The sequence below is a fragment of the Microbacterium sp. Root280D1 genome, from assembly GCF_001428975.1.
Classification (GTDB): Bacteria; Actinomycetota; Actinomycetes; order Actinomycetales; family Microbacteriaceae; genus Microbacterium.
In genome coordinates, this window is the sequence record NZ_LMJK01000001.1 from 277,397 (window position 1) to 503,202 (window position 225,806).

Consider the following 225,806-nt stretch of genomic DNA (forward strand, 5'->3'; position numbering starts at 1 on the left):
CGTTCCGCGGCCGATGACGGTGCGTGCGCGGGTGAGCGAGTGGCGACGCCCGTCGACGTCGATCACGGCCTGCCACTCGACGCGCCCCTCGACGGTTCCTGAGCTGACGTTGACCGTGCCGGTCGCGATCTTGTCGTCACCCTCGAGCGAGATCGAGAGCGGGCCGGAGAAGCTGTAACCCTGCGACTTCGCGTGCTTGGTGAGAAGCGCGTGCAGTTCGTCGGTGAGGGCTCCACCGAGCCCCTGCATGCGCTCGGCGTCGTCGGTGCTGAGGCGCACGACGAAGTTATTGGGCGCGATGATGCGGTCCCTGCTCACCACAGCCGCTTTGGTGTCCGCTTCGCGCCGAAGGGCGGAAGCGATCTCCACGGGCTGGATGCCGCTGCGGAAGGTCTTCGCGAAGGCGCTGTTCACAGCGCGCTCGAGACCCTTCTCAAAGCTGTCAAGTAGTCCCACTGGGCTCCTCTGGCATGCCGACCGGTAGGCACATCGTAGCGAGGTGTGCTGGGTGAACGCCCTCGCGAGGCGGGAAAACGCCGAGATTCCGGGGGAGTGGGGGAGTGGGATGCGCCGGATGCAGGACCTCGGCACGTCTGCAGGACCGAAGAACATCCTCTCGTCCGGCATCCGTGCCCGACTCCTGCAGACCGCGGCGGCGCCGGTTTCATCGATGGGCGAAACGCGTGATATCTTTGGGAAGTTGAGTTCTTCGGAGCCCGACATACTCGCGCGAGTGGCGGAATGGTAGACGCGCTGGCTTCAGGTGCCAGTGTCCTTATGGACGTGGGGGTTCAAGTCCCCCCTCGCGCACAGCGAGCAGTGAATGAGAGACAGGCCCGGTTCCTTTCGAGGAAGCCGGGCCTTTCTCATGCATCGGCAGAGGTGTCGGCGGGGCGTCAGCCTCGGATCGACCGCCGAGCGGCTTCGAAGCGCACCCAGTCGTGGTCGGATGCCGGCGTCAGCTCCCACTCCTCGACGGGGCCGCTCTCCCATGCCGTCGCTGCCACTGCACCACCGGCATCGGTGAGATCCGTCACCACGGCGGCGTCGAGCCGGCCTCCGGCGAGCAGCTTGTCCTGCGACGCCTTCTTCACCCGACCCCACCACTCAGGCTCAGGTGTCGCGGTGAGCACCTCGCCCTTCTTCAGGACGGCGGCGACGGCGTCGGCGCCACTGTCGGCGGAGTCGTCGACGACGAGAACGGGCGGGCGCTTCACGCCCAACGCCGCCATCACCGCCTCGCCGAGGGAGTCGTAGGCGCCGGCGCTCGCCCGACGGCCGTCGAGGGTGTGCTCGATGTGGAAGCTCATGGATGAAGGCTACTCACGGTGTGCGGACGACGCGCCGAGAACCCTCGCTTATTTTGAATGACTAAAAATAAGATACGGTGGGGAGACGACGTGGTGCCGGGGTTGCAGCCCCGGCACCACTGTCCGTGAGACACCACCATCCCTGACTGAGGAGGCTCGCATGAGTCACGAACACGCCCCAGAGTACCCACGCCAGACGCCCTCCATGGAGAAGTCCCTCGGACGGGACGGGCGCGAGCGCATCATCCGCCAGGCGCTCGAGCGCATCGACGGTGCGCCCGCGCCGACGGTCGACATGATGCAGGCGGCGATGGGGACGGAGTCACAGATCCGCCTCGTGCACGACGTCATCCGCGCCTACCTCGACGAGCACCGGTTCACCGACACGAAGGACTGGGCTCAGAGCCTTCGCGAACGATCGTCGCGCAGCGATCAGAAGGCGGAGGCGGTCTGAGATGCGAATCGACTCGATCACGCCTCTCTCCCTGTCTGCTTTCGCACAGCACGAGGCCGTGCAGCGCATCACACCCGCCGACCTGCTCGCCACTCCTCCTCGACTGACCGACTCGGGTCGTTTCGTCGGGCGGGTGGACTCGGGTGGTCTCGGCAGCCCGCGCTACTTCGTCGGGGAGTACCGCGACGGGGCGATGCCGAGCGCGCTCGTGCTCGAGTACGGCGCCGCGTCCGCCGGCGACGGGCGAGCGACCCGGGTGTGGAGCCTGGCCGACCGGCGGGGCACCACGCCCGACTACCGCCTCATCCACGACGACTCCTCCCGGGGGTATGTCACGGTGTGAGCGACCGGGCTCACAGCACCCTCGCAGGACTCGCCGCCTCCACGTGTTGGCGCTCAGGCCCCACTCGTGATGGTGTGAGCAGGTGAGATCGCCAGCTTCCCCCCACAGCGACGACCAGAACGACGTCACGTCAGGCTCCGAACCCGCGTCTCGACCGCGTCGTCGGCGCGGTCGAGTGATCGGCTGGATCAGCGTCGCCGTCGTGGCCGCCCTTGTCGCCGTGGGCGCCATCGCCTACGGGCAGCTGCAGGGCAACGTCACCACGGCGCCCATCCGCTCGGACGACGGTGAGAGCGAGCCCGAGCTCGCGACGGGCGATCTGAACATCCTGCTGCTCGGGTCCGATTCCCGGGCTCTCGAGTCCGAGGGCTTCGGCGAAGACGACGGCACCGAGCGCAGCGACGCGATGGTGATCGCTCACATCTCGAGTGACAACACCCGCATCGACGCCGTGCAGCTTCCGCGCGACACCGTCGGCGACCTGCCGGCGTGCGACGACAACGGGCGCGGGTCGTACGGCGGCGGCTGGGGGATGCTGAACTCGGCACTGCAGTACGGACCGGCCTGCTCCGTCGCGGCGGTCGAGCAGCTGACCGGTCTCGCGATAGACCACTTCGTGCAGATGGACTTCGAGGGGTTCATCGGCATGGTCGACGCGATGGGCGGCATCGACGTGTGCCTGCCGGAGCCGCTGCAGGACGGGCACGCACGCCTCGACCTGCCCGCCGGCCCCCAGTCGATCAACGGCGACCAGGCACTCGCACTCGCTCGCACGCGCCATGCGCTCGCTCAGGAGAGCGACATCGCCCGCCTCGGGCACCAGCAGATGGTGCTCTCGGCGATCGTGCAGAAGGCCACCAAGTCCGCCGTGCTCGTGCGCCCCGACCGGCTCTACGCGTTCCTCGATGCCGTGACGTCGTCGATGACCGTCGACCCCGGTCTCGGAGCCCTGACCGATCTCGCCGGCCTCGCCGCGCGGGTCGCGAATGTTCCGCTCAGCAGCGTCACATTCCTCACCATGCCGACGACCGAGGCCCCGGAGGACCCCAATCGCGTCGTGCCGACCGCGGACGCCGACGTCATCTTCCGGGCGCTGATCGACGACGTGCCGATCGTGCTCACCACCGACGAGGTGCAGCCCGAGGCGCCGGTGCGCACCGCGCCCGTGCAGATCCTCAACGGTGCCGGTGTCAGCGGTCTGGCGTCCCGCGTCTCCGATGACGCGACGGGCTACGGATACACCGTCGCCGGCATCGCCAATGCCGACCCGGTCGACCTCACGACCATCACGGCCGCAGACACCCCTGACGCCCAGCAGACGGCGCAGGCGCTCGCCGCAGAGCTCGGCATCCAGGTCGTCGTCCAGGTCGGAGACGTCGACGGCGTGCAGCTGCTGCTCGGCGCCGACTACGAAGCACTCACCTCGCAGCCCCGCGCCACCCCGGTGCCACCGCGGCCGGTGGATGCGGTGAACCGCAGCGCCGACACCGACCTCTGCGCCGCCTGAGGCGTACCCATCACGCCTCCGTGGCGTGCGCGGTGTACGACGACTTTCCAAATTGGAAAGTGGCCCGGGTCACCGAACAGGACCGGCAGACTGGAGAGGACTTCCTTCCTCTTCGTCAGGAGACGCAATGCCGGAACAGCCTCGCCGAACCCCCAGCCAAGCCGTGCTCAGCGTGCAGCAGGTCGAGCAGGTCAGCCCCGACCTCGTGCGCATCACGGCCGGAGGCGACGGGTACGAGGCCTTCACCGACAACGTCTACACCGACAAGTACGTCAAGATCCTGTTCGCCGAGCCTCGCCACGGGCTCACCCCTCCCTACGATCTCGCTCAGCTGCGGGAGCACAGCCCCGAGAAGCTGCCCACTCCGCGCACATACACGGTGCGAGCAGCGGATGCTGAGCGCCAACGTCTCGTCATCGACTTCGTCGTGCACGGCGATGAGGGTGTCGCCGGTCCGTGGGCTCGACGTGCACAGGTCGGGGACACGCTGGTCGTCAGCGGCGCGGGCGGCGGCTACCTGCCCGAGCCGGGAGCGCCGTGGCATCTGCTCATCGGCGACCACACCGCGCTCCCGGCGATCTCGTCGGCCCTCGAGGCGATGGACTCGGATGCCGTCGGGCACGTCATCCTCACCGTCGCCGACCCCGGCGACCGCATCCTTCCCGATGCTCCATCCGGAGTGGCGGTGCGATGGACTGAGTCCGATGACGAGCTGCTGGCCGTCCTCGCAGAGCTGGCCTGGTCGGACGGGCACCCCGGTGTGTTCGCGCACGGTGAGCGCGGAACCATCAAGGCCGTTCGGGCCCTGCTGAAGCAGCGCGAGGTGCCCAGAGAGTCGTTGTCGATCTCCGCCTACTGGGCGCGAGGCCGCGCGGAAGACCAGTTCCAGGCCGAGAAGCGGGAGCCCATCGGTCAGATCGAGTAGGCGCCGAAGCGCGGTCAGAAGCCCTCGGGATCCCGCGGCGTGTAGGCGCCCTCCAGCTCTGCGAGCTCGGCGGCCTCGAGTCGGATGCTGACGGCTGCGACGGCATCGTCGATGTGGGCGGCCTTGGTCGCGCCGACGATCGGGGCGGTCACCGCCGACTGCTGCGCGACCCACGCGAGGGCGATCTGCGCCCGGGAGACGCCGCGTCCCTCGGCGACGCGAGCCACCGCATCCACGATCGCCCGATTCGACTCCTCTTCGCGGTGGTAGAGCGTCGCGCCGAAGGCATCGGTCGCCGTGCGCGTGGTCGTCTCGTCCCACTCCCGCGTCAGCCTGCCACGCGCCAGCGGCGACCAGGGCAGCACGCCGACGCCCGAGTCGAGGCAGAACGGATGCATCTCCCGCTCCTCCTCGCGCTGCAGCAGGTTGTACTGATCCTGCATCGAGACGAAGCGCGTCCAGCCGTTCTGCGCGGCGACACCCTGGGCCTTGGCGAACTGCCACGCCCACATCGATGATGCGCCGATGTAACGAGCCTTGCCCGAGCGGACGACGTCGTGCAGCGCCTCCATGGTCTCTTCGATCGGCGTCTCGGGGTCCCACCGGTGGATCTGGTAGAGATCGACATACTCGGTGCCGAGGCGCGTCAAGCTCGCGTCGATGCCCGACAGGATGTGCCCGCGGCTGAGTCCGGCCTGATTCGCGCCCGGGCCCATGCGCCCGTGCACCTTCGTCGCGAGCACGATCTCGTCGCGGCGCGCGAAGTCCTTGAGTGCACGGCCGACGAATTCCTCGCTCGTGCCGTCGGAGTAAACGTCGGCGGTGTCGAACGTCGTGATTCCTGCCTCGAGAGCCTGCGCGATCAGCGGGCGGCTCGCCTGCTCATCGAGCGACCATCCGTGTGCGCCGCGGTCCGGTGCGCCGAAGCTCATGCATCCGAGCACCACCTTCGAGATCTTCACTCCGGAACGGCCGAGCCTGACGCTGTCTGCTGTGTCGAGCATCCGAGATCTCCCTCGAGTCGTGGTCTGCGATCGATGCTCTCACGGTCACGCGCGGTGCGGGGTCGTCGGTCACAGGAAGACGCGGAGGTAGTCGCCGATCTTCTCGCCGCTGTCTTCGGGGACGACCTCGACGCTGAGTCGGGCGCGCACGCCGGCGGTCTCGACCTCGATCGGCATCGCCCCGCATCCCATGACCGGCCCGTTCTCAACGCCGTCGATCACCAGGCAGACCCTTCCGAGCCCGCTCTCATCACTCGCCTCGACGGCGTAGAAAGTGTGCCCTTCGGAGTCCTCGCCGAGCAGGCGCGCCGTGTCGGGGACCACCGTCGCGATCTGGTCGGACGTGACCGACTCAGGCAGGCGGGCGGATTCGCCGCTGGCGAGAAGGTCGACCGTCGGAGCGTTGACGCAGCCGGCCAGAAGCGCGACCGCCCCGAGCGCGAGAGCCGCGCTCACCAGTGGACGGAGGCGCGAGCGGTTCATGACCACACCATAGGGGCGACCGGGTGTCGACACAATCGAGCAGCCCGCCGAATCGGCTCGGCCTGTGACGTCACCCGTCGGGATCGGGGCGGGAATGATCCTCGCCCTCCGCCGGGCTGTCAACCGCCCTGCGCTCGCCGCGGATCGGACGCATCATGAGAGCTCGGACACCAACCCTGGAGGGCATCATGTCGAACATCGACGCTTTCGCGAACAGCTTCCCGCCGGACATGCCCGGCATCCCCCGAGTCGACGACTTCTCGGACGGCACCTTCCCCACCGATACCGACCAGCCCGAGACCCAGGGCGACGACCCGGTCGACGCCGAGCTGGGCGACGACGGACAGGGTGACCTGGCTCCGGAGGACGAGGGTCTGCAGCACAGCGGCGACGCGCCGACCGACCTGCGGGACGGCACCGAGTGAGCGGCCGCGGCGAGGAGTCCGGTCAGGATCTCGGCGGTGCAGAACCCTCCGAGGAAGGGATCGCCGCGCTGATCGAAGACCGCAACGCGGACGACCCCGACCAGGTCGGAGAGACTCCCGCCGGAAACGCTGGCGCCGACTCGGGCGGTTCCGGTGCGGTGCGCGTCGACCCGTCGTCGGAGTCATCCGTGCAGGACGAGTCCATCCACAACGACGAACCGGGTATCGGAACGCGACGCTCGGGCGACTGACCGTCGCCATCTGTGCGACGACCGCAGCGAAGGAGATCTCTCTCGACGAAGGGTGAGCCGTCGGCATCCGTCCTTCGTGCTGCGAGATCTCCTTCCCTGCGTGTGCGCGCAGTCATAGGATGCTGCGGGTGAGCGATGCACTGGATGACGGCCCCTTCTTCCACGGCACCAAGGCAGACCTGCGACCGGGCGACCTGCTGACCGCCGGATATCCGTCGAACTACCGGCCCGAGATCGTGATGAACCACATCTACTTCACCGCCGTGGCCGACGGTGCGGGACTCGCCGCCGAACTCGCGCCGGGTGATCGCGAGCCGCGGGTCTACGAGGTCGAGCCGACCGGGGACTTCGAGAACGACCCGAATGTGACCGACAAGAAGTTCCCCGGCAATCCGACCCGTTCCTATCGCAGCGCGGAGCCGCTGAGGGTCGTCCGCGAGGTGCTCGACTGGACCCGCCTCTCGGCCGAGGCGCTCGCCGCATGGCGTGAACGGCTCGCGACGCTCCGCTCCGACGACCGCGCGGAGATCATCAACTGAGCGCCGGCGCGGGGCGTCTCAGTGTCGGACCAACCGCCGGGCGAGCGATCCGAGAACGCGGTCGATGATGACGAAGACGAAGCCGACCGCGACGAGAGCGACCGTGAGGGCGATGATCCACTGAGCGACGCCCGCGACCCCGAGCACGTCGACATCCATGAACGGGTAGGGATACGCCTGTCCTGGTGTGAACTCGCCGCCGAGCGCACCGTAGACGAAAGCCCAGGTCAGATACACGTAGGGGAGCAGTGTCCACAGCAGAGGATCGATCCACCGGAACGATCCCTTCGGCACGAAGACCAGCCAGTCGACGATCACCAGCACGGGCGTGATGATGTGGATCAGGTTGTCGGTGAGTGAGAAGATCTCGGCGTCGCCGTCGGCGAACCTCGAGGGAACGAGCACGATCAGGTAGATCAGCATGGTCACGGTGATCGCGAACATCTCCGCTCCGCTGCCGCGCGCGCTGGGCGTCGATGTGCCGAACCGTCCGCGCTGACGCAGATCGCCGACCGTGCGGACGAGGAGGAGCAGCACCCACGCGAGACACAGGAGGTTGCTGACCATCGTGTAGAACAGCAGGGTCGTCCACGCCGGCTGACCGGTCAGGATGTCGGAGTGCCGGATGACACCGGTGAGGATGATGGCGAGCGACACGACCCGGTAGACGAGTGCGGCCGGTCGGAAGTTCACCGCGGCGCGGGAGAACAACGGCGTGCGACGGGGCACGGACTCCGGGAGGGCGGAAGCCGTGGACAGGGAGGCGACGGCTTTGGACATCCTTCGAGGCTACGCGTCCTGAGGCGGCGTCAACGCCGATTCAGCGGCGCACCGGGTCGGAGCCGCCGTCGAGGAAGCGCTCGAGGTCGCGCAGAGTCGGTGCCGCCTCCCAGTCGCCGGGAACGAGGCAGGCCATGGCGCCGCAGGCATTCGCCCGGAGCAGGACCGCATCGACCGCCTGGCGGTCGAGCAGGGCGCTCAGATACCCGGCCACGAACGCATCGCCCGCACCGACCGTGTCGACCGGCTCGATCGTGAACCCCGGCGAGTCGACCACCGATCCGGCGGTGAGGACCGAGGCGCCGTCAGGTCCCTGCTTGAGCACGGTCGTCGCGCATCCGGCCTCCCGCAGGCGTTCCGCGGCATCCGCTGCCGAGGTGCCGGGATGCAGGATGGCGAACTCCTCGTCGCCGCCGAAGACGATGTCGGCACGTTCCGCGAGTTCGCGCAGCACGGACCCGGCGACATCGGGCGACGCCAGCGCCGACCGGTAGTTGATGTCGAAGCTCACGATCGTTTCGGCTGCCCGGGCACGATCGATGGCTGAGTGGACGGCCGCCCGGGCCGTCTCGGACAGCAGCGGAGTGATCCCGGTGATGTGCAGGAGCGACGCGTCCTCGACCCACCCGTCGGGCAGGTCCTCCGGTCGCAGCCGCGATCCGGCTGACGCCGCACGGTAGTAGTGCACCGCGGTGGATGCCGCAGACGGGCGCTCCTTCACCATGAGGCCGGTCGCGGCATCCGGGTCGACGATCGCGCGCACGTCGACGCCGTCACCGCGGATCTCTCGGACGATGCGCTCGCCGAGGGAGTCGTCGCCGACGCGGCCCAGCCACGAGGTCGCGACTCCGAGTCGCGCGAGTCCGATCGCGACGTTGCTCTCAGCACCGCCGATGCCGAACGCCATCGAGTTCGCATGACGCAGCGAGCCGATCTCGGTCGTGCGCACGAGCGCCATCGTCTCTCCGAGCGTGACGACGGACGGCGACGAGGTGGTCACTCGGCGCTCCGCGCGCAGACGTCGACGAATGACGCGGCGCGCTCCCGCAGTGCATGCAGGTCACCGCCGGCGAACGCGTCGCCGAGCAGCGGCCCGCCGACGCTCACCGCCACCGCACCGGCACGCAGCCACGCCTCGGCCCCGGCAAGATCGACTCCCCCCGAGGGCACGGCGACGAGGTCGGGGAAGGGGCCGCGCAGATCCTTCAGGTACGCGGGTCCGACCTGCCCCGCGGGGAACACCTTCACCGCGGATGCCCCGGCAGACCACGAGGCGAACAGCTCGGTCGGCGTGAGTCCGCCCGGGACGATCGGCACACCGGCATCCGTCGCCTGTGTGACGAAGTCGCGCGAGGTGATCGGGGTCACGATGTAGGCCGCCCCCACCTCGATCGCCCGTGCCAGGTCCACGGCGTTCGTGACGGTGCCGATGCCGAGGTCGATCGTGTCGCCGAACCGCGCGAGCAGGTGCGGGAAGTGCTCGAACGTGCCCGGTGTGGTCAGCGTCAGCTCGACGCTGCGGATGCCGGCATCGACGAGCACGTCGAGCACGGCGTCGTAGTCCTCCGCCCGCTTCGCGCGGGCGACGACGATCAGGCGCGAGTCGACCGTGCGCGGGGGCAGGGCGACCCGTCGCACCTCACCAGTCATGGACGGTCCCGTCGAGCAGACGGTTCACCGGCAGGTACGCCTTGGTGTACTCGTGGCCCGCCGCGGCATCCTCGTCGAGGTCCACACCGAGACCGGGCTGGTCGCCGGGGTGCAGGAAGCCCTTGTCGAACGTGAACGAGGTCTGGAACACCTCGAGCGTCTGCTCGTTGTGCGGCATGTACTCCTGGATGCCGAAGTTGTGGATCGCCAGGTCGAGATGCAGCGCCGCGGCCATGCCGACCGGCGAGATGTCGGTCGGCCCGTGGATGCCGGACTTGATGCCGTAGATCGCGGCGAAGTCGAGCAGCTTCTTCATGGCCGTGATGCCACCGGTGTGGGTCACCGCCGAGCGCACGTAGTCGATCAGGCGCTCGGTGATGAGGGTCTGATAGTCGAAGACCGAGTTGAAGACCTCGCCGATCGCGAGCGGCGTGGTCGAGTGCTGACGCACGAGCCGCAGGGCGGTCTGATCTTCGCCGGGGGTGCAGTCCTCGAGCCAGAACAGGTCGTAGGGCTCGATGTCCTTCGCGAAGCGCGCGGCCTCGATCGGCGACATGCGGTGGTGTCCGTCGTGCAGGATGCGGAGGTCGGTGCCGAAGTCCTCCCGGATCTGCGAGAAGATCCCCGGCATGTGGTTGAGGTAGTTGCGGGTGTCCCAGGTCTCTTCGCTGGGGCGGTCGCCCGAGCGCTTGGCGGGCTCGTAGTCGTAGCGCACGCCGGGGCCTGCGGCAGAGACGCCGTAGATCTGCCCGAGGCCGGGAACACCGGTCTGCACGCGGACGGCGGTGAACCCGAGCTCCTCGTATCCGGTGATCGCGTTCTTCAGGGCGGCGTAGTCGGTGCCCGAGGCGTGCGCGTAGACGCGGACGCCCTCGCGGCTGGCGCCGCCGAGAAGCTGGTACAACGGCATCCCGGCCTTCTTCGCCTTGATGTCCCACAGCGCCATGTCGACCGCCGCGATGGCCGCCATGGTGACGGGTCCGCGACGCCAGTACGGGCCGCGGTAGAGGTACTGCCAGGTGTCTTCGATCCTGTCCTCATCGCGACCGATCAGCATCGAGGCGACGTGGTCGGACAGGTACGAGGCGACGGCGAGCTCGCGGCCGTTCAGAGTGGCGTCGCCCAGGCCGACGATGCCGTCGGAGGTCGTGATCTTGAGCGTGACGAAGTTGCGTCCGGGGCTGGTGATGGTGACGTCGACGATCTCGATGGTCATGTCGTTCTCTCCTGGAGGGTGCGGAATGAGGTGTGGGGTGCGGGCGTTCGGGCGCCCGCACCCCTGGTCGTGAAGAGCGGTCCGATCAGATCGCGTCGCGCGGGTCCGTGAGGTCGCGGCCGGCGACCTCCGGCATCCAGATCGAGGCGATGAGCGCGCACAGCGTGAAGATGAACAGCATGATGATGATCGGGATGAACGAGCCGGTGACGGCCGACACCCACGCGGCGGCGATGACGGGGCCCGCACCGGTCGCGACGATGGCGGCGATCTCGCGTGCCATGGCCGTGAACGTGTAGCGGTTGCGGGATCCGAAGAGCTCGGGGAGCGTGAGGTTCTCGAGCGACGCGAAGCTCATCACCGCGAGGTTGTGCAGCACCACGTAGCCGACGAACACCTGCACGGTGTCCTTGCTGCTGATCATGAGCATGGTCGGGACGATGATGATGAGCGCGATGATCGCCCACACCATGTACATGCGCTTGCGGCCGAAGCGGTCGCCGAGCCAGCCCGACAGGGGCACCGTGATGAAGGCGACGAGCGACGAGACGATCACGGCGTTGACGCCGATCGAGCGGTCGAGCAGCAGCACGACGGTGATGTAGCTGATCAGGTAGGTCTGGATCATGCCCGAGTTGCCGGCCTGGCCGAAGCGCAGCAGGAGCGCGATCGAGAACGCCTTCCAGGGCTTGCGGTTCATCGCCTCGAGCGTGCGGATGTCGTTGGTCTCGGTGGCGAGCTTCACGACCTCTTCACGCGAGAGCGCCTTGCCGTCGACGACGTCGTCGCGCTCTTCGAAGACCGGGGTCTCCTTGAGGTTGAAGCGCACCCAGATCGCGAAGAGCATGATGACGGCGCTGGCGATGAACGGGATGCGCCACGCCCAGGCGATGACCTCGTCTTCGCTGTACGCGACGAGCAGGATCGCCCAGATGCCCGAGGCGAGCAGGGTTCCGCAGTTCGTGCCCAGTGCGACGAGCGAGGCGATGATGCCTCGGCGCTTGGCGGGGGCGTACTCGGCGAGCATGACGCCCGCACCCGAGATCTCGGCTCCGGCTCCGAAGCCCTGCGCGATGCGGAGCAGCACGAGGAGGATCGGGGCGAGGACGCCCACCTGCGAGTAGGTCGGAAGGAATCCGATGAGGGTGGTCGCGAGACCCATGAGGAGGATCGTGTAGAAGAGGACCTTCGTGCGACCGGTCCTGTCGCCGAGGCGGGCGAAGAAGAATGCGCCGACCGGGCGGGCGACGTAGCCGACGCCGTAGGTGGCCATCGCGGCGACCACGGCCACGGCGGGGTTCTCGGACGAGAAGAACAGGTCGGCGAAGACGAGGGCGGCTGCCAGCGAGTAGAGCTGGTAGTCCATGAACTCGAGGGCCGTGCCGAGCCATCCGGAGATGGCGGCGCGCACGAGGTCGCGCACCGACCTCTTCGCGGCAGGATCGGCGACCGTGGCGGTCGTCTGCGGTTCGGACATGGGAGGTACTCCTTCGGACCAGGATCGGGTGGGGTGCGCGGGGAGCGCGGAGGGTGTTGCTAGAGGGCCAGCAGGACCTTCGCCGAGGCGGACGAGTCGCGAGCGAGTTCGAAGGCCTGGACGGCGTCGGATGCCGGGAGGACGTGCGAGATGACGGAGTCGAGGGCGTCGGACTCGGCCAGCAGCGCGACCGCGTCGTCGATCTCGGTCGAGAAGCGGAAGGCGCCGCGGATGGTGAGCTCCTTGGCGAGCATCGGCGCGAGGTTCACTCCGATGTCGGCGTTCGGCAGCATCCCGACCTGCACGATGGTGCCGACGCGGCGGGCGGCGCGCACCGCCTGGGTGAGGGCCACTCCGACGCCGGAGCATTCGAACACGATGTCGTAGGACTCGTTCTCGATGGTGTCGCGACCGACGAGCGATACCTCGGTCGCGCCGAGAGACGTCGCGCGGTCGAGAGGCTCTTCACGCACGTCGCTCGCGCCGACCACCGCGGCGCCCGCGTGGAGTGCCGCAGCGACGACGAGGAGTCCGATGGGTCCCGCGCCGATCACCAGCACCCGCTTGCCGGTGATGTCTCCGGCGAGGCTCACGGCGTGGATCGCCACGGCCAGCGGCTCGGCGAGGGCTGCGCGCTCGAGCGGAAGGGATGCGGGGAGCACGCGCAGCATGTGGTCTTCGACGATCAGCAGCTCGGATGCCCCGCCCTGGCGGTGGGGGTTCGCGGCGGCGCTGCCGAAGTAGTCGCCGCCGGGACGCAGATGCGGGTGGCCTTCGAGCCCGGGGGCCTCGGCGCCGTAGCGCGCGGGGTGCACGGTGACGGGGGTGCCGGGTTCCAGGCGGCCGGACGGGTCCAGGTCGACGACACCCGACAGCTCATGGCCGGGGGTGAGCGGCTCGCGGATCGTGTACTCGCCGTTCGCTCCGTGGAAGTAGTAGTGCAGGTCGGAGCCGCAGATGCCGACGAAGTTCACGCGGAGGCGGACCTCGCCGTCGCCGGGGGTCGGGACCTCGCGGTCCTCCCAGCGGATGTCTTCCTTGCCGTGGATGGCGAGAGCCTTCATGGCTGCAACTCCTCTGCGCGGGTGAGTGATGGTGTGGTGGTCTGGGATGCCGAGACGGCGTCGGTGATCGCGGCGTCGACGCCGCGTCGCTGGATCGTGTCGACGAGCTCGCCGACGCGCGCGATGAACGCATCCTGTGATCCGAGTCCATCACCGAACAGGTGAAGCTCGCCGATCACGCGCTGTGCCAGCTCACGACCCGTGCGGGCGCTCGCCGCATAGTCGGCGAGACGCTCTTGGGCGCCGTCGGTCATCGCGGCGGCGTGCAGGCCCGGGTCGAATCCGGGCAGCGGGGCGATGCACGACAGGTATCCGGCGACCGTGAGGGCGATCAGGTGGGGCATCTCGCCGAGCCGCAGCGCCCGCAGGGCGGGCTCCGGGATGCGCTGTCGCAGCTTCACGGAGCCGTCCGTACCGACCTGGCTGGTGCGGTGACCCAGGGCGCTGTTGGCCCAGCGCTCGAACAGCTCGCTCTCGTAGGCGCGAATGTCGACGCCGGACGGAACCTCGATCGAGGGCTCGTACTCGTCACGCAGCACGGCGCGCGCCGCGCTCTCGATGCCGTCGAGCCCGATGGCCTCGGGGATCGTCCCCACTCCGCGGAGCGCGCCGAGGTAGGCGATCAGCGAGTGCGTGCCGTTGAGCAGTCGCACCTTCATCTGCTCGTAGCGTCCGACCTCGTCGGTGAACACGGCACCGCCCGCCTCCCAGGCGGGGCGTCCGGCGGCGAAGCGGTCTTCGATCGCCCACATCGTGAACGGCTCGGCAGGCACCGGGATGTCGTCGCGGGCGCCGAGCAGGGTGTCGACGCGGGTGCGCAGCTCGGAGGTGGTCGCGGGCACGATGCGATCGACCATGCTCGAGGGGAACGACACGGCGCGGTCGAGGAAGGCGAGGGTGTCGGCGCCTTCGGATCCGGGCAGCTCGTGCAGGAACTCCCGGACGAGCTTCTCGGTGTGGGCGCCGTTGGCCGAGAGGTTGTCGCAGCTGAGGATCGAGATCGGCGCTCCACCGGCTGCGGCACGGGCCTGCAAGCCACGGGCGAGCTGGCCGATGGTCGAGCGGGCGGCGCCGCCCCGGAGGTCGGAGCGCACGGTGTCGTCGTCGAGGTCGAGATGCTGCGTGGCGGGCGAGTAGCTGTAGCCGTTCTCGGTGACGGTGAGGGTCACGATGCGGATGCCGGGGTCGGCGATCTGTGCGACGACGCGCTCGGGCTGCTCGGCGCCGACGAAGGCGTCGGCGTGCACACCGGGGATGGTGAGTGACGTGGTGCCCGGGGCGATGGTCGCGACCGTGTAGAGCATGTCCTGAGCGTGCATCGCGTCGACGATGGTGCGCGAACGCGAGGCGACACCGACGATGCCCCAGTCGCCGCCCGCGGACTGCAGCGCGGCTGCCGTGTAGACGGCCTGGTGTGCCCGGTGGAAGCTGCCGAGGCCGAGGTGCAGGATGCCGGGGGCCGTCGGAGCGACCAGCGGGGATGCGGTGGCAGAGGTCGTGCGGCGCAGGGCCGGTGCTGGGATGCTCACGCGGTGGCTCCTTCGCTCGGGGCCGCGCACCGCTGAGGGTGATCGGCGTTGATCGTCATGCAAATCAGTGTGCAGTGTTTGTACAAACTTGTCAAGCAGTTTTACATCGAGGTGGAGGATCGTAGGATTGCCTGCGAGGGCGGGAGAACGACATGGCAGCGACGCTGACGGATGTGGCACGACGCGCAGGCGTGTCCATCGCGACCGCATCGCGTGCTTTCGGGGAGCCCGATCGCCTCGCCCCGAACACCCTCGGCCGCGTGCTCGAAGCGGCGGGGGAGCTCGGTTACGCGGCGTCGCAGTCGGCCACCGCCACGCGCACCTTCGGGGTCGTCGTGCCCGACGTCGCGAACCCCGTCTACGCCACTCTGCTCAAGGCGATCCAGGGGCAGGCATGGCACGGACGCCACCGCATCGTGCTCTTCGACGCCGACGAGGACCTGCGCCGCGAACGCGAGCAGATCGAGCAGGCCCGAAAGCTCGACGGCATGCTGCTGTGCTCACCACGTCTGCCCGACGCCGACGTGCTCGACCTCGTCGGAGACACCCCCTACGTGGTGGTCAACCGGCAGATCGACGGCGCACCGTGCGTGCTCATGGACACCGAGCACGGACCTGCCCAGGCGATCGAGCACCTCGCCGCCCTCGGGCACACGCACATCGCCTACGCCGCCGGTCCGCGCGGATCATGGGCCGATGTGCGCCGCGCCGACACCGTCGCGCGAGCGTGCGAGCGTCACGGCATCCGTCTCACCGGGCTCAGCCACCATGCCGCGTCCATTCAGGGCGGACGGGCCGCAGCCGCACCGGCGGCGGCGAGCGGCGCCACGGCCGTCATCGCCTACAACGACCTCGTCGCCCTGGGACTCGAGGCCGGATTGCTCGAGCTGGGCAAGCGGTGCCCCGCCGACATCAGCATCGTCGGCATCGATGACATCGACCTCGCGGGTGCGGTCACCCCGGCGCTCACGACGGTGCGGATGCCGATCGAACGCAGTGGCGCGCTCGCCGTCGACCTGCTTCTGCAGGCGATGAACGGCACCGCGATCGACGACGTCGTGACCCTCGGGTCGCAGCTGATCGTGCGCGCGTCGACCGCGGCACCTGCGGCCTGACGCCGCTTGCCGGTCGTTGACGAAACGTGCTCCCCGACGTGGTGCGTTTCGTCTCGCTGCTTCGCTGCTCGCTCAACGACCGGGGGCGACGCCGCGCGCGCTCTGGTGTCATTACGCTGAAGATCATCACTGCTGGCATATCAGCATTTCGACGCATGGTTGAGGGACGGCCGCCGACGCATGTCGCAACCCCAGGATGACACCCACTCGCGAACCGGGGACCGGGTGCCGCGGCGCTTCTGGGTCGGGTTGCTCGCCCTCGTCATCTACATCCTGTTCGCTGCTGTGCTGGGCAACATCACCGGCTCATTCGCTCCCGAAGGTGATGTCATGGCGGAGAGGCGAGTGCCGCCGAGGCGATGTCGTCCGGCGATGACCTGGGACCGCTGACACCGGTGCTGGCGACGATCCAGACGCTTCTCATCGCCCTCGCAATCGCCGGCGTGATCAGCGCCGCGCGGGAAGACCATCGCGCGCGGAAGGCGCGGAGAGTCGCAGCGGACCCGCAGGCTTAGGTCACGTCGCCTCGATCAGCGGAATGCTCGGCTGATCGCGCCGCCGATCTGGAACAGGGTGATCCACACGATGAACTTCTGGATCGGGCGCAGGGGCAATCCCACCACCCTTCGCCAACCGGGACGGCGGGACCAAGATGTGGTGATGGACACCTGAGTACCGCCGTTGGTGGGCGCCAAGGCGAACTCCGCGAGAGCCGCATTGCTCCGCGGAGCATCGGGGTACGCGAAGCTCCATGCGATCGTGTCCGGCCGGTGCGCCGCGACGAGCTCGATACGGCGGCGACGGAACTCGGGCTTGACCTTCGCGAGCTTCCCATCGGGACGTCGTTCGCGTGCGAGACCCGTCCACACCGCGCCGGCGGCGGCATCCTGTTCTGCATGCTCGATCGAACCCACACTCATCTGCCACTCGGGAACGTTCGTCGGCTCGGCGAGGTAGTCCCAGACTTGTTCGATCGGTGCAGGGACGAAGGTCTCCGTCGACCCTGAGATCCGGCCACTCACCGCGGGCGTGGCCGGCGCGGTCGCCCGCCGGGACGAGTCGACGGCGTCGAGCTGCTCGAGCAGCGCATCGGGACTGGTGCCCAGTCGCTCGAGTATGACGGCGATCAAGCCGCTCGGCTCGGCCACGAGTTCTCGGAGCACCGCAGCGGCGTCGCCCGCCTTGTCCTTCTCGGCCGAGCGAGCGATGAGGTCAGAAGCGCGCTTGCTCCACTCGTACCCGTCGGTCTCGTGGAAGACGATGCGCCCTGCCTCGGGAAACGACGCTTCGATGCCGAGTGACGCCAGTTGTGCTGCGTGCTGTGCTTCGACGGCGCTGCGTGCGGTGCCGAGATCGATGCCGACGTCGCGCAGTGCCCGTCCCGCGGCTTGGTCGTTGATGACGAGGGCGAGGAACAGGTGCTCGATGTCGGCGGTGCGAAGCCCTAGTCGCGATGCTTCTTCCATAGCGGCGAGAGACAGAGACTGGCTCGTCTGAGCGACGCGAACGAACTTGCTCATGAGTTCCTCCTCGAGATCGGGATCGTGGGGTCCACTCGCTTGGAGTGCTTCTTGTGGACGGCCTGCCGGGTCACCCCGAGTGCATCGGCGATCTCCTGCCACTTCATACCCGAGCGGAGGGCAGCCTCGACCTGTCGAAGCTCCAGAGTGTCTGCGAGCACGCGCAACGACGCGACTGCCCGCAAACCGGTTCTCGGGTCGCTCGTGTCCGCTGCCACCGCGGCGATCTGGGAGGACTCCATGCTGTCAACTTAGGTTGCTATAGCGAGAGTTGTCAACCTTGGTTGCTCTAAGCGTGCCGGGCGGTCAGCACATACCGGAATGCTTCTACACACTTCTACATATTTGGGCGTAAACTGGTGTCATGACCACCCAGCCTCTCACGATGTCTTCGACAGTCGCAGCCAGACGAGGCGTCGGCTTCCTCACTTCCGAGGCGCAGGATCGGCCGGTGAAGCTGACCAGCCATGGCAAGCCGGTTGCTGTCGTGGTATCTGCGGCTGAGTACGACGAGCAGCGTCGTCTGCTGCGCGAAGCCGAGCTCAAGGTTCTGAGCATTGCAGCCGGTCTGGTCGCGGATCGCTCGACGATGCTCGGGGTCGATGAGGCGAGGGAGCGACTGCTTGCAGCCGGGTGAACGGTTCCCCGACGATCAGGCAGAGGTGACGTTCAGCGCAGAGAGCATCGACTGGCTCATTGCGAACGTGAACCTCTCAGAACGAGAGACGGTCTTCGACACGATCGCCGGGCTCTTCGCCTCGCCCGAGGGAAAACACCGCCTCTCGAATCACGGGAGGACGAACCTCGTCGGCTTCAACACCGTGGAGGCATGCCAGCGTGCCTACCGCATCATCTTCCGAGCCAAGATGCATGACGGCGTGGGCGCGATCGAGATCATCACCATCGGATTGCGTCGGGACGATGATGTCTACGCGGAGGCGCACGATCTGATTCACTCGGGGAAGTTGAGCGAGGCCGAGCAGACGCAGATCTGGGATGCGCTGAAGCTGCTCGAGGAGACGAAGGAACGTCTCGGCCTCGAGGAGTGGGACTACTTCGAAGAACCTGCACCGGTGGGAATGGTGAAGGCGGCAGTGGCGGCCGGCATCCTCGAAGAGGACATCGCCAGACGACTGACTCAGAGTGAACTCACGGCGGCGATGGCCGCAGCCTGGGAATCAGGGGAACTCGATACGCACGCAGCGCTCGCCGCCGCGATGGAGCGAGTCGCCACGAGCGCGACCCCGGATCGTGTCTTCACCTCGAGACGATCGCCTCGGTGCGGCGCCTGGATGCCGATGGCGAACGCCCCATGCATCCGCGCGAAAGAGCATGCGGGTGCCCACCGGGCTCACCGGTGAGTCATTGCCGCCCGCAGAGGGAGGCGCCACGACATAACGACGCCCTGACCGTGGCGAGGCTGTTGCCGACGTGAGACGGGCGCTGGCCTCTCGGTAGAAGGCCTGAGAGCGCAGCGCCCGCCCGTCGCTTAGTTACACAAGGCGAGCGATCGCGCGGTGGAGGTATGCCTCTACCGCGGACAGGAATCGCAGACGGAAGCCATGCTTGCTTGCGCTTCGCGCCTCTACGATCTCGCGCCAGCGGTCCCGATGCTCGGCGATCGGCGTTCGCTTGTTACCGGCTATCACGGCGTTCTCGAACGAGCAATAGATCCCCGAGGTGGCCCCGGAGTGTTCGAGCACGTGTGTGGACAAGATGTACCGGAGCGGTGCCGGCGTGCCTCGGCTTCCGGGGTGTGCCGTGAGGCTGACGAACTGTGCCAGTAGCGCGCTGCTGACGCTCGCGGAGAGTGCAGCGACGTTTTGCCGGGAGGGTGCATCTCGTTTCGCTCCAGCGATGTATTCCGGGTCGTCCAGGAGCCCCAGCTTGTCGAGAGATACTTCGCCGACGACGAGCTGGCCGATGCATGCCATACAGGGGCGTCCGGGAACGAGCGTGTGGGCTCGCCAGATGCCGTTTCGCATCCGGCTATCGGGGAGGGTGTCGAGGGCGATGCCGCCGTCGATCACCGGGATGAGGTCGGTGTAGGCGAGGGCGTTGAGAACCGCGCGTGGCCATGGACGGTCCACGCAGGAGAAGATCACGTCGTAGTCGAGCGCGATGCTCAGCCCCTCGGGATCGCAGATGCTGACTTCGTGCCGACGCACCTCGAACTTCTCAGCGGTCGCCGCGGATCGCATCAGCCGTGCAGCAACTGCGACTTTGGAGCGTCCGAGCGCTGCGTCTAGTCGGGTTGCGCCGACCATTCGGTCAAGATTCACGGTCTCCACGGCGTCGTAGTCCATGACCCCGACGGTCTCGACGCCCGTCGCGGCGAGCCGCTGAGCGACATCCAGCCCGACGCTGCCGGCGCCAACAACCAGCACTCGCATGCGTCCGATCGAACGCTGCGTTCGTTCCCCCCATGAGGAAACCGTGCGTTGCTGAGATCGAGTGATTCGCGGAGGTTCTCGTACCTCGTCGTTCCACGTTACGGTGAGCTTCGGAGAGACGGTGCGTACCGATTCGGCCCAGGTCGGGCTATCGCGATCGAACCAGAAGCGCGCCGACCACGAGTCGTCTCGACCACCCAGTGTCATGCCGACGAGCGGCATCCGTGTGTTGCCGCGAGCCACACGTTCGTAGTCGGATTCCGTGGACCAGTCCGTGTTGCTCAGCCCCTGCCAGCCAGTCCCGTGCGGGTGCGAGTGAAGCAGGACGACACCCTCACCGGCCGCTCGCGCTTCGCTGGCGGCTCGCAGCACGTAGCGGCTGGTGAACGATGCGTTCCCATGCACGTGCCGCTCGCCGTCGCGGGGAAAGATGACGTTCTTGATGAGCGCCGTCTCTCTCTCGCTGCCGGTAGACATCACGTAGGTGGCGATGAGCACGTCTTCCTGGCCATCGTCGCGGAGCAGGTGATCTCGCATCGCCGATTCGACGGCTTCCGTCATGGCAACTGAGTACCGCATCTCAGGCCGCTGCCCGAATCGCGATCGAGACGAACCCGCGGACGTGGCCGAGCCACGCACGCGCTGGTGGAATCGACATATCGGTGTAGGTGTAGTCGCGGGAGTGTCGCTTCCACCCGGGAAGGCAGTCGGTGTTGTCCATATTGGTCTCCGCGAACTGCACTGATTCGGGCAGGTGGATCCAGTGAGGAGGAACTGCAGGCCAGCTCTGAACCTCGGACATGCTGACGCCGGTGGTCACCATCTGACCGACGAGAGCGCCGTTCACCGCAGGAACGGAGTAGAGGATCCGAGGACCGTCCGCGCGGGCGGGCGCGCCCGCTGCTGTCATATCGTCGATGAACTGCTGAGCTGCAGGGCTCAGACTGTCGTCTTCGCTCACGCGACACCACCGACACGCTTGGCAGTGACGAACTCGTCGCCGGTCTGGATCGTGATGATGTCGTCGTTGGCGAACGGCTGTGCGTCCCCGATCCGCGCGAGGTCGTAGCCCGTGGGGTCAACGCCGGCGAGGCGCAGGAGCGCTGCTGCGGTCTGGTCGTTGTCGTAGGTGCTGAACGGGTCTCCATCGATGGTGAAGCGAACCTTCTCGCGTGAGACGAACTTCTGACCGTTCTTGAGGTTGATGATGCGACCGTCGTTGATCTTGTCCTCGACGCCGTTCTTGTGGATGAGGAAGAGGTCGAAGTTCTTCGGGTCGCGACCTGCGAGACGCAGGAGGGCTGCCGCTTCCTGATCGGCATCTTTGGTGGTGAAGGCCTGACTGTCGATGAAGATCTTCAGCGAGACGGGGGTGTGTGCGATGGGGGTCATGGTGACCCTCCTTCCTTGTAGCGAGTCGCTCCTGATTCGGGAGTGAATCAGGTAGCATGTACCTGTCGGGTAAATCCCATTCTACCACAGTTCCGTTTACCAATGAGGTAAAGCTTGCTTCTCGCCTGGTCAAACCCTCGCTTGAAGGTTTACTGCGTCTCCCGCGCGTATCTCCAACGCGCCGCCGGCGGATATGCCGAGGCCGCTGAAGACCTGCTCCACGTGGTGTCGCAAGCTCCACGTCTGGAAGCGCTCGGGACGTTCCGCAGTGTTTACGTCGGCCTCCAGGCAGGTACCCTGACTCTCTCTATCGAGGAGGTTGAAATGCATGCACTTCCGCTAGGTCCGGCAGGAGATCCTCGCAACATCCGGAATCGGGCGTCTCTGCTTGAGTACTCGACGACGGACTCACTGCTCGTTCAAGACTTACAAGTTCGCGGCCAATCGGTCCTCGAGCTCGGAGAGTGATTGGTAGCCATGACCTCGTACATCGCAAGCGAGACACATTTTGACTTCGCCCCTCGTCCAGGGCGCCTCCTTCAGCGTGAGCTTGACGCGCGGTCCATCAGCCAGGCCCAGCTCGCCGCCCGCACCGGGCTTAGCCCAAAGCACATCAATCTCGTAATCAAGGGCACAGCGTCGCTTTCACCGGATGTCGCAGTAACGCTCGAGCAAGTCCTCGGAACCCCCGCCGAGGTCTGGCTCCGCCTGGAGGCCGCGCATCAGGCCGAACAGGCACGAGGCGAGAAACGCGCGGCCATGGCGGGGTTCGCGGAGTGGGCTGCCGCCTTTCCTCGGCAGATCCTCGTGGATCGCGGCGTGATCGATCGAGCAGACACAGGGCCCGCCCTCGCGTCCAAGCTGCTCACCTTCTTCGGCGTTGCATCGCCAGACGCATACAAGAAGACGTGGCTTGAACCGCAGGCTTCCTACAAGCGGAGCCAACATCACGCGATCGACGCGAACCTCACAGCCTTGTGGATCCGGCTCTCAGAGCTACGGGCGGCCGACTACTTGCCGCAGGCTGCAGCGTTCGATTCCGACTTGCTGCGATCAGCGGCGCAACTGATACCCAAGCTCACAGTGAAGACGATAGGAAAGGCGTTTCAACAGGCGCGAGATCTACTTCTCAATGCAGGAGTCGTCCTGGTATTCGTCCCCGAGATTCCGGGTACGCGGATCAGCGGCGTGTCCCGTTGGATCAACGGGACACCAATGGTCGCCGTGACGAGCCGCTACAATTCGCTCGATAGTCTCTGGTTCACCATCCTTCATGAGATCGCTCACGTTCTTCTGCATCCGAAGAGGAGCACCTTTGTCGACGATGGGCACAAGGCCGACGATGATGCTGACTCTCAAGAGGTCGCTGCGAACACATTCGCCCAGCAGCATCTGATCCCTCCGCCGCATGGAGACCGACTCGCCACGATCACAACGGTCCAAGGAATCCGCTTGCTGGCAGAAGAGCTTGGCGTTTCACCTGGCATCGTGGCTGGCCAATGGGCCTTCCGCACTCAAACATGGGGCGGTCCGATCGCGAAGTTGAGAGATCGGGTCGATCTGGTCGATGCGTTGAGCTGACGACTTCACCGCCGGGCGCCCGGCTCTCAACCTCATCCGCCTCAGCGGAGGATGCCCTTTCGACGGGCTGCCGAGACGGCCGCGGTGCGTGAGCTGACGTCGAGCTTCGAGAAGATGTGCGCGAGATGCGACTTCACCGTCGTCTCGCTGACGAAGAGCTGCTCTGCCACCTCGCTGTTCGATCGTCCTGCGGCGACGCGCTCGAGCACCTCGATCTCACGGCTGCTGAGACTGACTCGGGGTGCACGCATCCGGTCGAGCAATCGCGAGGCGATCACGGGCGCGAGAGCACTCTCTCCGGCGGCCGCCGCGCGCACGGCGGCGGTCAGCTCGTGCGGCGGGGCGTCCTTCAGCAGATATCCGCTCGCACCGGCCTCGACGGCGCCGAGGATGTCGGCATCCGAGTCGTAGTTGGTGAGCACGAGCACGTAGGGCGGCGCTTCGAGCGCCCGGATGCGTCGCGTCGCATCCACACCCGTGGTCGCCGTCTGAGAGCCGAACTGGAGGTCCATCAACACCACGTCGGGGTTCTCGCGCTCCGCGCAGGCGACCGCTTCATCAGGCGTGGCCGCCTCCGCGACCACCTCGAGATCCGGTTCCAGGCTGAACAGGGCATGGAGACCGGCACGGACGATGGGGTGGTCGTCGGCGATCACGAGGCGGATCATACGAACTCCGTGAGGGGGAGGTCGACGGTGAGCGTCGTTCCCCGCCCGGATGCCGTGTCGATCACGAGGCTTCCCCCGAGCTGCTCCACTCGCTCGGCGGTGGCGCGCAGACCGAACGAGTCGGACTTCTCAGCGGTCCCCGGCGCAGGGAGCTCGGCGTCGAATCCGTCTCCGTCATCTTCGACCGTAAAGCGCAGGTGGTCGTTCTCGATGCCGATGGTGACCGTCGCCGTCGTCGCGTGAGCGTGCTGGATGACGTTGGCGATGGCTCCCTGCGTGATGCGCAGCAGCGCCGTCTGCAGGTGCATGGGCAGCACGACAGCGTCGGACACCCGCACCTGGACGTCGAGTCCCTGCGTAGCCCACTGCGTTCGCGCCAGTCGGCGCAGCGCCCCGCCGAGGGTCTGGTCGTCGAGCTGGGGTGGGGTCAGCTCACGGATGAATCGCCGAGCCTCGACGAGGTTCGCGGCGGCCGTCTCGCGCGCGAGCCGGATATGCTCGATGCCCGGTCGGGTGTCATCGGCGCGTTCCGCGGCGTGCAGCAGCATCTGGATGCTGGAGAGTCCCTGCGCGAGTGTGTCGTGGATCTCGCGGGCGAGCCGCGCGCGCTCCGCGAGGACCCCCGACTCGTGTTCGCGCGCGGCGAGCTGTCCGCGGGTCGCCAGCAGTTCGCTGACCAGAGCCTCGCGCTGCTGGGCCTCTCTCGCGAGGGCCTGGTAGCCGAGGCCGATCAGGAGGGCGACGCCGGCGCCGACGAACGGGCCGACCACGCCGCCGACGCTCCACCCGCTGTGGATGCCGAGGGCGCAGACGGCGACGATCGTCGCGGCCAGTATCGCCGCCGATCCCGCCCAGCGCCCCAGAAGGTGCAGGAACAGGAAGAACAGGGGGAACACGAGGTAGGCGGCGTCGGCGCTCACCCACAGCAGGCCCAACCACTCCGCCGAGAGCAGGGCGAGCCAGATCAGTGACGTCAGCCGTCGTCCGCGGGAGAGACGAGCGAGCAGCGCACCCGACGCATACGTCGCGCCGACGATCAGCGCCAGGACGATCGCGGACGCGCTCGACTCCGACGGGTCGAGCACGGCCCGCGCGATGACGACCCCCGTCAGGGCGAAGAAGAGGACGTGGAGACCGGTCCGCAGACCCACGAACACCGGGGTCAGAGCGGTATGCGCCATGGCTCGAACTCTACGCCGACGAGCGCACCGCGGCATCGTCCGAAAGGACGATCGAGGCGTCCTCACTCCGGGCGCGAAAGGCTCGTCGAGCGGCTGATGACGTCGAATGGGCCGACGGCGAAAGTGGAATGGTCACCGCACCGGAGACAGGAAAGGCACCACAATGTTCGTCGCGTTACGCGATCTCCGCTTCGCCAAGGGGCGATTCATCCTCATCGGCTCCGTCGTCGCCCTCATCACCCTGCTCGTCGGGTTCCTCAGCGGACTGACGGGGGGCCTCGCCATCCAGAACGTCTCAGGCGTGCTCGCGCTCCCCGCAGACCGCATCGTGTTCTCCGCACCCTCGGGCGGCGACGGTGCGGCCAGTTTCGCGGACTCCGCCATCACCGAGCAGCAGGCGAACGACTGGGCGCAGACGGCAGGGGTGACCGACGCGCGCCCCCTCGGCATCAGTCAGACCCGCGCCGAGACGGACGGCACCCGGGCCGCGATCGCGGTGTTCGGTGTCGAGCCCGGCTTCGACGCTGCCGCCCCCTCCGAGAACGGACGGCTGCGCCTGTCGGTGCCCGCGGCGGACGCGCTCGCCGCGAAGGTCGGTGAGCAGATCGAGATCGCGGGCGTCTCCTACGACGTCGAGTCGATCGAGGGAGACGGCTGGTACAGCCACACCCCGGTCGTGCAGATGACCCTGCAGGATTGGCAGGCGTACTCGGCATCCACCGGAAACCCTGACGCCTACGCCACGGTCCTCGCTGTCACGGGAGCCCCCGACTGGGATGCCGCGGATGCGGCGAACGACACGATCTCCGAGACGACGCTCGGATCGCTGACGGCACTCAGCGCCTTCCGCTCCGAGATCGGATCGCTCCTGCTCATGGTCGGCATGCTGTTCGGCATCTCGGGACTCGTCATCGGGGCGTTCTTCACCGTCTGGACGATGCAGCGCAAGGGCGATGTCGCCGTCCTCAAAGCGCTCGGCGCGAGCACGCGCTCCCTGATCCGAGACGCGTTGGGGCAGGCGCTGATCGTCCTGCTGGCGGGCATCGGCATCGGGCTGAGCCTGGTCACCGCGCTCGGCCTGCTCGCGGGCACCGCCCTCCCGTTCCTGCTGAGTCCTGTCACGACCATCCTTCCGGGCGGCATCATGATCGCCCTCGGCCTCGCAGGCGCCGCCTTCGCCCTGCGCTCCGTCACCTCCGCCGACCCTCTCACCGCCCTCGGGAGCAACCGATGATCCGCCTGAACGACATCACTCTGACCTTCCCCGACGGTGACTCGCGGGTGACCGCCGTGGACGGTGTCTCACTCACGGCTCACCCCGGAACCGTCACCGGCATCACAGGGCCCAGCGGCTCGGGAAAGTCCAGTCTGCTCGCCGTCGCCGGCACCCTCCTGCGTCCGGACTCCGGCGAGATCCTCATCGACGGGAACGACGTCACGGCCCTCAGTCCGGCCGAGGCGACGCGTCTGCGGCGGGACCGGATCGGGATCGTCTTCCAGCAGCCCAACCTCATCCCCTCTCTGACGGCCCGAGAGCAGCTGAGCGTCATGAACGAGCTCGGTGCGCCGCGCAGCCGCCGCGATCGCGCCGCCTCGGCATCCCGTGCGGATGAGCTGCTCGCCGCGGTCGGCCTCGCCGAGCACGGTCACAAGAGGCCGCACCAGCTCTCCGGCGGACAGCGTCAGCGAGTCAACATCGCGCGAGCGCTCATGAACGATCCGAGCGTGCTTCTGGTCGACGAGCCCACCAGCGCTCTCGACCAGGAGCGCGGAGCGAGGATCATCGACCTCATCCTCCGACTCACCGATGAGCGCAACACCTCGACGCTGCTCGTCACCCATGACCTCGTGCACCTGCCGCGCATGCACGGGGTGCTGCACCTCGTGGACGGTCGCGTCACGCGGTAGGCGGACCCGGCGACCGGGTGAGATGGGTATGAGGCGATCCTGTTACCGCGGAGTACGCTCGCTCGTGTGGGGCGGATCACGACGCGGAGACCGATACTGAAGCTCACTCTCGGGGAGGGAGCCACTCGGCGTGCCGACACGCTCGCCGTCGAGGAGCCCCTGGAGATCCGGGTCGCAGGCTCACCGCTCGCCGTCACGATGCGCACTCCGGGGCATGACGTCGAGCTCGCGGCGGGGTTCCTCGTGTCCGAGGGGATCATCGCCCAGGCCGAAGACTTCCATTCGGCGATCCACTGCGGTGGCCCCGGCACAGGTGGGCAGGAGAACACCTACAACGTGCTCGACATCAGCCTCGCTCACGGCGTCGCGCTTCCCGACCCCGAGGTCGCTCGGCGCTTCTACACGACCAGCTCCTGCGGGGTCTGCGGCAAGGCCAGCATCGACGCCGTCCGCACGGTGTCGCGGCATCCGGTGTCCGTCGACGATGTCCAGGTCGGGGCCGAGCAGATCGCGTCGTTCCCTGATCGGCTGCGCGCCGAGCAGGCGGCGTTCGACAAGACCGGTGGTCTGCACGCCGCCGCGCTGTTCGACGCCGACTCGGGCGAGCTGCTCGTGCTGCGCGAAGACGTCGGGCGTCACAACGCCGTCGACAAGGTGGTGGGGTGGGCGCTGCTGAACGACCGGCTTCCCCTGCGTCGGCAGATCCTCCAGGTCTCGGGCAGGGCGAGCTTCGAACTGGTGCAGAAGGCCGCGATGGCCGGCATCCCCCTGCTCAGTGCCGTCTCGGCCCCCTCGTCTCTCGCCGCCGAGCTCGCCGAGGAGGCCGGGGTGACGCTCATCGGGTTCGTCCGAGGGCGTTCGATGAACATCTATTCGCACGCGCATCGGGTGCGCCTCGACGGGCTCGCCCCGTCTGCGCACGCCGAAGAAGGGGCACGCCATGCTCGATAGCCAGGGACCCATCGGCACCGCGTTCGGGCTGATGCCCGCCGAGCCGCGTCAGGGCGGATACGGCCCTCGCACCGATCGACCGTGGTCGCGCAAGCCGTACCGGCATCCGGCCGCCGGGTGGGGAGCCGCCGTGTCGGTGGGGCGGGTGGTGCTGGATCAGCGAGAGCCCATCGCCGGACCGCTCGCGATGCTGCAGATGAACCACCCCGTGTCGGGCTACGACTGCCCCGGATGCGCGTGGCCGGACGACCCGGGCAATCTGAAGCTCGACATCTGCGAGAACGGCATCAAGCACGTCACGTGGGAGATGACGCGCAAGCGCGTCGACCGCCGGTTCTTCGCCGAGCATTCGGTCACCGAGCTCGCGATGTGGCCCGATTTCGACCTGGAGGACCAGGGTCGTCTCACCGAGCCGATGGTCTACGACGCCGCCACCGATCACTACGTGCCGATCTCGTGGGACGACGCCTTCGCGCTCGTCGGCGACGAGCTGCAGGCGCTCGACAGTCCCGACGAGGCCGCGTTCTACACCTCGGGGCGTCTGAGCAACGAGGCGACCTTCCTGTATCAGCTGATGGTGCGCGAGTACGGCACCAACAACCTGCCCGACTGCTCGAACATGTGCCACGAGGCCTCCGGACGCGCGCTCAAGGCGTCGATCGCGACCGGCAAGGGCACTGTCGACATGCACGACTGGGACGACTGCGACGCCCTCTTCGTGCTCGGCGTCAACGCGGCATCCAATGCCCCCCGCATGCTCACCGCGCTCTCGGATGCCGTGAAGCGCGGCGCGCAGGTCGTGCACGTCAACCCGCTCGTCGAGGCCGGGGCGACCCGGACGATCGTGCCGCACGACTTCGTCGACATGGCGCGCTTCGCGGCGACGGACACGAGCACCATGAACCTGCAGGTGCGCCCGGGGGGCGATCTGGCGCTGATCCGCGGCATGTCGAAGGTCGTCTTCGAAGCCGCCGCCTCCGACCCGTCGGTGCTGGACAGTGAATTCCTCAGCACCCTCACGAACGGCATCGACGAGTACCGCGCACTGGTCGACGCCACGAGCTGGGCAGATCTCGTCGTTCAGTCCGGCCTCACGGAAGAGCAGATCCGCGCCGCCGCTGCGGTCTATCTGGCCTCGGAGCGCACGATCATCAGCTGGTGCCTCGGCGTGAGTCAGCACGAGCACGGCGTCGACACGGTGCGCGAGATCGTCAATCTGCTTCTCCTGCGCGGCAACATCGGCCGCAAGGGGGCGGGCCCGTCGCCGATCCGCGGACACAGCAACGTGCAGGGCAACCGCACGTGCGGCATCGATCACCGGCCGACGGAGGCGTGGCTCGACCGCCTCGCGGAGGTCTGTCGCATCGAGCCGCCGCGGCATCCGGGGCTCGACACCGTCCGCACGATCGAGGCGATGCACGACCGGCGCGTGAAGGTGTTCGTCGGCATGGGCGGCAACTTCGTGCTCGCTGCGCCCGACACCCCGTTCACCGCGCAGGGGCTCGAGAAGTGCCGCCTGACGGTGCAGGTGAGCACGAAGCTGAACCGCAGCCATCTCGTGCATGGCGAGAAGGCCCTGATCCTGCCGTGTCTCGGCCGCACCGAGCGTGACCAGCAGGCGCAGGGCCCGCAGGGCGTCACCGTCGAGGATGCGATGAGCATGGTGCACCTCTCGAGGGGACGCAAGCAGCCGGCCTCCGCCTATCTGAGGTCGGAGCCGGCGATCATCGCCGGCATCGCGAAGGCGACCCTGCCGCACACGGCGACGCCCTGGGATTGGTACGTCGGCGACTACGACAACATCCGCGATGTGATGGCGAAGGTGCTGCCGGGGTTCGAGGGCTTCAACGACCTGATCCGCGACCGGCACGGGTTCCGCATTCCGCAGCCCGCCAGGGACCGCGTGTTCGAGACGCCGTCGGGCCGTGCCGAATTCTCCCTGGCTCCACTGCCGAACGTCATCCCCGAGTCCGCCGACACCCTCGTGCTGCAGACGGTGCGCTCGCACGACCAGTGGAACACCACGATCTACTCCAACGACGACCGGTACCGAGGCGTCAAGAACCTGCGCGAGCTCGTCTTCCTGCACGAGGACGACATGCGCGATCGCGGCCTCGTCGAGGGCGATCTGGTCGACATCGTGTCGACGTCGAAAGACGGGTCGACACGGATGCTGAAGGCGTTCCGCGCGGTTCCGTACGACCTGCCGCGCGGCAGCGCCGCCGGGTACATGCCGGAGATGAACGTGCTGATCGGTCGCAATGACTTCAGCGTCCAGAGCGACCAGCCGCTGATGAAGAGCATCCAGGTGACGGTCTCGCGCGCGAGCGCGTGAGGGCGCTCGCCTGACTCAGACCTCGGCGGTCACTGACTGAAGCGCGTGCACGACGGGGGCCAGCTCGGGCTGCGTGACCGCCTCGCCGAGAGCACGCTCGAGGGTCTCGTCGTGGATCGGATGCGCGTTCTCGTAGAGCGCCAGGCCGGCCGGGGTGAGCTCGGTGTAGATGCCCCGACGGTCGTCGGCGCAGAGGATGCGGGTGAGCAGCCCGCGGTCTTCGAGCCGTGTCACGAGACGCGTCGTGGCGCTCGGGCTCAGCGCGGTCGCGCGGGCGAGCTGCTGCATGCGCATGTGCCAGCCGTCCTGTCTGCTGAGGGCGTCGAGCACCGTGTACTCGACGACGGACAGGCCGACGGATGCGCCCAGTGCCTTCTCGAGGTCGGCCTCGATGATCCCGTGCAGAGCGGCGAGCGTTCGCCAGCCGCGTGCCCGGATCTCGACGGCGTCGTCTGAGATGCCCACAGTGACCTCCGAAGTAGTTGCTTGCGCGGGATAGTTGCGTATGCAATGATTATCCCTCGTGACGCAATATCCCGCGTCTGCAAATACTTTAGCAGAGGACCACGGAGCACACCCATGCCACTCGGACTCATCGCACTCGCCATCGGCGCCTTCGGGATCGGACTCACCGAGTTCGTGATCATGGGGCTCCTCCCCGACGTCGCCGCGGACTTCGGGGTCACCGAGGCCACGGCCGGCTGGCTCATCTCGGGCTACGCGCTCAGCGTGGTCGTCGGTGCACTCGGCCTCACCGCCGCAACGACCCCTCTGCCCCGCAAACCGGTGCTGCTCGGCCTCGTCGTGCTGTTCATCGTCGGCAATGCGATCACCGCCCTCGCCCCCGACTACACGACCGCCATGATCGGACGCATCGTCGCGGCGCTGTGCCATGGAGCGTTCTTCGGCATCGGATCCGTCGTCGCCGCCGACCTCGTCGCCCCCGAGAAGAAGGCGCGGGCGATCGCGATCATGTTCACCGGCCTCACAGCGGCGAACGTGTTCGGTGTTCCGTTCGGAACCTTCCTCGGACAGCAGTTCGGCTGGCGGTCGACGTTCTGGGTCATCTCCGCCATCGGCATCGTCGCCTTCGCGGGCATCGCCCTGCTGGTCACGGCACCGAAGACGGCAGGCCAGCAGGTGAGTCTGCGCGGCGAGCTCCGGGCCTTCCGGTCCGGACAGGTGTGGCTCTCGCTCATCGTCACCGCGCTCGCCTTCGGCGGCATGTTCGGCGCCTTCACCTACATCGCCTACACGCTCACCGGGGTCACGGGCTTCGCAGACACCACGGTGCCGTGGCTGCTCGTGCTCTTCGGCGCCGGGCTCGTCGCGGGCAACTGGATCGGCGGACGCCTGGCCGACCGATCGATCGACCGCACGCTGCTGATCTTCATCGCGGCTCTGGTCGTCGTGCTCGTGTTGTTCGGCTTCTTCGCCTGGTCGCAGCCCGTGACCATCGCGATCCTCGTTCTGATGGGCGCGTTCGGATTCGGCACGGTTCCGGGGCTCCAGAGCCGCATCATGCACTACGCCGGCGGTGCACCGACCCTCGCCTCCGGCGCCAACATCGGCGCCTTCAACGTCGGCAACGCCCTCGGTGCGTGGGCGGGCGGCCTCGGCATCACCGCAGGACTCGGCTACACCTCGCCGATCTGGATCGGGGCCGCGATCACCGCATCCGCCCTGGTCCTCATGGTGATCGCCGTGGTCGCAGCCAGGAAGCCGTCGCCCGCCCCCACCGGCACGCTGCAGACCGTCCCCGCGTGACCACCCGATTCGCGGAGAGAGAAAGAAGCACGAGCATGAACGCTCCCATCGTCCCCACACTCACCCTGAACAACGGCATCGAGATGCCCCAGCTCGGATACGGCGTGTTCCAGGTGCCGGATGCCGAGACCACGGCCGCCGTCGCTGCCGCCCTCGACGCCGGGTACCGCAGCATCGACACCGCGGCGATCTACGGCAACGAGGCCGGCGTCGGGCGTGCGATCGCCGAGTCGGGCATCCCTCGCGATGAGCTGTTCGTGACGTCGAAGGTATGGATCTCCGACCACGGATACGACGCGGCCCTGCGCGCATACGACGCGTCCCTCGAACGGCTCGGCCTCGATCACCTCGACCTGTACCTGATCCACTGGCCGACGCCCGCTCTGGCGACGTACCCCGAGACCTGGCGTGCGCTCGAGAGCCTCTACGCGGACGGGCGCGTACGAGCCATCGGCGTCTCGAACTTCGAACCCGAGCACCTCGCGCGCATCGCCTCAGAGGGTGGCGTCGTGCCCGCCGTCAACCAGGTCGAGCTCCACCCGGCGCTGCAGAACCGAGCGGTCGCCGAGGCGAACGCTCAGCGGGGGATCCTCACCGAAGCATGGAGCCCGCTCGCCCAGGGCGCCGTGCTCTCCGATCGCTCGGTCGTCGAGATCGCCGAGCGGCACGAGCGGACGCCGGCCCAGATCGTGCTGCGCTGGCACCTGCAGCAGGGACGCATCGTGATCCCCAAGTCGGTGACCCCCGCTCGCATCGCCGAGAACCTCGACGTGTTCGGGTTCGAGCTCACCGACGACGAGCTGGCCGCGGTCGACCGCCTCGAGCGCGACGGTCGCACCGGCCCCCACCCCGCCGCGTTCAACGGCTGAGGTCCTCGGGGCGGACTGCGGGCGCAGTGGTCACTGCGCCCGCATGAACTCCTCGGCCGCCTGCACCTGAGCGGCGGAGGGGCGGATGCCGGTGTACAGCACGAACTGCTCGAGGGCCTGCAGGGTCGCCACCTCGGCGCCCGTGATGACGGTCTTCCCGGCCGCGCGCCCGGCGGAGATCAGAGGCGTCTCCGCCGGCAGGGCGACGACGTCGAACACGACGGATGCCGCCGCGATCTGCTCCTCGGTGAACGACAGCTCGTGCTCGTCCGCGCCTCCCGCCATGCCGATCGGCGTGATGTTCACGATGATGTCGGCGGTGGCGGCATCCGCATCCGCCGTCCAGGCGAAGCCGTAGAGATCGGCCAGCCCTCGACCGCGCTCTTCGTTGCGGGCCGCGATCGTGACGCGGCTGAATCCGGCGTCACGGAAGGCGGCGGCGGTGGCCTTGGCCATCCCGCCTGAGCCCCGCAGCAGCACCGATGATGCAGGGTCGAGCGAGTTGCGCTCGATCAGCTGGGCGATCGCGCTGTAGTCCGTGTTGTATGCGGTGAGCACCCCGTCATCGTTCACGATCGTGTTCACCGAGTCGATAGCCGTCGCCGAAGGGTCCATGCGGTCGACGAGCGCGATCACGTCTTCCTTGAACGGCATCGAGATCGCGCACCCGCGGATGCCGAGACCGCGCACGCCGGCGATCGCCTGGCCGAGGTCGGTCGGGGCGAAGGCCTTGTAGATCCAGTTCAGGCCCAGCTCCTCGTAGAGGAAGTTGTGGAATCGCGTGCCGTTGTTGCTCGGGCGTGCAGACAGCGAGATGCACAGGGTCATGTCCTTGTTCAGCATGGTCACCGCACCAGGCTACTCGCGCAGTCCGTCCCGTCATTGCCACCGATGACGACGATCGTCAACCCCCCTTGGCGGGATCGAACGGACTCCCCTAGGGTGAAGGTGCATGCACAGGGGATTGATCGTCTCCGTCTTCCCCAGAGACGGGCTGCCTTCCCCAGAGGCAAAGGCGATCCGTGCATGCGATTGGGCCCTCTCGAGTAGTTCTGTCCCCAACGGACTGCTCGAGAGGGCCGCTGTCGTTTGTCTCCATCGCACAAATTTCTAATCTGTCCCCCAAATGGGGGACAAAAGCAGGCGCGAGGGGTTAGGCTGGAATCTGACGCACCCTCCGGTCGTCTTCGGCCCTCATCGCTCCCCCCGCGGTGAGGGCCACACCATTTTCTGAGGGTCTCCATCTGCCCTGTCATGTGACCGCGGACGACCGCTCATGCAACATTTGGGTTACGGGCTGACATCAGGACTTCCGCTCAGCGCGTGCTCCACTAGCGTGGAGCACGTCGGGGCATCCTGCGTCGGCTTCTTTCCAGCAGAACAGGCAGTACATGAGCACCCAGGGCACGGTTAAGTGGTTCAACTCGGAGAAGGGCTTCGGCTTCATCTCCCCCGACGACGGCGGCGCTGACGTTTTCGCGCACTACTCCGCCATCGAGTCATCCGGCTACCGCTCTCTTGAAGAGAACCAGCGAGTCGAGTTCGACGTGGCGCAGGGCCCCAAGGGCCTGCAGGCTGAGAACATCCGTCCGCTCTGAGAGCGGACGTCATAGAACTCCCCGACCGGAGGTCTGCACTCGTTGCGACTTCCGGCGGGGAGTTCTGTGCTTTCCGGCCGGAATACCCCGGCCGGGTGGCCTCCGGTCGGCCGAGATCAGTTGAGCAGCAGCGCGCGCAGTTCGTCGGCGGATGCGGCGCGGAACGCGGCCTCGTCGCCTTCGTGCGTGTCGCTGAAGCCCCACTCGACGAAGATCACCGGCACTCCGTTGGCGTTGCCGCCCTCGACGTCGTGATGGCGATCTCCGACCAGCACGGGGCGTGAGATGTCCGCCCCGCGCTCGGCCAGACGGCGCAGCGCCTCGGCGACGATGTCGGTCTTCGACGCGAGCGTCGCCTCGTCGGGCGTCGCACCCACCGTCGTCAGGAAGTACGGGCGCAGTTCGAAGAAGTCGACGATCGCATCGACCTGGATCTCGGGCTTCGAGCTGGCGGTCGCCTGAGGCACCCCTGCCGCGTGCAGATCGCGGATGATCTCGGGCACGCCCGGGTAGGTCGCGACATCGGTCGTGTATCCGTCGGCCTTGCCGAGTGTCCGATAGAAGGTGACCGCCTCGGTCGCCTGCTCGGGGGTCATCGCCGCCTGCGCCTGAAACGACTCGAACATGGGCGGCCCGATCCAGTGCACGAGCTGTTCGCGCGTGGGAGCAGGGTGACCGAAGTGCGTGAGGGCGACGTTCAGACGGCGCAGGATGCCGACCGACGCGTCGGCGATCGTGCCGTCGACGTCCCAGAGCACGCACGAATAGGGGGAAGAAGCCATACCTTCCAGCCTATGGGCAGTGCACGACGCGACCGACCGCGGTGGACATCTGTGCAGATGGCCTCAGAACAGGCGGGGGATGCCGGACTCGATGCCCTTCATGTCGTCGTAGTCGAGCACGAGGCAGCGGATGCCGCGGTCCTCGGCGAGCACCCGCGCCTGCGGCTTGATCTCCTGCGCGGCGAAGACGCCCTGCACCGGCGCGAGGTGCGGGTCGCGGCCCAGCAGCTCGAGATAGCGGGTGAGCTGCTCGACGCCGTCGATGTCTCCGCGCCGCTTGATCTCGACAGCGATCGCCGCGCCGGCGGCATCCCGCACGAGCAGGTCGACGGGACCGATCGCGGTCGGGTACTCGCGGCGCACCAGGGTCGCGCCGTCGGAGATGCGCTCGACCTGCTCGGCGAGCAGGCGCTGCAGATCGGCTTCGACGCCGTCCTTCTGCAGACCGGGGTCGACGCCGAGGTCGTGGTTGGTGTCGTGCAGGATCTCGTAGATCTGCACGCGGAGCGCGTCGCCGGTCTTCTTGTGCGTCACTCGCCATACTTCGGTGACACCGGCGATGGACTCCTCCTCGCCGGGTTCCTCGGCCGCGAGGGAGCACGGCGGGCTCATCCAGTTCAGCGGCTTGTAGCTGCCGCCGTCGGAGTGCACGAGCAGACTCCCGTCTCCCTTGTGCACGAGCAGACGCGTGGCGAGCGGGAGGTGGGCATTGAGGCGGCCCGTGTAATCCACGGAGCAGCGGGCGATGACGAGACGCACCCGTCGAGCCTACTTCGTCGGGTCGACTCGTTCTGCTGATGTCAGCATCAGCGCCGAAGTTTCCACATCTGCGGCGGATCGACTCCCGTCGTCGATTACATCGGACTGGATCCTGACATTCTGGGCGGACAGGTCAAGGATGAGGAGATGACGGTGTCGATAGAGCTGGTGACCATGATCGTGACCGTCGCGACCACGCTGCTGGGGCTTGCCGCAGGCTTCGGATGGATGATCACGCGCACGGATGCGCGGTTCGAGATGTTCGAGCAGCGCATGGACGCGCGGTTCGAGAAGTCCGAGCAGCGCATGGATGCGAGGTTCGAGAAGGTGGACGTCGAGCTCGGAGAGGTGAAGATCGCCATCGCCCGACTCGAAGGCCCGGCGCCACGTCTGCTTGTCGCCCGCTGATCTACGAGGCTGACTTCGCGGTGACCGGCGGCGTCGACATCTCGTCCTTGCGGAGCGGGCGCGCGGCACCCGAGAACAGGCCGGACAACACGACCAGGCCGACGAGGATGTAGAGCGTGTTGAGCAGTCCGATGTGCTCGCTGATGAAGCCGAGCACGGGCGGGCCGCCCAGAAACGAGATGTAGCCGATCGTCGCGGCTGCGCTCACTCGCGCGGCCGCCTTGGCGGGGTCGTCTGCGGCGGCGGACATGCCGAGCGGGAAGCCGAGAGAAGCGCCCACGCCCCACAGCGCTGCGCCCACGAAGACGAGAGGAAGGCTGGGGGCGAGGATGAAGATCAGGATGCCGGATGCGGCGGCAACCGCGAGGATGCGCAGCACGGCGACGCGGCCGAACCTGTCGACCAGTGGGCCTCCGAAGACGCGGACGACGGTCATCGCGACCGAGAACGTTGCGAGCGCGGCGGCGCCCAGTGCGGTACCGCCTCCGTGGTCTTCGGCGACGCCGAGGGCGAGCCAGTCGTTGGCACCGCCCTCTGCGAACGACATGCCGAGCATGACGACGCCGATCGCATAGGTGCGCGGCTCGCGCCAGGCGGACATCGCGACGTGCATCCGCTCTCGCCAGCGCGGCTTCTCTGCGTCGTTGGCCGCGGGGTCGAGTGCCTCTTCGCGTCGCGGCACGTTCGCGATGCTGGCGATGCCGATGGCGGCGATCGCGACGGCGATCACGAGCGTATGGGTGAAGACGTCGATGTGCAGCTGTGCGGCAAGCGCCCCCAGCCCGGCGCCGATCACGGTGCCGAAGCTGAAGAAGGCGTGGAAGAGGGGCAGGATCGTCTTGCCCGAGTGCTGCTCGATCGCGGTGGCCTCGACGTTCATCATGACGTCGACGCAGCCGTTGCCGAGTCCGAACAGCACGAGACCGATCAGCACCACGGAGTACGAGCCGAGGACGTTGGCGCCGATGCCGATGAGGGCCACGCCCGAGGCGAAGGTGAAGATCGACACCATCATGCCGAGGCGCGCGCCGGTGCGTGCCATGATCGCGGGGCTGGTCGAGATGCCGATGATCGAGGCGATGCCCGCGCCGAGCAGCAGCATGCCCACCTGAGCCTTGTCGACCTCGAGGGCGAGCTTGATGTCGGGGACACGGGACGCCCAGGTCGCGATCGAGAGACCGCTGGCGAGGAAGATCGCGAAGATCGCGGTGCGCCAGCGCACGTACTGCGATCGGGAGAGAGCCGTGTCCATGCGGATCAGCATATCGAATCGATTCGATGATCGGGAAGCCGGGGAGCTATCCTCGGAGTATGACGAGCCACGACAGCCCGCGCCGAGCGACGATCGCCGATGTCGCACGCGAGGCGGGAGTTGCCACGTCGACGGCATCCGTCGTCTTCAGCGGCAAGGCCAACGTCGCACCGGCCACGCGCGAGCGGGTGCTCGCCGCAGCGGCGGCTCTCGGGTATGCCGGTCCCGACCCGCGCGCCGCATCGCTGCGTCGAGGACGCAGCGGTATCGTCGCGGTCGTTCTCGAGGGGCACCTGCGTGCGGCGTTCCTCGACCCGGTGACCACCGCCATGATGGACGGCCTGACCGATGGGATGGCCGAGCTCAGTGCCGGCATCCTGCTGATGCGCGACGAGCCGGGCGACGACGAGTCGTCGCTCTCGAACGCACCCGTCGATGCGGTCGTGCTGATCGGGTGCTCGGGGCGCGCCAAGGCGTCGCTCGACATCGTGCGCAGCCGAGGCCTGCCGGTCGTCGTGATCGAGGGTGACGCGGGGGAGGGCATCCCGAAGATCCTGCTCGACAACTCTGCGGCGGCCGCGGACGTCGCACGTCACCTGCGCGACCTCGGACACCGCGACGTCGCACTCGTCACGCTGCCGCTCGACACCCGTCGCGAGCGGGGACCGGTCACTCAGGAGCGAATCGACGCGGCGACGGTGGATGTGACCATCGATCGCCTCACCGGCATGCGCGAGATCTTTCCCGCCGCGCCCGCGATCTCGGCCGGAGGCAGCTTCATCGACGAGGGGCTCCTCGCCGGACGGCATCTGCTGGCGGATGCCGAGACGCGGCCGACGGCGATCCTCGCTCAGAGCGATCTGATCGCCGTCGGCATCATTCGAGCCGCGGAGGAGCTGGGACTGCGCGTGCCCGAAGACCTGTCGGTCGCGGGTTTCGACGGGATCGCCGCCGATGGGCTCGGCGACCTCGTGCTCACGACCAGCGTGCAGCCGGCGGTCGAGAAGGGGCGCGCCGCAGGGGAGCAGGTCGCGCGGATGCTCCGAGGAGAACCCGGCCAGACCCTGCACCTCACGTGCCGGTTCCGCGAGGGAACGACCACCGCGGCACCAACCCGCTGACCGGGTCGCTGCGGTCTCGCTCAGCTGCGCTGCGGCCCCAGGGGCAGGGTCTGACTGCCGAAGTCCAGGATCGAGTACCGGCCGCACTCGACCACACGCTCAGGCTGCACCGCCTGCGGAAGATCCCACGGCACGGTCTGCGAATCCTCGACGAGGAAGGACACCTCGCCGACTGCGAAGTCCGTGCGGTTGACCAGCCACGCGTAGCCGTTGAGCTGATGATCGACCTGGACGAGGCGCGAGGGGTCTGCGACATGCAGTGCGGGCAGACGAACGGTCCAGAACTGTCCGGCGCCCGTGCGACCGTAGGCGTCGACCCAGTCCGTCACGCACGCGAGATCGGGGTCCGGCCGGGCGGCCGCGTCCGCCAGGCGCGGGATGCTGAGGCCGCCGACGACGAGAAGCACCACGCCGACGATGGCAGCTGTCGAACGACGCAGGCGGGCGGGGAGGCGAATCGCGCGAGGTGACGCGACGAGCACGAGCACCGGAGCGAAGACGAGAGGCTGCAGGTAGCGCGCGGCATGCGTGCCCAGCGCGATCGCCCCGACGACGACGACGATCGGTGCCGCCCAGGCCATCGCGGCGACGAGACGGGTTCCCGGGTCGCCCTGTTGCGCCGTTCTCACGACGGCGAAGACGATGAGGGCGACGGTGACCAGCAGCCCGATCAGCCCGGGGAGGCTCTGACCGCGTTCGGCGATGAGCCGTGCGTAATAGCCGACCGACTCGTGCCAGTGGTCGGGCTGCGCGTAGCCGACGCCGGTGTTCGCGATCCATGCCGCGAACGGAATACGAGCCAGGAAGCCCGCGGTGGTGCCGGCGAGCAGCACCGCGATGAGGGCGAGGATCTGCGCACGCCGCGACGGCGACACGGCGGCGATGCCCAGGATGATCGCGAGGGGGAGGGTCGCCCACACCGCGTACAGCGGGTTCGAGAGAGCCGATATGAGCGCGACGGCGCCGAGAGCGATCGACGGCGAGGCTCTGAGGCGGCCGTCGTCGATCACGCGCCGAACGATGCCGACCGTGATGACGACGCCGATCACGGTCGCCGAGTAGTAGGTGGTCGTCAGCTGCAGGGATGCGAGGTCGAGCGCCTCTCGCGACGCCGAGACATCGGTCATCGCGAGCATGCCGAACACCCCGAGCGCGACGACGGACCAGGTGACGGGCGCAGAACCCGCGCGGCCGCGGCCGGCGACGAGCCGGATGGCTCCATAGAGGGCGAGGAGATTGACGACCGCGCTGATCGCGAAGAGGCCGTTCACCGTCGCAGGCACGGCGGCGTCGATCGCGGTGAACGCCGCGGTCTCGGGCAGGAACAGCACGCTCGACATCGCCCAGTCGAGCGATTCTCCCGACAGCAGCGACCGCGCGAGCATCGCGACGACCAGCGAATCGCCGTCTCGGAAGAGCAGGTCGGACCGGGCTGACGACGCGACCACGGATGCGGTGACGATCGACACGGCGGCAGCGCACATCCAGCCGGCCAGCTCGCGCACCCACGTCCGAGTCACGGGGCTACTCTGCCACGAGCCCGCGGCAGACCCGGGCAGCGGGGCGGTCAGGAGACCTGCGACCTCAGATCCCAGACCTGCTCCAGGGGAGCGGTGCCTTCGGCGCCGTCTTCGTCGCGGAAGAGCTCGACGAAGCGACCGATGTCGGCCTGCCAGGCGTGGTCGGCCGGATCGTCCTCGAGCGCGGCGACCGCGGCATCCCAGTCATCGCACTCGACCAGGTGGAACAGGCGCCGGCCCGACCTCCAGATCGTCCAGTCGTGGATGCCGATGCGCGCGAAGGTCTCGGCGAGAGCATCCGGGATGCGGGCGTGGTTCGTGCGGTAGTCGTCGACCGCGCCGTCGCGGATCTCGGAGTGCAGAGCGATGCGCATGAGAGGGTCCTTCCGTCAGTCCCTGGGCTGGAACGAGATCGCGACCGGGGTCGTCGCGTCCGCCACCTCGACCAGGATGGCACCATCGACGCGTTCCGCGATCACCGGATGCTCTCCGATCCGTGCGCTGCTCTCGTCGAGCAGGTCGTGCGGATCGGGGAGCTCGACGTGTCCGTTCCGGTCGACGACCGCGTGCACCGCGTCATCCGTGCGTGTCCAGCGCAGCCAGGGGTCGTCGGACGCCGGCATCCGCTCTTCCGGTCGCGCACCGAACACGGCGTGCCCGTACTGCCTGTTCCAGTGGCCGATGCCCTCGAGGGTCTCTCGTTGCAGATCGGGGATGCGGCCGGACGCCTCGAGGCCGATGTTGAGCAGCAGGTTGCCGCCGCGTGAGACCACGTCTACGAGCAGAAGCACGGCCTCGTGCGCCGACAGCAGGTGCTCGCTCGTCTCCCTGCGGTTGTGGCCGAACGAGAGTCCGATCCCCCGGGTGTTCTCCCACGCCTCGCCGACCTCGACTGCGGTGCCGTGCACGTACTCGCTGGTGCGGAAGTCCCAGTGGGACTCGCCCCAGCGATCGTTGACGACGCCCTCGGGAACCTGTGCGTAGAACGTCTGGAAGGCGTGGGCGATGCTCTTCGGCCCCGGCTCGATTCCCGCAGCCGGCCACCGGATGTCGCCCCAGAGGATGTCGGGACGATAGCGGTCGATCAGGTCGATGACGTGGTCGTGCGCATATTCCGCGTAGGCGAGGTCATCGGGGGCGGGGGCGCCGTCATGGTCGATGGGCGGCAGGTCGGAGAAGTGCCAGTCGAGACCGCCCGAGTAGTACACGCCGAAGCGGAGGCCGGCCGCGCGCGTCGCGTCGGCGAAGGCTCCGATGAGGTCCTGCCCTGGGCCACGGGCGACGGTGTTGCGCCCATCCGTTCCCGGTGCGTCCCAGAGTGTGACGCCGTCGTGGTGCTTGGTCGTGGGGATGAAGTACCGTGCGCCCGTCGCCGCGACCACGGCGAGCACCTCGTCGGCGTCGAACTCCTCGGCCTTCCAGGCATCGAGGAAGTCGTCATAAGGAGCCCCGCCGTAGACCTCCTCGTGATGCCGGTGGGTCGGCGAGCCCTCGATGCGCATGGTGTTGGCGTACCACTCGGCATAGGGATTGTGGGCGTACCACTCGTCCCGTGGCACGGCGCCGAGCTCACCGGTGGGCTCTGCCCAGGCGGGAACCGAGTACGGCCCCCAGTGCACGAAGATCCCCAGTGCGGCGCCGCGGAACCACTCGGGAAGCGGTCGCTCGAACTCGCGGTAGGCCTCGGGACGAACAGGATCGGTTTCGAACATCGCCATCGGTAGGCACCTTTCATCACACCCTTGTGAACGGTTTCGTCTATCACGTATCCTATAGGAAATCTTGAACTCAAAGGAGAGGTTCGATGACAGACGAAGGCTTCCGACGCCCCACAGAGCGCATCCCCGGCGGGGAGTGGTTCAGCGGCGCAGGCTTCGGCCTTTTCGTGCACTGGGACCAGGCATCGCAGCAGGGCATCGAGATCTCCTGGCCCCTCGTCGGACGATCGATCATCCCGGGTGAGGATGCCGTGGAAGACGCCGTGACCGTGGCCGAGTACCAGGCGACGGCTCCGACGTTCGACCCCGTGAACTGGGATGCCGCAGATCTCGCGCGTCGTGCCCGCGAAGCGGGAGCCACCTACCTCGTCTTCACGGCACGTCACCATGCCGGATACAACATGTTCTTCACCGAGGAGTCCGACTTCGGCGTGCAGCACGGCCCCTTCGGTCGCGACATCACCCGTGAGTTCGTCGACGCCGTGCGCGCCGAAGGCCTGAAGGTCGGCATCTACTACAGCCTCCCCGACTGGAACCACCCCGACTATCCGGCATTCCGCGATGAGGACCGGCCGTACAAGCTCGAGCACTGGCCCGCCGCGGGCCTCGCCGAGTTCGCCGACACCCCCGACGCGACCGATCGCCACCGGCGGTCGAGTCCGGAGGAGTGGTCGCGCTACCTCGACTACGTGCGGGCGCAGCTGACCGAGCTCCTCACGAACTACGGGCAGATCGATCTGCTCTGGTTCGACGGCGACTGGGAGCGCTCCGCCGTCGAGTGGACGGCTCCGGCACTGCGCCGCCTGATCAAGGAGCTGCAGCCCGATGTCGTCATCAACGACCGCCTGCCCGGCCAGGGCGACTACCGCACCCCCGAGCAGGGCTTCCCGCTCACCCCGCCGACCGGTCCGTGGGAGCTGTGCCTCACGATCGGCGATCACTGGGCATGGCGCACGGGGCCGGACAACGAGAAGTCCGCGCGGTCGCTGCTCGTCACCCTCATCGACGTCGTCGCCCGCGGCGGCAATCTGCTGCTCAACGTGGGGCCCGGTCCCGACGGTGCGCTGCCGGCGGTCGAACAGGAGCGGCTGGGCGAGTTCGCGGAATGGATGCACGCGCACGCCGAGTCCGTGATCGGTGTCGAGCCCACCGTCGGCATCGACTTCCACGGGCCGACGACCGCGCGCGCCGGACGCCTCTACCTGCATCTGACCGCGGTGCCGGTGGACGAGATCATCGTGCGGGGCCTGCCCGTGCGTCGCATCACCCGGGTGCACCGCCTGGCCGACGATCTCGAGCTGCAGCATGACGCGAGCTTCGAGGTGCACGAGGCCTCGATCGCCGGCGACGACCTGGGCGAGCTGCGCATCGTCGCCCCCGCACCGAGCGGCGCCCTGATCGACGTCGTCGCCATCGACTTCTCCGAGTGACCCGAGCACGACCCGAACCCCCGAGCAGCACCCCCTCACCCATCGCATCGAATCAGCATCCAATGAAGGAGGCAGACAGAATGAATGCACTCTCATCCCGACGCGCGAAGCGTCTCATCCTGACAGGCGTCGCGGGCCTCACCGCTCTCACCCTCGCCGGCTGTGCCAGCGGCTCGGGAGGAGGAGGCGGCGACGCCGGCGGCCCTCTCGTGCTCTACACGTGGGCCGCCAGCGAGGGCGATCAGGCGCAGTGGGCTGACTTCATCGACGGCGCCCAGGCCGAGGATCCCGACCTCGACATCACCGTCGAGGGGCCCAGCTTCTCGGACTACTGGACCAAGGTGAAGACCCGCCTCAGCGGCTCGAACCCGCCCTGCCTGCTGACCACGCAGGCGGCCCGCGCGCAGGAGCTCGGCGACCTGCTGATGCCGCTCGACGACCTGATCGAGAAGTCCGACTTCGACATCGAGAACATCGACGCATCCATGCTCAGCGGCATGACGGTCGACGGCACGATCAGGGCGATCCCCTACGACGCCGAGCCGATCGTGCTGTTCTACAACGTCGAGGCGTTCGAGGCCGCGGGTCTCGAACTGCCCGGCACCGAGTACACGCGCGATCAGTTCATCGCGGATGCGAAGGCGCTGACCGACGGCGACAAGAAGGGCCTCGCGCTCGCACCCGGCATCTTCATCCCGAACGCCTGGTCGCTCGCCGACGGCGTTCCGGCCGTGACCGAGGACGGCGAGCTCGACCTCACGAACCCCGACTTCGTCGACCAGATCCAGAGCTTCTTCGACCTGGTGTCGGTCGAGCAGGTCGCCAAGGCCCCCGAGGCGGCGGACGGCTCGGAGGTCTCGCAGCAGGCCTTCACCTCGGGCGAGGTGCCGATGCTGATCGAAGGTCCGTGGATGTACGGCAGCTTCGCCGACGCCGCCGACTTCACGCTCGGCGTCACGATCGTCCCGTCGACCAGCGGCGAGGCCGCCGCGATGACCGCGGGTTCGGGCTTCGGCATCGCGGCCAACTGCGACCGCCCGGACGAGGCGTTCGCGGCGATCGAGGCACTGACCTCGGTGTCGGTGCAGGAGAAGCAGGCCGAGGCGCGCGGCATCGTTCCGGCGCGCATCGAGGCGCTCCCGGCCTGGGCTGAGGGCAAGACCGAGGGTGCGGCCGAGGTCGTCGAGGCTCTGCTGGCCGATGCGACCCCGCAGCGCACCACCCCGACCTGGAACCAGGTCGAGACCCTGATGACCCAGTACGGAGTGCAGGGCTACCGGGGTGAGCTGACGGCGGAGGAGATCATGGAGACCATCCAGAACTCGGTCGCGGGCTGAGCGGATGGCGATCATGAGCGAGCGGAGAGAGGCCACGGCCTCCTCTCCCGTGCCCGGCGCGGCGGGAGTGCCCTTCGGCGCTCCCGCCCCGCGGGTTCCCCGCCCCCCGCGACGGCGCGGCCAAGCCTGGGTGGCGGTGGCCTTCCTCGCACCCGGGATGATCGGGTTCGTCCTCTTCATCCTCACTCCGCTGTTCGGGTCGGCCTTCATCAGCCTGTTCGACTGGAAGCTGTTCGGCAGCCCCGACTTCATCGGCTTCGAGAACTACGTCAAGCTGTTCCGCGACCCGACGTTCTACACGGTGCTCGGCAACACCCTGATCTTCGCGATCGTGTACACGGCGCTGAATCTGGTCGTCGCCCTCACCATCTCGCTGTGGCTCAGCACGCGCATGAAGGCGGCCGGGGCGTGGCGGGTCATCTTCTTCCTCCCCGTGATCACGCCCATGGTGGCCAACGCGCTGGTGTGGCGACTCCTGCTCTCGCAGGACGGTCTCGTCAACTCGATGCTCGCGACCGTCGGCGTCGACGGACCGAACTGGCTGTCGGACTCGGCGTGGGCGCTGCCCTCGGTCATCGCGATGTCGGTATGGCAGTCGTTCGGCTACAACGTGATCGTCCTGTCGGCCGGACTCAGCGCCATCCCGAAGGAACTGCTCGAGGCCTCTCGCATCGACGGCACCTCGGCGTGGCAGCGACTGCGCTTCATCATCCTCCCGCTGCTCTCGCCGTCGCTGTTCTTCTGCTCCACGATGACGATGATCGGCGCGTTCCAGGTGTTCGTGCAGCCGCTCTTCCTCACGCAGGGAGGGCCGGGAGAGAGCACCAACACCTTCGTGCTGTACCTGTACCGCAACGGATTCGTCTTCGATCGGCTCGGCTATGCATCCGCTCTCGCGTGGATCCTCTTCCTCGTCGTGATGCTCATCACGGCCCTGCAGTTCGTCGGCCAGCGCAGGTGGGTGAACTATGAGTGACGTCGTGAGCCTGCCCCGTCGTGCGCGTCAGCGCCGTGAGTCGCTCAAGGAGTGGCTCAACACCGCGGCCATCGCCGTGGTCGCGCTGATCTTCGCGTTCCCCTTCATCTGGATGTTCCTCACGGCGCTCAAGCCCGAGAACGAGGTCTTCACCGCCACCCCGCAGATCTTCGGATCGGAGATCCGCTGGGCGAACTTCGTCGAGGCGTGGACCGTCGTGCCGTTCGGACGCTTCATCCTCAACGGCCTGTTCGTCGCGATCCTCGGCGCCGCCCTCTCGGTGGTCGTCGCCGTGCTCTCGGCATACGCCTTCTCTCGACTGCGGTTCAAGTACCGCGACAAGCTCTTCCTGCTGTTCGTGCTCACTCTCGTGCTGCCCCAGGAGGTGCTCGTCGTCCCGCTCTTCATCATGATCAACAGCTGGGGATGGAACGACAGCTACGCGGCCCTCATCATCCCGTTCGCCTTCACCGCGTTCGGCACGTTCCTGATGCGGCAGTTCTTCCTCACCATCCCCATGGAGTACGAGGAGGCGGCACTGATCGACGGCGCCTCGCGACTGCGCACCCTGTGGTCGGTGCTGCTGCCGCAGCTGGTCGCCCCGCTCAGCGTGCTCGCGGTGTTCTCGTTCATCGGCTATTGGAACTCGTACCTGTGGCCGCTGATCATCATCAACACGCAGGACATGGCCACCGTGCCCCTCGGGCTCGGCATGTTCACCGGTCAGTTCGGCACGCAGTGGTCGCTGCTCATGGCCGCATCGACACTGGCCGTCATCCCCTCGTTGATCCTCGTGCTGCTGCTGCAACGGCAGCTCATCAAGGGGGTCACCCTGGGCGGACTCGGAGGACGCTGATGACCACGACACACCACACCACGAAGCCCGTGCGGGAGGCCGTCGCGGACGCGACGGCCGGCAGCCGCATCGTGCACGCGGAGGCGCAGCTGTGCGACCTGCCCGTCGAGACCGAGCGCACGGATGCCCTGCAGACGTTCGTCAAGCAGGAGACCATCTTCGTGCGGCTGCGCACCGCCGACGGCACCGAGGGCATCGGCTACAGCTACACGATCGGCACCGGCGGCGGGGCGGTGCTCAGCATGCTGCGCGAGACGCTGCTGCCCGCTCTGATCGGGCTCGAGGCCGAGCGTCCCGAAGCGCTGTGGCTCGCACTCTTCGGCATCACTCGCGCCACCACGGTCGGGCCGATCACGGCACTCGCGCTCGCCGCGGTCGACACCGCGGTCTGGGATGCGAAGACCCGTCGCGCCGGACTCCCGCTCTGGGTGGCCGCCGGAGGCGCGTCGCCCTCCGTGCCCGTGTACGACACGGAGGGCGGATGGCTGCACTTCCGCACCGACGAACTCGTCGCCCATGCGGTCGCCGCCAAAGAGCGCGGCATGGGCGGCGTGAAGATCAAGGTCGGCATGCCGCGAGGGCACCAGGACCTCGAGCGACTGCGTGCCGTGCGCGACGCGGTCGGACCCGGCATGGACATCATGGTCGACGCGAACCAGTCGTTCACGGTCGCCGAAGCCGTGCGTCGAGCCCGGCTGTTCGAGCAGGTCGACGTCTTCTGGTTCGAAGAGCCCCTGCCTGCGGAGGACGTCGAGGGGCATCGTCTTCTGGCGCGCTCGACGTCGGTGCCGATCGCGGTCGGCGAGAGCATGTACTCGCTCGGTCACTTCCGCGAGCACCTGCAGCGTGGCGGCGCGTCGATCGTGCAGGCCGACGTCGCCCGGGTCGGCGGGATCACTCCGTGGCTCAAGATCGCGCATCTGGCCGAGTCCTTCAACGCCCCCGTCGCGCCGCACTTCCTCATGGAGCTCCACGTCTCCCTCGTCTGCGCGATCCCCAACGCGCTGTACCTCGAGCACATCCCGCAGCTGCGAGCGGTCACGACGGGCGAGATCCGCATCGAGAACGGTCGCGGGTGGGCGCCGACGCAGGCGGGCCTCGGCATCCCCTGGAACGATGACGCCCTGGGCCGGCTGATCGTGTCATGAGTGCGCCTGCCTCCACCGCAGCGAAGCCCGTCGCGATCGGACGCGGAGGGCTTCTCGCCCCGCCCGTCGCCTATGGGGCTGCCGCGCTCGGCAATCTGTACCGGGCGCTGGACGACCGGGAGTGGCCGCGGATCGTGCCGGCCGCGTGGGAGGGCGGCGTGCGGTACTTCGATGTCGCGCCGCACTACGGTCTCGGCCTCGCCGAGCGACGCCTCGGCGAGAGCCTGCGCGAGCTCCCGCGTGAGGAGTACATCGTCTCGACCAAGGTCGGACGCCTGCTGGTTCCGCAGGATGCCGCGGGCCGCTCGGACCTCGGCAACCTGTTCGACGTGCCGGCGGATCATCGGCGCGTGCGCGACTACTCCCGCGACGGCGTGCTGCGCTCGGTCGAGCAGTCGCTCGAGCGCCTCGGACTCGACCGCATCGACATCGCTCTGGTGCACGATCCCGATGAGCACGAGCGCGAGGCGCTCGAGGGTGCCTTCCCCGCCCTGAGCGAGCTGCGGGACCAGGGCGTCATCCGCTCGTTCGGTGCCGGCATGAATCAGAGCGGCATGCTCACGCGGTTCGTGCAGGAGACGGATGCCGACGTCATGATGGTCGCCGGGCGCTGGACGCTGCTCGACCAGTCGGCCGCCGATGACCTGCTCCCGATCGCCCGGGAGCGCGAGGTGACGGTGCTGGCCGCCGCCGTCTTCAACTCGGGAATCCTCGCGACGGATGCTCCCGCTCACGATGCCACGTTCGACTACGGACCCGCGGACCGCGCGGTGCTCGCCCGGGCTCAGGCGATCGCCCGGGTCGCCCGGCATCATGGCACCACACTCCCCGAGCTGGCCGCACAGTATCCGCTGACGCATCCCGCCGTGGGCGCGGTGGTGATGGGCGGTGCCAGCGCGGAGCAGGTCGCGCGCAACAGCCGTCTCGTCGCACGCCCGGTCGCCGCGGCGGTCTGGGACGATCTGCGTGATCGCGGTCTGATCGCCGACGAAGGGCACCCCCTACGATGAGACTCATGTTCGGCGACGACGAGGCACGCGGACCGAGGCCGCTTCCGGCACGGCGCGCGCTCGTCGACGACGTGTACGACGCGGTGCTCGGCCTGCTCATGGACCAGGTCATCGAACCGGGCGCCAAGGTCAACATCGACGCGGTCGCCCGCGACCTCGACGTGTCTCCGACGCCCGTGCGCGAGGCGCTGACGCGGCTCGAGTCCGAAGGGCTCGTCGCGAAGCGGGCGCTGAAGGGCTATGTCGCAGCTCCTCTGCTCGACGCGGCGGGCCTGCGCGATCTGTACGACATGCGCGAGCTGCTGGAGCCGGAGGCGGCGCGGCGTGCATCGGCGCATCTCGACCACGAGACCGAGACCGAGCTGGCGGAGTCCGTGGTGACGATGCGTACAGCGTCGGCACCCGATGAGGACGAGCGCTTCCGCAACTACCGGCGGTTCATCGACGAGGATCTGCACTTCCATCACCTGATCGCGGAGAGTGCGCAGAGTCCGCTGCTGTCGGAGGCCATCGTGCGGCTGCGTGCGCACATGCACCTCTACCGGCTGAACTTCCGCCACGACTTCGAAGACGACACCGTGAGCGAGCACGAGAGCATCCTCGACGCGCTGCGCCGACGCGACCCCGAAGCCGCCGCCGCGGCGATGAGGATGCACATCGCGAACTCGTACGACCGTCTCGGTCCGGCGCTCGCTCGGCAGGCTGAGAACGCATCCGAATGAGCTGATTCTGCGTGCGAGATCGCGCAAAGTGCCCGAAAATCCGGGGGAAACCGACCATTTGCATGGTCGGGCGCCGACATGATCGACCCTGAAGCGCGGAATATCAAGGTAAACTCGATATCGACACCCGCCCGCCCGCCTGCGCCGCCCCCGGCCGACGAGCTTTGAGGAGCCGCGTATATGCTGACGCTCCTCGCCGTGTTCCTCCTCGGGTCGATCCTGATGCCCGTTCTGGTGCGCTGGCTGGGATCCCAGGCATTCGCCATCGCGGCTCTCATTCCCGCCGCGGCATTCATCCACGCCCTCGTCCTCACCCCTCAGGTGCTCGACGGACCGACGCCCTTCGTCTCGGTCGCGTGGATCCCGCAGCTCGGACTGAATCTGTCCATGAACATGGACGTGCTCGGCTGGGTGCTGACGCTCATCGTCACCGGCGTCGGTGCTCTCGTGCTGCTGTACTGCCGTTGGTACTTCCATGACGACTCCGCCGGCATCGGCCAGTTCGCGGGCGTGCTGCTCGGGTTCGCGGGTGCGATGTACGGCCTCGTCCTGACCGACGACCTCGTCATGCTCGTGATGTTCTGGGAGGTGACGAGCATCCTCTCGTACCTCCTCATCGGGCACTACCGACGCCGCGCCGCCAGCCGACGAGCAGCACTGCAGGCGCTCCTGGTCACCACTCTCGGCGGGCTCGTGATGTTCGTCGGAGTCGTGCTGCTCGTGGTCGACGCGGGTACCTCGAGCATCCGCGAGATCCTCGAGATCGCACCCACAGGTGCCATCGTCGACGCCGCCGTCGTGATGCTCCTCGTCGGCGCGATCAGCAAGTCCGCGATCTTCCCCTTCCACTTCTGGCTGCCCGGTGCGATGGCGGCGCCCACTCCCGTGAGCGCGTACCTGCACGCCGCGGCGATGGTCAAGGCGGGTATCTACCTGATCGCGCGCTTCGCCCCGATCTTCGCCTTCACCGGTCCGTGGCGGCCGATCATCATCTCGCTGGGCATCCTGACGATGCTGATCGGCGGCATCCAGGCGCTGCGCGAGACCGACCTCAAGCGCATCCTCGCGTTCGGCACCGTCAGCCAGCTGGGCTTCTTCTCGGTCGTCATCGGCTACGGCACCCAGGCGAGCGCGCTGGCCGGTCTCGCACTCGTGATCGCGCACGCGCTGTTCAAGTCGGCGCTGTTCCTGATCGTCGGAGTGATCGACCGTCAGCTGTCGACGCGAGACATCACCGAGCTGAGTGGCGTCGGGCGTCAGGCTCCCGTCATGGCGACAGCGGCATTCATCTCCATCGCATCGATGGCGGGCATCGCGCCGACCCTCGGATTCGTGGCGAAGGAGTCGACCCTCACGGCGCTCCTGGACGACGCACTGCACGGCTCGCCCTGGGGGCTCGTCGCGATCATCGGCGTCAGCCTGGGATCCATGCTCACGGCGGCATATGGCATCCGCTTCCTCTGGGGTGCCTTCTGGACCAAGCGCGATGCGGCGGGCGATCGCCTTCCCGACACCGCCTGGCCCGACCCGCCCGTCGGATTCCTCTCGGCGCCGATCATCCTCGCCGGGCTCACGCTCGCCGCAGGCATCGGAGCACCGGCTCTCGACGTCGCGCTCCAGGGATACGCGCTCACAGCCACCCCGGGCCTCGATGCCGAGGGGGTCGCCGCGGAAGGACCCGGGCACCTCGCGCTCTGGCACGGTCTCGAGCCGGCGCTCGGCATCTCGATCCTGTCGATCCTGCTCGGCGCCGCCGTCTTCCTCCTCACGCTGCGCACCGGATGGGACCGCAAGGCGCGACTGATCCGCTTCACTGCCGCAGACGTCTACTACCTGGTCATGCGCGGTATCGACCGACTCTCGGTGCTGAGCACGACGCTCACCCAGCGCGGCTCTCTGCCGGTCTACGTCGGCACCATCTTCGTGGTGTTCGTCGCCGCCGAGATCACGGCGCTCGTCGCCAGCGACATCGATCGCTTCCAGCTCTCGGCCTGGCACACGCCCACGCAGCTCGTGGTCGCGCCGATGATGGCCGCCGCGGGCGTCATGGCCGTGCGCGCGCAGAAGAGATACACGGGCGTCGTGCTCGTGTCGATCACCGGCCTCGGGATGGTCGTGCTGTTCGCGACCAGCGGCGCCCCCGACCTCGCGCTCACGCAGATCCTCGTCGAGACCGTGACGATGGTCACCTTCGCACTGGTGCTGCGTCGCCTGCCCGCGCGGATGGGCGAGCACAACGCCTCTGTCGGGCGCATTCCCCGCGCGCTGCTGGGTGTCGGAGTCGGGCTCACGATGGCGCTGGTCGCGATCGTGGCGACCCAGTCCCGCGTCGCGGATCCGATCTCCGCCGCGTTCCCGAAGCTCGCGTACGAGATCGGTCACGGCAAGAACGTCGTGAACGTCGCCCTGGTCGACCTGCGCGGCTGGGACACGATGGGCGAGCTCTCCGTGCTCGTGCTCGCCGCCACGGGTGTCGCGTCTCTCGTGTTCGTCACGCACCGCGCCGACATGCTCTCCGCGACGAAGACGCTGCCCAAGGCGCGCCGCCGTCGCACGCTCAGCCGCCCGCTCGTCGAGACGACCGAGGGCGTGCGCTTCCAGACCGACGAGAACGAGAGCAGCCCCCGCGCCTGGCTCGTCGGCGGCCCGAAGATGAAGCCCGAGAACAGGTCGATCCTGCTCGAGGTCATCGTCCGCATCCTCTTCCACACGATCATCGTCGTGTCGATCTTCCTGCTCTTCTCCGGCCATAACCTCCCAGGCGGAGGCTTCGCCGGAGGCCTCGTCGCGGGCATGGCCCTCGTCATGCGCTACGTCGCCGGCGGACGCTGGGAGCTGGGCGCTGCCGCACCCACGGATGCCGGGCGACTGCTCGGTGCCGGTCTGATCCTCGCCGTCGGCACGGCGGTCGTGCCGCTGTTCTTCGGCTTGGCGCCGCTCACCAGCAACTTCTGGGAGTGGGAGGTCCCCGGCATCGGCCACATGGAGTTCGTCACCTCGACCATCTTCGATGTCGGTGTGTACCTGGTCGTGATCGGCCTCGTGCTCGACGTGCTGCGCAGCCTCGGTGCCGAGGTCGACCGTCAGGCGCAAGAGTTCCGCGAGCGAGGGGTGACCCTCTGATGGATGTCTCCCTCACCCTGATCGTGATCATGGCCGTGCTCTTCGCCTGCGGCGTCTACGCGATGCTCGAGCGCAGTCTCACCCGCGTGCTGATCGGCTTCCTGCTGCTCGGCAACGCGACGAACCTGCTGCTCCTCATCGTCATGGGAGTGCCCGGCAACGCGCCCTTCTTCGGAACCGAGGGCGAGCTCAGCGACCCGCTGCCCCAGGCGCTCACCCTGACCGCCATCGTCATCACCTTCGCCGTCTCGGCATTCCTCCTCGCCCTCATCTACCGCTCGTGGCAGCTGGGTCAGGCCGACACCGTCGAGGACGACGAGGCCGACATCGCTCTCCGTGAGCGCACCGATGCCGACGAAGACCTCATGGACGACGAGGCCGACGCGGCGGACGACGAGGCGACCACGGACTTCGTCGGCGTGCAGACGTCGCCGATCACCGTGCTGCACATGCGCGACCACGCCGCGATCAACGACGACGCTCCGACCGACCGCCCCACCCCGCCTCGAGCCGTGTCCGCGGCGTCCGATCAGGATCCCGATGCGGATGCCGGTCCAGGCGCGGCCGTCCTCGACGGGGAGTCGGCACCGCCCGACGACGACCCCGACGACTCGACGCACTCGTCGGCTTTCCGGACGGATGCCGACACGCACGCGTCGGACGCCCACGAGACCGATGCGGCGGACGCCGCTCGAGATACGGCGGCTGACACGGCATCCGATGACAGCGCACCCGAGCACACCGACGATGGGGAGGACCGCCGATGAGCGCCCTCGTCCCCCTGCTCGTCGCCCTGCCGCTGCTCGGCGCCGCCGTGACCCTGATCTTCGGCCGCAATCCGCGCCTCCAGGCCTTCGTCACGGTGGCCACGCTCGCGATCGTCTCGGTCATCGCGGCCGTGCTGCTGGTCGTCGTCGATGCGGGCGAGCCGCTCGCGGTCTCGGTCGGCGGGTGGCCGGTGCCGTTCGGCATCGTGCTCTACGTCGACAGGCTCGCGGCGCTCCTCGTGCTCATCTCGAGCATCGTGCTGCTCGCGGTCCTGCTCTTCTCGATCGGGCAGGGTGCCGCGGACGGCACCGACGAGACCCCGATCTCGATCTTCAACCCGTCGTACCTGATCCTCGCGGCCGGCATCTTCAACGCCTTCATCGCGGGCGACCTCTTCAACCTGTACGTCGGATTCGAGATCCTGCTCGTGGCGTCGTACGTGCTGATAACGCTCGGGAGCACCGAGTCCCGCATCCGCACGGGTGCCGTCTACATCGTCGTCTCGCTGGTCTCGTCGATCCTGTTCCTCGCTTCGATCGCGATGATCTACGGTGCCCTCGGCACCGTGAACATGGCCCAGATCGCCGAGCGCATGACCGAGCTCCCGCAGGAGACGCAGCTCGTGCTGCACCTCATGCTGGTGATCGCCTTCGGCATCAAGGCCGCGATCTTCCCGGTGTCGTTCTGGCTGCCCGACTCGTACCCGACGGCACCGGCGCCCGTCACTGCGGTGTTCGCGGGATTGCTGACCAAGGTCGGCGTCTACGCGCTGATCCGCACCGAGACGCAGCTGTTCGCCGAGAACAGCATCGACACGGTGCTGCTGATCATCGCGTTGGCGACCATGATCGTGGGCGTGCTCGGCGCTGTCGCACAGGCCGAGCTCAAACGAATCCTGTCGTTCACGCTGGTGAGCCACGTCGGCTACATGATCTTCGGCCTCGCGATAGCGACCCCCGCGGCGATCGGCGCGACGGTCTACTACATCGTCCACCACATCATCGTGCAGACGACGCTGTTCCTCGCGGTCGGTCTCATCGAGCGCAGGGCGGGGAGCACGTCCATCCTGCGCGTGAAGGGACTGCTCAAGGTCGCGCCCGTGATCGCGGTGCTCTACTTCATCCCCGCGATCAACCTCGGCGGACTGCCGCCGTTCTCCGGCTTCATCGGCAAGTTCGCGCTGTTCGAAGCGGCAGCATCCGTGGGAACGCCGCTGATGCTCGTGCTGATCTTCGGCGGCATCGTCACCTCGCTCCTCACGCTCTACGCGCTGATGCGAGCATGGAACCTCGCGTTCTGGCGCGAGGAGGACGACTCGACCGAGACCGAGGGGCGCATCTCGTACCTCGGCAACGCCCCGGCCGCGGATGAGCAGCAGGAGCGTCGCCGCATCCCCCGGATCATGACCATCGCGACCGCCGGGATGGTCGGGGTCACGATCGCGCTCACCGTGTTCGCGGGCCCGCTGTATGCCCTGTGCGACCGCATCGGTGCGGCGCTGCTCGACCCCGTCACCCTCGTGCAGCTGGAAGACGAGGTGGAAGGATGAGCCCCACCGAGACCGGCCGCCACTTCTGGCGGGACATCCGCGTGCAGCTGCCGTTCCTGGCATGGCTCGTCGTGCTCTGGATGCTGCTGTGGGGGCAGTTCACGGTGCTGGCGTTCGTCTCGGGCCTGGTCATCGCGGTGTTCGTCACCCGTGTCTTCCGGCTGCCCACCGTCGAGCTCTCCGGACGCATCAACATCTGGTTCGCCGCGTTGCTCATCGTGCAGTTCCTCTTCGCCGTGCTCCGCGGCGCCGTCGCGGTCACCGTGCAGGTGTTCGACTTCCGGCATCAGCCCGGCGCCGCGATCATCGCCGTTCCTCTGCGCTACGCCGACGACCTGATGATGACGCACGTGTCCGTGGTGTCGTCACTCGTTCCCGGGTCGCTCGTCGTCGAGGCCGATCGCGACCGGCAGGTGCTGTATCTGCACGTGATCGGGGTGCGCAGCATGGCCGATGTCGAGAAGCAGCGCGAAGGCGTGCTGCGCTGGGAGCGACGGGTCGTGCGTGCGCTCGGAGCCCCGGCGCAGTACCGTGCCCTCAAGGCCGACGAACGTGCGGCGCGCGCCGGCGGAGGTGCCCGATGAATGTGCTGATGCTCGCGATCATGGTCGTCTTCGGCGTCGCCGCCATCCTGACGATCATCCGCATCGTGCGGGGGCCCTCGATCCTCGACCGGGCGGTGGCCTCCGACGTGCTGCTCACCGAGGTCATGTGCGTGCTCGGCGCCGAGATGGCCATCAACGGCCACACCCGCAACATCCCGGTGATGCTGATCATCGCCGCGGTCGGCGTCTTCGGCTCGATCTCGGTCGCCCGGTTCGTGGCCAGAAGGGACAACACGACACCATGAACGTGTTCGGTCTCGCCATTCCCGACGTGGTCATCGACGTCGCGGTGCTCGTGCTGATCGTGCTCGGCGCGATCCTCTGCCTGTCGGCGGCGGTCGGGCTGCTGCGATTCCGCGACGTGCCGTCGCGGCTGCACGCCGCGACCAAACCGCAGGTGCTCGGCCTCATCCTCATCTGCCTCGCGATCGCACTGTCTCAGCGCACGGTCGGCGGAATCCTCTTCGGGCTCGCGCTCGTGGCCCCGGTCGTGCTCATGCAGTTCGCCACCGCGCCGCTGTCCGCGCACATCGTCGGGCGGCAGGCGTATCGCAACGGCACGACCGACGAGCGCAGCCTGGTCGTGGACGAGCTCGCCGAGTCGAAGCAGACCCCGCCGGCCGCCGGCTGATCGCACGCCCGCAGCTGCGCTGAGACGGACGCCACGCACGTCTTACGCCGGTGCGGGGCCGCTTGCGGTTCACAATTCAGCATGAGCCTGTGCCGGTGGGGCCGAAGGGGCTTCAGGGCTGCTCGTTACGAGATCCATGCTGAGTAGTGAACGACACCGGTCATTGCTTCTTCTCCTACACGGAACCCTGTTCCGTGCAAGTCATCCACTGTTGCTTGGACGACGCACATCGACACCGTCCCTTGTCTGCACACTTCTGCGATGGGGAATAAGCAGAAGACGGTCGTTCAGCGCGCGAGAGACACCTATTCGCGCACGGTCTTCAGTCGATCGGATCTGGTGCACCGAGGGCTCACGGGGCGTCTCATCGCCGAGTCAGTGGCCCGAGGAGAACTCCAGCACGTGCGCCGCGATCGATATGCGCTGCCGTCGACGCACCGGGACATCGTCGAGGCTGTCCGCATCGGCGGGCGGGTCTCATGCTTGTCTCTCCTCGCCCTTCTCGGTGTCTTCGTGTTCCGTTGCCGAGAGCTCCATGTGCTCGTGACTCCTGGCTCGTCTCGTCTACGTGTGGCGAGGGACGGAAAGGTCGTGCTCCATTGGAAGGCGCTGACCAGCGTTCGCGAGAGCCTTCATGCGGCTCCGTTGATCGATGCCGTCGCGCACTCCGTGCTCTGCCAGGCTCCGCGCGAGGCGCTTGCCACCTTGGACAGTGTGCTTCATCACGGACTCCTGACCCGCGAAGATCTGGTCACGATGTTCGCTGCTCTACCCGCCCGATTCCGCCCGCTGCTCGCACTGGTAGACCCGTCGGCGGGCTCGGGCTCAGAGACATTCATGCGGTTGCTGCTCCGGACGATGGGCGTCGCCTATGAGACCCAGGTGTACCTCGAAGGCGTCGGGTACGTCGACTTCGTGGTGGACGGCTGGTTGATCATCGAGTGCGACAGCAAGGAGTTCCACGAGGGGTGGGAGAAGCAGATGCAGGATCGCGAGCGCGATATCGCCGCGGCCCGACTCGGCTTCGTGACCGTCCGGCCCCTTGCGAAAGACATTTTCGGTGACCAGGCGTCTGTGAGGCAGGCTCTCGAGCAGGTCATCGCTGCACTCGGACCGAGGTTCGTAGACGCACGTCGTTCACAATTCAGCAGGAATCGCCGCGGAGCGGCGGTCGAGTAGCGGAATCACCGGGCTCACATGCGTTCATGCTGAGTTGTGAACGGAAAAGTGCGGAGCACGGGTCAGAGGCCGTCGGCGAAGCTCTGGATCAGGCGCGCGGCCGGCTCGGAGTCGCTGATCAACGTGCCGTGGCCGTGATCCGGGATGACCTGCAGATCGGCACCCGGGATCTCGTCGATGATCTCCTGGCACCAGGTCATCGGAGCGAGCGGGTCGTCTTCCCCGCGCAGCACCAGCACAGGCTGATCGATGCGCGCGAACGCCTTCTCCGGCTCGTGCACGATGGTCGCCCGGATCTTGCGGATGAGGTGGGGGCCGCCGCGCAGATACTCGCGGGCACCTCGCCAGATCACGAGCGGGCGCTCGCCGACCAGGTCCGTGAGGAGATAGCTCGCCTGCGCTGCGACATTCCGTGCGGCCTTGTTGACGGTCGGACCGGCGAGCACGACGCCCTCGACGAGGGAGGGATGCCGGGCGGCGAGCTCCGCGGCGATCTGACTGCCCATCGAGTGCCCGATGACGACGACGGGGCCCTCGTCGGCATGACGGAGGTACGCGGCGACGAGGTCGGCGTGACGCTCCATGGTGAAGGTGCGAGCGGGCTCGGGTGCTTCGCCGAAACCGGGCAGGTCGACTGCGATCACCCGGCCTTTCAGTCGCTGCACGACGTCGAGGTAGACGCTGCGTCCCATGCCGATGCCGTGCAGCAGGAGGAAGGTGTGCGGTCCGTCGCCGAAGGTCTCCGCGATCAGCGTCGCGCCCGCGTGCTCGAACTCGAGCAGCGTGACGGGGGTGCCCTTCGGGGCGAGATAGCTGGAGACCACACCTCAACGCTAACCGAGTGGGACCCCTGCGACGAACCGGGATCCACGCACGCCGTGTGCCGGTGTGCGACGAGGGGCGAGCCTGCGTCGTGCGAGGATGAAGGGTGTCTTCGCCGAACCCCGATCCCGATCAGATCGAGTCGGAGGGCGAGACCTCAGGCTCGACCAAGGGTGTCATCGCGCGCATCGCCGACGGGCTGGGCGATCCGGTGCTGCGCGCGCTCGTCGCCGCGACGGCCGTCTCACGCATCGGCCGCGGTGTCTTCCTCGCGGTCACCGTGCTGTTCTTCACGCAGATCATCGGCCTCTCGCCCGCGCACGCCGCGGTGGTGCTCGCCGTGTCGAGCGGATGCGGGGTGGTCGGGTCGCTCCTCGGCGGCTGGCTCGCCGACCGGTGGAGCGCCCGACGCCTCGCCTTCGGCTTCGAGATGGCAGGTGGCGTGCTGCTCGCCGCATACGCGTTCGTCGGAGACTTCGTGTCGGCGCTCGTCCTCGCCAGCCTCTCGGGCTTCTTCGACTCGCTGGGGTATTCCGCTCGTTCCGCGATCATCGCCCGGGGCTTCGCGCCGGACCGGCGGGTGCACGCGCGTGCGGTGCTGCGCACGGTCACGAACCTCGCGATCGCGGCAGGCTCCGGATTCGGCGCGATCGCTCTGGCTCTCGGCACACCCGAGGCCTACCGCGTCGTCATCGCCTGCGCGGGTGCCGTCTGCGCGCTCGGCTCGCTCTCCCTCCTGCGGCTGACATCGGCCGTCGACGCGCCGCCGCGCAACCGAGCCGCGGCTCAGCTGACGGAAACGGGATCCATCGACACGCACGCCACGGCCGCGGCATCCGCCGAGCGCAGGGACTGGAACCGCCGCTCACCGTGGCGGGACCCGAGGTACCTGCTGCTGAGCGCGCTCTCGGCGATCTTCGGCATGCAGTTCGGAGTCGCGGAACTCGGGGTGCCGCTGTGGATCAGCGAGTACACGAACGCCCCGGATGCCACGTTCGCAGTGCTCCTGATCGTCAACACCGCGCTGGTCGTGCTGTTCCAGGTGCGTGCCTCCCGTGGCACGCACGACCTGCGGATCGCCGGCAGGGTGACGATGATCGCCGGCTGGCTCATGGTCTCCGCCTGCCTGATCTACGCGCTCGCCGCGGGGCTTCCGGCATGGGCGGCGATCGTCATCCTCATCGTCGGCATGATCGCCCACACGTTCGCCGAGATCCTGTCGCAGGCCGGAGCCTGGGGTCTCAGCTTCGAGCTCGCCGATCCTGTGCGAGCGGGCGCCTACCAGGGCGTGTTCGGCATGGGCTTCTCGCTCGGAGCCCTGGCGTCGCCGATCGTCGTGAACGCCACCGCGATCACCTTCGGCTTCGTGGGCTGGGTGATCCTCGCCGCGATCTTCCTCGCCGCAGCGATCGGCATCTGGCTCATCGCACGCCGCGCCGCAGCATCCGCCACGCCTGCTCCCGCCTGAGCCCGCAGAGCCGCCCCGGGCTAACCGGCCGGCGCCAGCACCAGAGTGTGACGCGTCGCCGCATCGACCGCCCCGTCGGTGAACGCCCACGGCCGCTGAATCCCCGCCGCCCAGTCGGACGTCTGATCGACGTAGTGCTCGTCGAACGCGTGTCCGGATGCGCCGGTGAGGTGGATCCAGGTCGAGGCGTCGAGATCGGAGAGGTCGACGACCATCCGCATCGACGGCACGGTGGTCGTGGCGTACGACGTGCCGAGCTCCCAGCCGGTGGCGTTGACCACGGACGCGCCGCCGCTGACGGCGTAGGGGCCGCGGTTGAAGAGGGCTTCGATCGGGGCGATGCCGGAGGACCCGAGGGTGTCGCTCGTGAGGGTGATCGCGTGCAGGTCGCCCCACCTCCATGCGGTGACGACGTCGCCCTGAACCGCGGAGAGCTCGTCGTACGCTTCCTCGGCCGACAGAGCGAGCATCTCGTCCATGCCCGCGACATCGATGCTCGGGTTGGTCCAGAGCGGGTCGGATGGGTCATCGAGAAGGTCCGCGACGACGGTGAAGAGTCGACCCTGGCCGTCGATCGGCAGGGGCTGGTCGCGTTCGGCGAACAGGTTCTGCACGAGGTTCGACCAGAGGACGTTCGCGTAGGCGGCCGCGGCCGACCCCGCGTCGTTCTGTGCGTCCCACGAGCGCAGCAGCGCCACGGCATCTGCAGTCCCCGCACCCGTCACCTCCACATCCTCCATCTCCGTTGCGAGTCGCTTGCCGATCCACATCTCGCTGTCCATCTGGATCTCCCGCATGTCCTGGACGGTGAGCGGTGCGGCGGCGGCGCGTCGCTCGATCAGGTGCGCGATGCGATCGGCCCTGTAGCCGTAGTCCCAGTCCCGTGAGAGGAAGTAGGGGTAGTCGTCGGTGACGATCGCGTTGTTCGCGGTCACGATGTACCCGGATGCCGGGTTGTATGACACCGGCAGTTCGTCGAACGGGATGAATCCGGTCCAGTCGTAGCTGCTGTCCCAGCCGGGCTGCGGCATCCATCCGTCGCCGGCCCCGCGCACGGGGAGGCGTCCGGGGGTCTGATAGCCGATGTTGCCTTCGACGTCCGCATAGATGAGGTTCTGTGCCGGCACATCGAACAGCGCGGCCGCCGCGCGGAACTCCTCGAAGTCCTGGGCGGTCGACAGAGCGAAGATCGCGGTCGCGGCCGTGCCGGGGTCGAGCGCCGTCCAGCGCAGGCTGACCGCGTACTCGGCTCCCTCCGGCGCGGTGCCGGTGGGCGCCGGACCTGCGGCGCCGCCGGCGGCGAGGCCCGGCTCAGGGTCGTCGGCGATCGCGGTGAAGTCGTCGGTGAGACCCGAGATGATCGGTCCGTGCACGGTCGACCGGATCGTGAGATCGATGTCGTCGCCCCCGGCCACGGCGATCGTCTCGGTGGTCTCGTCGATCGGCACCAGCGCGCCGTCGCGCCAGTACTGGTCGCCCTCGATCCGCTCGACGTAGAGGTCGGTGACGTCGGTGGTCAGGTTGGTGAAGCCCCAGGCGACCTGCTGGTTGTGGCCGATCACGATGCCGGGGAGACCCGAGAACGAGAAACCGCCCATGTCGAACGGGCAGTCGTCGGTGACCTCGCTGCACCGGAGCTGCACCTGATACCAGACCGAGGGGAGTGATGCGCCCAGGTGCGGGTCGTTGGCGAGCAGCGGCATGCCCGTGTCGGTGAGGTCTCCGGACACGACCCACGAGTTCGATCCGATGCCCTCGCCGACATCGCCGACGAGCAGGCTCGCCGCCTCGATCACGTCCGATGCCTCCTGCCACTGGATCGTCGTCGCCGCCTGCTGCATCTCGCCGTCGTTCCCATCGGTCGTGAACGCGGCGGGCTCGGCACCGGCCTCGGTGATCGGGGCGGTCGAGATCTCGGGGACGATGACGGGGTGATCCTCGAACGGATACGGCGGGTACAGCTCGTCGAGCGTCGCGGTTATCCCGGCGGCGTCGGAGGTCTCCGCCAGCTGTGCGGCCAGGAGCGAGCGCTCGACCTCGTCTTCGACATTGCCGCGGAGATCCCAGGCCATCGCCTTGAGCCACGCCACCGAATCGGCCGCTTCCCAGGGCTCCGGCGCGTACTCCGGGTTCTGTATTCCGAGAACGGCATACTCGAGCGACAGCTCGGCGCCCGAGCGGGAGGAGAGGTAGGCGTTGACGCCGTCGGCGTAGGCCTCGTAGTAGCCGCGGGTGACGTCGTCCATGGCCTCGACCTCGGCCTCGGCGACCTTGCGCCAGCCGAGCGTGCGGAGGAAGGCATCGGTCCCGGCCTGCGATTCGCCGAACATCTCGGCCACGCGTCCCGCCGTGACGTGCCGGCGGAAGTCCATCTCGAAGAATCGGTCCTGCGCGTGCACGAAGCCCTGGGCGTAGAAGAGATCGTGCGATGAGTCGGCGGTGATGGTCGGGATGCCGCTGGCGTCGCGCTGCACCGTGACCTCGGCCTGCAGCCCGTCGAGCGACAGGGTGCCGTCGGTCTGCGGGAACGAGCGCTGGATGGTCCAGGTCACGAAGAAGGCGCCGGCGACGGCGACCACCACGATCGCAGCGACGACGAGGAACACGATGCGGCCGATGCGAGCACCCAGGGAAGGGCGCGACGGGTCGACGATCTCGGTCGAATGGGTTGTCATCTTCGAGAACTCTTTCGGGTGGCATGGCGGAACTCAGTCCCAGAGAGTCCCAGAGCGCGTCTCAACAGACGCTTCCGGAATACTACCCATAAAGCATTCGCGGGCGGGGGTGTTCTCGCCCCCGCCCGCGGCGTCAGCCGATCAGGCTCGGCTGCAGGTCGCGCAGCGTGCGCCGGTGCGTCATGCGCGTCACTCCGATGGCGGCGAGCAGCAGCGCGCCGACCAGCCAGATGCCCAGCACCACCAGATCCCAGCCCGCCCGGCCGAGGTTGCCGCCGTACATCAGTTGCCGCATGGCGTCGACGACGTAGCCGAGCGGCAGCACGTGGTGGAGTGCGGCCAGCGGGGCGGGGAGGGTCTGCCAGGGGAACGTGCCGCCCGCGGTGACGAGCTGCAGAACCATGAGCACGAGTCCCAGGAACTGCCCCACGGAACCGAGCCAGACGTTGAGGGCGAGGATGATCGCCGCGAAGGTCGCCGACGCGAAGATCATCACGCCCAAGGTGCCGACGGGGTTGTTGAACGTGAAGCCCAGGGTGATCGCCAGGATGCCCATGAGCCCCAGCATCTGCACCGCGCCGAGCATCGCCGGGGTGAGCCACCCGGCGAGCGTCACTCGGATCGGAGAGTGCAGCGCCGTGACCGCGCGGCGGGAGATCGGCTTCACGATGAGGAACAGGGCGTAGATGCCGATCCAGGCCGACAGTGCGGCGAAGAACGGTGCGAGACCGGCGCCGTAGTCCTCGGCGGAGGCGACCTTGTCGCTCGAGACCTTGACCGGGTCGGCGATCGTGTCGGCCTGCAGCGTGCGGAGCTCCGGCGTCGACACGGGGATCTGCTGGACACCGTCCGAGAGCCCGTCGCGCAGCTCGGCCGTGCCTGACGCGAGGGTGCCGAGCCCGTCGCGCAGCTGGGCCGCGCCGTCGTTCGCGGCCGCGGCGCCGGTGGCGACGGTCTGCGCGCCGCTGGCCAGGGTCTGCGCGCCGCCGGCGAGCTGCGAGGCGCCGGATGCCACCGAGTCCGCTCCTGCGGCGAGCTGGTCGACCTTGTCGACCGCGTTCTGCACGGTCGAGTTGCCCTCCTGGAGTCGTGTCGCGAGGGGATCGAGGGTCGTGAGGACCCGATCGATCTGCTCCGGCGTCAGGCCCTGATCCGTGAGCACGGTGGCGATGTCCTCGCGCGCCTGGGGCAGAGCATCCGTCGCCTGCTGCACAGCCGATCCGGCCCGGTCCGCGACGTCGGCCAGCTGCCGGTTGCCGTCACTGACCTGCTGAGCCCCCGACGCCAGCGTCGCCGCACCACCGGCGAGCTCGGACGCGCCGCCCGCGAGCTGCGACGTGCCTGCGGCGAGCTGAGAGGTTCCGTCTGCGAGCGTCGCACTGCCGGTGGCGGCGGTGTCGGCGCCGTCGGCGAGCTGGGTCGCTCCGTCGACCGCGGTCACGAGGTTGTCGCGCACCTCGCTGAGGCCGGTGAGCAGGCGCTCTGCGGCCTCGCTGCCCACCATCTCGGCGACCGAGCTGCGGATCTTCTCCACCGCCTGCGTGCCCATCGACGACGCGAGGTAGTTGTTCGCGTCGTTGGTCTCGAGCTCGATGCGCGCCTGGTGGGGGTCGTCGCCCGCGGCCGAGGTCAAGGCCGACGAGAAGTCGGCGGGGATCGTGACGGTGAAGTCGACCGTTCCCTCCCGCAATGCGTCGGCGGCCTCGTCGGCCGACATTCGCTGCCAGTCGAACGCGTTGCCGTCGATGAGGTTGTCGGCGACGTCCTCGCCGTAGTTCACGGTCTCGCCGGTGGCGGCATCCGTTCCCGTGGTGGGCTCGGGGGCTCCGCTGTCATCGACGACCAGCGCGACGGGGACCTCCGGGAACTTCGCGTACGGGTCCTGGTTGGCCCAGAGGTATAGGCCGCCGTAGAGGATGGGCACGCAGACCAGTGCGATCAGGGCGATCACGCCCATCCTGCTCGCGGTGAGGCGCCGCAGCTCGGCGGCGATCATGGCGGGAACCTTCATCGCTCGCCTCCGTTCCCTGTCGTGTTCGGCTCGGGTTCTGCGGCTGGGTCTTCGTCGTCGGCCGGGGGAGAGCCGAGAGCATCCGCGTGCTCGGCGTCGGCATGCGGTGTCGCGGGGCGCTCGTCCGGGTCTTCCGCCTCGGGCTCTGGCTCAGGATCCGGTTCGGGCGCCGGCTCTGGCCCAGGGTCGGGCTCGGGATCCGGGTCGGGCACCGGCTCGGGCTCGGCCTCGGAGTCTGGCTCGGGCTCGGGATCAGAGCCGCCGGGCAGGTCGAGGACGAGCGGCTCGACCGGTCCGGACGCGTTGATCGCCTCGAGCTCGTGCATGCGCTCGAGGGCGACCGCAGCGGATCCGCCGATGACGACGAGCATCGCGTACCCGCGGTCGGCGAACTCCGACGCGATCCGCCACCAGCCGTCCGGGCTGCCGCCGTGACGGTCGGGCGAGACGAGCACGATTCCTTCGGTGCCCGTGCGGAGGATCGCGAGTTCGCAGAGGATGCGCACCCGTGCGGCGGGATCGACGTTGCCGATCGCCACGCCGGCGAGCTCTCCGAAGCCGAGTTGATTCAGCCAGCGCCGTGCGTGCAGAGGGGTGGCGCCGACGCCGGCGAACATGAGCTCTTCGCCGACGACGCCCGCGAGGGGGATGTCGGCGTGGGGATCGCTCACGTCGGGGGCGTCGACGAGCGCGATCGTGCGGCGCAGCGCGCGGTTGTCCGCGTCGCCGTCGATCGTCACGCGCCCGGTGTCCGGCCGCATCCGACCGCTGGCGATGAGGCCCAGCACCGTCGGGCGCTGCTCGGTCTCGGCGAGTGCGAAGCGCACCGCTCCGCTGTGGAACTCGAGGCTCGTCGTCGGCAGCGCCTGACCACCGCGTCCCTTGCTCACGTCGTGCAGGGTGACCCTCATGCGCTGACCTCCTGTGATTCGACGATGTCCGGGTGCGCGCTCAACAGTTCGTCGGCCTCGCGCCACGAGAGTCCGGCGATGCTGAGCAGAGTGCGAACAGCGAGATCGGCTGCCCCGGTGCTCGATGCGTCGGTGCGCGAGACGACCGTGCGGGCGACCTCTTCGATGAGGCGGGCGAGGGTCGGGGCAGAGAGGTCTGTGCGGAAGCTGCCGTCTTCCTGCCCGCGACGCGCGAGGGCGGCGACGGTGCGGCGCAGCGGGGCCAGGGCGTCTGCGGTGTGCTGCACGTGGGCTTCGTCGAGGGCGAGCGCGGCTGCGACCTGAACGTGCGCGGCCTCCTGCCAGAGTCGTGCGGCGAGGCGGGCCAGCGCGATGCGTGAGTCGGCGTCGGTGACGGATTCGGCGATCGCGTTGAAGCGCTGCGCTCCGACCGAGATCAGCTCGCGGATCAGAGCCTCTCGGTCGTCGAAGTGGCCGTAGAGGGTGCGGCGCGACAGGCCGGCGCTGCGGGCGATGACGTCGATGGACGCCCGCGGGTCGGTGGCGAGGGTCGCGCGGGCCGCATCGAGGATTCCGGCGCGGTTCTCGACGGAGTCGCGGCGGGGAGCACGGGTTGTCATGCCCCTATTCTACGTATTGTGCACAGCCGTGTGCAAGATAACTCGGGGGACTCACAGGGTCTGAACGGTGGGCCGTTCACAACTCAGCACGGATGGGCGCTTAAAGCCGCAATCAGCACCATGCGGACCCGAATCCCGGCGCTCATGCTGAATCGTGAACGGCGAGCGGCGGGCACAGACAGAAAAGGGGGCGGATGCCGCAGCATCCGCCCCCTTCTGCAGAACCCTTGACGTCAGTCGGTGCCGGAGTCGAAGGCAGCGCCCTCGGATGCGGTGTCGACCGCGTCGGCGAAGTTCTCGTCGACCTCTTCGACGGAACCCGTGATCTCGCCGGACTCGCCGGCGGTGACGCGACCGACGAGCTCGCCCGTCGCGCCGCCCACGAGGCCGAGGCCTGCGTACTGCTCGAGGCGTGCGCGCGAGTCGGCGATGTCGAGGTTGCGCATCGTGAGCTGGCCGATGCGGTCGACCGGGCCGAAGGCGGCGTCGCCGACGCGCTCCATCGAGAGCTTCTCGGGGCCGTACGACAGGTTCGGCGAGGTGGTGTCGAGGATCGTCCAGTCGTCACCGCGGCGCAGGCGGATCGTCACGGTGCCCGAGATCGTGAGGCCGACCCAGCGCTGGATGGACTCGCGCAGCATGAGCGACTGCGGCTCGAGCCAGCGGCCCTCGTACATCAGTCGACCGAGGCGGCGACCCTGCTCGTGGTAGGTCGCGAGGGTGTCCTCGTTCAGGATGCCGTTGACGAGGCGCTCGTAGGCGATGAAGAGCAGCGCCATGGCCGGGGCCTCGTAGATGCCGCGCGACTTCGCCTCGATGATGCGGTTCTCGATCTGGTCGCTCATGCCGAGGCCGTGGCGTCCGCCGATCGTGTTGGCCTCCTGCACCAGGGCCACCGGGTCGGTGTACTCGACGCCGTTGAGTGCGACGGGGCGGCCGGCCTCGAACGTGACGGAGACGTCCTCGGTCTCGATCGCGACCGAGGGGTCCCAGAACTTCACGCCCATGATGGGGTCGACGGTCTCGAGCGAGACGTCGAGATGCTCGAGCGTCTTCGCCTCATGCGTGGCGCCCCAGATGTTGGCGTCGGTCGAGTACGCCTTCTCGACCGAGTCGCGGTAGGGGAAGTCGTGGGCGACGAGCCACTCGCTCATCTCCTTGCGGCCGCCGAGCTCGGTGACGAAGTCGGCATCCAGCCACGGCTTGTACACGCGCAGACGCGGGTTGGCGAGCAGGCCGTAGCGGTAGAACCGCTCGATGTCGTTGCCCTTGTAGGTCGAGCCGTCGCCCCAGATGTCGACGCCGTCCTCCTTCATGGCGCGCACCAGCAGCGTGCCGGTGACGGCGCGGCCGAGGGGAGTGGTGTTGAAGTAGGTGCGGCCGCCGGAGCGGATGTGGAAGGCGCCGCAGGCGAGCGCCACCAGGCCCTCTTCGACCAGCGCGGTCTTGCAGTCGACCAGGCGCGAGGCCTCGGCGCCGTACTCGAGGGCACGGCCGGGGATCGACTCGATGTCGTCTTCGTCGTACTGACCGAGATCACCGGTGTACGTGTAGGGGACGGCGCCCTTGTCGCGCATCCACGCGACGGCGACGGAGGTGTCGAGTCCTCCGGAGAAGGCGATGCCGACGCGCTCGCCGACGGGAAGTGACTGGAGGACCTTGGACATGCTTCCCAGTCTATCGGCGGCGTGTCGGCTGTTTCGGACGGCGTCGGCCGTCAGCGGGCGACGACGGCGTCGAGCGCCTCGGGCTCGGAGTCGAGCCGCGCAAGCTCGCGTCGCTGATGCGCGGCGTAGCCGGCACCCCAGCTCGTGAGCGCCTCGACGAGCGGCATCGATCCGCGCCCGAGGTCGCTGAGGCGGTATTCGACTTTGGGAGGCACCTGCCGGTAGACCGTGCGGAGGATCAGGCCGTCATCCTCCAGCTCGCGCAGCTGACGGGTGAGCACGCGGGCTGTGGGCTCGTCGAGAAGCCGGCTGAGTTCGCCGAAACGCAGCACCTCATGCTCATCGAGGAGGCTGAGGATGCTGGGCTTCCAGGCCCCGCCGAGGACGGCGATCGAGATCTCCGCGTCGCACGCGTCGCCCCACTCCCGGACGATCCGCTCGGTCTTCTCCCTCATCGGCTCCGCCTCCTGGTCGTCATGGTATCCATTCGGTCACTATCTACCCGGAATGACAGTACTTGTCTGAAGTGTACTCAGACCGGGAGACTGATGCGGTGACCTTCCCGATTCCCACGGCATCCGCTCGACCGCGCACGACCCTGCATCCGTGGCTCGCCATGATCCCGCTGCTTCTCGGCATCCTGATCGGGGCTCTCGCGATCAGCAGCATGTCGACCGCGCTGCCCGCGATCCGCGGCGATCTCGTCCTGTCCGACAGTGGAGCGCTGTGGCTCGTCGACGTGTACGCGCTGTCGCTGGCGGCGACCCTGATCATCGCGGCCAGGATCGGAGACGCGTTCGGTCGCAAGCGGATCGTGCTCGCGGGTCTCGCCGGCTTCGCGGTGCTCAACCTCGTCGGCGGATTCGCTCAGGACGGGATGCTGCTCATCGTCGTCCGGGCGCTCCTCGGCGTCGCCGAGGCGTTCGTCGTGGCGGGCGTCGTCGCGACGATCGGGGCGCACTATCACGCACGGCAGCGCGTGCTCGCCTACGGGCTGTGGACCGCGACGTTCGGTGCCGGCAGCGCGCTCGGACCCGTGCTCGGCGGGCTGGTGACCGAGGGGCCGGGGTGGCGCTGGCTGCTGCTCGGAAGCGTGCCGCTCGCCGTCGTCGCCGGGGTGCTCGCGATCTGGCTCGTGCCGGATTCGCGCAGCTCCCGTCGCCCGTCGTGGGACATCCTCAGCATCGTGTCGTCGATCGTCGCGCTCGGGTCTCTCGTCTTCGCCCTGCACGAGGTGCTCGCCGCTCCCCTCGCCGCCGGCATCGCGGGTGTCATCGCCGTCGTGACGCTCGTCTTCTTCATCCGCCGCCAGCGTGCCCTCGCCCAGCCTCTCATCGACATGCGGCTGTTCGGCGTGCCCGGCTTCAGCCCTGCGATCGTGCGCATCGTGGCGAGCAGCGGGGTGTCGACGGCATCCGTGCTCCTGGTGAGCCTCCACCTGCAGGATGCGCGGGGCTTCAGCGCGGCCGAAGCCGGTATCGCGATCCTCCCGCAGGCGGTGGCGATCGCCCTCGGCGGGGTGCTCGCACCCCTGTTCCTGCGGTGGTTGACCTCGCCGACGCTCACCGTGCTCGCCCTGGTGGTGCAGGGGGCGGGACTCGCGTGGCTGTCGACGGGCGTCGAGCTGGTCGTGATCCCTCTGGTGCTCGTCGGCGCGGGGTTCGGAGTCGCGGCGACGCTCGCCGCCACCACGCTCTTCGACGTCACGACGGAGGACGACGCCGGTCAGGTGGGGGCGATCCAGGAGGTCGGGTTCGCCCTCGGCGGCGGTCTCGGCATCGCGGTGCTCGGCACGATCGCGTCGATCGTCGGCTCTCGCGGCTTCCTCGTCGCCCTGCTGGTCGCGACCGTCGGGGTCGTCGCCGCCGCGCTCCTGCCGCTGTGGAGACGCTCGCCGGTGAGCGCTGCCGAGAACCCGGCCATCGATGCCCGCTGAAGGAAGGACACCCGTGTCAGCATCGCGCCCGACCGTCCACTGGATCTATGCCCACCCCCGATCGAGCTCGTTCAACGCGCGACTGTTCCGAGATGGGGTCGACGCCCTCGCGCGCGACCACGATGTCGAGATCACCGACCTGTACTCTCAGGGCTTCGATCCGGTTCTCGCAGCGCCGGATCTGGGCGAGCCCCGAGGGCGTGAGGGCAGCGTCGTCGACCTGATGGGCGAGGCGTACGCCACGGGCCAGCTGCCGCCGGACGTCACCGAGGAGCAGCGCAAGCTCGCGGCCGCCGACCTCGTCGTGCTCCAGTTCCCGCTGTGGTGGTACGGACCGCCGGCGATCCTCAAAGGCTGGCTCGACCGGGTGCTCACCAACGGCTTCGCCTACGGCCCCGCGGATGCCGAGACCGGTCTGCCGCTGCGATACGGAGAGGGCCCGCTCGCCGGGCGCCGAGCTCTCGTGATCGTGACGGCAGGGGAGGACGAGCGCTCGATCGGAGAACGGGGCATCAGCGGGGATCTGGACTCGCTGCTGTTCCCGCTGACCCACGGCACCCTCTGGTACACGGGCATCGAGCCGCTCGACCTGCACGTCGTCCACGACGCTGACGGGTTGGACGCGGAGCGCGTCGATCTCGAGAGCGCACGGCTGATCGAGAGGCTCTCCGGAGTGGCGTTCGAATCTCCGAGCCGCCCGTACCGTCGGCTGCGCGATGGCGACTACCACGGCACCCGGGCGCTGCGATCGGACCTGCTTCCCGGGCGCACCGACCTCGGCATCCATCGCGTCGCGGTCGACTGAGGCGACGCGGCCCGACGCGCGCGGGCGTAGCTCTCCGCTTCTGCACGATCGGCCCCGACGGTGGCAGAGTGTCCGTGAAGGAGGACGGCATGGGTGGAGCGATCCTGTGGGGCGTCGTCGCGGCGTCGCCCCTCATCATCGGCGCTGTTCTCGCTCTCCTGCGCACCTGGCCGCCGCGCTGGCTGGGCATCGTGCTCGGCTTCGGAGCCGGTGCCCTGATGGCCTCCATCGCCTTCGAGCTGTGGGAGGAGGGGCTGGACCTCGCAGGCCCCATCCCTCTCATCGTCGGCGTGGTCGCTGGCGCGCTCGCGTACTTCATCGCCGACCGGATCCTCGATGCGCGAGCCGCGAAGTCCCAGGAACGGGGAGCGGGCGTCCCGCTCGCGCTCGGAGCACTGCTCGACGGCATCCCCGAGCAGCTCGTGCTGGGAATCGGACTGGCCTCCGGAGAACCGGTGAGCATCGCGCTCGTCGTGGCGATCGTGGTCTCGAACCTGCCCGAGTCGATCGGCTCGGCCGCCGACCTGCTGAAGGGCGGCATGGCGAAGTCGCGCGTGCTGCTGCTGTGGGCCGGCATCTCGGTCATCTGCGCGCTGGCGACCGTCGCCGGATTCGCGGTGGCGAGCAGCACCGGCGACGACTTCCGGGCCGGCGCGAGCGGCTTCGCGGCAGGCGCGCTGCTCGTGATGCTCGTCGACTCGATGGTGCCCGACGCGCAGCAGAAGGCCAAGCAGGTGACCGGGCTCGCGACCGTGCTGGGCTTCGCGCTCGCCGCGGGGCTCTCGCTCGCGAGCTAGCATCACCGCGATGAGCCCGCCCGATAGGTCAGCCCTCGCGGACGACCCGGATGCTCACCCAACGGAACGCGGCGAGATCCGTGTCGCTGAGGTCCGTCGGGTCGCCGAGCTCGGAGCGAAACGTCACCGTCGTCCCGGTCCCGGTCCCCGCGCCGGCGCCGGGTGAGACTTCTGCCGGATCGGCCAGGATGCGCAGGTCCGTCGACGGGACTCCGTGGTGGTATTCCTGCACCCACCGCCCGTCAGCCCGCCGGTTCTCGTGGGCGAGGACAGAGCTGAGTGCCGAGACTGTCGACATTCCGCGGCGCGGCAGACCATCCGGCAGAAGCGGTGCCGAGGCAGATTCGAAGAAGCGGACATCCCGGGTGGCCATGACGGGCTTCCGCACGATGTCACCCCCGCCGTCGGTCCGCGTGTCGGTGCCGCGGCCATCGTCGGCGACCGACACCGAGCCGTCGCGAGAGATGCTCACGACGACATGGCCGATTCGCCCGAGCCCAGCGGCCTCGTCGTCCGCGTACGCGAGGACTTCGAGGATCTGATGGCGGCGTCCGCCGGGTTCGTACATGGCTCGTTCGTCGCGGATGCCGTGCAGGTGATCGACGTCGACATCTCGCGCCCAGTCATGCGTCGTGATGGTCCACGTGGCGCGATCCTCCGACTTCATCACCGCACTCTACCGATCCGCGGCCGGTCGGGGATGGCAGACTCGCCAGGGCTCAGAACCCGGGGTACTCCTGCAGCTTCTGCTCGAACTCGGCTCGGTCCGCATCGCTGAGCACGGCGCTCGCGATGACCACCATCTGCAGCCCCTCGAGGGGTTCGCCGGTGCGGGCGTTCTGCGCCTCGCGCGTCGTCAGGAAGTCGCCCGACGGGTCGTTCGAGAGATCGAAGATGTTCGCGTAGAACCTCATCGGATCGGGGTAGTTCTCGGTGTAGTACTCCCACGTGTGCTGCTCGCGCGGGTCTTCGCTGCCGTAGAGCTTCGCGATCATCGACGGGTCGATCCCCGAGTACTCCCCGTTGAACGAGTACAGCGAGGGCAGACCGTGCTCGGCGACGACCGAGTCGATCGTCGACATGACCTCGAGCTTGAGGCTGTAGTCCTGGATCGGCTCGGTGGTGGCCCAGCCGGCGGAGGTGTACTCGATGAGCATCGATTCGCCGCCGTAGCCGTTGCGCTCCGGACGCAGATCCTCGTCGCCGACCTGCACCCAGTCGTATCCGTACTCGGCGGTGATGCGCTCGCGGATGTCGGCGAACAGGCTGTCCGCCTCGGCCTTCACCTCTTCGAGCGACTGCTGGGTGAGAGCGTCCTGCGGGTCGGTGCCCTTGATGCCCGGGTAGGCCTCTTCGTGCTTCTGCTCGTCGGTCTTCATGCCGTCGTAGCTGCCCGAGGCCGACGTCTGCAGTGCACCGATGCCGCCCACGGTGGCGACGTTGAAGATCAGCGTGACAGCGAGGGCTACGGCGGCCAGCGTGCGTCCTCGGGCGGTGAACAGCGCGCCGATCACGACGGCGACGACGACGAGCTGCAGCGTCAGCATCGTCACGCCGTAGACCGCGTCGGTCGCTCCGATCGCGAGCATGATGAGGAGGATCAGGGCGAACAGGATGCCGGCGATCAGTGCGATCCAGCCGAGTGCGTTCGCCGGCTTCTTCTCCGCGGAGGCGACGTCGGCTGCGGTCGCCGTGCCCGACATCGCCGGAGCGCCGGGATGCTGCACGACCGGCCCGGCCTGGCGGCGGGCGTTGCGATAGCCACCGGGCGGCGGCACGGGCGGCGCACCCTCCGTGCCGGCGACGTAGCGGGCCCGCTGCTTCTCGTGATCCATCACCATGGCTTGTCCGTTCCCGAGCCTCCGCCATCGTCGCCCTGCTGCTGATCGCGCTCCTGCGTGCCCTGCTCGAGCTTGTCCTCGAGCTCTTCGAGCTTCTCGTCGGAGGGCTGCGGCTCCTGCTCCTGCTCCTCCTCCGGCGGCGGCTGCTCGTTTTGCTGCTTCTGCTTGAGGCGGGCCTCGAGGTCTTCCCTGCTCTGCTGCATGTCTCGGTCGGGGTCGGACGACTGCTCCTGCGCCTCGTCGCTGTTGCACTCCTCGGGCATCTCGGTCGTGATGGTGAGCGCCTCGCCGTAGAACTCCGCGGCCCCCGCGCCGTCGCCCTCGGCGCGGGCGGCGTCGCCCATGCGCTCGAGGACGAGAGCGAGGTTGATGCGCACCGTGCACACCTCGAGGCCGGTCGCGAGGTCGAGTGATTCCTCGAGCTTCGCCCGAGCATCCGGCAGCTTCTCGGCGCCCGCCAGCGCGGTGCCGACGTTGAACGGCGCCTTGAAGGGCTCGAACCAGTTGAGGAACTCCTGCCCGCGGGCCGACGCCTCTGATCCGGCATAGTCATCGGCCACGTACGCGGTGATCGACTGGTGCGCGAATGCGTACATGCTGAGGATCTTGCCGACGAACAGCAGTGCGGCCAGCGTCAGCGGAAGCGTGCCGATCGCGATCCACCGGCGGATGCGGCGACGGCGACGATTCGATGCCAGCAGCGCGGCGGCGGCCGACGCCCTCAGGTCCTCAGGGCTGTCGGACGGCGTCCCGCCGGCGCGTGCAGACAGATCCGTCATGCGGCACCTCCGTCGGTCGTCCGGCGTCGCGGCGATGTCGACGGCGCTCGCAGCAGACGCAGTCGGGCCACGAGCATGCTCGCCCTCGTGAGCTCCACGCCGAGCAGCGCCACGATCACGAGGGCGGCGACCCAGTAGAGCTCGGTCACGTTGCCCACGGTGCCGGACTCCGCGTAGGTGGTGGTGGTCGAGGGCGCCTCGGGCAGGGTGAGTGCGGCATCCGCGGTGCGGTGCTGGTACTCGACTCCGAGATCCGAGGCGATCGCCTCGAGGTTCCCCTCGTCGATCACCGACAGCGCGTTCGCACCCTCGTACTCGATGTATTCGCTCGACGAACCGTCCACGCCGCCCGTGGTGAGCTTCATCGGTCCGCCCTCCGCGGTGCCGTACCCGAGCACGGCGCCGGCGTCGGTGAGCTCGGCGCTCCCGTCGAACGGCTCGGGGGCCGACGAGACCGTCTGCTCGCCGTCTCCGAAGTAGAACACCATGCGCGAGCGATCGGGCGACGACTCGGCCGCGTTCGACAGGGTGTCCGAGAGCAGCTGGTTCGCGATGCCGATGGAGCTGCCGCGCGACTGGCTCGTCACCTCGGGGCGCAGCACCTCGAGCGACGAGACGAGCGCGGTGGTGTCGGTGGTGAGCGGCATGCGGAGATCGGCCGTGGCGTCGAACGTGATCAGCGCGAACCGCGCACCGGGGTACTCGTCGACGATCGCCTGCACGTCGGCGCGGACGCCGTCGAGGCGAGGCTTGTCGCCGTCCCAGTCCTCGGCGACGATGCTCGCGGTGGTGTCGACGACGAGCACGATGTCGGTGTCGGTCGCGAGGGTCTCGGTGGCACCGCCGGGGATCCCCGGGCGCAGGAGCATGACGAAGCAGGCGAGCAGCATGACGAGCCGCATGGCCCAGAGCGCCCGTCCGCGGCCGGTCGCCCTGATCAGCGCCATCACGGCGAGGGCGGCCACCGGCGCGCAGAGCAGAGCGAGGAGGAAGACGTTCAGCACGGGCTGGAAGATCACAGTCTCACCCTCCACAGCACGACGATGAACGAGAGCATCGAGATCATCAGCACGACGATCCAGAGGTTCGGCGCGTCTGTCCAGACGACCTGCGCCTGACCCTTCAGCGCGGACGCCTCCTGCTCCTGCACCTGCGTGACGATGTCGCTCACGGTGGTGGTGTCCCGCAGGCCGTACGCCTGTCCGCCCGTGGCCTCGGCGGCCTTCGTGAGCTCGGCGCTGACGTCGGCGTCCTTGCCCTGCACCGGGTTGAGTGCGAAGACGCGCACGCCGTTCGATGCGGCATACGCGGCGGCCTCGTCGAGCGTCACGATCGAGGCGCCGTTGACCTCGTTGTCGGTCGCGAAGATGATCGAGCGCGACCGCTCGTCGTCGGGGTGGTCGAACGCCATCGCGCATGCCGCGAGGCCGTCGCCGATCAGCGAGGCACCGTTGCCGTTGAGCGTGCCCACCCAGTGCTCGGGGACCGATTCGGTGAACTCGAAGCTCTCGCGGATGCTCTGTAGGTGGCTGCGGATGAACTCGTAGTCATCGGTCAGGGGGAAGATCTGCACGGGCGAGCTGTTGAAGATCGTGAGGCCGATGCGTTCGCCCTCGAAGTCCTCGAGCAGCTCCTCGAAGACCGTGAGCACCTCGACGTCGACCTCGCTCATCGACCCCGAGACGTCGAGGCAGAGCATGATGTCGCGGCTCGTATTGACGGGCTGGATGGTCTGCGACGCCATCGGCCGGGCCGAGACGACCCCGGCCGCGAGGGTCGCGATCACGCCGATGAGCAGGATGCTCGACAGTGCGAGCACGCGGCGGTTCAACGCCTGGCGGAAAGTCGGCAGCGCGCGCAGGCGCTCGGCTCGGGCGACGCGGGCGCGCTCGTGGGCCTCGGTCTTCACACCGCTGCGCAGCCCGATGACGATTCCGAGCGCTATCGCGATGACCACGACGGCCACGGCGACGAGGATGAGCCACCCGTTCGCTAGTGCCATGTGCGCACCACCGTTCGGGCCGCCTCGGCGCCGGCGATCGGGTCGATCGCGGGACCGGGCCGGAAGATGCTGGGGTAGTAGTGGCGACCCATGGCGTCGACGAGCGCGGGATGGACCCCTCGAGAGACGAGGTCGTCGAGCGCGAGCACCGGTGCCTCGAGTCCGCTGTACTCGTTCACGAAGGTGCGCACGACGCGGCTGAGCTCGAGGTTCGCGTTGCGGGCGGACAGGGTGCGGGCGCGGTAGTCGTCTTCGATGCGCTGGATCCGGTCGAAGTACTCGACCCGCAGCTGCGACAGCACGTCGGTGGTGAGCAGGGTCGGTCCCTGGGCGTCGCGCGACAGCGTGAGGTCACGTCGCGGCCTGGTGAGCGCCACGACCACCCATGCTGCCGCGATCAGCAGCAGGAGGATGCCGAATGCGACCAGGATCCAGCCCCAGCCGTATTGGAAAGGCGGGTACAGCTCATCAGAGTCGGGCATTCGACCTCCGATTCAGCAGCTGGAGCAGCTGCGAGACGGCGTCGTCCTGACCCGCCAGCACGCTGTGGCTGATCTCCATGCGCTTGAGCAGCTCAGCAAGACGCGCCGCGTCGGCCTCGGTCTGCGCGGCGAGCTCGCGGATGATGTCGGGGTCGCCCTGCACGAAGTCCGGCACCTCCCACATGCTGTCGACATCGCTGCGGATGGTGGCCGTCGCGTGGTCGAGCACCGGATCGGCGTCGCTCACGGTCAGCCACAGGACGTCGTGCTGCACGCGCAGTCGGCGCAGCATCCGTTCGGTCTCCGTCGTGACCGGAGCCTCGTCGGTGATGACGACGACGATCATGCGGCGAGAGATCGTGCGCGTGACGTACGACAGCAGCGCGTCGCGGTCGCTCGCTGCCCTGCTCGTGTCGATCGACCGGTCGATCGTGCGCAGCGCGTGTTCCAGTGCGCCCTCGCTGCGGCCCGGCGCGCGGCGGCGGATGCGGTCGGAGTCGCCGTAGACCAGTGAGAAGTCGTCGCCGTGCCGCAGCGCCAGCACGCCGAGCACGCCGGTGGCGAGGATCGCGAGGTCCTTCTTCGACTTCTCGTCGTGCGCGAGCGCGCCCATCGAGCGGCCGGTGTCGACCACGAAGAGGACCGTGTGCATCCGCATCGCACGGTGCCGCTTGACCAGAGGAGTGCCCAGTCGAGCCGTCGCGCGCCAGTCGATGTCGCGCACCTGATCGCCGTACTCGTACTTGCGCAGGTCCTCGAAGTCGAGGCTGCGGCCGTGCAGCAGCGACGCGTAGGCGCCGTCGAGCGCGTGCAGCGACTTGCGCGACGAGTGGATGAAGAGCTTGCTCTTCACCTGGGCGATCAGGCTGGCCATGGCGGGTCAGGGCGTGGGGACGGACGCGAAGATCTGGTCGATGATCTCCTCGCTGCGGATGCCCTCGGCGTCGGCCTCGAACGTCAGCAGCACGCGGTGACGCAGCACGAGGTGGCGCAGCGAGCGGATGTCCTCGGGGATCACGTGGCTGCGGCCGTTGAGCAGCGCCAGCGCCCGCGACGCCTGGAGGAACGCGATGCTCGCACGCGGGCTCGCGCCGTACTTGATGAAGCGCGCGCGCTCCTCGCCGATGTACGGGGCGGGGTTCCGCGTGACGTAGGCGATCGAGACGATGTAGTTGCGGATCGCGGGGTCGACGTAGATGCGGCTCGCGACGTCCTGCAGCATGTGCACGTCGTCGAGGCTGATGGCGCTCGAGACGTGACGGTCGGGATCGAGCACTCCCGAGTCGATGCGGCCGAGGATCTCGAACTCCTCGGCGGGACTCGGGTACTCGACGATCTCCTTGAGCAGGAAGCGGTCCATCTGCGCCTCGGGCAGCTCGTAGGTGCCCTCCTGCTCGATCGGGTTCTGCGTCGCGATCACCAGGAACGGCTTGGGCAGGTGGTGGACCTCGCCGCCGATCGTGGTCTGGTGCTCTTGCATGGCCTCGAGCATGGCGCTCTGGGTCTTGGCGCTCGAGCGGTTGATCTCGTCGAGCAGCACGAAGTTCGCGTGCACCGGTCCGAGCACGGTGCGGAACGACCCGGTCGCCGCGTCGTAGATCTGGTTGCCCGTGATGTCGCTGGGCAGCAGGTCGGGGGTGCACTGGATGCGCTTGAACTGCGCCCTCACGGTGTCGGCGAGGGTGCTGGCCGCGGTGGTCTTCGCCAGACCCGGAACGCTCTCGAGCAGGATGTGCCCGCCCGCGATCAGCGAGATCAGCAGGCTCATGCGCAGACGCTCCTGGCCGACCATCTTGGCCGAGTATGCGTCGGACACGGTCTTCAGCACGGCGCTCGCGCGCTGGAGCTCGGCGTCCGTCGGCGCTTCGGACTTCCTGCTCGCCGACGGGGAGGCCGCGGGGGCCGCGGGGGCCGACGATTCGGCGCGGGTCGCGGGAGCGGGAGGAGCCGGCGCGGCGGCCTGGGCGGAGGGCGCAGGCGGAGGCGGCGGCGTCGAACCTGCGGAGGGGCCGGGCGCGTAGGGCTCGTTCATCGGTGTGTCTCCTCGTTCCCACGGGGGACGCGTCGACGACCCCCCGTCGACCAGCGTAACCGCATCGGCCGGCGCGGCTCCGGCCCCGGCGCGGATGGCGCGGCGGCGGGGCACGCAGGGGGACGGCATCCTTGACTCGACATCATGGGATCTGATCCGGCTCGACGCGTATATCGGCGGAGCGACGGACGCGTGCTTAGCTGAGAACTCGATCGGGGGGATCCTCCTCCCCGGATCGAAGCTCGTGCCCGCGATGACGCTGGTCGCGGCGCTCGCCGCGGCGTCGACCTTCGCGGTCGTGGCGGCGACCGTCAGCGGTGTGTGGCGCATCGTCTGGGCACTGTTCGCGGTGCTGCTGCTCGGTCCTGTCGTCAGTCACCTGATCTCACTGCGGCAGCCTCGGCGACTGTTCCTGCATCCCCGCGGACTCGGATCCGCGACCTTCCACCTGGATGCCGAAGTGCACTGGGACGACATCCAGAGCATCGACCTCGGCGTCGGCATGAACAACTCGATGGTTCTGAAGGTGGGTGTTCGTCCTGACGCCCAGAGCTATCGGGAACGGTGGCGTCATCCTTTCTCACGCAGGCGCGGTGCGATCGACATCGACCCGGCAGCGCTGGGGCTGGATGGGACACTGCTCTGGCTCGCCCTTCGTCTCTATGTACTCGAACCATCGACGCGGGAGGAGCTTCGCGGTGACCGTGTTCCGACTCGCCTCCTCGATCCGCGCGAGGCCCTGGCCACGACTCCTCAGCACGTGAGCGATCCGGTGCTCGCGACGTTCAGGCCCGAGGGCGGAACCCGATAGCCGCAGCGTGAGCCGCTCCGCCTCGGGGTAGGCTTCTCGCCGCATCATCCTCGGGCGCGCGGGGACTCCTCGACGTGCGTCGTGTCGGCGACGTCCTGAGGGGCGCCGCGCTTGCGGCCCACCCAGATGACCACGCAGGCCACGCCGATGATGGCGATGGCGATGCCGACGATGTAGCCGGCGACCCCGAGATAGCCGCCCGGCACGATGTGGGGGTTGAGGAACGGGTACGGATACCACCAGGCCTCGCCGGTGGCGGGGGCGACGATGAGATTCGCCCGGATCATCGTGTAGACGACCCACACGATGGGGAAGATCGTCGCTATCGCCACGGTACGCCAGCGCAGCGCGCGCCGCCGCGGAGCGAACAGCAGGTCGACCAGCAGGAACAACGGGAAGACGACGTGCAGCACCTCGTTCGACCAGGGGACCGTGACGCCCTGGGGCAATTCGACGCCGCGGAGCAGGGTGTTGTAGACGATGCCCGTGACGATCATGTACGTGCTGACGCAGACGAGGAGGACAGCGAGCCAGCCGGGCTCCCGCTCCTCGTCGTGACGGTGGCGCAGCGCCCAGACCGCGGCGACGATCAGCACGATGGCCGCGAGCAGGTTCGACAGGATCGTGAAGAAGCTGAGGAAGTTCGCCGCGACCGTCGGCAGGTGCTGGCCCCACTCGGTGGTGGCCGCGAGAGCGTTCTCGACGCTGCGTGCGAGCTGGGCGATGATCGCCGCGAGTCCGAGCGCTGCTGCTGCCAGTCGGGCGTAGGGCCACCAGGTCGTCATTTCGCCTCCGCGCACACTTTATCGGTCAGTATGCCGGTTGACGCTAGACCTCGATGCCGTCACGTCACGCGGCGCGACGCCCCCACTTCATCCGTGTCACGAGCACCCCGAGCAGGCACAGTGCACCGCCGACGAACATGAGCGGGGTCGGCACCTCACCGAGGATCGCCCACGACATGAGGATCGCGATCGCGGGCACGACATAGGTCGTCGCCGACGTCTGGCCGGCCGTGCTGCGCTGCAGGACGTACGCCCAGGTGGTGAACGCGACCGCCGTCGGGAAGATGCCGAGATACACCACCCACAGCGTCGAGCCGAGCGGGGCCGTCTGCAGTGCTCCGACCAGGCTGCCTGCCCACGGGAGCAGCGCGACCGTGCCGGCCACCGCGCCGAGGAACGTCAGCGTGGTCGCGTCGGACCCCGCGCTGAGCAGATGCTTCTGCAGCAGAGTGCATCCCGCGTACATCACGGCCGCGAGCAGCGCGAGCAGCAGCCCGGTGATGTCGGGACCCTCGCTCGTCGACGAGTTCATGCCGATCAGGACGACACCGAGGAAGGCGATCGGCGCGCCGATGATCAGCGGCTTCGGAAAGCCCTCACGCAGGAAGAGCCCGCTGAAGACCACCACCATGAGCGGCGCGAGGTTGACCACCATCGCGGCCGTGCCGGCATCGAGCGTGCGCTCGGCGGCATTGAGGGCCAGGTTGTAGACGCAGAACCACCCGACGCCCCAGACCGCGACGAGCCACCAGTGCCTCCGGTCGGGAAGACGGATGCCGTGGCGCACCGCGACGATCGCGAGCACGGCGCTTCCTACAGCCATGCGCAGCAGCGCCAGCGCGCCCGGGTCGAAGTGCGGACCGGCGCCGCGGATGCCGATGAACGCCGAGGCCCACAGCACCACCGTCACCAGTGCGGCGACAAGCACGAGCGGACCCTGTGTGCGGGGCTTCGCGGGGTTCAGGCTGTCGTCGCGACGCACGCGACCGGTCTTCGGCATCCTTCGATCCTGGCACCGGCCACCGACATCGGCGATGCGCCCGAGCGACAGCATCCGCTCGTTTTCCGCCACGGGTTGCTGCAGTCCGTTCGAGAGCGTCCGCCGCCCACAGCCCTGAGGGTCGGCGAACGACCTTCGATAGGATGGAGCCGCCCGAAGAGGGCCAGCTCATCAGCCGGTGCAAACCCGGCGAAAGCAAGGGGGATACCCATGCCAGGAATCGTTATCGTCGGCGTCCAGTGGGGCGATGAGGGCAAGGGCAAGGCCACCGACCTGCTCGGCGAGCGCACCGACTGGGTCGTCAAGTTCAACGGCGGCAACAACGCGGGCCACACCGTCGTGGTCGGCAATGAGAAGTACGCACTGCACCTGCTGCCGTCCGGCATCCTGTCGCCGGGCGTCACGCCGGTGATCGGCAACGGCGTCGTGATCGACCTCGAGGTGCTCTTCAGCGAGCTCGAGGCGCTCGGCGGCCGCGGCATCGACGTCTCCCGTCTGAAGGTGAGCGCCAACGCGCACATCATCACCCAGTACCACCGCACTCTCGACAAGGTCACCGAGCGCTTCCTCGGCAAGCGCATGATCGGCACGACCGGCCGTGGCATCGGCCCGGCCTACGCCGACAAGATCAACCGCGTCGGCATCCGCGTGCAGGACCTCTTCGACGAGAACATCCTGCGCCAGAAGGTCGAAGGCGCCCTCGACCAGAAGAACCACCTGCTGGTGAAGATCTTCAACCGTCGCGCGATCACCGCCGACGAGGTCGTCGAAGATCTGCTCTCGTATGCCGAGCGCCTGCGGCCGATGGTCGCCGACACGGGATACCTGCTCGACGAGGCCCTGCGCCGCGACGAGGTGGTCGTGTTCGAGGGCGGTCAGGCCACCATGCTCGACGTCGACCACGGCACCTACCCGTTCGTCACGTCGTCGTCGGCCACGGCGGGCGGCGCGTCCACCGGATCGGGCGTCGGCCCCGGAGCGCTCGACCGCATCGTCGGCATCGTGAAGGCCTACACGACCCGTGTCGGCTCCGGTCCGTTCCCCACCGAGCTGTTCGACGAGCAGGGCGAGTGGCTGCGGTCGCGCGGCTTCGAGTTCGGCACCACCACGGGCCGTCCGCGCCGGGTCGGCTGGTACGACGCCCCGATCACCCGCTACGCGACGCGTGTGAACGGCATCACCGATCTCGTCCTCACCAAGCTCGACATCCTCACCGGACTCGAGCAGATCCCCGTCTGCGTCGCATACGACGTCGACGGTCGGCGCTTCGACGAGGTGCCGGTCAACCAGACCGACTTCCACCACGCGACGCCGATCCTCGAGTACTTCCCGGGGTGGAGCGAGGACATCTCGACCGCACGCACGTTCGACGACCTGCCGAAGAACGCGCAGGACTACGTCATCGCGCTCGAGGGCATGAGCAACACGCGCATCTCCGTCATCGGCGTCGGCCCCGAGCGCGACCAGGTCATCGTGCGTCACGACCTGCTCGACTGAGGCTGACATGACCCGGTTCTGGCTCGGCGGGTACGGACCCGCGATGGACGGCTCGGCCGACGGCATCGGCCTGCTCGCGGGCGACGAGAGCGCGCCCACCGCACTCGAGTATCGGGGAGCGGTCACGCAGACCCCCTCCCCGTCGTGGTTGGCGCAGCATCCGTCGCTCGACGTCGTCTACGCGGCGCTCGAAGGGGATGCCGGAGTGCAGGCGTTCGCGCGCAGCGGCGACTCGACGCTGAAGCCGCTCGGTGAGCCGGTCGCCGCGGGCGACGGCGTCTGCCACGTGGCGGTCTCGTCGAGCGGATCGTTCCTCGTCGCGAGCTGCTACGGCGACGGCCGGGTCGTCCGCATCGGCATCGACGCGCAGGGCCGCCTGGTGCCGGATGCCGTGAACAAGGCAGCCGAGCTGCGTGCCGCTCTCCTCGGCGAGCCGCTCGAGGCGGCGCCTCCGGCGGGAGTCGCGGCCGCGGCATCCGATCCGTATCCCGGCGAGCTCACCGCGACGGGCGAGGAGCGCGCATCGCACGCGCACTCGGCAGCCTTCCTCGCCGACGGACGCATCGCGACCACCGATCTCGGCTTCGACCTGGTGCGGATCTGGCGACCCACCGGGGGTGGCCTGGTGCTCGATCACGAGGTCGTGCTGCCCGTCGGCACCGGCCCCCGGCATATGGTCGTGCACCCCAGCGGCCACCTGCACGTGGTGACCGAGTACTCGTGCGAGGTGTTCACTCTCGGCGCCGGGCGCGACGGCACGTGGGCTGTCGTGTCGTCGGTGCTCGCGAGCCCGATCGCCGAGATCGGCGTGGACTTCCCCGCCGAACTCGCCCGCAGCCGTGACGCGCAGTTCCTCTACACGGCCCTGCGCGGCAGCAACACGATCGCCGCGCTCCGTGTGCGCGGGGGAGGCGAGGCTCTCGAGTCGATCGCCCTCGCCGACTCGGGCGTGGACTGGCCGCGTCATCACGTCGTGCACGAGGGCAAGCTGCTGGTCGCGGGGCAGCGCTCCGACACCGTCGCGCTGATCGACCTCGACGAGCGCACGGGCGCGCCGCTCGGCATCCGCCACCTCGCGCAGGCCCCGGCGCCGACGCACATCCTGCCGGTTCGCTGACGCGCGGGTCGCGCCTCGGGGAGCTTGACCTGGCGTTCGCACTCAGGCTGTGAACCGGGGCGGCGCCATAACTCCGGACGAACGGCCCGATGCGGGGCTGCACGGCCGGTGCGCGTCGCTGTTCGCCGGCCTTCCGGAGTTGTGGAGCAGGCCGGCAACGCGCCCGACGGCGCGTCGCGGAACAACCACCCCGTGACTCGACGTTGGACTTGAGCAAGACTGGGCGACGGAGAGGTGCACCCCATGACTGCTGAGAAGACCGACGACTACGACCTGATCGTGCTGGGCGGCGGGCCGGTGGGCGAGAACGTCGCCGACCGCGCCGTGCAGAACGGACTGACCGCGATCATCGTCGAGAGCGAGCTGGTCGGCGGTGAGTGCTCGTACTGGGCATGCATGCCGTCGAAGGCGCTGCTGCGTCCGGCCCAGGCGCTGCGAGCCGCGCAGAAGGTCAAGGGCTCGGCCGAGGCGGTGACGGGGTCGCTCGACGTGCGCGCGGTGTTCGACCGTCGAGACTCGTTCACGAGCAACTGGTCGGATGACGGGCAGGTGAAGTGGCTCGACTCCGCCGGCATCGACCTCGCCCGCGGGCACGGCCGTCTGACGGGTGAGCGCGAGGTGACGGTGACGGATGCCGACGGCGGCACCCGCGTGCTCCGCGCCCGCCACGCCGTCGCGATCAGCACCGGATCGGATGCCGTGATCCCGCCCATCGAGGGCCTGCGCGACTCGTCCCCCTGGACCAGCCGCGAGGCGACCAGCGCAGAGGAGCTGCCCGAGTCGCTGGCCGTGATCGGCGGCGGGGTCGTGGCGGTCGAGATGGCCACGGCTTATGCGGCCCTCGGTTCGACGGTGACGATCATCGCCCGCAGCGGTCTGCTGGGTTCGATGGAGCCGTTCGCCGGGGAGCGCGTCGCGGCCGGGCTGAAGGAGCTCGGTGTCGACGTCCGCACCGACACCGGCACGACCAGCGTGACGCGAGGCGACGGGGGAGTCGAGATCGTGCTCGACGACGGCTCGACGATCACCGCTGCCGAGGTCCTCGTGGCGACCGGGCGGTCTCCTCGCAGCGGCGACATCGGCCTCGACGTCGCCGGTCTCGAGCCCGGTCGCTGGATCACGGTCGACGACACGCTGCGTGTTCCCGGATCCGACTGGCTCTATGCGGTCGGCGATGTGAACGGTCGTGTGCTGCTCACGCACCAGGGCAAGTATCAGGCGCGAGCAGCGGGCGACGTGATCGCGGCGCGCGCCAAGGGCGAGGACGTCGACGATGCGGCCTGGGGTCGTCACGTCGCCACCGCGGACAGCGCGGGCGCCCCTCAGGTGACCTTCTCGTTCCCCGAGGTCGCCTCGGTCGGGCATACCGAGGCAGAGGCCCGCAAGGCCGGAACCGACGTCGCCGTCGTCGATTACGACCTGGGTTCTGTCGCCGGCGCGAGTCTCTACGAGGACGGCTTCGAGGGGCAGGCCCGCCTCGTGATCGACAAGGAGCGCGACGTGATCATCGGAGCGACCTTCGTCGGCCCCGAGGTCGCCGAGCTCGTGCAGACAGCCACGGTCGCGATCGTCGGCGAGGTGCCGATCGCCCGCCTGTGGCACGCCGTTCCGGCGTACCCGACGATCAGCGAGATCTGGCTGCGGCTGCTCGAGTCCTATGGGAGGGACTCGGCCTGAGCCCATCGGACGGATGCCGACGACGGACGCCGCGCGGCCCATCCGTTTCGGCATCCGCTCCGAACAACCGACGAGAGACTGGCGCGATCGGCGCGCCCGGAGCAGGATTGTTTCCCACATTGACGACCTCCGGCACAACCCCCGGCCGAATGTCGCACACCTCTTATACGCTCGAACACACATCCGAGGAGGCAGGACCATGAAGGCTGTACTCGCAGGAACCGTCATCGCCGAAGCCGACGAGAGCGATCTCGCGCGCATCGAGGGAAACTGGTATTTCCCGCCGGCATCCATCACGGAGGGCGTGCTCGTCGAGAGCCCCACTCCGTACACATGCCCGTGGAAGGGCGCCGCCCAGTACTTCTCCGTCCAGGCCGGTGGCGAGCTGCACACCGACTACGCCTGGTCGTATCCGACGCCGTATCCGAGCGCCTTCGACCGTGTGGGCAAGGACTTCTCGGGCTTCGTCGCCTTCGACCCGCGGGTCGAGGTCTCTGCATGACCTCTGTATGCCGCAGTCGAGGCGCTGATGCGCGCCTCGTCGATCGATCGACCGGAGAGTAGTAAATCGTGATCGAGTTCCGCAACGTCACCAAGCAGTTCCCCGATGGCACGACCGCCGTGAAGGACTTCAGCCTGGTGCTGCCGTCCCGCAAGACGACGGTGTTCGTCGGATCCTCAGGATGCGGCAAGACGACTCTGCTGCGCATGATCAATCGCATGGTCGAGCCGACCTCGGGCGAGGTCGAGATCGACGGCGAGAGCGTGCTCGGCGGCGACCCCGTCGCCCTGCGCCGCCGCATCGGCTACGTCATGCAGAACTCCGGCCTGATGCCGCACTTCACGGTGATCGACAACGTCGCCACCGTGCTGCGTCTGACCGGCGTGAAGAAGGGGCCGGCGCACGAGCGCGCGCGTGAGCTGCTCAAGACGGTGGGGCTCGACCAGTCACTCGCCGACCGGTATCCCAGTCAGCTCTCGGGCGGTCAGCAGCAGCGTGTGGGTGTGGCCCGCGGTCTTGCGGCGGATCCGAACATCCTGCTGATGGACGAGCCCTTCGGCGCCGTCGACCCGATCGTGCGCGCCGACCTGCAGCAGGAGACGCTGCGGTTGCAGCACGAGCTCGACAAGACCGTCGTGTTCGTCACCCACGACATCGACGAGGCCTTCCTGCTCGGCGATCAGGTCGTGATCCTCGACAAGGGCGCGCGCATCGTGCAGGTGGGCAGCCCGAGCGAGATCATCGAGAACCCGGCAGACGACTTCGTCGCCTCGTTCATCGGAGCCGACCGTGGGCGTCGGGCCCTGCACCTCAAAGAGACCCCGCACGGCACCGTCGTGGTGGACTCCGAGGGGCGTACGCAGGGTGCGATCGTCGCGGCGGCCGAGACGTCCGACGGCCCTCTGGCGGGGCCGGATGCCGCCGCCCTCGGCGCTGTGCGGGGCGAGGGCGCGTGAACTGGGTCACCGACAACCTCGGGTTGATCTTCGATCTGACTCTGGTGCATCTGCGTCAGAGCATCATCCCGATCGTGCTCGGTTTCGTGCTGTCGCTCCCGCTCGGCTGGGTCGCGTGGCGTTTCCGGCTGGTGCGCGGCCCGATCATCGTGCTCACCGGTCTGCTCTACACGATCCCGTCGCTCGCGCTGCTCATCCTGCTGCCCTCTGTCGCGGGGTATTCGGCCCGGAGCGAGTCGAATCTCGTCATCGCACTCACGATCTATGCGATCGCGATCCTGGTGCGCGCGGTCTCCGACGGTCTCGATTCGGTCGATGACGATGTGCGCCAGGCGGCGACGGCGACGGGCTTCGCCGCCTTCCGCAGATTCTGGGCGGTGGAGTTCCCGCTCGCCGGTCCGGTGATCCTCGCCGGACTCCGCGTGACGGCCGTCAGCACCATCTCGCTCGCCACGGTCGGCATCCTGATCGGCGTGACCAACCTCGGCTACCTGTTCACGAACGGCCTCGACCGGCGCATCATCGCCGAGGTGTTCGCGGGCGTCGTCGCGGTGGTCATCATCGCCCTCGTGATCGATCTGATCCTGCTGCTGATCGGTCGCGCGCTGATGCCGTGGACGCGCGCCGCCTCGAAGAAGGTCGCGCCTCGGCCGATCGCGCTGGGAGCCCCGGCATGAATCTCTTCGCCGAGGCCTTCGCCTGGATGCTCGCTCCCGAGCAGTGGACGGGAAACTACGCGCTGCCCAAGCTGCTGGCCGAGCATCTCGCCCTGACGGTGATCTCGGTGCTGATCGCCGCGGTGATCGCGGTGCCGATCGGCTGGCTGATCGGCCACACGGGCAAGGGGCGCGAGGTCGCGGTCGCGATCTCCGGCGCGGCGCGAGCGATTCCCGCGTTCGGCCTGATGATCCTGCTCGTCCTCCTGCTCGGCGTGCTGCGTGTGCCGCAGGCGGCCATCATCACCTTCGTTCTGCTCGCGATCCCCTCGCTGCTCGCCGGCGCGTATACGGGGCTCGAGGCGATCGATCGCCGCGTGATCGATTCGGCCAAGGCGATGGGCATGACCGGCTGGCAGATCTTCTGGAAGGTCGAGGTGCCGCTCGGACTGCCTCTGCTCGTCGGCGGCCTCCGCTCAGCCCTGCTTCAGGTCATCGCGACCGTCACGATCGCCGCCTACGTGAATCTCGGCGGCCTCGGCTGGCCGATCATCCAGGGCATTCCCCTGCAGAAGTTCGATCAGGTGCTGGCCGGGGCGATCCTCGTGGCCACGCTGGCGCTGCTCGTCGACCTGATCCTCGCCGCAGCCCAGCACGCCGCGGTGCCGGCGGGGCTCCGTGCCGGCCGTCCCACCCGTCGCCGGTCGCGCGACCTCGCTCCCGCCGCGGCTCCGGCCACGGCCTGATCGCGCACCGGCTCCTCCGTCCCTACCGCGCAGTTCCACATAGCAGCAGTCCCCCACAGCAGTTTCAGAAAAGAGGAAGTCCATGTTCACAGCACGAGGCAAGCGCTCTGTCTTCGCCGTCGGTCTTGTCGCCGCGGCTGCACTCGCCCTGTCCGCCTGCTCGTCGAGCAATCCGCTCGACGAGCCGTCCGACTCCGGTGAGAGCTCGGGCAGCGGCGACACGATCGTCGTCGGCTCGCAGGCGTACTACTCCAACGAGATCATCGCCGAGATCTACGCCCAGGCGCTCGAGGCCGCCGGCTTCGACGTCGAGAAGCAGCTCAGCATCGGCCAGCGTGACGCGTACATGCCGGATGTCGAGTCGGGTGACATCGACGTCTTCCCCGAGTACACGGGCAGCCTGCTCGAGTACATCTCGGATGACGAGGTCGACGTCACGAGCCCTGACGACGTCTACGCGGCGCTGCAGGAGGCCCTTCCCGAGAGCCTGACCGCTCTCGACTTCGCCGAGGCGACCGATCAGGACTCCTACACGGTGCTGAAGAGCTTCGCCGAGGAGAACGACCTGAAGACGATCGGCGACCTCTCGAAGGTGACCTCCGAGGTCACGATCGGTGCGGCTCCGGAGTTCGAGCAGCGTCCGTACAGCCCGGCCAAGGCCAAAGAGGTCTACGGCGTCGACCTGACGTTCTCGGCCACCGGCCCGACCACGCTCGAGTCGCTGCTCGCCGGCCAGATCCAGGTCGCCGACATCTACACCGCCGACCCGGCTTTCGAGACCGAGGAGATCGTCGCTCTCGAAGACCCCGAGAACCTGATCATCTCGTCGAACGTCGTGCCGATCGTCTCGAGCGACATCGCCGACGACGTCTCCGATGTCCTCAACGCCATCAGCGCCAAGCTGACCGGCGAGGAGCTCGTCGCCCTCAACGTGCTCAGCACGGTCGAGGAGCAGTCCTCCGCGGACATCGCGAAGAAGTGGCTCGCTGACAACGACCTCGTCTGATCCGAGTCGTCCTCACAGAAGTGCCCGGCCCTTCAGGGGGCCGGGCACTTCTGCGTCCGGGGACTGCCTAGACCCTGGCGTCCTGCCGGGGTATCAGCACCTGTTTGATCACGATGAGGATGGATGCCGCGACGGGCACCGCCACGAGAGCGCCGAGCAGGCCGAGCAGCGTGCCGCCGGCGAGGGCGCCGATCACGACGAGGGCACCCGGAACGGCGACGGCCTTGTTCATGACGCGAGGGGTGATGACGTAGGCCTCGATCTGCATGTACACGACGTAGATGAGAGCGAAGACGAGTGCCGCGATCGGGTCGCTGAACAGCGCGATGCCGGTGCCGATGATCCAGAAGATCACAGAGCCCACGAGCGGGATCAGGGTGATGCAGAAGGCGACCGTCGCCATCAGCGGTGGGAACGGCAGCCCGAGGAACACGTACAGCAGGAACGTGAGCACGGCGTTGCAGAACGCGAGCACGACCATTCCCATCACGTAGGCGCCCACGGAATCGGTGATCTGCTCGGTGATGTCGCTTGCGCGCGCGCGGTCACGTGCGGGAGCGAGGCGGAGCATCCCCGACTTGATCGACGGCAGCGTCGCGACGAAGTAGAGCGTGAGCACGAGCACCACGATGATGCCCGAGATGGCGTTGGCGATCGAGGCGCCGACCTGCAGCGCTCCTCCGCCGATCGCGGCGATGTTTCCCGGGTCGGTGAGGAACCTCTGCACATCGGCGACGAGGTCCTGGAACTGGTCGCCGAACTGGGCGTCGAGCGTCGCGTAGATGTCGCTGCGGGTGAACTCCTGGATCATCCCCGGCACCGACCGCACGAAGCTCGCGACCTGGTCGATCACGACCGGCAGCACCATCCACACGACGAGACCTGCCACGATCACGAGCCCGAGGATCGCGACGACCACCGAGATGGCGCGAGACAGCCCGCGCCGCTCGAGGAAGCGCACGGTGGGGTCGAGGCCGAGGGCGGCGAACAGTGCCAGGGCGATGTAGATGAGCACGGTCGACAGGTTCGCGACGGCCAGACCGAGCACGATGGCGGCGAGGCCGCCGATCGTCACCAGGAATCCGAACACGAAAGGCCGGTCGATGCGCGTCCAGAACGAGCGGCTCGGAGTCATCGGCTCGACGACCCCGTGATGAACTGCCGGCGACGTCTTCGGGGTGTGGGGGGAGATCGCCGGAACGGCGGTGTCTCCTGCGGGGGAGCTCGCGGACCCCGGGGTGTCGGCGGATGCTTCGGTGATCGACGCTGCGACGTCGGGTGCCGAGGAGGGTTCGGATGCGGCAGCAGACGCGCTCTTCGACGGGTCCTGCTCTTCTCGGCTCATGTGCTCACGATAGCGGCCGAGCGCGGGTCCATCCGGGAGGCATCCCCCCTTCAGGGTGGGGTCGTTCTGCCGCGTGTTTCCGTAGAGTAGGGGGCATGACCGCCGCCGAAGACCCCCGAGCTGAACTCCTCCGACTGCGTTCGAGCATCGACAACATCGACGCCGCACTCATCTTCATGCTCGCCGAGCGCTTCCGCGCCACGCAGCAGGTCGGTCAGCTCAAAGCCGAGCACGAGATGCCGGCATCCGATCCCGGTCGCGAGGAGCAGCAGGTCGCGCGGCTCAAGGCACTCGCCGAGCAGGCGCATCTCGATCCGGAGTTCGCCGAGAAGTGGTTCAACTTCGTCGTGGCCGAAGTGATCCGCCATCACACCGAAGCCGCCGAAGGACGATGATCCGGCCTTCCGAGCGAGTGACAGTGTGTGCAGCACTCACTCGCCCGGGGACCGAACTAAGTTTATTGAATAAACTATGACCGAGGGTACGCAGAACCACCAGGTCTGTCAACTGATTCCTGCACCGGGACCGGCACCATGCTGAACGGCGATGACGCACTCGACACCCAGGCCTCGGTCCGCCGCGCGAACCTGCGCCGGGCGCTGCAGCTGGTCTTCCGCAACCCGGGCTCCGAGACCCGGGCGGGGATCGCCCGAGCCACCGGCCTCACTGCGGCGACGGCCTCGTCGCTGGTCGCCGAGCTCATCGAGTTGCAGCTGGTCGTCGACGGCGAGCAGGCCGCCAGCACGGGCGGCAAACGCGCGACCACGCTGAGCATCGAGGCCGAGCATCATGTCATCCTGGTGCTCGTGATCCGACCGACCGATGCGCGCATCGCTCTGGTCGCGCTCGACGGCACCGAGGTCGAGACACGGCGAGTCGCGTTCTCCGATGAATCACGGGTGCGAATGCTCGACGCTGCGCTGACGGAGATCGCCGCCGAGTACGCCGGACGGCTGCTCGTCGCGGGCGTGCAGCTTCCCGGAACGACAGACGGCCGCCGCGTGTTCGAGAGCGTGCAGCTCGGATGGACCGACGTGCCGCTCGCCGAGCGCTTCGAGCGCCTGCTCTCGGTTCCCGTCCTTCTCGTGAACGACGTGGATGCCGAGGCGATCGCCGAAGCGGCCCGAGAGGATGAGTCGTCCGGATACCGGCTGTTCATCCACATCGGCACCGGGATCGGTGCGGCGGTGACTCTCGACGGCGAACTCGCACCGGGCCCACGCGATCGCGCGGGCGAGATCGGTCACGTCCAGGTGCAGTTCGGCGAGGATGCGCGCGCGTGTCGCTGCGGACGCCAGGGATGCCTGGAATCGGCGTCGTCGATGACGGCGATGCTGGGCGATGACTTCGATGACGCCATGGATGACGAGGCGATCACCGCGCTGGCCGCGTCTGCCGATGAGGAGAAGCTGGCTGAGGGCGCACGCGCACTCGCGCGCACCATCAAGCTCATCGCCGCAGTGCTCGACGCGGCCGAGGTCGTGATCGGGGGGCCGGCGCGCGCGCTCGGAGACCCGTTCCTCGGCCTCGTGCGGGCGGAGATCGACTACACGGCGACGGGCACCGCGAACGTTCCGGTGCGTTTCGCGGATGCCGACGCGTCGATCTCGACGGGGGTCGCACAGGTGGCGCTGTCGAGCGCGCTCGGGGTCCGCTGGAGTCCCGCGCAGCTGCGCGCGGCATCCGTTCCGGCATCCTGATTCGCGGATCGGCAACGACGCATCGGAGGATGCGGGATCCCGCTCAGCGCGAGGCGATCCCGACGAGAGCGGCGACGAGCCCGGCGATCACCAGGACGACGATCGCGAGGATGTGCACCACCTTGCCCACGACGAGCATCGGCAGGTCGGGTCCGTCGTACGACGCGGGATTGAAGAGCGTGCCGCGTGCGCGGAAGCTCCAGCGCATGCCGAACCCGATGCGCCGCAGCGCGTGCGACGGTGCGGCGAACGTCTGCCCGCGCTCTTCGCGTGATGCCTTCCACGCAGCCTGCACGGCATACCAGGCGATGACGAAGAACGGCATCGCGAGAGACACGGCCCAGGCGATGAGCGCGACGCCGATCACGGTGCCCATCCCGGGGTCGAGCTCACGGATGAAGAACAGCCCGAGAGCCGCGAGTCCGACGGCCACGGGCACCAGCACCACGCCCCACCCCCACCCGGGGTGAGCGTCTTCCGTCGGCCGCCTCTCGACGCGCCCCGCATCCTGCCAGGTCATGTGATCCCCCCCCGTCTCACCGCGCCGGATGGCGGAGTCGACCGTGCCAGAGTACCGGGAGCGGTCGGTTCCTGTCGGTGGAGAGGATGCTGAGCATCGCGAGAGGATGGGGTCATGACACGCATCCTCGTCACGGGCTCCACGGACGGTCTCGGCCGCGCGACGGCCGCCGCACTTCTCGACCAGGGCCATCGGGTGATCGTCCACGCGCGCAGCGCGGATCGAGCAGCCGCCGTCTCATCGCTGACGGATCGCGGTGCCGATCTCGTCATCGCCGACCTCACGGATCGCCGCGCCGTCAGGGATGTCGCCGACGAGCTGAACGGGGGAGCGGAGGTCGACGCGGTCATCCACAACGCCGGTGTCATCTCGGGGTCCGGCATCCTGCCCGTCAACGTGGTCAGTCCCTACCTGCTCACCGCGCTGCTGCGCACGCCCACACGTCACGTCTACCTCAGCAGCGGGATGCATCGCGGCGGCTCGACCGATCTCACAGAGCTCGACTGGGACGGCTCGCGGACGACGGCCAGCTACTCCGACAGCAAGCTGTTCGTCACGGCTCTGTCGGCGGCGGTCGCCCGACGGTGGGCGCCTCGCGTCGCGGCCGACTCGGTCGATCCTGGATGGGTGCCGACGAAGATGGGCGGTGCCGGCGCCCCCGACGACTTCGATCTCGGGCATGAGACGCAGGAGCGCCTCGCGACCGAGCCGCGTCTCGACGTCACCGGCGGATACTGGCACCACGGCGAGCGGCGCACACCCCACCCGGCCGTCGACGACACATCCTTCCAGGAGCGGCTCCTCGCGGCCCTCGCTGACGCGACCGGGGTCGAGCTGCCTGCGCGGTAGGCGTCAGAGTCGAGGTTCCCGTCGCAGTTCGTGCCGCTCGCGGGTGCGCCCGGCGGCACGAACTGCGAACCGGACGCCCCGCGACGGGCCCGAGGTCTACTTGACGCTGCCGGCGGTCAGGCCGCCGACGAGGCGCTTCTCGATGAGCATGAACAGGATGACGACGGGCAGGATCGCGACGATCGAGACGCCGAACACGTACTGCCAGCTCGTCTCGTACTGACCGACGAACTTGGTCAATGCGACCGAGAGCGGCTGGTTCTTGTCGGTCGAGAGGATGACGAGCGATGCGGCGAACTCGTTCCAGCAGGCGACGAACGTGAAGACGATGGCCGTCACGATGCCCGGCCAGACGAGCGGCAGGTTGATCTTGAACAGCACGGTGAAGCGCCCCGCGCCGTCGATCTGGGCGGCCTCGTCGATCTCCTTCGGGATGCCCGCGAAGAACGAGTGCATGATCCACACCGCGAACGACAGGTTGAACGCGGCGTTGATGAAGATCATCGCTGCCCACGTGTCGCTGAGTCCGAGCACCGTGAACTGGCGGAACAGGCCCGAGGTGAGCACGGCCGGCTGCAGCATCTGCGTCACGATCACCAGGAACAGGAAGACCATGCGCCCGGGGAACTTGAAGCGGGCGGTGTAGTAGGCCGCGGGCAGCGAGACCAGCAGCACGAGCAGCGTCGCGAACACGGCGATGATGATCGTCGAGATGAGGTTGTAGGGCAGCGGCGTCTCGGGGGTCGACCACATCGAGATGTAGTTCTCCCAGTGCCACTCGATCGGCAGGTACGTCGGGTCGACCGAGCGGATCTGCGACTTCGTCTTCACGGAGCCGAAGAACATGATCAGGTACGGCAGCACGAAGATCGCGAGCACCAGGATGCCGGCGGCCATGCGCAGGATGACGCGGGGCAGCGTGACCTGGTCCTCGGTGTAGCGGCGCTTGCGTCCGGGGATGCGAGGGGCGGCGTCATCGCCCGCGGTGGTGACGAGGGCGGTCTCGGTCAGGGTCATGATCAGACCTCCTTCATGGGCTTGACGGCCTTGACGTAGATCGCGACGATCACGATCACGATGAGGAAGGCGACGACCGACAGTGCGCTCGCGACGTCGACCTTCTTCTGCAGCTCGATGTACTTGAAGATCATCGTCATGATCGTGTCGGCGCCGTATCCGGGGATCGACCCGGTCATCACCTTGAGGATCGGCAGCGAGTTGAAGACGTTGATGATGTTGATGAGGATCGCGACGGCCAGGGCGCTGCGCAGCTGGGGAACGACGACCGTCCAGTAGGTGCGGGTCGCGCCGGCGCCGTCCATCTTCGCGGCTTCGAGGGTGTCGGCCGGAACCGTCTGGAGGCCCGCGAGGATCGTGTAGGTCGTGAACGGCAGCGAGACGAAGATCGCGATCACGATCGACCAGGCGAAGGCGGTGGCCGGGTTCTTGGTCCAGCCGTAGCCGACCGCGTCGTCTGCGAGCCCGATGTCGTAGAGGAACTTGTTGAAGACGCCGAAGTATGGCTCGAGGCTGTAGTAGAAGACCATCGTCGTCATCACGACGGATGCCGCCCAGGGCACGATCACGGCCATGCGGACGATCTGGCGACCGGGGAAGGCCTTGTTGAGGATCTGCGCGAGCCCGAGCGAGATCATCACGGTGAAGGTCACCACCGCGACGACCCAGATGATCGTGCGGAACATGACCGGCCAGAACTCGGCGAACGTGAACACGGTCACGAAGTTGTCGAAGCCGACCGAGCCCTTGTCGAGGCCCGAGAGCGAGATGTCACGGGTGGAGTTGAAGAACATCACCCCGGCGGGGAACAGGACCACGCCGATGATGAGGAGCAGGGCGGGCGCGATCCAGGGCAGCGCCTGGAGCAGGTCCTTCCCTCCCGGCTTGCCGCGGGCGGCGCCCGATCGGCGGCCCGGGGTGCGGGGGCGGCCGGTGGCCGCCCCCGCGAGGTTCGAGGATTCTTTCGTCTGGCTCATGGGATACCCGAACCTCTCCGTCTGCGGGGCTCAGCCCGCGTCGACCTGTGCCTGGATCTCGGCCAGGACGTCCTGGGCCGGCTTCGACTGCAGCTGGCCGAACAGCGACTTGAAGGCGCCGTCGGTGGCCGACCACTTCTCGTTCGTCGACGGGTAGAACTGCGCGTCGGGCAGGACCTCGAGGAACGGCGCGAGCGCCTCCTCACCGGCGAGCTGCTCGGCACCGGACTTGGTGACGGGCAGGAAGCCCTCTGCCTGCACCCACGGCACGTACACGTCTGCCGAGTAGTAGTAGTCGAAGAAGGCGGTGATCGCCTCCTGCTTGTCGCCGTCGTTCTGGAAGGCCATCAGCTGGTCCATGACGCCGAGGGTGAAGGGCGAGCCGTCCTTCGTCGGGATCGGGACGATCGAGTAGTCGAGCTCGGGGTTGCCCTCTTCGATCTGGCCGACCGTCGGCGGCAGGCCGACCTGCATGCCGATCTTGCCCTGGATGAAGATGTCCATCAGGGGCGAGCGCTGCGTCGAGCCGGGGTCGGCCTGCGTCGCACCGGCGTCGATCATCTTCTTGATCTGCTCGGCACCTTCGAGGTTCTCGGGGGTGTCGATCGTGATCTCGGACGCGTCGCCGAACGATCCGCCGCCGCCCCACAGCCACACGGCCGCTTCGGCCTGAGCCTCTTCGGAGCCGAGGGGCATGCCGTAGCCGGCCACGCCGCCACCGAGTGCCGACACCTTGGTCGCAGCGTCGAGCAGCTCGTCCCAGGTCGTCGGAGCCTCGACGCCGGCCTGCTCGAGCAGCGCGTTGTTGACGAACAGCGCACGGGCCGATGCGATCAGCGGCAGGGCGTAGGCCGTGCCGTCGACCTCGGCGTTCGCGAGGAACGCGTCCTGGAAGTCGGAGTAGGTCTCCTCCGAGACGACGTCTTCGACCGGGTAGAGCAGTTCGTCGCCGACGAATCCGGCGAACGGACCGCCGTTGTAGATGTCGGGAGCCTCGCCGGCCTGGATCTTGGTGGACACGACCTTCTCGAGGTTGTCCCATGACTGCACCTCGAGGTCGACCGTGATGTCAGGGTTCTCCTTCTCGAAACCCTCGATCACGTCTTCCCACAGGCCCTTGGTGGCGTCGGAGTAGCTGGGGACCAGAAGGTTGAGCGTCGTCTCGCCCTCGGCGTCTCCGCCGCCTCCTGTCGAGCCGCCGAACCCGCACGAAGCGAGCGTGAGCGTGGCGGTGGCCGCAAGAGCGACAGCACCGAATCGCAGTGACTTCTTCATGTGTATTGCATTCCTCACTGTGTAGGTGGTGCACAGTCGCAAGCACAGCACGCGACGATGCGTGTGATCGCCTCCCCCGGTGGCGGGACGATCGGTTCAAGCCGGGTCGGCTCGAGGAACCCTCCATGGACCGGATCTCCGGAGGGGCGGTGGAACTTGTTCGATTATTTGTCAGGAGAATAAACAAATCAAGAGGAACCTTGCAACGATTCCTAATGTCGACATACTATGATCGAATAAGCCGCTAAACAATCACAAACTTGCAACATCTGGTCCGGAGGGCCCGACATGACCGAACTTCTGCCCGGCGCACACATGCGCGAAGAACTGAATTCGCAGCCTGAGACCTGGGCCCGCGCGGCGGATCTCCGCGACGCGCAGGCGCTGCTCCCGGCATCCGGAGCCCGCATCGCCGTCGTCGGCTGCGGCACCTCGTGGTTCATGGCGCAGTCCTACGCGTTCCTCCGCGAGACCGCGGGCCAGGGCGAGACCGATGCGTTCGCCGCATCCGAGTCGTTCGTCGACCGCGGCTACGACGCGGTCGTCGCACTGACGCGTTCGGGCACGACGACCGAGGTGCTCGAGCTGGTCGAGCGCATCAAGGGCCGCGTTCCCACGATCGGCGTGATCGGCGACGAGACATCGCCGCTCGTCTCGCTCGTCGACGACGCCGTGCTGCTGCCCTTCGCCGATGAGAAGTCGGTGGTGCAGACCCGCTTCGCGACCACGGCCCTGGCACTCTTCCGTGCCTCGCTGGGTGAGGACCTCACCGCGGCGATCGCGGATGCGGCCGCCGTGCTCACGGCGGACTACGACGACGAGCTCCGCGACGCCGAGCAGTACTCGTTCCTCGGCCGTGGGTGGACGGTCGGCCTCGCGCACGAGGCCGCGCTGAAGATGCGCGAGTCGTCGCAGTCGTGGACCGAGTCGTACCCGTCGATGGAGTACCGCCACGGTCCGATCGCGATCGCCGCCCCCGGCCGCGTCACCTGGCAGTTCGGCGAGGCGCCCGAAGGCCTGGCCGCGCAGGTCGAGGCCACCGGGGCCCGCTTCGTGCAGCATCCGGTCGACCCGCTCGCCGACCTCGTGCGCCTGCACCGCGTCGCCCTCGACAGGGCCGTCGCCCGCGGGCTCGACCCCGATCAGCCGCGCAACCTCACGCGATCCGTCATCCTGGATGCATGACCCGACCCACCAGCGGAGCGATCGATGACCAGCACTGAGGATGCCGCGAGCATCGCCGACGTCGTGAGCGACGCGTCGGGCGAGCGGCTCGCCGCCGCGCGCCCGCTCGGTCACGGCGCGCCGGTGCTGGCGTTCGACGTGGGCGGCACCGACATCAAGTCGGCGCTGTTCGATGCCGACGGCACGGCTCTCGGCCTCCGCCGCACGCCGACCCCCGTCGCCGAGGGCGACCGCACGGAGGTGCTGATCGAGCGCCTGGGCGTGCTCGCCGCCGAACTGCGGGCCGACCACTCCGATGTCGTGCCGCAGGCGGCAGGACTCGTGGTGCCGGGGATCGTCGACGCGGAGGCCGGCCTCGGCGTCTTCGCGAGCAATCTCGGCTGGCGGAACTCGCCGCTGCGCGACCTCGCGTCGGAGAAGCTCGGTCTGCCCGTCGCGTTCGATCACGACGTGCGGGCGGCGAGCTGGGCCGAGCACCGCCTCGGCGGCGCCCGCGCCTACTCGAACTCCGTCGTGCTGGTCATCGGCACGGGCATCGCGGGTGCCCTGTTGGTGGGCGGCGAGCCGTACACCGCCGGCGGCTACGCGGGCGAGATCGGCCACTCGCCGATCGCCGACGGACCGGTGTGCGCGTGCGGTGCGCGCGGGTGCCTCGAGGTCGTCGCGTCTGCCGGCGCCATCGCTCGCCGCTATCGCGAGGCGACCGGAATCAGCCCCGACGGCGCGAAGGACGTGATCGCCCGCGCGGCGGCCGGCGACCGCGTCGCCTCCGAGATCTGGAACTCGGCGCTCGACGCCCTCGCCCTGTCCCTCGCGCAGCTCACCGCCGTCATCGCCCCCGAGGCGATCGTGATCGGTGGTGGACTCTCCCGCGCCGGGGGAGCGCTCTTCGACGAGCTGCGGGCACGACTGGCGGAGCGTCTGAGCTTCCATCGCCTTCCTGAGCTCGTGCCGGCGGAGCTGTCGGGCAATGCCGGCATCCTGGGCGCGGCGCTGCGCGCAAGGGAGCTGGCATGATCCTCACCGTCACCCCGAACCCCGCGCTCGACCTCACCTGGCACGTCGAGCGACTGACCCTCGGCGAGACCCACCGAGCGGATGCCGGTGCGGTGCGTGCCGGCGGCAAAGGCCTGAACGTCGCCCGGGTCGCCCACGCGCAGGGCGCCTCGGTGCTCGCCGTGTCGACGGCAGGCGGTCGCAGCGGTGTCGAGCTCGCCGCAGAGCTCGGGGCCAGCGGCGTGCCCCATCGCCTGGTCCCCGTGGTCGGAGCGACACGGCAGAGCATCGCGCTGGTCGACGAGACCCTCGGCGACACGACGATCGTGAACGAGCGGGGCGTGAACCCCTCCGACCCCGAGTGGGCTGCGATGCTGGGCGAGGTCGTCGATGCCCTTCCCGGCGCGCGCGTGCTCGTGGTCTCGGGCAGCCTGCCGCCCGGTGCTCCTGAGACGCTGCTTCCGCTGCTGATCGGCACGGCGCGGGACGCCGGTGTGCCCGTGATCGTCGACACCTCGGGTCCGGCTCTCCTGCACGCGGCGGATGCCGGAGCATCCGTGCTCAAGCCCAACGCCGCCGAGCTCGTCGAGGCGACCGGCATCACCGACCCGGTCGACGGCGCGCGTTCGCTGATCGAGCGCGGCGTCGACCTCGTGCTGCTGTCGCTCGGCGCCGAGGGCATGCTCGCCGTCACGGCCTCCGACGTGCTGCATGCGCGCCTCGATGCCCCGCTGGCCGGCAACCCGACCGGTGCGGGCGACGCGGGAGTGGCCGCGTGCGCGGTGCTCTATGCCGACGGCGTCCGTGATCCCGAGACCGTTCTGCGACGCGCCGCCGCGTGGTCGGCCGCCGCTGTGCTCATGCCGCTCGCCGGCGAGATCTCCGACGACTGGGCGGCGCTCGAGGAGCGCCTCGTCGTCACCCCCTACGATTCCCCCGTTCGAGAGGACCCTCTGTGACCCTGGTCTCCGCCCGAGAGCTCGTGACGGATGCCGCAGCCCGCGGCACCGGCATCGGCGCCTTCAACGTGATCCACCTCGAGACCGCCGAGGGGCTCGTGCGTGCCTCTGCCGACGCCGGACTGCCGGTGATCCTGCAGATCTCGCAGAACTGCGCCGACTACCACGGCGGCCTCGAGCCGATCGCTCTGGCGACGCTCGCCGTCGCGCGGCGCGCGCAGACCCCGGTCGCGGTGCACCTGGATCACGCCGAGCGCCCCGAGCTCGTCGACGAGGCCATCGCGCTGGGCTTCGGCTCGGTCATGTTCGACGGCGGTGCGCTGCCGTACGACGAGAACGTGGCGCTGACCGCTGCCGTCGCCGAGCGGGCGCACGCGGCAGGCGTCTACGTCGAGGGCGAGCTGGGCGAGGTCGGCGGCAAGGACGGCGCCCACGCCCCCGGTGTGCGCACCGACCCCGACGAGGCCCGCGCGTTCGTCGCAGCGACCGGCGTCGACGCGCTCGCCGTCGCCGTGGGGTCGTCGCACGCCATGACGGACCGCACGGCATCCCTCGACCTCGCTCTCATCGCACGCCTGCGCGAAGCCCTCCCCGTTCCCCTGGTGCTGCACGGATCATCGGGAGTCTCGGACGCCGTGATCGCCGACGCCGTGCGCGCGGGCATGACGAAGATCAACGTCTCGACGCACCTGAACGGGTTCTTCACCCGCGCGATCCGCGCGACCCTCGACACCGATGAGAGGCTCGTCGACTCGCGCAAGTACCTCACCCCTGCGCGCGATGCGCTCGCCGGGGAGGCGGCGCGGATGCTGCGCCTGTTCGCCCTCGAGTCCACCGAGGTGGCGGGGTGAGTCACGCGATGCCGGGCAGGATGGTGACATGAAGCGCGCCGCCCGACTGAACGCGATCCTCGACCTGCTGGCCGCGGACGGCGAGGTGAACGTCGACGAACTCGTCGAGCGCTTCGGAGCCTCGGCCGCCACCACGCGCCGTGATCTCGACTCGCTCGCCGAGCAGCGTCTGCTCACACGCACCCACGGCGGGGCGGTCGCCCACTCGGTCGCCTACGAGCTGCCGATCCGCTATAAGAGCCACCAGCGCTCGCAGCAGAAGGAGAGCATCGCCCAGGCCGCCGCCGCCCTCGTGGCGCCGGGCATGGTCGTCGGGCTCTCGGGCGGAACCACGACCACCGCCATCGCCGCAGCGCTCGCCGCTCGGGACGATCTCGCCGCGGGCCCGGGCATCACGGTCGTCACCAACGCCGTGAACATCGCCGCCCAGCTCGCCACCAGACCCGACATCAAGGTCGTCGTGACCGGCGGGGTGATCCACTCGCGCAGCTACGAGCTGGTGGGTCCGTTCGTCGAGCAGCTGCTGCGCGGAGTGCGACTCGACATCGCCTTCATCGGGGTCAACGGGATGGATGCCGCGGCCGGCGCCACCACGCAGGACGAACGCGAGGCAGCCGTCAACCGCATGATGGCCGAGCGCGCCCGCCGAGCCGTGGTCGTCACCGACAGCAGCAAGATCGGCACCGTGGCGTTCGCGGCCGTCGGCGGCCCGGAGCTGTTCCCCGTTCTCCTGACCGACGACGGTTCCGACGACGCCTCGCTCGCCGCGTTCCGCGACGCGGGGTACGAGGTCATGACGGCCTGATCTGCCGATCAGTCCTCGGACCTCACAAGCAACACGGTGCCGGACTCCTGGTGGGGATGCCGCGACCCCTCTCGCGACATCCCCGGAGTAGATGGTGTCCTGTCGTCCCCTCACACTCCCCAGTGCACGAGGGTTTCCCCAGTTCGACTGCGCCTCCCTCGCGCTTCGTTTCCGAAGCCCTTCGCTGGCACCTTCTGGAGATAAGGAGCGGGTCACCGATGTTCTGATACATCGACTGGAGAAAAGTTTCAGAGTCCGCTTCCGTGGCACTGGAAAGGCGCGCTGAGGCCTGTGGATTCGGATGCCGCGGCCAGCGCGTCCGCGGGTCTGGCACCGGTGGCCAGCTCGGAGTGCACGGCCCCGAGCAGCTCGCAGGCGACGTCGTCGGCGACCACGACAGGGGCGGCGATGACGCAGCCGGTGCCGGCGTGCAGCCAGACGCGCGTCATGCCCAGCGCCTCCTCGCCCCACCGCACCGACGAGCGGCCGAGTTCGCACGCCGAGAGCACGACGGTCTCGGGCGGGCGCGAGATCAGGTCGACGTCGTACCCGAACAGGGTGCCGTCGACGAGTTCGAACCCTGAGAACAGCGGGTTGTCGACCGCATGACGACCGTGGGCGGCGATGTGCAGCACGTCGACCTGCTCGGCGAGCTCGGTGACGGCACTGACCCGCGCGCTGTCGCCGGTCAGCATCCTGGCGCCTGCCCACGCTGCGGCGGCCCGGCGCACCTCCTCTTCGGCGCGCGAGACGCGGGGGCCGGTCGCGAAACCTGCCCGGGAGGCCTGTGGCGGGCGGCGATCGGAGCCGCCGAGCAGGCGAGACACCGACGTCGCGATGGTGAACGGAGTTCCGCGCATTCCCGGGAGCATCGCCCACGGGATGCCGCCCAGGATGCCGGGAACCGTCAGGGCCAGACGTGCCGCTCCTCCCGACGCCGCGCGCGCAGGTGCCAGGAGGGCCTCGTCGAGTCGTCGCAGTCTGTCGTCGAGCGAACGCGCCACGACGTGCGCCATCGGCCCGCCGTGGGTCAGAGCCGCCACGTCGAGGTCGGCGCGGAGTCCGTCGAGCGCGGCCTCGATGCGCGGCAGCGCCAGCTCGACGATCGACGAGCCGGATGTCGTCACGACGACGCACAGCAGCTCCTCGCGCGTGAAGACGTAGGCGAGGATCGCTGTGTCATCGTCGAGTCGCGCTCGGGTCTCGGAGAGACCCAGGCGTTCGTGGCTCTCGCCGACGCCGGTCGACGACCACTGGCGGTCACGTACTCGATCCCGCAGCTCGCGCACCCGGGCATCCGTCGTCCAGTCCGACCCCGCGAGGTCGGCGCGCAGCATCCGCAGCTCGGCGAGGTCGGCCGACAGTTCGGCATCGTGCGGCGGGCGCACCGGTGCGACCTGCTGGCTGAGATGCCTGGCACGCTCGGACCACTCGAACAGCACCTCGGGATCGCGCGATCGCGCGGCCGCGGCGAGACCGGCGAACATCAGCTCGGTGCCGTGCATGGCCACCGACGCCTGCAGGTCGAGCGCTCCGAACGACTGCTGCCACGTGGTGAGCAGGTCGAGGCCCTCGGCCGCGGCCCGGCGAGCATCGGCATCCCTGCCCCGTGCGGCGGCACGCACCGCACGCACCTCGTGCGCGCGCAGACGCAGCGGCGTCGGGGCGTCAGGGGTGAGTCGGGGCAGGCGACCTCCGTCGGCCAGCCGAGCGGTAAGTGACACCGCAGCCGCTTCGGTGCGGAATCCTCCCCGCGTGAGCGCGTCCACCGTGCGAGAGAAGTCCTCTGCGGCCGGCGGCTTGTGAGGTCGAGTTCGCAGTTGCGCCTCCAGCCGCACCGCGTCGGCGCGGGCGGCCCAGCTCTCGCTTCCCAGGCCGGCGAAGCGACGGGATGCGGTCGCCGCGGCACGCTCGGCCGACGAGGCGTCGTGCCGCAGCAGCGATCGGGCGAGATGGAACTCGGCCTCACCTCGCGCCTGCCGCATCCGCTGTGCGCCGAATCGCACCGCGACCGTGCCGAGCAGTTCTTCGGCCTCGGTCGTGAGGCCGGCATCGCGCAGCACCTCGGCCCGATCGAGGTCGCTGATCGCGGCGGCGAGGTCGCTGGTCGCGGCGAGGATCGGACGCGATCGGGTCATCAGCCCGAGTGCGGTGACGAGGTCGCCGCCGAGCAGCGCGGCGTAGCCGAGATTGTGGCGCGCTTCGGCCAGCGGCTCCTCGGCTCCGTGGGCCTCATAGGCCGCGATGGCCCGCTGCAGATCGGCCGTGCAAGCGTCGAGCCGGTGCCTCTGCATACTGACGATCGACCGGCTCATCAGGCAGTTGGCGCTCTCGATCGAGCCCTCGTCGAGGCCGTCTATCGCCCTGGTGAGAAACAGGTCGGCGTCGTCGAGCCGTCCGCCGTGCATGAGCAACGTGCCGAGTTGGCCGTTCGCGAGGGCGACTGTCTCGTCGCTGAGGCCCGGCCGTGACAGCGCTTCGCGCGACAGTCGCTCGGCTTCCACCGGCTGGCCGGTCTGGGCGAGCACGTAGGCCATGGTCCCGTCGATGCGGGCACGCAGATCGGCGTCGTCCGTGCGCGCCGATGCGGCGGTCAGCGCACGCCGCGCCTGGGCGAACCGTCGGGAGTTGGCTGCGTCGACGCCGCGCTGATGCAGCTCGAGAGCAGACAGGGGCATTGCACCAGAATGCCGGTATGTCTGGCCTCAGGGAAGGTGTGCTGTGATCCGACGCGCGCGGCTACCCTCCCGTCACGGGTGAAGGCAGGGTTTTGAGCACGGCGGAGACGGCCTTGGCCGCAGCATCCGCCGTGACGCCCTGTGCCGGCACGGAGCCCCACTGTGCCGCGATGCGCCCCGCGACATACGGAGCCGCGAACGACGTGCCGCTCCAGATCGAGAAGCCTCCGCGGTAGTCGTCCGGGTCGATCGTCTCGCGCCGCAGTCCGTCGACGTCCGCTCTGGTCGTCGCCTGCTCGCCTCCGACGAAGGCCGGTGACGTGCTCACGACGGCGGCGCCGGGGGCGTAGACCTGCACCCAGGGGCCGACGTTCGAGAACAGCGCGACCGACCGGCCCGACGGATTGAGAGCCCCGACCGACACATGCGGCGCAGCGTGATCACGGGAGATGCCGTTGTCGGCACCGGGCCACGGCCACAGCGATGCCGGGAACGACGGCCGGTCGATCGCGTCGTTGCCCGCCGAGCACACCACCACGCACCCCAGCTCTCGCGCCGCGGTGAGCAGCGCGTCGAGGGTCCGGCTGAACTGACCGTCGACCGGGGTCTCGTGGTAGTACCCGAGCGACAGGTTGAGCACGTCGATCGGATGCCCGGTCGACGGGTTCTCGCGGTGTCGCCGCAGCAGCTCGACGACCTGCGCGACGGTCGTCAGGAAGGTGCTCTCGTCGATCACGCCCAGTGCGCCGGCCATGCGGATCGACAGGATGTCGGCATCCGGCGCCGTCTGACGGATGATGCCCGCGATGAACGTGCCGTGCCCGGCGACGGCGTCGATCTCGCCGTCGAGCTGCCCGTAGAGATCCGGATAGACCTCGGGGTCTGCGTCGTCGGTGAGTCCGATCGGCACGCCGTCGATCTCGATGTGGCGGGTGACGATGTCGTCCGGCAGCCAGTCGTGCGCACCGCATCCCGTGTCGAGCACCGCCACCACCGGACGTCGGCCGCGCTTCGGGGCCGCCGTGCGCCGGGGAGCCGGTCCGAGCCAGGTCACCGGCTGGCGCGCGCCGCGCCCCGGCTCGAGGTAGTCGTCGCTGCCTCCGGCCCCTCCGCCCGCGCCGCGCACCGGGTTGGTGCGGCTGAACGGGTTGGTGCGGCTGAAGGGATTCGTTCGGCTGAACGGGTTGAGTCCGACGGGGTCGATCGACAGCACATGCTCGAGGCTGGTTCGCGGCATCGACGTGCCGGAGCTGCGCCGCGCGCGCTGCAGCACGCGCCAGGCGTCCGGCGGCACCGGGGACTCGCCGCGGGTCGGCTCGTCGGGAGTGGTCAGGCGAGCGCGCAGGAACCCCGGCACGCCGGGGACCAGCGGATCAGCCGCGCGCAGAGCATCCGGCGAATCGATCTCGAGCATCCAGCCGAACGAGCCGGCTGCATCGCGCAGCTCGCGGATCTCCTCGTCGTACTCCTCCTGACCGTTCTCCTGATCCTGCGTGATCAGCAGCCGCTCCTGCAGATATGCGGTGGGGAACGCCCTGACGCCCTCGACGGGTTCGACCGACGGGTCCAGCGCCGTCCCCCGTCTGATCGATCCCTCGGCCCGGTCCTGCCAGCTCCACCCCTTGGGCTGCTCCATCGTCGATCCTCTCCTCGCGGGCGGACCCGCGTCCTCTGCGGGATGAGCCCGCGTCCTGTGCGGGGGACCCCGCGGTGTGTGCGGGTCGGCCCGCTTCCGGTGAGTGAGGTCCTGCGTGGTGCGGGAGTCGCCCAGCGGTGGTGTGCACGGGTCGCCCCGTCATGCGCGGGTCGCCCCGCGGTGGATCACAACTCGAACTGCGGGGTCGACAGGGTGCGCTCCTGGTCGCCGACCGTGGTGCTCAGGCGCACGCGGGTCAACCCGTCGGGCACGTCGTCGAACAGGAAGCGGCCGGTGTCGTTCGCGGTCGTCGTGCGGATGCTCTCGCCCTGAGCCAGTTCGATCGCACCCGAGATCGAGTCGACCCAGCCGTCGACCCGGTGCGCACCGCTCGCCGTGCGCGTGACGTGCAGCAGGATGCTGGTCGTGCCGTCGCTGAACTGCAGGGTGAGCGCGTCGGCGTCGCCGCGAACGGCTCCGAGCGGTTCCTCGATGAGGGTGAGCAGCGCGTACTCCTCCGACAGCCCCTCGGCTGCCACGGCCGCGATCATGCGGTCGATGAGGGCGGCCGGCATCGGGTCGACGTCGCGCCAGAGCGAACGCAGCTGCGCGAACAGCTCGGCATCCTCATGGTTGTCGCCGCCGTTGGCGCGATCGTTCTCGCTCATGAGCTGCCCTCCGTTCGTGGTGTCGGTGCGTCGAGCAGCTCGCGCAGCTTCGCGAGGCAGCGCTGGCGGGTGGGGCCGATGCTGCCGACCGGCATCGCGAGATCGGCGGCGAGGCGGGCGTAGTCCGGTCGCTCCTCGAAGGCGATCACTCGCAGCAGTCGCTGGCATCGGTCGGCGAGGAGGTGAACCGCTGCCCACAGCCGTCGCTTCTCGTCGCCGACGGTGGCGTGGTGCTCGGCGGACTGCTGCGTGGGAAGCAGTGCGTCGAGAGCATCCGACTCGGTCGTGTCGACCCTGTTCTGGGCCTTCCCGGCCCGCCAGGCCTCGCGGCGAGCGGTGGTCGTCAGCCAGGCCGACACCGCTTTCGGATCACTGATCGAGCGGTGCCCGCGAACCAGCTGCAGCCACGTCGTCTGGACGACGTCTTCGGCCAGTGTGCGGTCGAGTCCGTAGGCGCGCACGACATGCCAGAGCACAGGCGTCATCAGCCGCACGAGGTCGTCCATCGCGCGGCTCTCGCCGTCCCGCCATGCGTCGAAGAACTCGGCGGCACGCCTCCAGCGTGCTGCTCCGTCGTCCGGTGCAGGATCGAGGGCGGCGCCGTCGGGTGCGCCGTCGATCATGAGTCCCATTGTGATCACACCGGTAAGGAGCACGGCAAGAGGCTCCTGATACATGGACTCGGTATGTTTTTTCGGGGTTCTGGCGGGATTCCGTCCCGGGGAGACGGATGCCGGGTGTCCGGCGACTCGTGCCGCGGGCGTTAGCGTGGAGTGGTGATCGCTCTCGCCGTCGTGCTCTTCCTCAACGCCGCCTTCAACGTGCTGGTGTGGCCCCGTTTCTACAAGCGCGTCGCGACCGACCCGCGGGCACGGGATGCCGACGGCAAGGCGACGGCGTTCCTCAAGGTGCACGCCGTGCTGATCGCGATCGCCCTGGTGCTCGCGCTCGTCTCGGTGATCGTCGGCATCGCGGCGCTCGCCGGAGCGCTCTGACGATCAGCTGCGGGCGACCGGCTGCTGGAGCTCGGTGATCCAGTCGGCCTGATCTTCGGACTCCGACTGCAGATAGACCTCACGGCAGGCACCCTGCGCCGTCGCCCCCTGCGCGGCGATCGCCTGGTTCAGCGCATGCCAGCTGTCATCGATCGTCGCCATGGTGCCGAGGTGCGTGGCGGTGAACGCATCGTCGACGGCGGGAAGCTCGACGATGACGAGGCCGTCGATCGCCGGCCCGTCATAGGTGAAGCCGACCGTGATGCGCACGCCGTGCTTGTTCATGTCGTACTCCGCGATCGGGAGCCCCGGCTCTCCGCCCGACGCGACGATCGCATCGGCCACCTGATCGAACAGCGGACCCACCACCCCCGCGACCTCGGGCTGTGAGGCGACGCTCTGGGTCAGCGCCGCGAGGCGGACGTAGGGAAGGGGCTTCTCGGTGATCTGCTCGGCGGGCATCGTCGTCTCCTCAGGTCGTGGGTGCGTGCCGCCGATCCTACGCAGGGGCACGGACATCGGCTACCGTCGTCGATCCGGTCGCTCGCCGGATCCGACTATCCCGCCTCGTCGTCCGACTCGTCGTCGTCTTCGTCCTCGTCGCGGTGGCCGCTGAGGATCAGGATGCGCCGCAGGTGCATGGCCGCGAGCACTCCCGGCCCCATCGAGCGGCGGGCGTCGATGGTTCGGTCGTCGACGGTCTCGAGCAGCAGCCTCACGGCGCGCGCGGCCTCACCCCTGACCCGGTGATCCTCGGGCGACAGGGGATCCTCTTGGGCGATCACCTCGGCGACGGCATGGCACGCGTTCGACAGCGGTTCGGGCAGCGCCGCGTCGAGCACCAGAGCCCCTGGGCGATCCCAGATGGTGTCGGCGATCTCGTCGGAGATGTCGCGGATCAGATGCGCGATCCTGTCGAGCCGGGCGAGCTCGGCGTGGATGTGTCGCGTCTCCCCCCGTCGTCCCAGCGCCCGTGGGTTGCCTCGCCGGCTGTCGTCGGCCTCCGACAGGGCCGTGCGCAGCTCCGACGTGGTGTCGGCGAGCGAGGCCGCATCATCGGCCCACTGCTGGTGCTCGGGCGGCCATGACTCCGAGACCGCCGACCCGATGTCGTGCAGGTGCTCGCTCAGCTGCGTGCGGAACGCGTCGACCTTGGCCGCGGCGGCGAGGGTCAGCGGCGCCGGCGCGATCACCAGGTTGACGAGGAGTCCGACGACGACGCCGACCGCCGTCTGCACCAGGTACCCGATCGAGTAGTCGTCAGCATTCTGGCCGCCGATGATCAGCACGAAGAGCGCGGCCATGGGCACGTACTCGCGGCCGACGCCGAACCACCCCGTTCCCGAGACCAGCACGCCGATGCCGACCACGGCCGGGATGGTCCACCACGTCGGGCCGACGGTGAGCACGACGATCGCTGCCAGCCCGATGCCGGTGGCGAGTCCGAGCAGGGTCTGCAGCCCCGACCGCACCGACCCCATCAGCGTGGGATACATGCTCACGAGGGCGCCGAGCGGCGCGTAGTACGGGTACTCGTCGGTGACGCCGGGCATGTGCGGGGCGATCAGCCACGCGAGTCCGACAGCCAGAGCGGTCTTGGCCACGAGCAGCAGCCGGGCCGGGTCGACCGCCTCGCGCAGTGAGCGCACGATGCCGGGACGGCGCGCGCGCATTCGTGTCCTGATGTTCGTCACGGCATCCTCTCGTCATCCTCCCCGAAGGGTGACGCTAGCCGCTCGGCATCCGTTCACGCATGTGCTTGCGTCCGGCGGCGAGGGCGAGTAGCGGTCGCGACGCGTCGACGCCGGCCGCCCCTCTTCGGAGCGACCGGCGTCGAGTGATCAGCGCGCGATCACGGGATGGCCCGGCGGAACGCGAGGAACGAGATGCCCGCCAGCACCGCGGTCACGACGAGACCCCACAGTGCGAGACCGAGAGCTCCGGCGTCGAGGATGCCTCGCCACACCTCGTCCCACAGCTCGAGCCTCGTCGCGAGGAACGCGAGACCCACGAGCACGAGACCGAGCCCGACGCCCGCGATCGTGAGCACGGTGGGTCCCCAGCTCTTGTAGATCGTCGCCCCGGTGAAGCCGACGACGAACAGGAACAGGGCGAGCGTGAAGTAGACGGTGAATGCTCCGAGCGGACCCGCCTCCCACAGCCACGGCAGGTAGAACACGTAGCCGTTCACGCCGTAGCCGTTCGTCAGCGTCTCGATTCCGCCGCCGATCAGGAAGACGACGCCCATGAGCGCACTGCCGAGGATCGCGGTGAGCAGCGTGCCGAAGAAGAAATCGCGCCGCGTGATGCTCATCGCCTGCGAGAACGGGAAGGTGAGTGTCATGGCCGAGAGGCCGATCGCGAAGAAGTACCAGAGCGGAGCCTGGCCGCCACCGCCGTACTTGGGGGTGTCGACGGGGATCATCGCGTAGATCAGCACCGAGATCACGACCGCGGAGCCGAGGATGATCAGCGGCACCCAGATGAACGTCTGACGGTTGATGAGCTGCAGACGGATGACGTTGAGTGTGCGTCGCATCAGCGCACCTCCTCTTTCGCGACGGAGGCTCTGGTGGCTGCGCCCGCCTCGGCCTTCTGGGTCAGACGGACGATCAGCTGCTGCAGCGACACCGGAGCCAGATCGAGACCGGATGCCGTGAGCTCGGCGCGCTCGGCGGCCGACAGCGCCCCGAGCACGGTGACGGATGCCACTCGGCCGAGCGCCTCGCGGTGCAGGACCTCACGGTCTGCCGCCCACGCGTCGACCTTGACCGCATCGCCGACCACGGTGACGGCGCGGTCGCGCACGGCATCCGTGTCTTCGTTGAGGAGGATCTTGCCGTTGTCGATCACGATGACCTTCTCGATGAGGTTCGAGACCTCGTCGATCAGGTGCGACGAGAGGACGATCGTGCGCGGATGCTCGGCGTAGTCCTCGAGCAGGCGGTCGTAGAAGATCTGCCTGGCGACCGCGTCGAGCCCCAGGTACGGCTCGTCGAAGAAGGTGAGCTCGGCGCGCGACGCCAGGCCGATGATGACCCCGACGGCCGAGAGCTGTCCGCGGGAGAGCTTCTTGATGGTCTGCTTCATCGGCAGCTGGAACTGCTCGATGAGCTCGTCGGCCAGCTCCTGGTTCCAGTTGCGGAAGAACAGGCTCGCCGCCTTGAACGCGTGACGCGGGTAGGCGTCATCCGGATACTTCTGGCTCTCGCGCACGAAGCAGATCCGGTTGAGGACGTGCGTGTTCTCGTAGGGGTGCTCGCCGAAGACGCGCACGGTGCCGGACGACTCGAAGTTCTGCGCGGTCAGGATCGACATGAGCGTGGTCTTGCCCGCGCCGTTGCGGCCGAGCAGTCCGTAGATCGCGCCGCCCTCGAGGCTGAGCGACACGTCGTCGAGCGCGTTCTTCTCCTTGTAGTGCTTGGTGAGGTTCTGGACCTCGATGACGGCGGTCATGCGGTGGTCTTCCCTTCTGTCTGGTCGTTCTGCTGTGTCTGGGTCGCGCGCTCGTGCAGCAGCGCGACGAGGTCGTCGGAGCCGAGGCCCAGTGTGCGGGCCTCCGCGATGAGCGGTTCGATGTAGCGGTCGGCGAATGCGGCACGGCGCTCGCCGAGCAGCAGATCCTTCGCCCCGGCGGCGACGAACATGCCGATGCCGCGGCGCTTGTAGAGCACTCCCTCGTCGGTGAGCATGGCGACTCCCTTCGCTGCCGTCGCGGGGTTGATCCGGTAGAAGCCGGCGAGCTCGTTCGTCGAGGGCGCCTGCGATTCCTCCTCGAGAGAGCCGTCGAGGATCGAGTCCTCGATCTGCTCGGCGATCTGGAGGAAGAGCGGCTTGCCTTCTTCGATCACGAGTCCTCCGCTGGTTAATGGGTTAGTTACTCGACTAGGTAACCACTGAACCGCGGGTGTGTCAACAGTTGTTTCAGGCAGGCAGGCAGACAGGCAGGCAGGCAGGCAGGCAGGCAGGTGCGGTGAGGAGCGCTCAGCCGTGCAGGTCCCGAGCGCGCAGCGCGACTGCCGTAGCTGCGGCGAGGACCACGGCCAGGCCCCAGGTGAGCGCGAGTCCACCGGCATCCACGCCCTCGGCGAGGGGTGGCTGACGGTACACCCAGGCGTAGGGCGAGAGCGCGTTCAACCATTCGAGGTCATCGGACTGCTTCGCGAGGGCCTGCAGGACGTAGCCGACCACGGCGATCCCCGCGCCGGCGCCGGTCGCCCAGATGCGGCGACCCGTCGCTGCTCCTACGAGCAGAGCGGCGGATGCCGTGAGGAACGAGAGTCCGGTGAGCGCGGCGCTCGCTCCGACGATGCGCCAGCCGTCGAGGCCGAGCTCGGCCGAGTCGTTCAACGCCCAGACGACGAGCCCCGAGAAGACGCCGAGCCACAGCAGTCGCACGAGCACGGCGAAGGCCGACTCCAGCGCATACCGGCCGCGGCCGATGCCGTGCGCGAGGTCGAGTTCGGCCCGTCCGCTCTCCTCCGCGCCGGCGATGGCCGCCGACCCCCACGTCACTGCTGCGATCGTCAGCAGAAGGAAGCCGATCAGGCCGAAGAACGTGCTCTGCGCGTATCCGGCGCCGGTCGCGATCTGGTCGTACCCGAGGGTGTCGACGAGTTCCTTCGGCAGCGACGAGATCATGGCCTCGAGCTGGCCGTCTCCGGCGAGGCTCGGGTACAGCGGCAGATAGAGGGACAGCACCGCGGCGAGGCCGGTGGTCCATCCGAGCAGGCTTCGCCAGGACTCGCGCAGGCTGCGTCGGAACACGGGCAGGATGCCGTTCATCGCTGCTCCCCCCTGTCGCGCCGCGATCGTCGGGTCGCGGGTCGGGCGGACGCCGGAGTGACAGAGGATCCGTAGAGCCGCAGCACGGACTCCTCGAGGTCCGGTTCCTCGACGGTGAGGTCGCGCACCTCGAACGGCGCGAGCGCCTTGATGAACGGGTCGATCGCGCCGTCGACCGTGCCGGACAGCTGCAGGATGCCGTCGGCATCGTGCGCATCGATGCCGGTGAGCCCCGGTACCCGGTCGAAGCCGGCGCGCGCGGTCGCGGCATCCGTCGTCGCGAGCTCGACGCGCACCCGGCGAATCGAGCCCAGTCGCAGCGAGGCGACGTCGCCGTCGGCGACGACCCGTCCGTTCGCGAGGACGGCGACTTCGTCGGCGGTCTGCTGGATCTCGCTGAGCACATGCGAGCTCAGCAGCACGGTCTGCCCGGCATCCTTCGCCTCGCGGACCATCTGCAGGAACTCGCGCTGCACGAGGGGATCGAGGCCGCTGGTGGGCTCATCGAGGATCAGCAGCTCCGGACGATGCATGAACGCCTGGATCAGCCCCACCTTCTGCTTGTTGCCCTTCGACAGGGTGCGCACCGGACGTGACAGATCGACGCCGAGACGGTCGCCGAGGTCGCGTGCCGTGCGCAGGGTCGCGGCGGAGTCCCGTGAACCCGAGACCTGGGCATAGAACGCCAGCATCCGATGTCCGCTCGTGCGCCCCTCGAGGTGCAGCTCGCCCGGCACGTAGCCGATGCGCCGCCGCAGAGCGGCACCGCCGTGACGCGGGTCCTCGCCGAGGATGCGCACTGTGCCGGAGGACGGACGGATGATGTCGACCAGTGTGCGGAGCGTGGTGGTCTTGCCCGCGCCGTTCGGTCCGATGAGCCCGAACACGGTTCCCGGACGTACTCGGAGGTCGAGCTCGTGCAGCGCGACGCGGCTGCCGAAGCGCTTGTGCAGACGTTCGATCTCGATGGTGTCGGTCATGATGCGTCTCCTTCCGGGGTGGGACCCTCTGTTCCGAGGGCTTCGCGCGCACCGTCGAGCAGCGCGGTCGTCGAATAGATGCCGTGGGTGAGCAGCTCGAGTGTGGGCAGCGTCGTGCGTCGCAGCCCGGCAGGGCTCAGTTGATCGGCGCCCAGGGCGCGGGCGATCTGAGCGCGCATCACCACCGGCGCCAGGCCGATCAGGGTGAGGGTCAGCGTCGTCATCTCGGGGTCGCTCATGGGCTCGAGCATCCCCGCCTCGCGCTGCTCGGCGAGCACATCGCGCGTTCTCGCGAGGAAGCTGTCGAACAGCCGATCCGCTGCCGGAGAGCCGTCGATCAGCATCCGGGCGAGGTAGTCGATATAGGGCCCGTACCGGCCGAGGTCGTTCAGCGCGGTGCGGATGCGGTCGCCGGTCGGGGCCGTGATGAGGTCGTGCTCCTCATCGGTGAAGACGCCGACGACATAGTCGTCGCACTCCGTGCGCAGGGCGTTCTTGTCGCCGAAGTGATGCACGATCAGCGCGGCGCTGACTCCGGCCTCCGTGGCGATCGCGCGAAGGCTGGTGCCATCGAAGCCGTTGCGCGCGAAGGCGGCGATGGCAGTGTCGCGGATGCGGGCACGAGCGGTGAGATCGTCGGAAGCTGAACGCATGTACAGCACACTAAACAGATGTTCAGCCGCGGTCAAGAGGGGTCGCTCGTACTCTGGAGGAGTGGACTTCCCCTACAGCCGCCTGCGCCGCTGGCCCGACGTCGAGGCCGACAATCTGCAGGCGCACGACGCGACCGACCTGCTGCTCGTCGAGCGCGCGCTGGCGCCGGACTTCTCCGGTCTCTCGGGGCGCGAGATCGCGGTGATCGGCGACGAATACGGGGCGATCACGCTCGCGCTCACGGCCGCCGGACTCGACGGCATCCGCGTGCATCAGGACCTCGCGACCGGGCGACGCGCGCTCGCCCGCAACGCCGAGGAGCTCGGGCTGACGGGATTCTCCACTCACGAGCTCGACTCCACTCTGCTCGACGGCGCGCGGCTCGTGCTGCTGCAGCTGCCCAAGGCGCTCGCCGAGCTCGAGGAGATCGCCGATGCCGTAGCGCGTCGGGCCGCCCCGGATGTGGTGCTCGTCGCCGGCGGGCGCGTGAAGCACATGACCATCACGCAGAACCAGGTGCTCGCGCGGAGCTTCGAGACGGTGCAGGCGCAGCGCGCCGAGCGGAAGTCGCGGCTGGTGGTCGCGTCCGAGCCGCGGCCGGCCCCCGCTGAGCCGCCGTTCCCGGTCGCGGAGCGGCATGACGGGCTCGTGCTCGTCGCGCACGGCGGCGCGTTCGCGGGGGCGAAACTCGACATCGGCACGCGGGTTCTGCTCGAGGTGCTCGGTCTCGATGAACAGCCGAGCCCGGCTCCGATCGTCGTCGACCTGGGCTGCGGGACCGGCGCGCTCGCCGCTTCCTACGCCCTCGCGCACCCGGACTCCCGCGTGATCGCCACCGACCGATCTGCGGCGGCCGTCGCCTCGGCCCGCGCCACGATGGTCGCGAACGGCGTCGACGATCGAGTCGCCGTCATGCACGACGACGCCGGCTCGGAGATCGCCGACGCGACCGCCGACGTCGTGCTGCTCAATCCGCCCTTCCACCTCGGCAGCAGCGTGCACACCGGGGCTGCGACCCGACTGTTCGAGGCCTCCGCCCGCATCCTCCGCCCGGGCGGAGAGCTCTTCACGGTCTTCAACTCGTCGCTCGGATACCGCGCCGAACTGACCCGGCTCGTCGGGGCGACCGAGCAGCTCGCGCGCACCCCGAAGTTCACGGTCACGCGCAGCATCCGGCGCTGATCCGTCGCCGACTGGGCGTCGTTCGGTCACACGCACTTCCCGCGGCCGAATGCTCGGGATCGGGCCGACGCAGGCGCGAACGGCCGACCGAGATCGCCGACCAGAATCGCGCCGCGACCGCGTCCGAAACCCGCGCAATCCCCCGGTCAGCCGACGAAACTGAACGGCACTAGGGATCGTGGATTTGCCCCTGACCGGCCATTTCGTTACGTTGGTTGGTGGGCCTGACGGCCCGAAGACCAGTCCGCGACCACGTCCTTCTTTCGAATGTGCTGTGCTGCGAAGAGGCGTGGACGTACGGTCGATGCTCTATCGCGGTGGATCCGAAATCCGCCGTCCGCGCCGCCACAGCTCCAACTCGAAACGGCCGGGAGGATCACCCGGGCGTAACCGAAGCAGGCTCAGCCACCCGAAGGCGAGCCGCAGGGGAAACGTGTCCGAAATCGCTCTTGAAGCGCGCAATCTGTACAAGGTGTTCGGGAAGAATCCGAGCAGTGCCGTCCGTCGACTCAAGGCCGGTGAGAGCAGATCCGCCGTCGGCGACGCAGGAACCGCCGCCGTCATCGACGCCAGTTTCACCGTGAACCGCGGCGAGATCTTCGTGATCATGGGGCTCTCCGGTTCCGGCAAGTCCACCATCATCCGCATGCTCAACGGCCTGCACGATGTGACCGACGGATCCGTCATCGTGAACGGCGACCCGATCACGGGCATCCCGTCGTCACGGCTCCGCGAGATCCGCCGCGACCGCGTCTCGATGGTGTTCCAGCACTTCGCCCTGCTGCCGCACCGCACGGTCGCCGCGAACGTCGCCTATCCGCTCGAGCTCAAGGGCGTCGGCAAGGACGAGCGACTGAAGAAGGCCGAGGAGATCCTCACCCTGGTGGGTCTCGAAGGCCAGGCCGACAAGTTCCCGTCCGAGCTCTCGGGCGGCATGCAGCAGCGCGTCGGCATCGCCCGTGCGCTCGCCGCCGACTCCGACATCCTGCTCATGGACGAGGCGTTCAGCGCGCTCGACCCGCTGATCCGTCGCGAGATGCAGGAGCAGCTCCTCGAACTGCAGGAGAAGCTGCAGAAGACGATCGTCTTCATCACCCACGACCTCAACGAGGCCATGTTCCTCGGCGACCGCATCGCTGTCATGCGCGACGGTCGCATCGTGCAGATCGGCACGCCCGAGGACATCCTCACGGACCCCGCCAACGACTACGTCGAGCAGTTCGTGCAGGACGTCGACCGCGCTCGCGTGCTCACCGCCGCGAACGTCATGGAGCGCCCGCGCCCGGTCGTCGCCGAGACCGCCGGCCCCCGCACGGCGCTTCGCCAGATGCGCGACGCGTTCATGTCGGCCACCTACGTGACCGGTCGCGACCGCAAGCTGCTGGGAATCGTCACCGACCGCGATGCCGTCAAGCTCGTGCGCCAGGGGGTGTCGACCCTCGACTCCATCATCAAGCCGGCGCCGCAGAGCGTCAGCAAGGACGAGGTGCTGATGAACCTGTTCATCCCCTCCGTCGAATCGCCGCTGCCTCTGGCCGTGGTGGATGCCGAGGGGCGCCTCGTCGGCGTGATCCCGCGCATCACCCTGCTCGCAGCCCTGGGCCCCGGCCCCGGTGCCACGGGCGAGCTCACCCTGCCGCTTCTTCCGATGCCGCAGGCCGAGATCGATGCCGTGCTCGATGACGGATGGACGGCCGAGCCGCTGCCGGTCGCGACGACGACGGAGGAGGTGCGCTGATGGATGGTTTCCGCATTCCTCTCGGCAGCTGGGTCGCAACGGGAGTCGACTGGATCAAGACGAACCTCGACGGTCTGCTCGACGTCATCTCGTTCGTGGTCAGCTTCCTGGTCGACGGCCTCACCCGCGCCCTGCTGAGCCCGCATTTCGTGGTCATCATCCTGATCGCGGCGTTCATCGCGTGGCTCGTGCGCTCGTGGCAGCTCGCGATCGGGACGATCGTCTCGTTCGGTCTGATCGTGGCCATGGGCCTCTGGGTCCCCGCGATGCAGACCCTCGCCCTCGTGCTCGTCGCCGCGGTGATCGCCGTGCTGATCGCGGTGCCGCTGGGCATCTGGTCGGCCCGCAACGCCACCGTGCGCGCGGTGCTCAAGCCCGTGCTCGACTTCATGCAGACGATGCCGGCGTTCGTCTACCTGATCCCGGCAATCGTGTTCTTCAGCATCGGCGTCGTGCCCGGTCTCGTCGCCACCGTCATCTTCGCGCTGCCTCCGGGTGTGCGACTGACCGAGCTCGGCATCCGCGGAGTCGACTCCGAGACCGTCGAGGCCGGTCAGGCATTCGGCGCCAAGCCGGGTCAGATCCTGCGCGGCATCCAGCTCCCGCTCGCGATGCCGACGATCCTCGCCGGCGTCAACCAGGTCATCATGCTCGCGCTGTCGATGGCGGTCATCGCCGGTATGGCGGGCGCCGACGGCCTCGGGAAGATCGTCGTCGAGGCGATCTCGACCATCAACATCGCCAAGGGCGTCGAGGCCGGTCTGGGCGTCGTGCTCATCGCCGTCTTCCTCGACCGCGTCACCGCGGCCCTCGGCGACCTGGGCAGCAACCGCTCGTCGCTGCTCGGGATGCTGGCGCGTCGCCGCACGCAGAAGCGTCTCGATGCCGCATCCGCCGAGGCGGACACGACGGCGACGGCATCCGCTCCCGCATCGGCCGACGCGGCCGACGCGCTGGATGCCGACGCCGAGGCCGAGCGACTGAAGGCCTCCCCGCGCCGCGCCCCTGTCGGCGGCGGCGTGCACTGACTCATCCCTTCCGCACAAGAGAACACGCAGTACACAGCAACACAGCACCTATATATACGGAACGAGAGACATACACATGAAGAAGATCCTGACCATCGCGGCGATCGGCGCCGCAGCGACACTGACCCTCGCCGGCTGCAGCGGTGACGGCATGGGCGGAACCGGCGGAGACACCGGCGGCAGCGAGTCCGGTTCGGGCGACAAGGGCACGATCACCCTCGGGTTCCTGCCCTCGTGGACCGACGGACTCAGCACCGCATACCTGCTGCAGGACCAGCTCGAGAAGATCGGCTACACGGTCGAGATGAAGACGCTGACCGAGGCGGGTCCGCTGTACACCGGCCTGGCGCAGGGCGATGTCGACATGTACCCGTCGGCCTGGCCCGAGCTGACCCACGCCGAGTACATGGAGACGTACGGCGACGACATCGAGGACCTCGGCGCGTACTACGACAACGCGAAGCTGACCCTCGCGGTTCCGGAGTACTCCGACCTGAACTCGATCGAGGACCTCGCGGGCAAGGGCGCAGAGCTCGACGGCAAGATCTACGGCATCGAGCCGGGTGCCGGCCTCACCGCGCAGACCCAGAAGATGATGCCGGAGTACGGTCTCGACGGCGAGTACGAGCTCGTCACCTCGTCGACCGCGGCGATGCTCACCGAGCTGAAGTCGGCGACCGACAAGCAGGAGGACATCGTCGTGACGCTGTGGCGTCCGTTCTGGGCCAACGACGCCTTCCCCGTGAAGGACCTCGAAGACCCCAAGGGTGCGATGGGCGAGTCCGAGGCCCTGCACTTCCTCGGCACGAAGGGCTTCGCGGAGGAGTTCCCCGAGGCCGCCGAGCTGATCGAGCAGATCAAGCTCGACGACGAGCAGTACGGTTCGCTCGAGGACATGGTCGTGAACGAGTACGGCGAGGGCAAGGAAGCGGATGCCATCGACGCGTGGCTCGAGGAGAACGGCGACCAGTTCGACTGGGTCGTCAGCTGACCTGACTCACGGGAACGAGTCCGTCCTCACGCGGGTGGACTCCCCTCCGATGGGCGGAGGATCTGTCACGGATCCTCCGCCCATCGCTGTGTCTGGGCGGGTGTATTGATGTACCGAAACAGCGGCCATGCACCCCCGTCACGATGTCGCGAGCCCCACGTCTTGTGAGTGCCGTCGAAAGATCGACGACACCCCAGACATCCTTCGCCGGGGCTGATTGCCATGCGCATCGGTCCGTTGCTCGGATCCCGGAACTCCTGCGAGATGTCCCTGTGATTCGAGGACCTCATGACAGCACCCGCACCGGCATCCGCACGCGTACCCCGAGGGCGCCGTCGCCTCCGAACGATCCTCGGAGTCGCGTTGATGGGCGCGATCCTGCTCGCCGGCGGGCTGCCGATGACGCAGCAGCCGGCAGAGGCCATCGAGGAAGCGCTGAGCACGACGCGCACCGCGACGAGCGCGACCATGAACTACCGCGGCGGAGTCACGGCCACACTGACGGTGAACCCGGCCACCACGAAGTCGGGCTCGGCCGGCGTGCAGTTCCTGGCGACCACGCCGCACAACGGATACGGCGCGACCAACGCGATGTTCGCGCCCGGCCTGGACGTCGCGACCACGCCGACGGTAGGACTCGAGGCGGGCGCCGGCATGTGCGACGGCCTGGACTTCTCCGGCTACTGCGCGAACAAGAACGGCACCCTCACGGTGGCATTCAGCCGCGCGGTCACGGATCCGATCATCGACATCTCCGGTCTCGGCGGCTACGCCCAGTGCGTGGAGGAGCGCAATACAGCCGACACGTTCTGCGAGATCATCACCGGCAACGGATTCACGATGAAGACGGATGCCGATGGTGACCGCACAGCCGCGGGCTGGATCGCCATGCAGATGGACATCGTGACACCCGGAGTGACCTTCGCTCCGATCGCCGGCGCGCAGAACCTCAGCGTCACCCCCACCACGCTCACCGCTGCGACGAAGACGAGCAGCTCGCGGTGCAACACCATGCTCCCCACTGCGGCCGAGCTGGCCGGGCGGACGATGACCAGCACCGCGCTCGCCGGCTGCGGCTCCGTCGTGCTGAAGGGCACCTTCCAGACGGTCACCATGAATCTCGGCACGCACATCCAGCGGGCGCCGGCGGCGGGTGGCTGGGCGAACGGGTACAACACCTACGACCCGGGCAAGAGCCTCGGTGACCTGATCCGACTCTCGATCCGTCTGCACGAGGACATGGGCGACGCGCCGAGCAGCTACGACGCCGCTCAGGCCGCGGTGCACGTCCAGGGGCCGCTGCGCCTCGGCGCGGGCATCACGTCGGATGCCGACGCGACGGCCAAGCCGACGCTCTCGCCGAACGCCGGTGCAGGAGCCTCGCTCGACACGGATGACGCGATAGCCGACGGCATCCGGGCTCCGCGCGCGATCCGCGGCACCGCGTACTCGTTGCCGATCCCGCTGTCGGGCACCACGTCGCCCGGCACGGTCGCCGGATGGATCGACTTCAACAAGAACGGCACGTTCGATGCGACCGAGCGGGTGCAGGCCGCCTTCCTCGCCGGTGCGACCTCGGTGAACCTCTCGTGGACGGTGCCGGGCACGGCCGTCGTGGGTGACACGTACCTGCGTCTGCGCACGTCGTTCACCGCTGCGGAAGTGGCTGACCCGCGAGGCATCTCGCAGTCCGGTGAGGTCGAGGACTACATCCTCACCCTCGCCGCGGCGGCACCCGCGATCGAGGTCGTCAAGCTCGTGAACGGCGACGACGCGAACACCGCCCCGGGAGTCGCCGTCGACGCCGGATCGGCGATGACGTTCGAGTTCCGGGTCACGAACACGGGCAATGTCGTGCTGACCGCCGTGCAGCTCGCGGATGACGTCATCGCGGCCGCCTCGATCCTTCCCGTCGGCGCGTGGGACGGCACGCTCGATCCGGGGGAGTCAGTCGTGTTCACCGCGACCTACCCCGCCCCGACCACGGGCGGCGTGCTGCACAAGAACACGGCGACCGCCTCAGGGCAGCCGGCGTCGGGCGGGGCTCGGGTGACGGACACCGATCCGGCCCACGCGACCACGCGTGAGGTGCTGGCCTCGCTCATCGTCGAGAAGCTCGGCGAAGACGTCAACGGCGACTGGGTGCGGATGGACGGGTCGGGCTTCCGGCTGCTCGCCGACGCCGCGGGGGTTCCCGGTGCGCCGGTGACTCCCGGGCTGATCGCCGGGGCCGAGGTCGGGCTGTTCACCGCCGCGGGCCTGCGCCCTGGCACGTACTGGCTCGAAGAGACGACGGCTCCGGAAGGGTTCTCACTCCTCGCCGAGCCGGTGAAGATCATCGTGTCGGCGGCCGGTGTGCTGTCGATCGCCGACGGGCAGTCGAGTCCGCAGGTCACCCTCGCCGGCAGCACGGTGTCGGTGCGGGACGTGCCGGTGTTCGAGCTGCCGGCCGCGGGCGGAACGGGGACGCACGGCTTCACGCTCACCGGAGGTCTGCTGATCGCGCTCGCGATCGCGGGCGTGGTCGCGCTGGAGATCCGTCGCGCACGGCGTGGGCGTCGCGAGGAAGTGCTCGACGCCGTCAGCTGACCCGGGTCGAGTCGTCTGCGATCGGGAGGAGATCTGCACTCGGGAGGGGGGTCCCCGGTGGATCCTCCTCCCGATCGCCGTTCTCCTCCCGATCGCCGGTCGTCTCCCGACACGGCGACTCCCGACACGGCGCCACTCGGCACGCGCAACCCCCTCTTCGACCTGTCGCACCCGGGGTTAGCCTGTGGCCGTGGACGGGTTCGCGGCGGTCGACTTCGGGTTCGCCCGCGAGGTCCTGCAACGGGGCGTCGCGGCGCTCTATCTCGTCGCGTTCATCTCGACTCTGAACCAGTTCCGACCGCTGCTCGGCGAGCACGGGCTGCTGCCGGCACCGGCGCTGCTCGACTGGATCGGGCAGAAGGAGTCACGGCGGCGGATGCTGCATCCGACCCTCTTCCTCCGCATCCGGTACTCCGACCGCAGGCTCGCACTGCTGTGCAGGGCAGGGATCGTCGTGTCCGCGGCGCTGGTCGTCGGCATCCCGCAGTGGGGTCCGCCGTGGGTGTCGATGCTGTGCTTCCTCGCGCTGTGGCTCGGATACATGTCGGTGGTCAGCATCGGTCAGACCTTCTACTCGTTCGGCTGGGAGATGCTGCTGCTCGAGGCGGGGTTCCTGGCCGCCTTCCTCGGTTCGAACGATCAGCCTCCGCCGACCGTCGTGATCGTGCTGTTCTGGTGGCTGCTGTTCCGTGTCGAGTTCGGTGCCGGCATGATCAAGATCCGCGGCGGGCGGGAGTGGCGTGACCTCACGGCGCTGATGTACCACCACGAGACGCAGCCCATGCCGGGGCCGCTCAGCAGGCAGGCCCATCTGCTGCCACGGTGGTTCCATCGCGCCGAGGTCGTCGGCAACCACGTCGCGCAGCTCGTCGTGCCCTTCTTCGTGTTCGCTCCGCTGCTGTCGGTCTGGATTCCCGGTCCCGTGCCCCAGATCGTCGGGGCGGTGGCCGCGACGATCATGATCGCGACCCAGGTGTGGCTCGTCGCGACAGGCAACTTCGCCTGGCTGAACTGGGTGACGATCGTGATCGCCTTCTCGGCGATCGGACTGCCGGGGGTGGGCGCGGCACCGCGCGACGATGCGATGGACGACACGCTGTGGCCCGGCATCCCGCTGTACTGGTTCGTGCTCACGGCGGCCGTGGGCGTGCTCGTCGTGGCGCTGAGTGGGCCCGCCCTGCGCAACCTGTTCGCGCGGCGGCAGCTGATGAACGCGAGCTTCAACCGGTGGCAGATCGGCAACGCCTACGGAGCGTTCGGCACGGTCACGAAGCAGCGGGTCGAGATCGTCGTCGAGGGATCGGTCGACGACGACGGTCTGCTGTGGCGCGAGTACGAGTTCAAGGGAAAGCCGGGCGACGTGCGACGCATCCCGGGGCAGTTCGCGCCGTACCATCTGCGCCTCGACTGGCTGATGTGGTTCCTGCCGCTCGGCCGTTCGCTCGACGACTGGTTCACGGTCTTCCTGCTGCGACTGCTCGAGGCCGATGCTCCGACGCTCGCTCTGCTGCGGTCCGACCCGTTCGACGGTGAGCCGCCGCGGTGGGTGCGCGCCGTGTCATACCGCTACCGCTTCGCGACGCGGGCCGAACGGCGCGACGGCGCCGGGGTGTGGGTGCGCACGCGCCAGTCCGTCGTGCTCGGTCCCCTCGGGCTGCGGTAGGCCGCGGCGCCCGGCGCCCGGCGCCCGGCATCCCCCACCATCGTTCCGGAGGAGATCTGCGATCGGGAGGGCACATTGCCGAGACTCACCCTCCGAATCGCAGATCTCCTCCCGCATGAGGCCGACGCCGAGCGCGGCGAAACGCCCCGGCCGGGCGCGGGGCCCGGACGGAGCGTTCCGTCTCACTGCAGACGTTCAACTGACCTTCTTGCGGTACGAGATGATCGCGAACACGTAGGCGACGACCAGGATGCCGACGCACCAGGCGAGAGCGACCCAGATGTCGGTGCCGACCGGCTGCTCGGCGAACAGCGCCTGGATGGTGTCGACGATCGAGGTGACCGGCTGGTTCTCGGCGAACCACTGCACCGGACCCGGCATCGTGTCGGTCGGCACGAAGGCCGAGCTGATGAACGGCAGGAAGATCAGCGGATACGAGAACGCGCTCGCCCCGTCGACCGTCTTGGCGTTGAGCCCCGCGATGATCGCGAGCCACGTGAGCGCCAGGGTGAACAGCATCAGGATGCCGATGACGGCGAGCCAGGCCCAGACGCTCGCCCCGGTGCGGAATCCCATCACGAACCCGACCGCGAAGATGATCGCGAGCGTGATGGCGTTCGCGGTGAGTGATGTGAGCACGTGCGCCCACAGCACGCTCGATCGGGCGATCGGCATGGAGTGGAAGCGCTCGAAGATGCCGCTCTGCATGTCGGTGAAGAGCCGGAACGCCGTGTAGGCGATGCCGGACGCGATCGCGATCAGCAGGATGCCCGGAAGCAGATAGTTCACGTAGTTGTCGACTCCGGTGCTCGTCTGCAGAGCCCCGCCGAAGACGTAGACGAACAGCAGCATCAGGGCGATCGGGGTGACCGCCGTCGTGATGATCGTGTCGGGGCTGCGGAAGATGTGCCGCATCGAGCGGCCGGTGAGTGTCGCCGTATCGGCGGCGAAGTGCGTGCTCATGCTGCGTTCTCCTTTCCGGTGGTCGAACCCGACTTCGGTCCGATGAGAGTGAGGAAGATCTCCTCGAGGGTGGGCTGCTTCTCGACGTACTCGACCTTCGCCGCGGGCAGCAGCCGCTTGAGGTCGGCGAGGGTGCCGTTGGCGATGATCCGACCCTCGTGCAGGATCGCGATGCGGTCGGCCAGCTGCTCGGCCTCATCGAGGTACTGCGTGGTGAGCAGCACGGTGGTGCCGGTGTTCGCGAGCTTCTTCACCACGTCCCACACCTCGATGCGGGCCTCGGGGTCGAGACCGGTGGTCGGCTCGTCGAGGTAGATCACCTCGGGATTCCCGACGAGGCTCATCGCGATGTCGAGTCGGCGGCGCATACCGCCGGAGTAGGTGCCGACCTTGCGGCCCCCGGCATCCGTCAGCCGGAACGTCGCGAGCAGTTCGTCGGCCACCGTTCCGGGGTCGGGCAGGTGGCGCAGCTGGGCGACGAGCACGAGGTTCTCGCGTCCGGTGAGGATCTCGTCCACTGCGGCGAACTGACCGGTGAGGCTGATGCGCTGACGGACGCCGAGGGGGTCGGCGGCCACGTCGATCCCCTGCACGGTGGCTGCGCCGGCATCCGACTTCAGCAGCGTCGAGAGGATGCGGACCATCGTCGTCTTGCCGGCGCCGTTCGAGCCGAGGAGGGCGAAGATCGTCCCCTTCTCGACCTCGAAGTCGACGCCTCGCAGCACGTGGAGGTCCTTGTAGGACTTCTCGATGCCGCGAACGGCGATCGCTGGTGCGTTCATGATCGTGACTCCTTCTTCTTCGCGTCGTCGACCGCCGTGACGAGGCGGGCGCGCTCCTTGTCGATCCAGTGGGTTCCGCCGTACGCCTCGGCGTAGGTCTCGGCGAACGAGACGGGGTCGTCGCCGACGATGTCGTCGATCGGGGTGCCGTCTATGGCGGCGCGCTCCCACAGATCGGCGAGGTCGAGGAAGATCTGCACGAGGATGTCGCCGTCGGTGATGCCCCCGTAGTACATCGTGTAGCGGTGCTGGGCGTTGGCGACCGTGCGATACGGCTCGGGGAGGGCGTCGATGCGCTTCTTCGCATCGCGGTACTGCTTCTTCTGCTCGAGCGATCCGGTGAGCGCTTCGATCCACTTGGCGGCCATGTCAGTTCTCCTTGTTGTTCGTGTTCGTGCTGTTCGTGCTGTTCGTGTTCAGCTGTTCGATGTGCTCGGAGAGGAAGCTCCACGTCTTCCAGAAATCCTCGAGCTCCTGCGTGCCTGCGGCGTTCAGGGAGTACACCTTGCGGGGCGGTCCCTTCTCGCTCGGGACCTTCTCGACGTCGACGAGCTTCTTCTGCTCGACGCGCACCAGCAGTGCGTAGATCGTGCCCTCGGCGATGTCGGTGAATCCGTGATCGCGCACGCGGCTGGTGATCTCGTAGCCGTAAGCCGGCTGCTCGGCGAGGAGTGCCAGGACGATGCCCTCGAGTGTGCCCTTGAGCATCTCGGTCATCTGCTTGCCCATGAGAGCCTCCTTTCGTTGGTTCGGTACTCAGTGTTGCTGGGTACCGGTACAAAGTAACACTGAGTACCGGTACTTAGCAACACCGAATACTGAACTTTCTCGGGAGCCGCCCGGTGGCCGCGTTGACGGTCGCGCTTCGTGCTGCGCGGGCTGCTGCCGCCCGGATGGCCGAGCGATCCGCGGCCGGGCTCAGTCGCGAGCGCGGCTCAGTCGCGAGCGCGCCGCCAGGGCAGCAGCCGGTCGAGGAACCGCCGCGGCGCCTCGGACACCACCGTGGGCGGAGCGACGGCGAACTGCACGATCTCCTCGGCCCCGTGGTGCACCAACCGATACAGCGCGGTGCCGATGAGCACTCCGAGCGCGATCGACATGATCGACAGCAGCGCCGCCATGAAGTCGGCGAGGCCGCTGTCGGTGGCGACGGCCTCGGTGAGTCCGACGAGTCCTGCAGCACCGGGTACGAGCAGCCAGAACGCGGGAAGGAACGTGATCTGCGCCGGGACGCCGCGGCGCAGCGAGGCGATCCAGAACACCACGAGTGCCATCGCCACGGCCCCGACGAATCCGCCCAGGGTCGCGCCGAGCAGCGCGGTGCCGACCCACTGTCCGATGTACGCCACGACGAGCGCCAGCAGCACCCACCCGAATGTCGAGGTGGGGGCCGAGAAGTGCAGATAGTTGCCGAGCGCGAACACCAGGATGCCGATCAGCGCGACCCACCACGGTAGGAAGGATGCCGCTTCGAGCGGCTCGTAGGAGCGCGATTCGACACCCACGACGGTGCCTGCCGCCAGGATGCCGAATGCCAGCAGAGCGAGCTGCACGAAGCCGTAGATCAGACGCGAGGCGCCCGAGATCATCTGCCCCGCCGCGAGCTCGACGGTCGCGGCCGTCAGCACGCCTCCGGTCAGGAAGGTGACCAGCGGGGCGATGAGCAGCCGGATCGGATCGCCGATCTCGATGACCTCGGCGAGCAGGAACACCGCGGCGGCGCACACGAACACCGCGGCGGCGCACACGAACGCCGCGGCGATCGGCATCACGAGCTGCAGGGTGGGCGAGCGCACGAGCTTGAGCAGCCCGATGCCCGCACCCAGCACGAAGGCGACGATCGCGCCCTGCCAGGTGGGGGCGAGCAGCAGCGCCAAGCCGGTCGTCAGCACGGCATGCCCGAACGTGCGGGTGACCCAGCCCAGCCGTGGACGCATCGCCCCGATCTCGTTCAGGCGACGGATGCCGTCGAGCGGCGACACCGAGGCGGTGCGCGCCTGCGCGATCAGCTCGTACAGGGCCGCGATCTGGTCGAAGCGGAACGAGGCGTTGGTCGCCGACCGGATCGCGACTCGCGACTCCTCGTCGTCGCCGTCGTCGATCGATCGGTGGAAGAGGGGCAGATGATGCGGTGCGCAGCGGTCCGAGTCGTACGTCGCGTAGAAGCTCACGATGTATGCCGCGTCATCGCCCGTCGCCGTGCCGACGAACAGCACTCGAGGTCTCTCCTTGCGGGTGAGCCCGAGGATGTAGTCGTGCGTCGGATCGTTCCGACGCTCCATCATGGCCTTGCCTGCGCCCGTCGCCACCACATGAGACACGTCGCCACCCCCGCTGTCGTCTGCGAATGCGCTCAGCGTATTGGGGTTCGGGGCGCTGCGGGGGGTGATCTCACCCGGGCGGGGCGACCGCCGCGATCAGCCGTTCAGGCGCGCCACCGCGACCTGCGCCTCGAGCAGCGGCAGGGTGCGATCGGCCTCGGGCTGCGGGCAGATGTCGAGGGCGTTCGCGAGTTCGAGAGCCAGCGCGGCGTGACCGGCGGCGTTCGGATGGAACGGGTCGCCCATCAGCCCCCACGGAACTCCGCCGTTGCCCAGCTCGGTGAAGCGCGCGTGCTGGTCGACGAGGATCACGTCCTCGGATGCTGCGACGGTGCGCACGGCATCCGCGAACTCGGCGATCCGGGCGCGTTCGGGCGCGTTCGCCGTGTCGATGGTCGGCGGGGTCTGCAGCACGGGGATGGCCCCCAGCGCCCTGACCCGCGCGACGAACTCGCGCAGTGAGCTGGCGTAGTCGTCGGCTCCGATGACGACACGGGGCCCGCCGTCGGAGGCATCGTTCGTGCCGATCATCAGCGTCACGAGATCGGGTCGCCATGACGCGACGCGGCGGTCCCAGTCGTCGAGGATGTCGATGATCCGGTTGCCGCTGATCGCGGTGTTGATCACGATGTCGCGCACACGCCCGAGCTCGCCGCGGATCAGCTCGTGCAGATGTTCGGAGTAGCTGCGCCCGCCCTGCGTGTGCAGCAGGCCGTGCGTGATGGAGTCTCCGGTGATGACCCAGTTCAGCGGCTCGGCTCCCGCGAGGGAAGCCGCGATGCGGCGGAGGTCGGATGCGGCGGAGGCAGCGGAGTCAGCATTCGGCACGCCCTAGAGCCTAGCGGCGGCGAGAGTGGAAGACTGGTGCCATGTCCTCCCCACTGCTCGACACTCTCCTCGCCCGCATCGTCGACAGCGGACTGCTCGATGATCCGGTCGCCGAGAACGGTCTCGTCTACGGGCGGGCCACCATCGATGCCGCCGGCGCGGTCGTCACCGTCAACGTCGACCCCGAGCTGGAGGACGACGAGGAGACCCTCGACGACGACGCGCTGATCGCGGCGATCACCCGCATCCTGTCGGTGTCCGAGACCCGGTGGCGGGCGGTGATCGACGAGGTCGCCGACGACATCGACGAGGCCGTCGACGACGAGCCGGTGATCGAGCAGGTCGACCTGCGCGACGACCTCGAAGCCACCTCGGTGGTGGTGTTCGCCGATGCCGTGCTGATCGCCTTCGATGCGCCGAAGCAGTTCCCGGACTCGCGGATCCTGGTGCAGCTCGACGACGACCTCGAAGTCGCGAACATCGAGGTGCGCGACCGGGATGCCGCTGACGTCGAGGTCCTGGAGTTCGACGATCTCGACGAGCTGCTCGACAGGCTCAGCGGCGACGACCGCTGAGCCCGCCGCGGGTCACAGCCACTTCTTGTACTTGAACACCCCGTAGAGGGCGACCGCGAAGGCGGCCATCGCGCCGATCGCCATCGGATAACCGTGCGCCCAGTGCAGCTCGGGCATGACGTCGAAGTTCATGCCGTAGACCGTGCCGACGAGGGTGGGCGCGAAGATGATCGCCGCCCACGACGAGATCTTCTTGATCTCGTCGTTCTGGGCGAGGCTCGCATCCGACTGCCGGCGTGCGACGAGAGCCGACTGCACCGTGAGGGCGTTCTCGAGGATCGCGCGGAACGAGTCGACCCGCTCATTCACGCGGATGACGTGGTCGAGCACGTCGCGGAGTGAGCGCTGCAGCTCTTCATCGATGCGGTACTTCTCGGATCCGCGGCGCAACCATTCCAGCATCCCGGCGAGGGGGTGCACCGCGCGCTGGAAGTTGATGACCTCGCGCGAGAGCTCGTAGATGCGCCGCGAGAGGGCGTCGTCGTCGCTGTCGCCGAAGAGCTGGTCCTCGATCTCGTCGATGTCGTTCAGCAGGCCCGTGACGATGGGCTCATAGCCGTCGACGACCTCGTCGAGGATCGCGTAGAACACGGCCTCGGGGCCCATCGCGAGCAGGTCGGGGTGCGCCTCCATGCGACGACGCACGCCCACGAGGTCGGGCGACTCGGCGTGCCGGATGGTCACCACGAAGTCGGGGCCGACGAACAGGTGCAGCTCGCCGAACTCGATCGACTCCTGCTCGTCGCGATAACGGGCGGGGCGCAGCACGGCGAAGAGCGTGTCACCGTAGCGCTCGACCTTCGACCGCTGGTGACCCGAGAGGGCATCCTCGACGGCGAGCGGATGCAGGTCGAACTCGCGCGCGACCGAGGCGACCTCCTGAGGGCTCGGGCGGTAGAGGCCGATCCAGGCGATGCCGCCGTGGGCATCGAGCGACCGGTAGGTCTCGTCGAGGTTCTTCGGGGTCTCCACGCGACGTCCGTGGACGTACACGCCGTTGTCGATGAGGGCCATGGCTGGCTCCGTTCTCGCAGGCGCACGCCGGGTCAGAGGGGGCGTGCGCAGTATTCGTCAGGGGGCGGAAGACGCCGCCGACGGCTGCGGAGCAGGACGTGCAGGTGCGGAGCCGGAGCTCAACGCACGGATGCCGTCAGACGCGACGCAACGAAGGCGGCGTCGCAACTATCACCGGACATCGCCATCACCGCCTCTCGCGCTCTGAAGGGGTCATGTGACCCGGTGTGCCAGCATACTCCTGCCTGCTGGGGGTCGATCCACCCGTCCGGCTGCGTCCGCTCGTGGTTCCGGTCGCAACACAGCGGGGCGAACGGCCGGCGATCAGGATGCGGTCAGGCGGCGTCGATCCCGACGAGTTCGGCGCTCTTCTGCCACAGGGCCTCGGCCAGTGCGGCATCCTCGATCATCGGGTTCACCCGCCGGGTCAGAACGCGCTCGTCGTAATACTCGCCCGAGATCCAGGTGTCATCCGGGGTGCCTTCGACGAACCAGCTGAGCGTGCTGCCGCCCTTCTCGCTGCTGATGAGCAGCAGTCGCTTGAGCGGGGTGCGGTAGACGAACCGCATGAGCGTGTTCGAGTCCGAGGCGAAGTTGGTCTGCACGGTGCCGGGGTGGAAGGCGACCGAGCTGAGTCCCTCGCCGTGGAACTTCGTGTGCAGGCTCTTCGTGAACAGCACGTTCGCGAGCTTCGCATCGCCGTAGGCGCGGTTCGCGCTGAAGTCCTTGCGGTTGTCGAGGTCGTCGATGTCGAGCTTGGCGAACAGCCGGTGCGCGACGCTCGAGGTGTTGATGATCGCCGCGCGACCGGTGCGCAGCTGCGGCAGCAGCAGGTTCGTCAGCAGGAACGGCGCCAGGTGATTGACCTGCAGCGTCTTCTCGAAGCCGTCGACCGTCGGGGTCTGATCGCCGAAGATGCCGCCGGCGTTGTTCGCGAGCACGTCGATGCCGCCGTCGCCCACGGCATCCGCGATCTTCGTCGCGAGTTCGCGCACGTCGTCGAGTCGCGCGAAGTCGGCGGTGAACCACTCGGCCCCGGTGTCCGCGGCGACAGCGCGTGTCTTCTCGACCGATCGTCCGACGAGGATGAGTCGGTGGCCGGATGCCGCGAGCTGGCGTGCCGATGCCGCACCGATCCCGTCGGATGCGCCGGTGAGGACCACCGTCTTCGGGGTCACGACGTCGGCTCCGCCGCGCCGCGGCTGCGCCCGACGTACACGGTGTTGGACGACGTCCCACCGGTGACCGCGTTCGCGAAGTCGACCACGTGGGCGACGGCGTCGTCGAACACGGCACGCATCTCGTCCATGAAGGCATCGTCGGGCGGATCATCCGACCACAGTGCGAAGACGCCACCGGAGGCGAGGTGCCGGTCGAGGGCGTGCAGGCCGGCCGCGGTATAGAGGTCGGCGTGCGTGGGGTCGAGCTGGTGGCGCGGCGAGTGGTCGACATCGAGCAGGATCGCAGAGTAGCCGCGGTGACCCTCCGGGGGCGCTGCGCGGACCACGGCGAAGAAGTCGTCCTCGACCAGGCTCGTGCGCGGGTCGTCGACGAGTTCCGCCGACACGGGCAGCAGCTTCCGTCGGTGCCATCCGATCACCGCGCCGAGCCGGTCGACCACGGTGAGCGACGCCACACGGTCGTCACGCAGCGCCGCGACCGCCGTGTATCCGAGCCCCAGGCCGCCGACCAGCACGGAGAGGTCGTCGCCGGCGACAGCGGCCAGGCCGAGATTCGAGAGCTCCTCCTCCGCCACCGTGAACAGGCTCGACATCAGGTATTCGTCGCCGAGCTTGACCTCGTAGATCTCCTGGCCGACAGCGGGTTCGGTGCGGCGACGCAGCGTCAGCTCGCCGATGGGGGTCTCCTGCCAGTCGAGCTCTTCGAATCTCGTGATCATCGGGGATTCTCGCCATCGTCGTTCGTGTTCGCGCGCGGGGCTGACGGATGTGCGGGGAGCTCGCGCGCGACCTGCTTCTCGAGCACCTGCACGGCCTCGTCGCTGAGCAGGATCAGGCCCTCGAGCTCGTCGCGCACTCGTCGGTAGGCGACGTTGCGCTCGGCCTGGGTGGCCGACTCGTCGACGGCGACCTTGAGCAGCTGCTGCGCGCGGTCGAGGCGCTTGCGCTCGGGTTCGGTGAAGGTCGAGTCGCGCAGCCGCCGGGCATCCTTCTCGGCGATCTCGAATGCGACGGCGTACGCGCCGACGGCGTCGAGGTACTCCGACACCTGCTGCTCCGTCACGGCTGCGTCAGCGGAGAGCGGGCGCAGCGCATCCGCCGTCCTCTTGGCCCGCAGGAACGCCGCGACCAGAGGCTGGCGTCCGTCGCTCATGGCGGGGAAGGCGATGAGCTTCGCGACGTCGAGCTCGTAGTCGAGCCACCGCGCGGTGATCTCGTCGTGCTCGGAGAAGAGCCGCTCGAGCAGGGTGTTCGGTGCGACGGAAGCACGAGTGTCGACGAACGCCGGTCCCGCCTGCCTCGCCCTTCCGGTGCGGGCTTCGAGCTGAGCCGTCTTGATCTCGGCCTTCAGTCGCAGGGTCTCGATGCGACGTTCGTGGCGACGCTTCGAGTTGCGCTCCCACGCCTTCGCGGCGCCGCCGGCCATGCCCATGATGGGGAAGACGAGCCACCAGTAGTGCCCCGCGAAGTTCCAGAAGCCCTGGATGAACTCGTCCATGATGCCCTCAGCCTACTTCTCGGGCTGTGCGGCGTGGGCGGCCGGGGTTGCGTGCGCGTGTGCTCCACAACTCCGGAGATCCGGACTGGCAGGCGACCACGTTCGTTCGCAAGCGCCGAGAAGACGGGCGGCCCTCGCGGGGGTGCACAGGATCTCCGGAGTTATGGAGCCCCCGGGGCGCCGATCAGAGGCCGAGCTTCTCCGCGCAGGCGACGCAGTGCGTGGCGAACGGGCGCACCTCGAGTCGCGCCTCGGGAATCGGCCTGCCGCAGTGCGCGCAGACGCCGTAGGTGCCGGCATCCAGTCGTGCGATCGCGTCGTCGACCTGCTGGAGTTCGGATGCCGCCGCATCGGCGAGCCCGGTCAGCCGTGACCACTCGGACGAGAGCGTGACGCCCTCGGGGTCGTGCTCGTCGTCGTCGTTCGAGCCTTCGCGATCGTGCATCAGCTCGGCGAGGGTCGCCGCCGTCGATGCGACGCGCGCCGTCGCCTCGGCGTGCAGCATCTCGAGGCGTGAGCGGGCATCCGACGTCATCCGCACACTCTAGGCGGCACCTCCGACACCAGCCGTTCATTCAGCGTTCCGTTTCGAGTACGGCGGTCTCGTAATTGCCTGTCACCTTCGCGAGTTGGAATACCCATGTTCTCGGAATTCGGCCGCAGAGCGCACCGCTGCTCACGTCCTGCACGCTGCTGCTGTTCGAGGGCAACGTGCGCGGCGCGACCATCCTCGGCCTCGTCGGCGCCGGTGGCATCGGCCTCGAGCTGACCACCGCCATGCGCATGTACGACTACGGCCACCTCAGCGCCATCATCATCTGCATCATCGTGCTCGTCACGGCGATCGACCAGGGCAGCGCCCTCATCCGAAGGAGAATCACATGACCATCGCCGACATCGACCTGGTGCTCAGCGCCCCCGTGAACCTGCGCGACCTCGGCGGCATCCCGATCGAGGGGGGAGTACTGCGGGAGGGTCTCGCGATCCGCACGGATGACCTCGCCTACGTCACGACCGAGATCGCGTCGCAGCTCGTAGCCGCAGGGCTCACGGCGATCATCGACCTGCGCTCGCCGCTCGAGGTCTCGGTCACGGGGCGGGGTCCGCTCGCCGACTACCCGGTCGCGTACCACCACCTGCCGCTGATCGCGGATGTCGGGGAGTCGATGAACCGCGACGCTCCCGAGCTCAGCCACGACGCCATGGGCCGGATGTACCTGCGCATGGTCGAGGTCGCCGCTCCCCAGCTCGTCACCGCGCTGAACGTGATCGCCCACACACCGGGAACCGCGGCGTTCCACTGCGCGGCCGGGCGCGACCGCACCGGAGTCGTGGCGGCGATGCTGCTGCTCGCCCTCGGCGCGGCTGATGATGACATCGTCGCCGACTACGCCCTCACCGGCGGCAACATGGTCGCGATCATGCAGCGCACCGCACCCGTGATGGGCGCGATGTGGAAGGCGCTCGGCTTCGACGCGGATGCCGCCGGTGCGACGTCGTCGCTGCTGGAGGGTTCGATGGAGGTGTCGATGCGCACCCTGCTCGACACCCTCCGCACGCAACACGGCGATGCACTCGCTCCGCTGCGAGCGGCGGGACTGTCGGATGCGACTGTCGCGCGGCTCCGTGAGCGGGCGCTCGCCGCGTGACGACCGTGGAGCTGGAGGCTCGCGTCGCGAGCGCGGGTGACGCTGTCGGTGCCGCTCCGGTCGCCGTCGGAACTGCGGGCTCGACGTCTGCGGGCGCGAAGTCTGTGGGCTCGAAGTCTGCGGGCGCGTCGGATGCCGGGGCTGCGGTCCGCCGCCGCCCCGGCCGTCCGCGCGATGAGGACATGGACGGGCAGATCGTCGCCGCGACGCTCGAGATCATCGATGCGGGCGAGGACGTCACCGTCAGCCGCGTCGTCGCGCGGAGCGGAGTCAGTCGCGCTGCCCTGTATCGGCGGTGGCCGTCGCTCACGACGCTGATCGCGGCGGCGCTCGACGTCGGACGCACCATTCCGCCCGAATACCCGGACCATGTCGACCTGCGCGAGGCGCTGTTCGACGGGTTCGGTCTCGGTGACACCGGTGTGGCGCTGTCTGTCGCGGCATCCGGCTATGCGGAGGAACGATTCCGGCAGCGCATCCGACTCGTCATGTCGGATCGCGCACTGCAGAAGGCGTACTGGCAGTCGCACGTGTCGCGGCGACGAGTGCCGCTCCTGAACGCGTTGCGCGCGGGAATCTCCCGTGGCGAGCTGCGGGCCGACCTCGACGTCGAGGCGTGCTTCGATGCGATAGCCGGCACCGCGTGCTACCAGATCGTCGTGCGCGGCGACCGGATGGACGACCCTGCGGTGGCCGCTCGCCTGCGGGCTGCGGTCGAGGCGATCTGGCGCGGGATGGTCGCCTGACCCACGCGTCCCGGGGACCCACCCGGGCATCCGGGTGAGGTGATGCAGACGGCGGGCTGGGTCACGAATGGCGGCTGAATCGCCCTCAGGGGATCTCACGTACCGAAGGAGATCTCACGCATCGAAGGAGCATTCCTCGGATGGGCTCCTTCGTTGTGCGAGATCTCCTTCGCAGGGACGCCGAGCGGCAGTCACTGCCGCGACGTCAGCGGAAGGAGATCTCACGCGCCGAAGGGATCTCACGCACCGAAGGAGATCTCACATACCGAAGGGATCTCACATACCGAAGGGATCTCACATACCGAAGGAGATCTCACGCACAGAAGGAGCATTCCTCGGATGGACTCCTTCGTTGTGCGAGATCTCCTTCGCAGGGACGCCGAGCGGCAGTACGAGCGACAGTCACCGCCGCGACGTCAGCGCGCCTCAGGCGTCTCCGAGCTCGCCACGACCTGCACCGTGTCGGTCCTGACTCCCGGGTGCTCGCGCTCGAGCGCTGCACCCTCCATGTCGACGTTCGGAAGGATGCGATCGAGCCACCGCGGCAGCCACCAGGCCGACCGGCCGAGCAGGTGCATGAGCGCCGGCATGAGCAGCATCCGGACGACGAAGGCGTCGAGCAGCACACCGAACGCCAGGCCGAAGCCGATCGAGCGGATGATGGTCGACTCCGAGAAGATGAACCCGCCGAAGACCGACACCATGATGAGCGCCGCGGCGACGACGACCGAACGTCCGGCCCGGAAGCCCTGGGCGACGGCATCCCGTGCCGAGGCTCCGTGCACGTACGCCTCGCGCATCCCCGAGGCGAGGAAGAGCTGGTAGTCCATCGCCAACCCGAACAGGATGCCGACGAGGATCACGGGCAGGAAGCTGAGGATGGGCCCCGGGCTGTCCAGGCCGATGAGGTCGGCGCCCCAGCCCCACTGGAACACGGCGACGATCAGGCCGTAGGTCGCGAACAGCGAGAGCACGAAGCCACCGGTGGCGATGATCGGCACGAGCAGCGAGCGGAACACGACGATCATGATGAGCAGCGAGAGCCCGACCACGACCACGAGGTAGAGCGGCAGGACGGCGGCCAGCGCCTCGGAGATGTCGATGTTGGTCGCGGCCTGCCCGGCGACGCCGAGGGTGATGCCGCCGTCGAGCTGCGGCAGGGCGCGGATGTCCTGCACGAGCTTCTCGGTCGATGCGCTGTTCGGGCCTTCGGCGGGGAGCACCTGGAACGCGAGCAGGGTGTTGTCGTCGGAGTTCGCGATCGGGGCGACACCCACGACGTCGTCCTGGTCGGCGATCTTCTGGGCGATCTCGACCTGCGTGGCGAGCAGGTCGTCGTCGCTCACCGCGTCGTCGAGGGTGGCTGTGACGAGCAGCGGACCGTTCGCCCCTTCGCCGAACTGCTCGTCGACGATGTGGAAGGCGCGGTAGCTGGTCGAATCCGATGGTTCGCTCGCGCCGTCGGGCAGTCCGAGGCGCATCGACATCGACGGGATCGCGACGATCAGCAGTGCGATCACGCTGACGAGCACGGTGACGATCGCGCGGAGCGTGGACATCCGCTTCACGGGCTTGCCCGCGGCGTGCGGCTGGCCGATCGTGGAGCGAGCCTTGCCGCTGAGCAGTCGTGTTCCGACGAGACCGAGGATCGCGGGGGCGAGGGTGATGGCGACGAGCACGGCGACGCCGACGCAGACCGCGCCGACCGTGCCCATGAGTCCGAGGAACGGAACGCCGGTGACGTTGAGGGCCAGCAGCGCGACGATCACCGTGGTGCCGGCGAACACCACGGCCGTTCCCGAGGTGCCGGTGGCGAGGCCGATGGATTCGCGAACCGGAACACCATTGAGCAGCTGCTTGCGGTGCCGGTTCACGATGAAGAGCGAGTAGTCGATGCCGACGGCGAGACCGAGCATGACGCCGAGCACGGGGGTGACGGATGCCATGTCGACGACGCCCGAGAAGGCGAGAGATGCGGTCACGCCGACGCCCACGCCGACGACGGCCGTCACGATCGGCAGTGCTGCACCGATGAGTGTGCCGAGCATGACGATCAGCACGACGGCGGCGAATGCGAGTCCGATCGCTTCGCCGACGCCGAAGATCTCGGGCACGCCCTGCGCGATGTCGGTGCCGAAGTCGACCTCGACGCCCTCGATCGGCGAGGACTCGAAGTGCTCGATCGTGCCCTGCTTGACCTCTTCGGAGAGTTCGAGACGGGGGTCTTCGAACGAGACGTTGACGATGGCCGTCGAGCCATCCTCCGAGACGACGCCGATGCCGTTCGTGAGGTCGAGGAGCGTGGAACCGAGGTCGACCTTCTCGGCGTTCGCATCGAGTTCGGCGCGCGAGTCGTCGATGGTCTTCTGCTGCGCATCGAGCTGGGCTGCCTGCGCGTTCAGAGCCTCGATCTGCGCATCCAGTGCTGCGAGCTGCTGGGCCGGAGCGCCGCCCGCTTCTGCCTGCGACCGAGCCGTGGTCAGCTGGTCGAGACCGGCCTCGAGCTGCGTGCGACCCTCGTCGAGCTGCGTCTGACCGGCGTCGAGCTGCGCCCGGCCACCCTCGATCTGGTCCTTGCCGTCGGCGAGACCCTGCGCCTGCACGGCCTGCTGCTGCTGCGCGTCGAACGGGTCGATCACGGATGCCACGCCGTCGAGGTCTTCGGCGCTCTTCGCGAGCGCGGAGATCTCCTGCTTCTGCTGCTCCGTGAAAGCCGAGCCGTCGGTCGTCTGATAGACCACCGTGCCCGTGCCCCCGGCGGTGTCGGGCAGCTTCTCGGCGAGCTGGTCGGTCACAGCGCCGGAGGCGGTGCCCGGGATGTCGAAGCTGTTGCTCAGCGTGCCGCCGAGCGTGAGGAACGCGCCGACACCCAGGCCGAGGATGATGACCCACGAGACAATCACCGTCCACGCCTTGCGTGCAGCGAACGAACCCAGGCGGAACAGCAGTGAAGCCAAAACGATCTCCTTCAGACGGATAGATCATACGGGGCGTCTCGTCTAGTGTTCTGTGGTTATCCTGAACGTGTGGTGAACGAGCATCGGAGCGGACCCGTGCGCAGCACGGCTGCCCGCGAAGCGATCCTCGACGCCACCGCACGCCTCTTCCATAACCAGGGGTACGACCGTCTCACGATCGAGGGGATCGCGAAAGAGGCCGGCGTCGGCAAGCAGACCATCTATCGGTGGTGGCCGTCGCGCGGAGCCCTCATCGGCGAATGCCTCGTCGAGGGCCGCCTGATCCCCGTCGACTTCGTGGTTCCCGACACGGGAGACCTCGCCGACGATGTCGAGACCTGGCTGCGCAGCGTGCTGTCCATCCTCGAAGCGCCGGAGGGAGGGGCACTTCTCCGCTCGCTCGTGGCGGCTGCCACCGAGGACGCCGGAGTCGGCGCGCACCTCGGTGAGAGCCTCGGCGTCGAGAAGTACCTCGCCGAGCGCATCCGCGGCGGCATCCGCGACGGGCAGCTCGCCCCGGACGCACCGGTCGAGCAGCTGGGACGGGCGATCCTCGGGGCGATCATCGTCGAGTCCCTCGTTCGAGACGAGCACGACACCGACGCGATCGTTCGGCTGACGCGCTTCCTCTTCTCGCGATAGCGGCAGCGGGCGCGTGCGTGGTCATCGCGCCGAGACCGCTCTGCCGCCGCCGGTCTGAGCCTCCAGGCCCGAACGGTGGCCGTGCGCGAAGGAGCCGGGATCCGCGCCGCGGCGTCGCCGGGCGTGCGTCGTCGCCATCTCGTCGACCGCCTCGTTCACTCGGCTCCGGCGCGAGGTGAGAACGAGCTCGGTCCCCGAGCCGCTCTCTTCGACCGCAGCGCGGCGACTCTGCTCGATCCGGTTCATGGCACCCGCGGCGAACCCCCGGAGGAAGCCGCTGCGCGCTCGACGTCTCACCCCTTCGCGATGGCCGGCATACAGATCGCGATGCGCGATCCACCACGCGCGCATCGCGACCGTGGCCTGCACCTGCAGACTGGCGGTCAGCGTCTGCACCTGCGTCACATCCGACGAGTGCCCGACCAGCAGCAGGCCGGCGATCGGCGGGTACTCCGCCAGGATCGGGCGCACCGCACCCAGCCCGTAGGCCACGCCGATGCCTATCTCACGAAGGTCCTTCGCGTAGACGCCGCGGAACAGCATCCTCTCGGTGACGATCTGCTCGCGCGTCTGCCCCAGGAGCCCCCGTCTTTCGTCGATCTGCGCCTGCTCGATCCCGTACTTCACGATCAGGCGCTCGGCGTGCTCGGTCAGAGCCTCGGCCTCTTCGGGCGTCGTGCTCTCGGCCTTGGCGAGCAGTTTGGCGATCAGGTCGAGCTTGGCTTCGGTCATGGCATCCCCCAATGGATCTGTGATGCCTCGGATCCTTCGCGGGGGTACCTACACTGCGAGGCCGAGCTCCGGGGAGTGTGAAGAAACCCGGATGACGGATGCCGGTGCAGAAGAGGATGCCGCGAGGCCCGCCGGGCGTCGGTTCGGACCCGGTCGCCGACACGCCGCCACGGGGGCCGGGGTCGCCGGAGTGCCGCCGGGCACCCCGAACCAGCGTCGGAAAGAGACCCGAGAAGAACTCGATTCAGCCCAGGATCAGCGTGATGACTGTCGCGCCGCCGCCACCCAGGATGAGGGCGATGATGACGGTCCAGGCGACGATGCGCATGCGGCGATTGCGCTTCTCGCCGAGATCGCCGTAGTCCTCGCTCAGACCGTCGCCGCTCATGCGCTGACCGGCTCGGTGACCGTGGGGCCGAAGGCGGCGGGCAGGGTGGCCTGCGAACGCTCGCGGATCTCGGCGATCGGCACGGTGAAGACGTCCTGCACCTCGAGCTTGTCGCCCTCGGAGTCGGTCACGCCGATGCGCATCACCGGGTAGTCGCGGCCTTCGCAGAGTCCGCGGAACTTGACGTCGTCTTCCCGCGGAACGGTCACGATGACGCGGCCCGTCGACTCCGAGAAGAGGGCGGATGCCGCATCCACACCGTCGCGCTCGATGATCTCGTTCAGCCAGACGCGTGCGCCGACGCCGAAGCGCGAGACGCCCTCGGCGAGGGCCTGCGCGAGGCCACCCTCCGACACGTCGTGCGCCGACGAGATCAGCCACTCGTCACGGGCGGCTCCGAGCAGACCCGCGAGGCGCTTCTCGCCCGCGAGGTCGACCTTCGGGGGCAGTCCGCCGAGGTGCTGGTGCACGGTCTCGGCCCACGCCGAACCCGAGAGCTCGGTCGAGGTCGTGCCGAGCAGGTAGATGTTCTGACCCTCGTCCTGCCATCCCGAGGGGATGCGGCGCGAGACGTCGTCGATGATGCCGAGCACACCGACGAGCGGGGTCGGGTGGATCGGCACGTCGCCGGTCTGGTTGTAGAACGAGACGTTGCCGCCGGTGACCGGGGTGCCGAGTTCGTAGCATCCGTCGGCGAGACCGTCGACGGTCTGCCCGAACTGCCACATGACCTCGGGGTTCTCGGGAGAGCCGAAGTTCAGGCAGTCGGTGATCGCGGTGGGAACGGCACCCGTGACGGCGACGTTGCGGTACGCCTCGGCGAGTGCGAGCTGCGCACCGGCGTACGGGTCGAGCTGGCAGTAGCGTCCGTTGGCGTCGGTCGAGATCGCGAAGCCGAGTCCCGACTCCTCGTCGACGCGGATCATGCCGGCGTCATCGGGGAACGACAGGGCCGTGTTGCCGAGCACGTAGTAGTCGTACTGGTTGGTGATCCAGCGGGTATCGGCGAGGTTCGGCGAGGCGACCAGGTCGAGGAACTGCTCGCGAAGCACCTCGGGGTCGTTCGACCGCGGAAGGTTCTCAGCGGCATCCGCCTGCAGTGCGTCGATCCACGTGGGGTACACGACCGGGCGGTCGTAGACCGGGCCGTCGACCGCGACGGTCGAGGGGTCGACGTCGACGATGCGCTCGCCCTGCCAGTCGATGATGAGGCGGCCGTCGCCGGTGACCTCACCGAGGACCGACGTCTCGACATCCCACTTCTGAACGACGGCGAGGAACGCGTCGAGCTTCTCGGGAGCGACGATCGCCATCATGCGCTCCTGCGACTCCGACATGAGGATCTCCTCGGCCGTGAGCGACGGGTCGCGCAGCAGCACGTTGTCGAGCGAGACCTTCATGCCGCTGTTGCCGTTGGCCGCGAGCTCGCTGGTCGCGCACGAGATGCCGGCAGCACCGAGGTCCTGGATCGCCTCGACCAGCTCGTCGCGGTAGAGCTCGAGGCAGCACTCGATGAGCACCTTCTCGGCGAACGGGTCGCCCACCTGCACCGCGGGGCGCTTGGTGGGTCCGGTGCTGTCGAACGAGTCGGATGCCAGGATGCTGGCACCGCCGATGCCGTCGCCACCCGTGCGGGCGCCGAACAGCACGACCTTGTTGCCGACGCCGGTCGCATTGGCGAGCTTGAGGTCCTCGTGGCGGAGCACGCCGACCGCGAGCGCGTTGACGAGCGGGTTGGCCTGATAGACGGAGTCGAAGACCGTCTCGCCGCCGATGTTCGGCAGACCCAGGCAGTTGCCGTAGAAGCTGATGCCGCTGGTGACGCCGTGCACGACGCGAGCGGTGTCGGGGTGGTCGATCGCGCCGAAGCGGAGGGCGTCCATGACCGCGACCGGACGTGCGCCCATCGAGATGATGTCGCGGACGATGCCGCCGACGCCGGTCGCGGCGCCCTGGAACGGCTCGATGAAGCTGGGGTGGTTGTGGCTCTCGGCCTTGAAGGTGACGGCCCAGCCCTCGCCGACGTCGATGACGCCCGCGTTCTGGCCCATGCCCACCATGAGGCGTTCCTGCATCTCGTCGGAGACCTTCTGACCGAAGCGGCGCAGGTAGTTCTTCGACGACTTGTACGAGCAGTGCTCCGACCACATGACCGAGTACATCGCCAGCTCGCCGGAGGTCGGGCGGCGGCCCAGGATCTCCTTGATGCGGGCGTACTCGTCGTCCTTGAGGCCCAGCGCTGCGTACGGCTGCTCCTTCTCCGGAGTCGCGGTGGCGTTCTCGACGGAGTCGGGGACGTGCTTGTGGGCAGGTGCAGGGGCGGTGGTCACGCGCACTCCTAGATGAGGGGCCGGCGGGGCATGGCCAGTCTACCGGGGGATGCCGTGGCCGTCGGCCCGGGCGGACAGCGGGGTCTACGTCAGGAGCGGCCCGAGCTCCCGTGCGGCCGCGATGAGGGAGAGCGCGATCGAGTCGGAGCTGTCGATCTGCCGGCGCGGGCCCGAGTAGGAGAGCGCTCCGGCGAGCGTGCCGGAGGCATCGGTGATCGGCGCGACCAGGCAGCCACGCTGACCGTCGCGGGCGCGGATCACCCCCTGCGAGCGGAGCTCGGAGACCAGGTCACCGGCGACGGTCTCCCCGCGCACGACCAGGGGCAGCAGGCCGAGGGCGTAGCGGGTGGGCTCCTGCTGCAGGCCCTGCCGATTCGAGAGGGGAAAGTCGGGGTCCTCATCGGCGACGACGACCCGGTCGTCACGATAGAGCACGAGGTGGATGCCGCCCCGCGCGCTCGCCCTGGTGCGCTCGAGCACGTCCCGTGCGGCGCGTGGGATGCGTTCGACGCCGATGCTGCCGGCCAGCAGCGCCACCTTTGTGCCCAGGGCGAATCCGGTGAGATCCGGCGTCCGGACGAGGTACTCGTCCTGCACCAGCAGGTTGAGCAGGCGATAGGTGGTCGCACGCGGCATGCCGAGCCGGTCGGCCAGCTGCCGCGCTGTGACGCCGGCACCCATCGCAGCGACGGCCTCCAGCATCGACAGTGCGCTGTGGATGGCGGCGGGCTGTCGGGCCGTGATCGATACCGCGTCGCCAGCCGTCATCCGTCGGCGTCCCCCGGTTCGCCCCCGTGTGCGCTGCCGCCGCCGGTGCGGGCCACGCCGCCGAGAACGTGGGCGGCGACCGGCTCGTCGTAGCGCCCGACCTCGCCGAGAGGCGAGCGCCGTCGCCACCGGATCAGTACCGCGGCGATCAGGGCGAAGCCGAGGGCGAACCAGACCCCGGGGTTTCCCGCGGCCGCCTCCGCGACGAGATAGACCGTCAGGCATGCCGCAAGCGCCGCCGCCGCGCTGACGGCGGCGATGATGGAACCGACGGTGACCTCCCCGATACGGCGCAGGAACAGGGGAGCGGCGATGCAGACCAGCACGTAGGCGACGATGTAGCCCGCTGCCGAGATCAGCAGGACGGCCTTCATCGCGTCCCACGGTGACACGCCGGCCGCGACGATCACGAGCGGTGCGAGGACGATCGGCGGGACCGCGACGACGACCGCGCCGATCGGGGTGCGGTGGCGCCCGTGCGTGCGGCCGAGCCGGGCGGGGAGGACACCGTCGCGGGCGAGCGCGAACACGATACGGGTGAGGGCGGTCGTCGAGGCGATCGCGCAGGCCAGACCCGAGGTGGCGATGCCGACGTCCGCCACGGCGGCCCATGCGGAGAGGCCGAAACGCGACGCGAGATCGTCGAGGAGCGCGACCGATGCCGTCCCCCCGATCGCGGCGGCTCCTGCGATCTGCGTGTAGGCGGCGATGAGGTAGAACACTCCGGCGACGCCGACGCTCCACACGATGGCGCGAGGGATGTTCTTCAGCGGCGAGCGGGCCTCGACGCCGAGCGTCGCGGAGCTCTCGAACCCCACGAACGCCGTGATCGCGAGAACGGCACCGCCGGCGACGCCGGCCACGGAGATGCCGTCGGCCGAGAAGATCGCCGCCGGTTGGAGCGGCCCGATGTGCACGAGGAGCACGATCATCAGCGACAGGATCAGCGCGACGGAGATGAGTTCGACGACGAGCGCGACCCGGGATGAGAGGCGGATGCCGCGCACGAGGACGATCGTGAGCACCGCTGCTTCGACGACGAGAGCGCCCAGGGCGATCGGCGTCGCGGCGAGCTGAGGCCACAGTCGGGTCACGAGCATGGTCGCATAATGGGCGCCGCCCAGAAGAGCGAAGATCGAGATGAAGGCATACCCGACGAGGATCGCTGCACCGGTCGCGAGTCCGCCCGCCGCGCCGAGTCCGCGCGCCGCGTAGGTGTACAGGGAGCCGCTGGCGGCGAACCGACGAGTGAACTGGTTGATCGTCCGAGCGACCAGGAACGTGATGATCATGGCGAGGGCCATCACGAGCACGGTGGCGCCGCCCGCCAGGTCCGCCACCAGCAGCACCGCCATCGCCGAGGCGGCGGCTGGGGCGACGGCCGCGACCGATTGCGCGAGGATGTCGGCGAAACCCACGGTGTGTCTGTCCAGTCCGTGCAACGGCGAGCGGGCGGCGAACGAGCGCACGGTCTGCGGGCGCTCGATCGCCTCTTCCAGTGCAGACATGGGGCCTCCGCCTGTCTCGTGATGGGAGGAGGCTACGAGCGGCCTGTTGCCGGAGCGCGTCTGCGATGTTTCACGCAGATGTCACCCGAATGAGACGGCCGGAGTTCCGGCGTCCCGTTCGCGGCGAACGCAGACGTCACTCCGGCGAGACGGGTGGGAAATCCTGCCGCGGCAGGGTGGGGGAACCGCTCCACTCCGCTTCTCTCAGAAGGGTTTGCACATGGTCCAGATTCAACCCAGCGCCACCGAGACCTCCCCGAAGAAGGTCCTGTCGGGATCGCTCGGTGCTACCGCGATCGTCTTCATGGTGGTCGCCGCCGCCTCGCCCCTGACTGTCATCGGCGGGTCCGCCCCACTCGGCATCCTGCTCGGCAACGGGGCGGGCTTCCCGGCGCTGTATGCGATCAGCGCCGTCGTTCTCGTGCTCTTCGCCGTCGGCGTCTCCGCGATGGCCAAGCACGTCCCCAACCCCGGGGCGTTCTTCACCTACGTCGGATACGGCCTCGGACGCTCGACCGGTCTCGCATCCGCCTGGATCGCGATGCTCACGTATACGACGATCCAGGTGTCCGTGTACGGGTACATGGGCTACGTGCTGAGCTTCACTTTCGAGGGGTTCGGCATCACGCTCCCATGGTGGCTGTACTCGATCGCCGTCGTCGCGCTCGTCGGGTTCCTCGGCTATCGCCACATCGATCTGTCCAGCAAAGTGCTCGGCGTCCTGCTCTGCGCCGAGGTCGGAATCGTCCTCCTTCTCGTAGCGGCGGTCGTGATCTCCGGCGGCCCCGAAGGTCTGAGCCTGGCTCCGTTCGAGCCGAAGAACGTCGCGAGCGGTTCCCCGGGCGTCGGCCTCATGATGGCCATCGCCGCCTTCATCGGGTTCGAGGCGACCGCCGTCTTCCGCAGCGAGGCGCGCGATCCCGACCGCACGATCCCCCGCGCCACCTATATGGCCGTGATCGGCGTCGGCGTGTTCTACACCCTCGCCTCATGGGGCCTCGTCATGGCGTGGGGTCCCTCGAACATCCTGGAGGAGGCCGCGGCCGACCCGGGAACGCTCATCCTCCGCACGATGTCGGCGTACCTCGGCGCCACCGGCGAGATCATCACGAACATCCTCCTCATCACCGCGATGTTCGCCTGCGTGCTGTCGTTCCACAACGTCGTCGCCCGTTACCAGTACTCCATGTCAGGCGCCGGCGTGCTGCCCGACCGGGTGGGCGCCGTGCACCCCCGGCACATGTCTCCGCACGTGTCCTCGCTCGTGCAGAGCATCACCGCGATCGTCCTCGTCGCGCTGTTCGCCGTTCTGCAGCTCGACCCGGTGCTGCAGGTGTTCACCTGGTTCGCCGGGGTCGCGACCGTGGCGATCGCCCTCCTGATGGCGGTCACCTCGATCGCGGTCATCGTCTACTTCGCGAGGACACGCAAGGACCGGAGGGTCTGGAACACCGTGATCGCCCCCGTGCTCGGTTTCATCGGCCTGGTGCTCTCCGTGGTCATGATCGTCGTCTACTTCCCGATCATGGTCGGCGATGCGGATGCCACAGGCGCGCCCGTGTTCGGCGCGGTCAGCTGGAGTCTGCTCGGGCTGGTGATCGTCTTCCCCCTCATCGGGTACGCCCAGGCCGCGTGGATCAGAGCCCGCAGGCCCGCGGCATACGTCAAGCTCACCGACGCCATCGCCGGCTGAGGCGCACCATGAGCGCGACCGACACACTCTCCCCCACCCCCTCGACGAGAAGGACCGTCATGCCCCTGCCACACGTGGATTTCCTCTACCTCTCCGAAGCCGACATGATCGCGGCCGGAGTGACCGATATGCACCAGTGCGTCGACACCATGGAGGAGATGTTCGCACTGTTCGCCGCCGGCGACTACCGCATGACCGGTGAGAGCAACGACTCGCACGGCGCGATGATGACGTTCCCTGAGGCGTCGCCATTCCCGAACATGCCGGTGCCCACTGAGGACCGACGGTTCATGGCGATGCCGGCGTACCTCGGCGGAGACTTCCAGACGACTGGCGTCAAGTGGTACGGATCCAACATCGCCAACCGCGAGAAGGGTCTGCCGCGGTCGATCCTCATGTTCACGCTCAACGACACCGACACCGGGGCGCCACTCGCGTTCATGTCGGCGAACCTGCTGTCGGCATACCGGACCGGCGCCGTGCCGGGGGTCGGTGCGCGGCACTTCGCCCGCAAGGACTCGCGTGTCGCGGGGATCGCCGGGCCCGGCGTCATGGCACGTACGGTGCTCCTGGCGTTCATGGATGCGTGCCCGCTGATCGACACGCTGAAGATCAAGGGGCGAGGGGCGGAGAGCCTCGCGCGCTTCCAGGAGTGGGTGCGCGAGGAGTTCCCGACGATCACCACGATCGAGGTCGTCGACTCGATCGAAGACGTCGTCCGGGGCAGCGACCTGGTGAGCTTCTGCACCACGGGCACCGGTGCCGGTGGCTCGGAGAGCTACCCCACGATCCAGCGGGAGTGGATCACGCCGGGGGCCTTCTTCGCGATGCCGTCCCTGTGCAACACCGACGACTCGCTGCTGGACAGCGACATCACGAAGGTCGTCGATGCGTACGGGTTGTACGAGACCTGGTACGAGGAGTTCCCGAAGCCGTCGTTCGAGTACATTCCGATGGTCGGGCAGAAGTGGATGGATCTCGTGAAGGCCGGGGAGCTCTCACGCGACGAGCTCGTCGACATCGGCGATGTCGTCTCCGGAAAGCGGCCCGGTCGGCAGAGCGACGACGAGATCGTCATCATGTCGGTCGGCGGGATGCCGGTGGAGGACGTCGCGTGGGGGACGAAGGTGTATCGCAACGCCCTTGAGCGCGGCATAGGCCAGAAGCTGAACCTGTGGACCGAGCCGGCTCTCGCATGAGTGCGGCAGAGGTCATCCGGACCGTCGACGTCGCGGTGGTGGGTGCAGGCTCCATGGGATCGATGGCGCTGTGGCACCTCGCGAGATCGACGGGGATGTCCGTGCTGGGCATCGAGCAGTACGGACCGGCGCACGGCCACGCGGCCTTCGCCGGCGAGTCGCGTCTGTTCCGTGCGGCGAACAAGGAGGGCGCGCTCTACACGGCCGCTGCTCTCGAGGCCAGGGCGCTGTGGACCGAGCTGGAGCGTGAGACCGGCCGCCAGCTGCTGCTGAAGACCGGCGTCCTCGCGATCGCGCCGGAGGGTCATCCATTCCTCGAGTCCACGCAGCGGTCGATCGTGGAGGGCGATCTGCCGCACCGGTTCCTCGATGCCGCAGAGCTCCGCCGGGAGTATCCGCAGTTCACCGTCGAGGACGGCGACATCGGGATCATGGACCTGCTGGGCGGCGGCTTGCGCTCGGAGCTGGCGGTGGCGACCGCGCAGCGGGCCGCGATCAGGCGCGGGGCGGAGATCCTGTACAACACTCCGGTGCTCGGCATCGATGAGCACGAGAGCGGTGTCGTGATCTCGACATCCGAGGGGATCGTCCACGCGCAGAAGGTGATCGTGACGACCGGTGCGTGGACGACGAGGATCGTGCCGGAGGTGCGCGATCTGGTGAGCGCCATCGCCATACCGCTCACGTGGTTCATGCCGGAGGACATCAGCCAGTTCACCCCGGACCGCTTCCCATGCTGGATGCGGGACCTGGACGGCGACCATGCCTTCGGGGTCCCCACACTCGACGGCTACTCGGTCAAGATCGCCCCCACGACCCGCATCGACACGATCGAGGACCCCGACACAGATCCCCGCGATCTGTCGCGTGAGCAACTGCGGAGATGCACGGCGATCGCCACCCGGATGTTCCCCGGCATCCTTCCCGAGGTGGTCCGGTCGTCCATCCACCCGGAGTCGGCGACGGCCGATCATGTCCCGATCCTCGACGTCTCCGAGTCGGGCCGGACCATCATCGGAGCCGGATTCTCCGGCAACGGCTTCAAGTTCTCGCCCGCCTACGGGCGAGTGTTGGCGCAACTCGCCGAGAGCGGGTCGAGCGCGCTGCAGCACCCCCTGTTCACGCTCGGTCACCACCGGCGCCGTGCTCAGGCGCGCGCCGACGATCTTGTCCTCGCAGACGACTATCCGGTCCTCCAGGGCCACTGACACGAAAGACGGAACCGTTGATAATCACCAGCGTGAAGAGCGGCAGCAAGTTCGAGACCCTCGCAAGTTATTCGCGGGCCGTCGCGATCGGCGACTGGATCTTCGTCTCGAACACCGCCGGCATCGATTACGAGACCAGGACCCTGCCGGACACGGCGGCAGAGCAGCTGCGTCTCGCGATCGCCACCGTCGCGCGGGCGCTCGCCGCCGTGGATTCATCGCTCTCCGATGTCGTCCGGATCCAGGTCTTCGTTCCGGATGCGTCTGATCAGGACGAGACGATCGAAGTGCTCGGCGAGGAGTTCCGCGGCATCGACCCGGCACTCACCATGACGCGCAGCCCGCTCGCGGGCGAGTACAAGGCCGAGATCGAGGTGACCGCGCACCGCGGGGCGGGGGCGGCGAGGCGCACGCAGATCGATCTGTGAGCACTCGGCGACTCGGGGTGCGGGGTCTCGGATACGGTCAGGCCTGACCCGGTCAGCGGGCCTCGCTCGCGCCGGACAGGCGTCGCGAGAGGGCGGTCGCGGCGTCCGCCAGCGCGGGCGGTGCGACGACGCGGAACGGCGCGTCGAAGCGGGCGATCGACGCGAGGATGCCGACCCACGACCACGATCCGACGGTCACGCGGCACGAGCTGTCGTCGATCGGCTCGACGGTGCCGTCGCGGCCGATCCAGTGCGCGACCTCGCGGGCGGGCAGATCGAGCACGAGCTCTCCGATGCACGGCCAGCGGTCTGCGGCATCCGATCCCTTCGCCCGAGCTGCGAGGTAGGTCTGGGCGTCGGCGGCGGGCAGCTCGCTTGGCGTGAAAGCGGGGCCGGTCGGGATGCGCGGTGTCATCCGGTCGAGTCGGAAGGTGCGCCAGTCATCGGCCTCGAGGTCCCACGCGAGCAGGTACCAGCGGCCCTCCCGGGCGACGACCGCGTGTGGCTCGGTGCGCCGCGCCGGGCGGTCATGGTTCTCTCCGTAATCGAAGCGCAGCACGTGGTGGTCTCGCACCGCACCGCTGACGGCTTCGAGCACCGCCGGATCCACGCGCGTCTCGTTCTCGACCCCGGCGAAGCGGATGCCGTCGACCCGGTGCCGCAGGCGCGACGGCATCACCTGGCGCACGGTGGCCAGCGCACGAGCCGCGCCCTCGTCGATGTCGATCCCTGTGGCCGGCACGCTCTGCAGCGCGACGGCGATCGCGACGGCCTGCTCGTCGTCGAAGAGCAGCGGCGGCAGCTCGGAACCGGCGGCGAGGCGGTATCCGCCATCCGGTCCTTTGATCGCGCTGATGCGGTAGCCGAGCTCGCGCAGTCGGTCGACGTCTCGTCGCACCGTGCGGGGTGTGACGTCGAGGCGGTCGGCGAGCACCTGCCCCGGCCAATCGCGAGCCGTCTGCAGCAGGGACAGCAGGGCGAGCATGCGAGAGGAGCTGCCGGTCATGACTCCATTGTGCTCTGAGTAGAGGACCGAAACTGACCTCTTCTGCTGTGAGTGTTGGTCTCACCGGCATCCGCCGCCCACACAGATCCGAGGAGATCCCATGTCCATCGCGACCACCACCCACCTGAACTTCCGCGGCACCGCGCGCCAGGCGCTCGACTTCTACCAGTCCGTCTTCGGCGGCGAGGTCACGCGGGCGACCTACGCGGATTTCGGCATGCCGGCGGGAGTTCCCGGCGCCGACAAGATCGTGTTCGGCCAGGTCGAGAACGCCGACGGCTTCCGGCTGATGGCATACGACATCCCCGGCGCCGACGACGCTGACGCCACCGCGGGAACCACCTCGAGGGAGAACGGGACGACCGTCACAGACCGCACGTTCTTCCAGTCGCTGCGCGCCGATTCGCTCGACGAGCTCACCGGGTACTGGGACGCCCTCGCGGACGGCGCCTCGATCGTCGAGCCGTTGGCTGCATCGGCGTGGTCACCCGGATTCGGCATGCTGACCGACCGATTCGGCGTCACCTGGGTGCTCGACGTGCGCGCCGCCTACGCGGGCTGAGGCGGGCGCCGTTCAGGACTCAGGAAGATGTGCGCTCGATCGGGCCGAGACCGGGGGTCTCGGCGCGATCGGCCGCGTTCTTCCGGAGTTGCGGACCGCGACGCGCCTAGCCCTTGTCCGGCTTGCCCTTGTCGCCCTTGCCGGAGTTCCCGTTGTTCCCGGAGTTCCCGGAGTTCCCGTTGTTCCCGGAGTTCCCGGAGTTCCCGGAGTTGCCGGAGTTGCCCGAGTTCCCGGAGTTCCCGTTGTTGCTCGGGTCCACGGGCTCCGTGACCACCTCGACGGGCGCTGCGGGGGTGTCGATGGGGGAGGTCTCCGCCGGGGTCGACGCCGTGCGGGCGACGACGCCTGAGGCGGTGCGTCCCAACTCGGATGCCGGTGGCGCGCTGAACGCCGCGATGCCGGTGACGATCGCACCGGCGGCAAGAAGCCCCGCGGCGCCGGCGATCACGCGGGTGCGGGTGTGTGTGCCGGGGCGGGTGCGGTCGCGGGTCCGCAAGCGGGGTGCGGGATCCGTGACCTCGGTCGCAGGGATCACAGCGGTCGCTCCGGTCGGCGCGGAACCAGCGTCGAGGGCCGACGACTCCGCGTCGACGCTCGCGGATGAGGCGGCGGATGCGGGACGCGCCGGCTGAATTCCCGTGCCCGCGTCTGGCGCGGCGGCGACGGCATCCGATTCCGTGCCCGTCACCCCCGGAGTCGCGTCGACCGCCGGCTCCGTGCCGGCCGATGCGACGATGGCCGCAGCCGCCGCGGCGACGGCGGTGCCGTTGCTGTTCGCGGCGTAGTCGCGCAGCAGAGCCCGGGCGGCGCGCGCCACCTCGACGGCGGTCGGGCGTTCCTCGGGCTCGAGGCGTGTCATGCGGCTGAGGAGGTCGCGCCACTCGTCCGGAACGGTGTCGGAGATGGTCGGCGGGTTGAGCAGGCGAGCGACCGCCGCCGCGCGCCCGGAAGCGAGGGAGGGGTAGCCGGGGTATCCGCTGAGCGCCTCGAGAGCGACGAGTCCGAGCGAGAAGATGTCGACCGGGGTTCCGGGGTCGGCGTCGCGCAGCTGCTCCGGCGCCATATAGGTGAGTGTGCCGAGTACGATCCCCGGCGTGGTGAGGCGGGTGTCCTCGATGGAGCAGGCGATGCCGAAATCCGCGAGTTTCGCCGCGACCGGGCGGCCGGACCGGGCGTGCGCGAGCAGCACGTTCGACGGCTTGATGTCGCGATGCACGATTCCGGCGGCGTGCACGGCGGTGAGTCCCTCGGCGAGATCGCGGACGATGCGGGCCACGTCGCGCGGCGTCATCGGACTTTCGGCCATGCGCGCGGCGAGGGTGGGTCCGTCGACGAACTCCATCACCAGGTACTGCGGTCGACCGGGAACGAGCTGCGCGTCGTACAGCGTCACGAGCGACGGGTGGCTCAACGAAGCGAGCAGCGCCTTCTCGGTATGCGCGCGCTCGATCGAGGCGACCGGACCGTCGCTCTCGTGGATCATCTTGATCGCGACGATGCGTCCGAGGTGGGCGTCCTCGGCGCGGTACACGGTCGCCATGCCGCCTCGTCCGACGCGGTCGTGCAGTACGTACCGTCCGTCGAGCAGTGCCGCCGTCGGCGACATCACTTCCAGCGTCATCACTTGCTCCTTGCAGATGCACCCGGGTCATGCATCGTTCGACATAACCACGGCTGACGGGAGTGTGTCATCGGGGTTGACGTATGGACGAAGAAGTGGATGCGGTCGATGATTCGCGTGCTCTCGCGCCGGGCGAGCGCGTGCGCGGAGGCTGTCAAGGCCCTCCTCGAGCGTCGGCGGCCTCGGGTAGAAAAGAGTCAGATCGAAAGGATGTGGCATGGCCGCAGGTGACATCGAGACGTTCCAGCGAGACGGGATCTGGTTCAACCGCATCGAGGGCGAATCCCGCACTCTGGGGTCCAGCTTCGAGACCGAGGCCGAGGCGGTTCGAGTCGGTCGGGGTGCCGCGACGGCACGTCAGGTCAAGCACACCGTGCGTGTCGAAGAGGGGCCGTCGGGCACGGGCAACCTCTACGACTGGCACCCGCGCGATCTCATGAACTGAGGGCCGGTGACCGGCAACGACAGACACGGGCGGATGCTGTTGCAGGCGTGCCTCAACGGTGCGCGACCCGCAGCGCAGCATCCTGCCCTCACCGCCGACACGACCCTCGCCGGCGCCGACGCCGCGCGTGCCGTCGCGGCGGGTGCCCGCGAGATCCACGTGCACCCGAAGGATGCCGCGGGCGACGACAGTCTGCGTGCCGCGGATGTCGACCGGTGGCTGAGAGCACTGCGCTCGGCGTGCCCTGGTGTGCAGATCGGGGTGACGACCGGTGCATGGATCGAGCCCGATGTCGGGGAGCGCCTCGCGGCGATCCGCGAATGGAGCGTCCTGCCCGACTTCGCTTCGGTGAACTGGCACGAAGCCGGTGCTGACGAGGTCGCGGCGCTGCTCGTGAGCCGCGGTATCCGCGTGGAGGCGGGCATCTGGGATGCCACCGGACTCGACGCCTGGCAGCGCTCGCCCGTTCACGACGACACGCTGCGGGTGCTGGTCGAGCTGCCTGACGAGGCGGCGGATGTCGTGCGGCGGCACGCCGAGGGGCTGATCGCGCACGTGCGCCTCGACGACCCGGACATTCCGATCCTGCTGCACGGCGAGCAGCGGTCCGCCTGGCCGGCCTTCACCCTGGCCGTCGAGCTGGGCGTCGATTCGCGCATCGGCCTCGAAGACACCCTGCAGCTGCCCGATGGACGGACGGCACCCGACAACGCGGCACTGGTGCGAGCGGCTGTGGCCTTCATCAACGCCTGAGTCGGGGTCCGGAGCCGGCTCGCCCTGCAGCTCATCGTCACCCGCCGTCATGCGACTCGCGACCGACCCGCCGCTTCCTTAGGGTGGAAGCTCCCGCTGAGAAGGAGTACGCGTGTCCGAGATCCAGACCCGCCGCGCCGGTGCCGTTCGATGTCGGCTCGCGGGCTGAGGAACGCCCGCCATGACCGACCACCGCGCGCCCACTGACCCGCATCCGTTCGATTCCCGCACGAGGTTCGACCTCGACCGGCCCGAAAGCCGCAAGTGGAGCCTGCACCCCGGCCACATCGGCGCGTGGGTGGCGGAGATGGACTTCGGCGTCGCGCCGGTGATCGCCGACGCCATGCATCGAGCGATCGACGAGGAGAACCTCGGATACCTGTCGCCGCCGCTCGCCGCCCGACTCGGCGACGCGACGTCCGAGTGGATGCGCAGCGAATACGGCTGGGCCGTCGATCCGGAGCGCGTGCATCCGGTCTCCGACGTGATGGCGGCACTGAGGGTCGCGGTCGAGGAGTACGCTCCCGCGGGATCGCCCGTGATCGTGCCGACTCCCGCATATATGCCGTTCCTGACATATCTGCCGACCGTCGGGCATCCGGTGATCGAGATCCCCGGCGTCGACATCGACGGACGCTGGCACCACGACCTGCAGCGCATCGACGAGGCGTTCGCCGCCGGTGCCCGTACGCTCGTGCTCTGCAACCCGCACAACCCGACCGGCACCGTGGTGGACCGCTCCGAGCTCGAGGCGCTCGCCGAGATCGTCGAACGCCACGGCGGGCGGGTGTTCGCGGACGAGATCCACGCGCCGCTGCGCTTCGACGGGAGACCGTTCATCCCCTATGCGTCGGTGTCCGAGGCGACCGCCGCTCACACCGTCACCGGCACCAGCGCGTCGAAGGCGTGGAACATCCCCGGCCTCAAGACCGCGCAACTGATCACCTCGAACGACGCCGACCAAGAGCTGTACCGCCGCTTCGGGTTCTCGGTGCAGCACGGTGCAGCGACGCTCGGTGTCGTGGCGTCGACGGCGGCATATCGGGAGGGCAAGCCGTGGCTCGACGGCGTGCTCGGGTATCTCTCGGAGTCGCGCCGCCTTGTCGGCGACCTCATCACGGAGCACCTGCCCGGCGCCGTGTATCGCGAGCCCGAGGCGACCTACATCGGATGGATCGACACGACGGCGCTCGAGATCCCCGGCCCGCCGGCCGCGTACTTCCGCGAGAACGCCGGCGTCGTGCTGACCGAGGGCGCGCTGCTCGGACGGGGATACGAGAACTTCGTGCGGATCGTGTTCGCGACACCTCGGCCGGTCCTGCGAGAGGCCTTCGCGGCGATGGGGGATGCCGTTCGCGCTCGGTGATGCGTCGTTCGTCGCACCGTGAGGGCAGGTGCGGGGTCAGTTCCGCATCTCCTGGCGGGTGCGTGGTCAAAAACGCACCGGAAACGCTGAGTTCCGATGCGTTATTGACCCCGCACGCGCCGGGGGCCGGCGGGCCGAAGGCGGCTCAACCTCGGTCGCGCAGCGCCGAAGCGATCCGTTCGACCGCCTCGACCAGCACCGGACGGGGCATCGCGAAGACGAAGCGCGTGTACCCGATCGCGGCCACACCGCATGCGGCGCCATCCGTCATCGCGACTCCGGCGTGCTCGCGGAACCACTCGCCGAGATCGCCCGTCAGCCCGGTCTCGCGGAAGTCGAGCAGGGCGATGTAGCTGCCCTCCGGCACGACCATCCGCACGCCGGGGAGCTTCTCGTCGACGAGCTGCGCCAGCGTCCGCCGGTTGCCGTCGAGGTAGTCGACCACGTCGTCGAGCCATTCGCGCCCGCCGGTGTAGGCGGCGATGTTCGCGATGACGCCGAGCGTCGATGTGCCGTGTCCGGCCCAGAATCCCAGGCTCTCCCAGAGCTCGGCGTCGGCGTCGTTCGAGAGGATGATCTGCGCGCACTTGAGGCCCGCGAGGTTCCACGCCTTCGAGGCGGAGGTCGCGGTGAGGGTGTGGGCTGCGGCGGCATCCGACACCGAGGCGTAGGGGATGTGACGGGCCGGAGAGTAGACGACGGGCGCGTGGATCTCATCGGCGAACACGCGTCCGCCGGCATCCGTCACGACCGACGCGATGGCGAGCAGCTCGTCGCGGGTCGCGACGGTGCCGAGCGGATTGTGCGGGTTGCAGAGCACCAGCATCTCGCCGCCGTCGCGGAAGGCCTGGGCGACGGCATCCAGGTCCATGACCCAGCGTCCGTCGACCTCGATGCTCGGCACCTCGATGACCCGACGGTCGTGCATCGGCGGCACCAGCAGGAACGGCATGTATGCAGGAGTCGGCACGATCACGGCCGAGCCGGGGGTTGTGAAGTGCTTGATCGCCAGCTCGAAGGCGGCGATCACATCGGGCACGTGGTGCACGCGCTCGGCGGGGATCTCCCACCCGTACGAGTCGGAGTACCAGCGCGCCGTGGCCGCCGAGAGGTCCTTCGCGAGCTTCTCGGGCAGGTACCCGGTCACGCCGAGGTCGAGGGCATCCTTCACCGCGCTGGTGATCGCGGGGGCGAGGCCGAAGTCCATCTCGGCGACGAACGCGCCGATCGTGTCGGGGAAGGCCGTCCATTTGACGCTGCCCGCAGCGCGCAGGTCGTCTTGCGTGATCTGGTCGAACGCGGGGGAAGTCATGTCTCAATCCTTCCACCCGTCGGCGACACCGGGCTCGCGCGCGGCTCCGGATGCCGGGAGCGGGCACCGTTCCGGGTGCACAACTGACCCCGCACGGAGTCGAGCCGCGCGCGGGGTCACTTCGGCGTCCGAAACCGCTGGTTCGGGTGCACAACTGACCTCGCATGGGGTCGAGCCGGGAGCGGGGTCACTTCCGCATCCGAAACCACCGTTTCGGGTGCACAGCTGGCCCCGCATGGAGTCGAGCCGCGTGCGGGGTCACTTCGGCATCCGAAATCGCCGTTTCGGGTGCGCAGCTGACCCCGAACGACCCCGAACCGCGTGCGGGGCCACTTCGGCATCCGAAACCGCCGTTTCGGGTGCACAACTGGCCCCGCATGGAGTCGAGCCGGGAGCGGGGTCACTTCCGCATCCGAAACCACCGTTTCGGGTGCACAACTGACCCCGCGCACGACCGCCCGCACGACCCCGCGCACGCCCCCACACGACCCCGCGCACGACCCCACGCCACCCCGCAACGCCATTGAGCGTCATCGGCACCCCGTGCCAGGATTGCCCCGACTCGGCCCACCGGGGCTGAGACGAAGGGATTCTCATGCAGCTGGCGATGATCGGACTCGGCCGGATGGGCGCCAACATCGTGCGCCGCCTCATGCGGGCGGGGCACGAATGCGTGGTCTATGACGTCAACACGGATGCCGTGCAGGCACTGGTCGCCGAGGGAGCCACCGGCGCCGACAGCATGGCCGACCTGGCGTCGAAGCTCGAAGCGCCGCGGGCCGTGTGGATGATGGTGCCCGCATCGCTCACCGGCATGGTGGCCGATCAGGCGGCGGAGGTGCTCGATGAAGGCGACATCCTGATCGACGGCGGCAACTCGAACTACCGCGACGACGTCCGCCGGGCGAAGGCGTTCCGGGAGCGCGGCATCCACTATGTCGATGTCGGCACGAGCGGTGGGGTGTTCGGACTCGACCGCGGATACTGCCTGATGGTCGGCGGACCCGATGAGGCCGTGCAGCGCATCGAGCCGGTGCTGCGCACGATCGCCCCGGGTGTCGGCGAGATCGAGCGCACGCCGGGCCGCACCGGAGACCTCACCCCCGAGGAGCAGGGGTATCTGCACTGCGGCCCGTCGGGTGCCGGGCACTTCGTGAAGATGGTGCACAACGGCATCGAGTACGGCATCATGGCGTCGATCGCCGAGGGCCTCAATCTGCTGCACAACGCGGATGCCGGGGTGCGCGAGGCCGAGCACTCGGCCGAGATCGCTCCGCTGGAAGAGCCGGAGTTCTACCAGTTCCCGATCGACACGTCGAAGGTCGCCGAGCTGTGGCGACGCGGATCGGTCATCTCGTCGTGGCTGCTCGACCTGACCGCTGCCGCGCTCGCCGACAACCCGCAGCTCGACGGTCTGGCCGGCCGGGTCTCCGACTCGGGCGAGGGACGCTGGACGGTCAAGGCCGCCGTCGATGTCGGCGTGCCCGTGCCGGTGCTCGCGGCGTCGCTGTTCGAGCGCTTCGCCTCACGCGATGAAGACAAGTTCGCCAACCAGGTGCTGTCGGCGATGCGTCTGCAGTTCGGTGGGCACCAGGAGCTGCCGGCCGGAGATGTGCTCGAGGCCGGATCGCGCAAGGCGGATTCCGACAGCGCCTGATCGCGTTCTTCCGCTTCGTCGAGCGTGGCGCGCGGAGGTTCACGTTCACAACTTCGGAAGAAGCGGGTGCGTCCGCGGGCTCGGCCCCGGAATCCCGGCGGATCGATGCGTCGGCCCGCCCGTTCTTCCGGAGTTGTGAACCGGCGGAACACCCCCGCCGTCCGCCCGAGCCGAAGCCCCCGACCCGAGAAAGGCATCCGATGACCGCCGCCACACGTCAAGCCACCCCGCTCGACGCCGCCCGTCTCGCCGAACTCCTGCACGCTTTCAACACGGAGTTCGACACCGAGACGCCGGGGGTCGAGGTGCTCGCCGGGCGATTGCGGACCCTGCTGGGCGGAACCTCCACATTCGCGGTGCTCGGCGGTGATCCTGCGGTCGGTGTCGCGCTCGTGACTCTGCGTCCGAACGTGTGGTCGGACGGGCCGGTCGCGCTGCTCGATGAGATGTACGTCGAGCCCGCGCACCGCGGTGGTGGTGTCGGCGGCGCGGTCCTCCGGCACATGGTCGAGATCTGCCGGGAACTCGGCGTCGCGGCGATCGAGATCAACGTCGATGAATCGGATGCCGCGGCGATGCGCTTCTACGAACGGCACGGATTCAGTGGCGTCGACCCCGATTCCGGCGAGCGGGCGTTCTACTTCTATCGGTCGCTGGAGGTCGGGGACTAGCTGCCGGGGCTCGAGGCGCCGCGCACCCCGGTGGCTATCCTGACGCCATGGATCCTTTCCTCACCATCGTCCTCTTCTACGTCGCCGGGTTCCTGATCGGCATCCTGATCCTGTGGCTCGTGATCTACACGGCCGTGCGGTCGGCCTTGACGTCGCATCGTCAGGCGCTGGCGGAAGAGGGACGACCGGCGCAGCGCTACTCCGGGCGCTGACGAATGGCCTCTGTCACGACGCTCTCGGGGTCGGACGCGGCAGGGCTCGACGGCGAGATCCTCGAGGTCTGGGCTGAGGTCTTCGGCCCGGTGGACTAGCGCTCAGTCGCAGGCGATGCCGTCTCCGTCGCGGTCGAGGTCGTAGATGTCCGAGCCGACGACCTGCACGGGGCCCTGCACATATCCGGGTCCGTCTCCGCTGCCGCCGGCGCAGTCGACGTCGCTCGAGATCGGAACACATGCTCCCGTGTAGTTCGAGTCGCACCCTCCGCCACCCTGCTGCACGAGCGGCACGGGGGCGGGAGCGGGTGCCGGAGCCGCGACCGGTGCCGGCGCTTTGCTTCCGATCGCCGTGACCTCGTTCACCGGCTGCACGGAGATCGCCCCGCTGACGACCTCGCGCGACACCTCGACGCCGTCGATCAGAGTCAGGCGATAGGTGATCACCTTCACGCCGTTCACGCCCGCGGCGACGAGCGCCGTGGCGCCCTGGTCGAGCTGCGGGTCGTCGACCGTGGTCGCCGTGAACGGCACGGGCACCTCTTCGGTCGCGGTCTCGAACGTCGTCGGCGTGGGAGTGGGCGTCGGCGTCGGCGTCGGAGCCGACGTCCTCACCGCGGCGAAGGTTTGAGGCTCGGATGCCGTCGGGGCAGTGCCGCTGCTGGCACTCGAGATTCCGCCGCCGGTGACGAGCAGAGCGGCCAGGCCGAGGGCGATCACGCCCGACATCCGCGATCGGAGTCCTAGAACCGGCAGGGGGCGCGCGATCATGACATAGAGAGCGATGCCGACGACGGCAGTGGCGACGAGCAGGATCGCGATCGGCGACAGGCGGGCGAGCACGCCGCCGACGACGAGTGCGGCGACGATGATCCCGGCAGTGCGCCAACCGGTCTTGTGCTTCGCGGGTGCGGGTGCGGGTGCGGATCCCGGCGCGGTGGCGGACGCGATCTGCGTCGTCGCGACAGCCGCCGGGGACGGAGCGGTCGAGGCAGTCCAACGATGGCCGTCCCACCAGCGCAGCTGATGAGGATTCTCCGGATCGGGATGCCAGGCGGCAGGCGGCTGCGACATGAGAGTTCCCCTCGACGATGAGGCGACGAATCGCCGGCGCCCCCAGAGCGCCTCGACCTGTATATCGGTTCGGATCGCCGGGCGGCAACAGCCGAATCTGAAACGTGACAATGGCCCGTCCGGGTAGGGCACCGTGGAGAAACGGCACACAGGGGTTGGTCGCATTACAGCTCGAGAAGCCGTGTCACGCCGTCGGGCGCTCCCAGCCCACCCAGTCCGGCCGGTCCACGACGCAGAACCGGTTGCCCTCGGGGTCCTCCATGATCACGTAGTCCGCATCGTCTGGCAGGTTGTCCCAGTGCACTTCGCTGGCGCCGAGCTCGGTGAGGCGGCGCACTTCGGCATCCTGATCCTCGGCATAGATGTCGAGGTGGATGCGCGGAGGCAGCACCCGCTCGGAGTGGTGAGCGTCGAGGGCGATGCAGGGAGCGTCGGCATCGCGAGGCTTGAGCACGACCCAGTCATCGGATGCCGGGTCTCGCTCGACATAGTCGAGGGCCGCCTGCCAGAAGCGGGACTGCGCCGGGAGGTCGTTCACGCGGATCACGATCGACACGATCTTCAACATGCGGGTCAGGTTAAGGCCCGCGGCGGCGCCCGCGGAGGGGATTGACCCGGGTGCGGTGCCCGTGGTGCTGACCTGGCTCGCGAGCCACCAGACCAGGCCAGGCGCACTCAGATGGTCAGCGGCACGACCTCGCCCGACGCTCTCCCGTCGGCATGCAGCAGGTGGCCGAGGTGCTTCGTCGTCCGCAGCACGACAGACCGGTCGGCGATGCTGACCCCGGGCAGGCGCTCCTCGATGATCGCCTCCATGCGTCCGACGTCCTGCAGGGTGCGCAGCCAGACGGCCATGATCACGTTGTACTCGCCGACCGTGTTCGCAACGAGGCGCACTTCTTCGATCCGCCCGAGCTGTGCGCCGATGCGCGACGCCATCGCCGCCGGCACCCGCAGGAAGTACCACGCGTAGATCGGCCAGGGCGTGTAGCGGCGGGCGACGTCGACGCGGATCGCCAGCCGACCGGATTCGCGCATCTCGGCGATAGCGTCGCGCACGCGCCGCGGAGCCATCCCCAGTCGCGAGGCGAGCTCGGTGATCCCGACGCGACCGTCGTAGGCGAGCTCGGCGGCGATGGCGTTCCGCTGATCGACCGACATGCGCACGGATGCCGCGGGCACGCGTCGTTCCAGGCCTTCGATCTGCGTCACCTCCTGTGTCGTGAGCGCCCGGAGACGCCAACCCCGCGCGTCGCGGACCGTCTCCGACACCAGGTGCGTGCGCATCGAGCGGACGCCGGAGACCCCGCGGATGCGTTCCAGCGTCCACACGGCGAGCGCCTCGGCATCCGGCACCGCGAGCGTGACGAAGATGTCGCGCCCTCCCGCGGTGAGGTCGATCGTGAACGCCTCGGGGTCTTGTCCCAGGGTCTCGGCGACGGCGAGCGTCTCGCCTGGACTGCACTCGATCTCGATCAGCACGAGCGTCGACGGCGCCGCTGAGCCGTATGCCGTGACGTAGACGATCCCCTGGTCGACGAGCCGTGTCCACCGGCGCGAGAGGGTGACCGGGTCGGCGCCGACGATCGGGGCGAGGGCGCTCCAGCTCGCGCGTGGGCTGACCTGCACGGCGTGGATCAGTCGCTGATCGAGGTCGTCCAGTCCGATTTCCTGCATTCGCTACACCTCTGCATCCGATTTCAGGCACCTGACCGCGATCGTACAGCCCCGTTCCTAGAGTCGCTGCAACCCGATCCGCTCTTGCTCCACCCGATCCCTCTCAAGGAGTCCTCATGGCTGTCCCCGCACCGCCTGGCAAGACCATCTCCGGCCGCTCCGCTGTGCGCGGCGCCGTCGGCTTCCTCGTCATCATGGAGCTCGGCTCCGGCATGCTCCAGGGCTGGTACCCGGTTCTCCTCGCCGCGATCGGCGAGGAGTTCGGCGTGGGCGCCGCCCAGCTCAACTGGGTCAGCGCCGCCTACATGCTCGCGACCGTCGTCTGCGTGCCGATCCTCGCCAAACTCGGCGACCGGTACGGGCATAAGAAGCTGCTGCTGATCTCGACCGCGCTCGTGGCGCTCGGTTCGATCGTCGTCGCGATCGCTCCGAGCTATGAGCTCTTCCTCGTGGGTCGGGCGCTGCAGGCGCCGCTCGCCGCCTTCCTTCCGTTGGAGTTCGCGATCGTGCGCGATCGTGACGAGAAGTCCGCCGGACGGTCGATCGGCAAGCTCGTCGGTGCGCTGACGTTCGGGGCGGCCCTCGGAGCCCTCGGCTCGGGTCTTCTGTTCGGTGCGCTCGGAGACCTGCGCGCAGTGCTCTGGATGCCGGCCATCTTCCTTCTCATCTGCGTGCCGGTCGTGGCGTTCCTGGTGCCCGAGACCACTGTCCGCGCCGCGGGCAAGACCGACTGGCTCGGCGCATCGCTGCTCGGCATCGGACTCCTGGCCGCGTTGGCCGGCATCTCGAACGCGTCGACGTGGGGCTGGGCGAACCCGATCACCTGGGTCGCGATCCTCGGCGGTATCGCTCTGCTCGTCGTCTGGGTGATGGTCGAGAAGCGCGTCGCGCACCCGCTCATCGACATCGCGCTGCTCACCAAGGGCGGCATCGGGCTGCCGATCATCATCGCGTTCCTCTTCGGCGCGCAGCTCTTCGGTGGGCAGACGGCCTCCAGCGTCTACGTGCTCAGTGACCCGGATGCCGTCGGCTTCGGCCTCGGGTTCACCGCGGCCATGGTCGGCGTCATCTCGCTGGCCGCCGCGCTCTCGGCCTTCCTCGCCTCGATCGTCGGAGACCGAGTCGCCGGCCGCATCGGAGCGAAGGGCGCGATCGTCCTCGGTGGTGTTCTGGTCGCCGGAAGCTACCTCGCCTTCATCAGCGCGCCGACCGTCGTCGCCGTGTTCGTCGGGTCGATGGTGATGGGCGGCCTCGGCAACGGACTGCTCATCTCGGTGCTGCCGACCATCGTTGTGCGTCGCGCCCCGGCCGACTCGGTCGGCATCGCCTCGGCCCTCTACAACACGTCTCGCACCGCGGCCGGAGCCGTCGCCGGTGCCGTGTTCGCTCTGGTCATGGGCAGCTTCCTCATGACCGTCGTCGGCACGGGGGACAGCACCGTGACCACCACCTCGTTCGGCGGATACGTCGCGGTGTGGAGCATCTGTGCGGCCATCGGCGTCGCGATCGCGGTGCTCGCCCTGTTCCTCCGCGTTCCTGCCCCGGTCGCCGAGACCCCTCTTCCTGTCCCCGCCGCCACGGCCGACCCCGTTCTCGAAGGAGAAACCGCATGACCCTCGCCGACCCGTCCACCCGCACCCTGCTCGACCTGGCGGAGGCGAAGCAGCGCAGCGCGGATGCCGTGCGCACCTGGGAGCAGCGGCTCGTCGAGATCAGCCACGAGATCCACGACGATCCCGAGATCGCTTTCGAAGAGGTGCGGGCGGCGAATCTCGTCGCCGCGGCCCTGCGCGATGCCGGCTTCACCGCCACGGTCGGCGCGTTCGGTGTCGACACGGCCATTGACGCCAGCTTCGGCGACGGGGAGTTTGTGGTCGCGATCTGCGCCGAGTACGACGCTCTGCCGGTCATCGGCCACGCGTGCGGGCACAACGTCATCGCGGCGGCCGGACTCGGTGCGGCGATCGCGCTCGCGGCCATCGCCGACGATGCCGGGCTCACGGTCAAGCTGCTCGGCACCCCCGCCGAAGAGCACGGTGGCGGCAAGGTGCTCATGCTCGAGGGCGGAGCGTGGGAAGACGCCACGGTCTCACTCATGGTGCACGGGGCCCCGGGCATCGACGTGCGCTGCGAGAGCTTCGCGACCCAGGCCGTCGACCGCTTTCAGATCACGTATACCGGTCGACCCGCGCACGCCGCGGCGGCACCGGACAAGGGCGTCAATGCGCTGGATGCCGCGACGATCGCGCTCACCTCGATCGGGCTGCTTCGTCAGCAGCTGCCCGGCACCGTCCGCACGGCGGCCGTGATCACGCAGGGCGGCGAGGTGACGAACATCATCCCCGCGCGCACCGTGCTGCAGGCCGAGGTGCGCTCGTTCGATCTCGACGAGCTGCGTGATGCCAAGCGACGAGTGATGGCCTGCTTCGAAGCGGGAGCGCTCGCCGCGGGGTGCTCGTGGGAGCAGGTGCGCACCGAGCCGCGCTACGACCCGCTGGTGCAGGAGCCGCTGCTCGCCGACGCGTGGAACGATGCGCTGACCGAGCTCGGCCGCGAGCCCATCGCCTTCTCTGGAATGGCCGGCGGATCGACCGACATGGGCAACGTCTCGCAGGTCGTGCCGTCGATCCACCCCGGCATCGCGATCATCGGATCGTCGTCGGCTCCGCACACCGAGGGATTCGCGGCGGATGCCGCGACACCCGCCGCCGACCGCGCGGTCGTCGACGCGGCCATCGGCCTCGCGTGGGCCGCGGCCACGGCAGCGCTCACGCCGGAGTCCCGCTCCGATCTGCTCGCTCGGCAGGCTGCGCGACCGGCCGGAGCGACGACCCACCCGCAGGGCGAGGAGTGACGACTCTCGCCTCCGCGACCGACGCCCGCAGCGGCGTCTACGTCTCGGCGTTCGACCTGTTCTCGATCGGCATCGGCCCCTCGTCGTCGCACACGGTGGGGCCGATGCGGGCAGGGCGGGATTTCGCCCGGCGTGTGCTGGCGCAGCATCCGCAGGGTCCGAGTCGCGTCGAGGTGGTGCTGTACGGGTCGCTCGCCGCGACCGGTCTCGGGCATGGAACGCCGGATGCCGTGGTCGCAGGCTTAGCCGGTCTCGACCCCGAGACCTGTGATCCGGCATCCGTCTGCGGCGCGTGGTCGGGGCATCCGGCGGGGTCGCCGCTGCTGTTTGGTGGCATCGTGCCCGTGGCGTTCGACAGCTCCGATGTCGTGCTCGATCCGTTCACCCGCCAGCCGGGGCACCCGAACACCCTGGTGATCCGGGCGTTCGGGCCGGGTGGGGCGTCGATGGCGGAGGAGACGTATCTCTCGGTGGGCGGCGGATTCATCCAGCGCGTCGGCGAGGTCGTCGAGAGCTCGGTCGTGCCCGAGGGGATGCCGTCGTTCCGGACGGCTGCGGAGTTGCTCGCACTGTGCGTGGATGGGCGGTCTATCGCCGACGTCGCGCGGGCGGGTGAGCTCGCCGCGCACGGTGCCGATGCCGTCGACGCGGGTCTCGATGCGATCTGGACCGCCATGCGCGACTGCGTCGAGGCGGGGCTGGATGCCGAGGGAGTGCTGCCGGGTGGTCTCGGTGTGCCGCGGCGGGCGCGGTCGATGCGCGGCAGCATCCTCCGGGCAGAGGCTGCGGGGCGGCCGGTCACGTCCGACTGGCTACAGGCGTTCGCGCTCGCCGTCAATGAGGAGAACGCAGGGGGTGGACGCGTGGTCACGGCGCCCACGAACGGTGCCGCCGGCATCCTGCCCGCCGTGCTCATGTACTACTCGCGGTTCGTGCCCGGCGCGGATGCTGCGGCTGTGCGGACCTTCTTGCTCACCGCCGCCGCGATCGGATCGCTGATCAAAGCGAACGCGTCGATCTCGGGAGCGGAGGGCCGATGCCAGGCCGAGGTCGGTTCCGCGTGCGCGATGGCGGCTGCCGGGTTGTGCGCTGTTCTCGGCGGAACACCGCAGCAGGTCGAGAACGCGGCAGAGATCGCGATGGAGCATCACCTCGGGCTCACCTGCGATCCGATCGCCGGGCTCGTGCAGATCCCCTGCATCGAGCGCAACGCCGTCGCCGCGTCGACCGCGGTCACGGCTGCCCGCCTCGCCCTGCACGGCGATGGCAGCCACGTCGTGTCGCTGGATGCCGTGATCGAGACGATGCGCCAGACGGGCGCCGACATGAGCGACAAGTACAAGGAGACGAGTCGGGGTGGGTTGGCGGTGAACGTGGTGGAGTGCTGAGGGGTTACTCGTTCGCTGCAGACAGGGTTGCGCGGTAGTCCGAAACTGCCCGCACCATCGGATCGATGATCTCGCGCAACTCGTCAGTCAGCTGTTCGTCGTCCGCCGATAGGCGTGCGATCAAAGCGGTCTTCGCGGGTTCGCGGGCGATTCCGTCGGCCACCTCGAAGGCGAGAACATCGAAGTCGCGCTCGCCGGATCGAGGCACCTCGGCCCGAACTCGTCCGAGCCGAGGATCATCGCTCGTCAGGTGCAGGTATGCCCGCAACTCCGGATCGAATCCCGTTCCGCCGATGTGTACGATCTCCCCACTGGCGGAGTCGAGCCAGACGTACAGCCACGAGCCGCTGGGGAGAACGCGACCTCTCCGAACGGAGATGATGCGGGGCCGGCTGGAACTCATGCGCCCAACCATATTCGCTGCCCGCGGCGCCCTTCGGTGTTCTGCGGGAGCCCCTCCAGATCTCAGCAGCTAGTCGCCCAATAGGATCCGTCCATGAGGCTTCTGGTTTGGACGACGATCGTCGCGCTTGTCGTCGGCGCTGGTTTTGTAGTCGACGGCTACTTGTCGTGGCCGAGCGGCTCCTTGCTCGAGATCGATTCGAAGCAGTTGCGCACCGCCGGCCTCAGCCTGTCTATTGGCTCGACGCTCATCGGCATCGGTGTTCTCGCGGGTCTGCTCGCTATGCACGCACGTGCTGTCGGGCTCCAGACACGCACGGCCCTCGGGGCCCAAGCAGATGCAGACGCTGCGCGCCGTGCTGAAGAGGTTCGTGCCCAGCAGGCGCACGAGCTCCGAACGGGAAACCGGAGCTGAACCGTCACTGGTGACTAGCTGACTGCGGCCGCGTTTCGAGTGCGCCCTCCGCAGTTGGATAGTGGGCTTCCAGCGGTCGACCCCCGAAAGTAATCTGAGTCTCATCCCACGCCCACCGCCCGCATCGAAGGAGATCGGCGAGATGAGACCACTGCGTTATTCGATCAACGTCACGCTCGACGGCTGCGTGCATCATGAGGCGGGCGTCGCTCCCGACGAGGAGCTGATGCGCTTCTGGACCGCCGAGATAGAACGAGCGGATGCCGTCATCTACGGTCGAACGACCTACGAGATGATGGAGGGCGCGTGGCGTCGCCCGGCATCCGGTCAGTGGCCCGACTGGATGAGCGAGTGGGAGGTCCCGTTCGCCGCGGCCATCGACCGCGTGCCGAAGTACGTCGTGTCGCGCACGCTGGACGCCGTCGACTGGAACGCCGAGCTCATCCGGGGCGACCTGTCCGAGACGGTCCGCCAGCTGAAGCAGCAGCCGGGCGAGGGGCTGTCGGTCGGCGGCGTGACGCTGCCGCTCGCGCTCGCCGAGCTGGGGCTGATCGACGAGTACACGTTCGTGGTGCATCCGATCATCGCCGGACACGGGCCGAGGCTGCTCGACGGGTTGTGCGAGGGTTTGACCCTTGAGCTGATCGACCGGCGAGAGTTCGGGGCCGGGGCGGTCGCGAATCGTTACAAGTTGGCCAGGGTCTAAACGCCAAGAGGCGGCGCGCAACCAACAAACTCTTCTGTCAGTCTGGGTAACGAATGAAGATTCCAGCGGCCGACAGCACGGTGGCCAGTGTCGCTAGCACGGCAAAGATCGATGCTGTAGCGTTCGGCGGCAGAAACAGAGTTGCGAGGCCCATGGCCACCGTCAAGATCACGGCAAGAGTCCAGAACTTCGCTCTATTTATTGTCGCCAGCTTGACTCGCCAGGTTGCTTTCCGTATCAACACGGAATCAGACAGGTCTCGGTATTCGAACTCGGCAGGCTTCAGGTATGGATAGAGATCCCCTTGCCCGTGAGTCATCTTTCGCTTTATTTCAAACGTGTGCATCGGTGAGCCACCTTTTGCAACTAACCAGGCCACGGCACCCGCGAGCACCGCATTCTTGCATGCAGTGACGTCGAAAGACGCATTGGCGGCTCGTTGCTGCGTTAGGAAGTCACGGAGCTCGCTTTCTTCGAGAGTCTTGTACTGAAAATCAAGTGCGCCCCACGTCACTTCATCGAAGAACTGTTTCATAGGGCGAGGCTTGGTTAGCGGTGCTGGTTCGTCGAAGTTGGCGCTGGAGCGATAGTCACCCTTGATCAAGCTGTCTACGAAGGCATGAAGCTTGTGTTCAATGTCGAGCCGTGTTTGCGCAGGGGTCTTCAATCCCGGCATGCCAACTACGGCAATAACGAACTGATTCACGCCCAAGCGTGCGTTGTGACTGATTACGTTGAAGTAGACGTCGGGCGTAGGTGACGATGCCAGGATGACCAGTCTCTTACTCACCGCGCAGCTCCTGCGTGCGATTCTTTCCTCGCAACTTGGCAAGGTGTAGATTGAGAGTCGCCTGCCTCGGGTTATCTCCGACCCCGCAAGAAACGGTCAATCCAGATTCGGTGTGAAATTGCGTGCGGAGAGCGTCAATTTGAGTGAGGTCGCATTCGTTCGGGAGATGGGCCAAGACCTCGTCGCCTGCAGCGAAGACGATAGTGCCCCCGAGCAGAGACTCCAGTTTTCGCGACAGGCTTTCGATACCGAGGCTGACTTTCGCGCTGATGTTAGCGGCGCCCTCAAGATCGAACTCGAGCAATCGAAGCTCGATCGCGGCACCAACGTCATCGCCGTCGAAGTACAAGTAAGTCCCCGGAGGGGTAGAGCGCGGCATTGTTTGAGCGTACCGAAGCTGGGGCGACACTGCACCGACTTCGTCGCCTTCGGTGCTCGCTCGCCGCTCGCATCATTCGCTAGGACAGTGCCTTCAACGCGTATGGCTCTGCCCAGTAGCCTGTTCAGGTGCCCCGTCCCCGAAGTGAAGCCGCGCGCCAGTCTGTGCTGGAGGCGATGCGCGCTGCCGTCGTGGCCGGCACCTACGAAGCGGTGACCATCGAGGGACTCGCAGAGTCAGCGGGAGTCTCCAAGCAGACGATCTACCGGTGGTGGCCGTCGAAAGCGGCGATCCTCGGCGAGGCACTGCTCGAGGGCGACCTACCCGGAGCCGACCCCGCTGTCGCGATGACCGATGACATCCGAGCCGACTTGCACGCCTGGTTCTCCGCGATGTCGGCCGGACTCGCACGGCCCGAGGGTGTCGCACTCGCCCGGGCGCTGATCGCGGTGACCGCCACCGACCACGAACTCGGGCTTGCGCTCAACGAGCGTCTCGCGGCCCCGATCCGCTCGTGGGTCGCCGAACGGATCGCGCGCGGACAGTCGGCAGGCGAGATCCGGGCCGACGTGGATGCTGACGCCATCGCCGATCAGCTCATCGCCATGGCGTCATACGCGGCGCTCATCGGACAGCCGTTGAGCGCAGAGCGCGTCGAGGAGACGGTGACGCGGCTGCTGCGAGGCATCGCTCGGTAGGACGTCTGTCGGGTGAGGCCGGTGCTGGATAGCCTGGCGACGGACACTCACCGCTGAGGACTGGAGCAGAGCATGGTCATCGCTGACATCACCGTCGTTCCGCAAGGCCGTATACCTGGAATTCTCGAAGCGCATGGCGGAGGTCTACCGCGATCACGGTGCGATCAGTGTCGTGGACTACTGGCAGTCGAGCGAGTCTGCCGATCCGGCTGACTTCCACGCAGACGGGGCGTCGTACGAGCCCGGCGAGCTGAAGAGCATCGCCGACCTCGCAGGAGCGAACGCCGAGGAGTCCGTCGTGGTCACGGTGACGACCTGGCCGTCGCGCGAGGTTCGCGACCGCGGAACCGCTGCCGTCACGAGCGATCCTCGCGTTCTCGAGACGGTCGATGAAGAACCCGTCTTCGACGGAGGCCGCGTGATCGGAGACAGCTTCGAGATCGCGATGAGCGTTCCGGAGTAGTGACGGGCTCCGGTTACGGGGTGCAATAGGCGAGCATCGCGTCGGTCGCTGTGCGCATCTCCGTCGTCGCCGCGTCAAGGCCAGTCATGTCACCCGCGATGGCCTTCTCGCCTTCGGCGGCGAATGCGTCGATGCTCGTCGTCCACGAGTCCCGGAGGGTGACGAACTCTTCGGGTCCATCGACACCGCGGATGTTCTCGGCGACGCTCTTGACCTCATCGAGTGCTGCCTGCGCGGCCTCGGGAGTCGGCGAGCTGACGCTGGAGATCACGCCGGTGACCTGCGCGGCCTGAGCTGCGACCTGGCCGCAGGCCGCGATGGTCGACGCCTGGGAGCATCCGGACAGCAGGAGGATGCCGACGGCGAGCGTCGCGAGCGCGGAGAGCTTCTTCATGCGAGCCACTGTAGGCGGCGGAGATGTGAGGTCTACTCTGAGCCCCAGGCGGGGCCGGCGAAGGTCACGGGCTTGCCCGCGGCCTCTGCGTAGGCGATCTCCCGGAGCGTCGATTCGCCGAACTGCTCGCCTCGGTTCACGACGACCACTCGATCGGCGAGGTCAATCCTGCGCAGGTGCAGCTCGCCGAGCGCGGCCTTCTGCTCGTCGGTGATCGGGGTGTCGAACTCGCCGGGCATGAGGACGATGACGCCGTCGAGCGTCAAGGACTGGCTCACGGCTCTCATATCTTCGGCGAACCGCATGGAGCCGCAGATGCAGAAAACTTCGGGACGCTCGGGCACGGTGTCAGTATTTCATCCGCTCTGGAGCCGGCGGTCTGAGCCCTCGACAGGTGCTGCGGTCTAGGCTCGGCTCATGAGCGAGCCCAGCGCCGAGACCTCCCTGATTCAGCAGCGCATGGCATTGCAGCGCCGCAAGAACTTCGCGCTCTACACGCTTGTGTTCTCCGCGATCCTCCTCGCAGGATGGGCCGTAGCGATTGCGCTCGATCCGAGCGCGCTATACCGGTGGATCAGTCTTGTCGTCTTCGGTGCCGGCGTGGGCGTCGGGATCTTCGAGCTGCGCAAGGCGCGTCGAGCGATCGGCGAGTTCGAAGGCCGGCACGGCAGCCGTGCCGGCCTCCAAGACTGAGGCGCTTACTGCACCGACCATCCACCATCGGATGCCAGAACCGCACCGTTGATGTTCACGGCGTCGTCTGACAGCAGGAACGTGATCGACGCGGCGAGGTGCTCGGCGGTCGCGACGGTCGGGATCGACTGCTGGAACGGGGCCAGGCGGCCGGAGCCGTACTCCGACATGTTCGGGGGCATCGGGATGCCGGTGGCGACGCCGCCCGGTGCGACGGAGTTCACGCGGATGCCCTTCGGCCCGTACATGAACGCCGCGGACTTCGTGACGCCGATGATGCCGTGCTTGCTGGCCGTGTACGCGTTGCCCGAGGAGTTGCCGCGCAGACCCGCTTCGCTCGAGACGTTGAGGATCGAGCCGCGGCCGGCCTTCTCCATGATCGGCAGCACCGCGCGCATGAGCTTGAACGGGGCGGTGAGGTTGATGGCGATGACGCGGTCCCAGACGGCATCCGTCGTCTCGCCTGCGGGGGAGAAGTCGTCGTTGATGCCGGCGACGTTCGCAAGAGCATCGATGCGGTCGCCCGCGGCGGCGATGACGGCGTCGATCGCGTCCTGCTTGGTGAGGTCGCCGGCGACGGTGGTGATGTCGGCATCCGGCAGCTCGGCCTTCAGGGCGTCGAGCTTGTCGGCGGCGATGTCAGAGGCGATGACGCGCCCGCCTTCACGGGCGATGCGGGATGCGGTGGCCCTGCCGATTCCGGATGCTGCGCCCGTGACGATCACGGTCTTGCCCGCGAAACGTCCGGCGGTGGGCTTCTCGGTCCAGCCCTCGGACTCGTCGGCCTCGGGGATCTCGCCGCCGTTGGCTGCGCGCACGAGGTCGTCGACGACGGACTGGGGCAGCTGGCCCTGGCTCATCGCGACGAGCTGCTGCAGCGGCAGTCCGAGCACGGGAGTGAGGAGCTCGGGGTCGGCGCCCGTCTGCTCGAAGAGTGCGCGGATGAGCGGCCCGCCGGTCGGGTCGTTCAGCCAGTCGCCGATGGTGGAGTGTGCGGTGAGGGCCATGGTCGAGCTCCTTGAGGCTTGGGTTTCGCAACGGTGCGTCTACTTATGATCGATTGTACGCCTGAGGACGCTCGAGTGGTGCCTCGTCCTCGCCAATGAAAAAATGCGTCAGTCCGTTCTGGACGCGACGCGCGCGGGTGGCTCAACAGGTGAGCTGGGGGAGCGGTTCGGTCGGGCCAGGCGCGAGTTTTGCCCGACGACTCAGTCATGTTTCCTGGTGATCGACAGCAGTTCTTTCGTCCGCGTCGCTGGGCTACCGCAACAAGGCTGGGCGGCAAGACGGCACGGTATCCGAGTACGGCTCCGGGTTTCACGCGCAGGACCAGTGTCATCGCTCCGGGCAGACTGCATCTTGGCTAGGCAATGCGGCGCGTCCTTCGCCGAGGGCACGCGTCGACCCACCGATAGGATCAGGGACGACTGGGCAGTTGTCGATCCGCTCGGTGTTGAAGGACGCGCAGCCGGCTACGGAGCGCCTGTGCAGAAATGGCGAGACAGCGATGGCGAAGCTCAACCTGAAGGCCGTGGAGGAGCGCATCGCTCCGCTGGCAGGCCAGGAGTCATACGACCGCGAGTTCATCTTCGACCTGCTGCTCGCATACGGCAAGCCGCGCGGAAACGTCACTCGCCTGCGCAACGGCACTTCGCTCAACGTGGCAGCTGATCAGACGCGCGAGGTAGCGCAGAAGAACGTGGTCTACTTCCGGGAGACCGACGGTGATCCGCTGGCTGAGCTCCATGAACTGAGCACCTCCCCTGTGGTGGTCAAGTACAACCCCCGATTCGTGATCGTGACCGACTACGACGAGGTCGTAGCGACGGACACGAAGGTCGGCGAGACCATCGGGTTCCCGATCCGCGAGATCGACAAGCACTTCACCTTCTTCCTGCCGTGGGCCGGGATGGAGAAGGCCCAGTACGTCGCCGAGAAGATCGCCGATGTCAAGGCCGCCGAGCGCATGGGCAAGCTTTTCGACGAGCTCATGGCGGCGAACCCGGACATTCTGGAACAGCCGAACGGCCGGCACTCACTGAACGTGTTCTTCACCCGGTTGCTGTTCTGCTTCTTTGCCGAGGACACCGACATCTTCGACGAGGGCCAGTTCACCAACGCCGTGGGCTCCCACACCCAAGCCGACGGCTCCGACACGGCTGGCTTCCTTCGAGATGTGTTCCTGGCTCTCGACACCGAGCGGGCCGAGGACAAGCCGCATCACCTTGCATCCTTCCCGTACGTTAATGGCCGGCTGTTCACGGTGGCTGACGAAGAGTTCGTGCCGACATTCACGAAGTCAGCACGGCAGCTGCTCATCGAACTGGGAACGCTCGTGTGGCGCGAGATCAACCCCGACATCTTCGGATCGATGTTCCAGGCGATCGTCACACCGGGCGCACGCAAGGACCTCGGCCAGCACTACACGTCCGTGCCGAACATCCTCAAGACGATCGAGCCGCTGTTCATGGACGATCTGCGCCAGCAGTTCGAAGAGGGCTACGACAGCGCCAAGAAGCTGAGCGCCCTGCTGGAACGGATCAGCGCGATCAAGGTGTTCGATCCTGCCTGTGGCTCGGGGAACTTCCTGATCATCGCCTACAAGGAACTGCGCCGACTCGAGCACGGTATCCTCGAGCGCCTAACAGAGCTCGACGAGAAGAACCGGGTGCTGTTCGCGGAGTCGCGCATCAACATCGAGAACTTCTTCGGCATCGAGATCGATGACTTCGCGGTCGAGGTCGCGATCCTGTCGCTCTGGATCGCCAAACACCAGATGAACGCGGAGTTCAAGGAAAAGTTCCGGCTCACGATCCCGCTGATCCCGCTGAAGGAGACCGGGCAGGTGAAAGCAGGCAACGCGACCCGCGTTGACTGGAACGCGGTGTGCCCGAACGATGGCGAAACCGAGATCTACCTAATCGGGAACCCTCCATACAAAGGTGCCAAGACCCAAACCAAGGGAATGAAGGCCGACTTTCCCTTCGTTTTCTCGGGACGACCGTTCTCAAAGAACCTCGATTACATCGCCCTCTGGTTCACCAAAGGGGCGGACTACATCGCGGGAACTCAGGCGGAACTCGCTTTCGTCACCACTAACTCCGTGGCCCAGGGCGAACACGTCGGGTTGATGTTCCCTCGCCTCTTCGATCTGGGGCTCGAGATTCGCTACGCCTACACATCCTTCAAGTGGGAGAACAACGCAAGGCGAAACGCCGGCGTAACGGTCGCCGTGATCAGCCTCCGCAACGTACGGCCTGGTCCGAAGTACATTTTTGCTGATCACCTAAGGCTTGAGGTGGCTAATATCAACGGCTACCTGGCCGACGGGGCGAACATCTTTGTCCATCGCCGAACTCAGAAACCGCTCAGTCCGAGTCTTCCCCCGATGGTCTTTGGATCGATGCCGCGCGCAAAGGGATTGGTCATCTCGCCCGAGGATCGCGAGAGCATGATCGCGAGTGATGCTCGGGCCGAGCGATTTATCAAGTCGTACGTCGGAACATCTGAGCTTGTGGACGGTAAGGATCGGTACTGTCTTTGGATTGACGACGCCGATGTCGCCGATGCCAGGATGGTTCCCGAAATCGCTCGACGGCTCTCCCATGTAGCGGACGAGCGCCGCGAAAGTGACGCGGAGAGCACTGCTGCCTTCGCCGAGCGTCCGCACCGCTTCGTGCAGATCAGCTATCGACCCACCGAATCAATCATCGTGCCAAGCGTGTCATCTGAGCGTCGGGAGTACATCCCGTTCGGGTATCTCGGACAAGACACCGTAATTTCAAACCTCGCGTTCGCTGTGTACGACGCATCGCCGTGGACGCTCGCGTTGCTCACGTCGCGTATGCACATGTGCTGGACTCGTGCTGTCGGTGGACAGCACGAGACACGGTTGAGGTACTCCAACACGATCGTCTACAACAACTTCCCGGTGCCCCCACTCTCTGATGCAGTGAAGGAGAAGCTCACCATCGCAGCGCTGCGCGTGCTCGACGTGCGGGAGTACCACTGCGAGCGGACGCTGGCGGAGCTTTACGACCCGGACGAGATGCCGGACGACCTACGAGCGGCTCACGCTGAAGTCGATGCACTGGTCGACTCGATCTATTCGAGGCGCGGCTACGAGACGGACGAGCAACGATTGTCGGACCTCTTCGGTATGTATGAGGAGATGACGGCCGCCGAGGCCGCGAAGGGGAAGAAGAAGTGAACAAGAACGTGAACGTCGTCGATGTCTCCTACGCCCAGACAGGTGCCTCGGTGCACACTGACGCGATGGGCATGCGCGAGATGCAGCAGCGGGTCTTCGAGAAGCGGGACGCGCAGCATCTGCTGGTGAAGGCTCCGCCGGCTTCCGGCAAGTCGCGTGCGCTGATGTTCGTGGCGCTGGACAAGCTCTACAACCAAGGCCGCAAGAAGGTCATCGTCGCGGTGCCGGAGCGCTCTATCGGCGCATCCTTCGCGTCCACTCCCCTGTCCCAGAACGGGTTCTTCGCTGACTGGGAGATCAAGGACGAGCACAACCTGTGCACGCCTGGTTCCTCGGTTGGCAAGGTCGATGCCTTCGTGGCCTTCCTCAACGGCCCCGATGCGACGCTGGTGTGCACGCACGCCACGCTGCGGTTCGCCTTCGAAAGGCTCTCCCCTGAGGCATTCAATGGCACGGTGCTGGCGATCGACGAGTTCCACCATGTCTCTGCCGACACCGAGGCCAACCGCCTGGGTGCGCTGCTGCGCGATGTGATGGCCGGCTCGGATGTGCACATCGTGGCGATGACGGGCTCGTACTTCCGCGGCGACTCGGTGCCGGTGCTTTCCTCGGAAGACGAGGCGAAGTTCACACCAGTCACGTTCAACTACTACGACCAGCTCAATGGCTACGAGCACCTGAAGTCGCTCGGCATCGGCCACCACTTCTACCAGGGCCGGTACACCGATGCGATCAGCGAGGTGCTGGACCTCGACAAGAAGACGCTTCTCCACATACCGAACGTGAACTCCGGCGAGTCGACCAAGGACAAGATCGAGGAGGTCGGCTTCATCATCGACGCGATCGGCGAGGTCGTGGAGACGGAGGCCGATACGGGCATCATCCTGATCCGCCGGCCGGATACCGGCGCGATCCTGCGCGTGGCCGACCTCGTCGACGATACCGATCAGAAGCAGCGCGCCGATACGCTGCACTACCTCTCCACCGTCGGGTCGAAGCAGCGTGACGCTGTGGACATCATCCTCGCGCTTGGCATGGCCAAGGAAGGCTTCGACTGGCCGTTTGCCGAGCACGCGCTCACAGTGGGCTACAGGGCATCCCTCACCGAGGTCATCCAGATCATCGGCCGCGTCACCCGCGACAGCCCGGGCAAGGCGCACGCACAGTTCACCAACCTCATCGCCGAGCCTGATGCTTCGCAGAGCGAGGTGAAGGGCTCGGTGAACAACATGCTCAAGGCAATCACTGCTTCGCTGCTGATGGAACAAGTCCTGGCGCAAAACTTCACGTTCAAGACGAAGCGCGAGGGCAATGCACCTGAGCCGGGAACGCTGCACATTAAGGGGTTTAAGGAGCCTTCGACGGCGAGGGTCAAGCAGATCGTGGAGACAGATCTCAACGACCTGAAGGCCACGATCCTGCAGGACGACACCTTTGCGCGCGCGGCTGCCGGCAGCGTCGATCCTGAGACCACCAACCAGATCCTGATCCCCAAGATCATCCGTGAGCGCTACCCGGATCTGAGCGAGACCGAGGTCGAGGAACTGCGCCAGCAGGTCATCGTCGACTCGGTGATCAAGAACGGCGAGGTCCGCACGGTCGGCGACCAGCGGTTCATCAAGATGAGCGAGAAGTTCGTCAACATCGACGACATCAACATCAACCTCATCGACTCGGTGAACCCGTTCCAGAGGGCCTTCGAGGTCATGTCGAAGTCGGTCACCACGAACGTGCTGCGGATCATCTCGGACTCCATTGCCGCCACGCGTATCGAGTTCACCGAGGAAGAAGCGCTTGCGCTCGTGCCCCGCATCAAGAACTGGATCAAGGTCAACGGGCGGAAGCCGGACTCCCGAGCTGATGACCCGACCGAGAAGCGCTATGCCGACGCCCTGCTGTGGCTCCAGCGGGCCAAGCAGAAGCTCGAGGCCGAGAAGCGAGCAACCGAAATGGTGTCCGGGGAATGATGGAGAACGACGACGCCCTCGAGCCGGCACCCGCGTCGCTGCAGGACCTCATTGACAACGACCTCGACGGGCTGCTGGATGCACCGGAGAAGAAGCAGAAGGCCACGCCTGCTGATCGGCTCCAGCGCGCCTTCCTGGAGATCGTGGAGTTCCGCCGGACGCACGAGCGCCTGCCAAGCGCGACGACCCGCGACATTGCCGAGCGCAAGCTCGGTGCCAGGCTCGACGGCATCCTTGCTGACGAGTCCAAGATTGAGGCGCTCAAGCCGCTCGATGAGTTCGGCATGCTCGAGATCTCCGAAGCACCAGCATCGCTCGAAGACCTCCTCGAGGACGACGATCTCGATGACCTTCTGGGCGATGACACAGGTGTCCTGGACGTGTCAGACCTGCCTATAGCCAAGCGCCCCGAGTCACCGGACTCCGTGGCCCAGAGGGTCAAGGCCAAGGACTTCGAAGCATTCGAGCCACTGTTCAAGGCGAAGCATGCCGAGCTAGCGGATGGCACATTCCAGCTGATGCCCTTCACCGGCATGGACCTCATCCGCGAGGGCATATTCTTCGTGCTCGGCGGCGTGATGTGCTTCGTCGCCGAGGTTGGCGACGACGTGGATCTGGTCGTTGGCGGCAAGCCGAAGCAGAAGCAGCGCCTGCGCGTTGTCTTCGAGAACGGCACAGAATCGGCGATGTACAAGCAGAGCCTCATGACGCGCCTGTACGAGGCCCAGGGCCAGGTTCTGGCCCGCACGGGGCACGATGCCGGGGAGATTCTTGACGCCGACGTGGAGAGCGGCCACATCTACGTGTTGAGCTCCCTGAGCGAAGACCCCGTGATCGCAGGAATGAAGAACCTGCACAAGATCGGGTTCTCGACGACCAGCGTGGAACAGCGCATCAAGAACGCCTCGAAGTCGCCGACGTATCTGATGGCCCCTGTGGAAGTTCTGGCCGACTACCGGCTGTACAACGTCCGCGCTTCCTGGCTCGAGCACCTGCTCCACAGGGTGTTCGCCGAGGTCAGGCTCGACCTGACGCAGGTGGACCGCAAGGGGCGCGACTATGACCCCTCCGAGTGGTTCGTCGTGTCCCTGGAGACGATCAACAGGGCCGTTGCCATGATCATGTCCGGCGAGATCACCGACTACGTGTATGACAAGGCGCAACAGAAGCTGGTCGAGAGCGGCTGACGCGTCGGCGTCCGCTCGCGACAGACTTACATGAAGACCATTGTGTGACCGATCACGTCGCAGCCGCCCATGCCGCCGCAGATCCGGGAAGCAGGTTTGGTGATATTTGCGTCCGCAGATCGTGCACGAGTGAGTGTCGGCGATCTCGCCGACCGGCTTCGGGTAGCGAGGTCGATACGAGCTTGGCTACAGCGTCAGCGCGAATGCAAGCTCCCGTACGTGCCTGATAAGGGACTCCGGCTTCCCACTCACATCCACCGCATGCGCCACCACCACAGTCCCCGTGGGCGCGATCTCGTACCGCCGCGGCTCCACATCGCCTGACACGTACAGCAGATGCACCTCAGGCACATGCGCTGTGATCGCGTACGCCAGTCCTTGGTACACGTCGGCGTTAGGGGGAGAGCCATCACTCTCACCCCACACCTTGTACTTCGTGTCCGCCACAGCCACGACACGACCTCCACGTGAGATAACGATGTCCGGCCGCATTCGCACTTTTCCGCCGGTGTCCAACCGCCAGTCCGACACCTGCAGATCGACCTCGAACCCTTCGGGCTTCAGCGTCGCCCGAAGCACCGACCCGACGAAGTCCTCGTACACCTTTGCGACGTTGAGCAAGAACGCCGAGCCGGAACTCGCGCCCTCTGCGTGCGCCCACGATGTCGCCTCGAGGATCCATTGCGCGAGGCGCAGCGCCGGCTGGTAGTGCGCGTTCAACCGGGTCGCCGTTGGCAAGGTCACCCGACCGCCGGCCCGCAGATCCGAGATCTCGGGGAACATCCCGAGCAGGGAGCCGAGTTCGTCGACGATGTGACGGGGCATCTGTTCGAGCCGCACCAGCGCGCGAAGCGCCGCCTTTACGATCCGGTTTTCCGCGACGTCCTCGGTGTAGTCGTCGTAGGTCAGCTCGACCGGAACGGGAATGCCAGGCCGCCCCTTGAGCTGGCGCGCCACATCCCATCGGCCCCGAATCACCGTGCCCGTCTCCTCGACGGACACATAGCCCTTTAGGAGCCCCCGTCCCGTCGCTGCCTCGACCGCTCGGATCAGCCCTGACGCCAGAGCCGACGGTAGATCTCGATCGGCCTCGAAGGCAAACGTCGCGTGGCCAACGTCAGCCTGCACGCCCGAGTACGACGCCATGAAAATCAGGCTCCGCAACGGAGTCTTCGGCCGAATGATCAGTCGAACTCCGTCGAGACCGACGGCTCCCACGCGCGTGACGTCGGTGATGCGCCAGATTCCCGAGTCCCCTGTCGGAGACACGCGACAGAACTTCAGCTCTTGCAGCCGCACTGCCTGTGACGTGGTCAGCGAGACGAAGGATTCGCCTTTCTCAGCGAGTTCCTCGACACGGGTGCCGAGCGACGTCGAGCTCATGTCTCCGACGCTGCTGCCTCGGCGCTAGATGCTCCGAGACCGGCGAGCAGTGTCTTCAGCCCGTACTTCACGTGCACGTCGACACCGGTTCCGATGTGGCGCTCCTCGAGCAACGGCAGGATGCTCTCCTCCCACACCGCGTGCAGGTCGTCCTGTTGGAGGTCCTCCGTCCGAAGCAGATGACTCGGGCCCACGCGATCTTCGCGATCGCGGATGCTTGAGTTGAGGCGCTCGAACAGCTCAGCTACGGGGAGGGTCTGCGGGTGGTGTGCTGCCCAGCGAACGAGGATGTCCTTCACCGGAGCGACATCGGGGTGCAGCTCGAAGAACGAGAAGCGGCGGCGCATGGCCGAGTCGAGAAGCGCGATCGAGCGGTCCGCGGTGTTCATCGTGCCGATAATGAGCACGTTCGTCGGGAGGGTGAACGACTTGCCCCCGTCATCACCCGAGCCTGCATACAGCACGTCGATGGCGTCATCGCGGTATTCGAGCAGGTAGTACAGCTCACCGAAGACCTTACTGATGTTCGCGCGATTGATCTCGTCGATCATCAGCACATGTGGCACGTCGGGGTTCTTGCGGGCTTCGTCGGCGATTTCGCGAAGCGGACCCCTAGTGAGCGAGAACGACAGCTGGCCCGCGGCATCCGTCACAGGCCGATATCCGGCGAAGAAGTCCTCGTAGGTATATGACGGATGGAACTGGATGCGCTTCACGACGCTGCCCGGTTTACCGAGGCGGTCGGCGAGGGCCCGGGCGACATACGTCTTGCCGGTTCCGGGCGGGCCATAAAGGATTACCTGTCCGCGGCGGTGGAGAGCGTTCGTCACCTTGCCGAGCCATGCTTCGTGCAGGTGTGTGGCGTCGGCAAGTTCCGCGAGGCTTATCTCTGAGGGCAAGAACCCGCGCGGATGGGGGATGTCCGGGGAGGGGTCCGGCTGTGGAAAGGGCCCGGGCTCTGGTTCAGGCTCCAGGTCGTCGCTCTTCTTCCACCTACCTTCAAGACCACCGTAAAGGTTGATCGGTTTGCCCTCCTTCACTTGTAGAGCAATCACGATCTTCTGGAGGTCAGCATCCGGGTCATCGGAGAAGTCGCCACCAATCTCCCCGATGAACGCGTCGCGGATCCGCGCACGATGATCGAGCGAGATCACCGGCCCGAAGAACCCGGGATGCACAAGGTAGAGCAGCGAGTATCGCTGGGTAGGGAATCCGTCGTCCTTGCCGAGGACGAGCTCGCGCCATCGTTGGGGGTCGTCGAGAGCAAGCTGCTGCTCCTCATCACTAAGTTTGCTCCAATCGAGGAGAACATCCAGCACGACGGTAATTGCACGGTTGACATGACCCTGCATCCCGCGACCGGGGTTAAAGGCGCCGCCGGTAAATGCGGCGTCGAAGACTCGTGGAATCTCCACAGGGTGGCGCATGGTCATGAGAACCGACTCCACCCGTTCTCGCTTCTTTGCGTGACCCATGACCTTGGCGATTGGGAGCAGCTGAAACGCCAGCACCTCGGCCATGAGGAGTTTCACATCGTCCGTCGCGGAAGCGAACTGGTGCTCGAGGTTCGCGTTGAAGCCTTTACCTTCGACCTTTTCCACTGCCGCCCACAACTCGTGTAGTTCGCGAATGTTCGCTGGGGTCCAGACCTCGCGAGACGGTGCGAAAGCTGAAAGCCCTTTGCGGAGTCCTTCCTCGACAACCACCTCGGCCGCGGCAAGCAATGTTCGCTGGCTCGAATCCTCGCTCACCCAACGCTCCGGGAGTGCGCGCTCGATCTCGTTGCGCTCGTTGTCGCGCTTGATCGCTTTGAGCCTTTGGGCTTCGGTGAAGAGCTCGTTGCCCGCATACTCATCGAGTGCCGCGAGTCCGCTCGCAGTGATAGCCCACTCCCCAGCGAGAGACGGGTTCTTTCGTAACCAGCCCGCCGGGACGAACTCGGAGCTGGCGAAGCGCCAGTTTGTTTCGCCTCTAGGCTTGTTCGCCGTGTTGATCTCCGACTCATACGGGGTGAGGGGAACCCGGGCCAGCGATTCCGCCCAGATGTCGCCGACGGGAACATACGAACCATCGGGTGCTCGCTCACCGAGGACCTCGAGCGCGATCCGCACTCGCTCGGCAGTCTTGAGTTCTTTCTCCATGGTGCTCCTCGGATCAACGTGTTGCGAGTCTAGGAGAGTGGAATCCGTCGGGAGGATGCTCAGGCCCGCCCACCGCCCACCTTCTTGAACCACACGGCGACCTGCGACTGGAATAGTTCACGGATCAGATCGTTGTCGAGCGCGCCATCCACTCCACGCAGGCGACCCTGCGTGAGCTCTCCGCACACGACAGCCCATGCGTAACCGATTGCAAGGGTGAATGAGCTGGCGACTGCTCCCGAGATCACACCGCCGACAAGCGTTCCCGCTCCCGGAATGAGCTTGAGCAGTCCCGCGACAGCGCTTCGCCCAGCAGCGGAGACGGCCACGGTCGCCGCGGTCGCCGCGATCGTGGCGGTCTCGACTCTGACGCCATAGATTGCCGCTACTCTCGCCATCATCCCGAGCTGTATTGGAATGAGCACTCCCGCGTCCGCTACAGGGATGGGGATGGCACCAACCGTCAGTGCAGCCGTGGCAGCCGCGCGGACAGCTGTTTGAGCCTGCTTGCGCTTTCTTGACAGATCGATCTTCTGGGCCGCAGCGAACGCAGCTTCAACACCGTCGGGAGCTGCGCGAAACGTCGCATCGACGAGCTCGTTGAGCCCATGCTGGACTTGCCCAGTGAAGTCATCTGCGGCCGACATCACGAGGATCGGGCGACCGCCCACGATTGGCAGCTCGAGTGCGGCGATGTGATCCGCGAGAGCCAGTGCATCGGAGTGATGCTCGCCAGCTCGCGACTGCACCTGCGTCAGCACGGCGACGACCGGCAAGCCAAGAGTGTGCAGCCGCCGGATGAACTCCGCCTCGGTGTCCTCGAACCGGCGGTCGGTCGATCGGACGCAGTACCAGGCGACATGGATCTGCTCAGGGAGCGGCCGCTGACGCATGCGCTTGAGGTAGTCGCTCAGCTCCTTGATCAGCTCATCGGTGTCCTTGCCGATCTCGAGCCCGCGGGTGTCGAGCAGGCCTAGGAAGCCGGAGCGGTGGATATAGAGATGCTCGTCCATGGTCACGGGGTCGCCGACTCCCGTGGGGGCGACTTCCTCGCCGAAGATCGCATTGATCAGGGTGGACTTCCCGACGCCGGTTTTGCCGAAGATCGCGAGGTTGAAACGGCCTATCTCTTTCGCCTGCTCCTTCCATTCACTGCGAAAGTCATCTTCAGAGAAGGTTTCACCCGTCATCGCACACTCTCTCTCTGAGGCCGGGGCCCCTGACTCGCGAGGAGCGCTCCCCTCGCGAGGATCAGCGTATCGGCAGTGGCGAATTCCTACTGATGATTGAATCGCGGGCGCATCTGGGAGAGTAGATCTTCTTTCATGCGTGAGGCATCGGCGCGCCGTTCCGTGACCTTCCATCCGACTTCGCACTGTTTCAACCATGCGACCACTTCATCAGCCTGTTTGTGAGTGATCGCGCTCGGGCGTTGGCGAGTTTTCTCGCGAGTGAGCCCAAGTATCTCGACCGCGACCCATGAACGAAGCGTGCTTCGACTGAAGTCCGGTCTCGATGAGATGTGGTCGTTGATCCGATCCCGTATGTGGCCGGAGATGCCAATATAGATGCACTCGCCTTCTCGGAACCATGCAATCAGACCGGGAGTATCCGGTAACTGCAGGCGTGAAATCTCGGCAGCAGAGACGGTGATGTCGAGGTCGGCAGGTGTAAGCGCGTTCTCGTTAGGGGGGCTTCCGAGCTCCCGCAACTGGGTCTCGATGATCGGCCATGCGCTGCTCTTCTTCGCGAGAGCCGGAACTGAGGCTGCGAACTTGGTTAGGGAATCGCGTAGCGCGCGATCCTCGGACTGCAGGATGTCGGTATAGCCGCTCGCGAGCAGGTACGAATGGGTCGACGCCGCATGAGCGAGTATGGCATCGAGGAAGATATCGTGGAGTCGCTCGCTCGGCAGCACGATGAACTCGAGCTCGTTCTCCCACAGCCGCCTTGTAGTCGGACTGTCATCGAGAGTCAGTACTGTTCCAAACGGCCCATCACGATCAGGCAGGGCCCGTCGAACATCATGGATGATCTCGTGGAAATGCGGATCCCGGACTCCGAAACCAGCGAACAGCAGGCGTCGCGTCATCAATGTCGCTTTGACGAGCGAACTCAGCGCAGCGCGATCGGCGTTGAAGTTCAAGTAGTCGTCGCGTGTAAGAACGATGGAAGACGGTTCGGTCACCGTGCCATGCAGTTTGAGTAGCCACCTCTCCGGCTCAGTCGCACCGCCTGGAATGACTCGTCTGGGGCGGTCGCCATCGTGCGCCGCGAGCTCGAAAAGACAGTCGTAGTTGAGCGTGACCGCTTGTTCTGCTTCAAGCGCGGCGAGGAGCGGAGGGGCAAGGCCATAACGAGAGACAGCTACCGCCTCAACAACGCTCTCGGCGAAGGCTTGGTCCGCGTCTGGAAAGTGCCGTTCAAACTCGCGGTGAAGATAAGCGGCCTGGTCGAGCACGTCGTGATGCTCAGCCAGAGTCTCGGCGGTGGAGATATCCACCTCGGCCTTCTCTGCAAGCTTCTGGATGAGCTGGTCCCATGTGGGAGCGCCTGCTGAGACGCTGACGCCCGATCCCATGAACGGGACTAGGCGACTATCGCGAGCTTCATGACCGAGCCTTGCCGCAGCGGTCAGCTGATCTCGCGAAAGTGCAGCCCAGGACTTATCACTCGAACGTCGAATCGACTGTGCGAGATCGTAATCACGGGCGTCTCTCAGCACAATCGCGACGTCGACTCCGTATGTTGAGGCCGCCGCGATGCTCTCCTCGTACAGCACTTTAAATACCTCTCCGCGGAACGCTCCAGCACCACCACCTCCGACGCCGAACAGCGGGACTGCGAGAAGAGGAATCGAGTCCTTTCGTTGGAGGCCTTTGTGCTGTCCTGCCGCCTGAGAAGCGACCTCGAAGAATTCTTGGATTCTGGGCGCAATGTCAGAGGCGCGCTTTACTCCGGAGTACGGTACAGCAGTGAGGATCAGCTGCGGCTCGAACCGAGACGTCGAGAGCAGTCGCACGGGTAGCGTGAATCGCCGCTCTTCCTGATAGGCGGCGCGCAGCTCGGGGTCGAGCCGACGCTCTACGTCGACACCGGCAGCTGTCCACCCGCCTCCGGGACGAAGGTCCTTGTCCGCCGCCCACATGTACACGTCGCACGCGAAGTTCCGCATGTCTCCCCTGATCACGAAGACGTGCCCGGGCGGTTCAGGAATCGCTGTCATGCCTTGATCATCGCAGGTGGGTGACTCATCCGCGCCGCCGGACATCCCGGTCTTTCTAGCCAAGTGCTCTCGGTTCAAGAACGGCCGTGGGCTCTCTCAACGAGGGGACTAACCCCGGCTGGGCGAACTAGAGTGCGTATCACCTGCCGCCTTGAATGCCTTTCCAATCCCGCACGTCCTGGGCGAGGACCCTTTTGAGTTGCGTGCTCAGATTCGTCGCGAGGCGTCTGCGAGCACGCCGTGACTTCGCTTCCCTCGAAGCGCGCTCATACTCGATGCGAATGGTCTGTAGCTCGTGCAGGACTTGAGACCGCTGAATCCACAGGTCTTTATGGTGAAAATGCTCGTTCCAAGCCAGGAGGACTGCGATGGTTGCTGAAGCGGCGGTGGTGCAGATCGCGATCAGATCTTGCAAAAGATTGTTCGAGGCCGAAGCGCTGATCGCACCGAAGACGGCGATCATCCCGGTGAGGACGGTAGTCCAGATAATGACCTTGGCTGCCCGCCGCTTGACCACCTTGCGGGTTCGATTGAACTCTCCCTCCCACCACTCCAGGTAGTAGAACATGGCGTCTAACGACTTGAGCATCGGATCAGGACGGGATGGCGGTCGCAGGCCATCCGAATTGTCCTTTGGTGAGGACTTTGAACCTCGAATCCCAGCGGCGACCGCCAATAACATCCCGACCGCAAGCAACGTCGCGGTTATCACCGCCCCATTGGATTGAATGAAGGGTTGGGTCTGCGTCCGTTTCACCATCTCTGTCGATTGCACGAAGACGGTAGCGGCACCCGCTGCGATGAGGAACGCGATCGCGTTCACTATTCTGGCAGCCGAGTCAACGGAGGCGAAGAATCCAATGAGGGAGGCCGCGATGACACATGCCAACACGGCAATCGCTGCGGCCCCTACGGAGTTATCGGGCACACGAATAATCAGTGGGGGACCCAGAAGCGCAATCGCGATAACCGCGATGGATGCCAGCCATCCGCGACGGTTCGCAGAGAACCCTGCGAAGAGCGCGGATCGGTCCTTAGTGCTCATCTCGATCTCCTTCGAATCGGGTGCAGAGCGAAAGCACCGCGGCCCACGCGATCGTACTACTTGAGCTCGCCGATCAGTCGCTTTCGTATCGGTCGGCTGCTCACGCTTATCCCGACGACCCGCGCCACGTGTCCTTCGACTAACGCCGTCGATGCAAACCACGCACTGGGTTCGCGAGCCGCGAACGCGGCCGACGAATGCGCGCGTCCAGCGTCGGTCGGACTCGGCGTGAGCCCAGCGCTGAGCAGAATAGCGGGACGTTTCGCCTCGCTTCGCCCTAGACGACCGCGGGTGGTGCCCTACACCCGCTCCCGCCAGCTAATCCCCCGCCCAGCAATCCGCCTCCCAGCCTCTTCCGCCGCGACCGGCTCCCCGACGTCTGCCCCGACCTCGAGCCCCACGACCGAGTGCACGATCGTCCCCTCATACACGTGCACGAGGTTGTACCCCTGCGCCGCATCCTGCCCCCGGGTCGCCCCGACCGGCTGAGCCAGATCCTGCCCGTAGGCACTCGACGACGCGGCCGCCACCGGAATCCCGGCGAAGGTACCGAACGACGGGTGATGCACGTGCCCCGACAGGATCCCCCGCACATCCGACCCCGCCAGCACTGCAGCCAACGCCGCCTGCTCGCGCAGCTCGACAGTCACCGCGAGGTCGAGCACCGTCGGCAGCGGCGGGTGATGGATCAGCAGCAGCGAACCCTCCGGCGCCGGTGTGGCCAACTCCGCCGCAAGCCACGACAGTTGCGCCCGATCGACCCGCCCCCAGTGTTCCCCGGGAACGGTCGAATCCAGCACGATCACCCGCATCCCGCCGAACCACCGCACCTCGACCACAGCATCCGAACCGGCACCTGCGGTACCGGAAACCGGCGTTTCAAGAGCAAGCCCCAACTCCGCCCGCATCGCCCCACGCTCGTCGTGGTTGCCCATGGCCCACACGACCTCACAACCCAGCGCCTCCACCGCCGGCGCCACCAGCTCCCTCAACCGCCGATACGACGACGCGTCTCCCCGATCCGCGAGATCCCCCGTGAACAGCAACGCGTCAGGGCGAAGCCCCGAAGACACCAGCCGCGACAACACAGAAGACAGGTTTGCATCGGCATCCGCCCCACTGCCATACAGCGGCGCGCGTTCACCGGGAAGGTGCGTATCGGAGATGTGCACGAAGGTGTGCGATGGGTGAGAGTGCTCGGTGAGGATCATTTCTCTTCCAGTGAGACGACGAACAAGTACAGGACAGAAGTCAGACGGGAGCGGCGGTAGACCCGGGCACGAGAGTTCCGACGAACGGCTGCCGCACGGTCTCCGCAGAATCCGACTCAGCATCCGATCCCGAAAGCAACCGCTGCATCGTCTCCACAGCCGCGGCCGCGACGGCCTCGACCGGAATCCGCAGTGTCGTCAGACCCAAGAGGTCAGCCCCGGGCAGGATGCCATCGCACCCCGTCACGCTCACGTCGCCGGGCACAGCCAACCCCGCAGTACGCAGAGCGCGCATGACCGCGAGCTGCCGATAGTCCGACGCGCACATCGCAGCTGTGGCCCCATCGCGCACGGCATCCAGCGCCTCATCCACTCCATCGGTCGGCGCCGCTCCCGCAGACACCCGAGTCACCGATGCCCCGCCTGCGACCAACGTCGACTCCATCGCCGATGCCCGCAGATGCTCAGCGAACGAGACATCCTCCGCGCCAGAGAGCACCACAACCCGACGGTGCCCCAGCGACAAGACATGCGAGGCCAGCATCCGCCCGTGCTCCGGATCGTCATAGTGCGCGGTATGAATCCCCTCGGCCGTCTCGACCCGCCCCGCGCGCACGATCGGCACCTGGTCGGCGAACGGCTCGAGCTGCGCGGCCGTGATGCCACCGGTCGCGACGATGAGTCCGGCGACGCGCATCCCGAGCAGCCGGTGCAGCGCATTGACCTGCTCGGCACCCTGCACGTCGGCGCCGATCGTCACGGTCACGAGGTCGAGGCCACGCCTGTGCGCTTCATCCTGCAGCCGCGAGAACAGCAGACCGTAGGCCGGGTTGCTCGCGTCGCGCAGCATCAGTCCGACGGTTCCGGTGCGCCCGGCGGCGAGCTCGGCGGCCATCGTGTTGCGCACGTATCCGAGGCGCTCGGCCTCGGCGAGGATCCGCTCCTGGGTCTCGGGCGCGAAGCGCCCCTCGCCCTTCAGCGCCCTCGTCGCGGTCGCCCGCGACACTCCGGCGGCCGCGGCCACATCGCTGACCGTGACGCGCAGCCCCGGAGCATCCGAAGGCGATGCACCACTCACGCGCGGGCCTTCTTGGCCTTGCGGGGCGCTCCGGCGCGCGAACCTCGTCCATACACGAGATACATGGTGACACCCATGATGATCATCAGCAGCACTGTGTAGACGAACGTGATCGGCATCGCATCGAGATTGTTTTCGCCGCGCGTGCTCTCCTGAATCGCCACACCCAGCGGCTTGAACAGCGGGTGGTAGAGGAAGATCGCCGCGTCATAGTCGTCGAGCAGGCTGTTGAAGTTCAGCGCCGTGATCGCCGCGGCCGTCGGCAGCACCAGCGGCACCAGCACCTTGCGGAACGTCGTCAGCGACTTCGCACCGAGAATGCGCGAGGCGTCTTCGAGCGAATCGGGAACGGACGCGAACCCGGCCTTGAGCAGGCGCAGCGTGAACGGGATCTTCACGCAGATGTACGCGATGAGCAGCAGGATCGGCGTGCCGGTGAGCACGAATCCACCCACGATCGCCCGCGGCTCGTCGAACGCGGTCACCAGGGCGAGCGCGATCAGCACGATCGGCAGGATCCACGGGATGTGCAGCACGTACTCGATCGCGGTGGTCAGCAGGTTGCGGTGCTTCTGCAGCATCCGCGCCACGAACAGCAGACCGCCGACCACGACCAGCGAGGCCACGGCGCTGTAGACGACGCTGACGATGAACGGACGGATCGCCTCGGCGCTCGAGAACACGGTGACGTAGTTGTCGAGCGTGAAGCTGTCGAGGGTGATCGACCCGGCGAGGATGCTGCGCGCATCGACGAACGAGAAGATCACGATGAGCACGACCGGGATCAGGTAGATCACCCACAGCAGGTAGGCGATGACGTGCACGACGACGTTCGCGAACGGGTTGCGGATCTTCTGCTTCTGGATCGGAGTCGCCACCTTCGCGACCGAGAAGTACACGCCCGACTTCTCGAAACGGTTCATGACCGCGAGCAGGATGATCGTCGCGATGCCGAGCACGATCGCCAGCAGCGCGGCGATGTCGCGCGTGATGGGGCTGCGCGAGAGGTCGATGATCAGCGGCGCGACGGTCTGGAAGTCGGGCCCGCCGAGCACGAGCGGAGCTGTCAGCGCCCCGAGCCCGATCAGGAACGTCAGCACGGTGACCGCGAACAGCATCGGCTTCATGACGGGCAGCACGATGCGGCGCAGGATCGTCCAGGTCGACGCTCCCATGAGCTTCGCCGCCTCGATCGACGCGTAGTCGACCTTGCCGAGGGAGGAGGAGAGGAACAGCATGTGGTTCGTCGTGGTCGCGAACGTCATCACGAAGACGACGGCGAAGTAGCCCGAGAACCAGTCGCGGTCCATGTCGGGCCACCAGTTGACCATCATGTTCGTGAAGAACCCGAACCGGCCGTAGATGAAGTTGTAACCGGCGGCCAGCACGATGCCGCCGTAGATCAGGGTCGTGGCATAGCCGAGCCACAGGATCTTCGCTCCGCGCACCTGGAAGTACTTCGTCACCAGCACGATGAACACACCGACCACGTTGACCGTGATCGACAGCGTGACCGCCAGCAGGAAGCTGTTGCCGAGGGTCTTCAGTGCACGCTCGCTGCCGAACAGCTTCTCGACGGCACGGATGCTGAACTGCCCGTCGGGGAAGAACGTGACCCCGAGCAGAGCGGCGTTGGGAAGTACGAGGAACGCCGCGGCGAACCAGATCACGATGATGCCCGTGATCCAGGCGAGGGGCGAGCGCAGCATCGCCTTCACGCTGCCGGGGCGCCCTCTCTTGTTGAGCCGCGGTCCCGCCGTCTGACCCTCGACGACAGCTTCGGTCGTCAAGGAGCCGGCTTCTCCGGTCACGGCCGCTGAGGGCGGGACCGCGGGGTGTGAGGGGTTCTGGGGGTTCTGATCCGACATGTCACGCCGCCGGATACTGCAGGATCCAGCGCGGGTCCACGTCGACCCGCACCGCGTCGCCGGGGTTCCACTGGCGCGCGCTCGCCGCGGCGGGAACGCTGACGCGCAGCGCAGCATCCTCCGCCGTCACCGTGTAGACGCTGTGGCTGCCGTGGTACGTGCGGTCGACGATCGTGCCAGCGAGCGACGCGGATGCCGTCGAGCTGTCGCCCGCCTCGGCGAGATGCAGCTTCTCGGGTCGCACGTAGCTCTCGGCCGTGGCGTCGAGTCCGCCGCCGAGGCTCGTGATCTGCGCCGGGCTGAGACGGTTGTTCTCGCCGATGAAGCGGCACACGAACGGCGTCGCGCTGCGGTCGTAGATCTCTTCCGGCGTGCCCACCTGCTGCAGCGTTCCGGCGTCGAGCACGGCGATGCGGTCGCTGAGCGTGAGCGCTTCTTCTTGGTCGTGCGTGACGTAGACCGTGGTCACGCCGACCTCGTGCTGCAGGTCTTTCAGCTGTTCACGCAGCTGCACGCGCAGCTTGGCGTCGAGGTTCGACAGCGGCTCGTCGAGCAGCAGGATGCTGGGGGTCAGCGCGAGAGCGCGGGCGATGGCCACACGCTGCTGCTGCCCGCCCGAGAGCTCCGAGACGTTCTTCTCGAGCTGCGAAGGCGCGAGGCCCGTGCGGTCGGCGATCTCGTCGACGCGGCGGCTCTGCTCGGCCTTCGACGTCTTCTGGATCGACAGCCCGAACGCGATGTTCTCGCGCACGTTCATGCTGGGGAAGAGAGCGTAGTTCTGGAACACCATCCCCACGCCGCGCTTCTCACTGGGCACGCGAGTGACGTCACGGCCGTTGATGTGGATGCGACCGCCCGTCGGCTCGACGAACCCGGCGAGTGTGCGGAGGGCGGTGGTCTTGCCGCATCCGGACGGACCCAGGAGGGTGAAGAACTCACCCTCCTGGATCTCCAGATCGAGGTGCGAGACCGCGCGGTGATCGCCGAACGCGACCTCGACATCTTCGAAACGGATCATGGTGTCTTTCCGGCTAGTGCGAGAGGAGGGGTGGTGTCGTGCGAGATCAGCCGATGTACTCGAGCGTGACCTTCTCGACCCAGGCACCGAGGTTCTCGCTCACGAAGCCGAAGTCGATGTCCTGACGGTCGAGGGTGCCCATGAGCTCGACGACCTCGGGGTTGGCCTGCTCGACCGCACCCTCGTTGACGGGCATCGAGTTGAACTCGGCCGCGAACTCGCCCTGCACCTCGGCGCTGCCGAACCAGTCGATGAACTCCTGGGCCTTCTCCTCATTGCCGGTGCCGTTGATCTGCGCGATCTGCTCGGTGACATACGGCACGCCGTAGTCGGGCACGATCATGCCGGTCTTCGTGCCGTACTCCTCGTCGCGCGCCGCGATGCCGCTCGAGGGCAGCACGCCGTAGTCGATCTCGCCACGCGTGATGCGGGCGTAGAGGTCGGTGCCTTCGACCGCGGGCGATCCGTTTGCGTAGTACGACTTCACCAGGTCCCAGCCCTCGTCGCTGACGCCGAGGTCGCCGTCTTCGTCGAGGTGACGCGACAGGATGCTGGCGAGCACGAGCTGCGGGGTGGCCTGGCCGAGCGCCGGGTTGACCTCGTAGCGGCCCGCGTACTCCTCGTCGGTCCAGAGGTCCTCCTCATCGGAGGGGGCGTCGGTGATGGTGTTCTCGTCGTAGACCGTGACGATGGCCTGCTCGACGAGCGGCCAGAACGCTCCGTCAGCGGGGTCGCCGGCATCGGCCGGGACCTCGCCGCTCCAGTCGGGCTCGTAGGCGGCGATCGCCTCTTCGGCCTTGAGCTGCTCGAAGAACATGTTGTTCAGACCGAACACGACGTCGCCGACGGGGTTGTTCTTCTCGGCGATGATGCGGTTGGTGAGGTCGGCGCCGCCGAGGCCCACGATCTCGATGTCGATGCCGGCATCCGCGGCCTTTTCGGTGATCCACTCGCCACGGCCGTCGCTGTTCGAGTTCGTGTAGACGATGAGGGTCGCATCCGACCCGCCGTCGCTCGAACCACCGTCGGACTCGGTGCTGCCGCCTGCGCAGCCGGTCAGGGTCACGGCCGCCACCGCAGCGATTCCCAGGAGAGACCAGCGCTTCTTTCGGATGTCGACCATGGTCGCCTTTCTCGTCATCGAGGTATGTCTGATCCGACTTTACCGCGATTTTGTGGTTTACGTACAACGATCTGTCTGATTCTTAGCCGCGTTCGCGCGACCGCACTCAAGATAGGCGTCCGAGGTGAACGCACGGGGAGTGGGAAGTGAACTGTCGACGCTTCGCCTCGCCTGACGCCTGACGCCTGTGCGGTGGGTGGTCAGTTTCGCACCTGAAGTGGCCGTAAGAGATGCGAAAGTGACCACTCGCGCGCGGTCGAACCGAGGGCGACGCGTCAGGCGGAGAACGCCGGAACGGCCTCGATCAGCATCCGCGTGTACTCCTCTTGCGGAGCCGTGAAGATCTGCGCGGCATCGCCGCACTCCACGAGCTTGCCGTGCTTGAGCACGGCGACGCGGTCGGCGGTCTCGGCGACGACACCGAGGTCGTGCGTGATGAAGAGGTAGCTCAGTTCGCGCTCGCGCTGCAGTTCGTCGAGCAGTGCCAGGATCTGCGCCTGCACCGACACGTCGAGCGCCGAGACGGCCTCGTCGAGCACGAGGAACTCCGGGTCGAGCGCGAGAGCGCGGGCGATGGCCACGCGCTGCCGCTGGCCGCCGGACAGCTCGTCGGGGAACCGACCCAGCATCCCGTCGGGAAGAGCGACCTGCTCAGACAGCTCGACGGCGCGCTTCGACCGCGACGACCGGTCGCCCTCGCCGAACGACAGCAGCGGCTCGGTGATGAGCTGCTCGATCGTCATGCGCGGATTCAGGGAGTCGAACGGGCTCTGGTAGACCATCTGGAACCGCCGCCGCAGCTGACGCAGCTTCTCGCCCTTGAGGTGGGTGATGTCCTCGCCGGCGAACGAGATGGATCCCGAGGTCGGCTCCTCCAGCCGCAGCACGAGCCGCGCGAGCGTGCTCTTGCCCGACCCCGACTCGCCCACGACAGCGAGCGTCTCGCCGCGGCGCACCTCGAGAGAGACGGCGTCGACGGCGGTCAGCGTGCGGCGCTCGCCCTCGCCCTTGGGCAGCGGGAAGACCTTGGTGAGCTCGGAGACCCGGACGATCGGCTCGCCGCCGAACTCGATGCGGGCCTGGGTGGATGCCGTCCGCCGCTCATGTGCACTCAGCCGCGGTGCGGCGGCGATGAGCTTGCGGGTGTACTCGTGCGTCGGCGCGGTCATCACCTGCGCGGCAGGACCGGAGTCCACGATCTCGCCCTGCTTCATGACGACGACCCGGTCGGCCCGCTCGGCCGCCATGCCCAGGTCGTGGGTGATCAGCAGGATCGCGGTGCCCAGCTCCTGCGTGAGGTTCGCGAGGTGGTCGAGGATCTGCTTCTGCACGGTGACGTCGAGGGCGCTCGTCGGCTCGTCGGCGATGATCAGGCTCGGCTGCGCGGCCAGCGCTCCCGCGATCAGCGCGCGCTGCTTCATGCCGCCCGAGAACTGGTGCGGATACTGCTTCGCCCGCTCGGCCGGATACGTCAGTCCTGCCATCTCGAGCAGCTCGACGGCACGATCATGCGCGTCGTGCTTGGTCGCGAGTCCGTGCACGAGCAGCGGCTCCGCCACCTGCACGCCCACGCGTCGCACCGGGTTGAGAGAGAGTGCGGGGTCCTGGGGGACCAGCCCGATCAGACGGCCCCGGATGCTGCGCCAGCGGCGCTCGCTCAGCGGGATCAGGTCTTCGCCGTCGAACTCGATGCGCCCGCCGGTGACCTCGGCGTTCGGCGCGAGGAGGTTCATGATCGACTGCGCGACCGTGCTCTTGCCGGATCCGGACTCGCCGACGATCGCGACCACTTCACCGCGGCCCACGCTGAGGTTCACCCCGCGGACCGCATCGACCTCGCGGTCGCCGATGCGATAGGCGACGCGCAGATCCTCGACGCGCAGGATGTCGTCACGCGCGGCGGGTCGACCGCCGGGTGTCGGTTTCACGGCCTCACCGAGTCGGGCGGACTCATCGGCGGTCGCGGCGATGTCCTTCGGCATGCGTCCTCCTCGTCGAGCACGGGTCGTGTCATCAGCACTGATCATCTTCTCGTTCACGCTAGGCGTGGGGATTCATCCCGATCAAGCACTACATCGGCATTGGGCAATGCGCCCACTGCATAGATCAGTCGTCGTGATCCACGTCGTCGATCAGATTCAGCAGACGCTCGACGAGGGGATTGTGCGATTCGGAGTTCCACGCGATGTCGAGCTCGACGCTGTTCACCCGCGACGACGGATCGGCCTCGCTGATCGGCAGCAACGTCACGGTGTCGGGAGAGATCCGCTCGGCCGACTGCGGCACGAGCGTGAACCCGATGCCGGCGCTGACCATCGCCAGCAGGGCGGGCACCTGCCCGGCGTACTGCACGATGTGCGGGTGCACCCCGCTCGCCACGAACATCGACAGCAGCAGGTCGTGGAAGTAGCGCGCGCCGCTCGGGGAGTACATGAGCAGCGACTCGTCCTTGAGGTCGATCAGCTTCACGGGCTCGGCGCGCTGCGCCAGTGCCGAGTCGCTGGGGAGCGCCACTGCCAGCCGCTCGCGGTAGACCGCACGGCTGCTGATCTGCGGTCGGGCGAGCAGTGGCCGCATCAGGCCGATGTCGACCGTGCCCTTCTCGAGCTCTTCCACCTGGTCGAGCGAGACGAGTTCGCGCAGCAGCAGGGTGACGCCGGGCAGCTCGGCCGACGCGCGCCGCAGCAGATCGGGCACCACGGCCTGCCCGGCCATCGCGGTGTAGGCGATCGTGACGGTTCCGGCGGCGCCCTCACCGACCGAGCGCACGTCCGAGACCGCCTTCGCCGCGAGGTCGATCAGGCGCCGCGCGTTGGGCAGCAGCGCGCGCCCGGCCTGAGTCAGCGCGACGCGACGGCTGGTGCGATCGAAGAGCCTCGTCGACAGCTCGCGCTCGAGCTGCTGGATCTGCCGACTGAGCGGCGGCTGCGTCATCTTGAGCCGGGTCGCGGCCGCACCGAAGTGCAGTTCCTCCGCGACGGCGATGAAGCATTCGAGCTGTACCAGCGAGATCATCGATCCACTCCCGACATCAATCAGTGCGAGTTTTGGTTTGTCCGCGCATCTGTCCCCACCATAGTGTCGGAGAAACTCGATGACGCGGAATCCGTCGAAGCGGAGTCCCGGAGTCTCACCAACGGAGGCGTGATGTCCGAAGAGCTCCTGCTGTCTGTCCCGGCTGCCACGCGGTTGTCCGAGAACGCGGTGCGGTCCGTCCGCATCACGCCGGTCGCATTCCACGACCCGCCTCTGCTCAACACCGTCGGCGTGCACGAGCCGCTCGCGCTGCGCGCCATCGTGCAGGTGACCACCGAATCGGGCGTCGTCGGACTCGGCGAGACCTACGGCGACAGCGCGCACCTGCAGCGATTGCGGGTCGCCGCCGACGCCGTGCTCGGCTGCGACGTGTTCGCCACGAACGACCTGCGAGCGCGGGTCGAGCGCAGTGTGGCCGGCGACGGCGTGCAGGGCGGACACGGCATGTCGGGCATGGTCACCGGCACGAGCACCGGCGACCGCGTGCTCTCGCCGTTCGACGTGGCCGCCATCGACATCCGCGGCAAGCTGCTCGGCATGCCCGCCAGCGAGCTGCTGGGCGGACGCGTGCGGGATGCCGTTCCGTTCAGCGGCTACCTCTTCTACAAGTGGGCAGGGCACCCGGGTGAGGTGTCCGACGAATGGGGCGAGGCGCTGACGCCGGACGGCATCGTCAGACAGGCGCGTCGCATCGTCGACTCCTACGGATTCACAGCGCTCAAGCTCAAGGCCGGTGTCTTCGCGCCCGACGACGAGATCGCCGCGATCCTCGCGCTGCGCGAGGAGTTCCCCGACCACCCCCTGCGCATCGATCCGAACGGCGCCTGGACCGTCGAGACCTCGCTGCGGGTCGCCGATGCGCTGAAGGACGTGCTCGAATACCTCGAAGACCCCACCCCGGGTCTCGAGGGCATGGCCGAGGTGCGCCGCCACGCCGACCTGCCGCTCGCCACCAACATGTGCGTCGTCGCGTTCTCGCACATCGCGGATGCCGTGCGCCTCGGTGCGATCGACATCGTGCTCTCCGACCACCACTTCTGGGGAGGTCTCGAACGATCCCGGCTGCTCGCCGGCTTCGCCGAGACTCTCGGGTGGGGACTCTCGATGCACTCGAACTCGCACCTCGGGATCAGCCTCGCGGCGATGACCCACCTCGCTGCGGCCACCCCGGGCGTCGGCTATGCGTGCGACACGCACTGGCCGTGGAAGCGCGAGGACGAAGACGTCATCGCGCCGGGCGCACTGACATTCCGCGACGGATCGCTGGCGGTGCCGACCGCACCGGGCCTCGGCGTCGAGCTCGACCCGGAGGCGCTGGCGCGGCTGCACAGGCAGTACCTCGACGGAGGCATCCGGGAGCGCGACGACACCGGCTACATGCAGCGCGTCGATCCCGGATACGTGCTCGAGAGCCCCCGCTGGTGAACGCGCCGCTGCGCATCGCGGTCACCGATCCGATCATGTCGGCGTTCGCCGACGATCTGCGCCGCACCGCGCGCCCGCACGAGTGGGTGTTCGCCGACCTTGACGTGCCCGGTTCGACGCGAGCGGCGATCGAGGGCGCCGACGTGGTGATCTGCTCGCGGCTCACGGTCGCCGAGATGGCCGGCGCCGATCACGTGCGACTCGTGCATGCGACGGGTGCGGGCGTCGACCGGGTGGAAGCCGGTGCCGTGCCCGACGATGTGCCGCTGTGCAACACCGGTCACCACGGCGCCGCGATCGCCGAGCACGTGATCATGACCGCACTCATGCTGCGCCGTCGCGCGATCGACGCCGATGCCGAGATGCGTCGGGGGGAGTGGCGGACGATCGCGACGGCAGGCGCCCCGTACCATCGCTCGCTCGCCGGCAGCACCCTCGGACTGGTCGGCTACGGCGAGATCGGCCGCTCCGTCGCCCACCTCGCGAAGGTCTTCGGCATGCGCGTGGTCGCGATGCGCCGGCATCCGGACGCGGGCGGCCCCGGAACCGAGCTGCTCGATCAGGTGTACGGCGAGGATCAGCTGCATCCGCTGCTGCGGGAGAGCGATGTCGTCGTCGTCACCGCGCCGCTCACCGAGAGCACGCGAGGAATGATCGATGCGGACGCGCTCGCGCAGCTGAACCCCGACGCCCTGGTCATCAACGTCGCCCGCGGGGCGCTCATCGACGAGGACGCACTGTTCTCGGCCCTCAGCGAGGGACGCATCGGGGGAGCGGCGATCGACGTGTGGTGGGATGCTCCGCAGGGTGCCGAGGCGCCGCCGGTCGTGCAGAGATTCGCCGCGCTCGACCGTGTCGTGCTGACCCCGCACCACTCGGGTCATGCCCGCGAGGTCTTCACGGCGCGGGCCGCCGACATCGCCCACAACATCGACCTGCTCGACGCGGGCCTCCCGCTCGAGCGTCAGGTGCGCTGAGGCGGCTCGCCGTGGGCGGGTCGCTTCGGCATCCGCTCAGCCGAGCTCGAACAGGCGGGTGACGATCAGCGTCACCGCGCCGAGGGCGGATGCTCCGAGAGCGATCGCGCGCGTGCGCCGGCGGTTGAGGAACCTGTTCACGAACCGCGACAGCACCACCCCGGCCACGGCGAACGGCGCCATCCAGGCCGCCGTGGCGAGCGCGTGCGTCGGCACGGCGCCCCACAGGAACAGGGCGATGAGCGACAGCGATGATCCGACGAGGAAGAACGCCGACATCGTGCCGCGCAGCCGCGGCCCGTCGGAGCCCTGCCAGATGATCGCCATCGGCGCCCCTCCGACCGACGTGGTCGTGCCCATGACGCCAGACAGCGCCCCGGCCACCGCCTGCGTCGTCCTCGTCACTCTCGGGCGCCAGCCCCGCAGCGAGACGACGACACCCAGCAGAACGACGACCGCGACCGCCCAGGAGAGCACGGTCGTCGACATCACGGTGACGAGACCCGCGCCGACGACGGTCCCGGGCACACGCCCCGCCAACGCCCAGCCGGCCCCGCGCAGATCGAGCGCCGCGCGATCCATCACCGCCACGATCAGCGTCACGACCATGGCCAGCATGATCACGAGCACCGGCAGCAGCGTCGTGTCGATCAGGGCGATGAAGGGTGCGGCCAGCATCCCCATTCCGAAGCCGATCGAGCCCTGCAGGCAGCCGGCGACGAGGATGATGGCCCCCAGCAGCACGAACTCGAGCGGCGTCACCGCGGACTCAGCGACGCGGGGCGATCGAGCCGATCACGCGACGGCGCTTCTTGCTCTGCAGACGCCAGCGCTGACCGGGATCGGTCGCGAGACGCAGCCACGCGGCCAGGACGTTCGCGCACACCGTGGTGATGACGATCGCGAGACCGGGGAGCACCGACTGCCACCACGCCTCGGCGAGGTACTGGCGTCCCTGCGAGACCATGAGGCCCCAGCTGACATCGGGCGGCTGGATGCCGATGCCGAGGAAGCTCAGCGACGACTCGGCCAGCATCACGTAGCAGAACTCCAGTGTCGCCAGCGTGACCAGCGTGGGCAGGACGTTCGGGACGATGTGCCGGAAGACGATGGCCTTGTTCGTGGCTCCGAAGTTCGTCGCGGCATCGACGAACATCCTCGAGCGCAGCTCGGCGGCATCCGCTCGCGCCGTGCGCAGGTACAGAGGGATGCGGGTGATCGCGAGCACGAGCACGATGTTGGCCGCACTCGGGTTGAACACGTACAGGATCACGACGGCGAGCAGCAGCGAGGGGAAGCTCATGATGACGTCGGCGATGCGCATCGACACCGACTCGCGCCATCCGCGGTGGAATCCGGCCCACATGCCCCAGATCGAGCCGACGACCGCCGAGACGACCACGGCGGCCGCCGCGACACCGAGCGTGGTTCCCGCCGCGGTGATGATGCGGGCGAGCAGGCTGCGACCCAGCGAGTCGCTGCCGAGGACGTACTCCCAGCCGAGCTGGAAGCTGAACGGCGGCATGTTGCGCGCGCCGAGGTCCTGTCGCTGCGCCATCTCGCCGAACAGCGGCGGACCGATGATCGCGGTGAGCACGATGAACGACAGCACGATGGCGGCGGCGGTGGCGACCTTGTCCTTCAGCAGCAGCTGCCAGAGGTTGGCGCGACCCGACGAGCGGGCTCCGCGCGCCTTCTGCGTGAGGACGGTGACGGTCGATGCGTTGTCAGACATTCGTCAGCACCTCTGCCTTTGTGTCGGAGAGTGCCCCGGGACCGCGGCGACGGGCCTTGGCTCCCGAGGTCGGCCGCACGCGGGGATCCAGCAGCGCGTAACCGAGGTCGATGATGATGTTGAGGGCGAAGATCGCCAGAGCGGTGATGAGCACCGCGGCCTGCAGCACCGCGAAATCGCGCTGCAGGATCGAGTCGATCATGAGCTTGCCGATGCCCGGCCAGCCGAAGATCGACTCCACCACGACCGCGCCGTTGATGAGGCCGACGGTCAGGTCGCCGGCGACGGTCAGGGCGGGCGCCGCGGCGTTGCGCAGCGCGTGCTTCGAGACGATGTGCATCTGGCCGGCGCCGCGACTGCGGGCGACCTGGATGTACGGCTGCCCGAGCACGGTCACCATCGACCCGCGGATCACCTGCGCGAGCACCCCGACCGGTCGCAGCATGAGCGTCGCGACCGGCAGGATCCAGACGAGAGCGCCGGAGGTTCCGGATGTCGGCAGCCAGCCGAGGGTGATCGCGAAGATCCAGATGCCGAGGATCGCCACCCAGAAGTCGGGCACGCTGGCCGCCGTCATCGAGAAGAAGCTCACGATGCGGTCGGCGATGCCGTTCGGCTTCAGCGACGCCCAGCTGCCGAGCACGATGGCGATGACGATCGCGAGGATCATCGTCACCGCGGCGAGCTGCAGGGTGGCGGGGAAGGCGCGCAGCGCCATCTCGGCGGCGGGTTCCCCGGTGCGCAGCGACTGACCGAAGTCCAGCTGCAGGACACCGAGGAAGTAGTCGCCCATCTGCTTCCACAGCGGCTGGTCGAAGCCGTTGCGCGCGGCGAAGTCCTCGCGCATCTGGTCGGTGGCGTTCAGCGGAAGGTACAGCTGCGACGGATCGCCGGTGAGACGGGCGAGCACGAAGACACCCAGTACGACGGCGATCAGCGGCAGCGCGCTCTGCAGGATCCGTTTTCTCAGGTAGGTCCACATGGTCGCCCGCCTCTCACTCTCGCTCGCGGTCAGCCCGCGAGCGAGACCTCCTTGATGCGCAGCTCGTCGCCGGTCGACGAGTTGGGCTCGTACGTCACCCGGTCGGCGAGACCGAGCATGACCGTCTGGTGCGCGATCGGGGCGAGGGCCACGACGTTCTCGCGCTCGTAGGCGAACACGTCCTCGTAGGCCGCCTGACGCTCATCGCCGGTCAGGGTGCGGGCCGTGTTGATGAGCTCGTCCAGACCCGGGTCGCCGAACTCGGCCTGCGCACCGCCCGTGAGCATGTACTGCTCGACCGTGAACTGCGCGTCACCCGCCTGGTTGCCGTGCTGGATGAGCATCGAGATGGGGCCCTCGTTCGTGACGAACGGGCTCAGTTGGTACTGCAGGTGCTGCGTGGTGTCGACCATGCGGAGCTCGACGTTGAGGCCGGCGGCGGCGAGCTGCTCGCGCAGGACCTCGCCGAGCTCGCTGACCTTCGGGAACTGCGCGGTGCGCACCGGCATGAGGATCTTCGTGTCCGTCGGGACACCGTCAGCCGCAGCCTCCTCGACGAGGGCCTTCGCCTTCTCGGGGTCGTACTCCCAGGGCTCGAGGTCGGAGTTGAAGCCGACGATGCCCTCGGGGATCAGCTGCGCGGCGACCACGTCGCCGTCGGGGTAGAGGGAGGAGACGATGCCCTCGCGGTCGATCGCGTAGTTGATCGCCTGGCGGATGCGGATGTCGTCGAGCGGCGCCGTCTGCCCGGAGAAGCGCAGTGCGATCGTCTCGTTGTTCGGGTAGCTCACGCCGAAGTCGCCGATGCCGTCCTCGGCGCTGAGGCCGAGGGCGATGTCCGCCTCGCCGCTGGTGATCATCGCGGCACGGACGGTGCCCTCCGACCGCCACTGGTACTCGACCTCGGCGAACTGCGGAGCGTCGCCCCAGTAGTCGTCGTTGCGGTCGAGGGTGAGCTTCGTGCCGGCCTGCCAGTCGCCGATCGCGTAGGGGCCGGTGCCGATGGGCTCGCGCACGAACTCGGTGTTCGAGGTCTCGGGGGAGACGATCTCGATGAACGAGAGCTTCAGCGGGAGGATCGGGTCGGGGCTCGGGGTGGTCACGGTGAGGGTGGTGGCATCGGTGGCGGCGACCTCGAGGTCGTCGTCACCGAAGATGTAGCCCTCGACGTTGCAGCCGAGGTCGCCGTTCACGGCGCGGTCGATCGAGTAGGCGGCCGCTTCGGCGTCGAAGGGGGTGCCGTCCTGGAACGTGACGTCGTCGCGGACGGTGAACGTCCACTCGGTGTCGCCGGTCTGCTCCCACTCGGTGGCGAGCAGCGGCTCGAGCTCTCCGGTCGACGGGTTGCGCTCGACGAGCGGCTCGGTCACCGTGCTGCGCACGACCACACCCGTCGAGGTGAGGTTCGCGTCGCATGCCTCGAGCGTGGGCGGCTCCTGCGTGAGCACGACGCGGAGGGTGTCTTCGGTGCCACCCTCGCCGCCGCCTTGCGACTCCGAGTTCGCGACCGAGCAGGATGCGAGCAGTGCGATCGACGCGATTCCAGCGGTGACGGCGGACGCGCGGGCCGCTCTGCGTCGGGGGGAAGAAAGCTTCATCGGTTCCTCCAGGTAGGGGACGGCCGAGGCCCAGAGTGGTCGTCGGCTCGTTCAGAATGTCGCAGACCGCTTCCCGAGCGTCAACCGATGCGCGGCACGCATCGGCGGGCGGAACCGGGGCTCGGCGCTCGGCAGCGGTGGAGCGACATGCGGCGATCCGCGGGATTCCGCCGTTCTCGCCCGATGAATACAGCGGACGCATCAATCCATGCAACTTCGCTTATGGAACTGCATCGTTGACGGGTCGTAGTCTCGCGCCATGACGAACATCATCGATGCCCCCTCGCCCGTCGCTCCCGGCTCCGTCGCCCAGGCGGGGCCACTGCTCGACTCTCTCGAGCGGACGCTTCAGGACGAGTACTCCGTGGTGCGTCTTCCCGACGACCTCACGACCCTCGATCCCGCGGATGCCGCGAAGGTGCGCGCCGTCGTCACGAGCGGTCGCAACGGTGTCCCGTCCGCTCTGATGGCTGCGCTCCCGAACCTCGAGATCGTGACCAATTTCGGGGTGGGCTACGACACGACCGATGTGGCTCAGGCAGTCGCACGTGGCATCCAGGTCACCCACACGCCCGATGTGCTCACCGACTGCGTCGCCGATACGGCCCTCGGGCTCATGCTCGACGTGTTTCGACGGTTCGGGGCATCCGAGAGGTTCCTGCGCGAGGGCCGCTGGGAGTCCGGCGGCTTCCCGCTGACGCGTCGGTTCTCGGGCAGCACGGTCGGCGTGCTCGGCCTCGGCCGCATCGGGCAGGCGATCGCCCGGCGCGCGGCAACCTTCGACACGACGATCCTCTACACGACCCGCCGCCCGGTCGACGGAGTGCCGTGGGAGCACGTGGCATCCGCCGTCGAACTCGCACGCCGATCGGATGTGCTCGTCATCGCGGTTCCCGGAGGAGCCGCGACCGAGGGGCTCGTGGATGCCGAGGTCATCCGGGCGCTGGGACCGGACGGGTTCCTGGTCAACATCGCCCGCGGCTCGGTCGTCGACGAGGACGCGCTGATCGCCGCTCTCGAGGCCGGTGAGATCGCGGGGGCGGGTCTCGACGTGTTCGCGCAGGAGCCGCACGTGCCCGAGCGGTTGATCCGCGACGATGTCACGCTGCTGCCCCACGTCGGCAGCGGAACGCACGAGACCCGGCGCGACATGCGAGACCTCACGCTGGCGAACCTGCGGGCGTACCTCGCAGGCGAGCCGCTCCCGACGCCGGTGCCGGAGATGTCTGCGCTTTGATGCAGGCGGCGCATTGATCTATCCACCATTTGGTTTGTAGGCGCATCGTTTCTCGCATAGCGTGACGATTGTTCAGATCCGAGCCGGACACCGGCGCGACACCCCAGGAGTGCACCGTGGCACGATTCACGCCCACCGAGCTGGCCGACCACCTTCGCGAAGGTCTCCTCTCGTTCCCCGCGACGGCATTCACGCCGGAGCTCGAGTTCGATGAGAAGCGCTACCGCGAGCACGTCGAGTGGCAGGCCGGATTCGGCGTCGCCGGTCTGTTCGCCGCCGGCGGCACCGGCGAGGGCTTCAGTCTCGATGCCGCAGAGTCGGCCGCGGTCGTCCGCGCGGCCGTGCAGGCATCCCGACCCGAGGTGCCGGTGCTCGCGTCGGCCGGAGGCTGGACCCGCAACGCGATCGCGAACGCTCGCGCAGCCGAGGAGGCCGGTGCCGAGGGCATCCTCGTGCTGCCCCCGTATCTCACCGAGTGCGACCAGCCGGGTCTCGTCGAGCATGTCTCGGCGATCGCCGCAGCGACCCGTCTCGCGATCATCGTCTACAACCGGGGCAACGCGATCTACTCGGCCGAGACGATGGCGATCCTCGCCGACCGACACGAGAACGTCATCGGCTTCAAGGATGCGACGGCCGACATCGAGCACCTCGCCTCGGTCTACGTCCGCAACGGCGAGCGGCTGTTCTACCTGGGCGGGCTGCCGACGGCGGAGACGTATGCGCTGCCGCTGCTGCAGATGGGCATGAGCACCTATTCGTCCGCGATGTTCAACTTCGTTCCCGAGTTCGCCCTCGAGTTCTACCGTGACGTGCGTGCCCAGGACCGAGTCGCGGTGACCGAGAAGCTGGGACGCTTCGTGCTGCCGTACATCGCGATCCGCGATCGGGGCCGCGGCTTCGGCGTCTCGATCGTCAAGGCTGGGCTGCGTCTCACCGGACACGGCGTCGGACCCGTCCGCCCGCCGCTGCACGACCTGTCGGAGCAGGATGACGCCGACCTCCTGCAGCTTCTCGATCGCGCCGGGCTGCTCGAGTCCGTCCCCGTCTGATCCTCACCATCCCCACCCTCGACTCAAGGAGAGTGACATGACCGTTCCCGTCCTCACCGGGCATTCCTCGATCGCCGGACGCTCCGTCGCCGGCACCGGCTCGGCACTGCACGCCATCGCGCCCGACACCGACGAACAGCTCGATCCGCCCTACTCGCAGATCGACGTCGACCAGCTCCGCGAGGCGACGGCGGCCGCCGCAGAGGCATTCGTCACGTTCTCGCGCCTCGAGCCCGAGGCCCACGCAGCCTTCCTCGAGACGGTCGCGGAGGAGATCGAGGCGATCGGCGACACGCTGATCGAACGGGCGATGCAGGAGACCGGGTTGCCGCAGGCGCGTCTTCTCGGGGAGCGCGCGCGCACCACCGGGCAGCTGCGGCTGTTCGCCGAGGTCGTCCGAGCCGGCGAGCACCGAGGCGTGCGCATCGATCCGGCGCAGCCCGACCGCACGCCGGTGCCCCGCGTCGACATCCGTCAGCGCAAGATCCCTCTCGGGCCGGTGGCGGTGTTCGGGGCGTCGAATTTCCCGTTCGCATTCTCCACCGCCGGCGGCGACACCGCATCCGCCCTCGCAGCCGGCTGCCCGGTCGTGTTCAAGGCGCACAGCTCGCACCCCGGCACGAGCGAGCTCGTGGCGGCGGCGATCGCGCGTGCCATCGACGCCCATGGACTCCACCCGGGAGTCTTCTCGCACATCTTCGGCCCGGGCCGCAGCGTCGGACAGGCGCTCGTCTCCGACCCCGAGATCCAGGCCGTCGGGTTCACTGGCTCCCGCGAAGGCGGTCTCGCCCTCGTGCGCGCCTCGCAGGCGCGGCCGGTGCCGATCCCCGTCTACGCCGAGATGAGCTCGGTGAACCCCGTGTTCATCCTGCCCGGCGCTCTGCGCGGCGATGTCGGAGCACTCGCCGCGGGGTACGTGCAGAGCGCGACCGGATCCAGCGGGCAGCTGTGCACGCAGCCCGGAATCGTCTTCGTCCCGCGGGGCGAGCAGGGCGACGCCTTCCTGCAGGCTGTATCCGAGGCGCTGCGCGCGGCCACAGGGCAGACCATGCTCTCGCCGAGCATCGCCGCCGCGTGGCTCGAGGGCGTCGAGACGAGGGACGCCAACGCCGAGATCCTCGCGCGGGGATCCGACGGAGAGGGTCCGCATGCCCCCGCGCCGGTGATCCACGCCGCCGACCTCGGATCGTTCGAGGAGAACCACGTGCTGCACGAGGAGATCTTCGGTGCGGCATCGCTGGTGGTGCGGTACGGCGATGTCGCCGAGCTGGTGCAGGCGGCGTCGCGTCTCGAGGGTCAGCTGACGGCCACGCTGCAGCTCAGCGCGGACGACAATGAGCTCGCGGCGGCGCTGCTGCCGGTGCTCGAGCGCAAGGTCGGACGCATCCTCGCGAACGGCTGGCCGACCGGGGTCGAGGTCGGGCACGCCATGGTTCACGGCGGACCGTTCCCGGCGACGAGCGACTCGCGCACCACGAGCGTCGGGACTCTCGCGATCGAGCGCTTCCTGCGGCCCGTCGCCTATCAGAACATCCCCGACGAGCTGCTGCCCGAGGCGCTGCGCGACGCCAACCCGTGGCACGTCCCGCGCTTCATCGACGGGCGGCGCGAGGCGTCCGCATGAGCGCCGTTCCCACCGTCGACAGAGTCGAGGTCGTTCCGGTCGCCGGCCACGACTCGATGCTGTTGAACCTCTCGGGCGCGCACGGGCCGTTCTTCACCCGCAACATCGTCATCGTGACGGATTCGGACGGACGCGAGGGTCTCGGCGAGGTCCCCGGCGGAGAGCCGATCCGCCGCACCATCACCGAGGCCGGCGAGATGCTCTCGGGTCAGCCGGTCGGCCGATACCGTTCGCTGCTGCGGTCGATCGCTACGCGCTTCGCCGATCGCGACGCCGGTGGCCGCGGGCTGCAGACATTCGACCTGCGCACCACCGTGCACGCCGTCACCGGCATCGAGTCGGCGCTTCTCGACCTCCATGCGCAGCACCTCGGCGTGCCGGTCGCCGAACTGCTCGGCGACGGTCAGCAGCGCGACAGCGTGCCGATGCTGGGCTATCTGTTCTTCGTCGGCGATGCCGACAGGACCGACCTCCCCTATCTGCGCGAGAGCGGCGACAGCTGGGAGAGCGTGCGACGCGAAGAGGCGATGACGGCCGAGGGCGTCGTGCGCCTGGCCGAAGCCGCCCAGCAGCGGTACGGATTCTCGGACTTCAAGCTCAAGGGCGGCGTCCTCGACGGAGGGACCGAGGCCGACGTCGTGATCGCCCTCGCCCAGCGCTTTCCCGAGGCGCGCATCACGCTCGACCCGAACGGCGGGTGGCTGCTGGAGGATGCGGTGCGCATCGGTCGACGACTGCGCGACGTGCTCGCCTACGCCGAGGACCCCTGCGGTGCCGAGGGCCGGTTCTCGGGTCGAGAGGTGATGGCCGAGTTCCGGCGGCGCACCGGACTGCGGACCGCGACGAACATGATCGCGACCGACTGGCGAGAGATGGCGCACGCGATCCGATCGGATGCCGTCGACATCCCGCTCGCTGACCCGCACTTCTGGACGATGGCAGGGTCGGTGCGCGTCGCGCAGCTGTGCAACGACTTCGACCTCACATGGGGCTCGCACTCGAACAACCACTTCGACATCTCGCTGGCGATGTTCACGCAGGTCGGTGCGGCCGCGCCCGGCGAGATCACGGCACTCGACACGCACTGGATCTGGCAGGACGGTCAGCAGCTGACGGTCGATGCGCCGCAGATCCGCGACGGCGCGGTGCGCGTGCCCGACCGGCCGGGACTCGGTGTGACGATCGACCGCGTGCGGCTCGCCGAGGCCCACGAGCTGTATGTCGAGCACGGGCTCGGCGCCCGCGACGACGCGATCGGCATGCAGTACCTCGTGCCCGACTGGCAGTTCGACAGCAAGCGGCCCGCCCTCGTGCGCTGAGGCGCGTCCGGGTGGATCGCTACTCGAACCCGCCGGTCAACCGTCCCCGCATCCGCTGACTGCTCTCGTTCATCCCGACGATCTCGACGCTCTTGCCGAGCGCTGCGTACTTCGTCTCGATCGCATCCAGAGCGGCGACGGTCGACGCATCCCAGATGTGCGATCCCGAGAGGTCGATCACGACATGCTCGGGGTCGTCGGGGTACTCGAAGAGGGTGGTCAGGTCATTGCTCGAGGCGAAGAACAGCTCGCCGTTCACGACGTAGCGCGCGACGTCGCCCGAGACCGCGCGTTCGACCGAGCGCTCGACCGACACGAAGTGCGCCACGCGGCGCACGAACAGCACGGATGCGACCAGCACCCCGCCGACGACGCCGACCGCGAGGTTGTGGGTGAGGAGCACGAGCACGACGGTCGCCACCATCACGAAGGTCTCGCTCTTCGGCATCCGCTTGAGGGTCGACGGCTTCACGCTGTGCCAGTCGAAGGCACCGATCGCGACCATGATCATCACGGCGACGAGGGCGGCCATGGGGATCGTGCCGACGAAGTCGCCGAACACGACGACCAGCAGGAACAGGAAGATGCCGGCGCAGAACGTCGAGATGCGGGTGCGCGCCCCGGACGCCTTGACGCCGATCATGGTCTGGCCGATCACCGCGCATCCGCCCATGCCTCCGAAGATTCCGGAGAGCATGTTCGCCACGCCCTGCGCCCACGACTCGCGCGTCTTGTTCGAGTGGGTGTCGGTGATCTCGTCGACGAGCTTGGCGGTGAGCAGAGACTCCATGAGCCCGACCAGCGCGACCCCGAGGGCGAACGGAGCGATGATCGTGAACGTCTCCCAGGTGAGCGGCACGTTCGGGATGAACAGCTCGGGAAGACTCTTCGGCAGCTCGCCCTGATCGCCGACCGTCGGCACGGTGATCGCGAACGCCAGCACGACACCGGTCACGATGATCACCGACACGAGCGGCGCCGGCACGACCCTGGTGATCCTCGGCATCACGATCATCACGACGATCCCCAGTGCGACCAGCGGATACACCAGCCACGGCACGTCGATCAGCTGCGGGAACTGCGAGCTGAACACGAAGATCGCGAGCGCGTTCACGAACCCGACCATGACGCTGCGTGGGATGAATCGCATCAGCTTCGCGACGCCCAGCACCCCGAGGAGCACCTGGAAGATGCCCGCGAGGATCACGGTCGCGATGAAGTAGTCCATCCCGTAGGTCGGAGCGACCGGTGCGATCACGAGCGCGACGGCTCCGGTCGCCGCGGTCACCATCGCGGGGCGCCCGCCGAGGAACGCGATCGACACCGCCATGATGAACGACGAGAACAGCCCCACCTTCGGGTCGACGCCCGCGATCACCGAGAACGCGATCGCCTCGGGGATCAGCGCGAGACCCACCACCAGACCCGCGAGCACCTCGCGCGTCAGCATCCGCGGACTCTTCAGCGCCTGGAGGACAGTGGGATTCGCCCGATAGCGGGCGCGATCGTCGACCGCGAGTGCAGACATGGGGATGCTCCAGAGAAGGTGCCCGGGGATGGGGCAGACGTTCCAGCGTAAGACCTCGGTCTCGATGCGGAGGATTTCTGCAGTGCGGAGGGCGGATGCCGGGAATGGGCCCTCCGTATCGAGGATCCCCTCCGGATCGGTGGGGTCGCGGGAGGGTGGCGAGATCGCGAGGTCATTGCGAGCAGGGTTCTGCCTGTTCTGCGCAGCAGAGTGATAAGGGCTGGGCGCGTTCGGATTGTCAGTATGCTCCGAGATTTTGCGCGTACCCGGTCTCGGGCGGATACTCATCCCATCCGTGCCGCCCTTCTCGGCCGGGGAATCGACATGCACAGCACCCCTGCTCTCGCCCCTGACACGACCATCGCCATCGTCGGCGCCGGCCGTCTCGGCGGCGTTCTCGCCCGGGCCCTGCGCGCAGCGGGCTTCGGCGTCCGCGGACCGCTTCGTCGCGACGACCGGATGCCGGATGCCGATCTCGCGCTGCTCTGCGTTCCCGATTCGGCGATCGCGGCGGTGGCCTTCGCCGCGCGACCGCATGCTCGACTCGTCGCGCACGTCTCAGGTGCGACGCCGCTCGCCGACGTCGACTTCAGCATCCACCCGCTGCAGACCTTCACCGGCACCGAGACGCCCGAGGTCTTCCGCGGAATCGGCGTCGCAGTCGACGGCCGCACACCCGAGGCGCTCGCGGTGGCCGAGCAGCTCGCCGCAGCGCTCGGTGCGACACCCTTCCGCGTCGACGACGCCCACCGCGCGGCGTATCACGCGGCCGCATCCTTCGCCTCGAACTTCGTGCTCACGGTGCTCGACGCCGCCGAGCGCCTCGCGGCTCCCTCCGGGCTGGATCGCGCCCACCTCGCACCGCTCGTGCAGCAGACGGTCGACAACTGGGTGGCATCCGGCGCGGCATCCGCCCTCACCGGTCCGATCGCTCGCGGCGACGAGGCGACCGTCGCGCGGCAGCGCGCAGCATCCGCCGACGTCGCCGACCTCTTCGACGCACTCGCCGCCGCCACCCGAGCGGTCGCCGACAGAAAGCCCCGGTCATGAGAATCCTCCGTACGATCGCCGAGGTGCGCACCGCGGTTCGAGACGCCCGCGGTGACGGCGGGACTGTCGGGCTCGTCCCGACCCTGGGCGCCTTCCACGAGGGGCACCTCTCGCTCCTGCGCGCGGCGAGGGCGCAGAACGACCTCGTCGTCGTCTCGCTCTTCGTCAATCCGACCCAGTTCGCCGCGAACGAAGACCTCAGCACCTACCCGCGCGACGAAGCGCGTGACGCCGCGCTCGCTGAAGCGGAGGGCGTCGACATCCTCTTCGCCCCCGAGCCGGCCGAGATCTACCCCGACGGCTTCGCCACGAACATCCACGTGGCGGGCATCGCCGAGGTGCTCGACGGCGCGAGCCGCGGCCCCCACCACTTCGACGGCGTCGCGACCGTCGTCACGAAGCTGTTCGGCATCGTGCAGCCCGACGTCGCGTACTTCGGGCAGAAGGACGCGCAGCAGGTGCTCGTCGTCCGGCGGGTCGTGCGTGACCTGAACCTCGATGTGCGCGTCGAGGCGTGCCCCATCGTCCGCGAACCCGACGGACTCGCCATGAGCTCGCGCAACGTGTACCTCGACGCGGATGCACGCGCCCGGGCGACCGCGCTGAACCGTGCGCTCGACGCGGCGGATGCCGCGCACCGTTCGGGCGACGGGGACGGTATCGGCGATGGCGACGGCATCCTGTCCGCTGCCCGGGATGTTCTCGCCGAGGCGGGAATCGACGTCGAGTACCTGGAACTCCGGGATGCCGAGACGCTTCAGCCCGTCACCCGCATCGACCGCGACGCCCTGCTGCTCGTCGCCGCCCGTGTCGGCGCCGCCCGATTGATCGACAACCACCTGCTGAGAGGGTTCACGCCATGAGCGCCCACGCCGCCCCGACGAAGCGACTGACTCTGCGCGATCTCGACGCCAAGAAGCATGCCGGCGAGCCGATCGTCATGGTCACCGCGTACGACTTCCCGAGTGCGCAGATCGTCGAGGAGGCCGGCGTCGACCTGGTGCTCGTCGGCGATTCGGCCGCGATGACCGTGCTCGGCTACGACAGCACCGTGCCCGTCACGATCGACGAGATGCTGATGCTGACGAAAGCCGTGCGGCGCGGACTCACGAAGCCACTGCTCGTCGGCGACCTGCCCTTCGGTTCATACGAGGCGTCGGATGAGCTCGCCCTCGCGACCGCGCAGCGCTTCATCAAGGAGGCCGGCGTCGACCTGGTCAAAATCGAGCGCGGCGGCACCACGGTCGACCGCGCCCGAGCGCTCGTGAATGCCGGCATCCCCGTCGTCGGCCATGTCGGACGCACGCCGCAGACTGCGACCTCGCTCGGCGGATACCGGGCCCAGGGACGCACCGCCGAGGCGGCGCTCGCAGTGATCGATGACGCCCTCGCACTGCAGGATGCCGGAGTCTCGCTGCTCGTGATCGAAGCAGTGCCGTCCGAGGTCACCGCCGCTCTCGCGCCCCTGCTGCGCATTCCGCTGATCGGCATCGGAGCCGGAGCGGATGCCGACGGCCAGGTGCTCGTCTTCCACGACCTGCTCGGCATCTACGCCGGCGGGGCCGCCAAGTTCGTCAAGCGCTACGCCGATGTGCGCGGTGTGTCCATCGCGGGGGTCGCGGCCTATGCCGACGAGGTGCGAGGCGGGCAGTACCCGGCGCCCGAGCACGGCTACGGGATGCCCGAGGGCGAGGCCGCGCGACTGCGCGACCTGCTCGCGCGGCGGTAGGTGTCGGCCTCCGGGGGGCTCGACGCCCGGCATCCAGTGCTGTCCTTCTCTTGCTGGCCATCGTCGATGCGGAGGAGATCTGCGATGCGGAGGGCCGTATCGACGAGGTCATCCTCCCGTGTGCTGTTCTCCTCCGCACCGTAGGAGCTCGATACCCGCCGCGTCGAGGTGTCGCAGCGCGCGGCCCGAGCACTGCGAAGGAGAAATGCGCTTCCGAAGGAGGGAATCCCGGGATCAGGCCTTCTGAAGCGCAGAACTCCTCCGTTGCGTGGGTGTGTGGGTGCGTGGGTGCCGCGACGAAAAAGGTCCCCTCACGCCTCCCAGCGCAGGATGTCGCCAGGCTGGCATTCCAGCACTTCGCACAGTGCGTCGAGGGTCGAGAACCGCACGGCTTTCGCCCGCCCGTTCTTCAGCACGGCCAGGTTCGTCGGCGTGATCCCGATGCGCTCGGCCAGCTCGCCGACACCCATCTTGCGTCGCGCCATCATCACGTCGATGTCGACGACGACGGGCATCAGATGACCTCGTTGTCGAGCTCGGACCGCAGCGCCTGCGCCTCGACATCGCGGTCGATCGCCTGCCGCAGCAGCGCCTTCATCACAACGACCAGCAGGGCGACGCCGGCGAGCACCACGCCGGCTCCGCCGATGAGCGCGACGAGACCCGGAGCTGCCGAGCCCGGAGCGAGGATCGCCGCGAGGATCCACAGGAGAGCCGCGGCCACGAGGATCGCTCCGATGATCACGTCGATGTAGCGGAACGACGAGGTCGAGAAGATCGATCCGCGACGCACCTTCGTGAGCAGTAACCACACGCAGATGCCGAAGACCTGCAGAGTGCCGACCCCGAGGACGACGATCGACACGAAGGCGATCCGTCCCCACAGCTCTTCGTCGGCGAGGTCGAGCCACAGCAGCGGCACGATGAGCGCCTGTACGGCCACGGATCCGACCAGCGCTAGCGCGATCACGACCCGCAGCACGATGATCGTCGACTTGGCCATGACTCCACCTCTCATCGAACAACAGCAGAAATCTATCGTTAATCGTTCGATTGAGCAAGGTGGATGTGCGGGGCGCGTTCGATGCGGAGGAGATCTGCGGAAGGGAGGATCAACTTCGCGAGTTCGTCCTCCGGTGCGCAGATCTCCTCCGCTACGCAGATCTCCGCCGGTGCGCAGATCTCCTCCGGATGCGGGGCCGCGCGCTCGGAAGGGGATCGCGCATAACGAAGGAGATATCGGCCACATCCCTCCTTCGAGGCGAGAGATTTCCCTCGCAGTGGGAGTGGATGCCGGGGCCGCGCGCTCGGAAGGAGATCGCGGCTACCGAAGGAGGTGTCGGCGACATCCCTCCTTCGAGGCGAGAGATTTCCCTCGCAGTGGGGGTGGGTGCCGGGGCCGCGCGCTCGGAAGGAGATCGCGCATAACGAAGGAGGTGTCGGCGGCATCCGTCCTTCGGGGCGAGAGATCTCCTTCGTACTGGGGGTGGATGCGGGAGGGCAGCGCGCGCTCGGAAGGAGATCGCGGCTACCGAAGGAGGTGTCGCCGTCATACCTCCTTCGAGGCAAGAGATTTCGCTCGCGGTGGGGGTGGATGCCGGAGGCGGCGCGCGCTCGGAAGGAGATCTCGGCTACCGAAGGAGGTGTCGGCGGTATCTCTCCTTCGGAGTGAGAGGTCTCCTTCGCAGTCGGTGGGATGCTGGCGGCAGCGCGCGCTCGGAAGGAGATCGCGTCTACCGAAGGAGGTGTCGGCGGTATCTCTCCTTCGGAGTGAGAGATCTCCTCCGCAGCGAGAGACCCCCTTCGGCGCGAGAGACCTCCACCCCACAGAGAGCAGCTACTCCGCCCGACGCACCCGCAGCACCAGTGCGATGAGCGCGAGCGCGATGACCGCGACGCCGTACCCGACGCACACGGCGCCGAGTCCGAAGACTCCGACCAGCATCCCTGCGATGACTGCGGGCACGCCGAAGGCAAGGTAGGCGAGCAGGTAGATCACGGCGAACGTGTCGGCGCGGTCGGTCGGGGGGATGCGGGGTGCGAGTGAGGCGACGACTCCCGAGAAGGCGGTGCCGAATCCCATGCCGGTCACGGCGGTCGCGGCGAGGTAGAACGGAAGCGACCCGGTCGCGAGCGCCCAGAGCGACAGCGCGGTGCCGACGGCGAGGGCCGCGGTGCCGAAGATCACCGAGGTGCGCGGGCGCCGGTTGCGGAAGAGGAATGCGGTGACCGCGCCGACGCCGGCCAGCATCGCGACCGCGAGTCCCTGCCAGACGTGCGCCTCACCGCCGAGCTGGGTGCGCACGATGTTCGCGCCGAGTGAGAGGAAGAGTCCACCCGTAGCCCAGCCGGCGATGATCGCGGGGGCTCCGCGCCAGAAGTCCGAGCGGATGCCGGCCGGCACCGACAGCCGGAAGCTCAGCGACGCGAGTGCTCCCGGCCGCAGCGGAGCGGTCTCGGGTGCCAGGAAGAAGAGCCCCGCGAGCACGATGTACACGGCGGTCAAAGGTGCGAACACGTCGAGCAGCGGCTGTCCGGTCACGTCCAGCGCGATGCCCGAGACGAGCGCGCCGAGGGCGAGGCCGATTCCGGGGCTGAGCGCGTTCCACAGTGCGGCGACCCTCGAACGGCCACCGGGGGCGAGGTCGAGTGCGGCGGCCGAGAGGGCGGCGATGAGTACGCCACTCGCCGCACCCTGCAGGATGCGGGCGAGCATGAGCGTGGCGACCGTATCGGCATGCCAGAACAGCACCATGCTCGCGGCGAGCACCAGGAGACCGCCGATCGCGACCGGTCGCCGCCCGACATGGTCGGAGAGCGAGCCTGCGGTGAGCAGGGCGAGCAGCAGGGCGACCGCGTAGACGGCGAAGACGGCGCTGATGACGATCGCGTCGAATCCGATCTCTGCGGCGAGCACGGGGTAGAACGGCGATGGCGCACTCGCGCCCATCATCATCGCGATCTGCGTCACGACGGCCAGCGTGAAGCCGAAGCGCGGGCGACGGATCCGAGGTGCCGTCGCGGTCGTGTCGATCGGTGACGTGGTGGTCATGAGTGCTCCCGCGGTATCGGTTCGAGATTCATCGAACTATCGGAGCGTACTCGCGATTCCGCGATTGTTCAACTATTCTCGAACCATGCCAGGCGAACTCCCGCACCCCGAGCGATCCGAGATCCAGCTCACCGATGTGCTCTTCGCCCTCAGCGACCCCGAGCGTCTGGCGATCGCGCGACAGCTCGCCGACGGCCCGCTCGACATGGCCGAATGCCGCGCGACCGACCCGAACCTGCCGAAGTCCACCAAGTCGCATTTCATGAAGGTGCTGCGCGAAGCGGGCGTGATCCGCAACGAGCCCAACGGCCGGCGACGGATGCTGACGCTGCGCCGCGCAGAGCTCGACGAACTGTTCCCCGGCCTGCTGGAGTCCGTGCTGCGTTCCTGACCCGCAACCGCCCAGGCGAGAGCCCACCGCCTCAGCGGAAGTACGACGCGCCGTTCAGGTCGAGCACCGTGCCCGATGCCCACACCGCGGTGGGCGAGGTGAGATAGGCGACGGCATCCGCCACCTCTTCGGGCGTGCCCACCCGGCCGAACGGACTCTGACCGCGGATGCTGTCGCCCTGCTCTCCCTCGAGCTTCGCCGTCTGCCGGTCTGTCGCCACCATTCCCGGAGCGACCGAGGTGACCGAGATGCCGTGGGGTGCGAGCACCAGCGCCATCGACTGCCCGAACGCCTGCAGCCCTGCCTTCGTCGCGGCGTACGCGGGGTGGTCGGCCTCTCCGCGGAACGCGCCGCGTGACCCGACGTTGACGATCGATCCGCCGCTGCCCCGCTCGATCATGTGCTGAGCGACGAGCATCGTGACGTTCGAGGCGCCGAGCAGGTTCACCGAGGCCATGGCAGACCAGGCGCGCTGCCACTCGGCATACGTCGTCGAGTCGACGCGATGCTCGTTCGCCGTGCTCGGGGCCGCGGCCGCATTGTTCACCAGGATGTCGAGTGAACCCAGGGCTGCGATGCCCTCCTCGACCACGCGCTGCGCCTCCGCCGGATCCCCGAGGTCGCCGCCCACGATCGCATGGTTCGAGCCTTCGAGCGAGGCGAGGGTCTCTTCCGCGGCCGCGCGATCGCGGCCGTAGTGCACGACGACCCGGTCGCCCCGTCGGGCGAAGGCCTGCGCCACTGCGCGGCCGATGCCGCGCGAGCTGCCCGTGATCAGCGCATGCGCCATCTCAGGACGCGACCTGCGTGCGACCGACCGCATGCACCGCCGGCTCGATCTCGGACCACACCGAATCCAGCGAGAGGTGCAGCACGCCGGCGATCGCGGCGATGGTCGAGAAGGCGGGGGTCGCCACGCGACCCGACTCGATCTTGCGCAGGGTCTCGGGCGAGACCCCCGCCTCGAGGGCGACGCTCAGCATCGATCGCTCACCGCGCGCTCGCCGCAGCAGCGCGCCGAGGCGCTCGCCCCGCTCGACCTCGGCGGGAGTCAGGGGCATCCGAACCATCATGTGCCCATTGTAATACCGGGATAGTATTACCGGGATAGTTATTGGAACGACCGACGGCGAGCTGTGGAGAACCCCATGATCGAGATCCTGAACCGCGACGAACTGGCTCGTGCACGAGACGCGGGCGCCCTCGTCGGCGGCATCCTCCAGTCCCTCAAGGAGCGAGCCGCGGTCGGGGTGAACCTGCTCGACCTCGACCGCTCGACGAAGCAGATGATCGAGGATGCCGGTGCGCAGCCCTGCTACGTCGATTACGCCCCCTCCTTCGGCCGGGGGCCCTTCGGCCACTACGTCTGCACTGCCGTGAACGACGCGGTGCTGCACGGGATGCCGCACGACTACGCCCTCCTCGACGGCGACCTTCTCACTCTCGACCTCGCCGTCACGCTCCGGGGCATCTCAGCGGATGCCGCCATCAGCTTCGTGGTCGGCGACGGTGCGGCATCCGCCGACCTCGACATGATCGACGCGACCGAGCGTGCGCTGGCCGCCGCGATCGCCGCAGCCCGACCCGGCGCGCGCATCGGCGACCTCTCCCACGCGATCGGCACGGTGCTCGGCGACGCGGGCTACCCGATCAATCTCGAGTTCGGCGGCCATGGCATCGGTTCGACGATGCACCAGGATCCACACGTCGCGAACGACGGACGCCCCGGCCGCGGCTACAGACTGCGCCCCGGCCTGCTGCTCGCACTGGAACCGTGGGTGATGGCCGACACCGACCGGCTGGTCACCGACGACGACGGCTGGACGCTGCGCAGTGCGACCGGATGCCGCACAGCCCACACCGAGCACACCATCGCCATCACCGAGACCGGGGCCGAGGTGCTCACGCTGCCGCGCTGACCCTCGTCACTTCGTGCGCGAGCCGCTCCGCACCCGACGCACAGCGCGGCCGGCCAGGTCCTTGAGCCGGCCGCCGGGGTACTGCCTGCGCAGCTCGACGGCGCCGCCGCGTCCTGCGACCGGCGTGCACGTGCGCCCGGCGAGCAGGGGTGAGCGTCCCGCGGCGGCGAGCGTCGCAGCATCCGCTCGGAGAGGGACGTCGAAGGTCCACCCCGCCCGTCGCACGGTCACGAAGAGCTTCGCCCCGCGCGACTCGTCGTCGGGCCGGAACACCTTCAGCGGGTCGATCGCGATGCGGAGGGAGTCGAGGCTGCGTGGGTGGAGGTTCGCCACGCGACGCTCGATCGCCGCGGCCTTGTCGCGCCACACCAACTCGACGTGGTCGTTGGACATCTCCCGCTTGGCTTCGAGAAGGCCGGTCGGAAGGCCGTCCATCGCGATCGGCAGTGACGTCATGACGCCCGTGCCCGGCTCGAACTCGAGTGCGTCCTGCCTGTCGCGGGTGATCGAGACATCGACGGTGAGATACAGTCCGCCGCCCCGCGACCACCGTGCCGACGTCACCACCGCCCGGCAGGTGAGCTCGGCCTCGAACCGCGCGAACGTCAGCAGGTCGGCGCGTCGATCGGCTCGCAGCAGTGCGGCCCGGATGCGGTTCGGAAAGGCCAGCCCCCCGTCGACGCCGGGTCCGAAGCGCCGTCGCGCGAGCGGGATGACGACGTCGAGCAGGCGCTGGCGATACTCCTCGGGGTACCCGGCGTACTTCTTGCCCGACACCCGCTTGAGGATCTTGCCGCGGAACCAGTGCCGCAGCAGCCGGTCGCGCAGTCGCCCCGGTTCGGTGTACCGCTCGACGAGATCGAGCACGGCCTCGAGATGCGGGAAGTACGTCTCGGGTTCGATCCGCGACGAACTGGCACTGCCCGCGTGCTTGACCCACGCGTAGCAGGGGCGGCTGGCGAGGATCGAGATCGTCGACGCCTCGAAGTACGCCCTCATCACGAACAGATGGTCTTCGAGGCGCACCTTGCCGTCGGGGAACCGGATGCGCTTCTCGCGCAGGAACGAGGTGCGGAACATCTTGTGCGGCGTCAGCATCTCGAGCAGCGGATCCTCGCCGAGGCGCGCACGGGGGATGTCGCGGCGGAAGATGCGACTCGGAAGCCGCCGGCCGATGCCGACCTCCCTGCCGACCACGACATCGGATGCATGCTCGTCGGCGTAGTCGCAGAGCGCCTCGAGGGCGCCGTCGTAGAGCCAGTCGTCCTGATCGACGAACTGGATGTACGTGCCGCGCGCATCGTCGATCCCATGGTTGCGCGGCGTTCCCGGCCACCCCGAATGCGGCAGATACGCGACGCGCACGTAGGGACGATCACGCGCGATCTCGACCAGTCGAGCCGCCGTCTCCTCACCGGAGCCGTCGTCGCAGAGCAGCACCTCGAACCGGCCGTGATCGAGCGTCTGCCGATCGAGAGACGCGATGAGCTCGTCGAATGCCGCTCCCGGACGGAACACGGGAACGACGACGCTCACTCTGATCGAAGTGGACGGTGGGGAAACGGCAGGGGAAGACGACATCGACGGCAGTCAAACATCGTCGGCTATGGAGCGCACGGGGCTTGCTTTCAGCGCCGTGTGCGTGCAGTGCGTGCGGCTTGTGCGCGCTGTGCGTGTCAGTGGGATCGTGCGTGGGCCGCCGCGCGGCCGCGGAGGAAGCCGATGACGCCGTCGTCGTCGGCGAGCGCGATCGCCCGCGCGTAGGCCTCGCCGGCATCCTGTCCGGCCTCGGCGAGCAGCCCCGCCCGAGCCGCCCAGTACGGCTGGAATCCCTCTGCATGGGCCGGAAGTGCGGCGAGGCCCGCCTCGGCTCCGTCGATGCGCGCGGTGACGACGGCGGCCGCGACCCGGGCGCCGAGGGTCGGAGCGACCGCGAGAAGCGCGGCGTACAGCATCCGCAGCGAGTCCCAATCGGTCGCCCCCGTGCGCAGCCGATCGCAGTGCACCGCCTGGATCGCCGCCTCGAGCTGGAATCGTCCCGGCGCACCGGTCGGCCGCGCTCGCCGCAGGTACGCCTCGCCCTCGGCGATCAGGGCCGCATCCCAGGTCTGAGGATCCTGCTCGTCGAGGGGGATGAACTCGCGAGAGCGCCGCACGAGAGTCAGCGTCGTGAGGGCGGCCAGCCCCCACGCCTCGGGCTCGTCCTCGAGGAGACCCGCCAGAGTGGCGGCCAGGTACTGCGCCTCGCCCGCCATCGACTCGGCGTCGCCGCGCCAGGTGAGCGCGGCGCATCCGTAGACCGCCTCCAGCACCGCGGGCAATCGTTCGGGCATCGAGCGGCGGTCCGGAATCGCGAACGGGATGCGGGCATCTCTGATGCGTCGCTTCGCCCGCACCAGGCGCTGTGCCATCGCCGTCGCCGGAACGGCGAACGCGCGCGCGACCTCGGCCGCCTCGAATCCGAGCACGGTCTGGAGCATGAGCGGCGCGCGCACGGCAGGGTCGATCGCCGGATGCGCGCACACGAACAGCAGCTCGAGTCGCTTGTCGCCGATCGCGAGCGGATCGTGGTCGGCGAGCGGATCGACGCGAGCGCTCTCCTCGGCGAGGGGAGCGGATGCCGTCGCCGCGGCCGACTTCCACACGTCGCGCAGCCTGTTCCTCGCCACGGTCATCAACCACCCTTCCGGGTTGTCGGGCACTCCGGCATCCGGCCAGCGCCGCAGCGCCTCTTCGAACGCTCCCGACAGGGAGTCCTCGGCGAGCGCGAGGTCGCCGGACCGCGCCGCGAGCAGCGCGACCAGCCGGCCGTAGGAGGTCCGCGCCGCACTCTCTGCAGCGGCCCGGACCCCTTCGGGGATCATCGGTTCGGAGTCCAGACGCCGTCGACCGTGAACACGGCACCCGGGCGGATCTCGACCGCACCCCAGAACGCCGGCGGGGCCTGGCGGGCGAATCCGATCGCGGCATCCAGGTCGGGCACGTCGATGACGACCGTGCCGCCGAGCTGCTCTTTCGTGTCGGCGAACGGGCCGTCCTGCACCTGCAGCGCGTCATCGCGCACGCGAACGGTGGTGCTGACGGCCGACGGCTGCAGAACCTCAGCCGAGACGAGCACCCCTGCCGACTGCAGGGTGGCGGCGTAGCTCGCGAATGCGGCCTGGCCCTCTACGAGCGCCTCGGCGCCCAGAGTCTCGGCATCGAGCTCTTCGTAGTGCAACAGCAGTGTGTAGCGCATGTCTCTTCCTCACTGTTCGACGGTCAGCGTACAGAGAGATGACGATCGAGCAGCAGGCCGATCGACACATCCGCCGAAGTTCACCTCTCGGGCCGAGACTCTCACCCCACACTCAGCCTTAACGATATATCGTTGACTATCGCTCACCACTTCCGGGAGGTCATCATGAACAACGCATTCCCCTCGAACCCGTTCGGCGGATCCGGCTTCGGCTCGGGCCAGGGCGGACCCGCATCCGCGATCTTCGATGCCATGGAGCAGCTCCGCAAGTCCTTCGAGCAGCGCCCCAGCGGCGGCTCGCGCATGGCGAAGGGCGACGTCCGCACCGCGGTGCTGTCGCTGCTCACCGAGAAGCCGATGCACGGCTACCAGATCATCAACGAGATCGCCGATCGCAGCGGCGGGTCGTGGAAGCCGAGCGCAGGCTCGGTCTACCCCACCCTGCAGCTGCTGGCCGACGAGGGCCTGATCGAGGCTCAGGAGCAGAACGGTCGCAAGACCTACTCGCTCACCGAGGCCGGCCGCGCCGTCGCCGCCGAGCACACCGAGACCCCCGCCCCGTGGGAGTCGCAGTCGAAGAGCGAGGGCTCGCACGACAACCCCCGCTACAGCGCACTGCCGAAGGCGGGCGTCGACCTCGCGGCGGCAGCCGCGGCCGTCGGTCGCAGCGGCAGCACCGAGCAGGTGCAGCAGGCGGTCGAGATCCTCGACGAGGCCCGCCGTAGGCTGTACTCGATCCTCGCTCAGGACTGATCGCACACGACACAGGGACGACACATGACGGATGCTGCGGCGCAGGGCGCCCATCGTGCCCGGTACCGCCGCATCCTGTCGTTCGCGGCGCGCGAGTTCCTCAAGGTCTGGTGGTTCGAGCTCGTGCTGCCGCGCTTCGGCATGAGCTCGATCGCCGAGCGCACCCGGGCGCCGCGCATGCAGCGCTTCGCGAAGCGGTTCCACGTGCTCGCGGTCGAACTCGGCGGCCTCATGATCAAGGTCGGGCAGTTCATGTCGTCGCGCCTCGACGTGCTGCCGCCCGAGATCACGAAGGAGCTCGAGGGACTGCAGGACGAGGTCCCGGCCGTGCCGTTCGCCGACATCCGTGCGGCCGCCGAGGCCGAACTCGGCCGTCCGCTCGCTGAGGCCTACGCCTGGTTCGATGAGACGCCGGTGGCTGCCGCATCCCTCGGCCAAGCGCACCGGGCCCGCCTCTCCGCGCAGGATGCCGTCGACACCGGTCTCGGCGACGTCGTCGTCAAGGTGCAGCGCCCCGGCATCGACGAGATCGTCGCGGTCGACCTCGCGGCTCTGCGCCGCGTCGCCCGCTGGGCGATGCGCGTGCGACTGGTCGCCGATCGGGTCGACGCTCCCGGCCTCGTCGAGGAGTTCGCGCAGACCAGCCTCGAGGAGATCGACTACCTGCACGAGGCCGCCAGCGCCGAGCGCTTTCGTGAGAACTTCGCCGGCGACCCGCGCGTCAGCGCCCCCGAGATCGTCTGGGAGCGGTCGACCCGGCGCGTGCTCACGCTCTCGGACGTCACCGCGATCAAGATCAACGACACGGATGCTCTGCGGGCAGCCGGCATCGATCCGGCCGAGGTCGCCGACGTGTTCGCCGAGGTCATGTTCGACCAGGTGTTCACGCACAGCTTCGTGCACGCCGACCCGCACCCGGGCAACATCTTCGTGACACCCGAGGCCGACTCGACGACCGGGCGCAACTTCCGCCTCACCTTCATCGACTTCGGGATGATGGCCGAGGTGCCCGACAACCTCCGCGACGGTCTGCGCACCCTGCTGATCGCGGTCGCCGGCCGCGACAGCCGAGGCCTGGTCACCGCGGCCCAGGAGATCGGCGTGCTGCTGCCCTCCGCCGACACCGCCGAGCTCGAACGGGCGCTCCGCGCGCTGTTCGCCCGCTTCGGCGGCATGGGCTTCGCAGAGCTCAGCAAGGTCGACCCTCGGGAGTTCACCGACTTCGCCGACGAGTTCGGCGACATGGTGCGCTCGCTTCCGCTCCAGCTGCCCGAGAACATGCTGCTGCTCATCCGTGCGGTGTCGCTGACCTCGGGCATGTGCTCGAGCCTCGACCCGTCGTTCAACGTGTGGGACGCCGCCGAGCCCTACGCCGGCCGCCTGCTGCGCGACGAGTCGGGCAACCTCATGCAGGACATGGCGCAGCAGGCCATGGAGACCGCCGCCGTCACCTACCGCCTGCCGAAGCGGATCGACGCGATCATCACCCGCGTCGACGACGGCAACGTCACCTTCGACACCTCGGCCCTCGAGCGCCGCCTCGACCGGCTCGAGGGCATCGCCCGCCGCATCGGATCGGGCGTGCTGTTCGCCGCGATGCTCGTCGGAGGCGCGCTGCTCGTCACGCCGCTGCCGCCGCTCGGCATCACCCTCATCTGCGTCTCGGCGCTGCCGCTGCTGCACTCGGTGTTCGGCGGCCGTCGCTCGCGCTGATGCGCCCGGAGTGCTCGCGCTGATGCGCCCGGGTGCTCGCGCTGACGCGCCCGGAGAACCCGGAGCATCCGGCATCCGCCCGGCGTGTAGGGCCCCGGAGCGCCGCGGATCGACCCGTTCATCTGGCCTTTCCGTCCAGGTCGCAGAATGCCGGCATGGGAGAATGGGTTCTCATGGACACTCCGGACGAGAAGACGCCCACGAGGAACGACCCTCCGAAGACCTCCACCGCCGCGATCAGGCAGGCCGCGAAGGCCACCGAGGCCGCGCAGAAGATCGTGCGCGACATCGCCGCGGTTCCGCCGCGCGGCGTGCACCCGGCGCTCGTGCCCGGCGTCTCGGTCGAAGAGACCGGACGCACCTACCGCACCGATCCGCTCGTCTTCGGCATCGCCGTCGCGCTGACCCTCGCGTTCATCGCGTGGGGCGTGTTCGCGGGTGACAACCTCTCGGGCACGACCTCGACCGTGCTCGGGTGGGTCGTCGAGTACTTCGGCTTCTTCTTCACCACGATCGCGACCGTCATCCTCGTCTTCATGCTCTTCGTCGGCTTCAGCCGCTACGGACGCATTCCCCTGGGCCGCGACGACGAAGAGCCCGAGTTCTCGATGTTCTCGTGGATCTCGATGCTCTTCGCCGCCGGAATGGGCATCGGTCTCGTCTTCTGGGGCGCCGCCGAGCCGCTCACCTTCTTCGAGAACCCGCCGCCCGGAACGGTCGAGGCGAACACCCTCGAGGCCATGCACACGGCGCAGGCGCAGGTGCTCTACCACTGGGGCCCGCAGGCGTGGGCCTTCTACGCGCTGGTCGGCGGCGCGATCGCGTACGGCGCGTTCCGTCGTGGCCGCACCCCCCTGATCTCGTCGATCTTCGCGCCGCTGCTCGGCGAGGGCCGCACCACCGGACCCCTCGGTCGCACGATCGACATCTTCTCGATCATCGTCACCCTCTTCGGCACCGCCGCGTCGCTCGGCCTGGGAGCCCTGCAGATCGGCCACGGCGTCGAGATCGTCAGCGGCATCGGCGAACTCGGCAACGGCGTGCTCATCGCGGCCATCGCCGTGCTCACCGCCTGCTTCATCGCCTCGGCGGTCTCGGGCGTCTCGAAGGGCATCCGCGCGCTGTCGAACATCAACGCGGTCGTCGCGCTGCTGCTCGCATTCTTCGTCTTCTTCGTCGGACCGACGCTGCTGATCCTCAACGTCATCCCCTCGGTCGCCGTGCAGTTCCTCGGTGACCTGCCCGAGATGGTCGCGCGGTCGGCCTCGCAGGGTGACGAGGCGCAGATGTTCCTGTCGAGCTGGACGATCTTCTACTGGGCATGGTGGATCTCCTGGTCGCCGTTCGTGGGCATGTTCATCGCCAAGATCTCGCGGGGCCGCACGCTGCGCCAGTTCGTCTCCGTCGTCATCCTGGTTCCGGCCGCCATCTCGCTCATCTGGTTCGCGATCTTCGGAACCACGGCGATCCAGCAGCAGATGAACGGCGCAGGACTCACCGTCGACCCGCCCGAAGAGGTGCTCTTCGGCGTTCTCGAGAACCTGCCGTTCCCGCTGATCACCAGCATCGTGCTCATCCTGCTGATCTCGATCTTCTTCATCACCGGCGCCGATTCGGCCTCGCTCGTCATGGGCACGCTCTCGCAGCAGGGCCGCCCCGAGCCGTCGCGCTGGGTCGCCGTCGTCTGGGGAGTCCTGGTCGGAGTGATCGCGGCGGTGCTGCTCGTCACCGGCGAAGAGGGCAGCGGCCTGAAGTCGCTGCAGAACGTCACGATCATCGCGGCGCTGCCGTTCGCCGTGATCATGGCCTTCATGATGGTCGCGTTCATGAAGGATCTGCGACGCGACCCCATGATCCTGCGCGAGCGCTATGCCCGCATGGCCGTTCGCCACAGCGTCATGGCCGGACTCGAGGAGTACGGCGACGACTTCGCGCTCGTGCCTGTCGAGTACGACCACTCCGAAGACGACCTCGCCTGGATCGATGAGGCCGACGTCGACGACAGCCTCGCCGAGGTCTACGCGACCGCGACCGAGGCGATCGACATCATCCCGGATGCCGGTGGTGGCGCTGCGGATGCCGGCGCCGATGCCGGCGATGCGAGTCCGGCCGGAGATGCGAGTGCGACCGGCGACGCGAGTGCGGCCGGCGATGCGAGTGCGGGTGCGGCTGCGGACGCCGGGTCGGATGACGGGGGCGACCCTGCGGGCCTCGCCGAGCGTCCTTCCTGACGTCAGTCGCATTGTTGACCCCGCCCGCGCCGCCCCCGGCCCGGTGCGGGGTCAATAACGCATCCGAATCGGCCGTTTCCGCTGCGAAAGTGGCCCCGCACGTGAGTCCCGATGCCGAAGTGGCCCCGCATACACCTCGCGCGTGGGTCCGGATGCCGAAGTGGCCCCACCATGTGGGTGGGGCGTGAGGTTGCCCCTACCCGCGGGTTCCATCGCGGTGCGGGGTCAGTAACGCATCCGAATCGACCGTTTCCGCTGCGAAAGTGGCCCCGCACGTGAGTCCCGGTGTCGAAGTGGGCCCGCATACACCTCGCGCGTGGGCCCAGAGGCTCAGGCGACGGGGGCCGCCTCGCCCGCACCCGCCTCGCCCGGGGCCGCCTCGCTCGCACCCGCCTCGCCCGCACCCGCCTCGCCGACACCCGCCTCGCCGACACCGGGCGCGACCGTCTCGACGGGGACGGATGCCGCGGCGGTGATCTTCGCCGCCATGCCCGCGAAGATGAAGCCGTGGAACGGCAGCACTGCCAGCCAGTACAGCCGTCCCGCGAGCCCGCGGGGGAAGAACACCGCCCGCTGCTCGTAGCGGGATCCGTCGCCGTCGGGCAGTGCGCGCAGCTCGAGCCAGGCCTCGCCCGGCACCTTCATCTCGGCGCGCAACCGCAGCAGTCCGCCGCTCGCGGGCGACGAGTCGGTCTTGCGGCCGGGCTCCTCGACGGCTTCGACGCGCCAGAAGTCGATCGCATCACCGACCCGCGCCTCGGCCTTGCTGCGGCGTCCGCGGCGGAGCCCGACTCCGCCGACGAGCCGGTCCATCCAGCCGCGCACCGCCCAGAGGAACTTCGACGAATACCAGCCGTTCGACCCGCCGATGCCGATGATCACCCGCCACAGTCCGTCGACCGGGGCCGACGTCTTCAGCTTGCGGGTGTCGGTGAAGACGGTGCGTCCCGCCCAGTCCGGGTCGCTGGGCAGCGGGTCGCTCGGGGCGCCCGAGACCTCGGCATCCTGCCAGCTCGTCTCGATGGTGTCGGCGTCGAGACGGCCCAGCGCCATCGACACGGCGGTGCGGTACGGGGTCAGCCCGCCGTCCGGGCGGGGGATCAGGTCATCGATCGCGCGGTCCTTCACGATGCACTCGTTCTGCAGCGACGCGACGAGCGGGCGCGCGATCGATCGCGGAACCGGGGTCACCAGGTTCACCCAGTGCGATGCGAGTCCCGGAGTGAGCACCGGCAGGGCGGCGATCGCGCGCTGGCGCAAACCCGCCTCGAGCGCATAGCCGTTCATCATCTGGCCGTAGCGCAGCACGTCGGGCCCGCCGATGTCGGCGGCGCGGTTGACGCTGTCATCGACGCGCGCGGCGCCCAGCAGGTAGTGCAGCACGTCGCGCACCGCGATCGGCTGGATGCGGTTGCGCACCCATTTCGGCGCCGGCATGTACGGCAGCACATCGGTCAGGTGCCGGATCATCTCGAACGATGCGGAACCGGAGCCGATCACGACGCCCGCCTGCAGCACGAGCGTCGGAACGCCCGACTCGAGGAAGATCTCGCCCACCCGCACCCGGGAGCGCAGATGAGGCGAGAGCTTCACATCGTCGGGATGCAGTCCGCCGAGATACACGATGCGGCGCACGCCGGCCTTCGCCGCGGCATCCGCCACCGTGGTGGCCGCTCGTTCGTCGCTCTCCTCGAACCCCTTGCCCGCCGTCATCGAGTGGATCAGGTAGTAGACCACGTCGACATCGCGCATGGCCTCGGCCACGGCGTCCGCGTCGTCAGCCGAGCCCTCGACGATCTCGCAGTCGGCACCCCATGGGAAGGATGCCGCGCGCGCGGCGTCCCGGGCCAGTGCGCGCACCCGGTATCCGGCGTTCAGCAGACGAGGCGTCAGCCGCCCGCCGATGTATCCCGTGGCGCCGAGCACCAACGCGCGAGGCGCCGATCCGTCTTCGCGGGGGAGGGCGCGCAGGGCCTCTTCGTGCCCGGTGGGCTGGGTGAGCTCGGTCATGTGTCG

General features: G+C 68.1%; 218 protein-coding genes, 1 tRNA gene and 1 pseudogene (1 of these 220 cut by a window edge). 105 read left to right on the plus strand and 115 right to left on the minus strand.

Annotated features, from left to right (window positions below; all coding sequences use genetic code 11):
• Window positions 1–456: the 5' portion of an FhaA domain-containing protein gene (locus ASE34_RS01440; protein WP_053098273.1), read on the minus strand. Its footprint begins 273 nt before the window's first position; 456 of the gene's 729 nt are visible here — the first part of the coding sequence; its start codon is at window positions 454–456; its stop codon lies beyond the left edge, outside the window.
• 271 nt (window positions 457–727) lie between these two features.
• On the opposite strand from ASE34_RS01440, the gene ASE34_RS01445 reads away from it, so the two are divergent.
• Window positions 728–810 (plus strand) — tRNA-Leu (locus tag ASE34_RS01445).
• A gap of 86 nt (window positions 811–896) precedes the next feature.
• On the opposite strand, the gene ASE34_RS01450 is transcribed toward ASE34_RS01445, so the two are convergent.
• Window positions 897–1,310 carry a hypothetical protein gene (locus ASE34_RS01450; protein WP_056275727.1) on the minus strand — a complete coding sequence of 138 codons (414 nt, stop codon included), beginning with the start codon at window positions 1,308–1,310 and terminating at the stop codon, window positions 897–899.
• Window positions 1,311–1,470: 160 nt separating this feature from the next.
• On the opposite strand from ASE34_RS01450, the gene ASE34_RS01455 reads away from it, so the two are divergent.
• From ASE34_RS01455 to ASE34_RS01470, 4 genes are all read left to right on the plus strand, one after another.
• Window positions 1,471–1,764, plus strand: a complete 294-nt coding sequence (locus ASE34_RS01455) for a hypothetical protein (protein ID WP_056275729.1) — start codon at window positions 1,471–1,473, stop codon at window positions 1,762–1,764.
• A gap of 1 nt (window position 1,765) precedes the next feature.
• Window positions 1,766–2,107, plus strand: coding sequence for a hypothetical protein (locus tag ASE34_RS01460; RefSeq protein ID WP_056275731.1), 342 nt, complete (start codon window positions 1,766–1,768; stop codon window positions 2,105–2,107).
• Between the two features lie 175 nt (window positions 2,108–2,282).
• On the plus strand, window positions 2,283–3,614 hold the full coding sequence (locus ASE34_RS17885; protein ID WP_072590408.1) for an LCP family protein: 1,332 nt from the start codon (window positions 2,283–2,285) through the stop codon (window positions 3,612–3,614).
• 127 nt (window positions 3,615–3,741) lie between these two features.
• Entirely contained in the window at window positions 3,742–4,539 is a 798-nt protein-coding gene (locus ASE34_RS01470) for a siderophore-interacting protein (RefSeq protein WP_056275734.1), read from the plus strand.
• 14 nt (window positions 4,540–4,553) lie between these two features.
• Here the strand turns inward: ASE34_RS01470 and ASE34_RS01475 are convergent, their stop codons facing one another.
• The gene (locus ASE34_RS01475) at window positions 4,554–5,543 is read right to left on the minus strand and encodes an aldo/keto reductase (protein WP_056275737.1); all 990 of its coding nucleotides are present in this window, start codon (window positions 5,541–5,543) and stop codon (window positions 4,554–4,556) included.
• 69 nt (window positions 5,544–5,612) lie between these two features.
• Window positions 5,613–6,026 carry a hypothetical protein gene (locus ASE34_RS01480; protein ID WP_056275740.1) on the minus strand — a complete coding sequence of 138 codons (414 nt, stop codon included), beginning with the start codon at window positions 6,024–6,026 and terminating at the stop codon, window positions 5,613–5,615.
• 188 nt (window positions 6,027–6,214) lie between these two features.
• On the opposite strand from ASE34_RS01480, the gene ASE34_RS01485 reads away from it, so the two are divergent.
• The 3 genes from ASE34_RS01485 (at window position 6,215) to arr (ending at window position 7,241) form a co-directional block, all read left to right on the plus strand.
• Window positions 6,215–6,451, plus strand: a complete 237-nt coding sequence (locus tag ASE34_RS01485; RefSeq protein ID WP_053098280.1) for a hypothetical protein — start codon at window positions 6,215–6,217, stop codon at window positions 6,449–6,451.
• Entirely contained in the window at window positions 6,448–6,702 is a 255-nt protein-coding gene (locus ASE34_RS01490; protein WP_053098281.1) for a hypothetical protein, read from the plus strand. Before ASE34_RS01485 ends, ASE34_RS01490 begins: the two co-directional genes overlap by 4 nt.
• Before the next feature lie 119 nt (window positions 6,703–6,821).
• Complete coding sequence (gene arr, locus ASE34_RS01495) at window positions 6,822–7,241, plus strand: NAD(+)--rifampin ADP-ribosyltransferase (RefSeq protein WP_414855531.1); 420 nt, start codon at window positions 6,822–6,824, stop codon at window positions 7,239–7,241.
• Between the two features lie 18 nt (window positions 7,242–7,259).
• Here the strand turns inward: arr and ASE34_RS01500 are convergent, their stop codons facing one another.
• The 7 genes from ASE34_RS01500 to ASE34_RS01530 form a co-directional block, all read right to left on the minus strand.
• Window positions 7,260–8,021, minus strand: a complete 762-nt coding sequence (locus ASE34_RS01500) for a Pr6Pr family membrane protein (protein WP_056275741.1) — start codon at window positions 8,019–8,021, stop codon at window positions 7,260–7,262.
• 40 nt (window positions 8,022–8,061) lie between these two features.
• Window positions 8,062–9,021 carry a sugar kinase gene (locus ASE34_RS01505; protein ID WP_235567405.1) on the minus strand — a complete coding sequence of 320 codons (960 nt, stop codon included), beginning with the start codon at window positions 9,019–9,021 and terminating at the stop codon, window positions 8,062–8,064.
• Window positions 9,018–9,671 (minus strand): bifunctional 4-hydroxy-2-oxoglutarate aldolase/2-dehydro-3-deoxy-phosphogluconate aldolase, encoded by a 654-nt coding sequence (locus ASE34_RS01510; protein WP_053098283.1) that lies wholly within the window; start codon window positions 9,669–9,671, stop codon window positions 9,018–9,020. Before ASE34_RS01510 ends, ASE34_RS01505 begins: the two co-directional genes overlap by 4 nt.
• Window positions 9,661–10,887 carry a D-mannonate dehydratase ManD gene (gene manD, locus ASE34_RS01515; RefSeq protein WP_056275744.1) on the minus strand — a complete coding sequence of 409 codons (1,227 nt, stop codon included), beginning with the start codon at window positions 10,885–10,887 and terminating at the stop codon, window positions 9,661–9,663. Before manD ends, ASE34_RS01510 begins: the two co-directional genes overlap by 11 nt.
• An 85-nt stretch (window positions 10,888–10,972) precedes the next feature.
• Window positions 10,973–12,364, minus strand: coding sequence for an MFS transporter (locus tag ASE34_RS01520; protein WP_056275747.1), 1,392 nt, complete (start codon window positions 12,362–12,364; stop codon window positions 10,973–10,975).
• Between the two features lie 59 nt (window positions 12,365–12,423).
• The gene (locus ASE34_RS01525) at window positions 12,424–13,428 is read right to left on the minus strand and encodes an L-idonate 5-dehydrogenase (RefSeq protein WP_056275749.1); all 1,005 of its coding nucleotides are present in this window, start codon (window positions 13,426–13,428) and stop codon (window positions 12,424–12,426) included.
• Complete coding sequence (locus tag ASE34_RS01530; protein WP_235567406.1) at window positions 13,425–14,957, minus strand: mannitol dehydrogenase family protein; 1,533 nt, start codon at window positions 14,955–14,957, stop codon at window positions 13,425–13,427. The genes ASE34_RS01525 and ASE34_RS01530 overlap by 4 nt, the downstream gene beginning before the upstream one ends.
• A gap of 152 nt (window positions 14,958–15,109) precedes the next feature.
• Here ASE34_RS01530 and ASE34_RS01535 point away from each other — a divergent pair, with 152 nt between their 5' ends.
• Complete coding sequence (locus tag ASE34_RS01535) at window positions 15,110–16,072, plus strand: LacI family DNA-binding transcriptional regulator (protein ID WP_056275752.1); 963 nt, start codon at window positions 15,110–15,112, stop codon at window positions 16,070–16,072.
• A gap of 180 nt (window positions 16,073–16,252) precedes the next feature.
• The gene (locus tag ASE34_RS17890) at window positions 16,253–16,462 is read left to right on the plus strand and encodes a hypothetical protein (RefSeq protein ID WP_162253842.1); all 210 of its coding nucleotides are present in this window, start codon (window positions 16,253–16,255) and stop codon (window positions 16,460–16,462) included.
• A 140-nt stretch (window positions 16,463–16,602) separates the two neighbouring features.
• Here ASE34_RS17890 and ASE34_RS01540 read toward each other — a convergent pair whose 3' ends face one another.
• Both ASE34_RS01540 and ASE34_RS01545 read right to left on the minus strand, forming a co-directional pair.
• The gene (locus ASE34_RS01540) at window positions 16,603–17,592 is read right to left on the minus strand and encodes an SRPBCC family protein (protein ID WP_056275755.1); all 990 of its coding nucleotides are present in this window, start codon (window positions 17,590–17,592) and stop codon (window positions 16,603–16,605) included.
• Complete coding sequence (locus tag ASE34_RS01545; protein WP_056275758.1) at window positions 17,589–17,834, minus strand: hypothetical protein; 246 nt, start codon at window positions 17,832–17,834, stop codon at window positions 17,589–17,591. The genes ASE34_RS01540 and ASE34_RS01545 overlap by 4 nt, the downstream gene beginning before the upstream one ends.
• 122 nt (window positions 17,835–17,956) lie before the next feature.
• Between ASE34_RS01545 and ASE34_RS01550 the strand changes: the two genes are divergently transcribed.
• Window positions 17,957–18,229 carry a type II toxin-antitoxin system prevent-host-death family antitoxin gene (locus ASE34_RS01550; protein ID WP_056511421.1) on the plus strand — a complete coding sequence of 91 codons (273 nt, stop codon included), beginning with the start codon at window positions 17,957–17,959 and terminating at the stop codon, window positions 18,227–18,229.
• 25 nt (window positions 18,230–18,254) lie between these two features.
• Window positions 18,255–18,953, plus strand: coding sequence for a hypothetical protein (locus ASE34_RS01555; RefSeq protein WP_157538048.1), 699 nt, complete (start codon window positions 18,255–18,257; stop codon window positions 18,951–18,953).
• A gap of 132 nt (window positions 18,954–19,085) precedes the next feature.
• Here the strand turns inward: ASE34_RS01555 and ASE34_RS01560 are convergent, their stop codons facing one another.
• The 3 genes from ASE34_RS01560 to ASE34_RS01570 are packed head-to-tail and all read right to left on the minus strand — an operon-like array spanning window position 19,086 to window position 21,377.
• Window positions 19,086–20,546 carry a ThiF family adenylyltransferase gene (locus tag ASE34_RS01560; protein WP_056275768.1) on the minus strand — a complete coding sequence of 487 codons (1,461 nt, stop codon included), beginning with the start codon at window positions 20,544–20,546 and terminating at the stop codon, window positions 19,086–19,088.
• A 19-nt stretch (window positions 20,547–20,565) separates the two neighbouring features.
• Window positions 20,566–20,946, minus strand: coding sequence for a hypothetical protein (locus ASE34_RS17895; RefSeq protein ID WP_056275771.1), 381 nt, complete (start codon window positions 20,944–20,946; stop codon window positions 20,566–20,568).
• Window positions 20,943–21,377: a hypothetical protein gene (locus tag ASE34_RS01570; protein ID WP_056275774.1), complete on the minus strand. Its 435-nt coding sequence runs from the start codon at window positions 21,375–21,377 to the stop codon at window positions 20,943–20,945. Before ASE34_RS01570 ends, ASE34_RS17895 begins: the two co-directional genes overlap by 4 nt.
• Window positions 21,378–21,854: 477 nt before the next feature.
• Here ASE34_RS01570 and ASE34_RS01580 point away from each other — a divergent pair, with 477 nt between their 5' ends.
• Window positions 21,855–22,958, plus strand: a complete 1,104-nt coding sequence (locus ASE34_RS01580) for a HigA family addiction module antitoxin (RefSeq protein WP_056275780.1) — start codon at window positions 21,855–21,857, stop codon at window positions 22,956–22,958.
• A gap of 41 nt (window positions 22,959–22,999) precedes the next feature.
• Here ASE34_RS01580 and ASE34_RS01585 read toward each other — a convergent pair whose 3' ends face one another.
• Window positions 23,000–23,626 carry a response regulator transcription factor gene (locus ASE34_RS01585; RefSeq protein WP_056275782.1) on the minus strand — a complete coding sequence of 209 codons (627 nt, stop codon included), beginning with the start codon at window positions 23,624–23,626 and terminating at the stop codon, window positions 23,000–23,002.
• Window positions 23,623–24,807, minus strand: a complete 1,185-nt coding sequence (locus tag ASE34_RS01590) for a sensor histidine kinase (protein WP_056275784.1) — start codon at window positions 24,805–24,807, stop codon at window positions 23,623–23,625. Before ASE34_RS01590 ends, ASE34_RS01585 begins: the two co-directional genes overlap by 4 nt.
• Window positions 24,808–24,970: 163 nt before the next feature.
• On the opposite strand from ASE34_RS01590, the gene ASE34_RS01595 reads away from it, so the two are divergent.
• From ASE34_RS01595 to ASE34_RS01610, 4 genes are all read left to right on the plus strand, one after another.
• Window positions 24,971–26,041, plus strand: coding sequence for an ABC transporter permease (locus ASE34_RS01595; RefSeq protein ID WP_056275787.1), 1,071 nt, complete (start codon window positions 24,971–24,973; stop codon window positions 26,039–26,041).
• The gene (locus ASE34_RS01600; protein ID WP_056275790.1) at window positions 26,038–26,715 is read left to right on the plus strand and encodes an ABC transporter ATP-binding protein; all 678 of its coding nucleotides are present in this window, start codon (window positions 26,038–26,040) and stop codon (window positions 26,713–26,715) included. Before ASE34_RS01595 ends, ASE34_RS01600 begins: the two co-directional genes overlap by 4 nt.
• A gap of 66 nt (window positions 26,716–26,781) precedes the next feature.
• Complete coding sequence (gene fdhD, locus ASE34_RS01605) at window positions 26,782–27,666, plus strand: formate dehydrogenase accessory sulfurtransferase FdhD (protein WP_056275793.1); 885 nt, start codon at window positions 26,782–26,784, stop codon at window positions 27,664–27,666.
• The gene (locus ASE34_RS01610) at window positions 27,656–30,001 is read left to right on the plus strand and encodes an FdhF/YdeP family oxidoreductase (RefSeq protein WP_235567409.1); all 2,346 of its coding nucleotides are present in this window, start codon (window positions 27,656–27,658) and stop codon (window positions 29,999–30,001) included. The genes fdhD and ASE34_RS01610 overlap by 11 nt, the downstream gene beginning before the upstream one ends.
• A 15-nt stretch (window positions 30,002–30,016) precedes the next feature.
• Here ASE34_RS01610 and ASE34_RS01615 read toward each other — a convergent pair whose 3' ends face one another.
• On the minus strand, window positions 30,017–30,466 hold the full coding sequence (locus tag ASE34_RS01615) for a MarR family winged helix-turn-helix transcriptional regulator (RefSeq protein ID WP_056275797.1): 450 nt from the start codon (window positions 30,464–30,466) through the stop codon (window positions 30,017–30,019).
• A 114-nt stretch (window positions 30,467–30,580) separates the two neighbouring features.
• On the opposite strand from ASE34_RS01615, the gene ASE34_RS01620 reads away from it, so the two are divergent.
• Together ASE34_RS01620 and ASE34_RS01625 are read left to right on the plus strand one after the other, a co-directional pair.
• Entirely contained in the window at window positions 30,581–31,768 is a 1,188-nt protein-coding gene (locus ASE34_RS01620) for an MFS transporter (protein WP_056275801.1), read from the plus strand.
• Window positions 31,769–31,803: 35 nt separating this feature from the next.
• Window positions 31,804–32,637, plus strand: a complete 834-nt coding sequence (locus ASE34_RS01625) for an aldo/keto reductase (protein ID WP_056275805.1) — start codon at window positions 31,804–31,806, stop codon at window positions 32,635–32,637.
• Window positions 32,638–32,667: 30 nt separating this feature from the next.
• Here ASE34_RS01625 and ASE34_RS01630 read toward each other — a convergent pair whose 3' ends face one another.
• On the minus strand, window positions 32,668–33,486 hold the full coding sequence (locus ASE34_RS01630; protein ID WP_187249130.1) for a shikimate 5-dehydrogenase: 819 nt from the start codon (window positions 33,484–33,486) through the stop codon (window positions 32,668–32,670).
• Between the two features lie 542 nt (window positions 33,487–34,028).
• On the opposite strand from ASE34_RS01630, the gene ASE34_RS01635 reads away from it, so the two are divergent.
• Window positions 34,029–34,235, plus strand: a complete 207-nt coding sequence (locus tag ASE34_RS01635) for a cold-shock protein (RefSeq protein ID WP_042540947.1) — start codon at window positions 34,029–34,031, stop codon at window positions 34,233–34,235.
• A gap of 116 nt (window positions 34,236–34,351) precedes the next feature.
• On the opposite strand, the gene ASE34_RS01640 is transcribed toward ASE34_RS01635, so the two are convergent.
• Window positions 34,352–35,017: an HAD hydrolase-like protein gene (locus ASE34_RS01640; protein ID WP_056275809.1), complete on the minus strand. Its 666-nt coding sequence runs from the start codon at window positions 35,015–35,017 to the stop codon at window positions 34,352–34,354.
• A 63-nt stretch (window positions 35,018–35,080) separates the two neighbouring features.
• Entirely contained in the window at window positions 35,081–35,776 is a 696-nt protein-coding gene (nucS, locus tag ASE34_RS01645; protein WP_056275812.1) for an endonuclease NucS, read from the minus strand.
• Between the two features lie 147 nt (window positions 35,777–35,923).
• Between nucS and ASE34_RS01650 the strand changes: the two genes are divergently transcribed.
• A complete protein-coding gene (locus tag ASE34_RS01650) occupies window positions 35,924–36,184 on the plus strand; it encodes a hypothetical protein (RefSeq protein ID WP_056275813.1) in 261 nt (86 codons plus the stop codon).
• A gap of 1 nt (window position 36,185) precedes the next feature.
• Here the strand turns inward: ASE34_RS01650 and ASE34_RS01655 are convergent, their stop codons facing one another.
• Complete coding sequence (locus tag ASE34_RS01655; protein WP_082586525.1) at window positions 36,186–37,436, minus strand: MFS transporter; 1,251 nt, start codon at window positions 37,434–37,436, stop codon at window positions 36,186–36,188.
• 59 nt (window positions 37,437–37,495) lie between these two features.
• Here ASE34_RS01655 and ASE34_RS01660 point away from each other — a divergent pair, with 59 nt between their 5' ends.
• Complete coding sequence (locus ASE34_RS01660) at window positions 37,496–38,557, plus strand: LacI family DNA-binding transcriptional regulator (RefSeq protein WP_056275816.1); 1,062 nt, start codon at window positions 37,496–37,498, stop codon at window positions 38,555–38,557.
• A gap of 20 nt (window positions 38,558–38,577) precedes the next feature.
• Here ASE34_RS01660 and ASE34_RS01665 read toward each other — a convergent pair whose 3' ends face one another.
• The 3 genes from ASE34_RS01665 to ASE34_RS01675 are packed head-to-tail and all read right to left on the minus strand — an operon-like array spanning window position 38,578 to window position 41,795.
• Window positions 38,578–40,077 (minus strand): hypothetical protein, encoded by a 1,500-nt coding sequence (locus tag ASE34_RS01665; protein WP_056275819.1) that lies wholly within the window; start codon window positions 40,075–40,077, stop codon window positions 38,578–38,580.
• Window positions 40,078–40,124: 47 nt separating this feature from the next.
• Window positions 40,125–40,451, minus strand: a complete 327-nt coding sequence (locus ASE34_RS01670) for an L-rhamnose mutarotase (RefSeq protein ID WP_056275821.1) — start codon at window positions 40,449–40,451, stop codon at window positions 40,125–40,127.
• A 15-nt stretch (window positions 40,452–40,466) separates the two neighbouring features.
• Entirely contained in the window at window positions 40,467–41,795 is a 1,329-nt protein-coding gene (locus tag ASE34_RS01675) for an alpha-L-fucosidase (protein ID WP_056275825.1), read from the minus strand.
• A gap of 86 nt (window positions 41,796–41,881) precedes the next feature.
• Here ASE34_RS01675 and ASE34_RS01680 point away from each other — a divergent pair, with 86 nt between their 5' ends.
• From ASE34_RS01680 to ASE34_RS01745, 14 genes and pseudogenes are all read left to right on the plus strand, one after another.
• Window positions 41,882–43,225, plus strand: coding sequence for an alpha-L-fucosidase (locus tag ASE34_RS01680; RefSeq protein ID WP_056275828.1), 1,344 nt, complete (start codon window positions 41,882–41,884; stop codon window positions 43,223–43,225).
• An 80-nt stretch (window positions 43,226–43,305) separates the two neighbouring features.
• Window positions 43,306–44,562 (plus strand): ABC transporter substrate-binding protein, encoded by a 1,257-nt coding sequence (locus tag ASE34_RS01685; protein ID WP_233277270.1) that lies wholly within the window; start codon window positions 43,306–43,308, stop codon window positions 44,560–44,562.
• A 13-nt stretch (window positions 44,563–44,575) separates the two neighbouring features.
• Window positions 44,576–45,538: a carbohydrate ABC transporter permease gene (locus ASE34_RS01690; protein ID WP_232224506.1), complete on the plus strand. Its 963-nt coding sequence runs from the start codon at window positions 44,576–44,578 to the stop codon at window positions 45,536–45,538.
• Complete coding sequence (locus ASE34_RS01695) at window positions 45,531–46,394, plus strand: carbohydrate ABC transporter permease (protein WP_056275831.1); 864 nt, start codon at window positions 45,531–45,533, stop codon at window positions 46,392–46,394. The genes ASE34_RS01690 and ASE34_RS01695 overlap by 8 nt, the downstream gene beginning before the upstream one ends.
• Window positions 46,394–47,542 (plus strand): mandelate racemase/muconate lactonizing enzyme family protein, encoded by a 1,149-nt coding sequence (locus ASE34_RS01700; RefSeq protein ID WP_082586465.1) that lies wholly within the window; start codon window positions 46,394–46,396, stop codon window positions 47,540–47,542. Before ASE34_RS01695 ends, ASE34_RS01700 begins: the two co-directional genes overlap by 1 nt.
• Window positions 47,539–48,552 carry an aldo/keto reductase gene (locus tag ASE34_RS01705; RefSeq protein ID WP_056275834.1) on the plus strand — a complete coding sequence of 338 codons (1,014 nt, stop codon included), beginning with the start codon at window positions 47,539–47,541 and terminating at the stop codon, window positions 48,550–48,552. The genes ASE34_RS01700 and ASE34_RS01705 overlap by 4 nt, the downstream gene beginning before the upstream one ends.
• Before the next feature lie 5 nt (window positions 48,553–48,557).
• Window positions 48,558–49,274 (plus strand): GntR family transcriptional regulator, encoded by a 717-nt coding sequence (locus ASE34_RS01710; RefSeq protein WP_053098309.1) that lies wholly within the window; start codon window positions 48,558–48,560, stop codon window positions 49,272–49,274.
• A gap of 180 nt (window positions 49,275–49,454) precedes the next feature.
• Window positions 49,455–52,397: a Na+/H+ antiporter subunit A gene (locus tag ASE34_RS01715; protein ID WP_053098310.1), complete on the plus strand. Its 2,943-nt coding sequence runs from the start codon at window positions 49,455–49,457 to the stop codon at window positions 52,395–52,397.
• Window positions 52,397–52,897: pseudogene (locus tag ASE34_RS01720) on the plus strand (Na(+)/H(+) antiporter subunit C); the annotation flags it as partial. The gene ASE34_RS01715 and the pseudogene ASE34_RS01720, both read left to right, overlap by 1 nt.
• Before the next feature lie 263 nt (window positions 52,898–53,160).
• Complete coding sequence (locus ASE34_RS01725) at window positions 53,161–54,714, plus strand: Na+/H+ antiporter subunit D (protein WP_056275836.1); 1,554 nt, start codon at window positions 53,161–53,163, stop codon at window positions 54,712–54,714.
• Window positions 54,711–55,298, plus strand: coding sequence for a Na+/H+ antiporter subunit E (locus ASE34_RS01730; protein WP_056275839.1), 588 nt, complete (start codon window positions 54,711–54,713; stop codon window positions 55,296–55,298). The genes ASE34_RS01725 and ASE34_RS01730 overlap by 4 nt, the downstream gene beginning before the upstream one ends.
• Window positions 55,295–55,564, plus strand: coding sequence for a monovalent cation/H+ antiporter complex subunit F (locus ASE34_RS01735; RefSeq protein ID WP_053098313.1), 270 nt, complete (start codon window positions 55,295–55,297; stop codon window positions 55,562–55,564). The genes ASE34_RS01730 and ASE34_RS01735 overlap by 4 nt, the downstream gene beginning before the upstream one ends.
• Complete coding sequence (gene mnhG / locus ASE34_RS01740; RefSeq protein ID WP_056275842.1) at window positions 55,561–55,950, plus strand: monovalent cation/H(+) antiporter subunit G; 390 nt, start codon at window positions 55,561–55,563, stop codon at window positions 55,948–55,950. Before ASE34_RS01735 ends, mnhG begins: the two co-directional genes overlap by 4 nt.
• Window positions 55,951–56,211: 261 nt before the next feature.
• The gene (locus ASE34_RS01745) at window positions 56,212–57,129 is read left to right on the plus strand and encodes a hypothetical protein (protein ID WP_053098315.1); all 918 of its coding nucleotides are present in this window, start codon (window positions 56,212–56,214) and stop codon (window positions 57,127–57,129) included.
• A 62-nt stretch (window positions 57,130–57,191) separates the two neighbouring features.
• Here ASE34_RS01745 and ASE34_RS01750 read toward each other — a convergent pair whose 3' ends face one another.
• On the minus strand, window positions 57,192–57,953 hold the full coding sequence (locus ASE34_RS01750; protein WP_053098316.1) for an alpha/beta fold hydrolase: 762 nt from the start codon (window positions 57,951–57,953) through the stop codon (window positions 57,192–57,194).
• Between the two features lie 104 nt (window positions 57,954–58,057).
• Between ASE34_RS01750 and ASE34_RS01755 the strand changes: the two genes are divergently transcribed.
• Window positions 58,058–59,419 carry an MFS transporter gene (locus ASE34_RS01755; protein WP_235567411.1) on the plus strand — a complete coding sequence of 454 codons (1,362 nt, stop codon included), beginning with the start codon at window positions 58,058–58,060 and terminating at the stop codon, window positions 59,417–59,419.
• Between the two features lie 20 nt (window positions 59,420–59,439).
• Here the strand turns inward: ASE34_RS01755 and ASE34_RS01760 are convergent, their stop codons facing one another.
• From ASE34_RS01760 to ASE34_RS01785, 6 genes are all read right to left on the minus strand, one after another.
• Complete coding sequence (locus ASE34_RS01760) at window positions 59,440–62,094, minus strand: penicillin acylase family protein (RefSeq protein ID WP_082586466.1); 2,655 nt, start codon at window positions 62,092–62,094, stop codon at window positions 59,440–59,442.
• A 133-nt stretch (window positions 62,095–62,227) separates the two neighbouring features.
• Window positions 62,228–64,105, minus strand: coding sequence for a YhgE/Pip domain-containing protein (locus ASE34_RS01765; RefSeq protein WP_056275845.1), 1,878 nt, complete (start codon window positions 64,103–64,105; stop codon window positions 62,228–62,230).
• Window positions 64,102–65,016: a hypothetical protein gene (locus tag ASE34_RS17955; protein WP_200955142.1), complete on the minus strand. Its 915-nt coding sequence runs from the start codon at window positions 65,014–65,016 to the stop codon at window positions 64,102–64,104. Before ASE34_RS17955 ends, ASE34_RS01765 begins: the two co-directional genes overlap by 4 nt.
• Window positions 65,013–65,636 (minus strand): TetR/AcrR family transcriptional regulator, encoded by a 624-nt coding sequence (locus tag ASE34_RS01775; RefSeq protein WP_053098320.1) that lies wholly within the window; start codon window positions 65,634–65,636, stop codon window positions 65,013–65,015. The genes ASE34_RS17955 and ASE34_RS01775 overlap by 4 nt, the downstream gene beginning before the upstream one ends.
• A gap of 233 nt (window positions 65,637–65,869) precedes the next feature.
• Window positions 65,870–67,303, minus strand: a complete 1,434-nt coding sequence (gene argG / locus ASE34_RS01780; protein WP_056275848.1) for an argininosuccinate synthase — start codon at window positions 67,301–67,303, stop codon at window positions 65,870–65,872.
• A gap of 50 nt (window positions 67,304–67,353) precedes the next feature.
• Window positions 67,354–67,758, minus strand: a complete 405-nt coding sequence (locus ASE34_RS01785) for a winged helix-turn-helix transcriptional regulator (RefSeq protein ID WP_053098322.1) — start codon at window positions 67,756–67,758, stop codon at window positions 67,354–67,356.
• A 98-nt stretch (window positions 67,759–67,856) separates the two neighbouring features.
• Between ASE34_RS01785 and ASE34_RS01790 the strand changes: the two genes are divergently transcribed.
• The 3 genes from ASE34_RS01790 to ASE34_RS01800 all read left to right on the plus strand — a co-directional run bounded on the left by ASE34_RS01790 (window position 67,857) and on the right by ASE34_RS01800 (window position 70,841).
• Window positions 67,857–69,239, plus strand: a complete 1,383-nt coding sequence (locus ASE34_RS01790; protein ID WP_056275850.1) for an MFS transporter — start codon at window positions 67,857–67,859, stop codon at window positions 69,237–69,239.
• A gap of 13 nt (window positions 69,240–69,252) precedes the next feature.
• Window positions 69,253–70,044: an NAD(P)H-dependent oxidoreductase gene (locus ASE34_RS01795; RefSeq protein WP_230101106.1), complete on the plus strand. Its 792-nt coding sequence runs from the start codon at window positions 69,253–69,255 to the stop codon at window positions 70,042–70,044.
• An 89-nt stretch (window positions 70,045–70,133) separates the two neighbouring features.
• Entirely contained in the window at window positions 70,134–70,841 is a 708-nt protein-coding gene (locus ASE34_RS01800; protein WP_056275856.1) for a ZIP family metal transporter, read from the plus strand.
• Window positions 70,842–70,869: 28 nt separating this feature from the next.
• On the opposite strand, the gene ASE34_RS01805 is transcribed toward ASE34_RS01800, so the two are convergent.
• From ASE34_RS01805 to ASE34_RS01840, 8 genes are read right to left on the minus strand one after another with little or no spacing between them, the layout of a single operon-like run.
• Complete coding sequence (locus ASE34_RS01805; RefSeq protein WP_056275859.1) at window positions 70,870–71,508, minus strand: hypothetical protein; 639 nt, start codon at window positions 71,506–71,508, stop codon at window positions 70,870–70,872.
• Window positions 71,509–71,560: 52 nt separating this feature from the next.
• The gene (locus ASE34_RS01810; protein WP_056275862.1) at window positions 71,561–72,682 is read right to left on the minus strand and encodes a hypothetical protein; all 1,122 of its coding nucleotides are present in this window, start codon (window positions 72,680–72,682) and stop codon (window positions 71,561–71,563) included.
• Window positions 72,676–73,461 carry a hypothetical protein gene (locus tag ASE34_RS01815; RefSeq protein WP_056275865.1) on the minus strand — a complete coding sequence of 262 codons (786 nt, stop codon included), beginning with the start codon at window positions 73,459–73,461 and terminating at the stop codon, window positions 72,676–72,678. Before ASE34_RS01815 ends, ASE34_RS01810 begins: the two co-directional genes overlap by 7 nt.
• On the minus strand, window positions 73,458–74,495 hold the full coding sequence (locus ASE34_RS01820; RefSeq protein WP_230101104.1) for a vWA domain-containing protein: 1,038 nt from the start codon (window positions 74,493–74,495) through the stop codon (window positions 73,458–73,460). The genes ASE34_RS01815 and ASE34_RS01820 overlap by 4 nt, the downstream gene beginning before the upstream one ends.
• On the minus strand, window positions 74,477–75,463 hold the full coding sequence (locus ASE34_RS01825) for a vWA domain-containing protein (RefSeq protein WP_056275870.1): 987 nt from the start codon (window positions 75,461–75,463) through the stop codon (window positions 74,477–74,479). Before ASE34_RS01825 ends, ASE34_RS01820 begins: the two co-directional genes overlap by 19 nt.
• Window positions 75,454–75,945: a hypothetical protein gene (locus ASE34_RS01830; RefSeq protein ID WP_053098330.1), complete on the minus strand. Its 492-nt coding sequence runs from the start codon at window positions 75,943–75,945 to the stop codon at window positions 75,454–75,456. The genes ASE34_RS01825 and ASE34_RS01830 overlap by 10 nt, the downstream gene beginning before the upstream one ends.
• Window positions 75,932–76,819, minus strand: a complete 888-nt coding sequence (locus ASE34_RS01835; RefSeq protein ID WP_053098331.1) for a DUF58 domain-containing protein — start codon at window positions 76,817–76,819, stop codon at window positions 75,932–75,934. Before ASE34_RS01835 ends, ASE34_RS01830 begins: the two co-directional genes overlap by 14 nt.
• A 6-nt stretch (window positions 76,820–76,825) precedes the next feature.
• Complete coding sequence (locus ASE34_RS01840; RefSeq protein WP_230101103.1) at window positions 76,826–77,977, minus strand: AAA family ATPase; 1,152 nt, start codon at window positions 77,975–77,977, stop codon at window positions 76,826–76,828.
• A 94-nt stretch (window positions 77,978–78,071) separates the two neighbouring features.
• Here ASE34_RS01840 and ASE34_RS01845 point away from each other — a divergent pair, with 94 nt between their 5' ends.
• Window positions 78,072–78,788, plus strand: coding sequence for a hypothetical protein (locus ASE34_RS01845; protein WP_056275873.1), 717 nt, complete (start codon window positions 78,072–78,074; stop codon window positions 78,786–78,788).
• Between the two features lie 44 nt (window positions 78,789–78,832).
• On the opposite strand, the gene ASE34_RS01850 is transcribed toward ASE34_RS01845, so the two are convergent.
• A complete protein-coding gene (locus ASE34_RS01850) occupies window positions 78,833–79,573 on the minus strand; it encodes a Pr6Pr family membrane protein (RefSeq protein WP_056275876.1) in 741 nt (246 codons plus the stop codon).
• A 64-nt stretch (window positions 79,574–79,637) separates the two neighbouring features.
• Window positions 79,638–80,573: a DMT family transporter gene (locus ASE34_RS01855; protein WP_056277611.1), complete on the minus strand. Its 936-nt coding sequence runs from the start codon at window positions 80,571–80,573 to the stop codon at window positions 79,638–79,640.
• Window positions 80,574–80,783: 210 nt separating this feature from the next.
• Between ASE34_RS01855 and ASE34_RS01860 the strand changes: the two genes are divergently transcribed.
• The 8 genes from ASE34_RS01860 to ASE34_RS01895 all read left to right on the plus strand — a co-directional run bounded on the left by ASE34_RS01860 (window position 80,784) and on the right by ASE34_RS01895 (window position 88,730).
• Window positions 80,784–82,070, plus strand: a complete 1,287-nt coding sequence (locus ASE34_RS01860) for an adenylosuccinate synthase (RefSeq protein WP_056275880.1) — start codon at window positions 80,784–80,786, stop codon at window positions 82,068–82,070.
• Window positions 82,071–82,077: 7 nt separating this feature from the next.
• Complete coding sequence (locus tag ASE34_RS01865; protein WP_056275883.1) at window positions 82,078–83,187, plus strand: lactonase family protein; 1,110 nt, start codon at window positions 82,078–82,080, stop codon at window positions 83,185–83,187.
• Between the two features lie 243 nt (window positions 83,188–83,430).
• Window positions 83,431–84,864 (plus strand): dihydrolipoyl dehydrogenase family protein, encoded by a 1,434-nt coding sequence (locus tag ASE34_RS01870; protein WP_056275886.1) that lies wholly within the window; start codon window positions 83,431–83,433, stop codon window positions 84,862–84,864.
• Window positions 84,865–85,063: 199 nt separating this feature from the next.
• Window positions 85,064–85,366, plus strand: a complete 303-nt coding sequence (locus ASE34_RS01875) for a DUF427 domain-containing protein (RefSeq protein ID WP_056275888.1) — start codon at window positions 85,064–85,066, stop codon at window positions 85,364–85,366.
• A gap of 68 nt (window positions 85,367–85,434) precedes the next feature.
• On the plus strand, window positions 85,435–86,322 hold the full coding sequence (locus tag ASE34_RS01880; protein WP_082586468.1) for an ABC transporter ATP-binding protein: 888 nt from the start codon (window positions 85,435–85,437) through the stop codon (window positions 86,320–86,322).
• A complete protein-coding gene (locus ASE34_RS01885) occupies window positions 86,319–86,999 on the plus strand; it encodes an ABC transporter permease (protein ID WP_056275891.1) in 681 nt (226 codons plus the stop codon). The genes ASE34_RS01880 and ASE34_RS01885 overlap by 4 nt, the downstream gene beginning before the upstream one ends.
• Window positions 86,996–87,724, plus strand: coding sequence for an ABC transporter permease (locus ASE34_RS01890; RefSeq protein WP_053099329.1), 729 nt, complete (start codon window positions 86,996–86,998; stop codon window positions 87,722–87,724). Before ASE34_RS01885 ends, ASE34_RS01890 begins: the two co-directional genes overlap by 4 nt.
• A gap of 82 nt (window positions 87,725–87,806) precedes the next feature.
• The gene (locus tag ASE34_RS01895; RefSeq protein WP_056275893.1) at window positions 87,807–88,730 is read left to right on the plus strand and encodes an ABC transporter substrate-binding protein; all 924 of its coding nucleotides are present in this window, start codon (window positions 87,807–87,809) and stop codon (window positions 88,728–88,730) included.
• A 67-nt stretch (window positions 88,731–88,797) separates the two neighbouring features.
• Here ASE34_RS01895 and ASE34_RS01900 read toward each other — a convergent pair whose 3' ends face one another.
• Window positions 88,798–90,075 (minus strand): AI-2E family transporter, encoded by a 1,278-nt coding sequence (locus ASE34_RS01900; RefSeq protein WP_056275897.1) that lies wholly within the window; start codon window positions 90,073–90,075, stop codon window positions 88,798–88,800.
• 95 nt (window positions 90,076–90,170) lie between these two features.
• Here ASE34_RS01900 and ASE34_RS01905 point away from each other — a divergent pair, with 95 nt between their 5' ends.
• A complete protein-coding gene (locus tag ASE34_RS01905) occupies window positions 90,171–90,470 on the plus strand; it encodes a chorismate mutase (protein WP_053098343.1) in 300 nt (99 codons plus the stop codon).
• Window positions 90,471–90,608: 138 nt separating this feature from the next.
• Window positions 90,609–91,775 carry an ROK family protein gene (locus ASE34_RS01910; RefSeq protein ID WP_056275901.1) on the plus strand — a complete coding sequence of 389 codons (1,167 nt, stop codon included), beginning with the start codon at window positions 90,609–90,611 and terminating at the stop codon, window positions 91,773–91,775.
• 43 nt (window positions 91,776–91,818) lie between these two features.
• Here the strand turns inward: ASE34_RS01910 and ASE34_RS01915 are convergent, their stop codons facing one another.
• Window positions 91,819–92,295, minus strand: coding sequence for a hypothetical protein (locus ASE34_RS01915; RefSeq protein WP_053098345.1), 477 nt, complete (start codon window positions 92,293–92,295; stop codon window positions 91,819–91,821).
• 114 nt (window positions 92,296–92,409) lie between these two features.
• Here ASE34_RS01915 and ASE34_RS01920 point away from each other — a divergent pair, with 114 nt between their 5' ends.
• Complete coding sequence (locus tag ASE34_RS01920; RefSeq protein WP_053098346.1) at window positions 92,410–93,144, plus strand: SDR family NAD(P)-dependent oxidoreductase; 735 nt, start codon at window positions 92,410–92,412, stop codon at window positions 93,142–93,144.
• Between the two features lie 96 nt (window positions 93,145–93,240).
• Here ASE34_RS01920 and ASE34_RS01925 read toward each other — a convergent pair whose 3' ends face one another.
• Genes ASE34_RS01925 through ASE34_RS01935 form a run of 3 tightly spaced genes read right to left on the minus strand, consistent with a single transcriptional unit; the run spans window position 93,241 to window position 96,413 of the window.
• Entirely contained in the window at window positions 93,241–94,161 is a 921-nt protein-coding gene (locus ASE34_RS01925) for a carbohydrate ABC transporter permease (RefSeq protein WP_171821966.1), read from the minus strand.
• A gap of 2 nt (window positions 94,162–94,163) precedes the next feature.
• Window positions 94,164–95,138 (minus strand): carbohydrate ABC transporter permease, encoded by a 975-nt coding sequence (locus ASE34_RS01930; RefSeq protein ID WP_056275903.1) that lies wholly within the window; start codon window positions 95,136–95,138, stop codon window positions 94,164–94,166.
• Between the two features lie 30 nt (window positions 95,139–95,168).
• On the minus strand, window positions 95,169–96,413 hold the full coding sequence (locus ASE34_RS01935) for an extracellular solute-binding protein (RefSeq protein ID WP_056275906.1): 1,245 nt from the start codon (window positions 96,411–96,413) through the stop codon (window positions 95,169–95,171).
• Between the two features lie 288 nt (window positions 96,414–96,701).
• On the opposite strand from ASE34_RS01935, the gene ASE34_RS01940 reads away from it, so the two are divergent.
• From ASE34_RS01940 to ASE34_RS01960, 5 genes are read left to right on the plus strand one after another with little or no spacing between them, the layout of a single operon-like run.
• Entirely contained in the window at window positions 96,702–97,598 is an 897-nt protein-coding gene (locus ASE34_RS01940) for an SIS domain-containing protein (protein WP_053098349.1), read from the plus strand.
• Between the two features lie 24 nt (window positions 97,599–97,622).
• The gene (locus ASE34_RS01945; protein ID WP_082586469.1) at window positions 97,623–98,615 is read left to right on the plus strand and encodes an ROK family protein; all 993 of its coding nucleotides are present in this window, start codon (window positions 97,623–97,625) and stop codon (window positions 98,613–98,615) included.
• A complete protein-coding gene (locus ASE34_RS01950) occupies window positions 98,612–99,553 on the plus strand; it encodes a 1-phosphofructokinase family hexose kinase (protein ID WP_056275909.1) in 942 nt (313 codons plus the stop codon). Before ASE34_RS01945 ends, ASE34_RS01950 begins: the two co-directional genes overlap by 4 nt.
• Window positions 99,550–100,404, plus strand: coding sequence for a class II fructose-bisphosphate aldolase (locus ASE34_RS01955; RefSeq protein WP_056275911.1), 855 nt, complete (start codon window positions 99,550–99,552; stop codon window positions 100,402–100,404). The genes ASE34_RS01950 and ASE34_RS01955 overlap by 4 nt, the downstream gene beginning before the upstream one ends.
• Window positions 100,405–100,432: 28 nt before the next feature.
• The gene (locus ASE34_RS01960; RefSeq protein WP_056275914.1) at window positions 100,433–101,209 is read left to right on the plus strand and encodes a DeoR/GlpR family DNA-binding transcription regulator; all 777 of its coding nucleotides are present in this window, start codon (window positions 100,433–100,435) and stop codon (window positions 101,207–101,209) included.
• A gap of 248 nt (window positions 101,210–101,457) precedes the next feature.
• Here ASE34_RS01960 and ASE34_RS01965 read toward each other — a convergent pair whose 3' ends face one another.
• From ASE34_RS01965 to ASE34_RS01980, 4 genes are all read right to left on the minus strand, one after another.
• On the minus strand, window positions 101,458–103,887 hold the full coding sequence (locus ASE34_RS01965) for a CHAT domain-containing protein (RefSeq protein WP_056275917.1): 2,430 nt from the start codon (window positions 103,885–103,887) through the stop codon (window positions 101,458–101,460).
• Window positions 103,888–103,948: 61 nt separating this feature from the next.
• On the minus strand, window positions 103,949–105,523 hold the full coding sequence (locus tag ASE34_RS01970; protein WP_056275920.1) for a S8 family peptidase: 1,575 nt from the start codon (window positions 105,521–105,523) through the stop codon (window positions 103,949–103,951).
• A gap of 185 nt (window positions 105,524–105,708) precedes the next feature.
• On the minus strand, window positions 105,709–106,191 hold the full coding sequence (locus tag ASE34_RS01975) for a hypothetical protein (RefSeq protein WP_056275923.1): 483 nt from the start codon (window positions 106,189–106,191) through the stop codon (window positions 105,709–105,711).
• Window positions 106,188–106,814 carry an RNA polymerase sigma factor gene (locus ASE34_RS01980; RefSeq protein ID WP_233277273.1) on the minus strand — a complete coding sequence of 209 codons (627 nt, stop codon included), beginning with the start codon at window positions 106,812–106,814 and terminating at the stop codon, window positions 106,188–106,190. The genes ASE34_RS01975 and ASE34_RS01980 overlap by 4 nt, the downstream gene beginning before the upstream one ends.
• Window positions 106,815–106,967: 153 nt before the next feature.
• Here ASE34_RS01980 and ASE34_RS01985 point away from each other — a divergent pair, with 153 nt between their 5' ends.
• The gene (locus ASE34_RS01985) at window positions 106,968–107,186 is read left to right on the plus strand and encodes an SCO4848 family membrane protein (protein WP_222839149.1); all 219 of its coding nucleotides are present in this window, start codon (window positions 106,968–106,970) and stop codon (window positions 107,184–107,186) included.
• Between the two features lie 3 nt (window positions 107,187–107,189).
• Here ASE34_RS01985 and ASE34_RS01990 read toward each other — a convergent pair whose 3' ends face one another.
• The 8 genes from ASE34_RS01990 to ASE34_RS02025 form a co-directional block, all read right to left on the minus strand.
• Window positions 107,190–107,648 carry a GyrI-like domain-containing protein gene (locus tag ASE34_RS01990; RefSeq protein WP_056275926.1) on the minus strand — a complete coding sequence of 153 codons (459 nt, stop codon included), beginning with the start codon at window positions 107,646–107,648 and terminating at the stop codon, window positions 107,190–107,192.
• 95 nt (window positions 107,649–107,743) lie between these two features.
• Window positions 107,744–108,880 carry an FUSC family protein gene (locus ASE34_RS01995; protein ID WP_235567413.1) on the minus strand — a complete coding sequence of 379 codons (1,137 nt, stop codon included), beginning with the start codon at window positions 108,878–108,880 and terminating at the stop codon, window positions 107,744–107,746.
• Window positions 108,881–109,038: 158 nt separating this feature from the next.
• Window positions 109,039–109,725: a hypothetical protein gene (locus tag ASE34_RS02000; RefSeq protein WP_053098360.1), complete on the minus strand. Its 687-nt coding sequence runs from the start codon at window positions 109,723–109,725 to the stop codon at window positions 109,039–109,041.
• Complete coding sequence (locus tag ASE34_RS02005) at window positions 109,725–110,642, minus strand: ABC transporter ATP-binding protein (protein WP_056275931.1); 918 nt, start codon at window positions 110,640–110,642, stop codon at window positions 109,725–109,727. Before ASE34_RS02005 ends, ASE34_RS02000 begins: the two co-directional genes overlap by 1 nt.
• A complete protein-coding gene (locus ASE34_RS02010) occupies window positions 110,639–111,037 on the minus strand; it encodes a GntR family transcriptional regulator (RefSeq protein ID WP_056275934.1) in 399 nt (132 codons plus the stop codon). The genes ASE34_RS02005 and ASE34_RS02010 overlap by 4 nt, the downstream gene beginning before the upstream one ends.
• A gap of 133 nt (window positions 111,038–111,170) precedes the next feature.
• Entirely contained in the window at window positions 111,171–111,971 is an 801-nt protein-coding gene (locus tag ASE34_RS02015; RefSeq protein ID WP_056275937.1) for an ABC transporter permease subunit, read from the minus strand.
• Window positions 111,968–112,951 (minus strand): ABC transporter ATP-binding protein, encoded by a 984-nt coding sequence (locus ASE34_RS02020; protein WP_056275942.1) that lies wholly within the window; start codon window positions 112,949–112,951, stop codon window positions 111,968–111,970. The genes ASE34_RS02015 and ASE34_RS02020 overlap by 4 nt, the downstream gene beginning before the upstream one ends.
• Window positions 112,948–113,604 carry a TetR/AcrR family transcriptional regulator gene (locus ASE34_RS02025; RefSeq protein WP_082586526.1) on the minus strand — a complete coding sequence of 219 codons (657 nt, stop codon included), beginning with the start codon at window positions 113,602–113,604 and terminating at the stop codon, window positions 112,948–112,950. Before ASE34_RS02025 ends, ASE34_RS02020 begins: the two co-directional genes overlap by 4 nt.
• Window positions 113,605–113,665: 61 nt before the next feature.
• Between ASE34_RS02025 and ASE34_RS02030 the strand changes: the two genes are divergently transcribed.
• From ASE34_RS02030 to ASE34_RS02055, 6 genes are all read left to right on the plus strand, one after another.
• On the plus strand, window positions 113,666–114,787 hold the full coding sequence (locus tag ASE34_RS02030; protein ID WP_056275949.1) for a class I SAM-dependent methyltransferase: 1,122 nt from the start codon (window positions 113,666–113,668) through the stop codon (window positions 114,785–114,787).
• Window positions 114,788–115,220: 433 nt separating this feature from the next.
• Window positions 115,221–116,525, plus strand: a complete 1,305-nt coding sequence (locus tag ASE34_RS02035; protein ID WP_056275952.1) for a quaternary amine ABC transporter ATP-binding protein — start codon at window positions 115,221–115,223, stop codon at window positions 116,523–116,525.
• Window positions 116,525–117,553, plus strand: a complete 1,029-nt coding sequence (locus ASE34_RS02040; protein ID WP_056277616.1) for an ABC transporter permease — start codon at window positions 116,525–116,527, stop codon at window positions 117,551–117,553. Before ASE34_RS02035 ends, ASE34_RS02040 begins: the two co-directional genes overlap by 1 nt.
• Before the next feature lie 76 nt (window positions 117,554–117,629).
• On the plus strand, window positions 117,630–118,544 hold the full coding sequence (locus ASE34_RS02045) for a glycine betaine ABC transporter substrate-binding protein (RefSeq protein ID WP_200955144.1): 915 nt from the start codon (window positions 117,630–117,632) through the stop codon (window positions 118,542–118,544).
• A gap of 288 nt (window positions 118,545–118,832) precedes the next feature.
• Window positions 118,833–121,133, plus strand: coding sequence for a GEVED domain-containing protein (locus tag ASE34_RS02050; protein ID WP_157538052.1), 2,301 nt, complete (start codon window positions 118,833–118,835; stop codon window positions 121,131–121,133).
• Between the two features lie 190 nt (window positions 121,134–121,323).
• Window positions 121,324–122,796, plus strand: coding sequence for a lipase maturation factor family protein (locus ASE34_RS02055; RefSeq protein WP_056277619.1), 1,473 nt, complete (start codon window positions 121,324–121,326; stop codon window positions 122,794–122,796).
• A 195-nt stretch (window positions 122,797–122,991) separates the two neighbouring features.
• On the opposite strand, the gene ASE34_RS02060 is transcribed toward ASE34_RS02055, so the two are convergent.
• The 6 genes from ASE34_RS02060 to ASE34_RS02085 all read right to left on the minus strand — a co-directional run bounded on the left by ASE34_RS02060 (window position 122,992) and on the right by ASE34_RS02085 (window position 127,690).
• The gene (locus ASE34_RS02060; protein WP_053098370.1) at window positions 122,992–123,759 is read right to left on the minus strand and encodes an ABC transporter permease; all 768 of its coding nucleotides are present in this window, start codon (window positions 123,757–123,759) and stop codon (window positions 122,992–122,994) included.
• Window positions 123,756–124,541 carry an ABC transporter ATP-binding protein gene (locus ASE34_RS02065; RefSeq protein WP_056275960.1) on the minus strand — a complete coding sequence of 262 codons (786 nt, stop codon included), beginning with the start codon at window positions 124,539–124,541 and terminating at the stop codon, window positions 123,756–123,758. Before ASE34_RS02065 ends, ASE34_RS02060 begins: the two co-directional genes overlap by 4 nt.
• A complete protein-coding gene (locus ASE34_RS02070; protein WP_053098372.1) occupies window positions 124,538–124,909 on the minus strand; it encodes a DUF1048 domain-containing protein in 372 nt (123 codons plus the stop codon). The genes ASE34_RS02065 and ASE34_RS02070 overlap by 4 nt, the downstream gene beginning before the upstream one ends.
• A gap of 1 nt (window position 124,910) precedes the next feature.
• Window positions 124,911–125,270: a PadR family transcriptional regulator gene (locus ASE34_RS02075; RefSeq protein ID WP_056275962.1), complete on the minus strand. Its 360-nt coding sequence runs from the start codon at window positions 125,268–125,270 to the stop codon at window positions 124,911–124,913.
• Window positions 125,271–125,476: 206 nt separating this feature from the next.
• Window positions 125,477–126,862: a threonine/serine exporter family protein gene (locus ASE34_RS02080; RefSeq protein WP_082586471.1), complete on the minus strand. Its 1,386-nt coding sequence runs from the start codon at window positions 126,860–126,862 to the stop codon at window positions 125,477–125,479.
• A gap of 96 nt (window positions 126,863–126,958) precedes the next feature.
• Entirely contained in the window at window positions 126,959–127,690 is a 732-nt protein-coding gene (locus ASE34_RS02085) for an SGNH/GDSL hydrolase family protein (RefSeq protein ID WP_056275968.1), read from the minus strand.
• A gap of 41 nt (window positions 127,691–127,731) precedes the next feature.
• Between ASE34_RS02085 and ASE34_RS02090 the strand changes: the two genes are divergently transcribed.
• Window positions 127,732–128,265, plus strand: coding sequence for a hypothetical protein (locus ASE34_RS02090; RefSeq protein ID WP_053098376.1), 534 nt, complete (start codon window positions 127,732–127,734; stop codon window positions 128,263–128,265).
• Between the two features lie 12 nt (window positions 128,266–128,277).
• Here ASE34_RS02090 and ASE34_RS02095 read toward each other — a convergent pair whose 3' ends face one another.
• The 5 genes from ASE34_RS02095 to ASE34_RS02115 form a co-directional block, all read right to left on the minus strand.
• Entirely contained in the window at window positions 128,278–129,279 is a 1,002-nt protein-coding gene (locus ASE34_RS02095) for a magnesium and cobalt transport protein CorA (protein ID WP_053098377.1), read from the minus strand.
• Between the two features lie 335 nt (window positions 129,280–129,614).
• The gene (locus ASE34_RS02100) at window positions 129,615–130,457 is read right to left on the minus strand and encodes an SDR family NAD(P)-dependent oxidoreductase (protein WP_056275971.1); all 843 of its coding nucleotides are present in this window, start codon (window positions 130,455–130,457) and stop codon (window positions 129,615–129,617) included.
• Entirely contained in the window at window positions 130,454–131,179 is a 726-nt protein-coding gene (locus tag ASE34_RS02105) for a hypothetical protein (RefSeq protein WP_056275974.1), read from the minus strand. The genes ASE34_RS02100 and ASE34_RS02105 overlap by 4 nt, the downstream gene beginning before the upstream one ends.
• Window positions 131,176–131,958 carry a hypothetical protein gene (locus ASE34_RS02110; protein ID WP_056275977.1) on the minus strand — a complete coding sequence of 261 codons (783 nt, stop codon included), beginning with the start codon at window positions 131,956–131,958 and terminating at the stop codon, window positions 131,176–131,178. The genes ASE34_RS02105 and ASE34_RS02110 overlap by 4 nt, the downstream gene beginning before the upstream one ends.
• Before the next feature lie 184 nt (window positions 131,959–132,142).
• Window positions 132,143–132,493, minus strand: a complete 351-nt coding sequence (locus ASE34_RS02115) for a TraR/DksA family transcriptional regulator (protein WP_056275980.1) — start codon at window positions 132,491–132,493, stop codon at window positions 132,143–132,145.
• Window positions 132,494–132,567: 74 nt separating this feature from the next.
• Here ASE34_RS02115 and ASE34_RS02120 point away from each other — a divergent pair, with 74 nt between their 5' ends.
• From ASE34_RS02120 to ASE34_RS02130, 3 genes are read left to right on the plus strand one after another with little or no spacing between them, the layout of a single operon-like run.
• Window positions 132,568–132,843, plus strand: coding sequence for a PhnE/PtxC family ABC transporter permease (locus ASE34_RS02120; RefSeq protein WP_056275983.1), 276 nt, complete (start codon window positions 132,568–132,570; stop codon window positions 132,841–132,843).
• Window positions 132,840–133,607, plus strand: coding sequence for a tyrosine-protein phosphatase (locus tag ASE34_RS02125; RefSeq protein WP_056275985.1), 768 nt, complete (start codon window positions 132,840–132,842; stop codon window positions 133,605–133,607). Before ASE34_RS02120 ends, ASE34_RS02125 begins: the two co-directional genes overlap by 4 nt.
• A complete protein-coding gene (locus ASE34_RS02130; RefSeq protein WP_230101077.1) occupies window positions 133,604–134,353 on the plus strand; it encodes a TetR/AcrR family transcriptional regulator in 750 nt (249 codons plus the stop codon). Before ASE34_RS02125 ends, ASE34_RS02130 begins: the two co-directional genes overlap by 4 nt.
• 416 nt (window positions 134,354–134,769) lie before the next feature.
• Here the strand turns inward: ASE34_RS02130 and ASE34_RS02135 are convergent, their stop codons facing one another.
• The gene (locus ASE34_RS02135) at window positions 134,770–137,310 is read right to left on the minus strand and encodes an MMPL family transporter (RefSeq protein ID WP_056275988.1); all 2,541 of its coding nucleotides are present in this window, start codon (window positions 137,308–137,310) and stop codon (window positions 134,770–134,772) included.
• A 72-nt stretch (window positions 137,311–137,382) separates the two neighbouring features.
• Between ASE34_RS02135 and ASE34_RS02140 the strand changes: the two genes are divergently transcribed.
• On the plus strand, window positions 137,383–137,952 hold the full coding sequence (locus ASE34_RS02140; RefSeq protein WP_232224515.1) for a TetR/AcrR family transcriptional regulator: 570 nt from the start codon (window positions 137,383–137,385) through the stop codon (window positions 137,950–137,952).
• 21 nt (window positions 137,953–137,973) lie between these two features.
• Here ASE34_RS02140 and ASE34_RS02145 read toward each other — a convergent pair whose 3' ends face one another.
• The 5 genes from ASE34_RS02145 to ASE34_RS02160 all read right to left on the minus strand — a co-directional run bounded on the left by ASE34_RS02145 (window position 137,974) and on the right by ASE34_RS02160 (window position 143,678).
• Window positions 137,974–138,684, minus strand: a complete 711-nt coding sequence (locus ASE34_RS02145; protein WP_056275991.1) for a DUF2786 domain-containing protein — start codon at window positions 138,682–138,684, stop codon at window positions 137,974–137,976.
• Between the two features lie 244 nt (window positions 138,685–138,928).
• Entirely contained in the window at window positions 138,929–139,072 is a 144-nt protein-coding gene (locus tag ASE34_RS17960) for a hypothetical protein (protein WP_171821968.1), read from the minus strand.
• On the minus strand, window positions 139,069–141,402 hold the full coding sequence (gene purL / locus ASE34_RS02150) for a phosphoribosylformylglycinamidine synthase subunit PurL (RefSeq protein WP_056275994.1): 2,334 nt from the start codon (window positions 141,400–141,402) through the stop codon (window positions 139,069–139,071). Before purL ends, ASE34_RS17960 begins: the two co-directional genes overlap by 4 nt.
• 84 nt (window positions 141,403–141,486) lie before the next feature.
• Window positions 141,487–142,170, minus strand: coding sequence for a helix-turn-helix domain-containing protein (locus ASE34_RS02155; RefSeq protein WP_157538054.1), 684 nt, complete (start codon window positions 142,168–142,170; stop codon window positions 141,487–141,489).
• Window positions 142,167–143,678, minus strand: coding sequence for an APC family permease (locus tag ASE34_RS02160; protein WP_056275997.1), 1,512 nt, complete (start codon window positions 143,676–143,678; stop codon window positions 142,167–142,169). Before ASE34_RS02160 ends, ASE34_RS02155 begins: the two co-directional genes overlap by 4 nt.
• Before the next feature lie 220 nt (window positions 143,679–143,898).
• On the opposite strand from ASE34_RS02160, the gene ASE34_RS02165 reads away from it, so the two are divergent.
• From ASE34_RS02165 to ASE34_RS02180, 4 genes are read left to right on the plus strand one after another with little or no spacing between them, the layout of a single operon-like run.
• Window positions 143,899–145,371, plus strand: a complete 1,473-nt coding sequence (locus ASE34_RS02165) for an APC family permease (protein WP_056275999.1) — start codon at window positions 143,899–143,901, stop codon at window positions 145,369–145,371.
• A gap of 59 nt (window positions 145,372–145,430) precedes the next feature.
• Window positions 145,431–146,570, plus strand: a complete 1,140-nt coding sequence (locus tag ASE34_RS02170; RefSeq protein WP_056276002.1) for a tyramine oxidase subunit B — start codon at window positions 145,431–145,433, stop codon at window positions 146,568–146,570.
• Complete coding sequence (gene solA / locus ASE34_RS02175; RefSeq protein WP_072590479.1) at window positions 146,567–147,778, plus strand: N-methyl-L-tryptophan oxidase; 1,212 nt, start codon at window positions 146,567–146,569, stop codon at window positions 147,776–147,778. The genes ASE34_RS02170 and solA overlap by 4 nt, the downstream gene beginning before the upstream one ends.
• Window positions 147,779–147,810: 32 nt before the next feature.
• Window positions 147,811–148,206 (plus strand): Rid family hydrolase, encoded by a 396-nt coding sequence (locus tag ASE34_RS02180; RefSeq protein ID WP_200955145.1) that lies wholly within the window; start codon window positions 147,811–147,813, stop codon window positions 148,204–148,206.
• Window positions 148,207–148,258: 52 nt separating this feature from the next.
• On the opposite strand, the gene ASE34_RS02185 is transcribed toward ASE34_RS02180, so the two are convergent.
• Window positions 148,259–149,212, minus strand: a complete 954-nt coding sequence (locus tag ASE34_RS02185) for a helix-turn-helix transcriptional regulator (protein WP_056276008.1) — start codon at window positions 149,210–149,212, stop codon at window positions 148,259–148,261.
• A 100-nt stretch (window positions 149,213–149,312) separates the two neighbouring features.
• Between ASE34_RS02185 and ASE34_RS02190 the strand changes: the two genes are divergently transcribed.
• Window positions 149,313–149,774 carry a VOC family protein gene (locus ASE34_RS02190; RefSeq protein ID WP_056276011.1) on the plus strand — a complete coding sequence of 154 codons (462 nt, stop codon included), beginning with the start codon at window positions 149,313–149,315 and terminating at the stop codon, window positions 149,772–149,774.
• Window positions 149,775–149,880: 106 nt separating this feature from the next.
• On the opposite strand, the gene ASE34_RS18255 is transcribed toward ASE34_RS02190, so the two are convergent.
• A complete protein-coding gene (locus tag ASE34_RS18255; protein ID WP_056276014.1) occupies window positions 149,881–151,395 on the minus strand; it encodes a serine/threonine-protein kinase in 1,515 nt (504 codons plus the stop codon).
• Between the two features lie 217 nt (window positions 151,396–151,612).
• On the opposite strand from ASE34_RS18255, the gene ASE34_RS02200 reads away from it, so the two are divergent.
• The 3 genes from ASE34_RS02200 to ASE34_RS02210 all read left to right on the plus strand — a co-directional run bounded on the left by ASE34_RS02200 (window position 151,613) and on the right by ASE34_RS02210 (window position 153,959).
• The gene (locus ASE34_RS02200; protein WP_053098394.1) at window positions 151,613–151,840 is read left to right on the plus strand and encodes a DUF2188 domain-containing protein; all 228 of its coding nucleotides are present in this window, start codon (window positions 151,613–151,615) and stop codon (window positions 151,838–151,840) included.
• A 6-nt stretch (window positions 151,841–151,846) separates the two neighbouring features.
• Complete coding sequence (locus ASE34_RS02205; RefSeq protein ID WP_235567421.1) at window positions 151,847–152,593, plus strand: 3-keto-5-aminohexanoate cleavage protein; 747 nt, start codon at window positions 151,847–151,849, stop codon at window positions 152,591–152,593.
• Between the two features lie 181 nt (window positions 152,594–152,774).
• On the plus strand, window positions 152,775–153,959 hold the full coding sequence (locus ASE34_RS02210) for a MalY/PatB family protein (RefSeq protein WP_056276020.1): 1,185 nt from the start codon (window positions 152,775–152,777) through the stop codon (window positions 153,957–153,959).
• 145 nt (window positions 153,960–154,104) lie between these two features.
• Here the strand turns inward: ASE34_RS02210 and ASE34_RS02215 are convergent, their stop codons facing one another.
• A complete protein-coding gene (locus ASE34_RS02215; protein ID WP_056276024.1) occupies window positions 154,105–155,271 on the minus strand; it encodes a MalY/PatB family protein in 1,167 nt (388 codons plus the stop codon).
• Between the two features lie 595 nt (window positions 155,272–155,866).
• Between ASE34_RS02215 and gnd the strand changes: the two genes are divergently transcribed.
• The 3 genes from gnd (at window position 155,867) to ASE34_RS17725 (ending at window position 157,811) form a co-directional block, all read left to right on the plus strand.
• Window positions 155,867–156,928, plus strand: coding sequence for a phosphogluconate dehydrogenase (NAD(+)-dependent, decarboxylating) (gene gnd, locus ASE34_RS02220; protein WP_056276027.1), 1,062 nt, complete (start codon window positions 155,867–155,869; stop codon window positions 156,926–156,928).
• Window positions 156,929–157,128: 200 nt separating this feature from the next.
• Window positions 157,129–157,599 carry a GNAT family N-acetyltransferase gene (locus ASE34_RS02225; RefSeq protein ID WP_056276030.1) on the plus strand — a complete coding sequence of 157 codons (471 nt, stop codon included), beginning with the start codon at window positions 157,129–157,131 and terminating at the stop codon, window positions 157,597–157,599.
• 47 nt (window positions 157,600–157,646) lie between these two features.
• Window positions 157,647–157,811 carry a hypothetical protein gene (locus ASE34_RS17725; RefSeq protein WP_157534255.1) on the plus strand — a complete coding sequence of 55 codons (165 nt, stop codon included), beginning with the start codon at window positions 157,647–157,649 and terminating at the stop codon, window positions 157,809–157,811.
• Window positions 157,812–157,913: 102 nt separating this feature from the next.
• On the opposite strand, the gene ASE34_RS17475 is transcribed toward ASE34_RS17725, so the two are convergent.
• The 3 genes from ASE34_RS17475 to ASE34_RS02240 all read right to left on the minus strand — a co-directional run bounded on the left by ASE34_RS17475 (window position 157,914) and on the right by ASE34_RS02240 (window position 160,562).
• Entirely contained in the window at window positions 157,914–158,885 is a 972-nt protein-coding gene (locus ASE34_RS17475) for a G5 domain-containing protein (protein WP_082586528.1), read from the minus strand.
• A gap of 184 nt (window positions 158,886–159,069) precedes the next feature.
• On the minus strand, window positions 159,070–159,453 hold the full coding sequence (locus tag ASE34_RS02235) for a VOC family protein (RefSeq protein WP_056276033.1): 384 nt from the start codon (window positions 159,451–159,453) through the stop codon (window positions 159,070–159,072).
• Window positions 159,454–159,560: 107 nt separating this feature from the next.
• A complete protein-coding gene (locus tag ASE34_RS02240; RefSeq protein ID WP_056276035.1) occupies window positions 159,561–160,562 on the minus strand; it encodes an Lrp/AsnC family transcriptional regulator in 1,002 nt (333 codons plus the stop codon).
• 116 nt (window positions 160,563–160,678) lie between these two features.
• On the opposite strand from ASE34_RS02240, the gene ASE34_RS02245 reads away from it, so the two are divergent.
• Genes ASE34_RS02245 through ASE34_RS02255 form a run of 3 tightly spaced genes read left to right on the plus strand, consistent with a single transcriptional unit; the run spans window position 160,679 to window position 164,804 of the window.
• Window positions 160,679–162,175 carry an MFS transporter gene (locus ASE34_RS02245; RefSeq protein ID WP_056276038.1) on the plus strand — a complete coding sequence of 499 codons (1,497 nt, stop codon included), beginning with the start codon at window positions 160,679–160,681 and terminating at the stop codon, window positions 162,173–162,175.
• The gene (locus ASE34_RS02250) at window positions 162,172–163,416 is read left to right on the plus strand and encodes a M20 family metallopeptidase (RefSeq protein WP_056276041.1); all 1,245 of its coding nucleotides are present in this window, start codon (window positions 162,172–162,174) and stop codon (window positions 163,414–163,416) included. Before ASE34_RS02245 ends, ASE34_RS02250 begins: the two co-directional genes overlap by 4 nt.
• Window positions 163,413–164,804 (plus strand): L-serine ammonia-lyase, encoded by a 1,392-nt coding sequence (locus ASE34_RS02255; protein ID WP_056276044.1) that lies wholly within the window; start codon window positions 163,413–163,415, stop codon window positions 164,802–164,804. The genes ASE34_RS02250 and ASE34_RS02255 overlap by 4 nt, the downstream gene beginning before the upstream one ends.
• Window positions 164,805–164,808: 4 nt before the next feature.
• Here the strand turns inward: ASE34_RS02255 and ASE34_RS02260 are convergent, their stop codons facing one another.
• Window positions 164,809–165,207 (minus strand): hypothetical protein, encoded by a 399-nt coding sequence (locus tag ASE34_RS02260; RefSeq protein ID WP_056276047.1) that lies wholly within the window; start codon window positions 165,205–165,207, stop codon window positions 164,809–164,811.
• A 93-nt stretch (window positions 165,208–165,300) separates the two neighbouring features.
• Between ASE34_RS02260 and ASE34_RS02265 the strand changes: the two genes are divergently transcribed.
• Both ASE34_RS02265 and ASE34_RS02270 read left to right on the plus strand, forming a co-directional pair.
• Window positions 165,301–165,621, plus strand: a complete 321-nt coding sequence (locus ASE34_RS02265) for a hypothetical protein (protein WP_056276055.1) — start codon at window positions 165,301–165,303, stop codon at window positions 165,619–165,621.
• Between the two features lie 142 nt (window positions 165,622–165,763).
• On the plus strand, window positions 165,764–166,327 hold the full coding sequence (locus tag ASE34_RS02270; RefSeq protein ID WP_056276059.1) for a dihydrofolate reductase family protein: 564 nt from the start codon (window positions 165,764–165,766) through the stop codon (window positions 166,325–166,327).
• A gap of 37 nt (window positions 166,328–166,364) precedes the next feature.
• Here the strand turns inward: ASE34_RS02270 and ASE34_RS02275 are convergent, their stop codons facing one another.
• Window positions 166,365–167,117: a hypothetical protein gene (locus ASE34_RS02275; RefSeq protein ID WP_056276064.1), complete on the minus strand. Its 753-nt coding sequence runs from the start codon at window positions 167,115–167,117 to the stop codon at window positions 166,365–166,367.
• Window positions 167,110–167,496, minus strand: a complete 387-nt coding sequence (locus tag ASE34_RS02280) for a mCpol domain-containing protein (RefSeq protein ID WP_157538058.1) — start codon at window positions 167,494–167,496, stop codon at window positions 167,110–167,112. The genes ASE34_RS02275 and ASE34_RS02280 overlap by 8 nt, the downstream gene beginning before the upstream one ends.
• Window positions 167,497–167,624: 128 nt before the next feature.
• Between ASE34_RS02280 and ASE34_RS02285 the strand changes: the two genes are divergently transcribed.
• Together ASE34_RS02285 and ASE34_RS02290 are read left to right on the plus strand one after the other, a co-directional pair.
• Window positions 167,625–168,194, plus strand: a complete 570-nt coding sequence (locus tag ASE34_RS02285; protein WP_235567423.1) for a TetR/AcrR family transcriptional regulator — start codon at window positions 167,625–167,627, stop codon at window positions 168,192–168,194.
• A gap of 82 nt (window positions 168,195–168,276) precedes the next feature.
• Window positions 168,277–168,657, plus strand: coding sequence for a DUF1428 family protein (locus tag ASE34_RS02290; RefSeq protein ID WP_268778153.1), 381 nt, complete (start codon window positions 168,277–168,279; stop codon window positions 168,655–168,657).
• A 13-nt stretch (window positions 168,658–168,670) separates the two neighbouring features.
• Here ASE34_RS02290 and ASE34_RS02295 read toward each other — a convergent pair whose 3' ends face one another.
• Both ASE34_RS02295 and ASE34_RS02300 read right to left on the minus strand, forming a co-directional pair.
• Window positions 168,671–169,051: a hypothetical protein gene (locus tag ASE34_RS02295; RefSeq protein WP_056276089.1), complete on the minus strand. Its 381-nt coding sequence runs from the start codon at window positions 169,049–169,051 to the stop codon at window positions 168,671–168,673.
• A 32-nt stretch (window positions 169,052–169,083) separates the two neighbouring features.
• The gene (locus ASE34_RS02300; RefSeq protein WP_321163933.1) at window positions 169,084–169,338 is read right to left on the minus strand and encodes a hypothetical protein; all 255 of its coding nucleotides are present in this window, start codon (window positions 169,336–169,338) and stop codon (window positions 169,084–169,086) included.
• Window positions 169,339–169,468: 130 nt separating this feature from the next.
• Here ASE34_RS02300 and ASE34_RS02305 point away from each other — a divergent pair, with 130 nt between their 5' ends.
• Complete coding sequence (locus ASE34_RS02305; RefSeq protein ID WP_056276118.1) at window positions 169,469–169,744, plus strand: hypothetical protein; 276 nt, start codon at window positions 169,469–169,471, stop codon at window positions 169,742–169,744.
• 5 nt (window positions 169,745–169,749) lie between these two features.
• Here the strand turns inward: ASE34_RS02305 and ASE34_RS02310 are convergent, their stop codons facing one another.
• Complete coding sequence (locus tag ASE34_RS02310; protein ID WP_056276121.1) at window positions 169,750–170,751, minus strand: SDR family NAD(P)-dependent oxidoreductase; 1,002 nt, start codon at window positions 170,749–170,751, stop codon at window positions 169,750–169,752.
• 428 nt (window positions 170,752–171,179) lie between these two features.
• Between ASE34_RS02310 and ASE34_RS02315 the strand changes: the two genes are divergently transcribed.
• From ASE34_RS02315 to ASE34_RS02325, 3 genes are read left to right on the plus strand one after another with little or no spacing between them, the layout of a single operon-like run.
• Entirely contained in the window at window positions 171,180–173,954 is a 2,775-nt protein-coding gene (locus ASE34_RS02315; RefSeq protein WP_230101238.1) for a DNA methyltransferase, read from the plus strand.
• Window positions 173,951–175,921, plus strand: a complete 1,971-nt coding sequence (locus ASE34_RS02320) for a DEAD/DEAH box helicase (protein WP_056276127.1) — start codon at window positions 173,951–173,953, stop codon at window positions 175,919–175,921. The genes ASE34_RS02315 and ASE34_RS02320 overlap by 4 nt, the downstream gene beginning before the upstream one ends.
• Window positions 175,918–177,108 carry a GIY-YIG nuclease family protein gene (locus ASE34_RS02325; RefSeq protein ID WP_157538060.1) on the plus strand — a complete coding sequence of 397 codons (1,191 nt, stop codon included), beginning with the start codon at window positions 175,918–175,920 and terminating at the stop codon, window positions 177,106–177,108. The genes ASE34_RS02320 and ASE34_RS02325 overlap by 4 nt, the downstream gene beginning before the upstream one ends.
• 186 nt (window positions 177,109–177,294) lie before the next feature.
• Here the strand turns inward: ASE34_RS02325 and ASE34_RS02330 are convergent, their stop codons facing one another.
• The 12 genes from ASE34_RS02330 to ASE34_RS02385 all read right to left on the minus strand — a co-directional run bounded on the left by ASE34_RS02330 (window position 177,295) and on the right by ASE34_RS02385 (window position 194,216).
• Window positions 177,295–178,491, minus strand: a complete 1,197-nt coding sequence (locus ASE34_RS02330) for an McrC family protein (protein ID WP_056276129.1) — start codon at window positions 178,489–178,491, stop codon at window positions 177,295–177,297.
• The gene (locus ASE34_RS02335) at window positions 178,488–180,632 is read right to left on the minus strand and encodes an McrB family protein (RefSeq protein ID WP_157538062.1); all 2,145 of its coding nucleotides are present in this window, start codon (window positions 180,630–180,632) and stop codon (window positions 178,488–178,490) included. The genes ASE34_RS02330 and ASE34_RS02335 overlap by 4 nt, the downstream gene beginning before the upstream one ends.
• A gap of 59 nt (window positions 180,633–180,691) precedes the next feature.
• The gene (locus ASE34_RS02340) at window positions 180,692–181,822 is read right to left on the minus strand and encodes a GTPase family protein (protein WP_056276135.1); all 1,131 of its coding nucleotides are present in this window, start codon (window positions 181,820–181,822) and stop codon (window positions 180,692–180,694) included.
• Between the two features lie 86 nt (window positions 181,823–181,908).
• Window positions 181,909–183,903 carry an SIR2 family protein gene (locus ASE34_RS02345; RefSeq protein ID WP_082586472.1) on the minus strand — a complete coding sequence of 665 codons (1,995 nt, stop codon included), beginning with the start codon at window positions 183,901–183,903 and terminating at the stop codon, window positions 181,909–181,911.
• Window positions 183,904–183,997: 94 nt separating this feature from the next.
• Window positions 183,998–184,903, minus strand: coding sequence for a DUF4231 domain-containing protein (locus tag ASE34_RS02350; protein WP_056276141.1), 906 nt, complete (start codon window positions 184,901–184,903; stop codon window positions 183,998–184,000).
• 299 nt (window positions 184,904–185,202) lie between these two features.
• Window positions 185,203–186,114, minus strand: a complete 912-nt coding sequence (locus ASE34_RS02355; RefSeq protein WP_056276144.1) for a metallophosphoesterase — start codon at window positions 186,112–186,114, stop codon at window positions 185,203–185,205.
• Between the two features lie 40 nt (window positions 186,115–186,154).
• On the minus strand, window positions 186,155–187,192 hold the full coding sequence (locus ASE34_RS02360; protein WP_056276147.1) for a LacI family DNA-binding transcriptional regulator: 1,038 nt from the start codon (window positions 187,190–187,192) through the stop codon (window positions 186,155–186,157).
• On the minus strand, window positions 187,189–188,982 hold the full coding sequence (locus ASE34_RS02365) for an ABC transporter permease (RefSeq protein ID WP_321163930.1): 1,794 nt from the start codon (window positions 188,980–188,982) through the stop codon (window positions 187,189–187,191). Before ASE34_RS02365 ends, ASE34_RS02360 begins: the two co-directional genes overlap by 4 nt.
• Window positions 188,983–189,061: 79 nt before the next feature.
• Window positions 189,062–190,078: an ABC transporter ATP-binding protein gene (locus ASE34_RS02370; protein ID WP_056276150.1), complete on the minus strand. Its 1,017-nt coding sequence runs from the start codon at window positions 190,076–190,078 to the stop codon at window positions 189,062–189,064.
• Between the two features lie 46 nt (window positions 190,079–190,124).
• Complete coding sequence (locus tag ASE34_RS02375; protein ID WP_056276152.1) at window positions 190,125–191,201, minus strand: extracellular solute-binding protein; 1,077 nt, start codon at window positions 191,199–191,201, stop codon at window positions 190,125–190,127.
• Window positions 191,202–191,476: 275 nt separating this feature from the next.
• Entirely contained in the window at window positions 191,477–193,183 is a 1,707-nt protein-coding gene (locus tag ASE34_RS02380; RefSeq protein ID WP_157538064.1) for a dipeptide ABC transporter ATP-binding protein, read from the minus strand.
• A gap of 124 nt (window positions 193,184–193,307) precedes the next feature.
• The gene (locus ASE34_RS02385; RefSeq protein ID WP_053098431.1) at window positions 193,308–194,216 is read right to left on the minus strand and encodes a LysR family transcriptional regulator; all 909 of its coding nucleotides are present in this window, start codon (window positions 194,214–194,216) and stop codon (window positions 193,308–193,310) included.
• Between the two features lie 132 nt (window positions 194,217–194,348).
• Between ASE34_RS02385 and ASE34_RS02390 the strand changes: the two genes are divergently transcribed.
• Window positions 194,349–195,662: a glucarate dehydratase family protein gene (locus ASE34_RS02390; protein WP_082586529.1), complete on the plus strand. Its 1,314-nt coding sequence runs from the start codon at window positions 194,349–194,351 to the stop codon at window positions 195,660–195,662.
• Window positions 195,659–196,639: a 2-hydroxyacid dehydrogenase gene (locus ASE34_RS02395; protein ID WP_230101235.1), complete on the plus strand. Its 981-nt coding sequence runs from the start codon at window positions 195,659–195,661 to the stop codon at window positions 196,637–196,639. The genes ASE34_RS02390 and ASE34_RS02395 overlap by 4 nt, the downstream gene beginning before the upstream one ends.
• A 36-nt stretch (window positions 196,640–196,675) precedes the next feature.
• Here ASE34_RS02395 and ASE34_RS02400 read toward each other — a convergent pair whose 3' ends face one another.
• Genes ASE34_RS02400 through ASE34_RS02415 form a run of 4 tightly spaced genes read right to left on the minus strand, consistent with a single transcriptional unit; the run spans window position 196,676 to window position 200,954 of the window.
• On the minus strand, window positions 196,676–197,401 hold the full coding sequence (locus tag ASE34_RS02400) for a sulfite exporter TauE/SafE family protein (protein WP_056276155.1): 726 nt from the start codon (window positions 197,399–197,401) through the stop codon (window positions 196,676–196,678).
• A 7-nt stretch (window positions 197,402–197,408) separates the two neighbouring features.
• A complete protein-coding gene (locus tag ASE34_RS02405) occupies window positions 197,409–198,374 on the minus strand; it encodes an ABC transporter permease (protein WP_053098433.1) in 966 nt (321 codons plus the stop codon).
• Window positions 198,367–199,356, minus strand: a complete 990-nt coding sequence (locus tag ASE34_RS02410) for an ABC transporter permease (protein ID WP_053098434.1) — start codon at window positions 199,354–199,356, stop codon at window positions 198,367–198,369. Before ASE34_RS02410 ends, ASE34_RS02405 begins: the two co-directional genes overlap by 8 nt.
• 29 nt (window positions 199,357–199,385) lie before the next feature.
• Window positions 199,386–200,954: an ABC transporter substrate-binding protein gene (locus tag ASE34_RS02415; RefSeq protein ID WP_053098435.1), complete on the minus strand. Its 1,569-nt coding sequence runs from the start codon at window positions 200,952–200,954 to the stop codon at window positions 199,386–199,388.
• A gap of 259 nt (window positions 200,955–201,213) precedes the next feature.
• On the opposite strand from ASE34_RS02415, the gene ASE34_RS02420 reads away from it, so the two are divergent.
• The 4 genes from ASE34_RS02420 (at window position 201,214) to ASE34_RS02435 (ending at window position 206,186) form a co-directional block, all read left to right on the plus strand.
• Entirely contained in the window at window positions 201,214–202,191 is a 978-nt protein-coding gene (locus ASE34_RS02420) for a 2-hydroxyacid dehydrogenase (protein ID WP_056276158.1), read from the plus strand.
• Window positions 202,192–202,307: 116 nt separating this feature from the next.
• The gene (locus tag ASE34_RS02425; RefSeq protein WP_053098437.1) at window positions 202,308–203,243 is read left to right on the plus strand and encodes a 5-dehydro-4-deoxyglucarate dehydratase; all 936 of its coding nucleotides are present in this window, start codon (window positions 202,308–202,310) and stop codon (window positions 203,241–203,243) included.
• Between the two features lie 37 nt (window positions 203,244–203,280).
• Window positions 203,281–204,867, plus strand: a complete 1,587-nt coding sequence (locus ASE34_RS02430; RefSeq protein ID WP_056276161.1) for an aldehyde dehydrogenase (NADP(+)) — start codon at window positions 203,281–203,283, stop codon at window positions 204,865–204,867.
• Window positions 204,864–206,186, plus strand: a complete 1,323-nt coding sequence (locus tag ASE34_RS02435; protein ID WP_056277646.1) for an enolase C-terminal domain-like protein — start codon at window positions 204,864–204,866, stop codon at window positions 206,184–206,186. The genes ASE34_RS02430 and ASE34_RS02435 overlap by 4 nt, the downstream gene beginning before the upstream one ends.
• A gap of 19 nt (window positions 206,187–206,205) precedes the next feature.
• On the opposite strand, the gene ASE34_RS02440 is transcribed toward ASE34_RS02435, so the two are convergent.
• Window positions 206,206–207,714 carry a SulP family inorganic anion transporter gene (locus tag ASE34_RS02440; protein ID WP_056276164.1) on the minus strand — a complete coding sequence of 503 codons (1,509 nt, stop codon included), beginning with the start codon at window positions 207,712–207,714 and terminating at the stop codon, window positions 206,206–206,208.
• Between the two features lie 324 nt (window positions 207,715–208,038).
• Here ASE34_RS02440 and ASE34_RS02445 point away from each other — a divergent pair, with 324 nt between their 5' ends.
• The 3 genes from ASE34_RS02445 to panB are packed head-to-tail and all read left to right on the plus strand — an operon-like array spanning window position 208,039 to window position 210,493.
• Window positions 208,039–208,764, plus strand: coding sequence for a Rossmann-like and DUF2520 domain-containing protein (locus tag ASE34_RS02445; protein WP_056276167.1), 726 nt, complete (start codon window positions 208,039–208,041; stop codon window positions 208,762–208,764).
• Complete coding sequence (gene panC / locus ASE34_RS02450) at window positions 208,761–209,627, plus strand: pantoate--beta-alanine ligase (RefSeq protein WP_056276171.1); 867 nt, start codon at window positions 208,761–208,763, stop codon at window positions 209,625–209,627. The genes ASE34_RS02445 and panC overlap by 4 nt, the downstream gene beginning before the upstream one ends.
• On the plus strand, window positions 209,624–210,493 hold the full coding sequence (panB, locus tag ASE34_RS02455; RefSeq protein ID WP_056276174.1) for a 3-methyl-2-oxobutanoate hydroxymethyltransferase: 870 nt from the start codon (window positions 209,624–209,626) through the stop codon (window positions 210,491–210,493). Before panC ends, panB begins: the two co-directional genes overlap by 4 nt.
• Before the next feature lie 311 nt (window positions 210,494–210,804).
• Here panB and ASE34_RS02460 read toward each other — a convergent pair whose 3' ends face one another.
• The 3 genes from ASE34_RS02460 to ASE34_RS02470 all read right to left on the minus strand — a co-directional run bounded on the left by ASE34_RS02460 (window position 210,805) and on the right by ASE34_RS02470 (window position 213,545).
• Window positions 210,805–211,008 carry a helix-turn-helix domain-containing protein gene (locus tag ASE34_RS02460; protein WP_042540715.1) on the minus strand — a complete coding sequence of 68 codons (204 nt, stop codon included), beginning with the start codon at window positions 211,006–211,008 and terminating at the stop codon, window positions 210,805–210,807.
• Window positions 211,008–211,496, minus strand: a complete 489-nt coding sequence (locus tag ASE34_RS02465; RefSeq protein ID WP_053098445.1) for a DUF2975 domain-containing protein — start codon at window positions 211,494–211,496, stop codon at window positions 211,008–211,010. The genes ASE34_RS02460 and ASE34_RS02465 overlap by 1 nt, the downstream gene beginning before the upstream one ends.
• Before the next feature lie 834 nt (window positions 211,497–212,330).
• Window positions 212,331–213,545: an MFS transporter gene (locus tag ASE34_RS02470; protein WP_056276177.1), complete on the minus strand. Its 1,215-nt coding sequence runs from the start codon at window positions 213,543–213,545 to the stop codon at window positions 212,331–212,333.
• Window positions 213,546–213,630: 85 nt separating this feature from the next.
• Here ASE34_RS02470 and ASE34_RS02475 point away from each other — a divergent pair, with 85 nt between their 5' ends.
• Window positions 213,631–213,936, plus strand: coding sequence for an ArsR/SmtB family transcription factor (locus ASE34_RS02475; protein ID WP_056276180.1), 306 nt, complete (start codon window positions 213,631–213,633; stop codon window positions 213,934–213,936).
• A gap of 31 nt (window positions 213,937–213,967) precedes the next feature.
• On the opposite strand, the gene ASE34_RS02480 is transcribed toward ASE34_RS02475, so the two are convergent.
• Together ASE34_RS02480 and ASE34_RS02485 are read right to left on the minus strand one after the other, a co-directional pair.
• A complete protein-coding gene (locus tag ASE34_RS02480; protein ID WP_056277649.1) occupies window positions 213,968–214,726 on the minus strand; it encodes an SDR family NAD(P)-dependent oxidoreductase in 759 nt (252 codons plus the stop codon).
• Window position 214,727: 1 nt separating this feature from the next.
• Window positions 214,728–215,006, minus strand: a complete 279-nt coding sequence (locus tag ASE34_RS02485) for a helix-turn-helix domain-containing protein (RefSeq protein ID WP_056277652.1) — start codon at window positions 215,004–215,006, stop codon at window positions 214,728–214,730.
• Window positions 215,007–215,084: 78 nt separating this feature from the next.
• Between ASE34_RS02485 and map the strand changes: the two genes are divergently transcribed.
• Window positions 215,085–215,855, plus strand: coding sequence for a type I methionyl aminopeptidase (gene map, locus ASE34_RS02490; RefSeq protein ID WP_056276184.1), 771 nt, complete (start codon window positions 215,085–215,087; stop codon window positions 215,853–215,855).
• A gap of 6 nt (window positions 215,856–215,861) precedes the next feature.
• Here map and ASE34_RS02495 read toward each other — a convergent pair whose 3' ends face one another.
• The 3 genes from ASE34_RS02495 to ASE34_RS02505 form a co-directional block, all read right to left on the minus strand.
• Window positions 215,862–217,391: a glycosyltransferase family 2 protein gene (locus tag ASE34_RS02495; protein WP_056276187.1), complete on the minus strand. Its 1,530-nt coding sequence runs from the start codon at window positions 217,389–217,391 to the stop codon at window positions 215,862–215,864.
• A gap of 140 nt (window positions 217,392–217,531) precedes the next feature.
• Complete coding sequence (locus ASE34_RS02500) at window positions 217,532–218,719, minus strand: RNA polymerase sigma factor (RefSeq protein ID WP_056276190.1); 1,188 nt, start codon at window positions 218,717–218,719, stop codon at window positions 217,532–217,534.
• The gene (locus ASE34_RS02505) at window positions 218,716–219,093 is read right to left on the minus strand and encodes a YciI family protein (RefSeq protein ID WP_056276191.1); all 378 of its coding nucleotides are present in this window, start codon (window positions 219,091–219,093) and stop codon (window positions 218,716–218,718) included. The genes ASE34_RS02500 and ASE34_RS02505 overlap by 4 nt, the downstream gene beginning before the upstream one ends.
• Before the next feature lie 165 nt (window positions 219,094–219,258).
• Here ASE34_RS02505 and ASE34_RS02510 point away from each other — a divergent pair, with 165 nt between their 5' ends.
• The 3 genes from ASE34_RS02510 to ASE34_RS02520 all read left to right on the plus strand — a co-directional run bounded on the left by ASE34_RS02510 (window position 219,259) and on the right by ASE34_RS02520 (window position 223,790).
• Window positions 219,259–219,846 (plus strand): PadR family transcriptional regulator, encoded by a 588-nt coding sequence (locus ASE34_RS02510; protein ID WP_053098452.1) that lies wholly within the window; start codon window positions 219,259–219,261, stop codon window positions 219,844–219,846.
• A gap of 24 nt (window positions 219,847–219,870) precedes the next feature.
• Entirely contained in the window at window positions 219,871–221,559 is a 1,689-nt protein-coding gene (locus ASE34_RS02515; RefSeq protein ID WP_053098453.1) for an ABC1 kinase family protein, read from the plus strand.
• A gap of 155 nt (window positions 221,560–221,714) precedes the next feature.
• Window positions 221,715–223,790, plus strand: a complete 2,076-nt coding sequence (locus ASE34_RS02520; protein WP_230101229.1) for a BCCT family transporter — start codon at window positions 221,715–221,717, stop codon at window positions 223,788–223,790.
• A 330-nt stretch (window positions 223,791–224,120) separates the two neighbouring features.
• Here the strand turns inward: ASE34_RS02520 and ASE34_RS02525 are convergent, their stop codons facing one another.
• Window positions 224,121–225,800 carry an SDR family oxidoreductase gene (locus ASE34_RS02525; RefSeq protein ID WP_082586476.1) on the minus strand — a complete coding sequence of 560 codons (1,680 nt, stop codon included), beginning with the start codon at window positions 225,798–225,800 and terminating at the stop codon, window positions 224,121–224,123.
• Window positions 225,801–225,806 lie beyond the last annotated feature (6 nt).

Coding starts and splice junctions, on each gene's coding strand:
- ASE34_RS01450 (WP_056275727.1), bottom strand. CDS start 1,310: ATGAGCTTCCACATCGAGCACACCCTCGACGGCCGTCGGGCGAGCGCC.
- ASE34_RS01455 (WP_056275729.1), top strand. CDS start 1,471: ATGAGTCACGAACACGCCCCAGAGTACCCACGCCAGACGCCCTCCATG.
- ASE34_RS01460 (WP_056275731.1), top strand. CDS start 1,766: ATGCGAATCGACTCGATCACGCCTCTCTCCCTGTCTGCTTTCGCACAG.
- ASE34_RS01470 (WP_056275734.1), top strand. CDS start 3,742: ATGCCGGAACAGCCTCGCCGAACCCCCAGCCAAGCCGTGCTCAGCGTG.
- ASE34_RS01475 (WP_056275737.1), bottom strand. CDS start 5,543: ATGCTCGACACAGCAGACAGCGTCAGGCTCGGCCGTTCCGGAGTGAAG.
- ASE34_RS01480 (WP_056275740.1), bottom strand. CDS start 6,026: ATGAACCGCTCGCGCCTCCGTCCACTGGTGAGCGCGGCTCTCGCGCTC.
- ASE34_RS01485 (WP_053098280.1), top strand. CDS start 6,215: ATGTCGAACATCGACGCTTTCGCGAACAGCTTCCCGCCGGACATGCCC.
- arr (WP_414855531.1), top strand. CDS start 6,822: ATGCTGCGGGTGAGCGATGCACTGGATGACGGCCCCTTCTTCCACGGC.
- ASE34_RS01500 (WP_056275741.1), bottom strand. CDS start 8,021: ATGTCCAAAGCCGTCGCCTCCCTGTCCACGGCTTCCGCCCTCCCGGAG.
- ASE34_RS01510 (WP_053098283.1), bottom strand. CDS start 9,671: ATGACTGGTGAGGTGCGACGGGTCGCCCTGCCCCCGCGCACGGTCGAC.
- manD (WP_056275744.1), bottom strand. CDS start 10,887: ATGACCATCGAGATCGTCGACGTCACCATCACCAGCCCCGGACGCAAC.
- ASE34_RS01520 (WP_056275747.1), bottom strand. CDS start 12,364: ATGTCCGAACCGCAGACGACCGCCACGGTCGCCGATCCTGCCGCGAAG.
- ASE34_RS01525 (WP_056275749.1), bottom strand. CDS start 13,428: ATGAAGGCTCTCGCCATCCACGGCAAGGAAGACATCCGCTGGGAGGAC.
- ASE34_RS01535 (WP_056275752.1), top strand. CDS start 15,110: ATGGCAGCGACGCTGACGGATGTGGCACGACGCGCAGGCGTGTCCATC.
- ASE34_RS17890 (WP_162253842.1), top strand. CDS start 16,253: ATGTCGCAACCCCAGGATGACACCCACTCGCGAACCGGGGACCGGGTG.
- ASE34_RS01540 (WP_056275755.1), bottom strand. CDS start 17,592: ATGAGCAAGTTCGTTCGCGTCGCTCAGACGAGCCAGTCTCTGTCTCTC.
- ASE34_RS01545 (WP_056275758.1), bottom strand. CDS start 17,834: ATGGAGTCCTCCCAGATCGCCGCGGTGGCAGCGGACACGAGCGACCCG.
- ASE34_RS01550 (WP_056511421.1), top strand. CDS start 17,957: ATGACCACCCAGCCTCTCACGATGTCTTCGACAGTCGCAGCCAGACGA.
- ASE34_RS01560 (WP_056275768.1), bottom strand. CDS start 20,546: ATGACGGAAGCCGTCGAATCGGCGATGCGAGATCACCTGCTCCGCGAC.
- ASE34_RS01570 (WP_056275774.1), bottom strand. CDS start 21,377: ATGACCCCCATCGCACACACCCCCGTCTCGCTGAAGATCTTCATCGAC.
- ASE34_RS01580 (WP_056275780.1), top strand. CDS start 21,855: ATGACCTCGTACATCGCAAGCGAGACACATTTTGACTTCGCCCCTCGT.
- ASE34_RS01585 (WP_056275782.1), bottom strand. CDS start 23,626: ATGATCCGCCTCGTGATCGCCGACGACCACCCCATCGTCCGTGCCGGT.
- ASE34_RS01590 (WP_056275784.1), bottom strand. CDS start 24,807: ATGGCGCATACCGCTCTGACCCCGGTGTTCGTGGGTCTGCGGACCGGT.
- ASE34_RS01595 (WP_056275787.1), top strand. CDS start 24,971: ATGTTCGTCGCGTTACGCGATCTCCGCTTCGCCAAGGGGCGATTCATC.
- ASE34_RS01600 (WP_056275790.1), top strand. CDS start 26,038: ATGATCCGCCTGAACGACATCACTCTGACCTTCCCCGACGGTGACTCG.
- ASE34_RS01610 (WP_235567409.1), top strand. CDS start 27,656: ATGCTCGATAGCCAGGGACCCATCGGCACCGCGTTCGGGCTGATGCCC.
- ASE34_RS01620 (WP_056275801.1), top strand. CDS start 30,581: ATGCCACTCGGACTCATCGCACTCGCCATCGGCGCCTTCGGGATCGGA.
- ASE34_RS01625 (WP_056275805.1), top strand. CDS start 31,804: ATGAACGCTCCCATCGTCCCCACACTCACCCTGAACAACGGCATCGAG.
- ASE34_RS01635 (WP_042540947.1), top strand. CDS start 34,029: ATGAGCACCCAGGGCACGGTTAAGTGGTTCAACTCGGAGAAGGGCTTC.
- ASE34_RS01640 (WP_056275809.1), bottom strand. CDS start 35,017: ATGGCTTCTTCCCCCTATTCGTGCGTGCTCTGGGACGTCGACGGCACG.
- ASE34_RS01650 (WP_056275813.1), top strand. CDS start 35,924: ATGACGGTGTCGATAGAGCTGGTGACCATGATCGTGACCGTCGCGACC.
- ASE34_RS01655 (WP_082586525.1), bottom strand. CDS start 37,436: ATGGACACGGCTCTCTCCCGATCGCAGTACGTGCGCTGGCGCACCGCG.
- ASE34_RS01660 (WP_056275816.1), top strand. CDS start 37,496: ATGACGAGCCACGACAGCCCGCGCCGAGCGACGATCGCCGATGTCGCA.
- ASE34_RS01670 (WP_056275821.1), bottom strand. CDS start 40,451: ATGCGCATCGCTCTGCACTCCGAGATCCGCGACGGCGCGGTCGACGAC.
- ASE34_RS01675 (WP_056275825.1), bottom strand. CDS start 41,795: ATGGCGATGTTCGAAACCGATCCTGTTCGTCCCGAGGCCTACCGCGAG.
- ASE34_RS01680 (WP_056275828.1), top strand. CDS start 41,882: ATGACAGACGAAGGCTTCCGACGCCCCACAGAGCGCATCCCCGGCGGG.
- ASE34_RS01685 (WP_233277270.1), top strand. CDS start 43,306: ATGAATGCACTCTCATCCCGACGCGCGAAGCGTCTCATCCTGACAGGC.
- ASE34_RS01690 (WP_232224506.1), top strand. CDS start 44,576: ATGAGCGAGCGGAGAGAGGCCACGGCCTCCTCTCCCGTGCCCGGCGCG.
- ASE34_RS01695 (WP_056275831.1), top strand. CDS start 45,531: ATGAGTGACGTCGTGAGCCTGCCCCGTCGTGCGCGTCAGCGCCGTGAG.
- ASE34_RS01700 (WP_082586465.1), top strand. CDS start 46,394: ATGACCACGACACACCACACCACGAAGCCCGTGCGGGAGGCCGTCGCG.
- ASE34_RS01705 (WP_056275834.1), top strand. CDS start 47,539: ATGAGTGCGCCTGCCTCCACCGCAGCGAAGCCCGTCGCGATCGGACGC.
- ASE34_RS01710 (WP_053098309.1), top strand. CDS start 48,558: ATGTTCGGCGACGACGAGGCACGCGGACCGAGGCCGCTTCCGGCACGG.
- ASE34_RS01715 (WP_053098310.1), top strand. CDS start 49,455: ATGCTGACGCTCCTCGCCGTGTTCCTCCTCGGGTCGATCCTGATGCCC.
- ASE34_RS01725 (WP_056275836.1), top strand. CDS start 53,161: ATGAGCGCCCTCGTCCCCCTGCTCGTCGCCCTGCCGCTGCTCGGCGCC.
- ASE34_RS01730 (WP_056275839.1), top strand. CDS start 54,711: ATGAGCCCCACCGAGACCGGCCGCCACTTCTGGCGGGACATCCGCGTG.
- ASE34_RS01735 (WP_053098313.1), top strand. CDS start 55,295: ATGAATGTGCTGATGCTCGCGATCATGGTCGTCTTCGGCGTCGCCGCC.
- mnhG (WP_056275842.1), top strand. CDS start 55,561: ATGAACGTGTTCGGTCTCGCCATTCCCGACGTGGTCATCGACGTCGCG.
- ASE34_RS01745 (WP_053098315.1), top strand. CDS start 56,212: ATGGGGAATAAGCAGAAGACGGTCGTTCAGCGCGCGAGAGACACCTAT.
- ASE34_RS01760 (WP_082586466.1), bottom strand. CDS start 62,094: ATGACAACCCATTCGACCGAGATCGTCGACCCGTCGCGCCCTTCCCTG.
- ASE34_RS01765 (WP_056275845.1), bottom strand. CDS start 64,105: ATGAAGGTTCCCGCCATGATCGCCGCCGAGCTGCGGCGCCTCACCGCG.
- ASE34_RS17955 (WP_200955142.1), bottom strand. CDS start 65,016: ATGAGGGTCACCCTGCACGACGTGAGCAAGGGACGCGGTGGTCAGGCG.
- ASE34_RS01775 (WP_053098320.1), bottom strand. CDS start 65,636: ATGACAACCCGTGCTCCCCGCCGCGACTCCGTCGAGAACCGCGCCGGA.
- argG (WP_056275848.1), bottom strand. CDS start 67,303: ATGTCCAAGGTCCTCCAGTCACTTCCCGTCGGCGAGCGCGTCGGCATC.
- ASE34_RS01785 (WP_053098322.1), bottom strand. CDS start 67,758: ATGAGGGAGAAGACCGAGCGGATCGTCCGGGAGTGGGGCGACGCGTGC.
- ASE34_RS01800 (WP_056275856.1), top strand. CDS start 70,134: ATGGGTGGAGCGATCCTGTGGGGCGTCGTCGCGGCGTCGCCCCTCATC.
- ASE34_RS01805 (WP_056275859.1), bottom strand. CDS start 71,508: ATGAAGTCGGAGGATCGCGCCACGTGGACCATCACGACGCATGACTGG.
- ASE34_RS01810 (WP_056275862.1), bottom strand. CDS start 72,682: ATGGTGATGGATCACGAGAAGCAGCGGGCCCGCTACGTCGCCGGCACG.
- ASE34_RS01815 (WP_056275865.1), bottom strand. CDS start 73,461: ATGACGGATCTGTCTGCACGCGCCGGCGGGACGCCGTCCGACAGCCCT.
- ASE34_RS01825 (WP_056275870.1), bottom strand. CDS start 75,463: ATGGCACTAGCGAACGGGTGGCTCATCCTCGTCGCCGTGGCCGTCGTG.
- ASE34_RS01830 (WP_053098330.1), bottom strand. CDS start 75,945: ATGCCCGACTCTGATGAGCTGTACCCGCCTTTCCAATACGGCTGGGGC.
- ASE34_RS01835 (WP_053098331.1), bottom strand. CDS start 76,819: ATGGCCAGCCTGATCGCCCAGGTGAAGAGCAAGCTCTTCATCCACTCG.
- ASE34_RS01840 (WP_230101103.1), bottom strand. CDS start 77,977: ATGAACGAGCCCTACGCGCCCGGCCCCTCCGCAGGTTCGACGCCGCCG.
- ASE34_RS01845 (WP_056275873.1), top strand. CDS start 78,072: ATGGCGCGGCGGCGGGGCACGCAGGGGGACGGCATCCTTGACTCGACA.
- ASE34_RS01850 (WP_056275876.1), bottom strand. CDS start 79,573: ATGACGACCTGGTGGCCCTACGCCCGACTGGCAGCAGCAGCGCTCGGA.
- ASE34_RS01855 (WP_056277611.1), bottom strand. CDS start 80,573: ATGCCGAAGACCGGTCGCGTGCGTCGCGACGACAGCCTGAACCCCGCG.
- ASE34_RS01860 (WP_056275880.1), top strand. CDS start 80,784: ATGCCAGGAATCGTTATCGTCGGCGTCCAGTGGGGCGATGAGGGCAAG.
- ASE34_RS01865 (WP_056275883.1), top strand. CDS start 82,078: ATGACCCGGTTCTGGCTCGGCGGGTACGGACCCGCGATGGACGGCTCG.
- ASE34_RS01870 (WP_056275886.1), top strand. CDS start 83,431: ATGACTGCTGAGAAGACCGACGACTACGACCTGATCGTGCTGGGCGGC.
- ASE34_RS01875 (WP_056275888.1), top strand. CDS start 85,064: ATGAAGGCTGTACTCGCAGGAACCGTCATCGCCGAAGCCGACGAGAGC.
- ASE34_RS01890 (WP_053099329.1), top strand. CDS start 86,996: ATGAATCTCTTCGCCGAGGCCTTCGCCTGGATGCTCGCTCCCGAGCAG.
- ASE34_RS01895 (WP_056275893.1), top strand. CDS start 87,807: ATGTTCACAGCACGAGGCAAGCGCTCTGTCTTCGCCGTCGGTCTTGTC.
- ASE34_RS01900 (WP_056275897.1), bottom strand. CDS start 90,075: ATGAGCCGAGAAGAGCAGGACCCGTCGAAGAGCGCGTCTGCTGCCGCA.
- ASE34_RS01905 (WP_053098343.1), top strand. CDS start 90,171: ATGACCGCCGCCGAAGACCCCCGAGCTGAACTCCTCCGACTGCGTTCG.
- ASE34_RS01910 (WP_056275901.1), top strand. CDS start 90,609: ATGCTGAACGGCGATGACGCACTCGACACCCAGGCCTCGGTCCGCCGC.
- ASE34_RS01915 (WP_053098345.1), bottom strand. CDS start 92,295: ATGACCTGGCAGGATGCGGGGCGCGTCGAGAGGCGGCCGACGGAAGAC.
- ASE34_RS01920 (WP_053098346.1), top strand. CDS start 92,410: ATGACACGCATCCTCGTCACGGGCTCCACGGACGGTCTCGGCCGCGCG.
- ASE34_RS01925 (WP_171821966.1), bottom strand. CDS start 94,161: ATGACCCTGACCGAGACCGCCCTCGTCACCACCGCGGGCGATGACGCC.
- ASE34_RS01930 (WP_056275903.1), bottom strand. CDS start 95,138: ATGAGCCAGACGAAAGAATCCTCGAACCTCGCGGGGGCGGCCACCGGC.
- ASE34_RS01935 (WP_056275906.1), bottom strand. CDS start 96,413: ATGAAGAAGTCACTGCGATTCGGTGCTGTCGCTCTTGCGGCCACCGCC.
- ASE34_RS01940 (WP_053098349.1), top strand. CDS start 96,702: ATGACCGAACTTCTGCCCGGCGCACACATGCGCGAAGAACTGAATTCG.
- ASE34_RS01945 (WP_082586469.1), top strand. CDS start 97,623: ATGACCAGCACTGAGGATGCCGCGAGCATCGCCGACGTCGTGAGCGAC.
- ASE34_RS01950 (WP_056275909.1), top strand. CDS start 98,612: ATGATCCTCACCGTCACCCCGAACCCCGCGCTCGACCTCACCTGGCAC.
- ASE34_RS01960 (WP_056275914.1), top strand. CDS start 100,433: ATGAAGCGCGCCGCCCGACTGAACGCGATCCTCGACCTGCTGGCCGCG.
- ASE34_RS01965 (WP_056275917.1), bottom strand. CDS start 103,887: ATGCCCCTGTCTGCTCTCGAGCTGCATCAGCGCGGCGTCGACGCAGCC.
- ASE34_RS01970 (WP_056275920.1), bottom strand. CDS start 105,523: ATGGAGCAGCCCAAGGGGTGGAGCTGGCAGGACCGGGCCGAGGGATCG.
- ASE34_RS01975 (WP_056275923.1), bottom strand. CDS start 106,191: ATGAGCGAGAACGATCGCGCCAACGGCGGCGACAACCATGAGGATGCC.
- ASE34_RS01980 (WP_233277273.1), bottom strand. CDS start 106,814: ATGATCGACGGCGCACCCGACGGCGCCGCCCTCGATCCTGCACCGGAC.
- ASE34_RS01990 (WP_056275926.1), bottom strand. CDS start 107,648: ATGCCCGCCGAGCAGATCACCGAGAAGCCCCTTCCCTACGTCCGCCTC.
- ASE34_RS02000 (WP_053098360.1), bottom strand. CDS start 109,725: ATGCGACGCACACTCAACGTCATCCGTCTGCAGCTCATCAACCGTCAG.
- ASE34_RS02005 (WP_056275931.1), bottom strand. CDS start 110,642: ATGACCGCCGTCATCGAGGTCCAGAACCTCACCAAGCACTACAAGGAG.
- ASE34_RS02015 (WP_056275937.1), bottom strand. CDS start 111,971: ATGAACGGCATCCTGCCCGTGTTCCGACGCAGCCTGCGCGAGTCCTGG.
- ASE34_RS02020 (WP_056275942.1), bottom strand. CDS start 112,951: ATGACCGACACCATCGAGATCGAACGTCTGCACAAGCGCTTCGGCAGC.
- ASE34_RS02025 (WP_082586526.1), bottom strand. CDS start 113,604: ATGCGTTCAGCTTCCGACGATCTCACCGCTCGTGCCCGCATCCGCGAC.
- ASE34_RS02040 (WP_056277616.1), top strand. CDS start 116,525: ATGGATGGTTTCCGCATTCCTCTCGGCAGCTGGGTCGCAACGGGAGTC.
- ASE34_RS02045 (WP_200955144.1), top strand. CDS start 117,630: ATGAAGAAGATCCTGACCATCGCGGCGATCGGCGCCGCAGCGACACTG.
- ASE34_RS02050 (WP_157538052.1), top strand. CDS start 118,833: ATGACAGCACCCGCACCGGCATCCGCACGCGTACCCCGAGGGCGCCGT.
- ASE34_RS02060 (WP_053098370.1), bottom strand. CDS start 123,759: ATGAGCACGCACTTCGCCGCCGATACGGCGACACTCACCGGCCGCTCG.
- ASE34_RS02065 (WP_056275960.1), bottom strand. CDS start 124,541: ATGAACGCACCAGCGATCGCCGTTCGCGGCATCGAGAAGTCCTACAAG.
- ASE34_RS02070 (WP_053098372.1), bottom strand. CDS start 124,909: ATGGCCGCCAAGTGGATCGAAGCGCTCACCGGATCGCTCGAGCAGAAG.
- ASE34_RS02075 (WP_056275962.1), bottom strand. CDS start 125,270: ATGGGCAAGCAGATGACCGAGATGCTCAAGGGCACACTCGAGGGCATC.
- ASE34_RS02090 (WP_053098376.1), top strand. CDS start 127,732: ATGTCCTCCCCACTGCTCGACACTCTCCTCGCCCGCATCGTCGACAGC.
- ASE34_RS02095 (WP_053098377.1), bottom strand. CDS start 129,279: ATGGCCCTCATCGACAACGGCGTGTACGTCCACGGACGTCGCGTGGAG.
- ASE34_RS02105 (WP_056275974.1), bottom strand. CDS start 131,179: ATGATCACGAGATTCGAAGAGCTCGACTGGCAGGAGACCCCCATCGGC.
- ASE34_RS02110 (WP_056275977.1), bottom strand. CDS start 131,958: ATGGACGAGTTCATCCAGGGCTTCTGGAACTTCGCGGGGCACTACTGG.
- ASE34_RS02115 (WP_056275980.1), bottom strand. CDS start 132,493: ATGACGTCGGATGCCCGCTCACGCCTCGAGATGCTGCACGCCGAGGCG.
- ASE34_RS02125 (WP_056275985.1), top strand. CDS start 132,840: ATGACCATCGCCGACATCGACCTGGTGCTCAGCGCCCCCGTGAACCTG.
- ASE34_RS02145 (WP_056275991.1), bottom strand. CDS start 138,684: ATGACCGAAGCCAAGCTCGACCTGATCGCCAAACTGCTCGCCAAGGCC.
- ASE34_RS17960 (WP_171821968.1), bottom strand. CDS start 139,072: ATGAGCGGCGACGGTCTGAGCGAGGACTACGGCGATCTCGGCGAGAAG.
- ASE34_RS02155 (WP_157538054.1), bottom strand. CDS start 142,170: ATGACGGCTGGCGACGCGGTATCGATCACGGCCCGACAGCCCGCCGCC.
- ASE34_RS02160 (WP_056275997.1), bottom strand. CDS start 143,678: ATGTCTGCACTGGAAGAGGCGATCGAGCGCCCGCAGACCGTGCGCTCG.
- ASE34_RS02165 (WP_056275999.1), top strand. CDS start 143,899: ATGGTCCAGATTCAACCCAGCGCCACCGAGACCTCCCCGAAGAAGGTC.
- ASE34_RS02170 (WP_056276002.1), top strand. CDS start 145,431: ATGCCCCTGCCACACGTGGATTTCCTCTACCTCTCCGAAGCCGACATG.
- solA (WP_072590479.1), top strand. CDS start 146,567: ATGAGTGCGGCAGAGGTCATCCGGACCGTCGACGTCGCGGTGGTGGGT.
- ASE34_RS02185 (WP_056276008.1), bottom strand. CDS start 149,212: ATGACCGGCAGCTCCTCTCGCATGCTCGCCCTGCTGTCCCTGCTGCAG.
- ASE34_RS02190 (WP_056276011.1), top strand. CDS start 149,313: ATGTCCATCGCGACCACCACCCACCTGAACTTCCGCGGCACCGCGCGC.
- ASE34_RS18255 (WP_056276014.1), bottom strand. CDS start 151,395: ATGACGCTGGAAGTGATGTCGCCGACGGCGGCACTGCTCGACGGACGG.
- ASE34_RS02200 (WP_053098394.1), top strand. CDS start 151,613: ATGGCCGCAGGTGACATCGAGACGTTCCAGCGAGACGGGATCTGGTTC.
- ASE34_RS02210 (WP_056276020.1), top strand. CDS start 152,775: ATGACCGACCACCGCGCGCCCACTGACCCGCATCCGTTCGATTCCCGC.
- ASE34_RS02215 (WP_056276024.1), bottom strand. CDS start 155,271: ATGACTTCCCCCGCGTTCGACCAGATCACGCAAGACGACCTGCGCGCT.
- gnd (WP_056276027.1), top strand. CDS start 155,867: ATGCAGCTGGCGATGATCGGACTCGGCCGGATGGGCGCCAACATCGTG.
- ASE34_RS02225 (WP_056276030.1), top strand. CDS start 157,129: ATGACCGCCGCCACACGTCAAGCCACCCCGCTCGACGCCGCCCGTCTC.
- ASE34_RS17725 (WP_157534255.1), top strand. CDS start 157,647: ATGGATCCTTTCCTCACCATCGTCCTCTTCTACGTCGCCGGGTTCCTG.
- ASE34_RS17475 (WP_082586528.1), bottom strand. CDS start 158,885: ATGTCGCAGCCGCCTGCCGCCTGGCATCCCGATCCGGAGAATCCTCAT.
- ASE34_RS02235 (WP_056276033.1), bottom strand. CDS start 159,453: ATGTTGAAGATCGTGTCGATCGTGATCCGCGTGAACGACCTCCCGGCG.
- ASE34_RS02240 (WP_056276035.1), bottom strand. CDS start 160,562: ATGCAGGAAATCGGACTGGACGACCTCGATCAGCGACTGATCCACGCC.
- ASE34_RS02245 (WP_056276038.1), top strand. CDS start 160,679: ATGGCTGTCCCCGCACCGCCTGGCAAGACCATCTCCGGCCGCTCCGCT.
- ASE34_RS02250 (WP_056276041.1), top strand. CDS start 162,172: ATGACCCTCGCCGACCCGTCCACCCGCACCCTGCTCGACCTGGCGGAG.
- ASE34_RS02260 (WP_056276047.1), bottom strand. CDS start 165,207: ATGAGTTCCAGCCGGCCCCGCATCATCTCCGTTCGGAGAGGTCGCGTT.
- ASE34_RS02265 (WP_056276055.1), top strand. CDS start 165,301: ATGAGGCTTCTGGTTTGGACGACGATCGTCGCGCTTGTCGTCGGCGCT.
- ASE34_RS02270 (WP_056276059.1), top strand. CDS start 165,764: ATGAGACCACTGCGTTATTCGATCAACGTCACGCTCGACGGCTGCGTG.
- ASE34_RS02280 (WP_157538058.1), bottom strand. CDS start 167,496: ATGCCGCGCTCTACCCCTCCGGGGACTTACTTGTACTTCGACGGCGAT.
- ASE34_RS02295 (WP_056276089.1), bottom strand. CDS start 169,051: ATGAAGAAGCTCTCCGCGCTCGCGACGCTCGCCGTCGGCATCCTCCTG.
- ASE34_RS02300 (WP_321163933.1), bottom strand. CDS start 169,338: ATGAGAGCCGTGAGCCAGTCCTTGACGCTCGACGGCGTCATCGTCCTC.
- ASE34_RS02305 (WP_056276118.1), top strand. CDS start 169,469: ATGAGCGAGCCCAGCGCCGAGACCTCCCTGATTCAGCAGCGCATGGCA.
- ASE34_RS02310 (WP_056276121.1), bottom strand. CDS start 170,751: ATGGCCCTCACCGCACACTCCACCATCGGCGACTGGCTGAACGACCCG.
- ASE34_RS02325 (WP_157538060.1), top strand. CDS start 175,918: ATGATGGAGAACGACGACGCCCTCGAGCCGGCACCCGCGTCGCTGCAG.
- ASE34_RS02330 (WP_056276129.1), bottom strand. CDS start 178,491: ATGAGCTCGACGTCGCTCGGCACCCGTGTCGAGGAACTCGCTGAGAAA.
- ASE34_RS02335 (WP_157538062.1), bottom strand. CDS start 180,632: ATGGAGAAAGAACTCAAGACTGCCGAGCGAGTGCGGATCGCGCTCGAG.
- ASE34_RS02340 (WP_056276135.1), bottom strand. CDS start 181,822: ATGACGGGTGAAACCTTCTCTGAAGATGACTTTCGCAGTGAATGGAAG.
- ASE34_RS02345 (WP_082586472.1), bottom strand. CDS start 183,903: ATGTCCGGCGGCGCGGATGAGTCACCCACCTGCGATGATCAAGGCATG.
- ASE34_RS02350 (WP_056276141.1), bottom strand. CDS start 184,903: ATGAGCACTAAGGACCGATCCGCGCTCTTCGCAGGGTTCTCTGCGAAC.
- ASE34_RS02355 (WP_056276144.1), bottom strand. CDS start 186,114: ATGATCCTCACCGAGCACTCTCACCCATCGCACACCTTCGTGCACATC.
- ASE34_RS02370 (WP_056276150.1), bottom strand. CDS start 190,078: ATGATCCGTTTCGAAGATGTCGAGGTCGCGTTCGGCGATCACCGCGCG.
- ASE34_RS02375 (WP_056276152.1), bottom strand. CDS start 191,201: ATGGTCGACATCCGAAAGAAGCGCTGGTCTCTCCTGGGAATCGCTGCG.
- ASE34_RS02380 (WP_157538064.1), bottom strand. CDS start 193,183: ATGCCGAAGGACATCGCCGCGACCGCCGATGAGTCCGCCCGACTCGGT.
- ASE34_RS02385 (WP_053098431.1), bottom strand. CDS start 194,216: ATGATCTCGCTGGTACAGCTCGAATGCTTCATCGCCGTCGCGGAGGAA.
- ASE34_RS02390 (WP_082586529.1), top strand. CDS start 194,349: ATGTCCGAAGAGCTCCTGCTGTCTGTCCCGGCTGCCACGCGGTTGTCC.
- ASE34_RS02405 (WP_053098433.1), bottom strand. CDS start 198,374: ATGTCTGACAACGCATCGACCGTCACCGTCCTCACGCAGAAGGCGCGC.
- ASE34_RS02410 (WP_053098434.1), bottom strand. CDS start 199,356: ATGTGGACCTACCTGAGAAAACGGATCCTGCAGAGCGCGCTGCCGCTG.
- ASE34_RS02415 (WP_053098435.1), bottom strand. CDS start 200,954: ATGAAGCTTTCTTCCCCCCGACGCAGAGCGGCCCGCGCGTCCGCCGTC.
- ASE34_RS02420 (WP_056276158.1), top strand. CDS start 201,214: ATGACGAACATCATCGATGCCCCCTCGCCCGTCGCTCCCGGCTCCGTC.
- ASE34_RS02430 (WP_056276161.1), top strand. CDS start 203,281: ATGACCGTTCCCGTCCTCACCGGGCATTCCTCGATCGCCGGACGCTCC.
- ASE34_RS02435 (WP_056277646.1), top strand. CDS start 204,864: ATGAGCGCCGTTCCCACCGTCGACAGAGTCGAGGTCGTTCCGGTCGCC.
- ASE34_RS02440 (WP_056276164.1), bottom strand. CDS start 207,714: ATGTCTGCACTCGCGGTCGACGATCGCGCCCGCTATCGGGCGAATCCC.
- ASE34_RS02445 (WP_056276167.1), top strand. CDS start 208,039: ATGCACAGCACCCCTGCTCTCGCCCCTGACACGACCATCGCCATCGTC.
- panC (WP_056276171.1), top strand. CDS start 208,761: ATGAGAATCCTCCGTACGATCGCCGAGGTGCGCACCGCGGTTCGAGAC.
- panB (WP_056276174.1), top strand. CDS start 209,624: ATGAGCGCCCACGCCGCCCCGACGAAGCGACTGACTCTGCGCGATCTC.
- ASE34_RS02460 (WP_042540715.1), bottom strand. CDS start 211,008: ATGCCCGTCGTCGTCGACATCGACGTGATGATGGCGCGACGCAAGATG.
- ASE34_RS02465 (WP_053098445.1), bottom strand. CDS start 211,496: ATGGCCAAGTCGACGATCATCGTGCTGCGGGTCGTGATCGCGCTAGCG.
- ASE34_RS02470 (WP_056276177.1), bottom strand. CDS start 213,545: ATGACCACCACGTCACCGATCGACACGACCGCGACGGCACCTCGGATC.
- ASE34_RS02475 (WP_056276180.1), top strand. CDS start 213,631: ATGCCAGGCGAACTCCCGCACCCCGAGCGATCCGAGATCCAGCTCACC.
- ASE34_RS02480 (WP_056277649.1), bottom strand. CDS start 214,726: ATGGCGCATGCGCTGATCACGGGCAGCTCGCGCGGCATCGGCCGCGCA.
- ASE34_RS02485 (WP_056277652.1), bottom strand. CDS start 215,006: ATGGTTCGGATGCCCCTGACTCCCGCCGAGGTCGAGCGGGGCGAGCGC.
- map (WP_056276184.1), top strand. CDS start 215,085: ATGATCGAGATCCTGAACCGCGACGAACTGGCTCGTGCACGAGACGCG.
- ASE34_RS02500 (WP_056276190.1), bottom strand. CDS start 218,719: ATGATCCCCGAAGGGGTCCGGGCCGCTGCAGAGAGTGCGGCGCGGACC.
- ASE34_RS02505 (WP_056276191.1), bottom strand. CDS start 219,093: ATGCGCTACACACTGCTGTTGCACTACGAAGAGCTCGATGCCGAGACT.
- ASE34_RS02510 (WP_053098452.1), top strand. CDS start 219,259: ATGAACAACGCATTCCCCTCGAACCCGTTCGGCGGATCCGGCTTCGGC.
- ASE34_RS02515 (WP_053098453.1), top strand. CDS start 219,871: ATGACGGATGCTGCGGCGCAGGGCGCCCATCGTGCCCGGTACCGCCGC.
- ASE34_RS02520 (WP_230101229.1), top strand. CDS start 221,715: ATGGGAGAATGGGTTCTCATGGACACTCCGGACGAGAAGACGCCCACG.
- ASE34_RS02525 (WP_082586476.1), bottom strand. CDS start 225,800: ATGACCGAGCTCACCCAGCCCACCGGGCACGAAGAGGCCCTGCGCGCC.